Origin of the sequence: Rhizobium sp. NLR10b, from assembly GCF_019685435.1 — a bacterium.
Taxonomy (GTDB): domain Bacteria; phylum Pseudomonadota; class Alphaproteobacteria; order Rhizobiales; family Rhizobiaceae; genus Rhizobium.
In genome coordinates, this window is sequence record NZ_JABDWV010000001.1 from 339,722 (window position 1) to 521,863 (window position 182,142).

Below are 182,142 nucleotides of genomic sequence, written 5' to 3' on the forward strand. Positions count from 1 at the left end.
AAAGCGCCGGCATGGCGACGCCGGCCAAGGCGAAGCGCACCGCTGCAAATGCCAATGCCGGAAAGAGCAGGCAGAAGGCCGCGCGCGCGTCGACGACGAAACCACGCAGCCCGGCCGGCGCTCACCAGCGCCGCGCCGGGTGATCGGAGGTTTCCATGGCGATCCGGCCTTACTGGAAAGGTTACCTCAAACTGTCGCTCGTCACCTGCCCGGTGCAGATGATGCCGGCCACTTCTGAAAATGAGAAGGTGCGTTTTCACACGCTCAATCGCGCCACCCAGAACCGCGTCGTCAGCCACTATGTCGACGCCGTCACCGGCAAGGACGTGAAAGATGAAGACGAAGTAAAAGCCTATCAGCGCGGTGAGAACGAATATGTCTTGCTTGAGGACGATGAGTTGGAGAACGTTGCGCTTGAAAGCACCAAGACGATCGATATTGAAGTCTTTACGCCGCGCAACACCGTCGAATGGATCTGGCTCGACACGCCCTACTATCTTTCACCCGACGATCCGGTCGGCCAGGAGGCATTCTCGGTGATCCGCGACGCGATGGCCGCCGAGGACATGGTCGGCATCTCGCGGCTGGTGATTGCGCGCCGCGAGCGGGCCGTGATGCTGGAGCCTCGCGGCAAGGGCATCGTCCTTTGGACCCTCCGTTACGGCGACGAGGTGCGCGACGCTGAGAACTATTTCGATAGGGTGGACGATCAGCCGGCGGACAGCCAGATGATGCCGCTGGTCCAGCAGCTCATCAAGAAGCAGACGCAGCACTGGAACCCGAAGATGGCCTCCGACCCGGTGCAGGACAGATTGCTCGAGCTTATCGAAGCCAAGAAGAAACAGATGAAAAAGCCTGTCAAGGCCAAGTCCAAGGGAAGGGAGAAGCCAGAACCGGCTCCCAGCAACGTCATCAACATCATGGAGGCGCTGCGCAAATCCGTCGATGCCGAGAACCGATCCGGCAGGCATTGAGTGATGACCAGACCACGGCGCCCCTCCGCCCCCCTGCTTCGCGATTCCAATTCCGCGATACACTCGCGACCTGTCCGTCGGCGTGATCCCGACCAGCCAAACCTGCCGTTCGATGCAATGCCGTTGAGAGTGGAGCCGTGCCTGGCCTTGCTGAAGCAGACGGTGCCGCAAGGGCCGGATTGGCTTTACGAGGTGAAGTGGGACGGCTACCGATTGGCGGTCCACATCCAGCCAAAGGCTATTCGTATTCTCACCCGCGGCGGCCATGACTGGACCCACCGTTTTCCAAGCATCGCCGCAGCAGCAAAAGAGCTCGGTGTGTCGAGCTGCATTCTCGACGGAGAAGCCGTCGTCCTCGATGAAGAAGGTCGCTCGGACTTCGGAGCCTTGCAGCGCTCGCTCGGCGGCAGGGGCGGCAAGCGGATCTCGACCGAATCCATCTTCTACGCCTTCGATCTGTTGTATCTCGACGGTCACGACCTGACGCGGACGGAACTGTCGGTGCGCCGTCATCTTCTGGAGGATCTGGTCCCTGAGACCGACGACGGCGCCATTCGGTTCTCGCACGAACTGGATCTGGGTGGCGAGGAACTGCTCGAACACGCATGTCATCTGGGCCTCGAAGGCATCATTGCCAAGCGCAGTGACAGCCCTTACCGGAGTGGCCGGCTGGGTGACTGGCAGAAGATCAAGTGCGTTCAGAGCGACAGTTTCATGATCGTCGGTTACGAGGAATCCGCCAGCACGCGCGGCGGGCTCGGCAGTCTTTTGCTTGCAGGCCGAAAGGGCAACGACTGGATTTACGTCGGATCCGTCGGCACGGGGTTCAACCGAACCGAGGCGGAATATTTGCGCAAGACGTTGAACCGCCTCCAGACGAAAAAACCCGTCGTGCCGCTGAAAGGAAAGCGCCTCGTCTTTTCCCAACCGACCTTGATTGCCGAGATCGAGTTTCGCGGCTGGACGCGTGAGGGCAGCCTACGGCACCCCTCATACAAGGGCCTTCGCGAGATCCAGGATAACGCCGCCGTCTTCGATTTGACTGATGCCACTTCAATCAGATGAGTGCCGCGGGCCATCAGCCGTGTCAGGCGGCATGCTTGCCGGTGCGGCCGAGCCTCTTGATCGCTTGCTCCAAGGGACGCTGCCCCTCGCAATAATCCTTCCAGGCGGACGACTTCGACAGCAAAGCAGGCACGGTTCGGATCGTGAACCTTTTGGGGTCGAGGTCTGATTTCACCTGTGCCCACGTCAGAGGCATTGACACCGTCGCCCCTGGGCGGGCCCGAGGGGAGAGTGGTGCCACGGCCGTCGCCATGCGATCATTGCGCAGGTAATCGAGGAAAATGCGACCGCCCCGCAGGCTCTTGGTCATCTTGATCAGGTAGAGATCGGGGTTGTTCCGGGCCATCTGCTGGCAGACGTCGTGCGCGAAGCCCTTTGCCTCCGGCCATGACAACGGTTTTCGTTTGTTGACTGCAAGCGGGGTCACGACATGCAAGCCCTTGCCGCCGGTCGTCTTGCAGAAGCTGATCAATCCGAGGTCTTCCAGCCGATCGCGCATTTCGCGGGCAGCGGCAACAACCGTGGAAAAGGGAACGTCGGGCCCGGGATCGAGATCGAATACCAGGCGACCAGGCACTTCCGGTTGGCCGGGTTCGCAGTTCCACGGATGGAGCTCGAGCGCCGCGATCTGGGCGACCGCCGCAAGCCCTTCGATGCGATCGATCTGCAGGTAAGGCTTCTTGTCGCCGAATACCTTCACCAATTCGAGCAGGTTGGATTGCCCCGGCATCGCATGACGCTGGAAGAACTGCTCGCCGCCAATCCCGTCCGGGGCGCGGATGATGGAGCAGGGCCTGCCCTTGAGGTGGCCGATCATCCAGTCGCCGACCGCCTCGTAATAGCGGGCCAATTCCTCCTTTGTCACCGGCTCACCGTCATTGGCATCCGGCCACAATGGTTTGTCCGGGCTTGAAATCAGCACACCCATGACATTGGCCTTCTGACCCCCGCGGCGCGTCGATTTTGGTGCGGCCCGCGGAGCCGTCTCCGCAATCTCGGCCTTGGAGGATCTTAACGGTCGCTCCGCCTCGACTTCCCTGGCCGGCTTGTCTTCACGCAAGCCCTTGAAGGCGGCCTGCCGGACGAGACCGTCGGCGGTCCAGCCCTCGAATTCAATCTCGGCGACAAGCTCGGGCTTCACCCATACGACTTCAGCCTGCTTCTTCGGAGCGCCGACACCTGTGAACGGCGACTTCGCCGTCTCCAGCGCCTTCAGTTTCGGAAGCAGCGTTTCGACTTTCTTGGCGCCGTAGCCGGTCCCGACACGGCCGACATAGACAAAATGATCGTCGCTGAAAACGCCGACGAGAAGGGAACGAAACTTGCCGTTGGTCTTGGCATAGGCGCCGATGACTACCTCGTGCCCCGCCCGGCATTTCGACTTCGCCCAGCTCTCCGTTCGACCGGACTGATAGGGGGCATCAGCCTTTTTCGACACAATACCTTCCAGCGATAGCTTGCACGCCGACCTGAGCACGGCGTCGCCGCCGCCTGTAAAATGCTCGACGTAGCGGATGCGAGGATCGTTGCCAGCCTGCGTGAGCAGCTCCTGTAACCGCGTCTTGCGCTCCATGAGGGGCTTGGAGCGGAGATCCTCGCCGCCGTCATAGAGCAGGTCGAAGGCGAAGTAGACGAGGCTGCCGGTCTTGCCTTCCGACAGCGCCGCCTGCAGCGCGGCGAAGTCAGGTACACCGTGCTCATCGAGAGCGCAGATTTCGCCATCGATTATGCAGTCTGGAAGCGCTGACGCCGCTTCAGCGATTTCGGGGTACTTGGCCGTCCAGTCGAGACCTTTCCTGGTTTTCAGCGTCGCTTCGCCGTCGAGCACGCGCATCTGAATGCGGTATCCATCGAACTTGATCTCGTGGATCCAGCCGTTCCCGCCGGGTGGCCGCTCCAGCTTCTCGCAAAGCTGCGGCGCGATGAAATTCGGAAGATCAACCGCCGTTGCGGTGCCGGCGCGCTTTCCGCCTCTCGCCTCCTGCCGCCCCTCGGCGGCCAGTCCGTGATTACTGTCCCAGACGGCGTCAGCCTCGACCTTGGCGCCTTCCACCATGAAGGGTGTCGGTTTGCGCCCCTTGCCGGCTGCGATCATTTCCATGCTGCGGCCCGAGGCCACCGAGGTGACGTTCTCTTCCAGGACGAAAGCACCGTTCTCCTCGACGGAGAACTCGTCATGATGCTTGATCAACAGCCAGTTGGTACGCGTGCTGCGCTCGCGATCGTTGCGCATGCGCACCAGCACGAAGCTCCCGTGCAGGCGCTCGCCTTCGAGTGTGAACTTGAAATCGCCCTTGGAAAGCGCCTGCTCGGGAGTCTTCCTCCCCTCCGGCTCCCAATAGCCGCGATCCCACAGCATGACGGTACCGCCGCCATACTGGCCTTTCGGAATCGTGCCTTCGAAGTCGCCATAATCGAGCGGATGATCTTCGACCTCGACCGCAAGGCGCTTGTCGTGCGGATCGAGCGATGGACCTTTGGTGACAGCCCAGCTCTTGAACACGCCGTCGAGCTCGAGCCGCAGGTCGTAGTGCAGCCGTGTCGCATCGTGCTTCTGAATGACAAACCGGCGGCGATTGCTCTTTTTCACGCGTTGCTCGCCGCTGGGCTCCGCGGTCTTCTGGAAATCGCGTTTGGATCGGTAGTTCGATAGGCTGTCGCTGGCCATGGCTGTTCCCGGACATTCGGTCCACAAACGAAATTGCGCACATCGTTGTTCCAACGCCGCGCGACCGGCCAGATTCCTGAAAGGGAAGGGGCACGGCCAAAAATTCAATCGATGCCGGCGGCATTCTTCACCTCGACCGCCTACCCCTCCGCTCGCGTCGCAGAACGCCAAGCGAAGGAGGTTATCCCATGACCACTATAACAGCCCCAGCTGTTTGCGGAAGAATTTCAAATCCGTTCGCTAAACCTGGCTTCTGTGCCAGCGCGGCTCGCATGGGGCCGCGCGGCAGGCATCGCGAGGTCCGATGTGACCTCCCGGTTACGCCGCCTTTAGCGGAGGGCAGCGACACGCGTAGGTCGGGCCGGGCGGCTGGTGGCTTGCACCTGCCAGGGAGCGGCAACTGCCGGCATGCCGGCTTCGAAGCACGCGGCCATGAAGGCCTCCCGTGCAATCAATGGCGCAATAACTCGGTTGAGGGCACCGCGACAGGTCTTGACCGCACGCTGATAGCGTTCACCATGGGCCAGTGGCCATTCGTTTTCCAGGAAATCCAAGGCATCATAGACGCCGGTAAATGTTCGTTCCAGACCGCACTGCAGCCGGACCGTCACTGGACGCGTCCAGAGCACATCGTTCAACGGCATTTTCTTCCTCCTTTCGATGCCAGCTTGCTCCGGCAAAAATATTGGAAGTAGCTGTCGGGTGTTCAAGACCGCAGCGATCAATGGCCGCTTCACACGGCGAGCCGGACCAACCGTGCTCCATTGATGAAGCTGCCGTCGTAACAGCACCATTCGCCGAGTTGAAAAATCTTTTGCCGCATTACCCGGTCGGGCTATATCCTTGGATGATCTCACTGGACTGGATTGATATGACCGACACCGTTCTCGACCGTTTCCTCCGTTATGTCGTAATCGACACCCAATCCGATCCGTCCTCAACGACTCAGCCGACCACCGAGAAGCAGAAGGATCTCGGGCGGGTTCTGGTCGACGAACTGCTCGAGATCGGGCTTTCCGACGCGCATCTCGATGAACACGGCTATGTCTATGCCACCATTCCGGCCAATAGCGACAAGGCTGTGCCGGTCATCTGTTTCTGCTCGCATATGGATACGGCGCCCGATTTCAGCGGCACGGATGTCAAGCCGCAGATCGTCAGGAATTATGCCGGCGGGGATATCCAGCTTGCTGGCGATTCGAGCCGGGTGATCCGTGTCGCCGAGCATCCGGAGCTGAACAACCAGATCGGCAATGACATCGTCACGACCGACGGCACGACATTGCTCGGCGCCGATGACAAGGCGGGACTGGCAGAAATCATGACCGCGGCCCAGACTTTTGTCGACAATCCCGATATCCGGCACGGAACGATCAAGATCCTGTTCACGCCCGACGAGGAAGTTGGTCGCGGCGTCAACAAGGTCGACCTGGAAAAGCTCGGAGCCGACTTCGCTTATACGATGGATGGCGAGACGGTGGGCCACGTCGAGGACGAAACCTTTTCGGCCGACGGCGTCGACATCAGCATAACAGGCGTGGCGATCCATCCCGGTTTTGCCAAGGACCGTATGGAGAACGCCATCAAGATCGCCGGCGCCATCATCGACCGGCTGCCGAAGGACTTGGCGCCGGAGACGACGGAAGGCAAGCAGGGCTTCATCCATCCGGTCGGTGTGACCGGCTCGATGGAGAAGGCTTCGCTGAGCTTTATCATTCGTGACTTCACTGACGAAGGGCTCCTGCAAAAGGAGGCGATGCTCGAAAACATCGTCAAGCAGGTGATCTCAGCCTATCCGGGCTCGACCTACCATTTCCACGTGACGGAACAATATCGCAACATGAAGACGGTGCTCGACCGCCATCCGGAGATTGTCGCTAACGCGCTTGAGGCCGTGCGCCGTGCCGGCATGGCGCCGGTGCGCGGCAGCATTCGCGGCGGCACGGACGGCTCGCGCCTCTCCTTCATGGGGCTGCCGTGCCCGAACATTTTTGCCGGCGGCCATGCCTTCCACTCACCACTCGAATGGGTGAGCCGTCAGGATATGGAAAAGGCGGTCGCAACGATCGTGGAGCTTGCGAAGATCTGGGAAGAGCGCGCTTAAGGCGCTCTTCCTGCTGTGCGAAATCTAGTTTTAGCCGCCATTTACCGGGATCTCGCCGCGCAGCATCACGCTGTCATAAGCGGGACGGGGCGTGGGGATCGCGATCCGCATTGCCGGCTCGGGCGCGGTTGAGGTTTCCGGTTGGGTCACCGGAGCCGTTATTATCTGCATCGGCGCCGTGCTCGCCGTCGCCATCGGATCGGGCGCCGGCAGAGGAACGGGAACGGCGGAAGGTATCAGCGCCTCGAATTGCGGCGGCAGTATGCTTTCGCCAGGCACATAATTCATCGCTACCTCATAAGACGGCAGCGGCGGCGGCGTTTCGAGCATGCCGTTGGAATCGCGCTTCTCGTAGAAGGCGTTGCCGCCGGCGACCGTCACATAGTGCATGTTGTCGTAGGGGAATTTCAGCCCGTCGGTGTGAAAGAACATCGCGTCCTTCACCTGGGGATGGCGCGCACCCTTCAGCAGGATCGCATCGGCCGCGGTGGCAAGTTCCGGTTCGGCCTGCGGCTTGACCTCGCGAGTCATGACCCCGGGCGCAAACTGCCTCGCCTGGGCGACGACACCGCAGATCGATGGGGGGTAGGCGCCTGACGTCAGCCTGTTCATGACGACGGTGCCGACGGCCAGATAGCCATCCTCGTCGGAACGCTGCGATTCGAAATACATCGCACGCTTCAGGCAGTCGCGATCCTTGGCGGTATAATTGAAAGTGACTTTCGCCGCTTGAGCCTGTTTGGTCTTTGCCGGCGTCGTCGCCGGCTTCGGTGTTGTGGTGCAGCCTGCAGCCGCCAGTCCTGCGAGTAAAATCCCGATCAGGGATTTTCCAAAGCAAATCTCCGCCCTCAACGCCAGGTGCCTCCTATGGGATTAGTCCAGCCCTTTATGATTAACGCGCACAATCTTTTACTCGTCATATGACTGAATTACAAACAACCTGAGATCACAAAAGGCCGGGTGGACTCTCGCCATGGGCGATTCCGGCTGATCCCTGCGACCGACTGGTGCATAAATCCGGAGGGTTAACGAATTATTAAGCAAGCGCCGTGCGCGCGCCAGGAAAGACGCGCGCAATCGAGATCAGCTGCGAAACAGCTTCCAGCGAGTCGGCTTGAACGCGACGCGGTTGCGGTCGAGCCTGTCGGCCTCGCTCGGCGGCAGCTCAATTTCGATATTTGGCCGGTCATTGCCGATATCGAGTTCGATATGGCGCGTGCCGGCGACACGGCGGCTGGAGACGGGCTGGCCGGCGATGCAGTTTTCGGCTGTTTCGCACAGCCTGACATCATGCGGGCGGAAGTAGAGCTGCGCCGGTCCATCCGGCTCGCCTTCGGCATTGAGGCCGAGCGAGCGGCCTTCGAAGCGGATGTCGCCGTCCGATATCTCGACCTGCAGGCAGTTGGATTGGCCGATGAAGCCGAAGACGAACGGCGAATTCGGATAATCGTAGACTTCGTCGGGCGTTCCGACCTGCTCGATCGCGCCCTGGCTCATGACAACGACGCGGTCGGCAAGCTCCAGCGCCTCGTCCTGGTCGTGGGTGACGAAGACGGTGGTGTGGCCGGTACGGTCGTGGATCTGGCGCAGCCATTTGCGCAGGTCCTTGCGCACCTGGGCGTCGAGCGCTCCGAAGGGTTCGTCGAGCAGCAGCACGTTCGGCTCGACGGCCATGGCGCGGGCGAGCGCCACGCGCTGACGCTGGCCGCCGGAAAGCTGGGCGGGATAGCGCTTTTCTAGACCGGAAAGCTGGACGAGTTCGAGCAGTTCCAGCGCCCGCCGGCGGATATCGGCCTTCGCCGGCCGCCGCGAACCTTTTCTGACCCTCAGGCCAAAGGAGACATTGTCGAGCACCGTCATGTAGCGGAAAAGGGCATAATGCTGGAACACGAAGCCGATATTGCGCTGCTGCACCGATTTCTTCGAGGCATCCTCTTCACCGAAGAAGATCTGTCCCTCGGTCGGGCTTTCCAGACCGGCGATCAGACGCAGCAATGTCGTCTTGCCGGAGCCCGAAGGGCCGAGCAGTGCGATCAGCTCGCCGGAGCGGATGTCGAGCGAGACATCGTGGAGCGCCGGAAAACGATCGAATTCCTTGCGGATGTTTTGAACGCGTACTTCCATTCCAGATCCTTCAGTGCCGCCGGCTGGCGGAGATTTCAGCGCTATAGCGCATTTCCAGCAGCGTCTTCAAAACAAGAGTCACGAGCGCGAGCAAGGCCAAAAGCGTGGCGACGGCAAAAGCGCCGGTGAAATTATACTCGTTGTAGAGAATCTCCACCTGTAGCGGCATGGTGTTCGTCTGGCCGCGGATATGGCCGGAGACGACCGACACGGCGCCGAATTCACCCATGGCGCGGGCGTTGCAGAGCAGCACGCCATAAAGCAGACCCCATTTGATGTTCGGCAGCGTCACGTGCCAGAAGGTCTGCCAACCGCTGGCGCCGAGCGAGAGGGCCGCCTCTTCGTCGGCCGTGCCCTGTTCCTGCATCAGCGGGATCAGTTCGCGGGCGACAAAGGGGAAGGTGACGAACATGGTGGCAAGCACCAGTCCAGGCACAGCGAACAGGATCTTGATGTCATTGGCGCTGAGCCAGTGGCCAAGCCAGGTGTTGGCGCCGAACAGAAGCACGAAGACCAGGCCCGAAATAACAGGCGAGACCGAAAAGGGCAGGTCGATCAGCGTGGTCAGGACCGCCTTGCCCTTGAATTCGAACTTGGCGATCGCCCAGGCGGCGGCGACCCCGAAGGCGAGGTTCAGCGGTACGCTGATGCCGGCGACGGTCAGCGTCAGGCGGATCGCCGAGAAGGTTTCGGCATCGCCGAGGGCTTCAATAAACGGGCCGCCACCTTTGCGGAAAGCCTCGACGAAGACGGCTGCGAGAGGCAGCAGCAGCATCAGCAGCAGGAAGAGCAGCGAAACGGCGATCAGCGTGTAGCGCGCCATTCTGTGTTCGGTGGTCACCGAACGCAGTTTCGCGGGTTGAAGGGTTGCATCAAGCGCCATAACCGTACCTCCGCCTGCTCCAGCTCTGGATGAGGTTGATGACGAGCAACAAGGCGAACGAGATCACCAGCATGATAGCTGCGATGCCGGTGGCCGCCGCGTAATTGTATTCTTCGAGTTTAATGATGATCAGCAGCGGTGCGATTTCCGATTTGAACGGCAGGTTGCCGGCGATGAAGATGACCGAGCCGTATTCGCCGACGCCGCGGGCAAAGGCGAGCGCGAATCCGGTCAGCACGGCCGGCGCCAGCCCGGGCAGCAGCACGCGGAAAATCGTCTGCAGGCGGTTGGCGCCAAGCGTTGCCGCAGCCTCTTCGACCTCCTTGTCGATTTCCTCCATCACAGGCTGCACGGTGCGCACCACGAAGGGCAGACCGACGAAGATCAGGGCCACGACGATGCCGGCCGGGGTGAAGGCAATCTTGATGCCGAGCGGCGCCAGGAACTGGCCGACCCAGCCGTTCGGCGCGTAGAGCGCCGCCAACGCGATACCGGCAACGGCAGTCGGCAGTGCGAAGGGCAGATCAACCATGGCGTCGATGACGCGCTTGCCGGGGAATCGGTAGCGCACCAGGACCCAGGCAAGGATGATGCCGAAGACGGCGTTGACGATTGCGGCGATGAACGCGCTGCCGAAGCTGATGCGCAGCGCGTTCAGGATGCGCGGATCGAGCGCGATCGACCAGAATTTCTCCCAGCCAAGCGCGCTCGACCGGACGGCAAGGCCGGAGAGCGGGATGAGGATCAGAAGGGTGAGCCAGGTCAAGGTAAGGCCGAGCGCCATTCCGAAACCCGGAATGACGCTCGGCCGTTTGAACCGCCACCGCGTGGGGCTATGTGCTGTCATGAAGTCTATTATTGGGCCGGCTTGTAGATTTGGTCAAATACGCCGCCGTCGCCGAAGAATTTCGGCTGTGCCGTCTTCCAGCCGCCGAAGTCATCGATGGTGGCGAGTGTCAGCTTCGGGAAGCGGGCGATGTCGGCCGGATCGGCAGCTTCCGGCTTCGTCGGACGGTAGAAGTGCTTGGCGGCGATCTTCTGACCTTCATCCGAATAGAGGTAGTTGAGATAGGCTTCGGCGACCTTGCGCGTGCCCTTCTTGTCAACATTGCCGTCGACCACGGCGACCGGCGGGTCTGCGCGGATGGAGAAGCTCGGCGTCACGATTTCGAACTGGTCAGGACCAAGCTCTTCGAGCGAAAGATAGGCTTCGTTTTCCCAGGCGAGCAGCACGTCGCCGAGGCCGCGCTGGACGAAGGTGGTCGTGGCGCCGCGGGCGCCGGTGTCGAGAACAGGAACGTGCTGCAGCAGTTTCGTCACGTATTCCTGCGCCTTGGCGTCGTCACCGCCATTTGCCTGCTTGGCCCATGCCCAGGCGGCCAGGAAGTTCCAACGTGCGCCCCCCGAAGTCTTGGGGTTCGGCGTGATGACCTGCACGTCATCCTTGATCAGATCGCCCCAGTCCTTGATGCCCTTCGGGTTGCCCTTGCGGACCAGGAAGACGATCGTCGAGGTGTAAGGCGTCGAATTGTTGGGGAACTTGCTCTTCCAGTCGGCCGGGATCTTGCCGGTCTTCTTGGCGATGGCGTCGATATCGCCTTCAAGGGCCAGCGTGACAACATCGGCCTCGAGACCGTCGATGACCGAGCGGGCTTGAGCGCCGGAGCCGCCATGCGAGGCCTGGATCGTCACGCTTTCACCCGTATCCTTCTGCCACTTGGCGGCGAAAGCGGCGTTGAAATCCTTGTACAATTCGCGGGTCGGATCGTAGGAAACGTTAAGAAGCGTCTGATCCGCGAAGGCCGGCGCAATGCTGCCGATCGCGAAGCTGCCCGCCATGACCGCGGCCGCGAGGAGCCGGGTGAGTCGTTGTGTCTGCATGGGAACCCTCCTGTTTCTGGCTTAACTCTATCAAGTCAGTCGTATAATGAAACGAAACATCTTCCGGTTCCGGCAGGTCGGATAGAATGTCATTCCATTTGAGGGGCTATTTTGAAATGGACGTCCCGGAGTTGGCCGCGGCCAATCGCGTGGCCGCCGCCATGCCGCAAAACCGTGTTTTTTTGGCCACAGTTCCTCCACATCGGACCTGAGCGATGCTGATTTCTGCCCGCATTTTGCCGCGGTGGCGTTTGCGGATTCCTATATGGCGGCGGTGCGGTCGTATTTGCCGGCCGCTACGTGGGGGCATCCCTTGAAATGCGCCTCACATTCCAACCTGTTAGGGCCATTCGAAATGAATATCAGAACGATCCTTTTTGCTTCCGTTGCCGCCCTTGCCGCGGCCTCCGGAGCACGCGCAGCCGACGCCATCGTGGCAGCGGAACCCGAGCCCGTGGAATATGTTCGCGTTTGCGACGCCTACGGTACCGGCTATTTTTATATTCCGGGAACGGAAACATGCCTTTCGATCGGCGGCTATATCCGTACCGAAGTGCGCTTCGGTGACAACATTGCCGGCGATTCCGACGTCAACTTCTGGACTCGCGGTCAGGTCACCTTCCAGGCCAAGAACGACACCGAGTACGGCACGCTCACCGGCGTCCTGACGCTGCGTTACAATGCCGACAACGCCTCCGATCAGGAAGCGCTGCTGGACGAGGGCTACATCGATATCGCCGGTTTCCGCGTCGGCAAGCTCTATAGCTGGTGGGACGACGACATGAGCGGCGAGACCGATACGCTCGCCAGCAACGAGACGACCCACAACTCGATCCGTTATCAGTACGAGAATGGCGCTTTCGCCGCCGGTCTCTCGGTCGACGAGTTGGAAGACGACTATGCCACCAAGCCGGGCGAAGGCCCGAACAACTTCGGTGTCGCAGGTCAGGTCTCCTACAAGGCCGGCGCCATCAGCGGCTACCTGCTTGCCGGTTATGACACCGACACCAGCGAAGTCGCGGTTCGTGGTATCGTCTACGCCGATATCGGCCCGGGCACGCTCGGCATCGCCGGCGTCTGGGCAAGCGGCGCCAACTACTACTACGAAGAGTCCGAGTGGACGATCGCAGCAGAATACGCCTTGAAGATCAACGACAAGTGGTCGGTCACCCCGGGCTTCCAATATTTCGAAAACATCGCCCTCGAGGCTGACGGCAACGGTTTCACCGGCGGCAGCGCCTACACCACAGGCGTCACGATCGACTACCGAATCGTCGACGACCTGCGTTCGAAGCTCAGCGTGCAGTATCACGATGAGGACGAAGGCGACGACGAAGTGTTCGGCTTCCTGCGCTTCCAGCGCGACTTCTAAGTTGGTCTGATTGCAGACAAGCGGGCGCGGCCTTCGGGCCGCGCTTTTTTATGCCCGGGAATCAGCGATGAAATCGGAATAGAATTCGTCCGCTGTCCTTGCCTTGCGCATGGCGGCAAGCACGCCATTCGATTGCAGCCGCCGGGCGATGGCCGACAGAACATTCAGATATTCGCCGCGGTTGTTCTCCCCGAAAAGCAGCACCACGGCGATGTCGGCGGGGATATCGTCGATTGCCTCGAAATCCAGCGGCCGGGAAAAGCGGAGGAGCAGACCGCGCGGGCTGCTCATGCCGTCGATCGCGGCATGCGGAATGGCAATGCCATTGCCGATCCCGGTGGAGCCGAGCTTCTCACGCGCTTCGAGCGCCTTCAAAATGGCCCGGCTGTCAACGGAAAAGGCCTTGGCTGCCTTGTCCGCTATGATATGCAGCGCGCGCCATTTTGTCGGTGCCGACACGCCGATGAAGGTATGTTCCGGCCGGATGATATTGGGAAGATACATGTCATTCTCGATACTGTTCAGGCGGCGGGTGAGAGAGCAGGTCAGTCCGGTTCCCTGAGCCGATAGCCGACTCCGGTCTCGGTGGTGATATAGTGCGGCTGGTCGGGGCTCTGCTCGATCTTCTGTCTGAGCTGCCTGATATAGACGCGCAGATATTGCACGTCGGCTGCCGGCCCCCATACCTGCTTCAAAAGAAACTGGTGTGTCAGCACCTTGCCCGCATGCTGGGCGAGCACGCGCAGGATGTCGTATTCTTTCGGCGACAGTTTGAGTTCCTCGCCATCGACCTTGACGATGCGCTTGACAAGGTCGATCGACAGCCCGCCGGTCTGGAAGATCGCCTTTTCGCCCTGCTGCTGCAGCCGGTGACGCAGCGCCACGCGGATGCGGGCGCCAAGTTCGTTGATGCCGAAGGGCTTGGTGACGTAATCGTCGGCGCCGCTTTCCAGCGCCTTGACGATGCCGGCCTCGTCGGTGCGGCTGGAGAGGATGACGACGGGTATGGACAGGCCTTCGTCGCGCCACTCCTGCAAGAGGTCATGGCCAGCCGTGTCGGGCAGACCGAGATCGAGCAGGATGAGATCGGGCCTGCCGTCGGCAACCGATTGGCGGGCGATTGCCGCATTCGGCGCCTCCTGCACCTCGTAGCCCTGCGCGGTCAGGCCGACGCGAAGCAGCTTGCGGATTGGAGGCTCGTCGTCGACGACGAGGATCTTGACGGCTGAACCGGTCATCTGAGTTCATCCAGTTTCGGTATGTCGTTGGGTTTCGGCAGGCGGATGGTGAAGACGGCGCCCGGGCGGCCCTTTCGGTTGGCGGCGGTGATCGTGCCGCCCATCGCCTCGACGAAACCGCGGCAGATGGAAAGGCCGAGGCCGGTGCCGGCGCGCACCTGATCGCCCTTGCGCACGCGATAGAAGGTGTCGAAGACGCGGGTAAGGTCGGCGGGTGGAATGCCCGGACCTTCGTCCGAGACCTGCAGGATGACGTTGTCGGCATCGGCCCAGCCTTCGATTTGGATGACCGATCCCTCGGGCGCATATTTGGCGGCATTGTCGAGCAGGTTGAAGATCACCTGCTCGAACAGCACCGGATCGACCCGCACCATCGGCAGGTCGGCGGGAATGCTCATCTCGGTCTTGTGGTGTTCGAGGATCTTGGCGGCGCGGGCCAGCGCCGTGCCGACGATGTCGCCGGCATAGTGCGGCGCAGAATTCGGCTCCATCGCGCCGGATTCGATCTTGGTCATGTCGAGCAGGTTGGCGATGAAACGGTTGAGGCGCTCGGATTCGTCGACGACGGTCGAGAGCAGGTCGTTGCGGTCCTCCTCCGGCATGGAGGCGAAATAGTCGCGCAGCGTGCCGGCAGCGCCGAGGATAGCCGCAAGCGGCGTTTTCAGATCATGCGAAATCGAGGTGAGCAGGGCCGAACGCAGCCTGTCGGCTTCGGCCGCGAGCCTTGCCCGGTCGACATCGGCGACGAGCTGAACGCGTTCGATCGCAAGGGCTGCCTGATCAGCCAGCGCATCGAGCAGGCGCTGCTGTTCCGGCGTCAGCAACGGCCCGTCGCGGCGGTCGCTGTCGAGGCCGATGACGCCGACGGCGGTGCGACCGGTTCTCAGCGGCACGTATAGGCGTTTGGCGCCGGGCAGGGTATCGGCGCCGCGGCCGGCGGCGTGATTGTGCTCCCAGGCCCAGCGGGCGGCGGCGATATCGGCCTCGTCGAGCGTGTCGTCAGGGGGATAACCGGCCTTGACGGCGATGCTGCCTTCTTCGGGCAACAGCAGCACGACGCGGACCTTCAGCATCGAGGCAAGCTGAAAGGCGGTCGCCCAGAGCACGTCGTCGAGCGTGCCGGTGCCGGCGAGTTTCTTCGAGAAGAGATAGAGATCCTCGGTCGTGCGTGCCCGCTGCCGGGCTGCGGCGGCCTGGCGCTGCACGGTTGCGGTGAGGTTGCTGGCGATGATGGCGACGCCGAGGAAGAAGAACAGCGCAAGCACGCTTTCCGGATCGCTGATCGTCAGCGTGTAGCGCGGCGGCAGGAAAAAGAAGTTGAAGGACAGCGCGCCGAGAATGCAGCTGTAGAGTGCCGGCCGTAATCCATGCAGGACGGCGGAGGTCAGCACCGCCATCAGGAAGACGAGGGCGAGGTTGCGCACGTCGAGCACCTGGTCGAGCACGATGCTGACCGCGAGCGCGATGGCGACATAGACGGTGGCCAGCAGATAGGCTCTGAAATCGAATTGGGGGGGCGTGGCCGCCGCTCGGACGCCGCGTGCGGTGGTGCCGTCCTTCTCATTGCCTGAAATAACATGGACGCTGATCTCGCCGGTCTTGCGGATCAGTTCGTCGGTGATCGAACGGCTCCACCAGTCGCGCCATGTCGCCGCCTTGGGAGCGCCGATGACGATGTGGGTGACGTTGTTGGCAGTGGCATGGCGGACGAGTTCCTCCGCCACCTCGCGGCCGGGAATGGTGATCGCCTCGCCGCCGAGCTGTTCGGCAAGTCGCAGCGTCGAGGCGATCGTATCGCGCTCGGCTTCGCTGAGGTTGACCGAACGGTTGGTCTCTACATAGACGGCGGCCCAGGGTGCGCGCAGGCGCGAGGCCATGCGGGCGGCGTAGCGCACCAGCGAGGCCGAGCGCGGGTGATGATCGACCGAGACGAGGACGCGTTCGCCCGCCGCCCAGGGGCCGGAGATGGCGTGGGCCTGCATATGGGTCAGCAGCTGGTCGTCGACGCGCTGGGCGGTCTTGCGCAGCGCCAGCTCCCGCAACGCCGTCAGATTGCCCGGTGTGAAGTAATTGGTCAGTGCCCGCTCGGCGGTGCGCGGCATGTAGACCTTGCCGTCATGCAGGCGCTTGATCAGATCGTCCGGGGTCAGATCGATGATCTCGACATCGTCGGCGAGATCGATGATCGAGTCCGGCACCGTCTCGCGCACGCGGATGCGGGTGATCTGCGAGACGACGTCGTTCAGGCTCTCGACATGCTGGATGTTCAGCGTCGTATAGACGTCGATGCCGCGATCGAGCAATTCCTTGACGTCGAGGTAACGCTTCGGATGGCGGCTACCCTCGGCGTTGGTATGTGCGAGTTCGTCGACCAGCACGAGATCCGGCCTGCGGGCGAGGATGCCGTCAAGGTCCATCTCCTCGAGCGCCCGGCCCTTATAGTCGATTTCGACGCGGGGAATGATCTCGAAGCCGGCGAGCAGCGCCTCGGTTTCCTTGCGGCCGTGGGTCTCGACGACGCCAATGACGACATCGAGGCCATCGGCGAGCTTGGCGCGGCCGGAGATCAGCATCTCATAGGTCTTGCCGACGCCGGGGGCGGCGCCCAGAAAGATCTTCAGACGGCCGCGCATCTCCGCCCGGGCTTTTTCAAGAAGCGCATCGGGCGAGGGCCTGCCGACCTGGTCGCGGTTGTCGTCTGGCATGCGTGTGGTCTTTCCAATGCCTGCGACGGAGGACGGGTTCTCCTCGGGATCTCTCTTTAAGTCAGTTCAGCCGACGGCCGGCATCGCTTGAGTTGGCGAAAGGCATTCCGGAGCCGGGCTCTATGCCGCGAATAGTCCCTATGCTCGCCCCACCCTCCGTCATGCTCGGGCTTGAGCCGAGCATCCACACGGCGCCCACCAGTTGGCCGCGACATGGATCCTCGGGTCAAGCCCGAGGATGACGGAGAGTGGGGTTGGCCTTGTCGCCAAACCACAGCATCTAACCTGCCAAACTCACTCAGTCATAGAAGCATCAAGGCTCTGGTTCAACGCCAGAACATTGACGGTAGGTTCTCCCAAAATGCCGAGTTCGCGGTCCTGGACGGCGCCGTCGACCAGCGCCTTGATCTTCGCCTCGTCGATGTTGCGTGCCTGGGCGACGCGCGGCACTTGGAAATAGGCGGCCTCGGGCGAGATATCGGGATCAAGGCCGCTGCCAGACGCGGTGACGAGGTCGGCCGGCACCTCGGCGTTCGGGTTTGCCGCCTTGGCTGTTTCGTAGTCGCCCTTCACGCGGTCGATCAGTTTCTCGCTGGTCGGCCCGAGGTTCGAGCCGCTGGAGGCGGCGGCGTTGTAGCCATCGCCGGCGGCCGAGGGGCGGCCGTGGAAATACTTGTCGCTGGTGAAGGCCTGGCCGATCAGCCTCGAGCCGATCACATGACCGTTCTTCTCGATCAGGCTGCCATTCGCCTGGGTTGGGAAGAGCGCCTGGGCCGCACCCGTCATGGCGATCGGATAAAGCAGGCCCGTGATGGCCGTGGTGGCAACGATCATAACGAGGGCCGGGCGAAGTTCTTTCAACATTGTTCGTACTCCTTGACGAGTTCACGCGGAGACCGATTCCGGTGAGGAACCGGATCTTCCGCTAGGCGAGGCCGAGGGCGGCGACGGCCAAGTCGATCGCCTTGATGCCGACGAAGGGCACGAGGATGCCGCCGAGGCCGTAGATCAGCAGGTTGCGTGACAGAAGCGCTCCGGCGCCGATCGGCCGGTAGCGCACACCCTTCAGCGACAGCGGGATCAGCGCGATGATGATCAGGGCGTTGAAGATGATCGCCGAGAGGATGGCGCTTTGCGGCGTCGACAGTCCCATGATGTTGAGCACACCGAGCTGCGGATAGAAGGTCAGGAACATCGCCGGGATAATGGCGAAATACTTGGCGATGTCGTTGGCGATCGAGAAGGTCGTCAGCGCGCCGCGTGTCATCAGCAGCTGCTTGCCGATCTCGACGATCTCGATCAGCTTTGTCGGGTCCGAGTCGAGATCGACCATGTTGCCGGCCTCTCGGGCGGCGACGGTGCCGGTGTTCATGGCAACGCCGACATCGGCCTGGGCCAGCGCCGGGGCATCGTTGGTGCCGTCGCCGCACATGGCGACGAGCTTGCCCTTGGCCTGTTCCTCGCGCATCAGCGCCAGCTTCATCTCGGGCGTCGCCTGGGCGAGGAAATCGTCGACGCCGGCCTCGGCGGCGATGGCCGCTGCCGTCAGCGGGTTGTCGCCTGTGATCATCACCGTGCGGATGCCCATGCGGCGGAGTTCCGTGAAACGCTCGCGGATGCCGCCCTTGACGATGTCCTTCAGCTGGATGATGCCGAGCAATCTGCCATTGCGGGCGACGGCCAGCGGCGTGCCGCCTGATTTGGCGACCTCGTCTGATATCGACTGCAGCTCGCGGACGACCTCGTTGCCGTTCTTCGAGGGGGCCTCGCCGTTGACATGGGCGAGCACGGTATCGACCGCACCTTTGCGGATCGAGGCGCCTTCGAGATCGACGCCGCTCATGCGGGTCTGGGCGGTGAAAGGCACGAAGCTGGCCTTGAGGCTCGCCATGTCGCGGCCGCGGATCGCATATTTCTCCTTGGCGAGCACGACGATCGAACGGCCTTCTGGCGTTTCGTCGGCAAGCGAGGCGAGCTGGGCGGCATCGGCGAGTTCCTGCTCGGAAACGCCGCGGACGGGGTGGAAGGCCGTCGCCTGGCGGTTGCCGAGGGTGATCGTGCCGGTTTTGTCGAGCAGCAGCGTGTCGACGTCGCCGGCCGCTTCGACGGCGCGGCCGGACATGGCGAGCACGTTGAAGCGGACGAGCCGGTCCATGCCGGCAATGCCGATCGCCGACAAGAGCGCGCCGATCGTCGTCGGGATCAGGGTGACGAAAAGGGCGACGAGCACGATGATCGGGATCGAGCCGCCGGCATAGATGGCAAAGCTCGGGATCGTCGCGGTGGCGAGCACGAAGATCAGGGTCATCCCGGCAAGCAGGATGTTGAGCGCGATCTCGTTCGGCGTCTTCTGGCGTTCGGCGCCTTCAACCAGCGAGATCATCCGGTCGAGGAAGGTGGAGCCCGCCGCCGCGGTGATGCGCACGCGGATCCAGTCGGACAACACCTGCGTGCCGCCGGTCACCGCCGAACGATCGCCACCGGATTCACGGATGACCGGGGCGGATTCACCTGTGATCGCCGCCTCGTTGACGGAGGCGATCCCTTCGATGACTTCGCCGTCCGAAGGGATGATGTCGCCGGCTTCGACCAGCACGATATCGCCGACCTTGAGGCTGGTGCCCGGCACCATGCAGTAGTCGCTGCCGTTGTTGGCGGTCAGCAGCTTGGCCTGGGTTTCGGTGCGCGCCTTGCGCAGCGAATCCGCCTGCGCCTTGCCGCGGCCTTCGGCGACGGCCTCGGCGAAATTGGCAAAGAGCACGGTGAACCAGAGCCAGAGATTGATCTGGAACGAGAAGCCGAGATTGCCGTTGCCCGCCACGAGGTCGCGCAGGAAGAGGACGGTGGTCAGCACCGAAACCGTGGCCACGACAAACATGACCGGATTTCTGGCAAGGGCGCGCGGGTCGAGCTTCGTGAAGGCGGCGCCGGCGGCGGGAACGAGGATGCGAGAATCGATGATGCTCGCGGATTTTGCCTGGCTCATAAAAGACTCCAGCTTTGAAACGAGGACGGCGAAGGAACCCTGGGATGCGGGTTATGGCATCGCCTCAGAAGGTTTGCCCGGCGATCGCGACCAAGTGCTCGACGACTGGGCCGAGGGCCAAAGCCGGGAAGAAGGTCAGGCCGCCGACGATCAGGATCGTGCCGATCAGCAGGCCGACAAAGAGCGGACCGTCGGTCGGGAAGGTGCCTGCCGAGGCTGGAACCGTCTTCTTGGCGATCAGCGAGCCGGCAATGGCGAGCGCCGGGATGATGACCAGGAAGCGGCCGGCCAGCATGCCGATGCCGAGCGTCACGTTGTACCAGGGCGTATTGCCCGTCAGGCCGCCGAAGGCCGAGCCGTTATTGGCCGCAGCCGAGGTATAGGCATAGAGGATCTCGGAGAAACCGTGCGGGCCGGCCGTGCCGACGGAGGCGACGGCGATCGGCAGAACCGAGGCGATTGCGGTGAAGACCAGCATGGCGAGCGGCAGGCAGAGGATGGCGAGAACGGCCATCTTCATTTCCTTCGCCTCGATCTTCTTGCCGAGGTATTCCGGCGTGCGGCCGACCATCAGGCCGGCGACGAAGACGGCGACGATGATGAAGAGCAGGATGCCGTAGAAACCGGCGCCGACACCGCCGACGATGATTTCGCCGAGCTGCATGTTGATCAGCGGAATGAGGCCGCCGAGTGCGGTGAAGCTGCCATGCATCGCGTTGACCGCGCCGCAGGAGGCGGCGGTGGTGATGACGGCGAAGAGCGAGGACAAGGCGACGCCGAACCGGACTTCCTTGCCCTCCATATTGCCGCCGACGAGGCCAAAGGCATGCATCAGCGGATTGCCGGCCGCTTCCGCCCAATAGGTGACGCCGACGCCGGCGATGAACAGCACGCCCATCGCGGCCAGAATCGCCCAGCCCTGGCGCTGGTTGCCGACCATGCGGCCGAAGACGTTGGTGAGACCCGCACCGATCGCGAAGATCGAAACCATCTGGATCAGGTTGGAGATCGCATCGGGATTTTCGAACGGATGGGCGGAATTGGCATTGAAGAAGCCGCCGCCATTGGTGCCGAGCATCTTGATCGCGAGCTGCGAGGCGACGGGGCCGAGCGCAATCGTCTGCTGCGCGCCTTCGAGCGTCGTCGCATTGACATAGGGTCCGAGTGTCTGGGGCACGCCGAGATAGACATAGACGAGCGTCAGCACGATGCAGGTGGGCAGCAGGATATAAAGCGTGCCGCGGATCATATCGACCCAGAAATTGCCGATCGCCTTGCCGGACGCCCGTGCGAAGGCCCGGATGAAAGCGACCGCGATCGCCATGCCGGTCGCAGCGGACAGATAGTTCTGCACCGTGAAGCCGGCCATCTGGGCCAGATACGACATGGTGCTTTCACCGCCGTAATTCTGCCAGTTCGTATTTGTGGTAAAGCTGACGGCGGTGTTGAAGGAAAGTTCCGGCGGGACGGCAGCCATGCCAGCCGGATTGTAGGGCAGAACGCCTTGCAGGCGCATCAGCGCGTAGAGCAAGAGGACGCCGAGCAAGTTGAACAGCAGCATTGCAAAGGCATAGGAGGTCCAATGCTGCTCCTCGCGTTCGCTGGTGCCGGCAACGCGGTAAAGCCCCCGTTCGATCGGAACGAGGACGGGTGACAGGAATGTGCGCTCGCCGTTGTAGACTCGGGTCATGTAACCGCCGAGCGGTTTGACGAGCGCGAGGACGATCCCGCAATAGAGCAGGATCTGAAGCCATCCGTTGAGGGTCATGGGGCTAAAACTTTCAATACCCGGCTGGTTCCCGGTCGCGCAGGCGCGGCCCCGGAAGCGTCGGTTTTTCAGAAGCGTTCTGGGCGTAAGAGAGCGTAGGTGAGGTAAACGGTGAGAAACACGGTTACGGCGCCGCTCAGGATATAATCGAGGGTCATCGTCGTTTCTCCTTAGAGGCTGTCGCAGGCTCCGACATAGGCAAAGCACAGCGCGAAAAATAAGATCGCGGTGCCGAGCAGAATGATATCCATCATAATCGTGACTCCTGCTGTTCTTGTTGGAGTCAGACAAGACAAAGGGCGGCCGTTGGAGACTGCCTTTCATACTTTCTGGCGTGGAGATGATCCTTGAATCTCTCGGGCACCAATATGGATCCGGAGCGCATAAAGGTTCGAGACGGCCGAAACGGCATCAATATAAAAATCTTATAAATGCTTTCAGGCGGCTGCAGCGGAAACGAGAGCAGGGCGCGATCTTGAAATTCAAGGATCGACCCGGAACTGGTAATGGCCTTCGGCGCTGCGGCCATCCATCGAGAGGACGCGCCAGTCGAGGGTATAGAGGCCGGGCGCCATGGAGGGATCAAGCGGGATCTTGAAAATGGATCCTTCGGGACCGGAGAGGAACGGCTTGCCCAGGGGAAGCGTCCTGCCTTGGGCATCGAGCAAGGTGGCGGTCGAGCGGGCCAGATCGACGGGACCGCTGAAGGTAAGCTCGACATTGGCCGGCACGAGCTCTTCTTCCTGCTGCTGCGAGGGCAGAGACGCTTGTTCCAGCGCCGCGGCCGCCTGGTTGGCGGCGAAGAGCAGCGATGCGAACAGGCAGAATGACACGACCGACTTCATGATGGCCTTCCTATATTGCCGTTCCAATGGCGCCGGGAGCCGTCATGCTTCCGCCGCGCCATGCGGGCTGCATGCTAGTAACGCTGTCGGGGGCGATTTCGATCCCGCGTCCGTAGAATGACGCGCATTGGCAGCCCTGGGTTGTCCCTCTGAAGGGCGGCGTTCCAATCGGCCACCAATCTGCGCCAGAATTTTCGGAGCCGTCTGAAGATCCTCGAGGAAAGCCAGTTTCCGCCGACATTGTCGTTATCATGCTTCATCTCTTTTGCCGCCTCCCACTGTGTCATGGCTGATGATGAAGTAACTGTACTCTCCGGTGCTCTCTTCCGGAATCATACGGAGGTTTATCAGCGGTTATCTTTCGGGCTACGCATATGAGCATTTCGTCACGTGATGAGCAAAAGCTTACGTTGGCGGTTGAATTGAAGCGCCTTGCGGTCTTATAGTCGGCTCAACGGCACCCTCTGAATCGCCGGGCCATAGGGAAGGAAACCGAGAATGACCAAAGTCCGTGCGCTGGTGCTGGAGCGCCAGCATGAGCTTGCGTTGCGCGACATCGATCTGCCGCTGGAGACAGGGCCGGGGCAGGTGAAGATCAAGATTCATACCGTCGGCGTCTGCGGTTCGGACGTTCATTATTACACCCACGGCAAGATCGGCCCCTTCGTCGTCAACGCGCCGATGGTGCTCGGCCATGAGGCGGCCGGCACGGTGGTCGAGGTGGGGGCCGGTGTCACACATCTGCAAGTCGGCGACCGTGTCTGCATGGAGCCGGGCATCCCCGATCCGAACTCCAAGGCGAGCCGGCTCGGCATGTACAATATCGATCCTGCCGTCAGCTTCTGGGCGACGCCGCCGATCCATGGCGTGCTGACGCCCGAAGTGGTGCATCCGGCCAATTATACTTTCAAGCTGCCCGACAATGTCAGCTTCGCCGAAGGCGCCATGGTCGAGCCCTTCGCGGTTGGCATGCAGGCGGCAGCCAAGGCGACGATCGCGCCCGGCGATACCGCTATCGTTCTCGGCGCCGGGCCGATCGGCACGATGGTCGCGATCGCCGCCCTTGCCGGCGGCTGCGCACGCGCGATCGTCGCCGATCTCGCCCAGCCGAAGCTCGACATCGCCGCGCAATATCAGGGCGTCATCCCGGTCAATATCCGCGAGAAGAACCTGATCGAAGAGGTCGGCCGGCTGACCGACGGCTGGGGTGCGGATGTTGTCTTCGAATGCTCCGGGTCACCCAAGGCCTGGGAGACGATCATGGCGCTGCCGCGCCCGGGCGGTGTCATCGTCGCCGTCGGCCTGCCGGTCAATCCGGTCGGCTTCGACGTCTCGACGGCCACCACTAAGGAGATCCGCATCGAAACGGTGTTCCGCTATGCCCACCAGTATGAGCGTTCGATCGCACTCTTGGCATCAGGCCGCGTCGATCTGAAGCCACTGATATCGGAGACGTTCAAGTTCGAAGATTCGATCAAGGCCTTCGATCGCGCGGTCGAAGCGCGGCCGAGCGACGTGAAGCTGCAGATCGTTATGGAATAGGCGCCGCAGCGCTCTTACGGATGGCTGCCGCTTGATTTCATCCTGCGAAAGAGTAGAGCCGCCACTGCCACGACAGCGGCGGCTGCGATGGCGATCAGCAGGTGCCGGTGAAGGGGCAGGCGGCCGAGTGTCTGCTGGATGCCGTGGCCGAACAGATAGCCGAGCGCTGTGAAAAGCTGCCCCCACACTAACGCGGCTACCGCATTCAGGACGATGAATTTGCCGGTCGATATCCGGGTCGTGCCGATGACGATCGGGCTGATGGTGCGCAATCCGACGAGAAAACGGAACGCCAGGATGAAGCCGGTCTGATATTTCTCCAGAAGCCCGGTTGCGCGAGCGAGCGCGGGTCTTTCCATCAGCCGGCGCACGACGCTCCATTGCGCGGCATAACGGCCGGCGAAGAACCAGAGTTGGTCACCGGCGAAAGAGCCCGCGGTGGCCGCCAGCGACGCCGACCAATAGGTGAGCAGTTCGCGATGGGCAATCACGCCGCCGAGGAAGGCGGCCGTCTCGCCTTCGAAGGCTGCACCCAGGAAAATCGCCAGCAGGCCGTAGTTTTCGATCAGCGCTTCGATAGGCATGCGCGCCTCCAGCTCTTCCCGAGGTCAGGTCACGGCTAAACCGGCTTCAAATCCCCAAGCAGCGTCGGAATCAGCTCCGACACCGTCGGGTGGATCGGCACCGACCATTTCAGCGCGGGATAGGTGGTTCCCGCATTCATTGCATCGATCAGGCCATGGATCACTTCGTCGCCTTCGATGCCGAGGATCGCCGCGCCGAGGATCTCTTTGGTGTCGGCATCGGCAATCACCTTCATGAAGCCCTTGGTCTCGCCGCGTTCATTGGCCCGGCCGACGCGGCTCATCGGCCGGGTCGAGACCATGATACTGCGGCCGGAGGCACGCGCCTGCTTCTCCGTCATGCCGACGCGACCGAGCGGCGGGTCGATGTAGAGCGCATAGGCCGGGATGCGGCTCGAGACCCTGCGGTCGTCGCCGTCGAGCAGGTTGGCGGCGGCGATTTCGAAATCATTGTAGGAAGTATGGGTGAAGGCGCCGCGGCCATTGCAGTCGCCGAGCGCAAAGATGCCCTCGACATTGGTGGCAAGCTTGTCGTCGACGGTGATATAGCCGCGCTTGTCCGTCGCCACGCCGGCGGCCTCGAGGCCGAGGTCGTCGGTATTCGGTTTGCGGCCGGTGGCGATCAGCACATGGCTCGCATCGATCTTCGCCGCGCCGACGGCAACGCCAATTCCGCTGCCATTTCGCGCGAAAGCGATGTTGCCGGCGTCGGTGTGGACTGTGATGCCTTCGGAGCGCAGTATATCGGCGATCGCGTCCGATATATCTTCGTCCTCGCGCGAAGCGAGCTTCGGGCCGTGCTCGATGACACTGACTTCGGCGCCGAAGCGGCGATACATCTGGGCGAATTCCAGCCCGATATAGCTGCCGCCGATCACCGCCAGATGCCGCGGCAGCGTGTCGAGATGAATGATCGAGGTGCTGGTGAGGTAGTCGATGTCATCGATGCCGGGCAGCTCGGGGATGACAGGTCGCGCGCCGACATTGAGGAAGATGCGCGGCGCCGTCAGGGTCTCGCCGTTGACGCGGACGGTCTTCGCATCCTCGAAGCGGGCATGACCGTAGATCACGCTCATGCCATCCATGCTGTCAAACCAGCCGATCAGGCCGTTGCGGGCGTTCATCGTCACCGTTTCCGCCCGGGCTCTCACCACTTTCATGTCGATAGCGATTTCCCCGGGGATATTGACGCCGTAGGCGGCACCGCTTCTTGCGACATGGGCGGCGCGGGCGCTGGCGACGAGAGTCTTCGTTGGCATGCAGCCGGCATTGACGCAGGTGCCGCCGAGGAACTTGCGCTCGACGAGCGCTACCTTCATGCCCTTTTCGACTATGCGGGCGGCGAGGAACGGGCCGGCCTGGCCAGCGCCGATAACGATGGCGTCGAAGCTTTTCATGACACGGCTCCCACGATCAACACGGCAGCGACAACGGCAACGGCATCCTCGATGAGGGCGGCCGGCGGATCCTTGCCGAAGGCGGCGGCAAGCCTGGCGCGCAGCGCGGCGCCGCCATAGGTGCCGATGACGGCGCCGATCACGCCGGCGATCAGCCCGCCGAAAAGCAGGCTACTGGCTGCGCCGATCGTGGCGCCGGCAAGTGCTCCAGTGACGATGCGGGCGCCGAACTGCATCGGCACCTTGCGCGACGGCGTCGATGGCAGCTGGTCGGTGACGAGTTCAACGACGGCGAGAACGGTGAAAATCCACGGCGTCCACCGGTAGCCCATGAAGGCAAGCGGCGTCTGCGATACGTCGAACCAGCCGAGCGCCGCACCCCAGGCGACGGCAGCGGGCGCAGTCATGGCGCGAAGGCCAGAGATAACACCGATCAGCAATGCAAGAAGCAGAAACATGCGTGATCCCCTCATTGCCGGCCTTATGCCGCAGCCAGGGAAGGTCTCACATTGTCAGGCGCGTGGCAATTCGCCAGGTCTGGCCGGGCTCTGCAACTCAATTTGCAAAGGCGGCGATGCCGGTGATCGCCCGGCCGATGATCAACGCATGGATGTCGTGCGTGCCCTCATAGGTGTTGACCACTTCGAGGTTGACGAGATGGCGGGCGATGCCGAATTCGTCGGAGATGCCGTTGCCGCCGAGCATGTCGCGGGCCGCGCGCGCCATATCAAGCGCCTTGCCGCAACTGTTGCGCTTGAGGATCGAGGTCAGCTCCACCGGCGGATGGCCTTCCTCCTTCATTCGGCCGAGCCGCAGGCAGCCCTGAAGGCCGAGCGCGATCTCCGCCGCCATGTCGGCGAGCTTCTTCTGGATCAGCTGGTTGGCGGCGAGCGGCCGGCCGAACTGCTTGCGCTCCAGCGTATATTGCCGTGCCCTGGCATAACAATCCTCGGCGGCACCAAGTGCGCCCCAGGCAATGCCGAAGCGGGCCGAGTTGAGGCAGGTGAACGGTCCCTTGAGACCGGTGACGCCGGGCAGAAGATTTTCTTCCGGCACGAAGACCCCGTCCATCACCACTTCGCCAGTGATCGAGGCGCGCAAGCCCACTTTGCCGTGGATGGCGGGGGCCGAAAGCCCCTTCCAACCCTTTTCGAGTATGAAGCCGCGGATGAGGCCATCCTCGGTCTTCGCCCAGACGACGAAGACATCGGCGATCGGTGCATTCGAGATCCAGGTCTTCGAGCCGGTCAGGCTATAGCCGCCGTCGACCTTCCTGGCGCGTGTCGCCATCGAGCCTGGGTCGGAGCCATGGTCGGGCTCGGTCAGGCCGAAGCAGCCAATCCATTCGCCGGTCGCAAGTTTGGGCAGGTATTTCAGCTTCTGCGCCTCGGACCCGAAGGTTTCGATCGGCACCATGACAAGCGAGGACTGCACGCTCATCATCGAGCGATAGCCGCTGTCGACCCGTTCGACCTCGCGGGCAATCAGGCCGTAGGAGACGTAACCGAGGCCGGCGCCGCCATAGTCGGGGGATATCGTCGGGCCGAGCAGGCCGAGTTCGCCCATTTCTCGGAAGATGGCGGGATCGGTCTTTTCATTGCGAAAGGCGTCGAGAACACGGGGAGCGAGCTTTTGCTGCGCATAGGCATGGGCGGAATCCTGCACCATGCGCTCCTCGTTGGTCAGCTGCTCCACCAGGCGGAATGGGTCGGACCAGTCGAAAACTTCGCGCGTATGCTGCATGGCAGCGTCTCCTCATTCAGCCTTGCCTCGCTCAAGGTCGCATAGACCCGCCAGCCGAGCGCGTCAACAACAAGGCGTCCCTATCGAAAAGACAGGGGCGGCCATCTTTTCAAACGCGACGCCATGATCCACTTTGCCCGCGGTCGATTCTGGAATGAGGAGGCGGAAATGTCGTCAAGCGATCTGTTCGTATCGGGCGAGGGGGCCGATTGGATCAATCCGGAGCCTGGCGTCACCAGGCGCGTCATGACCTATCTGCCCGAGATGATGATGGTAGAAGTGGCGTTCGAAAGCGGCGCCGTGGGTGCTGCCCATTCGCATCCGCACATCCAGGCAAGCTATGTCGCCGAAGGCAGCTTCGAGGTGACGATCGATGGCCGCACCGAAGTGCTGCGGCAGGGCGGCAGCTTCATCGTGCCGCCCAATCTCGTCCATGGCGTCAAGGCACTGGAAAAGGGCCGGCTGATCGATACCTTCACGCCGCACCGGGCCGAGTTTCTCAAGTAATCAGCTTTCGGATTCCGACCGGCGCGCGGAACTGGCGGCGGCGATATAGGGCGGCACGAAGCGCGCATCTTCGCCGCGCACGGCCTCGCGCAGAAAGTCGATGACCGCCCGCACACGCGGCGCCTGTTTCAGATCGCGATGGCAGGTAATCCAGTAATGGCGCTTGAGGTCGATCTCCTCGGGCAGCACGCGCACGAGCTCGGGATAACGGCTGGCGAAGAAATAGGGCAGGATGCAGAGGCCGAGGCCGTTTCGGGTGGCGGTGAGCTGCGCGAAAATGCTGGAGCTCTGGAACTGCGGTTTGATGCGCGGATGCACATCGCTGAGATAATCCAGCCCCGGCGCGAAAATCATTTCCTCGATATAGCTGACGAAAGGATGCTGAAGCAGATCTTCGCGGCAGGTGATGGCAGGCGCCTTTGCCAGATAGTCGCGCGAGCCGTAGATCTGCAAGTGATAATCGGTCAGCTTTTCAGCGTAATAAGGCCCGCCTTTCGGCTCGTCGAGCACAACTGAAAGATCGGCCTCCTTGCGCGACAGCGACATGATCTGCTGGATGGTCACCAGCTCGAGCGAAAGATGCGGATGCTGGGCTGCAAAGCGCGGCAACACGGTGGCGAAGAAGAAATTGGCAAAACCCTCAGGCGCGCTGAGGCGCACGAGGCCGCGCTGCGCCATCGAGCCATCGGCAAGGTCGGTGCGCAGCCGCTCGGTCTCCTGCTCCATCCGCTCGGCCGTCTCGATGAAACGCGTGCCCATGGCGGTCAACACGTAGCCACGCGGATTGCGTTCGAAGAGCTTGACCTTGAGGGCAAATTCCAGCCGGTCGATACGCCGAGAAACGGTGGCGTGGCTGGAGCGCAACTGCCGGGCCGCCGTCGAGAGCTGTCCGGTACGGGCGACGGCTAGAAAAAACTGCAGATCGTCCCAGGTAAACTGCGGTGAGTTCGTCATCGCCATTCCCTCCGTTCAACAACCAGCAACGAATAGCATGATCTTTAAAGATTGATACAATTCATTGTTTTGTTTGAGTTTTGTTTCCAATCTATCGGCAATCGGAGGCTGCGTGTTCGGCGAAAGCCCTGGAGCTCGATGAGGCCGGGGAGGCGCCGGCGATAAATCCGTTGATGCTTCGGCGGCGGCGCTTTCAGTCTCTCTGAGTAATGCTACACGGCCGCGTTTGAAATTTTGAGGGAATATTGATGAAGAAATTGGCTCGCCTGCTGCTGACGGTCGCTCTCGCATTCGTTGTTGTTATCGGTTTTCGTTGGTATCGCTACGTCTCCAACACTGAAAGTCCCTATGACGAAGTCGGCATCACGCTCAACTCGGCTATGCCAAGCCCGATCAATGCCTGGGGCTGTGCCAAGCTGAAAGAAACCTTTAGCGGCGTCTTGCCTCCCTATGGCTGCGGTGCCGACAACGGGACGCAGTGGAAGTAACAGCAGCCTGAACGTGCCGAAATGCGCCTGTGGGATGAACGGACAAAGTAGGATTGTTCATTCGGCTGATGGCACATGCCTGCACAACTGCAGAAACTGCCCTAGTTCTAGCGCTGAGCGCTGATTCCTGGCGCTCCCTGAGGTTGGGATGGAAATTGTGCAGCTTTCTGTCTGTGCAAAAATGAACAGATACTGTTTGGAATTAGTTGTAAACCACCCGTTGCTTCAGGCGAGAATTTCCATGATCGTAGGACGAGGGGCGGTCGTTCTGAGGAGTGCGACCGGCCAAATCTGAACAGACCCGCAATCTGGCTCATCTCTGGGAGGAGAGAATATGCGTAAGAATCTCATTGCATCAGTTGCATTTCTGCTTGCGAGCAGCACTGCCGTGCTCGCGCAGAGCGCGACCGACGGCAAGGTCAAGATCGGCATCCTGAACGACCAGTCGGGCGTTTATGCCGACTTCGGCGGCAAGTCTTCCGTCGAGGCCGCCAAGATGGCCGTCGAGGATTTCGGCGGCAAGGTGCTGGATGTGCCGGTCGAGATCGTCGATGCCGATCACCAGAACAAGCCGGATATCGCCTCAAACATTGCCCGGCAATGGTACGACACCGAGCAGGTGGATGCGATCATGGAACTGACGACCTCCTCGGTGGCGCTTGCCGTGCAGGCGATCGGCAAGGAAAAGAAGAAGATCGACATCGTCACCGGTGCGGCGACGACGGATCTCACCGGCAAGGCCTGCTCGCCCTACGGCTTCCATTGGGCCTACGACACCCACGCGCTCGCTGTCGGCACCGGCGGCGCCCTCGTCAAGCAGGGCGGCGACAGCTGGTTCTTCCTGACGGCCGACTATGCTTTCGGTTATTCGCTGGAGCAGCAGACCAGCGAATATGTCAAGGCAAGCGGCGGCACCGTCGTCGGCGCCGTCCGCCATCCGCTATCAACCCAGGACTTCTCCTCCTTCCTGCTACAGGCGCAATCGTCCGGCGCCAAGGTGATCGGCCTCGCCAACGCCGGCCTCGATACCTCGAACGCCATCAAGCAGGCGGCCGAATTCGGCATCACCCAGGGCGGCCAGCATCTGGCGGCGCTGCTCTTCACGCTCGCCGAAGTCCATGGTCTCGGTCTCGAGGCAGCGCAGGGCCTGACGCTGACGGAGGGCTACTATTGGAACCGCGACGACGAAAGCCGCGCCTTCGCCAAGAAGTTCTTCGACCGCACCGGCAAGATGCCGAACATGATCCATACCGGCACCTATTCGGCGGTGACGCAATATCTGAAGGCGGTGCAGAAAGCCGGCACCGACGAGACGGAAGCCGTCGCCAAGCAGTTGCATGAAATGCCTGTCGACGACGTCTTCGGCCGCGGCGGCACGGTCGGCCCCAACGGCCGCATGATCCACGACATGTATCTGCTGCAGGTCAAGAAACCTTCCGAAAGCAAGGAGCCGTGGGATTACTTCAACGTTCTCGCCACCATTCCCGGCAAGGACGCCTATATCGATCCCGCCAAGAGCGGCTGCGATCTGGTGAAGTAGGCACGATGGCGGTTTCCGCGAGTGAAACTCAGGAAAAGCCGCGGGTGGTATTGTCCGCCCGCGGCCTGCGCCGCGATTTCGGCGGCTTCACGGCCGTCAAGAATGTCGATCTCGACGTGCATGACGCCAGCGTGCATGCGTTGATCGGCCCCAACGGCGCCGGCAAGACGACGGTCTTCAACCTGCTGACGAAGTTCCTGCAGCCGACGGCTGGCACGATCACGCTGATGGGCACCGACATCACCGGGACCCCGCCCGACAGGGTGGCGCGCATGGGGCTGGTGCGCTCCTTCCAGATCTCGGCGGTCTTTCCGCACTTAAGCGTGCTCGACAATGTGCGCGTGGCGCTGCAGCGGCCGAACCATCTGTCGACGCAATTCTGGCGGCCGCTCTCGGCGCTCGACCGGCTGAACGAACGCGCCGAGCAACTGCTTGCGAGCGTCGGCCTTTCCAAGGAGCGCGACCATTTCGCCGCCGATCTTTCCTATGGCCGCAAGCGCGTGCTGGAGATCGCCACGACGCTGGCGCTCGACCCGAAAGTGTTGCTGCTCGACGAGCCGATGGCCGGTATGGGGCATGAGGATGTCGGCGTCGTCTCCGCGATCATCCGTGACGTCGCCCGCGACCGGGCGGTGCTGATGGTCGAGCACAACCTCTCCGTCGTCGCCAATATCTGCCAGCACGTCACCGTGCTGCAGCGCGGCGAGATCCTTGCCGAGGGCGACTATGCCACCGTCAGCCAGGATGAGCGCGTCCGCGAGGCCTACATGGGCACGGAGGAGCACTGATGACCGCTCTCCTCGAGGTCCAGGGCCTCAACGCCTGGTACGGCGAAAGCCACATATTGCACGGCGTCGACATGCATGTCGGCGAGGGCGAGACGATCACCATTCTCGGCCGCAACGGCGTCGGCAAGACGACGACGCTGCGCACCATCACCGGCATCGTGCGCGCTCGCAAGGGCAGGATCAGCTTTGCCGGCAGCGACATGATGCATGTGCCGCTGCACAAGACGGCGCACCGGGGCATCGGATTCGTGCCGGAGGAGCGCGGCATCTTTTCGACGCTCACCGTCTCGGAAAACCTGCTGCTGCCGCCTGTCGTGGCGGCGGGCGGCATGACGCTCGACGAGATCTACGAACTCTTTCCCAATCTCTACGAGCGCCGCGGCAGCCCGGGTACCAAACTTTCAGGCGGCGAGCAGCAGATGCTGGCGATCGCCCGGGTTCTGCGCACCGGTGTGCGGCTGCTCATTCTCGACGAACCGACGGAAGGGCTTGCTCCGGTCATCGTCCAGCGCATCGGCGAGGTACTGAAGAAGCTCAAGGAGCGCGGCATGACGATCCTGCTCGTCGAACAGAATTTCCGCTTCGCCAGCCGTATTGCCGATCGCTTCTATCTGATGGATCATGGGCAGATGGTGTCGGAATTCCCGGTCGGCGAACTGCCGCAGCGCATGGATACGCTGCACAAGGTTCTGGGAGTGTGACCAGATGACGATGATCTTCGGCATTCCCCTGCAGGCGCTGCTCGGCCAGCTCTTGATCGGCCTGATCAACGGTTCGTTCTATGCGCTGCTCAGCCTCGGCCTCGCCATCATTTTCGGCCTGCTCCGGGTGATCAACTTCGCCCATGGCGCCCAATATATGCTCGGCGCTTTTGTCGCCTATCTGCTGCTCGCCTATGCCGGCATCGGCTATTGGCCGTCGCTGATCCTGGCGCCTGTTATCGTCGGGCTTGCCGGTGCCGTCATCGAGCGGCTGTTCCTGCGCCGGCTCTACGATCTCGATCCACTCTACGGCCTGCTCTTTACCTTCGGCCTGGCGCTCGCCGTCGAAGGCACCTTCCGCTATCTCTACGGTTCTTCCGGCCAGCCCTATGCGACGCCGGCAGCGCTTGCCGGCGGGGCCAATCTCGGCTTCATGTTCCTGCCGATCTATCGCGGCTGGGTGGTCGTCGTCTCGCTCGTCGTCTGCCTCGGCACATGGCTGCTGATCGAGAAGACCAAGCTCGGGGCCTATCTCAGGGCTGCGACCGAAAACGCCGTGCTGGTCCAGGTCTTCGGCGTCAACGTGCCGGTACTGCTGACGCTGACCTACGCGCTCGGCGCCGGCCTTGCCGCCTTTGCCGGTGTGCTGGCGGCGCCGATCTACCAGGTCTCGCCGCTGATGGGCTCGAACATGATCATCGTCGTCTTCGCCGTGGTCGTCGTCGGCGGCATGGGATCGATCATGGGTGCGATCATCACCGGTTATGTGCTCGGCATCGCCGAGGGCCTGACCAAGGTCTTCTATCCCGAGGCTTCCAACATCGTGATCTTCGTCATCATGGCGATCGTGCTTCTCATCAGGCCCGCGGGCCTCTTCGGCCGGGATGCCTGACATGACTGACATCACCGAAACCATCCGAACGGAAAAAAGTCGAACCGCTCTATCGGTGCAGGCGGGCTTCCTGCTTGTCGGACTGCTGCTTCTGCTGCTCGCGCCGTTCTTCTTCTATCCGATCTTCCTGATGAAGCTGCTCTGCTTCGCGCTGTTTGCCTGTGCCTTCAACCTGCTGCTCGGCTATACCGGTCTGCTTTCCTTCGGCCATGCCACCTTCTTCGGCGGTGCCGCCTATTTCACCGCCTATACGGTGAAGGCATGGGGCCTGCCGCCGGAACTCGGCATCCTGATCGGCGTGGCGGGGGCGGCCTTTCTCGGCTTGGTCATGGGTTTCTTCGCGATCCGCCGCCAGGGCATCTATTTCGCGATGATCACGCTGGCGCTGTCGCAGATGTTCTTCTTCTTCTGCCTGCAGGCCAAGTTTACCGAAGGCGAGGATGGCATCCAGTCCGTGCCGCGTGGCCACCTCTTCGGCTTCATCGATCTGAACAACTCGACCAACATGTATTATTTCGTGCTGGCCGTCTTCCTCGTCGGCATCCTGATCATCTGGCGTTTCATCAATTCGCCTTTCGGCATGATCCTGAAATCGATCCGCGAAAACGAGCAAAGGGCGATCTCGCTCGGTTATTCCGTGACGCGCTACAAGCTCGGCGCCTTCGTCATGTCGGCAGCGCTTGCGGGGCTGGCCGGCGCGGTCAAATCGATCGTCTTCCAGTTCGCGACGCTCACCGACGTCGCCTGGCAGATGTCGGGCGAGGTGATCCTGATGACGCTGCTCGGCGGCATCGGCACGCTGATCGGCCCGCTTTTCGGCGCGGGGTTGGTGGTGGCGCTGGAAAACTACCTCGCGACCTCGGAATTTCCGGTGACGATCATCACCGGCGTCGTCTTCATGGTCTGCGTGCTGATCTTCCGCCGCGGCATCATCGGCGAATTCTATGCCTCGCGGCTCGGGCGGAAGCTGGGCTTCGTCTATCGCCGCTAACGGGCGGCCGTCTCCCTCTTTCGCAGCGTGGGCAGAGGCGGGCGGCCAAGCATCTGGATTTTCGTGCAGGGCGCACATGGATCGTTACGACTACATAATCATCGGGGCAGGCAGTGCCGGCTGCGTACTCGCCAATCGTCTATCCGCCGACGGCAGGAGCCGCGTGCTGCTATTGGAAGCCGGCGGCAGCGACAACTACCACTGGATCCATATCCCAGTCGGCTATCTCTATTGCATCAACAATCCGCGTACCGACTGGTGCTTCACCACGGCGCCGGAAGCGGGGCTGAACGGCCGGGCGCTGAGCTATCCCCGCGGCAAGGTACTCGGCGGCTGCTCCTCGATCAACGGCATGATCTATATGCGCGGTCAGGCGCGCGATTACGACCTCTGGCGGCAGATGGGCTGCAGCGGCTGGGGCTGGGACGATGTTCTGCCCTTCTTCCGCAAGTCCGAGGATTTTTATCGCGGCGAAGACGAGATGCATGGGGTCGGCGGCGAATGGCGCATCGAGAAGGCGCGGGTGCGCTGGGCCGTGCTTGACGCCTTCCAGCAGGCGGCGAGAGAAGCCGGCATCCCCGAGACGGAAGATTTCAACCGCGGCAGCAATGAAGGTTCCGGCTATTTCGACGTCAACCAGCGCTCGGGCATACGCTGGAACACGTCGAAAGCCTTCCTGCGCCCGGCGCGCAAGCGCTCCAACCTGACGGTGCTTACCAAGGCGCAGGTGCGGCGCCTGCTGGTGGAGGAGGGGGCCGTCGCCGGGGTCGAATTCCAGCACCAGGGCGTGGCGAAGCGCGCCTATGCGGGCAAGGAAACCATCCTTTCGGCCGGTTCGATCGGCTCGCCGCATATTCTGGAACTCTCCGGCATCGGCAGGGGCGAGGTGCTGCAGCGGGTGGGCATCGATGTCGTCACCGAGATCAAGAGTGTCGGCGAGAACCTGCAGGATCATCTGCAGCTGCGTCTGGCCTATAAGGTGACCGGCGTTCCGACGCTGAACGAAAAGGCGACGAAGCTGATCGGCAAGGCGGCGATCGGGCTCGAATATCTCGTCCGCCGCTCCGGGCCGATGGCGATGGCGCCGAGCCAGCTCGGCATCTTCACCCGCTCGGGGCCGGACCGGGAGACGCCCGACCTGCAATATCACGTGCAGCCGGTCTCGCTCGAAAAATTCGGCGACCCCGTCCATCCTTTCCCGGCGATCACCGCGAGCGTCTGCAATCTGAGGCCGGAAAGCCGCGGTTCGGTGCACCTGTCGAGCCCGGATTTTGCCGCACAGCCGACGATCAGCCCGAAATACCTCTCGACGCAGCGCGATCGTGACATAGCTGTCCGTTCGATACGGTTGACACGCAGGATCGTCGCGCAGCCATCCTTCGCGAGGTTCCGGCCGGAAGAGTTCAAGCCGGGGCCGAGCTATCAGACCGAGGCCGATCTGGAGCGGGCGGCCGGCGATATCGGCACGACGATCTTTCATCCCGTCGGCACCTGCCGTATGGGCGCCGACAGGGAGAGCGTCGTCGATCCCAGGCTGAAACTCAGGGCGCTCGGCAAGCTCAGGATCGCCGACGCCTCGGTGATGCCGTCGATCACCTCGGGCAACACCAATTCGCCGACGATCATGATCGCCGAAAAGGCGGCGGCGATGATCCTCGAAGACAATCGATAGGAGAAGACCATGGCAAGGATCGCATTCATCGGGCTCGGCAACATGGGCGGGCCGATGGCGGCCAATCTCGTCAAATCGGGTCACGAGGTTCTCGGCTTCGATCTCGCCGCCTCCGTGCTGAAGGCGGCCGAGGCGAGCGGCGTCAAACCGGCGAGCCATGCCAGCCAGGCAGTCAAGGACGCGGAGATCGTCATCACGATGCTGCCGCAGGGCCGGCATGTGCTGACGGCGTGGACCGATATCCTGCAGACTACCGCGCAGGGAACACTTGTCATCGATTGCTCGACCATCGATGTCGAGAGCAGCCGCAAGGCGCATGAGATGGCCAACGCAGCAGGCTGCCTGTCGCTTGATGCACCCGTCTCGGGTGGCACGGGCGGCGCGAGCGCGGGAACGCTGACCTTCATGGCCGGCGGCTCCCCGGAAGCCTTCGCCCGGGCGAAGCCGATCCTCGAAGCCATGGGCAAGAAGATCGTCCATTGCGGCGAGGCGGGCGCTGGTCAGGCGGCGAAGATCTGCAACAACATGATCCTCGGCATCTCGATGGTCGGCGTCTGCGAAGCCTTCGTGCTGGCCGAGAAACTCGGCCTCTCGCATCAGGCGCTGTTCGACGTCGCCTCGACCTCATCAGGCCAGTGCTGGTCGATCAACACCTATTGCCCGGTTCCCGGGCCGGTGCCGACCTCGCCTGCCAACAATGGTTACAAGCCAGGTTTTGCCGCAGCCTTGATGCTGAAGGATCTCAAGCTCTCGCAGGAGGCGGCGCTCGCGAGCGGCGCTTCAACGCCGATGGGCGCGGAGGCCGCGCAACTTTATGCGCTCTTCGAAAAGCAGGGCAATGGCGGCAGGGATTTTTCCGCCATCATCGAGATGTTCCGCGAGAAGGTGTAGGCGACGGCCTACAAGAGATAGCTGACCGGTTCCCTTCGAACCGGGTGCGGGAAGACGCCCATGCCGACGCCGAAAATCGAGTGCAGCGTGTCGGCCTGCATGATCTCGGCGGGCGTGCCTTCGGCCGTGATCCGGCCGCGGCTGAGCGCGACGATCGCGTCGCAGTAGCGGGCGGCGAGGTTGATATCGTGCAGCACGATGACGACGGTCAGCCCGCGTTCGTGGCTGAGATCCTGTACCAGGGAGAGAACGCTCGCCTGATGGGCGAGGTCAAGCGCCGATGTCGGTTCGTCGAGTAGCAGGCAGCTGGCATCCTGGACGAGCATCATGGCGATCCAGGCGCGCTGGCGCTCGCCGCCGGACATGTTGGCAACGAGGCGATCGGCAAAATCCTCAAGACCGGTGCGGGCGATCGCCTCCTCGACCTTGCTGCGGTCCGTTGCGGTGAAGCGCCCGAGCGTACCGTGCCAGGGAAAACGGCCGAGCGCCACCAGTTCGCGCACGGTCATCCCGTCGGCCGCCGGGGTGAATTGCGGCATATAGGCGACGTGCCGGGCAAACTCGCGGGCACCCCAGTCAGCCGCCGGCTTGTCGTCGAAGGCGATGGCGCCGGATTGCGGCGCGATCTGGCGGGCGAGGATCTTCAAAAGCGTGCTCTTGCCGGACCCGTTCGGCCCCACCAGACCGTAGATGCGGCCCTTTTCGAGGGTCAGGTCGACGCCCGAGAGGATCGACTTCGGCCCGATGGCATAGGTAATTCCGGACAGGGCAAGGAAGGACGAAGGCATGGTCTGCTCCAGGTTCGGCACTGCAGGTTCGGGAGGCAAGCCCTCCCTTCACACCCGGTTCCTGCAAAACTAAACTATGATTGTCAACTTACCTTTTTCCGCTGAGCAAGAAAGCGGGAGCGCGGGCATTGTCGAGGCCGCAGGCAGAAATGACGTCAATCAGGTCTTCGACACCGAAAAACTCAGCCTGGCGTCGCCGAAGAGGATGTCGATCTCGCCGGGTTCAGACAGTTCGATGGCGCCGCTCAACGTGCCCGTCGTGATCAGCGCGCCTGCCTTCAGCGATGTTTCCGGACGCAAGTCGTCATTGGCGTAGTCGACCAGCCAGGTGAGAACGTCGCCCTTCGGATGCTGGGCCGGACCGTCATAGATGGTGCGGCCGGCATGGGTGACCTTGAGCGGCGTGCCGCCGGCGGTATCGACAAGGCTGTTGTCGAGCTTCGGACCGAGCACATAGCCGCTGTTGCCGAGGCGGTCGGCGGCAAAGAGCAGGAAGGAAACGCTGCCGCTTTCCCTGACCGCGCTGAGCAGCAGTTCGGCGCCGAGATGGACAGTGGAGATCGCCTTGACCACTTCGGCGCGGCTGTACGGCTTACCCGTGCGGATCGGCAGGTCATTGCCGAGGCGAACAGCAATTTCGGTTTCGAATTTCAAGCCGGGATACCAGGGGATATCAGCACCGAAGACCGATTCGGCATAGGGATGCAGCGGACCGCTGACGGCCTGGCCTTGCGGCGAGACCGTCACCTTCCATGCATTGCTGGAAATGCCATCGGCCGCGGCGAGGAAATGCTGGGCTTCCATCGCCTGATGGAGGTCAGCTGGCGGCAGAAAGGCGCTGGTCGCCTCCTGTATGCCGGCTTGGCGCAGACTGTAAAGCCTGGCTGCGAGGGCGCGCGAATCGAATGCTTCTGTCATGCTGTCTCCTCGACCTGATTTTGGAGGTGCCACACTAACCGCAAGCCGGCGAGGAACAAGGGGCGCGCCTGGGAAAAGCTGCTATTTCATCGCCGCGAACCAGCGATCGCGATAGGCCTTGAGCCTGGGGATATCGGTCGGCGGAACATGTGTCTGCGCCCCGGAGACCGGCCGGATGCCGGTCAGAAGGGCGGCCCCCTGGCTGGTGCCGGTCGAGCCGGGAAGGGCGATGACATCGCGGCCGGTGAGGGCGGCGAGCAGCTTGAGATAGGTTCCGTTCAGGGCAAAAGGCCCTTCGACGATGACAGGGCCCTTGGCGCTGATCAGTCCGAGACATGCATCGGTCATCAGCGCGAGATAGAGGCAGCTGGCGGCAAAACGCTCCTCGCGGCTCGCGTCTTCGGCGCCGATCCAGCGGCTTGCCTTGCCCGGAAACGGTCCCGAACCGGAGGCGATATTGGCCAGCAGCATGATGCCCTTGTCGATGACGGCGCCGATCGCTGCCTGCGCGGCCTTTTCGTCGACAGGGCCGATTTCGGCCGAAAGGATATCGAATTCCCGCCCGCCCATGAAACGCGAGGAGGGAACGGCGCGGCCATAGGCGTCGACATTGGCAAGCGCATCGCGTTTCGGATCGAGGTGGTCGAGATCGCCGCCGACGCCGAAACTGATGACCCAGGTGCCTGTCGAGACGACGGCGAAAGGGGCTTGCCGATGGACGAGGTGCGGCAGCAGCGAGGCGTTGGAATCGTGGATGCCGCAATAGACGGGCACGGAGATGCCGATATCGTCGGCAATATCAGGCAGGACAGGGCCCAGCGCATCGAAGGCGGAGCGGATCGGCGCCATCAGACCGCGGATGCCGAGCCTGTCGACGAGCGAGGAATAGCTTGATGTTTTCGGGTTCCAGAGGTCGGTGTGACAGCCGAGCGAAGTCAGCTCATTGGTGGCGACGCCGGTCAGCCGCGCCGCCCAATATTGCGCGTAGGTTACGATGGTCGTGACCTGGGCGAATTCCTCGGGAAAGGCGGTCTTCTGGTAGTGCAGCTGCGCGCCGACATTGAGGCCCATTGCTAGGCGCGGCGAGAAGGTTTCCTCGAAGGAAGGACGCAGCCGCGTATAGGCATCCCGGATGTCCTCCGGATATTCATGCTCGTAGTCGATCACGGGCATGGCGAGAGCACCGTCCCGGTCGAGCAGCGCGGCTGCGGCGCCATGGGTGGTGATCGAAATGGCATCGAAGCCGGGGTCCCGCGCCAGGCCTTTCAGTGCGTCGAGGGCGAAGGACCAGAGCGCCTCGATATCATAATGCGGGTAGAGGCCGGTCTTGATCATGATGTTCGGCCGTTTCAGGACGGCGATCTCGGCGCCTGTCCCACTGTCGAGCACGACGACCTTGGCATTGGTCTTGCCGATATCGAGGACGGCGATGCGGCGATAGGAACTGGTGATCATGGCATGTGGAAGAGGGTGACGAGGTCGCTTTGAACAGGCGAATTATCCGGATTGGTCGCCATGATATCGGCCATATGAGCCCACCATTTTTTCATGACCGGATGGTCCGGCAGGCTCGTCATCGTGTGGTCCTTCGACCGCGTCAGCACGCCGAACAGCGTGTTGGTCTCGCGGTCGAGATGGATCGAATAGTCGCTGGCGCCCGACTGGTGCAGCAGATCGACCAGCTCCGGCCAGATCTCGTCATGCCGCTTGCGGTATTCGGTTTCCATGCCGGGATTGAGCTGCATCTTGAAGGCGTGTTTTTCCAGGGTCATCGGGAGCTCATGAGCTTGATGCGGCGGGCGATAATCGGAATGGCGATGGTGATGATGAGGAGAAGGCCGATGAAGATCGACATGACGATGCCGGGCACGTTCAACAGGCCGAGGCCGAAGGTGACGAGGCCCATGACGAAGGCGGCGATCACGACGCCGCCGATCGTGCCCGAGCCGCCGAGGATTGAGATACCGCCGAGCACGACCATGGTGACGACCTCGAGCTCCCAGCCTTGGGCGATCGACGGCCGGGTCGAGCCGAGCCGCGAGGTCAGGCAGACGGCGGCAACACCGCTCATGACGCCGGTCAGCAGGAAGAGAATGAATTTGACGCGCTCGACCGGGATGCCGGAGAAGCGGGCGGCGAAATCATTGTTGCCGATCGCATAGACCTGCCGGCCGAAATTCGTCGCATGCAGCAGGATGGCAAAGAGGATCGCCAGCACGAAGAACAGCACGAATTCGAAGGAGAACACCCAGAACACGTAGCCCTGGCCGAAATAGGCGAAATCGGAAGGGTACTTGCCGTAGGCCTGGTCGCCGAGCACGATATAGGAAATGCCGCGGAACAGGCTCATCGTGCCGATGGTGACAACAATCGACGGCAGTTTCAGCACCGAAACGAGCACGCCGTTGAAGATGCCGCAGGCAAGGCCGGTGCCGATGCCGATCGCGACCAGGCCCGGCGTGCCGACGCCGAGTTGCGCCGCCGCCCCCATCGCCGTCGAGGCGAGGGCGATGATCGCGGCGACCGAGAGGTCGATTTCGCCCGAGATGACGAGCAGCGCCATGGCGAAGGCGATCATCGCCTTTTCGGTGAAGTTGAAAGTGGCGTCCGAGAGGTTCCAGGCATCGAGGAAATAGGGTGAGGCCACGGAATTGAAGATGAAGATCAGGATGGCGACGCCGAAGAGCAGCACTTCCCAACTCGACATGATGCGTTTGAACGGCGTGCCGAGCCGATCGGGAATGATCCGTTTTTCGGGCGTTGGAGAAACGGTGCTCATGCTGCGACCTCCGCTGCTGCGCGGTCACGCAGGATGATGCGGCCTCGATTGCGCTCGCGCCTTGCGTTGAAGACGACGGCGAGAATGATAACGGTGCCGGAGATCGCCATCTGCGTGAAGGGCGAAATGCCGATGACCGGCAGGGCGTTCTTGATGACGCCGAGGAACAGCGCGCCGAGCACGGTGCCGGCGACCGAGCCGACGCCGCCGGCAATCGAGATGCCGCCGATGACGCAGGCCGCAACGCTGTCGAGCTCGAAGCCGTTGGCGATATCGACATAGGCGACCGCATAACGCGAAACCCATAAATAGCTGGAAAGGCCGGCGAGCGCGCCCGAGAGCACGAAGGCGAGGAATTTCGTGCGGCCGGTATCGATGCCGGCATAGACGGCAGCTGTCGGATTGCCGCCGGTCGCATAGGCCGAGCGGCCGAACGGGCTGTAGCGCAGCAGCATGTACATCAGCGCGACGATGATGATCGCAACCCAGCTCAGCACCGGCAGGCCGAGGATCGGCGTGCGGGGAACGGCGAGGAAGGTCGGCGTCATCTGGTGGGCGTTCACCCAGGCGCCGCCGGAGAGCACGAAGGCCATGCCGCGATAGATGGTGAGCGTGCCGAGGGTCACGACGATCGGCGGGATTTCCAGGCGCCAGACGAGGAAGCCGTTGATGGTGCCGAGGGCAGCGCCGATCACGACCGCGGCGAGGATCAGCACGATCAGCGGCAGGCCGGGAAAGGCGGCGTTCATCATCGCGATCGCCATGCCGGTAAAGGCAAGGTTGGCGGCCACCGAGAGATCGATCGATTTCGTCAGGATAACAGTCATCTGGGCAAGGCCAAGAATGATGAGGATCGCTGTGTCGTTGAAGATGCCGGCGAGATTATCCGGTGTGGCGAAATCGGCCGCCCGCGTCGAGAAGATGCCAATCATCAGCACGATGATGGCAAAGAGCAGGGTTTCGCGTTTTCTGATCAGTTTGGCCATGCCCGTCACCTCATGCGTTTCCGGTCGCCGCGCGCACCAGCGCCTCCGGCGAAAGCTGATCGCGCTCGAAGAGCCCGGCCGACAGGCCTTCCTTCATCACCAGAACGCGGTCCGACATGCCGATGATCTCGGGCAGCTCGGAAGAGATCATGATGATCGAGAGGCCCTCTGCGGCAAGCTCGCTGATGAAGCCGTGGACGGCGGCTTTCGAGCCGATGTCGATGCCCTTTGTAGGCTCATCGAGGATGATGACCTTGGGCATGGTGGCGAGCCACTTGCCGATGACGACCTTCTGCTGGTTGCCGCCCGACAGCGTGCCGACCGGCACGGAGAGGGCGGCGGCGCGCAGATCCAGCCGCTCGGCATATTTTCGGGCGAGCGCGAATTCTTCCGCCGCCTGCAGGAAGCCCTTGCGCGAGGTGCGCGTCAGCGACGGCAGCGTCATGTTCTGGTAGATCGGCATCGGCAGCGCCAGGCCGTGGCGGCCGCGCTCTTCCGGCACATAGACGATGCCGGCCTTGATGGCGTCATGCGGCGAGCTGATCGAAATTTCCCGGCCTTCCAGCGTCAACCTGCCGGAGAGCGGCCTGGTGATGCCGAAGAGCGATTGCGCGAGTTCCGATCGTCCGGCGCCGATCAGGCCGTAAATGCCGAGAATCTCACCCTTGCGCAGGGTCAGCGAAATATCGCGGAATTCGGTGCGGTGGCTGTATTTTTCCACGTCGAGCACCGGGCCGCCGATCGCGACATCGATCTTCGGAAAGACGTTTTCGACGTCACGGCCGACCATCATGCGGACGATTTCGTCCTGCGGTGTTTCCTTGAGCTTACCCCGGCCGACAGCGCGGCCGTCGCGGAAGACGACGAAATCGTCGGCGATCTCGTAAAGCTCGTCGAACTTGTGGCTGATGAAGAGGATCGCCTTGTCCTGTTCCTTCAGGCCCTTGATGATGCGGAAGAGATCGTCGATCTCCTTGCGGGAAAGGGCGGCCGTCGGCTCGTCCATGATGACGATGCGGGCCTCGATCGACAGAGCGCGGGCAATCGCCACCAGGTGGCGTTGCGCGATCGAGAGGTCCTTCAGCCGGATCGTCGGATCGATATTGCTTTCAAGCGCCGTCAGCAGCGTCTTCGAGCGGCTGTTCATCATCTGCCAGTCGATGGTGCGGAAGCGCGTGCGCGGCGCATGACCGAGGAAGATGTTTTCGGCAACCGTCAGCTCGTCGAACAGCACGGTTTCCTGGTGGATGGCGGTGACGCCGGCATCGATCGCCGCCTGGGCGCTCGCGAAGGTCACTGTCCGGCCGTCAACCAGGATCTCGCCTTCGTTCGGCCTGTAGATGCCGGTCAGGATCTTGACGAGTGTCGACTTGCCGGCGCCGTTTTCGCCGATCAGCGCCGTGACCGTGCCGGGGTGAAGCGCGATGCTGACATTGTCGAGCGCTTTCACGCCGGGAAAGATCTGGGAGATGCCGCGCATTTCCAGAATGGCGGGGGCATCGCCGGTTTTGCTGTCCGTGACGGATTGTTGAAAGGCGGCGTTCATCGGCTTTCTACCAGTGTCGAATGAGAAATCCCGGCGGCTAACAGGCCGCCGGGCTTTTATAGAGCTGCTTCGGATCAGAAGACCTTGGAGAACTGGTCGATGTTCGAGGCATTGTAGACGAAGGGATCGGCCATGGCGGCTTCGCCGTTGTCGCCGACCTTGATCTTGCCCATGCGGCCAGCATTGATTTCGCTGCCCGGCTTGCCGTCGGTCTCGCCCTTGACGAGGCGGTAGGCGATCTGGGTGGCGGAGTAGCCGAGGTCGATCGGGTTCCAGATGGCGAATTCCTTTGTCGCGCCAGACTTGATCGCGCCGGCCATTTCGGACGGCAGGCCGAGGCCGGTGACGTAGACCTTACCGACAAGGCCCTTGTCTTCGACAACCTTGGAAGCGGCGAGAACGCCGACCGTTGTCGGGGCGACGATGACCTTGACGTTCGGGTTGGACTTCAGCAAGCCTTCGGCTTCACGATAGGACTTGTCCGAGAGGTCGTCGCCGTAAACCGTGGTGACGAGGTTGAGGCCCGGGAAATCCTTGAGCTGCTTCTTCATCTGGTCGATCCAGATGTTCTGGTTGGTCGAGGTGGTCGTTGCCGACAGGATGGCGAAGTCACCCTTGCCGCCTTCGAGATGATCCTTGGCGAGCGTCAGGCACATCTTGCCGATCAGCTCGTTGGAGGAGGGGTTGAGCTGCAGGATACGGCCTTCCGGTGCGACGCCGGAATCCCACGAGATGACCTTGATGCCGCGCTGGGTTGCCTTCTTCAGCGCCGGAACAAGCGCGTCGGGATCGTTGGCCGAAACGGCGATGGCATCGACGCCTTGAGCGATCAGCGAGTTGATCACTTCGATCTGGCCTTCGGCCGTCGTCGATGTCGGACCGGTGTAGATCACTTCCACGCCGCCGAGTTCCTTGGCGGCTTCCTGGGCACCCTTGTTGGCGGCGTCGAAGAAACCGTTGCCGAGCGACTTCACGACGAGGCCGATCTTGATGTCCTTGGCGCTGGCAGTGCCGGCCATCATGGCGATGGCGAGCGCTGCGCCGAGCGCCAGTGTCTTTGCGAATTTCATGTCACTTTCCTCCCATTAAGATTTAGACTTCCACACCTCGGCGGCGCCTCATGCGACCGACGAGGAATCCTCCTTCGCAAGCTGCGCCACCGGGGTCGCGACAATAAGCCGGACGCCGGCATTCTCGACCATGCGAGCTGCCTCTTCTGAAATCCCGTCATCGGTGATGATCGCAGAAACACGGTCGAGCGCGCAGAGAATGAGGCTCGACCGCCGATTGAACTTGCTGGAATCGACCATCACGACGAGTTCGTCGGCCTGGTGCATCAGCTTCTGCTCGCTCTGGATGATGAGGGCGTCGGCCTCCATGATGCCGAGCGGGCCGACACCCTGCGCGCCGATGAACATGCGCCGCGCATAAAAATTGCGGATCGCGTCGTTGTCGAAGGGCGACAGGATCAGGCTCTGCTCGCGATAGATCGCGCCGCCCGGCACCGTCACGGTGTTTTTGGAATGCTTGACCAGATGTTCGGCGATGGCAAAAGAGTTGGTCATCACCTGCAGGCGGTGGCCGGCCATGTAATGCACCATCTGGAAAGTGGTCGTGCCGCCATTGATGATGATGGCGTCGCCGGCCTCGCAAAGTTCGACGGCGGCGCGCGCAATTGCGCGTTTTTTATCGATGTTGACTGATTCTGAAACCCGGAAGGGCCGGCCGGCGAGATTGCCGAGCTGCGGCGGATGCACCGCCTCCGCGCCGCCGCGGACACGGCGGATCTTGCCCTGCACGTGAAGAGCCGCAATGTCACGCCTGATTGTCGCTTCAGAAGCTTCCGTCAATTCGGAAATGTCCTGGATCGTCACGACGGACTTTTCCTGAACGGCGCTTAAGATGATGCGATGACGTTCGCGTTCGTGCATTGGCTCCTCCTCTTGTCATATATATTTCGTATCTGTTAAAGCCTGTCAATCACAAACGATCATAAATTTCCATATTGCGATGCAGCATAAGCGATTTTGACCGTTTTCGATTGACAAGCGCATTTATGATGCGCGATACCTTGAGCGAAAGGGCTCGCTGATCGCGGTGCCTGACAAGCCTATATGGGAGGATGATATGGCGGCGAACGTCCGGCTTCTGGAAAACCGGTGGGATGATGGTTATGCGGCGGGCCTCGATGAGCCCGGCAAGCTGCTCTATCGCTCCAATCTGCTCGGCGCCGACAAGCGCATCACCAATTACGGCGGCGGCAATACCTCGGCGAAGGTGATGGAAACCGATCCCCTAACCGGCGGCAAGGTCATGGTCCTTTGGGTCAAGGGCTCGGGCGGCGACGTCGGCACTATCAAGCTCGATGGTTTTGCGACCCTCTACCAGGACAAGCTGGAATCGCTGAAATCAATCTACAAGGGCGTCGAGGACGAAGACCGCATGGTCGGCTTCCTGCCGCACTGCACCTTCAACCTGAATGGCCGTGCCGCCTCGATCGACACGCCGCTGCACGGCTTTGTGCCGTTCACCCATGTCGACCACATGCATCCCGACGCGATCATCGCCATTGCCGCCTCGAAGAACTCCAGGGAATTGACCAAGCAGATCTTCGGTGACGAGATCGGCTGGCTGCCCTGGCGCCGTCCGGGCTTCCAGCTCGGCCTCGATCTCGAAGCCTTCGTCAAGGCGAACCCGAACGCCAAGGGCGTCGTGCTCGAAAGCCACGGCCTCTTCACCTGGGCAAATGACGCCAAGGCCTGCTACGAGCTGACACTCGACATCATCAACAAGGCGATCGTCTGGTTTGCCGAAAAGACCGAAGGCAAGACGATTTTCGGCGGTGCACTGACCCAGAGCCTGCCCGTCGCCGAGCGCCGCGCTATCGCCGCCCGGCTGATGCCGGAGATCCGCGGCCGGATCGGCAAGCAGGAGCGCAAGCTCGGTCATTTCGATGATCAGGACGCCGTGCTCGAATTCGTCAATTCCCGAGATCTGCGGCCGCTCGGCGCGCTCGGCACCAGCTGCCCCGACCATTTCCTGCGCACCAAGATCCGCCCGCTGATCGTCGATTTCGACCCGGCCAAGCCGGATGTCGACGCGATCGTCGCCGGCCTCGACCAGGCGCTGGAGGATTACCGCGCCGATTACGCCCGCTATTACAACGACTGCAAGCATGACAATTCGCCCGCGATGCGCGACGCCAATCCCGTCATCTTCCTCGTTCCCGGCGTCGGCATGCTGTCCTTTGCCCGCGACAAGGCAACGGCGCGCATCGCCAGCGAATTCTACGTCAACGCCATCAACGTCATGCGCGGTGCCTCGACGGTTTCGGAATATCGGGGCCTGCCGGAGCAGGAAGCCTTCGATATCGAATACTGGCTGCTGGAAGAGGCGAAGCTCCAGCGCATGCCGAAGCCGAAGAGCCTTGCCGGCCGGGTGGCTTTCGTCACCGGCGGCGCCGGCGGCATCGGCCGGGCGACGGCCGCCCGCCTTGTCGGCGAGGGCGCCTGCGTGGTGCTTGCCGATATCGATCAGGCAGCACTCGAAAGCACAGAGGCCGACTTCGTCAAGAAATACGGTGCTGATGCCGTGCGCAGCGTCCGGCTCGACGTTACCAAGGAAGATGCGGTGATCGCCTCCTTCGCGGAAGCTTCGGTCGAATTCGGCGGCGTCGATATCCTCGTCTCGAATGCCGGCATTGCCTCCTCCGCGCCGATCGAAGCCACCGAGCTTTCGACCTGGAACCGCAATATCGACATTCTGGCGACTGGCTATTTCCTTGTCTCGCGGGAGGCGTTCCGTCTGTTCCGCCGCCAGGCGCTCGGCGGCAACATTGTCTTCGTTGCCTCGAAGAACGGCCTTGCCGCTTCGCCGAACGCGTCTGCCTATTGCACGGCAAAGGCCGCCGAAGTCCATCTCGCCCGCTGCCTGGCGCTGGAAGGCGCGGATGCCGGCATCCGCGTCAACACTGTCAACCCGGATGCGGTGCTGCGCGGTTCGAAGATCTGGAGCGGCGAATGGCGCGAGCAGCGCGCCGCCTCCTCGAAGATCGAGGTCGATGATCTCGAGGAACATTACCGCAAGCGTTCGATGCTGAAGCTCAACGTGTTTCCGGAGGATATCGCCGAGGCGATCTACTTCCTCGCATCGGACCTTTCGGCAAAATCAACCGGCAATATCATCAATGTCGACGCCGGCAACGTGCAGAGCTTTACGCGGTGATTTTTGACGGGCGGATGCGTCTGCCCCTCACCCTAACCCTCTCCCCGTCTTGACGGGGAGAGGGGACTTGCCCAACGAAATGTTGGAGTAGGACAGAGACGGCGCGGCATATTCCCTTCTGCCCCTCACAACGGGGAGAAGGTGCCGGCAGGCGGATGAGGGGCGGCCCCACGGCAGTTCCAATGTAGAAATTGCAGAACCGGGAGGACAAAATGGCCGAGTTCAGGATCGCGCAGGATCTCGTCGCGAGCGAGAACGACAAGCGGGCAGCCGCACTGAAAGCCGATTATGAGGCGCTGGGCGCCATACTTGCGCGCCGCGGCGTCGATATCGAAGCCATCACCCGCAGGGTCGCGGAATTCTTCGTCGCCGTTCCTTCTTGGGGTGTCGGCACCGGCGGCACGCGCTTTGCCCGCTTCCCGGGCGCCGGCGAGCCACGCGGCATCTTCGACAAGCTCGACGATTGCGCCGTCATCAATCAGCTGACGCAGGCGACACCGACCGTCTCGCTGCATATTCCCTGGGACAAGGCGGACGCCAAGGAATTGAAGGCCAAGGGCGATGCGCTCGGCCTCGGCTTCGACGCGATGAATTCGAACACCTTCTCCGACGCGCCGGGACAGGCCCATTCCTACAAATACGGCTCTCTCAGCCACACCGACGCGGCGACGCGCGCGCAGGCGGTGGAGCACAATCTCGAATGCATCGAGATCGGCAAGGCGATCGGCTCCAAAGCGCTGACGGTCTGGATCGGCGACGGATCGAACTTCCCCGGCCAGAGCAATTTCACCAAGGCATTCGAGCGTTACCTCGCCTCGATGGCCGACATTTACAAGGCGCTGCCCGACGACTGGAAGCTGTTCTCCGAGCACAAGATGTATGAGCCGGCCTTCTATTCGACGATCGTACAGGACTGGGGCACCAACTATCTGATCGCCCAGACGCTCGGCCCCAAGGCCCATTGCCTTGTCGATCTCGGCCACCATGCGCCGAACACCAATATCGAGATGATCGTTGCCCGCCTGATCCAGTTCGGGAAGCTCGGCGGCTTCCACTTCAACGATTCGAAATATGGCGACGACGATCTCGATGCCGGCGTAATCGATCCCTATCGGCTGTTCCTGGTGTTCAACGAGCTGGTCGATGCCGAGCAGCGCGGCGTCAACGATTTCAATCCGGCACATATGATCGACCAGTCCCACAATGTCACCGATCCGATCGAGAGCCTGATCAACAGCGCCAACGAAATCCGCCGCGCCTATGCGCAGGCGCTCCTCGTCGATCGCAAGGCGCTCGAGGGCTATCAGCAGGACAATGACGCGCTGATGGCGTCGGAAACGCTGAAGCGCGCCTATCGCGCCGATGTCGAACCGATCCTTGCCGAGGCGCGCCGTCGCGCCGGCGGGGCGATCGACCCGATCGCCGCCTACCGCGCCAGTGGCTACCGCAAAAAGGTGGCGGCCGAGCGTCCGGCATCGGTTGCCGGCGGCGGCGGCATCATCTGAGCTGCCGGGCTGAATAGAAGTGTGGTCGCCGGCAGCGCCGGGTGAAACGCTGCCGGCAATCGCCGATCACGGTTTCCAGGCGCCGGCGATCTGACGGGTTGCGATGTTCAACCGGTTCCAGACATTGATGTTGGCGATGGCGATGACGAGAGCCGCAAGGCTGCGGCCGTCATAATGCCGGGTCGCCTCGTCCCAGATCTCGTCCGGCACCGGGTCGGCACGGTCGCTGGTGCGGGTCACAGCCTCGGTCAGCGCAAGGGCTGCTCGCTCGGCATCGCTATAATAGGGGGCGTCGCGCCAGCCGGCGACGGCAAAGAGCCGCTCATCCGTCTCACCGTGTTTGCGGGCAATGCGCCAATGACCATCGATGCAGACGCTGCAGCCGTTGATCTGGCTGGCGCGCAGATTGACGAGTTCGAGCAGCTTTGGCGAAAGGCCCGTTTCGGTCGGCACCTTGCCGAGTGCATTGAGCGCCTGCATGGCTTGTGGAAGCACGAGGGCGGGATTTCCCATTCTCTCCTGCATGATATGTCTCCTTGATGCGTTCAGGGTGCGACGATCCGCCGGCGCTGTCACACCGGCCCGGTTTCATTCGTCATTGATGTGACGGAACGCAGCGAAGGAATGTGACGGATGAACGAGAATAATTGGCTGGCCGATCAATTCGAGGCGAACCGGGCGCATCTGAAAGCGGCCGCCTATCGCATGCTCGGCTCGCGCAGCGAGGCCGAAGACGCCGTTCAGGAGGCTTGGCTGCGGCTCACCCGTGCGGATAGGACTGACGTAGGCAATCTCGGCGGCTGGCTGACGACGGTGGTGGCTCGTATCTGCCTCGATATGCTGCGTGCCCGCAAGACCCGGCGCGAGGAGCCGCTGGAGATGCCAGTCCATGCAGCGATCGCCGATCCTGCCAAGGATCCGGAGCGCGACGCCGCATTCGCCGATTCGGTGGGCGTGGCGCTGCTCGTCGTGTTGCAGACGGTGGCGCCTGCCGAACGGGTTGCCTTCGTGCTGCACGACATGTTCGATCTTCCCTTCGACGAAATCGCGCCGATTATCGGCCGATCATCCGCCGCCGCCCGTCAGCTCGCGAGCCGTGCCCGCCGCAGGGTGCAGGGCGTGGACGAGACGCCGGATGTCGATCTCGGCCGCAAGCGAACGATTGCGGAGGCCTTTCTAACGGCTTCGCGCAGCGGTGATCTGCAGGCGCTGATTGCCGTGCTTGCCCCAGATGTCGTGTTTCGGCTGGACGCGACGGCGGCGCGTTTCGGGGCCTTCGGCGAAACGCGCGGCGCATCCGAAGTGGCAGAGTTGTTCAAGGGCCGGGCGCAGGCGGCAGAGATCGCCATCGTCGACGGCGAGCTTGGCTTCGTCGTGCGCATCGCGGGTCAGATTCGCGTCGTAGTAGCGTTTACCATCGCCGGAGACAGGATTGCGGCCATCGAAGCCATCGCCGATCCCGACCACCTCGAACGGCTTGACTACTCAATCCTGCGAGATTGAAATCGCTGGAAAAATTTGCCGCTCCTTGGCGGGAGCGCGGTTGAGAACGAGCGCGCTGCCGCCACTGCCGTGCGGCTAGCGACGCTTCATTTCTCTTGACAGCAGTCTCTTCGGCTTTATTCTATTATAAGGATTTATATAGCATAACTATGGAATTTGGAAATATGATCATATCGGGCGACCGGACGAAGAAGCCACTTCTCCTCACCAATGTCAGACCGATGGCGTTCGGTGCGGGCGCATCCGAGGGGGTGATCGACATTCTCGTCAATGCTGACGGCCGCATCGCCGGGATTGGTCCGTCGCTTCCGGCCTCTGAGGATGTGACACGCGTCGACGGCAAGGGTGCCTTCATTTCGCCGGGCTGGATCGATCTACACGTACACATCTGGCATGGCGGCACCGATATCTCCATCCGCCCCTCCGAATGCGGTCTCGAGCGCGGCGTCACCACCCTGGTCGACGCCGGTTCGGCCGGCGAGGCAAATTTCCATGGCTTCCGCGAGTATATCATCGAGCCCTCACGCGAACGCATCAAGGCCTTCCTGAACCTCGGCTCGATCGGCCTCGTCGCCTGCAACCGCGTCGCCGAGCTCAGGGATATCAGGGATATCGATCTCGACCGGATTCTCGAAGTCTACGCCGAAAACAGCGAGCACATCGTCGGCATCAAGGTGCGCGCCAGCCACGTCATCACCGGCTCCTGGGGCGTCACTCCCGTCAAGCTCGGCAAGAAGATCGCCAAGATCCTGAAAGTGCCGATGATGGTCCATGTCGGCGAACCGCCGGCACTTTACGACGAAGTGCTCGAAATTCTCGGCCCCGGCGACGTCGTCACCCACTGCTTCAACGGCAAGGCCGGTTCGAGCATCATGGAGGACGAGGATCTTTTCAATCTCGCCGAGCGCTGCGCCTCCGAAGGCATCCGCCTCGACATCGGCCATGGCGGCGCCTCCTTCTCCTTCAAGGTCGCCGAAGCGGCGATCGCGCGCGGGCTTCTGCCGTTCTCGATCTCGACCGATCTGCACGGCCATTCGATGAACTTTCCGGTCTGGGATCTGGCAACGACGATGTCGAAGCTGCTCAGCGTCGGCATGCCCTTCGACAAGGTCGTGGAAGCCGTCACCCATGCGCCGGCCTCCGTCATCAAGCTGCCGATGGAGAACCGACTTTCCGTCGGCGCGCCAGCCGAATTCACGATTTTCGACCTCGTCGATTCCGAGCTCGAAGCAACGGATTCCAATGGCGATGTCTCGGTCCTCAGCAAGCTGTTCGAGCCGCGCTTTGCGGTGATGGGCGCCGAAGCGTTCACAGCCAGCCGGTACGTGCCGCGGGCGCGAAGGCTCGTGCGTCACAGCCACGGCTATTCCTACAGATAAATCCGGTGGCGCGGCAGGTGTCAGCGGTTGCGCCAACCCATCAGTTTTTCGATCCGTTCCGCCGAATTGCGCACATGCGCCGTATAATGGTTCTCATCGGAAAAGGCCTTCTGCTCCGGCAGCACGATCGAAATGGTGGCGACGCACTGGCCGGCGCGATCGCAGATCGGCGAGGCGATGCAGGCGACCGCATAGTCGGATTCTCCGGCCTGGATCGACAGGCGCGCCTCGAAGGCCTTGCCGGCCGCTTCCGACAGGGTGCTCGGATCGATCTCGGCGCGGCCGGTCGGTGATGAGCGGGCGCAGCGTTTGAAAAGCTCGATGCGTTCCTCTTCGGGGAGGTGGCCGACGAGCAGGCGGCCTGATGCCGTCCAGTTGAGCGGCACCCGGGTGCCGACGCGCGACGCCACCTGGAAATGGCTCGGACCGTCGGCCATGGCAAGCACCAGCATGTAATCGCCGTCACGGCCGCAGACCTGCACGGTTTCGCCGGCCTGGCGACAGAGATCGTGCATTTCATGAGTGGCAATGCTCATGAAATCCAGAGATCGCGCATAGGCGAGACCATAGTGATAAAGCCGGGCGCCGAGCCAGATCGAGCCGTCCGCCTGGCGCGTCAGCATGTTCTTCTCGACGAGGTCGTCGACGATGACGTAGACCGTCGATAGCGGCGCCTTCACCGCCTTGGCGATGGCATAGACGCCGGCCGGCGATCCTGTCTCATAGAGATGATCGATCACCTGAAGAGCGCGGTCGATGCCGCTGACGCGGGCGCGGCGCGTGCCCTTGCCGCCGGCTTCGCCGGCAAGGCTCTCATCTTCGGAGTAAACTGCGGGCGATGTCTTTCCGTCCAATTCCATGCACCTCATGAACACTGCAGCCATATTACATTACTATGGCACAATGGTCGCTGTGGCAAATCGCAACATCTTGTAGGTTGATCGTCTGTGCGGATGTGGTGGCGGTGGAACCGGGAGACTGCGTGATATCCGCATCCGCCGACCGCCGACCGCCGACCTCATAACAGGCAGACGCGCTCCGATGATGCTCCAGGCTTTTGCCAGCCCCTTGTCGAGCGTGACGAGCGTGGCGTCGCTACCGATTGCGACGGCGAGATGCAGTGCGTCACCGGCACGAAGACCGAGATTGAAAAGCGATCTGGCCGCAACGCCGTTGGAACAACCAGCCGCAGCCTGAGTTTGTCCCTCAACTCAGGAGGCTATAATGACACAATATCCAACACCCCCTTTCCCATCCCAGAAACAGCCGATGCCGGGTTTCACGGCACAGATGGATCCGGTTCCCGACCATGGTGAAAAAACCTATCGCGGATCCGAACGGCTCAAGGGCAAGCGGGCGATCATTACCGGTGGCGACAGCGGCATCGGCCGGGCAGTGGCAATCGCCTATGCCCGGGAAGGCGCAGATCTGGTGATCTCCTATCTTGACGAGGATGAGGATGCCGACGAGACGAAGCGGCTCGTTGAACAGGCGGGGCGCAAGGCCGTGCTCGTCAGTGGCGACATCCAGGATCCGGCCCATTGCCGGCAAATTGTCGAGACGGCGGTCAAGGAGCTCGGTGGTATCGACATTCTCGTCAACAATGCCGCGCACCAGGCAAGCTTCAAGAGCATTGACGAGATCAGCGACGAGGAGTGGGAGCTGACCTTCAAGGTCAACATCCATGCGATGTTCTACCTGACCAAGGCGGCCGTCGCCCATATGAAGCCCGGCAGCGCCATCATCAATACGGCTTCGATCAATTCGGACAATCCGAACCCGACGCTGCTGGCCTATGCCACGACCAAGGGCGCAATCCAGAATTTCACCGCCGGCCTGGCTCAGCTTCTGGCCGAGAAGGGCATTCGCGCCAATGCCGTGGCGCCGGGCCCGATCTGGACGCCGCTCATCCCGTCGACGCTGCCCGAAGATAGCGTCAGCAATTTCGGCAAGCAGGTGCCGATGAAGCGGCCGGGCCAGCCGGCCGAACTGGCCACGGCCTATGTCATGCTGGCCGATCCCTTGTCGAGCTATGTCTCGGGCACGACAATCGCGGTCACCGGTGGCAAACCGATCCTCTAAACCGGTTTGCCGTAGCCGCCGCCGGTCGGCGTCGTGACGATCACGGCGTCGCCGGCGGCGAGCATTGCCTGGTCGCAGCCTTCCAGCCTTTCGACCGTGCCGTCGCTGCGACGAACCTCCGTTTTTCCCAATTGCCCGTCTTCCCCGCCGAAGAGGCCGAAAGGCCGGATCGTTCGGTGCGAGGAGAGAATGCTGCAATCCATCGCTTGCAGGAAGCGGATGGTGCGCTCGGTCCCGCCGCCGGAACTATATTGGCCCTTGCCCCCGGAGCCGCGGCGGATGTGAAAATCTTCCAGCACGACGGGAAAGCGGAATTCCAGCACCTCGGGATCGGTCAGCCGTGAGTTGGTCATATGGGTGTGCACGCCGTCGGCGCCGCTGAAGCCGGTGCCGTCATTGAGCAGGCCGGCGGGGCCGCCGGAGCAGATTGTCTCGTAATATTGGTAGGTGACGTTGCCGAAGGTCAGGTTGTTCATCGACCCTTGGGCGGCTGCCAGCGTTCCGAGCGCCCCGAAGAGCGCATTCGTCACATGCTGGCTGGTCTCGACATTGCCGGCGACGACGGCGGCCGGATAGGCCGGGCGCAGCATCGATCCGTCCGGCACGACGATCCGGATCGGCCGCAGGCAGCCGGCATTCATCGGGATCGGCTGCTCGACCATGACGCGGAAGACATAGAGCACCGCGGCGCGCGTCACCGGTTCCGGCGCATTGAAATTGGTCGGTTGCTGGGCGCTCGTGCCGGTGAAATCGACCGTTGCCTCGCGCGCCTTCCGGTCGACGGTGATCTTCACCTTGATGACGGCGCCCTGATCGGTGGGATAGGAGAATTCGCTGTCGCTGAGGCGGGCGATCACCCGGCGAACGCTCTCCTCGGCATTGTCCTGGACATGGCCCATATAGGCTTCGACGACGTCGAGCCCGAAATGGGCGACCATCTTGCGCAGTTCCTGAACGCCCTTTTCGTTGGCCGCGATCTGCGCCTTCACGTCGGCGAGGTTCTGGGCCGGGTTGCGGGCGGGGTAGGGATGGTCCCGCAGCATTGCCGCAAATTCGCTCTCACGGAAACGGCCTTTGTCGACCAGCAGGAAATTGTCGATCAGCACGCCTTCCTCATCGACCTTGGTCGCCCGCGGCGTCATCGAACCAGGTGCCTTGCCGCCGATGTCGGCATGATGGCCGCGCGAGGCGACGTAAAACAGGATGGTCTCGCCGGCGTCGTCGAACACCGGCGTGACGACGGTGATGTCGGGCAGATGCGTGCCGCCGTTGTAAGGCGCATTGAGCGCGAAGACATCGCCCGGTCGAATGCGGCCTTCGTTGAGCCGGATGATCGTTTCGACCGAGCGATCCATCGATCCCAGATGCACGGGCATATGCGGCGCATTGGCGACGAGTGCGCCGGTGCGGTCGAAGACGGCGCAGGAGAAATCGAGCCGCTCCTTGATATTGACCGAGTGAGCAGTGTTCTGCAGCGTCACGCCCATCTGCTCGGCGATCGCCATGAACAGATTGTTGAAGACTTCGAGCATGACGGGGTCGGCGCTGGTGCCGATCGCCGAATTGCGGGAAAGCGCGATCTCGCGGGTGAGAACGATATGGTCGTGGCCGGTCAGGCGCGCCTGCCAGCCGGTCTCGACGACGATCGTCTGATGCGCTTCGATGATGAGGGCCGGCCCCTTGACGACTGCACCCGGCTTCAGCGCATCACGCCTGAAAATGCCGGCCTCATGCCAGCTTCCGCCGGAATAGAAGCGGGTCGTGCGCAGCGCTTGCGGTGCGAAGCTCCCCGCCTGCACGTTCATCTCCTCGACATCGGCGCCGCCGCCGATGCCTTCGACTTCGATGGAGTCGACGACGACAGGCCGGTCTTCGAAGATGAAGCCGAACTGCTTCTTGTGGGCGGCGGCAAAGGCTTGCGTCATCTCCTCCTGCGGCCCGAAGGCGACGGGCAGGGCGGTGTCGGTGCCCTTATATTGCAGGTGCAGCCGGATGACGACCTCCATGTCGCCGGCTTCGACGCCCTGCAGCATCAGTTCCCTGCGCACCTCTTTCTCCAGTTCGGTCCGGATACCGCCGATCGCCGGCAGGGCGGCGGCTAGTTCGGCCAGCACCGCGCGCTGGCGTGTGGCGCGGATATCGGCGAGCCCCATGCCATAGGCCGAAAGAATGCCGGAGAAGGGGTGGATCAGCACCGTTTTCATGCCGAGGCTGTCGGCGACCAGGCAGGCATGCTGGCCGCCGGCGCCGCCGAAACAGGTGAGCGCATAGTCGGAAACGTCGTAACCGCGCTGGACGGAGATCTTCTTGATGGCGTTGGCCATATTCTCGACAGCGATAGCGAGGAAGCCGTCGGCCACCTCTTCCGCCGTCCGGCCGCCGCCGATATCCTGCGCCATCTCGGCAAAGGCGGCGCGCACCGCCTCGGCGTCGAGCGGCTGGTCTTGCTCCGGCCCGAAGATTGTGGGGAAGAACTCCGGCAGCAGCTTGCCCGTCATGATATTTGCATCAGTAACAGCAAGCGGCCCGCCGCGGCGATAGGATTTCGGGCCGGGCGTGGCACCCGCCGACTCCGGGCCGACGCGGAAGCGTGAACCGTCATAGCTCAGGATCGAGCCGCCGCCGGCTGCGACGGTATGGATCTTCATCATCGGCGCGCGCATGCGCACACCGGCGACCTCGGTCTCGAAAGCGCGTTCCAGCTCGCCGTCATAGTGCGAAACGTCCGTCGAGGTGCCGCCCATGTCGAAGCCGATCATCCTGTCGAAACCGGCGATGCGCGAGACCTCGACCGCGCCGACCACCCCGCCCGCGGGTCCGGAGAGGATTGCATCCTTTCCCTGGAAGAGATGCGCGTCGGTCAGTCCGCCCGAGGACTGCATGAACATCAGCTTCGGGCCCTTTCCTTCGACCGCGCCGAGCTCGACGGCGACCTGATCGACATAGCGCCGGAGAACCGGGGATAGATAGGCATCGACGACGGCCGTGTCGCCGCGGCCGACAAGCTTGATCAGCGGTGAAACCACATGCGAGGGCGAGATCTGCGTGAAGCCGATGGCGCGCGCGATGGCGGCGGCCTGCTGTTCGTGCTCGGGATAGCGGTAGGCATGCATGAAAACGATTGCGACGGCGCGCAGTCCCCGCGCATAGGCGGCTTCAAGCGCGTGCCGCAGATCATCTTCTAAGAGCGGGCGTTCCACCGTGCCGTCCGCCAGTACGCGCTCGTCGGCCTCGATCACATCGGCGTAGAGCAGTTCCGGTTTGACGATTTTCTTGGCGAAGATGTCGGCGCGCGCCTGATAGCCGATCTCCAGCGCATCGCGAAAGCCCTTCGTCGTCACCAACAGGGTCGGATCACCCTTGCGTTCGAGAAGTGCATTGGTGGCGACCGTCGTTCCCATCTTCACGGCGCCGATGAGCTCGGAAGGGATCGTCTGGCCGGGCTTGAGGCCGAGCAATTCGCGGATGCCATGAACCGCCGGGTCGCGATAGGCTTCCGGATTTTCCGAAAGCAGCTTGTTCGCGACGAGCGAGCCGTCGGGGCGGCGGGCGACGATATCGGTGAAGGTGCCGCCGCGATCGATCCAGAAATCCCACTGCCCGCTCATCGTCCGGCCTCCCGTTGAATTGAAAAATCATTGACGATTTATCGATAAAATGTCAACGTTGAGCTGTTGATCGTGGAGGGATGGAATGGCAGATGAATGCGGGCAACCGGAAATCGGGCCGATCGTCTCCTCCTCGCATCTCGCCGACGGCGCGCTTCCCGTTCTGTCGGAACTGGAATTTGGGCTCATCCTCGCCGGCAATGCCTTCGACCGCTGGATGGTGCGCTGCATGACGGCGGCGGGCGAACCCGGCTGCGCTGCGATCGACGTGCTGGTGCTGCATTCGGTGGCGCACCGGCGGCGGCCGAAGCGGCTCGGCGATCTCTGCAGCGTGCTCGGCGTCGAGGATACGCATCTGGTGATTTATGCGCTCAAGAAGTTGGAAAAGCGCGGCCTCGTGAAAAGCGCGCGGGCAGGCAAGGAGAAGTTGATCATCGCTACCGACAAGGGCGTTGAAACCTGCCTGAGATACCGTGCGGTGCGCGAAGCGTTGCTGGTGGAATCAATGAAGGGGCTCGGGCTCGATGCCGGCTCGACATCGGCAGTGGCAGCGATGCTGAGGGCACTTTCCGGCCACTACGATCAAGCAGCAAGGGCCGCCGCCTCTTTATGACGACAGCCCTTGTCGGGGGCAGGGAGAGATCCCCCGGGTTCAAGCGGCTTTTCAGCCGAAGCAGGGGATGGCCGGCAGATTGGCGCGGCTCGCAAGCGCTCCGATCATCTTGCCCACCGGCGTCGGGCGCGGTTGACCTTTGTCGGCGGCCGTCTCCAGGAGTTGCTTGAAGTCCTCAAGCTTCACGCCGTCGGCGCGCAACACCATGGCGATCAGGGGGTCGCGAAGGGCTTCGGATATCGTCAGGTCGTCTCTGGTCTTTCTCATGGCTTGTCCTCCTTTCGTGGGCGGTCGCCCGTGTTCCACATCCGCCGCCAACCCTCTGCGTTGACTTTCGCGGCCTGTGGTGTTACCGGTAAGTAACAATGCTGTTGTTACCGATCGGTCACATTGATGTCAAGGACTTCGTCCGCAAAAAAATCAGAAACTTCGAATGAAATCTCCGCAACCGTTTCAGAAGATCGCATCCCGCCGCGGGAGCGCATCGTCTCGACGGCCGTGGAGCTTTTCCGCGAGCGCGGCATCCGCGGCATTGGCGTCGATGCCATCGCCGACGCCGCCCTGACCAACAAGATGACGCTCTACCGGCATTTCGGCTCGAAGGACGAACTCGTCTGCGAGACGTTGCGGCGCGCCTCCGAAAAGGCCAATGCCATCTGGCGCGATCTGGAGGCCGCCCATCCCGGCGATCCCCGCGCCCAGCTCGGCGCCTGGGTGGAGATGCGGGCGCAGTGTCTGAACGGCGAGCCCGCTGGCTGCGATCTCGCCAACGCCGCCATCGAGCTCAAGGGGGAGGGTCATCCCGCCCATGAAGTGATCGAACGGCACAAGGCCGAACAACGCGATCGCCTCGCCGCGCTCTGTTCGGCAGCCGGTGCGCGCGAACCTCAACTTCTTGCCGATACGCTGACGCTGCTGCTCGAAGGCGCGCGCGTCAGTCGCCAAACGATGGGCGCCGCCGGCTGTTGCGGCCATTTCGCCAAGGCCTGCAGAGCAGCGATCGCTTCTTTCACCTGATAGACCGGAACCTTACCGCCTCCACATCGTTTTCCCATCACCGGACGATGTGGAGACCGGGAGATGAACCACGTCTATCTCAAGCGGCTATATGCCAGACGCGCCGAGCTCGAAGCCAAGCTCGAGCTTCACGAGGCGCGCTATTGTTTTGGCGAGGAAGAGGTCGATGACGGCACCGACAGCGACCTGCGTCAGCGATTGAGCGAGGTCTCCGAGGAGATCGCCGCGCTGGAGAACAGGTCGGACAGAGCCTTTTCGGGGTAGGTCACCGAAGCTGCAACTGCTGTCGGATCATGGGCAAAGCCATGGTCAGGAGCGTCGCGAAAACCATGATGACGCCATAGGGTATCTTCCGGCTCGCCCGAATTTCCTCGATACGTATGAAAAAGGCGAGATGCGCGACTGCCAGCGGCACCGGCAGCCGCAGGACCAGCAGCGTCACGATGCCGAGGACAAGCAGCAGCACCGCGAACGGCATCATTCCGTGCCAGCCGATAAAAAGGCCGATCGGCAGGAAAAGCTTGGCGTCTCCTGCGCCAAACAGGCGGAACGCCCAGAGAGCCACCCCAAGCATGAACATCAGCAGACCGGCCGCGATGTCGCCGCCGATTCCGCTCGAGGCAAACAGCGCCGCGCCGACATCATCCGAGCCAAGTATCAAGGCCACTGCCCGCAGTGCACAAAGTGTTACGAGCGCCAGCACGACGGCATTGGGGATTTTCCATGTACGGAAATCGGTCCAGGCCGCGTAGAGAAAAAGAAATACTGCAAGAGAACTAGTAACATTGACCATTTGCAGCATAGGCTTCGACCTTTTCGGCTATTTTAAGCTTATTGTGTAGGCTAGGTTCACTCGATTACGGCAAAATTGTCGATTTTTACGGCCGGTTCTTTCATCCCAGTTTTAACCATAAAGTATAGATATCGCCCGTTCGCCTACAAAAGATTTGACTAAATTAGAATTAACAGATTATTAATATTTCCAGTCGAAGGGGCGGTCTCGACGACAAAGTGCCGGGGAAATACGGCGCACCACTTACCTGGGAGGTAATTCTCGATGAAAGCATTTGTAAATAGCGTACGCGCTTTCGCGCGGGAAGAAGATGGCGTCGCACTTACCGAATACCTCATTCTGCTTGCCTTGCTGGTTGGCGGGGTGATCACGGCGGTGACACTGGCCGGCACCAATCTGAGTGCGGTCTGGACGGCATGGGCAGGGTGGTTCACGACCGCGCTGGCTGTCCCGGCCTGATATTGGCGTTCGACGAAGGGAGGGGTTTTTGTTAACCCCTCTCTTCTAAATTAGAAATAATGAATGGATGCACTCCGTCCAGTGTAGCGAGTAACCGCGATGCGTTCTTCAACGATTTTAAGTCTCGTTATTGCATTTGTACTCGCCGCCGCCGCAGTTTTCGGGATGCGCGCGTATCTCTCCGATCAGAAGGCCCGACTGCTGGCGATGAACGGCGTGAAGGCCGAGGAAAGGACACTTGTGGTCGCCGCCACGCCAATGCGCTTCGGCGACCGGATTCGATCCGAAAACCTCAGGGCCATTCCCTGGCCCTCCAATGAAACACCCGCAGGCTCGTTCGTCAGCATCGATCTGGTCGTCGGCAACGATGCCCAGCCGCGTTATGCCATGGCGGCGATCGATCCGGGCGAGCCGGTTCTATCCTCGAAAATCACCGGTACCGGCGAACGCGCCACGCTGTCGGCGGCGCTCGACCAGGGCATGAAGGCGGTCTCCATCCGGGTCAACGACGTGCTCGGCGTTGCCGGGTTCGTAAGGCCTTCCGATCGCGTCGACGTGCTTCTGACGCGGGTCGTGCGCGGACCGGCCGGCAACGATCAGACCTTCGTCGACGTGCTGCTGCAAGGCGTCAAGGTGCTGGCGGTGGACCAGACGGCCGACGAGCGCAAGGACGAGCCATCCGTCGTCAAGACCGTGACCTTTGAGGTCACGACCGACGAGGCGCAGCGCCTTACCCTCGGCTCCAGTATCGGCACGCTCTCACTGGCGCTCCGCAATGTTGCCTCTTCCTCTATCGAGCAGACCCGGCCGATCACCGTCGCCGACCTCGGTGGCGGGGCGATGGCGACAGAACTGGGCAAGGATTTGGAAAAGAAGTTGCCAGAACCCGAGAAACAAGTGCAGATTGTGGAGCAAAGGGTCGAACCGGTGTTGCCGGTTGAGCCGAAGTGGGTGACAGTGGGGGTCTGGAACACGACGAAGCGCGAGGAGCACCGAGTCGGCCTGGTCCAGTGATGTTTATACGGCATGCCGCAGGTGCGGCTAGCCGAATGAGGGGGCTAAAGCAGGCATGGCGAGCGGCAAGAGAAGAATCGCAGGGACGAAAAGCCTTGCGGCATTAGCGGCAGTGTTTTCGGCCTGTGTGTGTTTGGCCCCTGGATTTGCCGGCTGCGCCAACGCACAGGAAAAGTCCGTCACTTTAGGCGAATCGGTCCAGCACGTGACGCTGCCTCCGAACGAGACGCTGACGCTCAACACCGGGCAGCCCTTCGGGGATCTCGTCATCGGCAGCGCCGATATGATCGACGTGGTGCCACTTTCCGACCGCTCGCTGTTCATTCGCGGCAAAAAGATCGGCGCCACCAATATCTCGGTCTATGGCGAAGACAAGTCGCTTCTCGGCGTCATCGACATCCGCGTTGCCAGCGATTTCAGCGAAGTCGCCTCCGCCATTCGCTCTGCCGCGCCCTCGGCTCGGGTCAGGGTCATCAACTCCAACGATCGCATTCGCCTGACAGGCTTCGTCCGCGACGGCATCGAACTGCAGCGGGTGATGGAAATCGCCCAGTCCTATTCCGACCAGCCGGTACTGAACCAGTTGCGCGTCAGTGACAGCCAGCAGGTGATGCTGGAGGTCCGGGTCATCGAAGCCTCGCGCCAGACGGGTCGTGACCTCGGGATCGGTTGGTCCGGGCACGGCAACAACGGAATCGGCAAGGCAACGACCAGCCAGGGTATCACCGTGGACGATGACGGCAACCTGGTCCGTAGCCTCCTCGATCCCAAGGGTGCGGCAACGGGGGCGCTGCCCTTCGGCCAGTTGATCGCCAAGGTGCTGGAAATCTCGGGCGGCCACATCGATGTGGTGATCAACGCCCTCGAGCAGAAGGGACTGGTGCGTCGCCTGGCGCAGCCGAACCTCATCGCCATGAGCGGCTCGACCGCCAGCTTCCATGCCGGCGGTGAGGTGCCGATCCTGAAGACGACGAACAACGGCACGACGGTCGCCACCGAGACGGACTATCGCCCCTTCGGTGTGCGGCTGACCTTCAAGCCGGTGGTTCTTGATGATGGGCTGATCAATCTGGAGATCGAGCCCGAGGTTTCCGAGCTCGATCCGTCGATCAACGTCAACGGCAATCCGGGCTTCATCTCGCGCGCGGCCAGCACCACGGTCGCGCTTCGCGACGGCCAGAGCTTTGCCTTGGCCGGCCTGCTGCAGTCGATCAATGCCAAAGACATCCAGCAATTGCCCGGCCTCGGAAAGATACCAGTGCTCGGCGCACTATTCCGTTCGACGAGTTTCCAGAAGAAGGAATCCGACCTCGTCATCGTCGTCACGCCGCACATCGTTCGACCGGCCCGCCCTGGCGAGGATCTCTACAGTCCGCTCGACCAGACGCGTTCGTCCAACGACCTCGAGCTTTTTGCGCTCGGTGTCATGGAAGTCGACAAGGACATGCTCCGACGCTTTCGCAATGGCGAAGGTGTGACTGGGCCCTATGGCCATCGTCTCGACCTGAACCAGGGAGTCCAAGCCGTTGCTACAAAACGCTAAGCGCGTCCTTTTCGTCCTTGCAGCCGCCGGCCTCGCTTCCGGCTGCGCCGACTACATGAACCATCGCGACACGATCACCTTCGGGCTCGGCAATGCCGTGGAAGCAAACAAGGCCATCCACATTCAGGACCCGTTCCCGCCGGAAGCCCAGCGAACGCAAATCGCAAGCGACGGCAAGGTGATCCGCAGGGTGGTCACTCAATATCAGAACGGCGGGTTGGGCGTTGTTCAGCCGTCGCCGGCCATGGGGGCGAATGGGGCCTCCAACGGGGCGACCGCCAGCCAATAGGCTGGCGAAAGGCATGAACTGCGGCAGTGCGCCGGAGGGAAAATGCACGAAACGGGGTCATCACGGCGATAGCGCCGTGATGGGGGGACGCCAATGCTCAGCAGGGTTGTCAGACGGTTCTGGAACGATCATCGCGGCTATGTCATCGCCTTGACGCTCATCGCCATGCCAATGCTTCTCGGCTTTTCGCTGCTGATCATCGATGTCGGTCGCAGCAGCAACCTGCATACCGATCTCCAGAACGCCGTCGATGCGATGGCGCTGGCCGGGGCCCGCGAACTCGATGGCCGCGATGATGCCATTACGAGGGCGCAGACGGCGATCGAGAAAATCGCCAACAGCGCGGCCTTTTCCGGCGGCGGAACCGGCATGTCGCTTGGTTCGAATATCAGCGTGACCTATGACGCCGGCAACGATGCCGGAAGCACTGTTACCGTGCTTTTTCTGAAGGATATCCCGGCGAACGACGATACATCAATCCCGGCTTCGATGGAAACGACAGTGGCCAGCGAAGCGTCCTATGCCTGGGTCGTCGCGAAGCCGCAAGCGATGCAGACGATCTTTCCGATCCCGGTCGGCTTTACCCGCGATACGATCAACATCGCCGCCGACGCCGTGGCGGTATATCACGCCAGTGCCTGCGACGTGACGCCGATCTACATCTGCAATCCGTTCGAGCCGGTGGGGAACACGAGTGAAAGCGCCAGCGAAACTGCAGCTACGGCCCTGCACACCAACTTTGCGGCCGGCAATCTCTATGGACGACAGATCGAGCTTCACAGCACCGCGGCATCCAATCCCGGTCCCGGCAATTTCGGCTTCCTGCGGACCCCCTTGGGCAATGGTGCGTCCGTGCTGGCGGAGGCTCTTGCCACCGGCAATCCCGGTACATGCTACACACAGGACAACCTCGATACCGAGACCGGCGCAAAGGCGGGGCCCGTCGAGGACGGGGTCAATACGCGCTTCGGCTTCTACTCCTCGTCGTTCAACAAGGCGAACGGAGATTATCGTTACCGGCCTGCCCAGAACGTGCGCTCCGCGCAGTCAATCAGCGGCAAGGGCAAGAAGGGCTGCGATACCTATAATCCAGTCATGGTCGGAGCCGTTGTCGGCGATGCGACCAAGGCCTTGCCGCTCGGCTATGGAGCGGGCATGACCTCGCTTGCCGGCGGCAAGATCAGCAGTGGCAACAATTGGAACTACACGACCTATTGGAATGTCGCGCAGGGCACGGCAGCGCCCTCGGTGAGCACGGTCCTCAGCAACTACTCCAGTTATCCCCCGCAGGCGACCGGAACGCCAGCACAGCCCTCCGCTTATGACGTCTATCGCTACGAGCTTGCAAACGCGGCTCTCATCAATCATGCCTCGGCGAATGGTGAGACCGGAACGCCGGCAACGGGTGGTCAGTGCTATGCCGGCCCGGACCTTTCGAACTATACGGCAGCCGAATATGGCGACCGCCGCGAGATTTTCTCGGCCATTGTCAATTGTGGCTATGAGGCTTCGGTCGGCCATCTGAACGGTCACAAGGCCACGCGCGCCGTTGCCTTCGCGCGCATGTTCCTGACCAAGCCGGCGATAAAGGATGCCGGCGAACGATACCTTTCCCTGGAGATGATCGACATCACCGGCAAGGGTGGTCGCGGTACGCTGGACGAATTCCTGCGGGAAGAATCGGAGCTGGTCAGATGATCGCGTTCCGCAATTTTATTCTGCATCGGCTTTGCCTCGGTTTCTGGCGGCGGGAGGAAGGCGCAGTGCTCGCCGAAGCGCTGCTCGCAATCCCCTTTGTGACGCTCTTTGCGGCTGGAATACTGGAGTTTGGCAGCATCTTCTGGCAGCGCATGCAGATCGACGCAGGCTTGCGCGATGCGGGGCGTTACCTTTCGCGCTGCCGACCGGCCTCGGGAACCTATGTGCCGACATGCAATCAGGCGACGGCCAAGACCATTGCTTTTTACGGAACGCAAACACCCGCGGCAGATGCTGAGCCCCGTGTCCCCGGCTGGAACGACCCTTCCGACATCACAATCAGTGCACCCGATGCGGACGGCAACATCACCATTTCCACTGCGCATCTCTATCAGAGTTCACCGGTATTCGCCTTTCTCGGACTCGACGCCATCACGATCAGTTCCTTCCATGAAGAGAGATACATCGGATGGTGACCTCCAGGGCAATCAAGGCATTCTGGCAGGATAGCAGTGGCGCCAGCCTTGTCGAAGCATTGCTGACCTTTCCGATCGTCATGCTGGTCTTCGCCGCCTTCATCGAGTTCGGCTATGCCATGTCGCAGTGGAATCAGACGGTCAAGGCACTGCAATATGGTGCCCGACTGGCGGCCGTATCAGATCCGCTGACAACCAATTTCGCTGCCGTTTTCCCGGTCGAAGCTGCCGATCCGCTCAACAACGGCAAAGCGACGCCGAACGATGCCACGATATCCTCGACCTGCGGACCGGCTCTTGCGAACTGCAGCACGGCGGCATTGAACCGGATTGTCCTCGGAAGCGACGGCGTTTGCAACGCGGGAACCGATCCCCACCCGGGCATTTGCGACCTAAACTGGCGCATCACGCCGGATAAGCTGATGGTCACCTATCAGCGATCGGGGCTCGGCTATTGGGGCCGCCCGGACGGGCCGGTGCTGACGATGCGGCTGGAGGTGCGCGACATCACCTTCGATCTGCCGATCCTCGGCGGGTTGCTGGGACTGAACGACGTCACCATCCCGGCCCATCCGGTGACGATCACGACGGAAGACCTGAAGACCTGCTCAACCTGCTGACTTCTTGTTACGCGTAGGAAAGCGAAAATGACAGCGCACATGAACATTGCCGCATCCACCAAGATCCTGGTTCTCTCCGACGACGCGGCCGCAGCGAGCTTCATGCTCGATACATTCGGGTCGCTTTCGCGTTACGATGTCCGCCATCTCTCGCTGAAGGCGCTCGGAGAAAAGGGCCGACTCGATCCGACGCAGTTCGGACTGATCGTTCTCGACGTCGACAACGGGGAATTGCTGCAGCAGCCGGAGCTCTTCGCGTTTCGCACCCGCTATCGGGACGTTCCGCTCGTCGTCGTCTCCGAAGACTTGCCGGACGACATGCTGCGGCTGCTCTTCCGCCTGAACGGCAATGACTGGCTGAAGAAGCCGCTCGAGCGCCGCGCCCTGATCGACATGATTTCGACCCATGCGCCAGGCACGGGCGCCAGCGACAGCCGGGTGCATGCCGTGGTCTCAGCCGTCGGTGGCGCGGGCGCCAGCATGATCGCTTCGTCGCTCGCGCATGTGCTGGCCCAGCCGACCAAGAATTCCACGCCGAGGATCGACTTGTTCGACACGGATTTTTGTTCTGGGGCGCTCGGCTATTATCTCAATCTTGTCAACGACTACGACTTGAAACCGGTCATCGCCAATCCTTCCCGGGTCGATCTCGAATTCATCGATCTTGTCCGAAAGCGGCATCCGGGCGGCTTTTCACTGCTGTCCTTCAAGCAGCCGTCAGTCCTTCTGGCGCCGAAGGGCGGTGAACTCGTGCTGCGTATGCTCGACGTGGCCGCCTTTGAGAGCGACCACACGATCGTCGACATCCCCTATTATGACACGCCGTGGAAATACGAGGTGCTCACTTCGGTCAACAGCATCTATATCGTCACAGAAATGACGGTCCCCGCGCTTTCTCATGCGAAGGATTTGTTTTCAAACCTGGTGCGGCTGCGAGGAAGTGCGGATCAGATATTCATCGTCATCAACAAATACCGCGCCAAGTTTTTTGGCCTCGGCCTGCGCCGACAACAAACGGAGAAGATATTCAAGGACATCCCGACGCACGTCATTGCGGATGACTGGGAGACTTTGAGCGAGGCGGTCAACCGCGGAGTGCTGCCGGTTCAGGTGAATTCCCGTGCGCGCTTCTGCGGCGCGGTCGGTAAACTTGGAGCATTGGTGCGATGAAGGCGATTGACAGTGGGTGCATAAGGTCCTGCGTCGGCCTTGTGTTTCTGGCCGTTCTGGCCGTCGCCGGGGATGCGGCGGCAGCCGGGCTAGTGCCGCGAAGCCTTGGGCCGACGACAAGCACGGTGGTGACGATCGAAAAAGGCTACGCGGCTGGAACGATCGTCATCGTCAGCGCGAACCGAACGCTGGATCTCGTCATCTCCGATGGACGGGCGATCCGTTACAAGATCGGCGTCGGACGAGATGGATTTCGCTGGAGCGGGACTGTCAAGGTTGGACGCAAGGCGGAGTGGCCCGACTGGCGCCCGCCTGCCGAGATGAAGGCGCGCGCAGCCGGGCTTCCGGACCTGGTGCCCGCCGGGCCGCTCAATCCCTTGGGCGCTCGCGGGATCTATCTCTTCAAGGGCGGGACCGACACGCTCTACCGCATTCATGGAACGAACGAGCAGTCGACGGTCGGCGATTTCGCGTCATCGGGCTGTTTTCGCATGAGCAATGCCGACGTCATCGATCTCTATGAGAGGGTGAAAGTCGGTTCCACGGTCATTGTAAAATAGTTCAGGGGTGGGAAACATGGCGAACGGCATCATGGGGCGTTTCTACAAGCATCAGCAGGAGCCTGAAATCCGCGAACATCCGGAGGCGGCCGAACTGTCACTCGTCGCAGCGCAGAACATGCCTGCCCAACCGGTCTCTGTCAGCAGCACGGTGAGTGGCGAAGAAGCTTCGCTTGGGCCGGACCTGGTTTCCGAGCGGGTCAATCTGCACCGCTACCTGCTCGATCGCATCAACCTCGGGATTCTCGACACGCTCGACAACGAGGAGATCGCCACCGAGATCCGACCGCTGGTCAAGGATTACATCCGCAATAACAACTTTCCGCTGAATGCCAAGGAAATCAATGATCTGATTCGCGATATCACCGACGAGATGCTCGGGCTGGGGCCGATCGAGCCGCTGCTGGCCGACGACACGATCGCGGATATTCTCATCAACGGCTACAACAGCGTCTATGTCGAGCGGAGCGGCAAGCTCGAGAGCACCGCCGTGCGGTTCAAGGACGAGGACCATCTGCTTCGGGTGATCAACAAGATCGTCTCGGCCGTCGGTCGCCGCGTCGACGAGTCGACGCCGATGGTCGACGCCCGCCTCAAGGATGGCTCGCGTGTCAACGTTGCCATCAGGCCGATCTCGGTCGATGGACCGCTCGTTTCCATTCGCAAATTCACCCGCAAGCCGCTGACATTGGAGCGCCTGGTGCAATATGGCGCCATGGCCGATGCGATGCGCATCCTTCTCAGCGCTGCGGTCAAGGGCAAGGTGTCGATGGTGATTTCAGGCGGCACCGGTTCCGGCAAGACCACCTTGCTCAACGCTCTCTCGTCCCAGATTTCTCCAAAGGAGCGCCTGATCACCATCGAGGATGCGGCCGAACTGCAACTGCAGCAGCCCCATGTCGGGCGCTTGGAAACCCGACCGCCGACGCTCGACGGACGCAACGAGATCCGCCAACGCGAACTTCTGAAAAACGCCCTGCGCATGCGCCCCGACCGCATTATCGTCGGCGAAGTCCGCGGCGACGAGGCATTCGACATGCTGCAGGCGATGAATACCGGTCACGAGGGGTCGATGACGACGATTCACGCCAACACGCCCCGCGACGCCGTCGGCCGGCTTGAGCAGATGGTCGGCATGGCCGGGATGCCGATGTCGCAGTTGAGTATTCGCTCGCAGATCTCGTCCGCCATCACCGTCATCGTGCAGGTACAGCGCCTGAGCGACGGCAGCCGCAAAGTTGTCTCGATCTCCGAGATCACCGGCATGGAGGGCGAAGTCGTGCAGATGCAGGAGATTATGAAATTCAAGAAAATCAACACCGATGAAGGTGGGCGGATCCATGGAGAATTCCGCGCCACCGGCATCCGGCCGCGGTTCGTCGAGGAATTTGCCGAACTCGGGATCGAGATCCCTGTGGCGATTTTCGATCCCGGTAAACCGCTGCAAACGGGACCTGTTCAATGACGACCCTCACGCTGCTTTACGCCGCCGTTTTCACCGCGGCCCTAGTCGCTGTCGAAGCGATCATGCGCGGCTATTTCAAGACATCCGAACGCCACCGCGCGGTGAACCATCGGTTGCGCTTGCTCGAGGTCAGCGATGATCATCGTAAAACCTATAGCGATATGCTCAAGGAGCGCGGTGCCGGCGACAGTTGGCGGCAAACCCCCATAATGCAGCGACTGCTGCGGTTCTACGCCCAGTCGGGAATCAAGTTCGATATCAGGCGTTTTGCTCTCTTCGCGATCGCCGGCGCACTTGTGACATGGCTGGTCGTCCAGTTCCTCGTGCCGAGCACTCTGTTCAGAATACCCGTCTTTCTCCTGATCTGCCTCCTCGTCCCGGCACTCGTCGTCTGGCGCGCCCGGGCCAGCCGCATGAAGAAATTCGAACTGAAACTTCCTGAAGCGCTGGATGTCGCCAATCGCAGCCTCGCGGCTGGCCACCCGCTGCCGGCGGCGATCGCTCTGGTGGCCCGCGAGATGCCTGATCCGATCGGCACCGAGTTCGGCCTCCTCTCGGATGAACTCACCTACGGCGTTACACTGGATGATGCCCTTCTCAACTTGGCGGGCCGGGTCGGCGTCGAGGATCTGAATCTGCTCGCGATATCGTTGAGCGTACAGGCGGGAACCGGCGGAAATCTCGTGGAGATCTTGCAAAACCTTTCGAAGACGCTGCGAGACCGGACGATGCTGAAGGCGAAGGTCAGAGCGATTTCCTCGGAAGGGCGTATCACGGCGATCTTCATGTCGGTTTATCCCTTTCTGCTCTACGCGATGATCAAGGCATTGTCGCCGACCTACTTCGATCCCGTCTGGGATAGCGGCTACGGAACCGCCATTGTGAGCGTGCTGCTCACCGTCATGGCGATCGGGAATGTCATTCTCTACAAGATGGTCAACTTCGAGTACTGAGGCGGTCATGTCGAGTGAGTATGGAATTTACCTCATCGTCTTCTTTGCAGTCCTGATCTTTACAGCAGCAGCCTCGGAACTGTTTTTTCGACAGCGCGAGGTCGCGGTTCGGGTGTCGAAGAGCTCGGCGGCAGCCCGCGAGGAGTTCCACCTCGGCGATACGACGATCGCCGATCTCGGCGAGGCTGAAAACCGCCTGATCCGTCGCTATTTCGAGATTACGCGACGCGACACGAATGTGAACTCCACCCAGAACCGGCTGATTCGTGCGGGGTATTTCGCTGCCGGCGCCGTGACCACCTTCCAGGTGGTTCGCGCGGTGGTCTGTATCAGCGTGCTCGTTGCGGCGGTCTGGGCCGTAAACCGGATCGCACCCAATATGTCGCAGATGGCGGCCCTGATCATTGCGATGTTTGCTGCGGGCGTAACCTTCATCCTGGTCAACATCTATATCGACCGGCGCGGCGCCGCCAAGGAGAGGGAGTACCGCCGACTCTTTCCCGATTTCATGGATATGCTGATCGTCTGCCTCGATGCGGGCATGAGCATCGAGGCGGCGGCAAACCGGGTTGCTCGTGAATTCGTCGACAAGAAGCAGGACTTCGGCCTGCATCTCTCGATCATGATGCTGGAAGTGCGTGGCGGCCGGCGATTGCGCGAGGCGCTCGCCAACCTTGCCACCCGCCTGAGGATCGATGAGGCCCGGGCCCTTTCCGTTCTGTTCCGCCAATCGGAGGAACTCGGGACCAGCGTTACGCAGACGCTGCGGGTCTACAGCAAGGAAATGCGCGACCTGCGTATTGTCCGCGCGGAGGAAAAGGCCAACGCCCTGCCGGTCAAGATGCTGCTGCCGCTCGGCGCCTTCCTTTTTCCGGTGAGCCTCATCATCGTTCTCGTCCCCATTGTTATCCGTGTCGTCATGCTTCTCGTCAGCATGAAACCCGGCGGTTGAGCCAAGCGAGGTCGTATGCAGTATTCGCTCGAACAAAATCGTAATGATGCGATCATTTCCCTCGACCCGCGGATGCCAATGGCACCGGCAAGCCTAGAACAAGCGGGATTGGATCAGTCGTTCCTGCTCCGGCTGGCCGCAAAATGTGCGGCCGAACAGGATACGACCACGGCATCTCATCTCGCTGAGCGCATGAAATTGCCGAAAGTGATCGTCAACATCCTGATCAAGGAACTGGTAAAACTCGCCTATCTCGAGGCCCGTGGCTTGGCGGGTGAGGATGTCAAATCCGATGTCCGATATGCGCTGTCAATGAAGGGGTTCGAATATGCCCACACGGCGTCGCGTCAATGCCAATATGTCGGACCGGCGCCGGTATCGCTCGACGCGTTCTGCCGGCAACTCGGTTTGCAGTCCATCCATGACGAGCGCGTGACCCCCGAGCGGCTGACCGACAGCCTTGAGGGGCTGGTGCTCTCGCACACCCTGGTCGAAAAGCTCGGCCCGGCCATTAACTCCGGCCGCTCTATTCTGCTTTACGGACCGCCCGGCAACGGAAAGACCAGCATCGCCGAGCGGACGTCGCAGCTGTTTCGCCAAACGATCTGGGTGCCCTATGCCATCGAGGTCGGCGGCCATGTCATCAGTTTCTATGACGAAGCCGTGCACCACCCTGTATCCGAGGCTGATACGGATTCTCATCCGAAAGCGGATCGCCGATGGATCGAATGCCGCCGCCCGGTGATCAAGACGGGCGGGGAATTGACCCTCGATCAGCTCGATCTCACCTTCAACGCCGGGCCAAATGTCTATGAAGCGCCCATACACTTGAAGGCCTCCGGCGGCGTCTTCATCATCGACGACTTCGGGCGTCAGCAAGTGGCGCCGCAGGCGCTCATCAATCGCTGGATTGTGCCGCTCGAGCGCGGATATGACTTCCTGACGCTGCACACCGGCAAGAAGTTCAAGGTTCCCTTTGACGAGTTGGTCGTGTTTTCGACCAATATCGCACCGAAGGACCTCTCCGACGAGGCGGGCTTGCGGCGCCTCAAATACAAGATCTATGTCAACACGCCGTCGCGAGACGAATATATCAGAATTTTCAAATCCTATGCCAGCGGCGCCGGAGTGGTTGTCTGCGATCCAGACCTGAACCTGTTCTACGATCGCAAGTACAATGGCGATGTGCTAGCGTCGTGTTATCATCCGAAATATCTTATCGATTTCGTCGGTTCTTACTGCGAATTCAACGGCATAACAGGAATCGCGTCGCTCGATATGCTCGAACGGGCGTGGGAAGGTGTATTTACGTCGGAATGATTGCGGGCCTGGTGCTGATCGCCTGTTCCCGGACAATGTGTCCAACTTTATGACTTACGGGGGAGTAACACAAATGACCGGCATCCCGAATATCGACATCGAAGCCGACCGCGCAAAACCAAGCCACATGCGAACACCAGAGCCGAGAGGCTCAAGAAACCCGCTGCTCGTCGGTTTGATCCTCATGCTCCTGCCGGTGAATGCCGGCGTTCTCATTTATACGGCCAAGAACTCAGCCGATGTTCGCGAGAGCCGCGAAACCATCGCCGCGCTCAAAAGGTCCATTGATGGCCTGAGAGGACAAATGGAAAAGCAGTCGGGCAACATCGCGGATACTGCCAAGGCCGACGAAGTCGCACTGATCCGCCAGGAGATTGATAGCTTGCAAAAGTCCATTTTGTCGATGAACGAAGGGATGCGCAACGACATAAGCGGTGCACGCATGGGTTCAGCCTTGGTCCTCAGCGCGCCCGGCAAGGAACCAGCACAATTTTTCGCACCTTCGGTCCGCGCCCTGTCGGCGGAAACTCTAACGCCGGATAGCACTCTTGCGTCCATCGAAGCCGGCGGCATTCCAATCAATAACCTGCCGCGTTACGAACGCACGCTCTCGCCGGAAGGCAAGCTCATCCTTCGGAAGGCACGGTAAATACCGACTTCGCCGAAATCCCCAAAGCAATCGGTGGACGCCGCCAGGGGCGCCGTGCCGCTGCTCATATCTAGGGCGTTCTCATCTCGACGCAGATTGCCGATCGCTGAAGGATCGATTACCTCTGAGCATACTTCACACTGTTCTTCATCAGTTCGAGATTACGGGCAGTGACTTCGTTTCCGGGATCGAGCTCATAGGCTTTCAGGAAATAGCGTCTGGCAGTCCGCAGGTCGCCACGTAACAGGTGAGAATATCCGATATTGTTGTAGTAGACCGGGGTGTTGCCGATCATCCGCGAGAGTTGCTGGTAGGCGCGGTCGGACGTGTCAAAGCGGGCAACCATGTCGGCGGAGGCTGCCAGGCCTAGCCAGGCGGCCGGGTCTTCCGGAAAAACGTCGACGGCGCGCTTGTAGATGGCGTAGGATTTTCCGTAGTTTTTTTCCTGAAACTGCAGTTTGCCGTTGGTTATCAGCTCGTCGTTCTTGTAGAAGGCGACCGCCGAGTCGTCCTGGAGGGTTTTGGCACTGTCGCCGTAAGCAGCCAGACCATCAACGCCGGATGACTGGCAACCAGCCAAAATCACTCCGGTCGCTATCAAAAAGGCAATGCATTTCGTCCCAGCTCTGATCTGCAACATTGGAAATTTGATCCCCACCAGACATTCTTACCCAAGACTCGGATGCGTTCACCGGCATCATCATGAAAAAAAGCTAACAACTCAAGAATTTAAGCAATTACTCACAAAAAAGCGACGGAGGCGGCCTTCGCAGGGATTGCGCCATGGGTGATAAACCCCAGCTATCCAGGGTAGGTATCATGTGCCCAGTGATTCTCAGAGTAGAAAATCAATCAACGTCGCCTACCCTGCTTGCCAGGTCAAAGGATGGAACGCCGCATGCGGATCGCCATTTTTTCGCTGATGCGACTGGGGCCAGCACTGGCCTTAGTCCCTGGCGCTGAGGATCTCGATCGTCCGCTCGTCGAATTTTCCTTGATAAAAACGATCGATCACCCGGTGGAAGGGTGAGTCGTGATCGCTGATCGCAGCAAACAAGGTCATCGAAGAGCGCAGCTTGCTATCATCAGGCGAGCCGAGGATGTCATGAGCCGATCGGCCGTCGATCGATAAAATCGCCTCGACGCAGCGCAGCAGCCGGCTTGAGAGCGTGGGATCGGCGAGATAGGCAGCGGCTTCCCCGGCCGAGCGTATGGCGTATTTTTCCGCCATTGCCGAGGTGCCGAGACCAGTTATCTGCGGGAAGATGAACCACATCCAATGGGAGGTTTTCCGTCCGGCCCTCAGCTCGGAAAGCGCCTGCTCGTAGATGCCGTTTTGGGCATCGACGAAACGTTCGAGATTGTAATCGATCTTGCCGGCCATGGTTCTTTCCCCTTTTTGCTGTCAACGCAGCCTTGAGCCAGAGGTCTCCATGCCCGGCGAAGGAACGTCTCCCCGGCGAACAATGTCGCCCGGGGGTAGTCGACTTTGCTATCAGCAGACCCTTTCAGCATAAGGGCTACTGTCACGGCAATGGCCGTAAGGCTGATGGTGCGGCGTATCGTCAGGGGTGGCGGCAATGGCCGATGTCGTCACCGGATCCGTCTCGCTGGAAGAATATGCGGCAAAACCGACAAAGCTCAAGACAACCAGCGCTGCGACCACGACGATGCGCTCGAAACCGGAAAGTTTCTGGGCGCTGACATGTTCCACATAGTCGCGCTCGCCTGGGCCGGCAGTTTCGTCCTCTTTCACGTGGAGGGTCACCATGTCCTGGCGACGGCTTAAATTTTCACAATCTGTCATTTTAATTACTCCTGGAACACATGCGAGCCGGTCGAAGAGTAAACTCTCACCCTCGTGCCGAACCGGCTCGCCATGCGTGCATGCATGTGTGTCTTCAATCGTGGCAATTGAAGGGGCGATATTCAAACTCAGTGTTCAAAAATTCGTACCAATAAATGCAAAAGATCGTGAGGCTCTGGCCCGCTCGAATGATCCGGGTTAGTCCTAGGCGGCATCTCTCATCAGGACCGTCCCATGAGCAAATCCTTCGGTGCGATGTCTGTCGCCCAGCTTTCCGTTCTCATCCAGGGCGGTGTCGCCGATCCGGTCGATGTAGCCGAGACGGTATTCGAATCCATCTCGGGTTTTGCCGACAAGGCGGTCTTCACCACATTGCTCGAAGGCCGGGCGATGGAGGAGGCGCGCGCCTCCTCCATCCGTTTGCGGGAAGGGCGCTCGCTCGGTTTGCTGGACGGCGTTCCGATCGCCTGGAAGGATCTTTTCGACATTGAGGGCCTGCCAACGACGGCAGGGTCCGTCGTCCTGGCCGCCGATCCGCCCGCCACTCGCGATGCGGCGGTCGTCGGTCTCCTCAGGCAGGCGGGCATGATTGCCATCGGCCGCACCAATATGAGCGAGTTCGCCTTTTCCGGCCTTGGCATCAATCCGCATTACGGCACGCCGGTCAATCCGCGCGGCACGGATCTCCCGCGCATCCCCGGCGGCTCCTCCTCCGGCGCCGGTGTCGCCGTCGCAGCCGGGCTGGTGCCGGTCGCGATGGGCACGGATACCGGCGGGTCGGTGCGCATTCCCGCCGCCTTCAATGGGATCGTCGGCTACAAGGCGACATCAGGCCGTCATGCGATGGACGGCGTCTATCCGCTGGCAAAGAGCCTCGATTCGCTGGGGCCGCTCTGCCGCAGCATCAGGGATGGCGTGTGGATCGATGCGGCGATGCGCGGCCTGACCGCGCCTGATGTCATCGAGCGTCCGTTGCGGGGGCTGGAATTGCTCGTGCCCGAAAATATCGTTTTCGATGCGGCGGAACCGGGCGTTGTCGCTGCTTTCGAGATGGCTTTGGAACGTCTTCAAAGCGCCGGTGCCTCTGTTTCCCGCACCGTCATTCCCGCCTTCAGCGAAATCTTCGATCTGATGACGAGATATGGTCCACTGGTGACGGCGGAGGCTTTCGCCCTTCACCAGGAACGTTTGGCGGGACCGGATGCAGACCGTATGGACCATCGCGTCGTCATGCGTACCCGCTTGGGAAGCAGGACAACGGCGCCCGATTACATCGCGATGCTGCAGGCGCGCAGCCGCCTGATCGCCGATACGAACCGCCTCATTGGCAATCGCCTGATCGCTTTTCCCACGGTCGCCCATGTCGCACCGCCGATCGCGCCGCTGGAAAAGGATGACGAACTGTTCTTCGCCACGAATAACAAGACGCTGCGCAATACCGCGCTCGGCAATTTCCTCGACTGGTGCGGCGTTTCCATCCCCTGCGGCACGGGCGTAGCAGGCATGCCGGTCGGTCTGCTGCTTTCGGCGACCGCAAATCGCGACGAGGCGCTGCTGGGGGCGGCACTTGTGGCCGAAGCGGTGGTCCGGGGCGATTTCGTCTGAAATTGGCAATTGAACCGCCCGGTGTTTATTGCCATTGATGGGTGAGGAGATTCTGGAGGAAGGCACGTGCAAGTTTTGCAGAACGGACGCTTCGCGGTTTCGACCTGGTCGCTGCATCGGCTGCTTGGCGCTGTTTATGCCTATAGCCCCGATCCTGATAAGAGTGCGGCGCCGAAAGTGCCCTACGGCCCCGGCGGCGCGGCGCTGATCGACATGCCGGCGGCGCTCGCGGCGCGCGATATCCACCGGCTGGAGGTCTGTTCCTTCCATCTGCCGAGCCTTGATGCCGCCTATCTAACTGAACTCAGCGACGCGGTGGCGTCGTCGAACGTGCTGTTCCAGACGCTACTGGTCGAGGACGGCGATCCAAGCCATCCCGAAACGGCCGAACGCGATGTCAGATGGATGGCAGAGTGGATCGATATCGCGGCTGCGCTCGGGGCGCAAAGGATGCGCGTCATCGCCGGCAAGCAGAAGCCGACGCCGGAAAACCTTGCCCGCGCCGCCCGCCATCTTGGATTGGCTGGCAGAGCAGGCGGAACGCAGCGGCGTGCGTGTCGTCGTCGAGAACTGGTTCGACCTGCTGCCGTCACCGGTCGAGATGAACTGGCTGCTTGACCGGCTGGACGGCACGGTCGGGCTCAACGGCGATCTGGGCAACTGGACGGCGCCGGCCAAATATCAGGGCCTCGCCGATATCATGCGCCGGGCGGAAATCTGCCACGCCAAGGCGGACTATAACGCTGCGGGTCTCGATGCCGAGGATTACCGCAAGTGCCTGGAGATGTGCGAGACGGCCGGTTACGCCGGTCCTTTCACTGTGATTTACGACTCGCCGTTCTTCCCCAACGAATGGGACGGCATTCTGCTGCAAAAGGCGTTCATCGAGGATTTCCTGCATGAGGCGCCGGCGCGCAGGTTGGCTTAATAAGCTTATTCCTGGCGCGGGAACCTCTGGCTCTCCTCCAGCACGTTCAGGTCCATGTGGTTGCGCATGTAGCGCTCCGAGGCTTTCTGCAGCGGCTGATAATCCCAGGGATAATAGGCACCATTGCGCAGCGCGGCGTAGACCACCCAGCGGCGCGCCTGGCTTTCGCGCACGGCTGCGTCGAAATCGGAAAGGTTCCAGCGCCGGCCGGCCTGTTCGACAAGGCTTGCCAAGGCGTCGGCATGCGCCGGATTTTCCGCCAGGTTCTCGAGCTCGTGGGGGTCGGCCTCAAGGTCGAACAGCATCGGCGGGTCCTTTTCGCAGAGCGAGAGCTTGTATCGCCCGTCCCTAAGGCAGACGAGCGGCGCTTCGGAACCTTCCGCGGCATATTCCATCGGCACGGGGCCTCGGCTGCCGCCGCCCTGGGCAAGCGCTGCGAGATCCCAACCCTCGGTCCACGGTCTCAGTGAGGCGATATCGATCCCGACGAGGCCGGCGAGTGTCGGCGTCACGTCGAGGGTGGAGACGGGCTGGTCGATGCGCTTCGGCTTCCAGCCCGGTGCCGCAATCATCAGCGGAACGCGAGCCGAACCTTCGAAGAAGTTCATCTTGAACCAGAGACCGCGATCGCCGAGCATGTCGCCATGGTCTGACACGAACAGGATGATCGTGTTGTCGGCCATGCGGCTGCGTTCCAGCACGTCGAGAATCTCGCCGATCTTCTCGTCGACATAGGAAATGTTGGCGAAATAGCCGCGTCTTGCCCGCCTGATCTGCTCCTGACTGATGTCGAAAGCATCGTGGTCGCAGGCTCTCATCAGGCGCTGCGAATGTGGGTCCTGCTGTCCATATGCGATCGGCGCGACCGCCGGGTCGAGGGCCGGGCAATCCTCATAGAGATCCCAGAATTTGCGGCGTGCGACATAGGGATCGTGCGGATGGGTAAAGCTGACGGTCAGGCACCAGGGGCGTTCATCCTGGCCGCGCGAGAGATCGAAGAGCTTGCGGGTGGCGTGATAGGCGACCTCGTCGTCATACTCCATCTGGTTCGTGATTTCGGCCACGCCGGCGCCGGTGACCGAGCCGAGATTATGGTACCACCAGTCGATGCGTTCGCCGGGCATGGTGTAGTCGGGCGTCCAGCCGAAATCGGCCGGATAGATATCCGTCGTCAGGCGCTCTTCGAAGCCATGCAACTGGTCGGGGCCGACGAAATGCATCTTGCCTGATAGCGCCGTCTGGTATCCGGCCGCGCGCAGATGGTGGGCATAGGTCGGGATGTCGGAAGCAAATTCGGCCGCATTGTCGTAGACGCGCGTCCGGCTCGGCAATTGCCCGGACATGAAGGAGGCGCGCGCCGGCGCGCAGAGCGGGCTTGCCGTATAGGTATTGGCGAAGCGTATCGAGCGCTCTGCCAGCGATTTCAGATGCGGCGCGTGAAGAAAATCGGCGGGGCCATCGGGAAAGAAGGTTCCATTCAGCTGATCCACCATCAGGATGAGGATATTCGGGCGCGCCATTTGAATTGCCTTTTGCTATTTGAAGATTTTATTGAAGCGTCTAATATCGCGCCTGTAAAGGCGGCTTTTTTCGATATCTGCCCAAAAGGATCTTTATGTCAGAACGGACGCCTGAGCTCGGATGGATGCGCCTCTTCGTCGAGGTGGCGCGGCTCGGGAGCTTTTCCGCGGCGGCAGCGCTTCTCGGTTTGAGCCAGCCGGCCGTGAGCTATCAGATCCGCCGGCTGGAAGAGCAGTTCGGCGTCAGCCTGCTGCGCCGCCAGCATCGTGGCGTCGAACTGACCGCGGAAGGCGAGCGGCTTCTCGAAGTGGCCGCCAAGGCGGTCGGCGACATCGACGCGCTCGCCCGCAGTTTCCGGGTCGAGGCGCAAAGACCGGTGGTCAGGCTGAGAACCGATTATGCTTTCTCGGCACTTTGGCTGATCCCGCGCATGGATGGCTTTCGCCTTCTGCACCCGGAAACGGATATGCAGATCGTCGCGACGCAGCGGCTTGCGGCCGGATTTCGCGACGAGGCGGATGTTGCGGTGGTTTTCGGTACGCGGGCGGAATTCGGCGCCGTCGGTACGCTTCTGCTGCCGGAAAGGGTCGTGCCTGTCTGCACACGCGGGTTTCTCGATCGCAATGGTCCTTTCGACGATCCGAGGCAGCTTGCCAAGGCGAGGCTGATCCATCTCGACGCGCCGCTGCCATCGCCCTGGTTCGACTGGCGCGGTTATTTTGCCGAACTTTCCGTCCAGCGTGACATCAATGCCGGCCGCGGCGACATCAGTTTCAATACCTATTCGCTCGTTATCCAGGCCGCACTAAGCGAGCAGGGCGTGGCGCTCGGCTGGATCGGCCTCGTCGATACGCTTCTTTCGGCGCACATGCTGCTGCAAGCCGGCCCGCAGTTGGAGGCGGCCGACCGCGGTTATTGGCTGGTGCCGCCGCGATCTCCAAATGTCCTCAGCGAGAAGCTCTGCACCTGGCTGTCGGATGAGGTAGAGAGAAATGCTGAGTAGCGGTTGCATTTCTCCACGGGAGAAGCCTTGTCATCGGCGATGCCGATCGACATTGTGGGATCGAATTCATGAAGAAGGTGGCTGAAGCATGCGAACGATCGGATATGTCATCGGACTGCTTATGGTCCTGCTCGGCCTGATCTGGATTGGGCAGGGAAGCGGCTATTTTCCCTATCCGGCCTCCAGTTTCATGATCGCCCAAAAGATCTGGATGCTCTGGGGAGCAATTCTGGCGGCGGCGGGCATCGTCGTGATGGTCATCATCTCGCGGCGGCGCAGAGGATAAACTGCTGCCGCCGCTTGGCGGCAATCCGGCCGGAGACGGCCTGTCGAATGAGGAGAATGGCATGAGCGCAGCTGAAATCGATGGCTTTGCGGACCGGATCAGGAAGCACCAGGGCGGCATGATCTCCGCCTGGGTCGGCATCCCCGACGCCATGCTCGTCAACCACCTGGCGCAGGAAGCTTTCGATGCCGTCGTGCTGGATATGCAGCATGGCATGTGGGACATGCAGTCGGCGGCAAACGCCGTCGCTCAGACGCGTCTTGCCGGCAAGCCGGCCATCGCGCGCATTCCCGTCGGCGATTTTGCCTCCGCTTCGCGGCTGCTCGATGCCGGCGCCTCCGGTATCATCGCGCCGATGATCAATTCGGCCGAGGACGCGCGAGCCCTGGTCAGGTCCACGAAATATCCGCCACTCGGCGAGCGCAGCTGGGGGCCGTCATTGGCGCTGAACCATACCGGTCTGTCGGCTGACGTGTATCTCAAGAGCGCCAACGAACTCACTGTCGCCATCGCCATGATCGAAACCCGCGCCGCTCTCGACGCGATCGACGGCATTCTCGGCGTCACCGGCATCGACGGCATTTTCGTCGGTCCTGCCGATCTTTCGATTGCGCTGTCGAACGGCGACCAGGTGGCGCCGAACGCCGCCGAAATCGACAGCGCCATGCAGCATGCCGTTGCTCGCTGCCGCGCCCACGGCAAATTCGCCTGCGCCTATGCCGGCGATGGCGAGCGGGCTGGCGAACTGCTGAAGTTCGGCTTCGACCTGGTCATTGCCGGTGCGGAGACCGTGCAACTGCGCGCCGGCGCCCGCCGTGCGATCAACGCAGCGCGCAGGATCGCTTCCGGCGGCTGAGCTCGTCTCAGCGGACCGGTTTGACCGCCAGCCAGATGACGTGGCGGGCGCCGCGCTTGCGGTTGGCGCGGGTGTTGACGACGTCGACAGAAAAGCCGCTGTCCTTGAGACGCCGTGTGAAATCGGGATCGGGGCCGGACGACCAGACGGCGAGCACGCCGCCGGGGCGAAGTGCGTCGCGGGTGGCGCGAAGGCCGTTAAAATCGTAGAGCCGATCATTGGATTCGCGGGTCAGCCCGTCCGGGCCGTTGTCGACATCGAGCAGGATCGCGTCATAGCCTGCCTTGCCGGCACGGATCGCCTCGCCGACGTCGCCTTGATGGATGCCGACGCGGGGATCGTCGAGACAGCCCTTGAAGACCTCGGCCATCGGCCCGCGCGCCCAGGCGACGACGGCGGGCACGAGTTCGGCGACGGTGACGCTGGCATCTTCGGGAAGGACGGCGAGGGCGGCACGCAGGGTAAAGCCCATGCCGAGCCCGCCGATCAAGATTCGGGGCTTCGGATGCGCCGTGATCCGTTCCCAGGACAGCGTTGCCAGCGCTTCCTCCGAGCCGCTGAGGCGGCTGTTCATCAACTCGTTGGCACCGAGCATGATCGAGAATTCGCTGCCGCGCTGCTTCAGCCTGAGTTCGCCGTCTTCGCCGGGAATGGTCGCGGAATCGAGCTGAATCCAGGGCAGCATGACGGTTTCGCCTCACATGAAAGGAACCGTCCCCTAGCACAGGGCGAAGAGCGAGGCCAGCAAGCCGGCCTCAGATCATCCGCATGAAATGGTTCTGCTCCGCTTCGACGATCTCGTCCTGCGGTGCGGCCGAACGACGGCGGATATGTTCCACCTCCTCGGGCATCAAGCGCGCCTTCGGATCGTCGAAGCGGACATCGGGATCGGGCACTGCCGAAAGCAGCAGCCTTGTATAGGGATGCAGCGGGTTGTCGATCACCCGAGCGGTGCTGCCCCATTCGACGACCTGGCCGGCATACATCACCGCGATGTCCTCGGCGACGTAACGGGCAGTGGCGATGTCATGGGTGATGTAGAGCAGACCGAGATTCATCTCCTGCTTCATCTCGTTCAGAAGGTTCAACACGCCCAGGCGCACCGAGACGTCGAGCATCGAAGTCGGCTCGTCCGCCACGATCACCTCCGGCTTGACGGCGAGGGCGCGTGCAATGTTGACGCGCTGGCGTTGACCGCCGGAGAGTTCATGCGGATATTTCGGCGCGACAAGATCCGGGTCGAGCCTGACGCGCTGCAAGAGTTCCCGCACCGTCGCATCGATCTCGCTGCGGCGGATATCCGGCCTGTGCAGCTTCAGCGGCCGCTGTAGATGGTGGGCGATCGTATGCGCCGGGTTCAGCGAGGCGAACGGGTCCTGGAAAATCATCTGCACGGATCTGCGGTAGCGCGCGATCTCGTCCGCCCCGGCGCCTTCGACCGGGCGGCCCTTATAGAGGATCTGTCCTGCTGTCGGCTGATATTCGCGCATCGCCATGCGGGCGCAAGTGGTCTTGCCGCTGCCGGATTCGCCGACGAGCGCCAGTGCCCGGCCAGCATGCAGCGAAAAGGAGATCGAGCGGGCGGCATGGACGGCGGATGCGCCGTGGCCGAAGGTTTTGCTCACTTGGTCCAGGACGAGGATGGTTTCGCTCATAGCAGCACGCCTCCATGAAGCGAGGGGAAGGAAGCCCAGAGCTTTTTCGTATAGGCGTGCTGCGGTGTCTTGTAGATCGCGCCGGCATCGTTCTGCTCGACGAGCCTGCCGCCGAGCATGATGCCGATGCGATCGCAGAACTGCACCATCAACCCGAGATCATGGGTGATGAAAAGCACCGAGAAGCCGAAGCTGCGGCGCAGTTCGTTGATGCGCTGCAGGATCTCGCGCTGGACGACGACGTCGAGCGCCGTCGTCGGCTCGTCCATGACGACCAGTTTCGGATCGAGCGCCATGCAGATGGCAATGACGATGCGCTGGCGCATGCCGCCGGAAAACTGGTGCGGGTAGTCGCGCATGCGGTCCGGCGCGATGTCGACCAGTTTCAGCATCTCGGCGGTGCGCTCGCGGGCCTGCGCGCGGCTCATGTTCTTATGCGTGCGCAGCACGTCATAGAATTGCGTCTCGACGCGCAGCACCGGGTTCAGCGAATTCATGGCGCTCTGGAAGACCATGGCGACTTCGCGCCAGCGGAAGGCGGCAAGCGCCTGCCGGTCGAGGCCGAGCACGTCGCGGCCGTCGAGCAGGATGCGGCTCTCCTTGCGGATCAGCGCCGGCGGCCTGTGCAGGCGGCTGATGGCGAAGGCGATGGTGCTCTTGCCGCAGCCGGATTCGCCGGCGAGGCCGAAAACTTGGCCCGGCGTGACGTCGAAGCTGACGTCGTCGACGGCGCGGAAATCCTTCTCCTCGCCGATATAATCGATGGTGAGGTTCCTCACCGAGAGCAGCGGCTGCGTCACAGGCGGCCCTCCCCGGAGTGGACGAGCAGCGACCAGCGCTTCAGGTGATTGCCAGTGCGCAGACGCGGATTGGCGATCTCGTCGACGGCGAAGTTGAGGAGCGACATGCCGATGCCGAGGAAGGCGAGCGCGAAGCAGGGGGTGAGGATATCCCACCAGGCGCCGACCGAAAGTGCGGAGGCCTTCTGCGCATTATAGAGCATCGTGCCCCAGGAGATCGCTTTGGGATCGCCGAGCCCCAGGAATTCCAGTGTCGCTTCGGTGATAATAGCGAAGATGACGCTGCCGATGAAATTGATGCCGACGATGGATATGACGTTGGGGAAGATCTCGAATGTCATGATGCGCCACTGCGGCTCGCCCATCATCTCGGCCGATTTGACGAAATCCTTGTGTTTGACCGAGAGCGTTTCGGCACGGGTGACGCGTGCGCCCCAGGCCCAGGAAGTGGCGCCGAGGATGAGGGCGATGACGAGCGGGCTTGCTTGGCCGATGAAGGCTGCGAGCACCAGTAGCAGCGGCAGATTGGGAACGACGAGCACCATGTTGGTGAAGAAGCTGATGATTTCGTCCGTCTTGCCGCCGCGATAACCGGAGATGATGCCGAGCGCTGTGCCAACGAGCGTGATCAGCAGCCCGGCGCCGAAGCCAACGGCAAGCGAGGTGCGGGCGCCGTAGAGCAGGCGGGCGAAGACGTCCTGGCCGATGCGAGTCGTGCCGAGCAGATGGTCGAGCGATGGCGGCTGGTGCGGCCTGCCGGTGCGGGCGGCCGGATCGTAGTGCGTCAGCAGCGGTGCCGCGATCGCGACGGCGATGATGAGAGCGATGATGACGAGGCCGATCAGCGCCTTGCGGTTTCGCAGCAGGCTCTTCATCTCACGCTCCCTTCAGCCGCGGGTCGAGCGAGATATAGCTGACGTCGACGATGAAATTGGCGATCAGCATGGTTGCTGTCATGATCAGGAGCTGGCCCTGGATGACGGGATAATCGCGGGCGAGGATTGCCTGGTAGAGAATGTTGCCGAGGCCGGGATAGTTGTAGACGACCTCCGTCACCAGCGAGCCGCCGAGGATGGTGCCGATCGCGATGGCAAGGCTGGAGACGGTCGGCAGCAGGGCGTTGCGCGCCGCATACCAGAGCATTACATGCCGATCGGAAAGGCCCTTGGCGCGGGCCATGACGATATAATCCTCGCCGAGCAGGTTGATCATGTTGTTACGCATGGTGACGGTGAAGCCGCCGATCAGCACGGTGCAGAGGGTCACCATTGGCAGGATGCCGTGATAGGCGACGCTGCCGATATATTGCAGGCTGAAAGCCGGATCGAGCGAGGGGTCGGCGGCATAGCCGTTCGGGAACCAGCCGAGCGTGAAGCCGAAGATGAAGAGCACGATCAGCGAGGTGACGACGGCTGGTACCGAGGTCGCGAAGATCGCGCCGACGGAGACGATGACGTCGAACCTGCTGCCGCGCCGCCAGGCGGCGAGGATGCCGAGGAAGGTGCCGAGCGCGAAGCTGACGATCGTCGCCGTTCCCATCAGGCCGACGGTCCAGACGAGGGCATGGCCGAGAACCGAGGTGACCGGCAACGGGAAATACTTGATCGAGCGGCCGAGATCGCCGGTGAAGATGCTGCCGAGATAGGTGAGATATTGCTGCCAGAGCGGACCGTCGACGAAGCCGAAGGTCAGCTTCAGCGCCTGCAGGCTTTCCGGCGGCAATTCGGCGCCGGCGCTCGAAAACATGATCTGCACGGGATCGCCCGGCATCAGACGGGGCAGGAAGAAATTGATCGTCGCTGCCGCGATGAAGGCTGCCATGTAGAAGACGAGGCGGCGAAGCAGGAAAGCCATGGGGACTCCGTCGTGAGCGGAGCGGCGTTGACGCGCCGCTCCCGAGATCAATGCCTTACTTGACCGGCTCCAAGGCGAGCAGGTTCAAGAGGCGCGCCGGATTGGTGCGCGAGATCGACGGATTGACGAAGGGATTTTCCTTGGTCGACCAGCCGGTGAAACGCTTGGTGTTGTACTGGTACCAGTTCGGATTGTTGAAGACCGGAATGACAGGCATGTTTTCGGCGACGATGCGCTGCGCCTTGTTCATCGCTTCCTTCTGTTTGGCGAGGTCGGCGGTCTGGGTGAACTCGGTGACGAGCTTCTCCACATCCGGGTTGAACCAGCGCTGCGCGGTGAAGCGGGTCTTGCCTTTGTCCGAAGCGCTGAAGGCGCGCTTGTAGGGATAGTAGGGCGAAGCCGAAGCCGGCAGGCTGTTGATCGCCGCATCGAAGGTGCCGTTGATGAGGTTGCCGGTCCAGACGGCTTCTTCAGGCGTTTCGATCTTGGCATCGATGCCGACCGCCTGCATGCCTTCGACGGCGATGTTGACGGTGTCGACCCAGTCCGTCCAGGAGTTCGGGACGATGATCGAGAAGGCGATCTTGCTGCCGTCGGAATTGTCGCGGAAGCCGTCGCCATCCTTGTCCTTGTAGCCGGCCTCGTCGAGCAGCGCCTTGGCCGCGTCGGCGTCATAGGTCGCGTATTTGCCGAAGTCGGCCTTGATGGAAGGGTCTGCCCAGCTCTTGTAGAGTTCACCCATCAGGCCGGGGTCTTCGTTCAGCGTCGGGTAGCCGTAGCCGGCGACGTCGATCATCGTCTTGCGGTCGAGCGCCATGCCGACGGCGCGGCGGAACTTCACATCGTTGAAGGCCTTCTTGTTGTTCTCGTTTGCGGTTTCCAAGTTGAACAGGAAGGCGACCATGCTGCTCGGCGAATACCAATAGTGGAAATGCGCCGGGTCCTTCGAGACATAGACATTGTCGATGTCGGGAATGAAGGAGACGCCCCAGTCGAGCGTGCCGTCGGCGGTTGCCGTCAGGATCTGATTGTTGTCGGCAAGCTGCGGAAAGCGCATGCAGTCGATCTTCAGATGCGCGTTGTCCCAATAGTTCGGGTTGCGGCACTGGTCGTAGGTCTGGCCGGTGAAGCGCGGCACCTCCGTCAGCGGGCCGCTGCCGACCGGGGTCTCGTTGGCGAAGGTGACGGGATCGGCGACGTCCTTCCAGACATGTTCGGGAACGATTGGCAGCTGCGAGATCTGCTCGGCGGCAAGCGAGCTCGGATTGGCGAGGGTGAAGCGCACCGTCTGGCCGTCGACGGCTTGGACGTCGGTGACAAAGGTCCAGATGCTGACGAAATCGAGCGCGGGGAATTTCTTCAGATAGTCATAGGTGAACTTGACGTCGGCTGCGGTCAGCGGCTCGCCATCCGACCATTTCAGGTCGGGGCGCAGCTTGAACTCTATGCTCTTCAGGTCGTCGGAGAGCTTGAAGCTTTCGGCTAGGCGGTAGACCGGCTTGTTGCTGTCGAAGCGATTGAAAATAACGAGCGGCTCGTAGATGAAGTCGAGCGTCGACTGGCGCGCCGAGGTCTGGTTGAACGGGTTGAAGTTGCGAACCCAGGTGGTCGCCGGCTCGATATTCGCCGTCAGCACCGTCTGCGCCATGGCGGATCCCGAAATCAGCGTGAGTGCTGCGGCCCCAAGAAGATATTTTTTCATGTTCCATTCCCCTTCTTCTTATACGTGAAAAATGATGTGCCGGTCAGGCGGCCGGCACGCTGGCAAACATGTCTTCGACTTGCCGGTGAGCGGCGCGATAATCGATCTTGAGATTGCCGAGGCGGGCCTTGCCGGCGGCGATGCGCTTGAGAGCGGCGTCGGTCAGCGGGCGGGCGGCCTTGGCTGCGGCTTCGCTTTCCCTGACGTCACCGTGGCTGTGGAGGGCGATATCGAAGCCCGCGTCGAGCACTTGGGCGACGCGTTCCGGCAGGGTGCCGGAGAGCGACTGCATGAAGATGCAGTCGGATATCAGCACGCCCTCATAGCCCATCTCCTTGCGGATCAGGTCGTGCATAACAGGCGAGATCGAAGCCGGCAGCTCCGCGTCGTAGGCCGAATAGACGACATGGGCGACCATGGCCCAGGGCGTATCCTTCAGCGTGACGAACGGCTTGAAATCGGTGGCGATGAGCGTTTCGCGGCTGGCATCGACCACCGGACGCTCCTTGTGGGAGTCGAGCGTGGCGCGGCCATGGCCGGGAATGTGCTTCATGACGGGCATGTTGCCGGTCTCTAGCAGGCCGTCGACCACCTCGCGGCCGAGGGCGGCGATGAAGTCCGGATCGGGGCCGAAGGAGCGGGCGCCGATGACCGCGCTCGTCGTCTCGAAGACGAGGTCGAGAACGGGCGAGCAGCCGCTGGAAAGGCCGAGTTCCGTCATCATCGCGCCCATGGCCTGGGAGGAAAGGCGCAGTGCCTTTTTGCCGAGATCGAGATCGCGCCGCGCCAGGTCGGCGAACTGGCCGAAGCTGCGGAAGAGCGGCCAGGGACCGGCGTCGAGGTGTTGGACGCGCCCGCCTTCCTGGTCGGTGAAGACAGGCGCATCGTCGCGGCCGACGGCTTCGCGAAAGCGCTCGATCAGCCGCCTCGTCTGCTCCGGCTCGCGCTGATTGCGCCGCCCGACGAAAAGGCCGAGCGGGTTGGTGTCGCGAAAGAGCGCGAATTCATAATCCGATATGATGGGATTCGGAAGCCCGACGAAAAGGGCAAGAGGGGTCGAGGACAATTCTGGAACTCCGGTATCAGATGGTCATTTCGGCGCGCTTCTGAGCATGCCTTCGTAAATGCCCTTGTCGGGGGCGGGGATAACGATGGCGCCTGCGGTCCTGGCGTAGAAGTCGACGGGGCCGGCATCGCCGATGAAGGCGTAGGCATGGCCGAGCGTCTTCATCGTCTGAAGGCAGGCGGAAAACAGCGCGAGGCCGATGCCCCTGCCGCGTGCTCCGGAATCGACGCCGGTCGGGCCGAAGAAGCCACGCGCCGTGGTGTCGTAGCAGGCAAAGCCAAGCAGCTTGCCGCCTTCGACTGATATCAGGCAGGCGACGGGCTGGCGGGAAAAAGCGACCGAAACCTCGCTCGCCCAATTCTCGCTGAATTGTTCGCGAACCCAGTTGACCACGAGGTGCAGTTCCGCAGGAAGAGCCGGACGGATGGAGGCGCCGACGACGTCAGCCCGCTCTTTCAGTTCGGCGAGCCTGGTGGAATATAAGCTCACAAGCAGGTCCGGCACCCGTCTCTCCTCTGGATGTTCCGTTATTGCGGAATATATCCCCTTTTAATGTCATAGACTTGGCCATCTCAGAAGGCTTGTCAACAGGGATTTTCTTGGACGCGACTGTTCTCGTTGCGGCCTCGACGTGCGGTATGGGTCCAATGCAAAACGGCCCGGAACAAGCCGGGCCGTTTTACATTTGCATCTGTTTGCCGATGCCAGCGCCTATTCGCCCTCTTGCCAGAGCGCGTGGAAATGCTGCACCGGACCGTGGCCGGAGCCGACGCTGAGCTTTCCGGCGGCTGCGACCGCGCCGGCGAGATAGTCCTTGGCAGTGGCAACAGCCCCTGGCGTCGAGTCGCCTTTGGCGAGTTCGGCGGCCAGCGCGCTGGACAGCGTGCAGCCGGTGCCGTGGGTATTCTTGGTCGGCACGCGTCGCGCCTCGAACCAGTGCAGGCCGTCGGCAGTGGCAAGCACGTCGGGGCTTTCGTCACCGTCGAGGTGTCCGCCCTTGACCAGCACGGCGGCCGGACCAAGGGCGCGCAGCCGCTCGGCCTGGGCGGCCATCTCGGCCCGGTTTGTCGCGACCGGCTGGTGCAGAAGTGCGGCGGCTTCCGGCAGGTTCGGGGTGAGAAGCGTGGCAAGTGGCAGCAGCCGCCTGGTCAGCACGTCGACCGCTTCAGGTGCGAGCAGGGCGGCGCCCCCCTTGGCGATCATCACCGGGTCGAGAACGACGGGGATGCCACGCCGGTGCGCGAGGGCTGCGGCAACGGCCTCGGCGATGCCGGCATTGGCGATCATGCCGATCTTGACGGCGTCGACGCGCACATCGGCAAAGACGGCATCGATCTGGTCGGCGACGAATTGCGGCGGCACCAGATGCACGCCGCTCACCCCTTGCGTGTTCTGCGCCGTCAGCGCGGTCAGCACCGCCATGCCGTAGACGCCGCGGGCGGAAAAGGCCTTGAGATCGGCCTGGATGCCGGCACCGCCCGAGGGATCGGAGCCGGCGATGGAGAGAACGTTGCGGATCATGGGCGGACCTTTCGGATTTCTGCGGCGATGCGGCGCGTGGCCGCCTCGGGGTCCGGCGTGCCGGCGATGGCTGAGACGACGGCAAGCCCATTGGCGCCTGCGGCAAATACCTCGGCCACGTGGTTCGCCTTGAGGCCGCCGATGGCGACTGACGGCACCGGCGAAGCCTTCACCAGCCTTGCCAGACCGTCAAAGCCGATCGGCTGCTTGTGGTCGGCCTTGGTCGGCGTCGCAAAGACCGGTCCGACGCCGGCATAATCGACGAGACCAGGATCGACGGCGCTAGCAAGCGGCGCGGTCTCGACCGAGAGGCCGAGGATCATCCCGGGGCCGATCATCGTCCGTGCCGTGCGCGCGTCCATGTCCTCCTGGCCGATATGCAGGCCGTCGGCACTTATGGCGATCGCCGCCTCGACATCGTCGTTGACGATGAGCAGGGCGCCGGTTCCCGCAAGCGCTTGTTTCAAGGCTCGGCCGGTCTCGATCATTCTGGTCGTGCCCGCATGTTTGTCGCGCAGTTGCACCATCGTGGCGCCGCCGGCAACGGCAAGGCGCGCGGTCTCGACCATGCCGATCCCGGCGCAGAGTTCGGGGTCGAGGACGAGATAGAGCGAAAGGTCGAAAACCTTCATACGGCCGAAATCCTTGCCCGGGCATCGAGCGTTTCGGCGTCCAGGGCTGACAGCGCATCGAGGAAACGCCAAGCGAAGGAGCCGGGGCCGGCCGCCCCGAGGGCGGCATCCTCGCCCGCGACGGAGAAGGTCGCAAGGGCCGCAACTGTCGCCCCGAACGTATCCTCAGGGGCGGTCGCGGCAAAGGCGCCGATCAGGCAGGTGAGCGAGCAGCCGAGTGCGGTGACCTGCGGCATCAGGACCGATCCGCCTTTGATGCGCACGGCTCTTTCACCATCGGTGACGAAATCGGCCGCACCGGTGACGGCGACCACCGCCCGCTGCCGCTCGGCGAGCCGCCGCGCCGAGCCTTCCGCCTGCTCGACCGGGTCGCGGCTGTCGACGCCCTGGCCGCGGCTCTCTCCGCCGGCAAGGGCGATGATCTCGGAAGCATTGCCGCGGATGATCGTCGGCTTCAGCGCCAGGAGATCGGCGACCGCTCCGCGGCGGAAGGCCGTCGCGTAATGCGCGACCGGATCGAGGACCCATGGTTTGCCGGCTGCGTTGGCGGCCCTCGCCGCCGTCTGCATGCCTTCGATCCATTGCGTCGAAAGCGTGCCGATGTTGATGGTCAATGCATTCGCGATGCCGGCGAATTCGCCGGCTTCTTCAGCGGCGTGCACCATGGCGGGCGAGGCGCCCGACGCAAGCAGAACATTGGCCGCGATGTTCATGGCGACATAATTGGTGATGCACTGGACGAGCGGCGGCTTTTCGCGCATCGCCTTCAGCATGGCTCCCGACGTGATCTTGTTTTGCATGGCGCCCCTTTCAGGCGGGGGCGGGCACGGGGCAATTCGTGCGGGCGAAACCGCGACCCCGAGCGACTCCCTCCGCCGGCATTATCCGGTTCAGGTTCGAAGGGTGCTTCTCAGCCCGTCTGTCGACGGGCGCCCCTGTCTCTCATCGCGCTCTTTTTCGCAGAGAACGGGGCGGATGTCATCTCGAAAATGAGGGTTCGGTACTCTCCTTGCGGCTGCGCTTTAGGCGTGAACGTTGCTGCTCAGGAATGCAATCCCGATCGCATCCTATCCGGCTAACTCAAATCGTGAAGATCCGTCGAAATCGCCGGCCCGATCGAAAACTCCGAAAACCGCACCCTCAACCCGCTGCGCTCCGGCGTGCAGGCCGCCGGCCCGACTTCATAGCGGTCGGCAGCCGGGAAGGGCGCTAGCCGCAGCAGCGGCCAGCGGCTGCCGTCGCGGGAGGCCTGGATGCGCATGGCGCCGCCTGCGACGGTGACGCGGATGTGGAAATCTTCGAGTTCCTTGAAGGGCTGGGACACCGACCAGTCGGATCTGCCGTCGGTGACGACGGCGCTGAGGAAGGCTTCGCCGTCGGTGAATTCGACGCCTGACTTCACCCAGCGTGTTTCGTCGAGGCGCACCATCAGGCCGGCCTGATCGTAGAGGGTGCGGAATTCGCCCTGGATGCGGATCTCGGCGGTGAAGCTGTCACCGGTGGGAAAAGCGAGGAAATGGCCGTTGTCGCGGGTGAAGCCGTAATAGGTTTCGCACCAAAAATCGGTTTTCTCGTCGGTCGTCAGGGTGAGGCTGGTTTCGTCTGCGCGCCAGCTGGCCGGCTCGTTCAGCCACTTTCCTTTGTTGAAATCGATGCTCATCCCGTTCTCCCGTTCTGTTGAAGCCTGACCGCAGGCGACCACCTGACTTTGGCATATCATGCCGCTTTCATGCAGCGCAGACAGCCGCAGATGAAGATGGTGCTTTTTCGGCGTCGCGCTATCCGCGGCTGCATAATCCGTCGCCCGCGCTTGACAGGATCGATCCAGTTCTTATTCTGTTACAAAAAGATGAATTGCATAATAATGGAACTAAACGGGAGCCATCACATGAAAACACTGGTCGCATTCCTGCTCGGTACCGCGCTCGTCGCCCTGCCGTCCGCCCTGCTTGCCCAGGAAAAGGGCGGCGTCATCAATGTCGCGACGATCGGCGAGCCGCCGACGCTCGATCCGATGTCGTCGACGGCTGATCTTGTCGGCATCGTCACCCAGCATATTTTCGAAACGCTCTACACCTTCGACAAGAGTTGGAACGTCACGCCGCTGCTGGCCGAAAGCCTGCCGGAGATCAGCGCCGACGGCAAAACCTATACGATCAAGCTGAGGACCGGCATCAAGTTCCACGACAATACAGACATGACGTCCGAGGATGTTGTCGCCTCGCTTGGCCGCTGGACGAAGATCGCCTCGCGCGGCAAGCAGGTGGCGGGCTTCATCGGCAAGATCGCCGCGACCGATCCTTCGACCGTCACCATCACCCTGAAGCAGCCCTATGCGCCGCTGACCTCGTTGCTCGCCTTCAACAATTCGGCGGCGATCATCATCCCTTCCGAAAAGCAGGACGAACCGATGAAGGAATTCATTGGCACCGGCCCCTATATGCTGAAGGAGCGCAAGGCCGACCAATATATCCAGCTCGTCCGCTTCGACGGCTATAAGTCACGCGAGGGCGACGGCAATGGTTACGGCGGCGCCCGCCATCAATATCTCGATGAAATCCGCTTCGTGCCGGTGCCGGATCCGAACACCCGCGTCGAGGCCGCCATTTCGGGCCAATATGATTATGTCGACTCGATCGCGGTCGAATCCTACGACAAGCTGAAGGCGTCGACTGCCTCGCAGCCGGTCATGCTGAAGCCCTTCGGTTATCCGGTCTTCGTCTTCAATACGAAGGAAGGTGTGGCTGCCAATGTCGAGGTCCGCAAGGCGATCCGCCAAGCGCTCAGCATGGAAGACATGCTGGCGGCAGCCTTCGGCAGCAAGGATTTTTATGCGCTCGACGGCGCCATCTACCCCAAGACCTTTGCCTGGTCGACGGATGCCGGCGTCGAGGGCGCCTATAATGTCGCCGATCCGGAAGGGGCGGCGGCTGCCGCCAAGAAAGCGGGTTACAACGGCGAGCCGATCCGCATCCTGACCAGCCGTCAATACGAGTTCCATTACAAGATGGCGCAGGTCGCCGCCGAATATCTGAAGCTTGCCGGCTTCACCGTCGATATGCAGGTGGTGGACTGGGCGACGCTGACGCAGCGCCGCACCGATCCGAAGCTCTGGGATATCTATATCACCCACAGCCCCTTCCTGCCGGAGCCGGCCCTCATCGGCTCGCTCTCGACCAGTTCGCCGGGCTGGTGGGACACGCCAGCCCGCAAGGCCGCCGTCGATGCCTTCACCTCCGAGGTCGACCCGAAGAAGCGCGTGGCGCTCTGGGCCGATGTTCAGAAGGCGGTTTATACCGACGCGCCCTTCATGAAGATCGGCGATTTCAACGCCGTCTCGGCGAAGTCGGTCAAGCTCGAAGGAGTCGATCCGGCTCCCTGGCCGTATTTCTGGAACGCTTCGATCAAGAAGTGAGCATCACCGCCGGCACCGGTCCTTCGGGACCGGTACCGGTCATCTTTTCTGCCGCATCTGCAAGGGCTTGAAGGCCGGCATTCATGATCCGCTACATCCTCCAGCGCCTGTTCGGCATGATCGTCGTGATGTTTCTCGTCGTCACGATCGTCTTCGTCATCGTGCGTGTGACGCCGGGAGATCCGGCCGCCGTTATGCTCGGGCCGGATGCGACGCCGCAGGATATTGCCGATCTCCGAACCCGGCTCGGCCTCGATCAATCGCTCGGGTTGCAATATGTCTATTATATCGGCCAGTTGCTGAAGGGTGATCTCGGCCAGTCGATCTTCCTGAACATGCCCGTCACATCGGCCCTCATCGACCGGGCCGAGCCGACCTTCTTCCTGACGCTGTTTTCGCTTGCCATTGCCAGCGCCATCGCCCTGCCGATCGGCATCTATGCCGCCTATCGGCGCGGTTCCTTCATTGACCAGGCGGCAACGACGCTCGCCATGTTCGCCGCCAGCATTCCGAGCTTCTGGCTCGGGCTCATTCTCATGCAGTTCTTCGCCGTGCGGTTCAATCTCTTCCCGGTCTCGGGATATGGCGGCCCGGGCTCGACCTTCATCGACCGGATGTATCACCTGACCCTGCCGGCCTTTGCGCTTGGCATCGTCTCCTCGGCGTTGATCCTGCGCTTCACCCGCGCCTCGATGCTCGATGTGCTCGGCGACGATTATATCCGCACGGCCCGCGCCAAGGGCTTGATCGAGCGCAAGGTCATCCTCAAGCACGCGTTGAGGAATGCGCTGATCCCGATCCTGACGGTGCTCGGCCTGACGGCGGCGGTGCTGATTTCGGGCGCTGTTGTCACCGAAACAGTCTTCGGCCTGCCGGGTGTCGGCAATCTCGTCGTTTCGGCGGTGTTGCGCCGCGATTATCCCGTCATCCAAGGGGCGCTGCTCGTCATCGCCGCGCTCTATGTGCTGATCAATTTTGCGATCGACATGCTCTACCTGCTGGTCGATCCGAGGGTGCGCTACTGATGGCCGATATCGCAATCAAACCAGCCGAAAGCGAAGGCGGCAAATTCGTCCGCCGCCTGATGAAGCGCAGGACGGTGGCCTTCGGCCTGCTGATCCTGGCGATCTTCGTGCTGCTGGCGGCCTTCGCGCCTGTAGTCGCGCCCTATTCGCCGTCGAAGCTTTCCATCGTCAACCGACTGAAGCCGCCGAGCGGCACCTTCTTCTTCGGCACTGACGAGTTCGGTCGCGACGTCTTCTCGCGCACGATCTTCGCGGGCCGCCTGTCGCTGTTCGTCGGGGCTGCGGTCGTCGCGCTTTCGGCCGCAATTGGCGTCACGCTCGGCCTGCTCGCCGGCTTCTTCCAGAAGCTCGATACGCCGATAGCCCGGCTGATCGACGCGATGATGGCTTTCCCCGATATTCTGCTGGCGATCGCGCTGGTCGCCGCCCTCGGCCCGTCATTGACGACCGTCATCATCGCGTTGTCGATCGTCTATGCGCCGCGCCTTGCCCGCATCGTGCGAGCCTCGACGCTCGTTATTCGCGAGCTGCCCTATGTCGAGGCGGCGAGGGCGCTCGGGATTTCGACCTTCCACATCATGACGCGGCATGTGCTGCGCAATCTGCTGTCGCCGATCCTGGTGCAGGGCACATTCCTCTTCGCCAGCGCCATGCTTGCCGAGGCCGGCCTGTCCTTTCTCGGCCTCGGCGTCAGCCCCGAGATCCCAACCTGGGGAACGATGATCGCCGCCGGCCGGCAATATATCGGCCAGGCCGACTGGATGACGCTTTTCCCCGGCGTCGCGATCGTTCTCTCGGTGCTGTCGCTGCAGATGGTCGGCGACGGCCTGAGGGACATGCTCGACCCGAGACTTCGCAAGGACCTTTGATCCGTCGACCAGCGGTCGGCCAATCCAAATTCGCCAATCGAAATTCGCATGACAGGAGTTCGCGTGAATCAGTTCCCCGCCGCAGCCGGCAAGGTCGAGAATTCGCCTTACCAACGGTTAGCCGCTCTTGGCATAACGCTGCCGCCGCCGCCACCGCCGATTGCCAATTTCGTGACGCATGTGGTGGAAGGCAGCATGCTCTATCTATCCGGCCAGGGGCCGCGCGAAGCCGATGGCTTCCTGCATGCCGGCAAGGTCGGCGGCGGCGTCGGTGTCGACGAGGCGTATCGGCATGCGCGGCTGACCGGCATCAACCTGCTTGCCGTCATGCATGAGGCGCTCGGCGATCTCTCGCGCGTCAGGCGGGTGGTCAAGCTGCTCGGCATGGTCAACGCCGTACCCGAGTTCGAGGACCATCCGAGCGTCATCAACGGCTGTTCCGACCTGTTGATCGCGGTCTTCGGAGCGGCAGGCGAACATGCCCGCTCGGCCGTCGGCTTCGGCTCGCTGCCCGGCAATATCACCGTCGAGATCGAGGCGATCGTCGCTTTGCATGGATGACGAGGTGTGTTTTCATGTTTGGAGTGGTCTTCGGATGACCTTTTCCTATCTTAACCCGCGTCCGTTCTCCGGCTGTTCGACACTGCCGGACGACCGCCCCATGTTTCGCCCTTCGCCCCAGACTTCCGGAGATCTTCATGCCCGATGATATCAGACCTTCGCTCGGCCTTCGTCCCGTCATCAATGTGTCCGGCACGATGACCAGCCTTGGCGCTTCGATCGTCGTTCCCGAGGCGATCGCGGCGATGGCGTCCATCCTGCCGCACTTCGCCGAGATCAACGACCTGCAGCGCAAGGCAAGCGGCGTCATCGCCCGGCTGACCGGCGGCGAGGCGGGCTTCGTCACCGCCTCCTGCTCGGCCGGTATTTCGCTTACCGTCGCCGGTGCGATCACCGGCAACAATCTGCTGGCTATCGAGAGGCTGCCGGATGCCGTGTCTGAGAAGAACGAAGTGCTGGTGCAGATGGGCCATGTGGTCAGCTACGGTGCGCCCGTCGACCAGGCAATCCGGCTTGCCGGCGGCAAGGTCGTGCTTGTGGGACAGGCGACTTCGACCCATCGCTTCCATATGGAAAACGCCATCACCGACAAAACCGCAGCCGCCGTCTATGTCGTTTCCCACCACGTCGTCGATTACGGCCTCTTGAACCTCAAGGAATTCGTCGAGATCGCCCATGCCAAGGGGGTGCCCGTTATCGTCGATGCGGCATCGGAATATGACCTCAAGATTTTCCTGGAGCAGGGGGCTGATATCGCGCTTTATTCCGGCCACAAGTTTCTCGGCGGCCCGACCTCCGGCATCGTTGCCGGCAGGAAGGATTTGGTGCGCCATGCCTTCCTGCAGAATATGGGCATCGGCCGCGGCATGAAGGTAGGCAAGGAGAGCATTTTCGGCGTCATGGCGGCGCTGGAAGCCTGGGAAAGGCGCGACCATGCCGGCATCCGCGAACGCGAGACCGGCTATCTCAATCTCTGGAAGAAGACCCTCCAGGGTCGTCCCGGCGTCACCGCGCTGATCGAGCCCGACCCCACCAACAATCCGCTCGACCGTCTGCGTCTCATCGTCGATCCCGAACAGGCCCATATCACCGCCTGGGATCTGGCCGATGCGCTGGCGAGAGGCAACCCGCCGATCATCGTGCGCGACCACGAGGTGGAGCACCGCTATTTCTATCTCGACCCCTGCAACCTGCATCCGGGCCAGGAGGTGATCGTCGCAAACCGTCTTGCTGAGGAGCTCGACAAGGCGCGCGCCTCCAACGAGATCATCGCAACCCCGATCGAAAACCGCAGCCGGCACCGCTTCGACGGATTGCTGCGCTGGCCGGATTGACCCGCCGTTCTCATCCGCCGCAAGAGGAGCCGAAATGGCCAACGCCCAAGCCCAGCCGATCGAGACATTGAGCCCCGTTCTTTCCGTCGACAGGCTGACCACCTCCTTCCTCGTGGACGGCGCCTGGAAACCGGTCGTGCGCGATGTCTCCTTCACCGTCGCGCCCGGTGAAACCGTGGCGATCGTCGGCGAATCCGGCTCGGGCAAGAGCGTGACGTCGCTGTCGATCATGCGGCTGTTGCAGCCGGAAACGAGCCGCACCGAAGGCTGCGTCGTGCTCGGCGGCCGCGACCTGCTGGCGCTGCCGGAACACGCGATGCGGCAGGTGCGCGGCAATGAGGTGGCGATGATCTTCCAGGAGCCGATGACCTCGCTCAATCCGCTTTTCACCATCGGCGATCAGATCTCCGAAGCGCTGCTTTGCCATTCCGATTTGAGCCGGGCCGATGCCAGGGCCGAAACGATCAGGCTCTTGGAGAAGGTCCGCATCCCCTCGGCCGCCTCGCGCTTCGACGAATATCCGCACCGTTTTTCCGGCGGCATGCGCCAGCGGGTGATGATCGCCATGGCGCTCGCCAGCCGGCCGAAACTGCTGATCGCCGACGAGCCGACGACAGCGCTCGACGTGACGATCCAGGGGCAGATCCTCGATCTCATCAAGATGCTGCAGGCGGAGGAGGGGACCTCCGTTCTCTTCATCACGCATGACATGGGCGTTGTCGCCGAGATCGCCGACAGAACGGTGGTGATGTATCGCGGCGAGCAGGTCGAAAGCGGCGTCACCGCCGATATCTTCCACCGCGGCAGACATCCCTATACGAAGGCGCTGCTGTCCGCCGTGCCGGTGCTCGGCTCGATGCAGGGTCGGCAGAGGCCGCTGCGTTTTCCCGTGGTCAATACCGCAACGGGCGAATCCGACGTTCCCGCCGAGGCAGCCGATACGGTGGCAGTGACGCCCGTCCTGCAGGTGAAGAACCTCACCAAGCGCTACGATATCCACTCCGGCCTCTTCGGCCGGCTGACGAGCCGCGTGCACGCGGTCGAAAACGTCTCTTTCGATCTCCATGCCGGCGAGACGCTGTCGCTCGTCGGCGAATCCGGCTGCGGCAAATCGACGACAGGGCGGGCCATCATGCGCCTGATCGAGCCGCAGGCCGGTTCGGTGCTCGTCGAGGGGAGGGAGGTGCTCGGCCTCGACAGGAGGGCACTGCGCGAAATGCGCAAATCCGTGCAGATGATCTTCCAGGATCCCTTCGCCAGCCTCAATCCGCGCATGACGGTGGGTGCTGCGATCGCCGAGCCCTATCTCGAGCACGGCATGGGCACGGCGAAACAGTCCAAGGACGTCGTTGCCGATCTGCTGGTCAAGGTCGGCCTTTCCGCGGAGATGGCCGGGCGTTATCCGCATGAATTTTCCGGCGGACAGCGCCAGCGCATCTGCATTGCCCGGGCGCTTGCCCTGCAGCCGAAGGTCATCATTGCCGACGAAAGCGTTTCGGCGCTCGACGTCTCGATCAAGGCGCAGGTCATCAACCTGATGCTCGACCTGCAGCAGAGCCTCAACCTCGCCTTTCTGTTCATATCGCATGATATGGCGGTGGTCGAGCGCGTCAGCCACCGCGTGGCGGTGATGTATCTCGGCGAGATCGTCGAGGTCGGCCCGCGCGCCGCCATATTCGAAAATCCGCAGCACCCCTATACGAAGAAGCTCATCGCCGCCGTGCCGGTGCCCGATCCCGACCGTCGCCACGAAAAGCGCCTGGTGGCGAATGACGAGATCAAAAGCCCGATGCGACCGGTCGACTATGCCCCCCCGAAAGCTTTCTATCGCGAGGTCGGGCCCGGCCACCTGGTGATGGCGGATCGCTCGTCCGGCTTGTGAGTTGCCTAACGGATCGGCGGCGCATAAAGCAGGTGCAGAGACAAATGCTTGGAAAGCCGCACCGATGAACAAGACGGATTATTTTTCGACGCTCGGCGGATTGCCGCCGCAGAGCCAGCTGCTCTCGGGCCGGGCCGTTTTTACCACGGCTTACGCGGTCATCCCCCGCGGCGTCATGAGCGATATTGTCACGAGCCTGCTCCCGCATTGGACGGGGACGCGCGCATGGGTTCTCTCCCGGCCGCTGTCGGGCTTCTCGGAGACCTTCTCGCAATATGTGATGGAAGTTCAGCCGGGCGGCGGTAGCGACCGCCCGGAGCCCGACAAGCGGGCTGAAGCGGTGCTGTTCGTCGTCGAAGGCGACATGACGGTTGAGCTCGAGGGCGTCAGCCATGCGCTGCGCGCCGGTTCCTTTGTTTACATTCCAGCGGGTTCGGCCTGGCGTCTGAAGAATGACGGCTCAGCCGCAGCAATCTTCCACTGGGTCAGAAAGGCCTTTCAGGAGGTCGAGGGGCTGGAACCGCCGCCGGCGATCGTCACCCATGAGGACGACCATCCGATCCGGGCCATGCCCGACACCGACGGGCGCTGGGGCACGACCCGCTTCATCGATCCGGCCGATGTGCGCTACGACATGCACGTCAACATCGTGACGCTGGAGCCGGGTGCGGTGATCCCGTTCATGGAAACGCATGTCATGGAGCATGGTCTCTATGTGCTGGAGGGCAAGGCGGTCTATCGCCTGAACCAGGATTGGGTCGAGGTTGAGGCTGGCGATTTCATGTGGCTGCGCGCCTTCTGCCCGCAGGCCTGCTACGCCGGCGGCCCCGGCCGGTTCCGCTACCTGCTCTACAAGGACGTCAACCGCCATATGAAGCTCTGGTAGTCGCTTTCCGCGACGCGTGCCGCACGCCCGCACGCTCCCGATCAGCCTGTTCGGTTGCTTGACAGCTCTGTGGATTGCCCGCATCGTTCTTCGATGCGGAATATGGATTCATGGCTCTCGGAGAAGAAAGAAATAGGCCGAAGAAACGCTGCCGAGGCGGTCTTCGAAGATATCCGCACGGCCATTGTCGATCGGAAACTGGCGCTCGGGATCCGTCTGCCCTCGGAGGTGCAACTTGCCGAACGTTACGGCATCAGCCGGGCGATCGTGCGTGAAGCGCTGCGTTCGCTGCAGACACTGGGGTTCACGCAGACCAGGACCGGCCGGGGCACCTTCGTCGTTTCGGAAAGCCCCGCGCGCCAACTCGGCGGCGGCGCCTATTCCGCCCGGGATCTGATGGAGGCGCGCCCCTGCATCGAGATTCCGGCTGCCGGTTGGGCGGCATTGCGGCGCTCGGACGAGCAGCTGACCCGGCTCGCATCCTTGTGCGACCGGATGGACGAGGAAGAGGATGTCCGGGAATGGGTGCGGATGGATGCGGTCTTTCACGGAGAAATCGCGGAGGCTTCCGGCAATGCGATCTTCCGGAAAGTCGTCGCCGATGTTCGCGGCGCGCTTTCGACGCAATCCGAACTCGTCGAGCATGTTCGCGGCCGGCGCAAAGCGTCCAACGCCGAACATCGCCGAATTCTGGAGGCAGTTGCCGCGGGCAGCGAGCAGGATGCGCGCGCGGCAATGGCGGAGCACCTGCTGGAGGTCGAGCGGTCCATCATCGGGATTGCCGATAACAGACGAACTGCCTGGAAGGCCTGATTTCAATTTTGCGCCCGGACATTCCGCCCGGCCAATCGAATGCAAGCGATGAACGATCTAGAAAACTGGCTGTCCGATCCCGCGACCCTCAGTCGCAAAAGCGCCTCGGAACTTGTGTTCGATGAATTGCGCAGCCTCATCCTTTCCGGCCGTTTTGCTGCCGGTTCGAAGCTGCCGTCGGAAGCTAAGCTGGCGGGAAAATACGGCGTCAGCCGCCCGATCGTCCGGGAAGCGCTGCGCTCGCTGCAGATTTTGGGGCTGACGGAGACGCGAACGGGCAGCGGCACCTATGTGCTCGCGGCTGCCGGCGACGGAAATATCAGTTACGGCGATTATTCGGCGCGTGATCTGATGGAGGCGCGGCCTCACGTCGAAGTATCGGCCGCCGGCTGGGCGGCGCTGCGTCGGAGCGATGACGAGCTGTCCCGCTTGCTCGGACTTTGCGACGAGATGGAGCAAGAGAAAAATACCGAGGCCTGGGTGCGGTTGGATTCGGAATTTCATGGGCTGATCGCGGCTGCATCGAAGAACGCCGTCTTCCGCGACATCGTCGACGAGGTCCGGGAGGCGATGGCGCAGCAATCCGGGCTGCTGACGGTCTTAGGGCCGCGGCGCCAGGAGTCGAACGACGAGCATCGCGCGATTGTCGACGCGATCCGTGCAGGCTCGGAGATCGAAGCCCGGGCCGCGATGGAGGTTCATCTCCAAAAGGTCGAGACGGCGGTCAATCGCATCCTCGGCGCCGCACTGCGTTAAGCAGCCGCGAACGCTTCCTCCAACACCGTGCGCTCGGGCATCGGCAGCTGCCAGATGGGCGAACCGGCGTTCATATATGCACCCTCTCGAACGAAAGACCTTGACCGTGGCGCGGATCCTCAGCTATTCCACAAACCTGTCAGACCGCATAGCAGATTAACATCTATGGGGCGACTGCGCGGAAGGGCGGCCGGGGAGGCTGCCGAATCCAGGATAGGGAGGAGTAATGACAGTCATGGAATCCACCAGAACCGAGGCCGATGGCCAGATCTTCGCCGAGGAGGATCTCGGTTACAAAAAGGCGCTGAAGCCGCGTCAGATCCAGATGATCGCCATCGGCGGCGCCATCGGCACCGGCCTGTTTCTCGGCGCGGGCGGGCGGCTTGCCGCTGCCGGTCCGGCGCTCGTACTCGTCTATGCCTTGTGCGGCTTTTTCGCATTCCTCGTTCTCAGGGCTCTCGGCGAACTGATCGTCCATCGCCCGACCTCGGGCTCGTTCGTCTCCTATGCCCGTGAATTTTACGGCGAAAAGCTCGCCTTCGCGGTCGGTTGGCTGTACTGGCTGACCTGGGCGATGACGGCGGTCGCCGATGTCACCGCGGTGGCGCTCTACATGAATTTCTTCAAGGCCTATGTCCCATGGATCGCCATGATCGATCAGTGGGTATTTGCGCTGACGGCACTGGTCCTTGTTCTCGCCATGAACCTTCTGTCGGTGAAGGTCTTCGGCGAACTGGAATTCTGGTTTAGCCTCGTCAAGGTTCTCGCTCTGGTTGTCTTCCTGATCGTCGGGGTTTACTTCGTCATCTCCGGCACGCCGATCGACGGCCACGTTCCGGGGCTGAATACGATCACCGATTTCGGCGGCATGTTTCCGAGCGGGATCCTGCCGGCGCTGGTCGTGATACAGGGGGTGGTTTTTGCCTATGCCTCGATCGAGCTGATCGGCACCGCCGCAGGCGAAACCGAAAATGCGCGCAAGGTCATGCCCCGGGCGATCCGGACGGTCGTGCTGCGCCTGGTGGTCTTCTATGTCGGCTCGGTTCTGCTGCTGTCGCTGCTGCTGCCCTATACCGCCTATAAGGGCGGCGAGAGCCCCTTTGTCACCTTCTTCGGCAAGATCGGCGTCCAGGGCGCCGACGTCGTCATGAACCTCGTCGTGCTGACCGCGGTCCTGTCGTCCCTCAATGCAGGCCTCTATTCGACCGGCCGCATCTTGCATTCCATGGCGATCTCAGGCTCGGCGCCGGCCGCCCTGGCGAAAATGAACAGATCCGGCGTACCCTATGGCGGGATTGCGGTGACCGCAGTCGTGACCGCCTTCGGCGTCGTGCTGAACGCCGTCGTTCCGGCAGCAGCTTTCGAGATCGGCTTGAATGTCGCGGCCCTCGGCATCATCGCGGCCTGGGGCGTCATCGTCCTCTGCCAGCTCAAGCTGTGGTACCTGTCACGTCAGGGCAAGCTGGCGCGGCCGGAATTCCGGATGTTCGGCGCGCCTTACACCGGCGTGCTGACGCTGGGCTTCCTGGCGATCGTCGTGATCCTGATGGCCCTCGATTATCCAGTCGGCACCTACACGGTCGCGTCTCTGCTGCTGATCATTCCGGCGCTGGTGGTCGGCTGGCTTCTGATGCGGGAGCGCATCCACCTGATTGCAGCCGAACACGGCGACGATCGCGGCGGTTTCGATCTGGCCTGACCCGCGATAGCTATCCCCGGCGCGCCGAAGGCCGTCGGGCACCGCATCAATGGAGAGAGAAATGATCCCGAGTGAGGATTTCGTCGTCACCGATCGTGGCGGCATCGTCGAGAACCGTCACCGCGTCCATGCGGCGGTCGTCGATGCAACGGGGAGGCTGCTTTACGCGCTGGGAAACCCGACGCGCCTGACGCTTGCCCGGTCTGCCGCCAAGCCGGCTCAGGCGCTTGCCATCCTCGAGACGGATGGGTTCGAGCGCTACGGCTTCGATGATGCCGATCTCGCGCTGATTTGCGCTTCCCACAGCAGCGAAGAGCGCCATATCGTGCGGACGCGGACCATGCTATCAAAGATCCAGGCCGAGGAGGCGGATCTTCGCTGCGGCGGCCATCCTTCCTTGTCCGAAAACGTGAACCGGGCCTGGATCAAGCAGGACTATACACCGACGGCTGTCTGCAGCAATTGTTCGGGAAAACACGTCGGAATGATTGCCGGCGCCCGGGCCATCGGAGCGGGCGCCGACGACTATCACCTGCCGGATCATCCGATGCAGCTGGTCGTGAAGCGGACGGTCGCCGAACTCTGCGACCTGGACCCGCAGGACGTCGAATGGGGGATCGACGGATGCAATCTGCCGACGCCCGCTTTTCCCCTGGATCGCCTGGCGCGCCTCTATGCCAAGCTTGCTTCGGCCGCGGACCGGGGCGAGGGGCGGGAGGGCTCGTCGACGCGAGACGCAGCGCTGGCTCGCATTTTCCGGGCGATGGCGTGCTACCCTGAACTGGTCGCGGGCGACGGGCGTTACTGCACGGTTTTGATGCGCGCATTCGACGGCGCAATGATCGGCAAGCTCGGCGCCGATGCCAGCTATGCAATCGGTGTTCGCGCCTCGGACGATACCAGGCGACTGGGAGCGGATGGGGCGCTCGGCATCTCGGTCAAGATCGAGGACGGCAACATCGAAATCCTCTACGCCGTCGTGACGGAAATCCTCGAGCAGCTTGGCGTCGGCTCGTCGGAACGTCGCAGGCAGCTTGCGGAGTTTCATCGCCCCAGGCGCGTGAACACGATGGGTATCACGACCGGCGGCGTGTCCTTTCCATTCAAGCTGCGCGGATCCAAGCCGGACGGAGAGAATTCCCGTCCCGCGGCTTGACCGGATGACACTTCCGGATCCGGCAATTTCTGCCGCGTCCCCATTCATCATTCTTCCGGCCTGCCGCCGCAGCCGCAGCGCCGCCTCTCGAAAGTTCAGCCATGACTATCTCCGATATTGCGAAAATCCGCGTCGAGCATGACCTGATCGGCGACCGCGACGTTCCGGCCTCGGCCTATTACGGCGTGCATACGCTGCGCGCGGTCGAGAATTTTCCGATCACCGGTCAGACCCTGCGTGAATCGGCGGATCTGATTGCCTCGCTCGCCGCGATCAAGCAGGCGGCGGCTCAGGCCAATGCAAGCCTCGGCCTTCTCGATCGGGCGCGCGCCGACGCCATCATCGCAGCCTGTGTCGAGATCCGCGACGGCGCGCTGCACGACCACTTCGTCGTCGATCTCATTCAGGGCGGCGCCGGCACCTCGACCAACATGAATGCCAATGAGGTGATTGCGAACCGGGCGCTTGAAATCATGGGATATTCGCGGGGCGAGTACCAGCACCTGCATCCGAACGAGCACGTCAATCTCTCGCAATCCACCAACGATGTCTATCCGACGGCTCTGAAGCTCGCCGCCTGGATCGGCGTTCACCGTCTCGTCGACGCCATGGCAATCCTGCGCCGGTCGTTCGAGGCCAAGGCGGTCGAATTTGCCGACGTCCTCAAGATGGGTCGCACCCAGTTGCAGGACGCCGTCCCGATGACGCTGGGACAGGAATTCGGAACCTATGCACTGATGCTCGCGGAGGATGAGGCGCGCCTTGCCGAAGCCGTCTCGCTGATCCGCGAGATCAATCTCGGCGCCACCGCCATCGGTACCGGCATCACCGCCCATCCCCACTATGCAGCGCTGGTGCGCGAGCGCCTGTGCGAGATCGTCGGCGTCGATCTGGTGACGTCGCCGGATCTGGTCGAGGCGACGCAGGATTGCGGATCCTTCGTGCAGCTTTCGGGCGTCCTCAAGCGCGTGGCGGTCAAGCTGTCCAAAACCTGCAACGACTTGCGACTGCTGTCCTCGGGACCGCGAGCGGGACTGAACGAGATCAACCTGCCGGCGCGGCAGGCCGGCTCCTCGATCATGCCGGGCAAGGTCAACCCGGTCATCCCCGAGGTCGTCAACCAGGTCGCTTTCGAAGTGATCGGCAATGACGTGACGATCACCATGGCCGCCGAGGCGGGCCAGCTTCAGTTGAATGCTTTCGAGCCGGTGATCTTCTACAGCCTCTACCGCAGCCTGAGCCACTTGACCAATGCCTGCCTGACGCTCGAAGCGAACTGCATTCGAGGCATTACCGCCAATCGTGACCGGCTGCGGCAGACGGTCGAGCAGTCGATCGGCATCGTGACGGCGCTGAACCCCTATATCGGCTATCGCAACGCCACGGAGGTTGCGCTGGAAGCGCATCATTCGGGACGGGGGGTTTACGAAATCCTTCTCGAACGCGGCCTGATGCAGAAGGAGCATCTCGATGCGGTGCTGCGCCCGGAAACCCTGACCCGGCCGAGCGAGAAGCTATCCTTCTCGTAAGGCATGTGGCTCTTTTTGCTGTTGCGAAGGGCGCCCGGCCGCTTCCGCAATCTCTCCAAAAGGATGTCAGCGGCACATGAAGCTCTGGTCGCTTCATGTGCCCGGCAACACTCATCTGTGCGTGATCACGCCGCCTTTGCTTGCGGCTTGGCGGCCTTGACATGGGTTATGCTGCGGCGGCCGTCGATGCCGACGGGAATATCGCCGTCAACCGTGGCGCGGCGCACGACGCGGTGCTGGTCGCCATAATCGTTGACGGCATAGTGCTGGGTGGCGCGATTGTCCCAGATCGCCACATCCCCCGCTCTCCAGCGCCAGCGCACGGTATTTTCCGGGGCGGTGACGTAGGACTGGAACACCTCGTAGAGTTTTACGGAGTCGCTCTTCGACAGGCCGACAAGGCGCTGAACGAAGTTGCCGAGCAGTAGCGATCTTTCGCCGGTTTCCGGATGGACACGCACGACCGGATGCTCGGTCTCATAGATGGTCGAGGTGAAGACCTCCTCGAAATGCTTCTTCTCTTCAGCGGTGGCGCGAGGGCGAACGGCAGCATAGTCATAGGCATTGCTGTGAATGGCCCACAGGTGATCCGCCAGCAATTTGAGCGGCGCCGGCAGGCTTTCATATGCGGCATGGGTATTGGCCCAGATCGTGTCGCCGCCGGCCGCCGGAATGACTACGCCGCGAAGAACGGAGAATTTGGGATAGGCATCGACGAAGGTGACGTCGGTGTGCCACTGGTCCGCCCTGCCGCCGCCGCGGCTGGAATCGAGATTGAGGATGGAAGCCGTGCCGGCGACCGGTCCCTGGGTTGGATGCGGCACAAGGTCGCCGAGGCGGCGTGCGAAGGCTTCCTGTTCGGAATCGTCAAGATGTCCTTGATCGCGGAAGAAGATGACCTTGTGTTTCAAGAGAAGCTGGTTGATGGCCGCCACCTTTTCATCCGAAAGATCACCGCCGAGGCGGATACCCTTGATTTCGGCACCGACGCGGCCGGTCAGCGGGACGACATCGGACTCGGGGATGATCTGATTGACGAGAACCGGATTGCTCATGGAAATCTCCTGTTGAAATTGGAAGAAGTCGGCAGGTCACTGCGCCCGATGAAGGATTCATCGGGCGTTCGAAATCTCATCGCTGGATGTCGACAGGGCTATGGAACGGCATAATCTATAAAATATATAGACAATAATTTCTAATTTTGCCTGTTTTCCTGAAATGCGATGTTCGATTTCCTCACCGGCGGGGAGGCTGGCGGCCGTTGCCATTTCTTCGTATGTTCCGCCGGTCAGCGTGGGATCGCCGAGCAAATCATGCTTGAGGCCCTGGATCCGCGCCCGGAAAGGAACTTGCGATGGCAACAGTCAAACTCCTGTCGGATGAAGAGGCCGCAGCCATTCCGACCGTGCAAGCCGTGTTCGATGACATCAGGGCGACACGCAAGACCGATTTCATCAACAATTTCTGGCGTGCTCTCGCAAATGATCCCGCAAATCTCAACCGGGTGTGGGAGACGCTTAAGTCGGTCATGACGGTCGAAGGCGCGATCGATCCGTTGACGCGGGAGATGATCTATATCGCCGTGTCGACGGCCAATGCCTGCCAATACTGCATTCAATCCCACACCGCGGCCGCCCGGGCGCGCGGCATGACCGATGCCCAACATGGCGAACTCCTGACGATCATCGGGCTTGCCGCGCAGACAAATCATCTCGCTCTCGCCATGCAGGTTCCCACAGATCCGGAATTCGAGGTGCGGTAGGAAACGACCCGAATAACTTCGCGGCTGCGGCATCGACGTACAGAATCGGCCGCTTGGAGCGCCTTCAGCACGATGCGATTACCCCCCGCTGAAAACGCTCACATGTGCCTTTGACAGGATAACAAGATCGTCCGGTCTGACGTTGAGATAGTTGCGCCGCGTGCCGCAGACGGCTCCTCCGTCAGCAAAAATCTCTACGATGCCCTTGTCGTGGATGACTCTCAGATCCGTCGCACCGGCAATCGCCGCGGCGTAACGGATCGATCCGTCGTCTTGTGGCAGCTGCACGGAGATACTTTGATCTTCCACGACGATGGAAAATGACAATTGTCCGGCTTCGGTTGCGGTGATCCTTGTTCCGTCGAGCGTCCCGTTCAATCGGATATCGATCGACGCGTCGTCCAGAACGTATCTGCCGGGCTCTGCGGAAGACAGAGGCGCATGAGTGAGGGCCTCCTCCACTTCGTCAGCGGGTCTCATGCATATCCTGTTGCGCGCATCCAGCGACAGCTGGCGAGGTAAGGACAACTCGCCGGAATACGGCGACCCGGCAGGCTTGCGGAACTCCCAATTGAACAACCACGCAAAGGCAATCTGCCTGCCATCCGTCGCGAAGCTCTGCATCGCATAATAGTCGCTACCGAAGTCGAGGAGTTGCAGCGCATCGGAGTCCGGAATGAAGCGGTCATCGACGAAATCTCCGACGAGCCCATAAAGCAGGTTGTGTCGGCCGCTGCCTGGATCACAGTGTCCGACAAGTCCCATGATCAGCACCCATTTGCCGTCGATGGGGAAAAAGTCGGGGCATTCAACTGCTCTGGCGCCCTGCTCACGGAAGAAGGGCGGTGCACGGAACAGCGGTCCCAGGTATTTCCACTCACGCAGATCCTCCGAACCGTAAAGCAAGACTGCCGGGTCGCCATGAATAGAAGCGCCGAGCACCATGCGATAAGCGCCGGCGGCTTCATCCCACCACACCTTTGGATCGCGGAAGTCGTGCTCGACTCCTTCGGGGCGCTGCTCGAGCACGGTCGAGATGCTCGCCGCCTTGATCATCCGCCGGTCCGGCCGGGCGATCTTCTGTATTTCTCGATAACCTTTGAAAAGGTCATAGGCGGGCAGGCGCTCCGTATAGAAGAACATCAGCCTGCCATCCCTATCCTCAAATGCATTGCCGGAGAATGCGCCTCCGGTTGCACCGAGACGCCAGAGGTTCTGCTCCGGATGGAGGAAAACCGGCATGTGTGTCCAGTTGAACAGGTCAGGGCTGGTAGCATGTCCCCAGTGCATTGGCCCCCAGTCGCCGCCGCATGGATGAAATTGATAAAACAGGTGCCAGCAGTCGCCCATCCTGCAGAGACCCACGGGATCGTTCATCCAGTTGCGACAAGGAGAAAAATGAAGTCGAGGCCGCTGAGGATCGCTTCGCAGCCATGTGCCAATTTCCTTTCCTGCGCGAATTAGAATCTCATCCGTGCTGAATTCCCATAGCTTTATGCCGGCCTCCGCAACGGTTGCCGGATCGTAGGAGTAGGCCCAAAGGAATGCTTCCGGCCGATCCCATTCAACGACAACGCTGCCGGCCTCGCGGTGGTGATAGGAATAGTATGATGGATGAGCTTCGAAAGCGGGCACACGCCAGAGGGTCTCACCATATTGTGAAATGGTGACGGCCCCGGGACCAACTGCCCAGAATTCCAAACGCTCGCCCGAAGCAAAAGAGACAGTCGCTTTAGCCATTTGGAGACGCAATCTGAGTGAAGAACGGCCGGTCCGAAGACTGGCCCAAGTTTTCTCGGGAAGAGGACTCGTGGTCCCACGACCGGCGGGAGAGGCCTGGCGGCTGCGGTCTATTGCCCAGGAACCGGAGTGCCCCTGAATGCATTGACCGCTCGGTCCATCACCACTTGTTCGACATTTCCGGAGTCCAGGACCGTATTCCCCACGGAGGCCTTTTGCACCAGCACAGTCGTTACGTCGAGCAAAGTCGAATTCCCGATTGAAAGCAATGCGCTCACTTGTGTTGAAAAACAGGCGCTGTTTGGCGTGTCGCTCCCGTCTTTTTGAGCTATTTCGGTGGTGGCCACAATGTGGTTGTTGGCTATGTAGTTTCCACTGCCGGAAACTACATTGATTATGACAGGTTTTGCTGCGGGAGGCTTGATATATTGAGTGTCAACGGTGTGCGAAATATGGTTCGCCATCAGCGAATTGTTGCTGCCGTCAATCTGCAGAAGTCCAAACAGATCATCCAAGCCATTGTCGTACTTCTGCATCGGCGCCCATGGCTCGCGATCTCGCAGAAAATGATTTGACGAGACCAAATTCTCGCAGCAGTTAGCAGCAAGAACCAACATTCCGGGATAAAAGGAATGGAACCTGTTTCCCGTGACCGAGGAACGCACCACTCCGGAGAAATGGACACTGCTTGCTCCTCGAGGAAATACGTTGTTTGAGGACACCAGAATGCCGGCGTAATTCTCGGCGTAAATCGAGTGTCCCCTATATCCCGCGCCGACGAAATTATTTGCTATTCTCGAGGCCTGCCCCATACCTTTCAGTTCGATACAGTTGCCGCACTCTGCGATGAAATTGTTGTCTATCGCGAGCGCATCTGCATCATGAACAGTAACTCCATGTTCCAGGTAGATAAGGCCCATCCCGGTTATTCGGAATGAGTCATTGGCGCTGCCCACATAGATTCCCGTTTTGCCATTTCTGTATGTGTTTTCTGCGTCGTCTTGCCCCAAACCATCATCGATGAAGTGCAAGCCATCGATGCAAAAGTCGGCAAACTCCACAGAGCTTATACGAGGATTTCCGTTGCGCTTGACATAAAACGCGGCACCAGCAGCCTCACCGTCTGCGGCCTCTGGAGAAATGTCCACAAGGATTCGACTTCCGCCCGGCCACACCTCGTGCCAGTGGGCCAACTCGCCTGCGGGTGTGTTGAAGCGGATGCTTGACGACGTAAAACCATGACCAGAGCCAACGATTTTCAGATAGCTCACGTCTATAACGACTTGAGTGACGAGACGATAATCGCCTGGTGGTATGTAGATAACCGATCCAGGTTTTCCGCCGTCATTTACATCGACAACCGCTTGCCTGTTCTTGATATCTGCAATGATGTTATTGATGACGGCGCCAATATCCTCCCGAGGATTGCCTGTTGGATACTTCGTGACGTCGTAACAGTTTTCGCTAACCATTGTCATGTCTCCTCGGACAGCGAGGGTTAATCTTGTTTTCTTTTGGCTGTGCCTTCACCAGATGCTGGTGCGGGTGCCCGGGTCAAAGAAGTGAAGTTCTTCGGCATCGACAGCGATGCGCGCGATGTCACCTGCTCGCACTGTGCTCTTTGGAGAAAAGCGGGCTACCGCAGCTTTTTCGTCGCCGATGTCGACGATGGCGTCCGGGTCGCCAGCGTCCACCCATGGTGCATCGATATTCAGATGCACCATGGATTCAGAACCCAGCGCCTCAACAAGAGTGACCGGGGCCGAGATCTCGGCCGAAGAAGGCCGGATTGAAGCGTCATTCATGTGCTCCGGCCGGATGCCGAGGAGGATTTGACGGTGAGACGCACCGTTGAGCGAGGGACGGCATTCGAAAACCCGGTCAGGAATTTCGAAACTGTTGCTGCCCAGGATCACCGTCCTTCCATTCAGAACGGCCTCGTACAAGTTCATCGAGGGCGATCCGATAAAGGCCGCAACAAAGACGTTGTCGGGGCGACTGTACAGGTTCTGGGGAGTGTCGACTTGCTGCAGCACGCCGCCCTTCATGACAGCGACACGGTCCCCCATCGTCATTGCCTCGACCTGATCGTGAGTGACGTAGATCGTGGTGACGTTGAGTTTTCTCTGGAGGCTGGCAATCTCGGCGCGCATCTGCACACGCAGTTTTGCATCGAGATTGGACAACGGTTCATCCATCAGGAAGGCGGACGGCTGGCGGACGATCGCCCGACCCATGGCGACGCGCTGCCGCTGGCCGCCCGAGAGCAGCGCCGGTTTGCGGTCGAGCAGAGCCGTCAGCTCGAGGATGCGCGCGGCCTCATCCACGCGGCTGGCAATGTCGGATTTCGGCAACCCCGCCATTAGCAAGGGAAAGGCGATGTTTTCGCGCACGGTCTTGTGCGGGTACAGCGCGTAAGATTGAAAGACCATGGCGATGTCGCGATCTTTGGGATCGACATCGTTGACGACCCTGTCCCCGATCCTGAGTTCGCCGCTCGAAATGCTCTCAAGGCCGGCGATCATCCGAAGCGCCGTCGATTTCCCACAACCCGAGGGACCGACAAACACCATGAACTCACCATCCCTGATGTTGAAACTCAGGTCGTGTAGCGCATGAAAGCTGTTGCCGTAGATCTTGTTGACGTTGCGCAGTTCTATATCGGCCATGTCTTAGCCTCCCTCATCCTTTTACAGCGCCGAAAGTCAGGCCGCCGACGATCTGCTTTTGAAGTGCGAGCGTTACGATGATGACGGGCAGTGAATAGAGCACGGCCGCCGCCGTCATCGCTCCCCAGGCAAGGCCATAGACGGAGTTGTATTCAGCAATGACGATCGGTGCCGTTTTGGTCGCCTCTGACGTCAGCAGCAGTGCGTAGAGGAACTCATTCCAACTCGTGATGAAGGTAAACAGCGCGGTGACGGCGATTCCGCCCGTCATGATCGGAAGAATGACCTTCAGAAAGGCCTGGAAACGGGTGCAGCCGTCCATGCGCGCCGCTTCTTCCAGATCCTTCGGAACGCCTTCGAAGAAGGCTGCCATGAGAAGAAGCGCAAGAGGTACCGCGGCTGATGTGTGGGCGAGCACCAGACCGGGAACGGTATCCAGCAGACCGAGCGACTTAAGAAGCTGGAACAGTGGCACGCCGAGCGACACCGATGGCACCATGCGCGTGACCAGCGCGAAAAGCAGGAACAGGGTGGTGATCCGGCGCCGGTAGTGGGTCGCGACATAAGCGGCCGGAACCGCCACAGCGAGGGAAAGGATGGTCGTCAGCACCGCCACCATCAGCGAGCTTGCGAAGGCCCGCGGCAGGATCGACGATTGCAGGACATCGCGAAAATTCTCGAAAGAGATCACCACGGGAAAGAAGCTCGGCGGAATCTGCTGGACATCCGCTGCCGGCTTGATCGACGTCATGAGCAGATATACGTAAGGCAGCGCATAGGACAGGACGAGGACGAGCGCGGCGGCATTGATCACCATGCCGTTGAGATTGAAGCGGCGCGCACTACGCATGGACCGGCCTCCATATCTTCCAATAGGCAGCAGCAGCCAGAACCATCATGACGATTAGAAACAGCGTGCCGGAGGCCGAGGCCTCGCCGAGATCGCCGAAGCGCATCATGCGCTGATAGATGTTCATCGAAAACACTTCAGAAGCGTGGTTGGGGCCACCCTGCGTCTGAATCCAGATGAGGTCGAAGGTCTTGGCCGCATCCACCCCACGCACGATGACGACGACGGCGATCACCGGGCGCATCAGTGGCAGCGTGACATGCCAGAAGCGCTGGAACGCGTTCGCGCCGTCGATCCGCGCCGCCTCGAGCAGGTCTTTGGGAATGTTTGTCAATCCGGCATAGGAGACGAGGGCGACAAAGGATGTCGTCAGCCAGATATCGGCGAAAGAGACGGAATAGATGACGATATCTTCGTCGGACAACCAGGCAATCGCATCGGGATCGCTGATGACGCCCAGATGGACGAGCCCGTAGTTCAAGATGCCGATGTTCCCGACCAGGAGAAAGCGCCACAAGAGGCCGGCGACGATTGGCGGCACCATCAATGGCAGCGTGAAGATCGTGCGGTGCCAGCGCGATTTACCGGGGAGCGCCGTGAACAGCAGCGCGGCGCAGAAACCGAAGGTAAATTCGAAGAACAGCGCAAAGATCGAATACTGGATTGTTCTGAATGCGCTTTCCGCGACACGCTTCGAGGTTAGCGCGTCGATATAGTTCTTGAGCCCGATCCATTCTCGTATGTGGGGAGTAATGGTGTCGACCTTAAAAAAGGAATCGAACACCAAAAGCCCTACCGGGTATGCGACCAGCAAGCCAAGGATGGCGAGGGCTGGCGCAAGCATGCACAGCACGAATCGGTCTTCACCCGACATGGCGCTCTCCGAAAGCTGATGATGCGAGGAGGACCACCCGTCCTCCTCGCCGCCGAGGGACTAGTCGAGGATGTCTTCGATCGTTTCCTTGGCGTCCGTCAGGACCTTGCCGACGTCCGCTTTGCATGTCAGGGCCTGCTGCACGGCTGGCAGAACCGCTTCGTCGACAAATTCCTGATATTTTTCATTCATCGGACGGCCTTGCGTCGCAGGAGCGCCCAACGTCTCAAGCAGCGGCGTGAAATGCTCATAACCGGGCTTGCTGGCATAGCCGTTATAGGCCGAATTCGTCGCAGCCAATCCAAGCGGCGCTTCGATACCGAGCGCATTGTTGGCGATGGCGAAGGCTATGAACTTCTTGGCCGCGTCCTTGTGCTGGGAGGTCGACGGAACGACATTGTACCAAGGACCCGGAATTGCCGCGATTCCTGCATCGCCGGCCAGCATTGGGGCGACGCCGACCTTTCCGCTGACCTTGGAATCGGCGGGCGTCATCTTGTAGGCGTGCGCCCAGAATTTCATCATCGCCGTCTTGCCTTGATAGAACAGGTTCTGAGCTTCGCCCCAGCCAGTCTCGTTGACGTTTTCGGGCACGGAATGATCGATGCAGTGAGGCGCGATGTAGAATTCGAGCGCCTTCCTATGCGCTTCGTTGTCGATGATCACCTTCCCATCCTTGTCGAGGATCACACCTGGCGAGCCCGCCTGAAGCACATGCGCCATCCACTCTTCGGAGAAGCTGCCGATGGTGTCGGTGCCCCAAAAGTCAGTCTTGCCGTCACCATCGGTGTCTCGGGTGAAGAATGTTGCGATGTCGCGCCATTGCTGCCAAGTCTTCGGCGGGGCGAGGGGATAACCATATTTTGCCTGGAACGCTTTCTGTTCTTCCGGCTTGTCGAAAAGGTCCTTGCGATAAAAAACAATTTCGGCATTGGCCCAAGCAGGCATGCCGATCAGTTTGTCGCCGATCTTCGCGTCGGCAAGCAAGGCAGGCGGCAGGTCCTTGCGAACCGCGTCGGTGAAGAGCGGCGCGAGGTCTTCGACATGGCTTGCAAATTTCGCGTTCCACACGACGTCGATCGTTACCACATCGAACGCCGATGAGCCGGAGGCGATTTCGGCCGAAAACTTGTCGAAGACGCCCTGATAGGGAACGACGGTGAAGTCCACCTTGATACCGGTCTCGGCGGTAAACTTCTCTGCGGCTGCCTTCTGCAGCATTTCGCCGCCGCCTTCCACGAGGATATTGATGGTTTCGGCCTTGGCGGAGGCCGCTATGCAAACGAGCGCGAGCGCGCTGGCGCCAAGCAGTTTTTTCATGAATTCCTCCCTTGTTCCGCCGGAAGCACTTGCCTCAGGCTGTTCCATTGTTGGACCATAGGCGCGCTATGACGACGTTGTCAATTGGAATTGTCGACGTTGTCAGAAAAATATGTCGACGTTGTCATGCGTGTAGTTTACAACAGACCCGCATCAGGAGAATTGGCGGACATGGTTAGCATCGTCAGCGTCGCGAAAGCGGCCGGGGTTTCGAATAAAACAGTCTCTCGCGTCATCAATGGCGAGCCCTACGTGACTGAGGAAACCCGGGAGAGGGTGGAAAAGGCTATTCGCGACCTCGGCTACATCCCGAATATGGCGGCGCGCCTCATACGATCCAGCCGTTCCAACACCTTTGGGATTATCACCGATTATGTTTCCACGACGCCTTATTCGGTCGATATTGTCCGCGGAATTCAAGATTGGGCCAATGCGAACGGGAAAACCATCCTGATAGCCAACACCGGTGGTTCTTCCGAGAGAGAGGTGGAAATCTGGAAAATGTTCCAGTCCCATCGCATTGATGGAGTCCTGTATGTAACCATGTACCGCCGCATTGTGGATCCGGAGACCGGCGATGTCAGCATTCCGACGGTGATGATCAATTGTCGGCCGCAAACAAGGGAGCTCCTGCCGTCTATCGAGCCCGATGATTATCAGGGGGCGCGAGATCTTACCCGGTATCTCCTTGAACGGGGTCATCGCAGAATCGGTTACATCCGGCTCAATCCGATCCTATTGGGAGCCGAACTGCGCCTGGAGGCATTTCGCCGAACGACAAGCGAATTCGGTCTCACAGAGAACGACCTCTCTATCAGCCTCGGCATGGATGGGCCTGTCGGGGCAGAAAACAACTACGTCTTTGCGGCAGCGACCGAAATGCTCAAACAAGACGACCGTCCGACCGCGATCATGAGCGGCAACGACGAAATGGCAATTCAGATCTACATTGCCGCCATGGCGCTGGGATTGCGGATTCCACAAGACGTCAGCATCGTCGGCTTTGACGATTTTCGAACAGTCACGACGGCGCTGAAGCCAGAGCTGACCACAGCAGCGTTACCATACTACGATCTCGGCAGAGAGGGTGCGAAGTGGCTGAACGATTTGATAGCGGGCGAGAAGATTTATCCGGGCAGTCGGGTTGTCTCTTGCAAGCTGGTTGAGCGTAGCTCTGTCGCCTTTAACCCTCATTAGGCGGGAGAATCTCTGCTGCCTACCTTGAATGAGAGGCGGCATTGAGCTTCTTGCACGACCGGGCGCCCTACGCCGGGGCTTACTCCGGTTTACCTAATCGCGGCGAACGCCTGGATGTGAGATACTGAATATGCGGCAGATCGCCCGATCTGCCCGATTGTTGAGGAGGATGTCCTATGCCACTGTTCATAATCACAGGGTGCTATTCAGCCGCGGCAGCGAAGGGAATGATCGCCGATCCATCGGACCGGGAAGCGGCGGCCCGTACCATCATGGAAGCAGCAGGCGGGAAACAGCATTCTTTCTACGTCACGACCGGCGAAACCGACTGGATGGTAATCGCAGAATTCCCCGACGGTGTTGACCTGATCCCCGCGCTTCTTGTCGTCGGCGCATCGGGAGCAGTATCGAATATCAAAACCGTGCGAGCATACACGGGTGCGGAATTCAAGGCCGCCCAAGAAAAGGCGGGCAAAATCGCATCTGCCTACAAGGCCCCGGCAAAATAAGGAAACCACTCGTCGAACGATCTTCGGCAGCGGATGTTCGATCCGCTGCCGGTTCGTTCCGGCATCGCCACAGGCGGAGAGGTCAGCCATTCGGGCAGGAGAGTGCGTAAATCCAAAATTGTGGGTGTCCAAGAGTGCGTGACCGAAGTCCAAAAGTATCTGGCGACACTCACTGAATGGTGGGGGTGGTGGTGGAGAATCTGTGGCGCTCAGGTTGAAATGTCCGCTGAGCCGCAAAGCAGAAATGTCACTCGCGGCTGCCACGCGGCACGACGACCAGCCCCGATCTGAGCGGCTGGTCCGGGTTGCAAGGTCAGAATCGGGGCGGGGTTGTGGCACCATTGGCTTTAGCTTTGAGACTATGCGATCGACGCCTCACGCTGCCGCATCGAGCTTTTAGTTGCCGCTCAGATCCGGCATCTGCGGTCTTCAAAAGTATTCCGCTTGAGCTCGCGGAAGATCGTCGAGCGATGCCGGCCGAGCTTCTCGGCAATGACGGTGGCGCTCACGCCGGCCGCTCGCCAGCGAACGATCCTGCGACGTTCATCCATGTCGATTTGGGAGTAGGTGCGTCTCGCAAGTCGCACTTCATCCTTGAGTCCACCCCGGCTACAGGTGAATCCGGCGTAATCTGTGTTATGGAACTTGAAGACGTGTGGCAACCGCTGCCACATAATTCGTTGAAATACCCAGAAAATTACTTCTTGTGCCTTCCCACATCAGAGCGTCAGCCAGTCGCCGATCGTTGTCCCGACACGTCGCATGGAGCGTGTTGTTGGAACGGCCGGGTGCTCGGTTGCTATGGTCTTTCGGACTTCACGCGGGCTGAGCCCGAATTCATGGCTGAACGCGCGGGTGAAATTGGCTGCAACGTCGAAGCCGGCGGTCTCGGCAATCTCCGAGATTGGCCTGGTGTCGGTCGGGTTGGTAAGCTCCGCATAGGCCTGCAGCAACCGACGTTTGCGAATGTAGTTGAAGACGCCCCCGCTCGTTTCGAACAATTGGTAGAGCCGCGTCCGCGAGATCCCCAGCGCACGGCACATGACCTCAGGCGTCAAGCTATCTGAATGAAGATTGAGGTGAATATAGCGATGCGCCCGCTCCATCAGCCCCATGTTGGTCTGTTCGTGACCGCGGTCCGAACTGGTGGAGGATGCGGCGCATGCAACGACCATATCGCCGATCGTCCGTACGATCCGCGGCACCTCCTCCACCGTCAAGCTGCTCAGATTCGCTTCCAGGCCGTTGATATAGCTGACCAGCAATTCAGCCAGGCTACCGGAGAAGGCGGTGTTGTTGGCGTTCTGCAGAAGGCTGGCATCACGGGTCAACAGTTCATAGGGCAGGAAGACGAGCACAGCGACTGAATCGGTCATCCGCCCGCGGTACGGATAACCAAGAGACCTGAAAAATATCTCACCCGGGCCGGTCTCGGTTACATGCCGATCGGCCTCGGTCCAGGCCCGGCCGCTGCGCAGCACGCCGAGGTTCCAGTGATCGATTGGGCTCGATCGCAGCATCGCCTGATCGCGAATATAGCTGCACGCCTGCGCGCGCTGCTGAACGATGAGGATGTCGCCGAGATGCCAGCCGGTCTGTTCCGCAAGGAAACCGTCGCCCTCCGATTTTTCGTCCGGCAGATGAACATTCATAAGGGGCGCCACATGTGATCGCCAAGCCTGGAACTGTTCTTTCGGTGGCAGTTCGTGCGTTGAAAATCGCAGGGGCGCCAGCGCCGGTGGAACGTCCGCCCGATGTTCTTTCTGGGAAGACGGTTCGCGCGGCCAGCGCCGCCGCTCCAGGTGCGCCGGCCATTCCTGTCCCGCAGCCGGGTCATCTCCCGATTCCGTAACCATCCAATTCCTCCAGCGCAAGAGCCAATCCGGGCTGTTCAAACTGAAGCAAACAATCGTTTTCGGGGCTGAACCGCGCAGCCATCCGACAAAAACGAATTGACTAAAGCTCTACGTGCATAAGCTACTTATCATATTCATCCGCGAGCAGAAATGGACGGACCGATAATTTTCTGGATGCGGCGATAACGACAATTGCGTCCCGTTCATATATCTAAATAAGCAATGGTTAATTCCGAAGGACGTTCGGAAATTTCCAAAATACTCAACTGCCGGTGCAATGTAGTGTCGAAGCGCCGTCAACGTAAAAAGACACTTATTCAAAACAAAAGATGCGAACATGGGAGGATAGGTCGTGAACCATCGGGGAAATAGTCGTGTGCGATTTGCGCAAGCCTTGGCTTGCAACAGGAATCATCCTGAGGGTGCGCCAGGAGAGATTCTACCGCCCATCGTGCCGATTCATGCGAGACGCTCCTGAGGCCGGACATCGGCAAATAATGGCGCGCGAGGGGTTGCGCGCAACCGAGGCCATCTGTGTCGATGCGTAAAGGCTCGAGGCTTGCACGCAACCCCTATCATATCCACCCGTTGTCGAATTTCTTTGACGCTGCCCTTCATGTGGCAGAGGAGGCTAAGATGACTACCGCATGCGATGAGAACGTAATCCAATTGAAGCCGATTTCGAGCTGCAGACGAGAAGTCGAAGTCGCAATGGTGGAAATGCTCGTCAGTTTGCAGAAACGTGGATGGTCGGCTGCGGAGTTGGCATTGACGCTCGCAGACGCCTCGGAAGATCTTGTCATGCTGATCGCGACCAAAAAGCTTCGACCGAATTAAAGCAGTTCCAGGAAATGACAGGGTCCGGAATTGCGTAAACACAAAAGAGTAGAGCGGTTCTGTGCTTCCGTGAAAAGCTGAACCGCTCTTTGATCGCGTGGAATTAGGCTGTTTCTGTCTCAATGAGATGGCGGCATTACAGGCGCGGCGCAGCGATTTTCATCACCCATACCCCACCACGTCAGTTCGCCGCGCCGGGATGGTTGACCACCGCATCGATATGCCCACGCCTCCGTCGGCGGCATTTGCTCCAAAGCCGAATTGTTTCTGTCGCAGGTTACGACCATCACTTGTCTACTAATTCTCAATGCGCTAATTTATGCAATAATGAGTTGCATCCGTTTGTGCCGGGTCCCCTAGCGACGGATGGCTGCAGAGCGATACCTTCGGATGACAATATGATCTGGAACCATCGCATCACACGCATCGTCGTCGGCCTGTTGCTGCTGGCACTCGTGACCGTCCTGTCATTGCCGACGATTACCGGCTTTACGAGCCTTGATGGCACAGTCAATGCCCGGTTTGCTGTCGTCAATGCCCCAATCGACGGCACGATTGCGGAAGAACCCCTCAAGGTCGGCAGCCCGGTCAAGGCGGGGCAACCCCTCGCAGAAATCCGAAATACACGCGTCAATCGTGCAATCCTCGCTTCGCTCGAGGCAGATCGCAACACGGCACTCGACCGCGTCGCGGCACTTAAAAAGGAGCGGGAGGAGCTCTCCGCACTTCGCGAGGAATTGTCTGCCAGATTGGAAATCTACAGGCAGACCACCATTGCCAATCTCGAGCGCGAAGTCGAAATCCTGCGGAAAAAAGTCGAAGTGTCGCAAGCTCAGGATCTGGTCGCGCAGGTCGACCTGAATCGCCGGATGGAGCTCGAGTCAAAAGGCATTCTGACGCAGAAGCTGGTTGAGGTCGCGCGGGCCGCCGGAGCTGCGACTGGCGGCGAGGTCGAAATCAGCAATTTGACTGTCGATCAATTGGAACAAAGGCTCAATGCGGTCCGCCAGGGTATCTTTGTCTTCGGCGACGGACAGAATGACGTGCCTTATTCGCGACAGCGTGAAGACGAGGTTGTCGTTCGCATCAACGACTTGAACTCACGCATCGCGGAAAATGAGACACGAGCCACCGAAGTTCAAAAGCAGCTGGTCAAAGAGGCAGATCGCGTCAGCAGCCTTGAATCCGCGACCGCAATAGCGCCGTTCGACGGCGTTATTTGGACCAGGAGCATCGTCGACGGTTCCAACGTGGTGCTGAACGACGAGTTGATGCGCCTCCTCGACTGTCGAGAGCTGTTTGTGGATATCCTTGTTCCCGAGGTCAATTATGACGAGATCTATCCGGGGCTTGTTGCGCAGGTGCGCTTGTTCGGCCGCAGCGATGTCTTCCAAGGCACCGTCATTTCTGCCAGAGGCAGTTCGGCTTCGGTCGAGGCCGATTCCTTTGCCGCCAGTTTACCGCCGTCGACCGAGCGTAATGCCCGCATTCGCGTTCGCCTTGATCCATCTTTCATGAACGACGATTTTGCGAACTCCTGCCAGGTGGGGCGCACAGTGCAGGTACGGTTTTCCAAGCACGGCATCGACGTATCCAACTGGGTCAAAAGCCTGTGGTTCAGTATCTTCTAGCGCTGGTTCCGACCTTTCTCGTTATGGCCTTCTTCTTTCTGGGGCCGTTCAATTGGTCGCGGCATCACACCTGGACACGGGCGGTGACCTGCGCGTTCGTCGCAGCATTCGCCTTGCGATACATGTACTGGCGCTTGACCGAGACGGTGCTTCCCTATCCGAACGACGGTGCGAGTTTCTACTGGGTCTGGATCCTCTTTGTCGTCGAGGTTCTCGCCTGCGTCGAAGTCATCCTTTTTCTGGTATTGATGAGCCGCTATGTCGACCGGAGCGCGGAAACCGACAGGTTGGGTCGTGTTTTCTTTGCGCGCGACAAGCGTGAGCTGCCGACAGTCGATGTTTTCATTCCCACCTATAACGAGCCGCTCGATGTTCTCGAGCGAACCATCATCGGCGCCCGCTCGCTGGATTATCCTGCGGACAAATTGAATGTGTATGTGCTTGACGATCAACGCCGGGATTGGCTGAAGACCTATTGCGAAGAAAAGAACGTCATCCACGTCACGCGCGGCGACAACAGCCATGCCAAAGCCGGCAATATGAACAATGGGCTGAAGGTCAGCTCGGGCGAGTTTATTGCGATTTTCGATGCCGATTTTGTTCCCTATCGACACTTCCTTCGCCGGACCCTGCCCTTCTTTTCCGACGAAAGCATCGGTATCGTCCAGACACCTCAACATTTCTTCAATGTCGATCCGGTGCAATCAAACCTGGGCCTGGAGAATATCTGGCCGGACGAGCAGCGTTTGTTCTTTGACGAGATCGCGCCCAGCCGAGATGCCTGGAACGTCAGTTTCTGCTGCGGGTCATGCTCGATTGCCCGCCGCCAGGCCGTCGATGCAATCGGCGGTTTTCCGACGGAGTCGATCACAGAAGACCTGCTGACAACTCTTTCGATGCTCAACAAAGGCTACAAGACGCGCTACCTGAACGAGCGGCTATCGATGGGACTGGCCGCCGAAAACCTGACCGGTTATTTCGTGCAGCGCGAACGATGGTGCCAGGGGGGTATTCAAACCCTGTACTTGTATAATGGCCCGCTGCGCGGCCCGGGATTGACGCTCTTTCAACGGATCATGTTCCTGCCGGCATCATGGCTGGTGCAGTATCTGGTCCGCTTCACTATATTGCTTGTCCCCATCGTCTATCTCTGGTTCGGCCTGCTTCCGCTCTATTTCACGGATATGGCCGATTATGTATCTCATCAGGTGCCGCTGCTGGCGGCGTATTTTCTACTCATGCTGTGGATCACGCCGACGCGCTATCTGCCTGTGGTTTCCAGCGCCGTCGGTACCTTTGCGACATTCCGCATGTTGCCGACCGTGGTCTCCAGCCTGGTGAGACCATTTGGCAAGCCTTTCAGGGTGACGCCAAAGGGCAGTGGCAACGAGGCGAACCAGTTCGACCGCTACAGCTTCGCCTGGATCGCAAGCATGATCACGATCACCGTGGTTGGTCTGCTGGTCAACATCGTACCGGAAACGTCGCATGTACAAGGCCAGTTTTCGCCGGTCGCGGCATGGTGGTCAGGGATCAATATTGTCGTCCTGCTGATTGCGTCACTCATCTGCTTTGAGAAACCCCGGCGCCTGTTTCATGCGTTCAAGCTCGATGAACCCGCCATCGTCAACGATGTCCCCGGCCAAGTCGTCAGTCTCGCACTCGACAAGGCGGTCGTTGCAGTCCCGGACATGGCCCGATTTCAATCCAAATCGGCGATGCTGAAACTCTCTGGCTTCGCCCCGATCAAAGCGGAGCTCGGACAGATCACCCAACGACGAAGGAGCGTAAGTCGCGGCGGCGACAAGCAAGCCTATTACCTGCACTTGTATTTTGAACTCAGCGGCTCTGCTCGCGACAGCATGATTGTAAAACTCTACACCGGTCGATATTCGCGGGACGTTCGCGACATCGACAAGGTTGCCGTCTCTCTTAATCTGCTGTTGCGGTCATTCGGGCGAACGCGCACGTTGTAGCCCGGCTCGTGAGAGAGGTTGTCGCGCTTCTTCAACTTATTGCCCGGATCGTTCGTCGAGGATGGACAGCGCGTCCTGCAGTCTGAGCGCCGCCAGCGCTTCCGTTGCCTCGTCCGGAGACCATCCTGCTTCGAGCGCTGCAGAAAGAACCAGCGATTCCGTTTGAAGTTCGAGCTTCTCATAAAGCGGCTCGATGGCTTCGCGTGCGGTGACAACGTGCTGATCGGGCGGAGTGATGGGCGTCGCGGCAACCGTAGGCATGATGCTCCTCCTTTTAAACGCTAAGGTTCGAAACCCAATTGCAGGCATGCTTGTTCCGTTCACAATCGCATTTAGCCGGATCACGGCTGACGGACACTGTTCCGAAGCTCTGGCGATCGCAATTTCGCCCGTCCTCGGCATCTCTGGGCTCCCAGCGAAAATCTCCGCTGGATGTGAACGAACGGACAGGCTACCGCACAATTGCCGAAAGCGGAAGCGACTTGCGGTAATCACCGTTGCCGCAGAAGCGCGCCTAACGAGGACCGTCGCCACATCTGCCGAAATTTCCTCCATTTCAGAAGCGCCCTGATGACGAGGGCCGACGGTATCTTCTCGTGGTCGCCGACGGTCCCCTGCTTGGCGACCGGTGCGTTTGCGTAGAGGAGAAACGCGATCAGCGTGGCTGGATCCTTGGCCTCGAGGTCGAGGCGGGCATCCGACAGATGCAGTCCCTGCTCGCCGTCCATGAAGGTCTGACCATCAACGGTGATCGAGCCATGGAAGACATAGAAGTAGAGATCCCTGCCCTGCTTGCGCGGGAATTCCGACCGCGCACCCGCTTCCAGCCGGATGTCGAAGATGTCGACAGCGCTGCGGACATAAAACGGCGCGCCCTCCCCTTCCGGGCCGACCAGGTGTCGCCAGACATTCGCCGCGACCGTGGGGATCGGGCCGTATTGAATTTTGGGCTGCAGATCGACCGCACGCGGACGAATGAGGATCTGCACCATTCGCAGCGGCGGATCGGTCACCAGCGTCTCCTCGGAGTGCCAGAAGCCTTTCCCGGCATTCATCACCATCAGATGATGGCGGTCGATCAGCAGCCAGCCTGTGGCTCGGTTCTGGTGACGCATCACGCCATCAGGCACCCAGGAGACGATCTCGTCGTTTCTGTGCTCGTGCATCGCGATCAGCCGGCCAGGGTCGAGAATGGATTCGACGACCATGGCGAGAGGGCCATGGCCGTGGTCCGTCGGCTTCGGCTTCAACCATCCCGGCATATTGATGTGCGCGACAAAACCGCCAGCATCCCGCACCAGGAATGTCCGTTCGCCTTTGAGCAGCATCGCGTCCTCCATGCCTGTCAGGCTATGACGACACGTCTTGCCGAGGATGCCGATGAATGGCCTTAGTGGCAATTTGAAAAACATCCGCCGCAATCGATTCGCATACGGGATCTCCAATGACCATCGACGCCGCACGAAATCCGCATCCGATCTACTTTGCCGGCGCTTTTGCCACGGGTGGGCTCCTGACGTTCATGGTGCATCTCAATGGCGAGCTGGCACGGTACGGAAATCCGCTTTTTTCTTCCTGGACCGCTCACGGCACCGGCATCATCGCCGCCGTCATTCTTCTCCTGCTGGTTCACCGGCGGCGAATGCCAAGGCAGGAAAAGATCTTGAAGGCGCCCTTATGGGCCTATTTCGGCGGCATTTCCGGCGCGGCAACGGTCATGCTGACCTCGACCGCGGTCAACTCACCGCTCGGGCTCTCCGGCACCTTGGCTCTCGGCCTGGCAGGCCAGGTCGTCTTCAGCGTCGCGGCCGACAGCTGGGGGCTGTTCGGCCTGCAAAAGCGGCATCCCGATACCTGCGACATCGTTGCGCTCGGCTTGGTCGTTGCGGGAGCGGCGCTGATCATCCTGTTCGGGCGAGGCGCGGCATGACGCTCTTCATTCTCCTCGCTTGCCTCGGCGGCGTGCTCGTCGGCCTCAGCCGTCAGCTTAATGGGCGGCTGAGCATCTCGACGACGCCGCTGATCGCATCCTTCTGGAATCACGCGATAGGCTTTGCCGTCCTCACCTGCCTCGGTGTCGTCGTCGGCGGCCTGCTTCCTGCGGGGGCTGCCGAGGCGCCCTGGTATGCCTATCTCGGTGGTCCGCTCGGCGTTGTCTTCGTGGCGGCCGGCAGTTGGGCGATTGCGCGGATCGGCGCAGTCAACTCGGCTCTGCTGATCATCGGCGGGCAGATGGTCACGGGGGTGGCGTTTGATTATCTCAGCGCCGTGCCGGCCTCCTTCTGGGCGAATGCCGGCGGGATTGTTCTCATCATCGGCGGAATGATGGTCAGCCGGGGACGGCGCAGGGCCGGCGCTCCGAAATAACCCCGGCGTCCGGCGGGAACGCCTCCCCGCCGCCGGATCACCAAGCCGCTGCATTCTCAAGCGAGGTATTTGGTAAACCAGTCGACCGTCCGCTGCCAGGCCAGCTTGGCCGCCGCCTCGTCGTAGCGCGGCGTGGTATCATTGTGGAAGCCGTGATTGACGTCGGGGTAGATATAGGCCTCATAGGTTTTTCCCGCGGCTTTCAGCGCCGCTTCATAGGCCGGCCAGCCTTCGTTGACGCCCGTGTCCAGCCCGGCATAGTGGAGCAGCAGCGGCGCCTTGATCTTCGGCACGTCTTCGGCGCGCGGCTGCCGGCCGTAGAACGGCACGGCTGCGGCCAGTTCGGGATAGGCGACCGCCGCGGCATTGGCCACGCCGCCGCCGTAGCAGAAGCCTGTTATGCCGACCTTGCCGGTGGTGAGGTCACCCTTCATCAGGAACTCGACCGCCGCGAAGAAGTCGTTCATCAGCTTTTCCGGATCGACTTTCTGCTGGAGCTCCCGCCCCTTTTCGTCATTGCCGGGATAACCGCCGACCGAAGTGAGGCCGTCGGGCGCCAGCGCGATGAAGCCGGCCTTCGCCACGCGCCGCGCCACATCCTCGATATAGGGGTTGAGGCCCCGGTTCTCGTGCACGACCACGACGGCGGCGACCTTGCCGGTGGCGTTTTTGGGGCGGACGAGATAGCCGCGCACATCGCCATTTCCTTTCGGCGAGGGGTAGGTGATGTATTCGGCGGCGATATCCGGATCGGTGGCCTCGACCTGGGTCGCCAACGCATAATTCGGGCTCAGCGACGCCAGGATGGCGGCCGCGGTCACGCCGCCGACGGCGAATTTGCCGGCGCGGTCGAGAAACTCGCGCTTGGTGATCCTCCCATGCGCGTAGTAATCATAGAGTTCGAGCAGTTCCTGTGGGAAATCCTTGGCTGTCATGCGGGTCATGATGGCTCCTCCTGGCCTCCGGTTCCCATCCATCCTACACAGGCCAGCGTGCTCGACTTTTCAACATTTCGCGAGTTCTGCGTGAGCTTGCCGGCGAAATTGGCGTCAGTTGCAACCATTCGGCGCTTCCGCATCCGGTCGTCGACCGCATGAAAATCGAAAGCCGCCTGCCGGTTTATGAAAATTAATTTCATGGCCGTGGCGTGAGGCCCGTTTTCTATTGACGCCCTCCAATTTTTGTCTCAACTTAAAGAAAATAAATTACTTAGTTGGGAACTTGATCGGCATGAAAGTGGGCATCATCGGGCTCGGATTCCGGCTCGGCTACCTCGGCTACGTCTTCAAGGCGATCGATAGCAGCTTCGACATCGTCGGCTACGTGGATCCGGATCCCGCCGGCCTTCCCGGCTTGACGGAAAAGGGTATTTCCGCCGGCAAGGCCTATGGTACGCCGGAAGAGCTGCTCGCCTCGGAAAAGCTCGATCTGCTGATGATCGGTTCCCCCAATCACCTGCATCTCGACCACATCCGGCTCGGGCTCCAGTCCGGCCTCAAGGTGTTCTGCGAAAAGCCGATCGTCACGACCATCGCCGAGAGCATCGAGCTTGCCCATCTCCTGGCGAAGTTCGGCCACGAGCGGCTGATGGTCGGTCTCGTGCTGCGTTATTCGCCTCTTTATAAGGATCTGCGCGCCATCCAGGCCGAGGGCAAGCTCGGCCAGATCGTGTCGATCGAGGCTTCCGAACATATCGAGCCCTATCACGGCGCCTTCTTCATGCGCGACTGGCGCCGCTATGAGCGCTATTCCGGCAGCTTCATGCTGGAGAAATGCTGCCACGACCTCGACCTTTACAATGGTGTCGTCGGTGCGCGGCCGGAGCGCGTCGCCAGTTTCGGCGGCCGCAAGAGCTTCATTCCGGCCAACGATCCGACGCGCGAGGGCATCAACGACCTCGAGCTTTTCCATCGCAAGCCGAGTGGCTGGATGGGGTCGGACAAGGTGTTCGACAGCGATGCCGATATCATCGACTATCAGGTGGCGATCGTCGAATATGCCAATGGCGTCGGCATGAACTTCCATACCAATCTGAACGTACCCGACCAGTTCCGCCGCTTCGCCATCATGGGCTCGCGCGGCATGGCCGAAGGCGATTTCGTTCGCGGCTATCTCAACGTGCACGAACAGCTGACCGGCAACAAGGTGGTCGCAAACACTTATGCTGCAACCGAACTGTCCCAGCATTACGGCGCCGACGAACAGATGGCGAGCGACCTCCTGGAAAGCGTGCGCACCGGCCTCGAGCTTCCGGTTTCGACGCTGAATGCGCTCGAGGCCGGCATCCTGGCCCTTGCCATGGACGAAGCGAGGATGAAGAAATCGGTCGTCGACCTGCGTCCCGTGTGGGACCGCTTCGACGAGGCCCTTCACGCCAGAGCGGCTTGAGGAAGGCGGCAAGATGAGTGTTCAAAGAAGCGCCTTCATCTTCGCCTGGATCCTTCTTCTTCCGGCCGTTCTTTATGTCCTCGCCATCGTCGCCTATCCCCTCGTCGATACCTTCATTCTCTCCTTCACCGATGCGTCGCTGAAGAAGACCACCAATTGGGTCGGCTGGGTCAACTATGAGAAGATCTTCAACGCCACATTTGCGGAGGTCATTCTCCGAACCTTCGTCTGGACCTTCTTCTCCGTCGCGCTGAAAATGGTGATTGGCACATTCGGCGCCTGCATGCTGAATGCCGCCGTGCCGGGCCGCTCGCTGTTCCGGCTTTTGACCATGCCGCCATGGATCGTGCCGATGGCGATCGGCATCTTCATGTGGGGCTGGATGTATAATGGCCAGTTCGGGATGATCTCGGGCCTGTTGCAGCGCTTCGGCCTCGTCGACGGCCCGGTCGCCTTCCTCGCCTATGGCAGCACCGCCTTCTGGGCGACGATCGTTACCGACGTGTGGATCGGCGTGCCGCTGGTGACGATCTATTTCCTGGCGGCGATCCAGTCCATTCCGAAGGATCTCTATGAAGCCGCCTGGACCGATGGCGCCGGCCGCTGGTACCGCTTTCGCCGCATTACCCTGCCGCTGATGGTGCCTGCCATCATCACCATGTCGATGCTGTCGCTGATCGCCACCTTCAACTCGTTCGACATCATCTGGATCCTGACGCAGGGCGGTCCGAGCGGCGAGACGACGACGATGATCATCGACACCTATCAGACCGCGATCGGCTCGAAGAAATACGGCGAAGGGGCGGCGCGCGCCGTCCTGATCTGCATCTTCCTGTCGCTCTTCTGCTTTGCCTATTTCCGTGTCACCCGCCGCCTCAACCCGGAGAAGCGCGCATGAGCAGTGCCGCCATGATCGACCGTTACCGCTGGTGGGAAATCATCCTGATCTATTGCGGCATCGCGGTGTTCCTGTTCTTCGTGCTGGCGCCCTTCGTCGAGGGCTTTCTCGTATCGCTGAAGCCGCTTGCCCAGCTTTTCTCTTCGCCCTATCGCTTCTGGCCGGAGAACGGCTCGTTCGAAGCCTACCGGACGATGTGGATCAGCGTGCCGGGTTTCGGGCGCTATATCTTCAACTCCTTCTTCATTTCGATCATCGTCACGCTGATCGTGCTCTGCCTCGTCATTCCGGCGGCCTATGCCTTCGCCAAGTTCGAATTCAAGGGCATGGGCATCCTGCTCGGCGCCTTCCTGACGGTGAACATGTTCTCCGGCGCCGTGCTGCTCATCCCACTCTTCCGGCTGATGCGCAGCATGGGCGTGCTCAACACCTATCTCGCCATGATCGTGCCTGGCGTCGCCTTCCTGATCCCCTCGGCGATCTGGCTGCTACGCACCTATATGATCCGCATTCCCCAGGAGCTCAACGAAGCTGCCTTCATGGATGGCGCCAGCCACTTCTACACGCTGCGCCGCGTCATCCTGCCCATCGCGATGCCGGGGATCATCGTCGTCGCCATCACCACCTTCATCGGCGCCTACGCCCAGCAATTCATCTTCGCGCTGACGTTCAACTCGAAGAGCGAATACATGCCCTTGCCGGTGGGGCTCTTTGCTTACTTCGGCAAGCAGGAGGTCATCTGGAACGAACTGATGGCGGCTTCTTTCGTCGGCATCGCGCCGGCGATGGTCGTCATCTTCTTCCTTCAGCGTTACCTCGTCGGCGGTCTGACCGCCGGTGCGGTGAAACAATAAGAGCAATAATCAGTGAACAGCTAACAACCACATTGGGAGTCACAACGTGAGCATAGCAATCAAGACAGGCCTTATGGCGCTCGCCCTGCTCGGTTCGACGGCATTGACCGCGGTCACTGCCCATGCGGCCGACAAGGAAATCAGCTGGATCTATTGCGGCGACACGATCGATCCGGTCCACACCAAATACATCAAGCAGTGGGAAGAAAAGAACGCGGGCTGGAAGGTCACGCCTGAAGTCGTCGGCTGGGCGCAGTGCCAGGACAAGGCAACGACGCTCGCCGCCGCCGGCACGCCTGTTGCCATGGCCTATGTCGGCTCGCGTACGCTGAAGGAATTCGCCCAGAACGACCTCATCGTTCCGGTGCCGATGACCGACGACGAAAAGAAGGCTTATTATCCGCACATCGTCGACACGGTGACCTTCGAAGGCAACCAGTGGGGCGTTCCGATCGCCTTCTCCACCAAGGCGCTCTACTGGAACAAGGATCTCTTCAAGCAGGCCGGCCTCGATCCCGAGAAGCCGCCGAAGACTTGGGCCGAAGAAATCGAGATGGCCAAGACCATCAAGGAAAAGACCGGCATTCCGGGCTTCGGTCTCTCCGCCAAGACCTTCGACAACACCATGCACCAGTTCATGCATTGGGTTTACACCAACAACGGCGCGGTGACGGATGCCGAAGGCAAGATCACGCTCGACAGCCCGCAGATTCTCGCCGCGCTGAAGGCCTACAAGGATATCGTCCCCTACTCCGAGGAAGGCCCGACGGCCTATGAGCAGAACGAAGTCCGCGCCATCTTCCTCGACGGCAAGGTTGCGATGATCCAGGCAGGATCCGGCGCTGCCTCCCGCCTGAAGGAAACCAAGATCAACTGGGGAATCACGACGCTGCCGCTCGGTCCCGACGCCAAGGGCCCCGGCACGCTGCTGATCACCGACAGCCTGGCGATCTTCAAGGGCTCCGGCGTCGAAGACAAGGCGACGGAATTCGCCAAGTTCATCACCTCGCCGGATGTGCAATCGGAGTACGAGCTGCAGGGCGGCGCCGGCCTCACCCCGCTGCGGCCCTCGAAGAAGGTTGACGAGTTCGTCGCCAAGGATCCCTATTGGAAGCCCTTGATCGAAGGCATCGACTATGGTGGTCCGGAACCGCTCTTCACCGACTACAAGGGCTTCCAGAACTCGATGATCGAGATGATCCAGTCGGTCGTCACAGGCAAGGCCGAACCGGAGGCCGCGCTGAAGAAGGCGGCTGGCGAAATCGAAGCCTTCAAGTAAGCTTGCTTCGCGCCTTGGGATCGTGGAGGCAACAATCCGCGATCCCTCCCCTGCAGCGTCACGCGTCTTATCGGATGCGTAACGCTGCAGCACCTTGCCTGTGCAGTAATGATGATCGAACGTGCGACAAAGACCGCCGGCGGAGACAGATTTTTGGGACAGCTTCTTCTCAACAAAGTTCAGAAGTTCTACGGCGATTATGAAGTGCTGAAGGGCGTGCAGCTCGAGGTGAGGAATGGCGAGTTCGTCGTCTTCGTCGGCCCCTCCGGCTGCGGCAAGTCCACGCTGCTGCGGATGATCGCCGGTCTCGACGCGACGACGGCAGGCGACATCATCATCGACGGCGTCAGGGTCAACGACCTGCCGCCCGTCAAGCGCGGCATCGCCATGGTGTTCCAGTCCTACGCGCTCTATCCGCATATGACTGTCTTCGAGAACATCGCCTTCCCGCTGCGCGTCGAGAAGATGGATGAGGCAAAACTCAAGGCCAAGGTCGAAAACGCCGCCCGCATCCTGCACCTCGACCAGCGGCTGCAGCAAAAGCCCGGCATGCTGTCCGGCGGCCAGCGCCAGCGCGTGGCGATCGGCCGCGCCATCGTGCGCGAACCGAAGATCTTCCTGTTCGACGAGCCGCTGTCCAACCTCGACGCGGCGCTGCGCGCCGACATGCGCATCGAACTTGCCAAGCTGCACCGGGCGTTGAAGGCGACGATGATCTATGTGACGCACGACCAGGTCGAGGCCATGACCATGGCCGACCGCATCGTCGTGCTCGACGCCGGCAACATCTCCCAAACCGGCGCGCCGCTGGAGCTCTATCACAAGCCCGCCAACCAGTTCGTCGCCGGCTTCATCGGCAATCCGAAGATGAATTTCCTGCCGGTGTCCTGCAAGGGTGTCAGCGCCAACGGCGTCGAAGTGGATTACAAGGGGCAGACGGCCGTTCTGCCGGTGACGCCGCGCGACGGCATGGTCGGCAAGACCCTGACGCTCGGGATCCGGCCGGAGCACATCCAGCTCAACGGCGGTGACATCGTCTTTACCGTGACGCCGACGGTCATCGAACGCCTCGGCGCCAATACTGTCGCTTACGCCTCGCTCAACGGCGAGGCGGAAAATTTCTGCGCCATGCTGCCCGGCAGCGTCGGCATTCGTCCCGACGCACCTGTTTCGACCGGCATCAACGCCGCCGATTGCCATCTCTTCGACGAGGCGGGGATTGCGTTTGAGCGGCGGGTGGAATTGACGGAAATCGATATGAACGTGATTAATCCGACGGCGGCTTGAGCTGATCCAATACCTCGACAGTGAAGCATGCACGTTCCAGCGCCAATCCCGACGACCGACGGCCAGCTGTTCGCGAGCGGTCTGGGGTGATGAAATACATGGAGGGCGGACCGCCCGAGACAGGGTCCGACTGGCGTCGCATGGCCTACACGCTCCGCGAGCTGCATCGGTTGACACAGGGCAGCGGCCGCCTAGGGAGAAATCACAACAAGAGCCGTCGAGATTGCCTCGCCTTCCCGGCGGTAACTGTGCGGAACGCTTGAGTCAAAATACATAGCGTCGCCCGCATCCAGCGCTGTCTCCTTGCCGTCCACAATGACGAAAAGCCGACCGCTGAGCACGTAAATGAACTCGGCGCTGCCATGTTGATGCGGCTCCGAGGGCGGCGAATCGAGCGGGAACTCGGCGTAATACGCCTCCATACGGCGGTCGGAAGCGGGATAATCGAGGCTTTCGAAGAGGAAGGCTGGGTTCTTTTCGCCCGGCGGGCTTGGAAGTTTGAGACGCTCGTGCTTTCGGACGACCGCGATGAGCGGCTCCTCCTTGTCGGATTTGAAAAAGTGATCGAGGCCGACCCCGAAAACCATCGCGATCCGAAGCAGCGTGGGCAGCGTCGGAAACATCTGCCCGCGCTCGATCTTCGAAAGCATCGCAGGCGAGAGCCCTGTATGCCCCGCCAGCTGCACCAGCCCCAGCTTCTTTCTCAGTCGCAGAGTCTTGATACGCGGGCCGATCGCGTAGCGCTGAAGCTCATTGGACAGCGTGTCGGAGAGCACTCGTAAACTCCTTTTCGTTACGGGAAACTATCATAACGATAATTTTCGTTACAATATAATTCTGTTTCCGCTCACGAAAATTTGAGTGGCAATAAAATCTGTGTTCTCCAAATGAAAGATGCGAGGTGCAACGCGCACCTGTCATCGAGAGGAGAATGACATGAAGTTGAGAAGCCTTTTAGTCGCTGCAGCAATCACGCTCGGCAGCAGTTTCAGCGGGGTCGCCGCGGAGAAGGATGTCGTCGAAACTGCCGCGGAGGCGGGTAAATTCAAGACGCTGGCGACCGCGCTCGAAGCGGCAGGCCTGGTCGCCACTCTCAAGGGAACGGGTCCGTTCACGGTCTTTGCTCCGACCGATGAAGCCTTCGCCAAGTTGCCGGCCGGTACCGTCGAAAACCTTCTGAAGCCAGAAAACAAGCAAAAGCTCACCGCGATCCTCACCTACCATGTGGTCGCGGGCAAGATGATGGCTAAGGACGTGGCGGGTATCGATGAGGCGAAGTCGGTCAATGGCAAAATGATCGACGTCAACGTCGAGGGCTCCACCGTCAAGGTCAACGACGCCGCCGTCACCGCCGCCGACATTGCTGCCTCCAATGGTGTCATCCATGTCATCGACAAGGTGATCGTGCCGCCGGAAGGCTGACCCTCGTCCCCTCAACTGGAGAAGAACCATGAAGTTCATCAACATACTAACGCTCATCCTCGTCATCGTAGGCGGCCTGAACTGGGGGCTGGTCGGGCTATTCGGCTTTGACCTCGTGGCCGCCATTTTCGGGGCCGGCTCGGTTATCGCCCGGATCGTTTACGTCCTGGTGGGGCTGTCAGCCGCCTGGCAGGTCATCCCGCTGTTTTCTGCAATGGGTTCCGGCGAGTTCGCTGCTCGCCAAAACCAATAGGGCCTTTGGAGGGACCCGCTTGCCGCGTCGGCGGCTCCCTCCACCTTTTGTCGGATGGACATGCATTCCCTTCTTGTGATGGTCGCCTTTCAGGCCGTGAGCTTTGCTGCGGCGGCCACCGGCGTGATTTTTCGGCCAGGCGACTGGTACAAGCAGCTCGACAAGCCAGGATGGCGCCCGCCCGATTGGCTGTTCGCCCCGGTCTGGACGGTACTCTATGCCTCGATCGGACTGTCGGACTGGCTCCTGTGGCTGGAGGCAGGCATTGCCGGTGAAGCATTCCCGCTCAGTGTCTATGCAGTCCAGCTTCTGCTCAATGCTGCGTGGTCGCCGATCTTTTTTGCCCTTCACCGACCCGGGCTGGCCGCGGTGGAGATCATGCTCCTTTGGAATGCGATCCTGGCGACGATCATCCTGTTCTATCCCGCGAATTCGGCTGCTGCCCTGCTCCTTGTTCCTTACCTCACGTGGGTGAGTTTCGCGGCGGCACTCAACGTGTCCATCTGGCGGCGTAACCGCCCGAAACCGCTGTCGGAGGGCGCCCGATGAAACCCCAGTGGATCGTCGTGAATGATGGGATGCAGCAAGGCTACCGATACGCTCTCGCTGCACCAAGTGGCCGCAACTTTCATCCCGACTTCCGGCCAGAGCTGACCCCCGCCGAGATGCTTGCGCTCGGCGTGTTCGGCGGCAAATACATGACCGATTGTCGTAACGAATTCCCGGCAAGCTGGTTTGCAGAGGCCCGTCTATCGCCGCTGCGAAAGGATCCGTCACTGAATTGCTTCGGTGTCGACGCCAGCCAACCCCTTAGCGTCTGGCGAGCCAAGGGATGGATATATCCCGACGATCCGCGTGGCTGGTTCCAGTGGTACTGCCGCTATTATCAAGGTCGCCGCATGCCCGGCGAGGACGAGCGACAGATCGCCCGCTGGAAAGCCATTCGCCGCCATGTCGCTCAGCTTCGCCGAGCCTGCGAGCCTGGAGATTGTTGGTGCCGGCCGCGCCAGCGCCAGGCTCTGCTGCATTGGGCATATGACAGCCGCTCGATCTAACGGCCGCTGCTGCGCCGATGTGCGCATCGAGCTTGCAAAGCTGCACAGGGCTTTGAAGGTGATGATGATCTACCTGACGCACGACCAGGTCGAAGCTATGACAATGGCTGACCGCATCGTCGTGCTCGACGCCGGCAATATCTCGCAGACCGGCGCGCCGCTCGAGCTCTATCACAAGCCGGCGAACCAGTTCCTCGCCGGCTTCATCGGCAACCCGAAGATGAATTTCCTCCCCGCGACCTGCATGGCGTCAGCGCCGCCGGCGTCGAAGTGGATTACAAGGGGCAGACGGCCGTTCTGCCGGTGACGCTGCGCGACGGCATGGCCGGCAAGACCCTGACGCTCGGCATCCGCCCGGAGCATATCCAGCTCAACGGCGGCGATATCGTGTTCACCGTGACCCCGAGGGTCATCGAGCGCCTTGGCGCCAATAGGGTCGCTTACGCCTCGCTCAATGGCGAGGGAGAGAATTTCTGCGCCATGCTGCCTGGCAGCGTCGGCATCCGCCCCGACGCACCTGTTTCGACCGGCATCAATGCCGCTGATTGCCATCTTTCGACGAGGCCGGCATCGCCTTCGAGCGGCGTGTAACCGCAGGAATTTTTCGTCATGGCCTTCCTCAATTCGCCCTCAACCGGAAACGCCCCTACCAGACAAGACCGCGAGCCGCGACCTCTTCGACGCGGGTCACCACGCCAGCCCGATGAAACACCATCGTATCGAACAGGTTGGACACCACGCAGGTGTGGTTCGGGATGATGAAGAGCTTTTCGCCGATCTGCGGCCGGGGGCCGGTGCAGTTCGACAGATCGATCACGCCGTGTTCTTCCGAGAGGCTGGTGATGCGTGCCTGGGGATAACCGACGATCAGGCCGTAATCGCTGAAGCCCTGAAGATCCGATGTCAGCGCCTTTGAGCCGGCATCGATGACGGCGCGGTCGGCGTTCGGGCGTGACACGACCGTTGCCAGCACATGCATGGCGCAATCGTCCTCGGTGCAATGGCCCATGCGCACCATCTGGCGGTCGTTGTAAATATAGGTGCCGGCGCGGTGTTCGGTGGCCGATGCGACGAGATGCGCCTCGAACAGGCTTGGCGTTCCGCCATTGCTGACGATCGGGCAGGTTATGCCTTCGGATTGCAGGCGGCTCACTGTTTCGGCGATGAAGGCTTCCACGGCGGCGGCCGATTGCGGCTTCGGGTAGGTGACGATGCCGCCGAAGGTGAGGCCGTCGGCTGCGGCTATGCGCTTGGCGAGCGAGGCTGCTTCCTCCGGCGTCTGCACGCCGCAGCGGCCGGCGCCGGTGTCGCACTCTACAAGCACCGTCAGCGGCTTATGTCCGGAAAAATGTGCGGCGAGCCCGTCGACCGTCACTTCGCTGTCGGCGACGACTTTCAGGGCTGGAATGCGCTCGTTCAGCCTGGCCAGGCGCTCGAGCTTCTGCTGGCCGAGGATGTTGAAGGTGATGAGGATGTCGCCGAAGCCGGCTTCGGCAAAGACCTCGGCTTCCGTCACCTTCTGGCAATTGATGCCCTTGGCGCCGGCGGCAACCTGCGCGACGGCGAGCGCCGGAATCTTGTGCGTCTTGATATGCGGGCGGAAGTTCAGGCCGTGCTCGTCCATATAGGATTGAACGCGGGCGATGTTTGCAGCCAGCCGGTCTTCGTCGATAATAGGGCGCGGCGTCGAGAGATCGGCGATCCTCTCCCCTGCCTTGGCGACGACGGCGAAGCTGTTGTCATGCATCTAGGCGGCTCCGCGTTGTAGCCCGTGTGGATCGGCCACGATCGGCCAGATGGTCTTCGGCGCTCGCCGGTACGGCGTCGTCGCAGGATTATTGGGATAAGGCGTTCCGGCGGAGCAGTAAAGGATTTCCGCGGCGATCCTCGAGAAGGACGCGAAGAAGTGGTTGGTGGATTTGATCACCAGGATCTTCTGCTTCGTCGGATCGATGCCCATCACCGAAAACAGGCTCGGATCGAAGCTCTGGGCGCGCGTCGAATTCAGGATGATGTCGATGCCGTTAAGCACGATATGGGCGGCATCGCCGAAGGGCGCCAGGCTCTCGCCGAACCGCATCTCGGCATTCCTGACCAGCTTGACGATCTTGACGGTGCCGTCGATCGGGTTGCCGGTGCCGGGCGCCGACTTGGCGCCGAAGCGCAGCGGAATTTCCGCGCCCTCGCCTGCCGCAAAGCAAATCTGGACGGCCATCGGATCCCAGATGGTGCCGACCGCCGCACTCGTGACGCCGCGGGCCATCAGCTCTGCGAGAATAACAGTCGCATCCCCTGCCGTGCCGCCACCCGGATTGTCCCAGACATCGGCGATGACGACGGGCCAGGTGGTGGCATCAATCGCCCGCGCAACGGCTTGCTTCTCGTCGATCTGCGGCACCATGAAGGTGCCGCGCTTGGAAAACAGTTCGAGGCCGAGTTCACGCGCCAGCGCCGCGCCCTTTTCCGGTCTGTTGTCGGTGACGACAAGCAGCTTCGTTCCCATTTCGGGAACGTCGCCGACCATGAAGCCGTGGATCACCGAGATCGACAGGATATCGGCATCGTCCTTCTCGATCTGCATGATCTTGTCGACGAAGGAGCGCATCGGCTCGCGCGATGTCGGGAAGACGTCGATCATCCGGCAATCGAACACTGACATGACGGGCTTGACCCGGCCTTCGAGCGTATCGACCGCGATGCGCCAGAGATCCTCGGCGCGGTCGACGAAGTCGGTATGCGGAAATTCCTTGAAGTAGACGGCGAAATTAAGTGCCGCGACGCGTTTTGCCGTGAGATGGCTGTGTGGGTCGAGTTCGGCTGAGATGAGCACGTCAGGTCCGACGATCTCGCGCATGCGCTGGAGAAGATCGCCTTCGGAATCCTCATATCCCGCCGCCACCATGGCGCCATGCAGGCCCATGACGACGGCATCGACAGGCATTGCCGCCCGGAGTTGGCCAAGGATTTCGTCGCGCAGTTCCTCATAGGTGGCCCGGTTGACGAGGCCGGCGGGGTCGGCCCAGGTGGCGGTTCCCTCGATCAGCTCCCATCCCTTCTCTTTGGCGACGCGCCTGCCGACGGTGATCGGCGCGGTGCAGAGCGTCGGCGTTTCGGGATGCTGGCCGGGCGGGGCATAGAGTGAGGCTTCGAAGGCGCGGCGATCCACGCAGATCGGGGAGAAGGTGTTGGTCTCGGTCGCCAGTGCTGCCGTGAAAATGCGCAAGAAAGTGGCCTTCTTCTTATCGGCTCCGCTTCAACCCATCGGGTTCGGCAGGTAGCCGGTGAAACCTGAGATCTTCCAGCGTCCCTCGTGCAGCCTGCAATAATAGAGTGTCTGCCATTGCAGGACATCGCGGGTGCCGTCCGCCTTGGTAATGCCGCCGTCGAATTTCTTGCGAACCAGCGCCGTGTCGCCTTCGATCTCGATATCTTCGAGCGTCGTCGTGGTGAAGATCGCTGTGCGCGCATCTTCAGCGAAGCTCTGTTTGGCGAAATCCTCCGCCTGCCTCAGCCACTCGTCGCGATAGGCTTTGAGCGTCGGGAAAGCGAGCCGCCATTTGTCGGGGTTTGTCTCCTTGCGGCCATCGATGCCGATGAAGCCATCTTCCACGAAGTCATGCTCCACCATCGACCAATCAGCGGCCAGAAAGGCATCGATATCGCGGGGAACGAGCATCTCCCAGATCGCGTGGCGGGCGCTATCGGATGGGAAAGGATTCTGGAATGGATCGCGCATGGCTGCCCCGGATTGAAATTCTTTTCATAAAACGCGTTTTTCACTGGTCAAATTCTGCTTTCTATGGTCACTTGTCAACTTATCAAGAAAATAATTTGCAAGGACTTTGAATGCCAATCAAGCGCTATGGCACTGTTCAAACCGGCGCCGGCGGCAAGGCGCTGCCTTTCGCGCGCGCCGTCGAAGCTGACGGATGGCTCTATGTTTCCGGGCAGGTTGCGATGGAAGATGGCGAGATCATCGACGGCAACATCATCGCCCAGACCCACAAGACGATCGCCAATGTTCTGGATATCCTCGAGGAAGCCGGTTACGGCGTCGAGGATGTCGTGCGCGTCGGCGTCTGGCTCGATGATCCCCGCGACTTCTGGACCTTCAACAAGATCTACCAGGAATATTTCGGCGAGCATCCGCCGGCGCGCGCCTGTGTGCAATCGTCGATGATGGTCGATTGCAAGGTTGAGATCGATTGCGTGGCCTATAAGAAGAAGGGCGCGTAGCGAACAATCGGAGGGAGGCGGTTTGGATATCTTTTCGACATTGCAGGAAGATAAGAGCCGGCTTTCTCCTTCGGAAAACCGCATCGCGGAGATCATCGTCAACGATTTCGAGTTTGCGGTGAATGCCTCGATCATCGAGCTCGCCGAACGCGCGGAGGTCTCGCCGCCGACTGTCACCCGCTTCTGCCGGCGGCTCGGCTGCGAGAGCTTTTCCGATTTCAAGGTGCAGCTCGCCCGCACCGCCCATATCGGCGTGCGCTATCTGAAGCCGGAATCGAAAAGCACCGATCCGGCCGATGTCGCCCAGGATATCATCACCAAGGCGCAGAACGCGCTCTTCCTCCTGCACCGCTCGCTCGATCTCGCGGCAATCGAAGCGGCCGTTTCGTTCATCGCCAAGGCCGATATGATCTATGCCTTCGGCTCGGGCGGCAATTCGTCGATGATCGCCGACGAGCTGCAGAACCGCCTCTTCCGTCTCGGGCTTCGCATCACCGCCAGTTCCGACCACAGCATGCAGCTGATGATGGCGGCCGCGGCCAAACCGGGCGACGTGCTGATCGGCTCGTCCTTCTCCGGGCGCAATATGGAGCTGGTGCGGGCCTTCGAGCTTGCCCGCGACACCAAGGTGAAGACGATCGCTTTGACCCAGACGGAGAGCCCGGTTGCCAAGGCCGCCGAAATCGTCGTGCCGATCGATCTTCCCGAGGGCAACAATATCTATCGCCCGACTTCGACGCGCATCGCCTACATCGCCATGGTCGATATTCTGGCGAGCTTGGTTGCCTACGCCGTTCAGCCGAAAGCGACGGTGACCCTGCGGCGCATCAAACAGCAGCTCGTCCTTCACCGGGACGGCGACGACCGGCAATTGCTTGGAGACTGAAGCATATGAACGGGAGCGACAATCAATGACTCAATCGATCGCCATCGTGACGGGCGCTGCAGGCGACATCGGCGCGGCGATTGCCGCGCGTCTCGCCGAGGACCATGATGTCGTTCTGCTTGCCGATATCGATGCGGCTGCTGCCGCCGCCGCGGCTTCGAAACTCGGGCCGGCGGAGCGTTTCGTCGCCGTCTGCTGCGATGTGACCAGCGAGGCGAGCATTGCCGAATTGGCAGAACGCGCTGCCGGCAGCGGCGTCGTCCGAACCCTCGTCAACAATGCCGGGGCCGCCCGCGCCACCAGCCTGCACGAGACGACGCCCGAGATCTGGCGGGCCGACAATGCGCTCAATCTCGAAGCGGCATTCTTATGTTTCCGCGCCTTCGAACCGATGCTGAAGACCTCCAAGGGTTCGGTCGTCAACATCGCCTCGGTCAACGGCCTGCATGTCTTCGGCCATCCGGCCTATAGCGCCGCCAAGGCAGGCCTCTTGCATTTCACCCGGCTGGTCGCCGTCGAATATGGCAAGTTCGGCATCCGCTCCAATGCGGTGGCGCCCGGCACGGTGAAGACGCAGGCCTGGGAAGCGCGCGCCGCCGCCAACCCGAACGTGTTCGAGGAGGCGCGCCGCTGGTACCCTCTGCAGCGCGTCGTCGATCCCAAGGACGTCGCCAATGCCGTGGCCTTCCTTGCCAGCCCATTGGCCGCGGCCATTACGGGCGTCTGCCTGCCCGTCGATTGCGGCCTGACGGCCGGCCAGGCCGAGCTGGCGCGAACCTTCTCGCAATCAGAACATTACTGACCGAGATAGATGCGCCGCCTCTTTCCCGACGTCTTCCGCAATCCGGCAATCCGCGCCAGCATGATCGCCATATTCACTTTCGGAATGGCGGGGGCGATGACCGCGCCCTATCGCTCGATCGTCGGCATCCGCGAGTTGGGGCTGAGCGACGGTCTCTATTCCATCCTGGCCTTTGCTTCGGCGGCGGTGAACGTGGTCGTCAGCGTTCTGCTCGGCAATCTCGCCGACCGGCTGGGCGAGTACCGTTCGGCGATGATCGGCGCCTGCATTTTCGGCATCGTCGGCTACGGCGTGGTCTATGCCTTTCCGAGCGCGGCCGTCTTCGTCGGCAGCGCGCTGCTGCCACTTCCGATCTACGGCGCGCTGAATTCACTGCTTTTCGCCAATGCGCGGGCGGCGATGCAGGGCATGAACCGGGAGGACATGGTGACGGCGAACTCGGGCGTGCGCGCCATGATCTCGCTATCCTGGGTGCTGATCCCCGGCATGACTGGCCTTCTGCTTTCGGGCGCATCGAGCATGCTGCCGGCCTATCTCTTTGCCGCCCTCTCCTGTCTCTTATGCCAGGGCATCATCCTCTTCGCCCTGCCGAAGCGCGCGGCAACGGAGATCGACACCATCGACCATCTTTCCCATCTCGGCGCCCTGCGGCAGGTGATTTCGCCGGGGATTTCGGCGCACATCATCGGGGTGGCGCTGATCACCAGCACGCTGCATCTCAACGATGCGCTGCTGCCGTTGATCGCTACCGGCGCGGCGCATGGTGCACTCAGCGATGTCGGCATTCTGGTCGGGATCGTCGCCTTGCTCGAGATCGTCTTCATCATCGTCTGGTCGCGGATAGCGCGGCAGGCCGGTCAGATGACCGCGCTTGCCGCCGGCACGATCGTCTATGCCGTCTTCCTCGGCCTTCTCGGCTTTGCCTCCGCGCCGTGGCATCTCTACGCGCTCACCTTGCTCGCCGGTATCGGCGCGGCGGCGATCATCAGCATCCCGATCACCTATCTGCAGGATCTCATCGCCGACCGGCCGGGGCTCGGCAGTGCACTAATCTCCGTCAACGTCTTTGCGAGTGCGGGCATCGGGGCGCTGGTCTTTGCCGCCGGCACCTATGTGACCGGATACTCCGGGACCGCCATGCTGAGCGCCGTCACCGGATTGTCGGGGATTACGATCCTCGGCCTGCTGCAGCGACGAAATGCCGTTGCGCCTGTCGACGCCGAGCTTCGATAAATCAGGCGAAGAATCCCGCTTTCATCGCCATCCGTCTTGTGACAAGGGTGATGCTTCACTTGCTTCGAAGGCGACATGAAGGCGATCTCCGGCACGAATCTCGAGCAGGCCAAGTCTCACAACCGGCGCGTGGTGATCGAGGCTGTGCGCACCCACGGTCCGCTGTCGCGGGCGGCGATTGCCCGGATGACGGCGCTGACGCCGCAGACCGTCTCCAATATCGTCGAGGAGCTGGAGAGCTCGCAGCTTCTCGTTGCGGCCGAGGCTCAGAAGCTGGCGCGAGGCCAGCCGATCATTCCCTACAGCATCAATCCGCATGGTGCCTATTCGATCGGCCTGGAGCTTGGCCGTCGACGCGCCAGCGGTGTGCTGACGGACCTCTCGGGCGCCGTCTGCGCCCGCATCGAGCACCAGGTCGAACAGGCCGATCCGCAACAGGCCATGCCGGCGCTGCAAACAATCGTCGAGGATCTTCAAGAGGCTTTCGTCTTCGATCGAAACAGGCTGCTCGGCGTCGGCATCGCCCTGCCCGGCCGCTACGCCGATGGCGGCACGACGTCTCTCAGCCCGCACAGCCTGCCGGGCTGGCAGGATTTCCCGGTCGGGCATGCACTGGAACAACGGGTCGGAGTGCCGGTCCTCGTCGAGAACGACGCGACGGCGGCCGCAATCGGCGAGCGTCTTCACGGTGTCGCCCGCGGCCTCGGCAGTTTCGTCTATCTGTTTCTGGCCGGCGGCGGCGGCATCGGCGCCGGAATGTTTCTCGACGGCCACCTCTACAAGGGCAGCCGCAACAATGCCGGCGAGATCGGTCATATCATCGTCGAGCCGCATGGCAGGCTCTGCAGCTGCGGCAAGCGCGGCTGCCTGGATCGCTATCTCTCGCCCTCGGTCGCCTACGAATTCATGGGCATCACCAATGCCGGGGAGCTTTCCCCCGACGATCTCGATGCGCTGATCGCCGAGGGACGTGAAGGCCTGGATGCGTGGCTCGATCAGGCCGTCGAGCCGCTGCGCCAGACCGTCGATTTTCTGGAGCTCGCCTTCGATCCGCAGACCATCGTGCTTGGCGGCAGCATCCCGACGTCACTGATGCGCCGGCTGGCCGAACGGCTGGAGCCGCTGCATGATCCGCTCGATCCCGGCCGGAAGCGGACGCTGCTCCGCATCATGATCGGCATGACCGGCAAGGATACGGCGATCCTCGGCGCAGCCGCCCTGCCGATCTTTTCCGAAACCAATCCGCGCTTCGACGTCCTGCAAAAGCCGGTCGGCTGACGCCCTTACCCGCCTGCCGGCAGCCTCGCATCTGCTTGGAGCGCGCGACGGGCCAGAGGTCGTGCAAAGATGACCACGTTGCCGAGAAGCGTCAGCGCCAGGCCGATCAGGCCGAGGCTGGTCCAGTGGTAGCCCTCGAAGATCGTCGACAATGACAGGGCGACGATCGGGAACAGGACGGTGGCATAGGCGGCGCGTGAGGAGCCGATGCGGGAGACCAGCATGAGATAGGCGGTGAAACCGATCACCGATCCGATTGCCGCGAGATAGAGCAAGGCGGCGAGATAGGTGATGTCAGGCGGCGTCACGATCGGCGTTTGCGTTAGGGCAATCAGCAACAGGAGAACGACCGCGCCATAGGTCATGCCCCAGCCATTGGCGGTCAGCGGTGAAATTCCCGCCGCGCTGTTTCGACGCGAGGCCATATTGCCGAGCGAGAAGAACAGCGTGCCGAGCGCCGCGAGCCCGATCCCTTTCAACGTGCCCACATTGAAATCGACGACAACCTCCTCTGCGAACAGCAGCAGCAGGCCGGTGGCGCCGAGCGCTGCCGCGAGCAGCGTGCGGCCTGTAATGCGGTCGCCGAAGAACAGGCGCGCATTGACGGCATTGTAGATCGTTGCGAGCGAGAAGATGACGGAGATCAGCCCGGACGGGATGAAGCCGGCGGCGTTGTAGAAACAGATGAAATTGAGGCTGAACAGGCAGAGCGCTTGCGCCAGGATGAAAGGTTGGTCACGCAAGGCCGGCAACTTCAGCCGCCGCATGAAAGCCAGGATGGCAACGAGGATCACGGCTGCGAGCGCAAATCTGTAAAAGACCGAGACCAGGACCGGCACGGGACCGACCTGGATCGCAATGGCGATCCAGGTCGTGCCCCATATGAGGACGGTCGCGATGAAGAGAGCGGCATTTGCCATGGAGTGATCCTCGTTTTCTCCATGAATAGGCGAACCGTGAGCCGGTCTCTTGCAGATTCTTGCTGTGAAATTCTTAGCCCCGGAGTTCCCGCTCGCCACGTCGGCCGTCCACCGCTATTGTTCGCAAGACGTCACGGGTGTGGGAAGAATTGGTGAAAGACAGCCGCCTCTCTGTTTTCAGGTTTTTGTCCGCATCGCCCTCGGCGCGGATGTCGCAGTCGATCGATCTGGGGCTCGGGCGATCTGCGGCCCTCTGGAGCAATGGCAGCGACAGGATGAGCTATGAGCGGCCGGACGGACATACGTTCAGCCTTTATCTCAACGGAGGCGCCGGAACGCGCCGTCTGGACGGCAGCCCCGCCGCGCGAGGACGGCCCGGGGCCTTGTGTGTCATGCCACAGGGGCACTCGTCCGAATGGGAAATCACCGATCCCTTCGACTTCGTCCATCTCTATGTTCCCGACGATCAGATGCGCCGGATGTTTGCCGAGACGTTTGACCGCGATGCGCGGTTTATGGCTGTTGCCGAAGCGACCTTCGCCGATGCACCCGTCTTGGCGCATACGCTTCGGCAGTTGACGGAAGCGATGTTGGCGGGGGATCATCTGCTGGCTGAAGAAGCGATGACGCAGACGATCAGTGATTTTTTGGTTGATCCGCGTTATGGAGGGATGCGCCCTTGCGCGATCAGCGGCGGGCTCGCGCCCCATGTGCGCCGCCGCAGCCTGGACTATATCGAGGCCCATCTCGGCGAGACCATCCGCTTGCAGGATCTGGCGACGATCGGCCAGCTCAGCGCCTTTCATTTCCAGCGGATGTTCCGGGCAAGCTATGGTGTGTCCCCGCATGGCTGGGTGGCTCACCGGCGTGTCGAGCGCGCCAAATCGATGCTGCGCGGCCCGGACCCGATCGCACAGATCGCTTCGGCCTGCGGCTTCAGCAGCCAGAGCCACATGACGCGGGCTTTCAAGTCGGCCACAGGCGTCACACCCTCTGCCTACCGGCAGCGGCAGTGACGCGGCTTCTCCGAGCGCTACGACTCCTGCAATCCATAGAGCAGCGGCATCAGCCCCGCGAGCGCCTTGAAACGTTCCCATGACTTGGACGAGGGTTTCGTCCAGCCGGTTTCGGCAAGTGCCGAAAGGCGCGGGAAGACGAGACGGTCGAAGACGGCGCGATCCGTCATCGGCTCGGACCAGATGCAGGCCTGGATGCCGAGCAGTTGCTGTTTCTGGCTCGCTGTCCAGCCGCCGACGGGATCGAAATTGTAGAGCTTTTCCGCGTCGGAATTTCCTGCCCAGCTGGCGCCGGGCTCATCCCAGTCCGTCCTCAGCGCCATGTCGAGATAATAGACCTGGCCCGGGCAGACGACCATCTGATAGCCGCGTTCGGCGAGTTCGGCCGAAACCTCAACATTGCGCCAGCTGCAGAGATAGCTCTTCGACTTGTCGATGACGTCGCCGTGCGCGGCTTCCTCCCAGCCGCCGGTGATGCAGCCCTTGCTCGCGAGGAAGCGCTGGACACGCTCAAGGAATTCCGCCTGCAGGATGGCGGCGCCCGAGCCGTGAATGTCGTCGGCGCCATGGGTGTTGGTGACGACGTTCAACCGTTTGGCATGCGCATCGGCAACCTCGTCGCCGGCGATGGCGCTGAGGCGCGCCAGCGCTTCCGGCGAGCCGGACCATGCGCCGAGGGGAACCTCGTCGGCGCCGAGATGGATCGTCTTGAACGGAAAGAGCTCGATGAGTTCGGAGAGAATGGTCTCGACGATCTGGTAGGTCTGTTCGCGCGCCGGATTGATGCAGTTGTCGGGAAAACCCTGAACCGAGTAATAGCTGGCTTTTTCGGCCGGGTCGCGCAGCTCCGGTATCGCCTGTTGCATGGCGTAACAATGTCCGGGCATATCGATCTCCGGCACGATTTCGATGCCGAAGTTCTTTGCGAGGGCGACGATCTCGCGGATGACAGGCTTGGTGTAGTAGCCGCCCGTCCGCGCCGGGCTTGAACCCAGAAGCGGCGGCACGGCGAGACCGTGGCCGCGCCATGCGCCGATCTCTGTCAGGGCCGGGTAGGCATCGATCTCCACGCGCCAGGCCTCGTCGTCGGATAGGTGCCAGTGGAAGCGGTTGAGCTTGTTCCAGGCCAGCACCGCCAACAGCTTCTTGACCTCGGCCGCGCCATAGAACTGGCGTGCGACATCGAGATGCAGACCGCGCCAGCCCATCGACGGCTCGTCGACGATCTCGCCGGATGCGGGAAACTGGAAAACTTGGGGGTGCAGCCTGGCGCCGCGCCAGATCTGGCCGAGCGTGACGAGGCCGTAGAGGAAGCCGGTGCGGCTGCTTGCCTCGATCGTGATCGCCTCTTCTTCGAAGCTCAGCCGATAGGCCTCCGGCCCGAAGCCGGCAGCCTCCTTCAGGCCGACACGAACCGCGCCTTCGGCCTCGGTTCGCACGATGCCTTCGACCGCGAAGAGATGCTCCGCCAGCGCCGCGAAGCTTTTTGCCGCCGCCTCCCCTTCAGGGCTCTGCGCCTGCGGCGCAAAACCCGCCGGCAGCGGGCGGCGCGATGCGACGGCGACGCGGTTCGGCCAGGGGATGATCGACACCGGAACGGGCGCGTTGACGGGAACGGGATAGATCTCGGCACCGCGCTTCAGCGGCGCATTGCTGACGGAAGAGCGTGTCGGCCCGACGCCGAGCACGATGGTGCTGCCATCGGACAATGCGAGATAGGCACTCGTCGCGCCGTCCGTCCAGTGGCGGAACTGCCAGCTGAGCGCATAGACGGAGATCGTCCAGGTTTCGCCTGCGCCGAGAACGAAGTTGGCCGGCGGCTGGAATTCGGTGAAATTAGAAAGCCGTTGCGACACCGTTGCGCCTTCCACGCGTCCGGCGGGGTCGACGCGGCCCGGACCGCTGACGCAGAGGGAAAAACTCGAAAGCGGCTCGCTGCCTAGGTTCTTGAGGCGCAGGACATAGGAGAATTCCTTGCCCTCGGCAGGCGGATTCCAAATGGTTTCAAGCCGCAGGGCGTTCGGTCGCGGTGTCGACATTGGTCACTCTTCCTTTGAGGAAAACGGGGCTTTTGGACGTTCCGGCACGGCCACCGGGATCGGAGCGGCGATTGAAGTCAATCAAATTGATTTAATAGTGATAGCCAGTTTCCCGCCGGGCCGTCAATCGGCCACCCGGAATTTCTGCCGCCCGGCACTTAAGCAAATCCCCCCGATGACATCGCCGGGGTGTCGCAATGTGGGAAATAATATCGGCTTGCCCATTTGCGTTAATATTAAGGTACCGTGAGCGACCAACGCCCGGCTGGTGGCGATCTCCTCGGTCTGCGCGCGCTGGATCAATTCTTCGCCGCAGCGTGGCGGTTGACATGCCGATCGTTTCGATCGCAAACATGAAAGCCCTAGATTTCTCACCGATCGGACGATGCCGCGCTGGCGGGATACTCGCATGTCGGAACGACTTGAAGCTGCTCGTCCTGATGGAAGGCCCGCCATGGTCTGGTTCGGCTTCCTGGCCATGTGCGTCGGCATGTTCATGGCAATCCTCGACGTTCAGGTGGTGGCGACATCGCTGCCGACCATCCAGTCGGCGTTGGGCATCGATCCGGATCAGATGAGCTGGATACAGACGGCCTATCTGATCGCCGAAGTGGTCGCCATCCCGCTGACCGGTCTGCTGACGCGGCTTTTGACGATGCGTTGGCTGTTCGTCGTCGCCATCAGCCTGTTCGTGACGGCGTCGGCCGGCTGTGCGGCGAGCGGCAGCTTCGGCGCGCTGGTCGCCTGGCGGGTGCTTCAGGGCTTTTCCGGCGGAACGCTGATCCCTTCGGTGTTTTCAGCCGTGTTCATTCTGTTTCCGAACGAGCGGCAAGCGCTTGCGACGACGATTGCCGGCGTGCTTGCGGTGCTTGCGCCCACCGTCGGCCCGATCGTCGGCGGATGGCTGACCGAAACCTATTCCTGGCACTGGCTGTTCCTGATCAACATCCTTCCGGGGCTTGCCTCGGCAATCCTTGCGGCCCGCTTTCTTCCCAGGCAGGAGGCCGATCGGTCCGAACTCAGGCATCTCGACGGCCTGTCGCTCCTCTTGATGGCGGCAGCGCTGACGGCGCTGGAACTCAGCCTCAAAGAGGCGCCGACCAGCGGCTGGACCTCGGCCTACGTCCTCAGCCTGCTGGCCGTCTGCCTTCTCTCGGGCGGCGCGTTCATAACGCGAACGCTGCGCCGACGCCGGCCGATCGTCGATCTTGGCAATTTCGGCGATCGGAATTTTCTCGTCGGCTCGGTTCTGAGCTTCATCCTCGGCATCGGCCTTTTCGGCTCGGTCTATCTCATGCCGGTCTTTCTCGCTTTCATCGGGGGACACGACGCCCTTGAGATCGGCGTGACCATGCTGGTCACGGGCATCGCACAGCTGGTCACTGCGCCGGTCGCTGTCGCGCTGGAGAAACGCATGGATGCGCGGCTGCTGTCGGCCGCAGGTTTCGCGCTGTTTGCGATCGGCGTCGGCATGAGCGCGTTTCAGGATCCGCGCTCGGATTACGACGCGATGTTCTGGCCCCAGGTGGTGCGCGGCGTCGCCATCATGTTCTGCCTGCTGCCGCCGACCCGGCTGGCGCTCGGCACGCTTCCGGCTGATCGCGTTCCCGATGCGAGCGGGCTTTTCAATTTGATGCGCAATCTCGGCGGCGCCATCGGCATCGCGCTGATCGACACCATCATCTACACACGCTCGGAGCCGCTGGGACAAGACCTCTGGGCACATCTTGAGGCCGGCGACATCGAGGCGGCCACGTTTGTCGGCGCGCCTGCCGAGATCATATCGGGACATAGCGGCAGCTTCGATGCGGATACCATGGCGACGCTCGATCCGCTGGTCCAGACCGCGGCCAGCGTTCAGGCGATCAACGAAGCCTGGATGGTCGTCGCCGTCCTGACCGGCTGCGCCCTGCTCTCGGTCCCTTTCGCCAGGCGGCCAGCGCCGGCATGAGACCCGGGCAACGATCCGACTCGACTATCTTCTGCGGCAAATATCAATCGGACACAGAAACGTCGATCCATCGACCGGTTCCTTGGTCACCGTAGATATCAACGTCAATCCATACATTGCCACGCAGGATCATATTGGCGGCCCCTCGCGTCATCGTTCCGTTCCGAAGCATCTGCTCCAGAGCTTGGCGATTTGCCGGATCGGCAAAGAATGAGTCCGATTGATCGTCATGATCGCGCACATGGTACTGATGGAAATTCGCCCTGTCTTGTCGGATGATCTGCCACGGCTGGGTAAGTCTAGCCCCATTTGAATTGTAAAGATCAGCGTCGCCGATATACGCGCGATAGCTTTCGATCAGGCGATTGCTGTGGGTGGCCTGAACTCTCGCTTGAGCGTGCGCTGTTCCCGCCACGATGACTGTGCTGAATAGAATCGATAATAATTTCCGCATGTTGCCCTCTTTCAAAAAGAGCGGTCTTACTGAGCGTTAAGCCAATTCGCCAGCCAAAAAGTGTCTTTTTGGCATAGCGAGGCTCCAGCGTGTGAGGGAACCGCCGGCGGCCGCCAAAGTTTAGCCTTTTGAAGCCATTGGCGGAGATGAGTTCAATGGCAGACGCACCGAACTCGCTCACCAGCACCGATGGCTCGCAGATTATCCTGTTGAGGCCATCATCGCCTACCGTGGGAATTCAGCATGAACACCGAGACGATTATTTTCGATGAGAGCGACTGGGTTCCGAACAACCCACGCCTTCCTGTATTGCTTTACCGGGATGTCTTTGCCGACGGTGGACCTCGCGATTTCAAAGATCGCTTCGCGGCAAACGGTTGGACCGGCATCTGGACGAACGGTGTCTTCGATTATCAGCACTACCATTCCGGTGCTCATGAAGTGCTGGGCATTGCACGTGGCAGCGCCACGCTGCTGATCGGCGGTCCCGGCGGTCGAGCGCTCGAAGTCACGGCGGGAGACTGTCTGGTGCTTCCAGCCGGAACCGGGCACCAAAACCTCGGCTGCACGTCGGAGTTCGAGGTCATCGGGGCTTATCCCAAGGGGCAGCATGCCGACATTCAGACTTCGGCTGCTTCAAGTGAAATGCTGGCGAAAATCTCGTCAGTGCCCCTGCCCGATACCGATCCCGTTCAGGGACCATCGGGATTTCTCATCGAGAAGTGGCGATAGCCATTTGCGCACCCTGATATCTTTCGCTTTCTGTTCCGCTTTGAGCCGGTTTTTGCAGCGTCCTCATGTGCGTTCATCAGCTGCGGCACCTTGTCGACCTTCCCATCATCGGTAAGATTTCTCTCAATCTTTTTGCGCCATCCTTTGATTCCCCTCTGACATCAATCGACGAGATCTTTATGGCCCCGAACCTCAAGCGCAGTTTGCAAATGCCACGACGCGAAGAGCTGGGTCTCGTTGCGATCAGCAACGGGTCCGGCCTGTCGATATCGGCTTTGCCGAACGGCACGTTGTTTGCCATCGAATATGCCGACGACAAAGGGGCGGTGCAGATCAATCAGATCCAGGGCTCGCCGCTCTACGGCGGCATCGGCCGCCTTTATCTGCGCATCGGAGGCGCCAAGCCTGATGTCGTCGAGATCGTCGGCCCTCGCGCCGATGGCCGCTTCGGGCACGATGCGACTGGCTTTTCCTGGAGCGGCAAGGCCGGCGATATCAGCTACACCGTCCGCCTCGAGCTGCATCCCTCCGAGACGGCCTGGTTCTGGCGCGTCACGTTCAAGCATTCGAAGAAGGGAGCGCTGCCGGTGGATCTGGTGCTCGTCCAGGACGTCGGTCTCGGCGATCGCGGTTTTCTGATGAACAGCGAAGCCTATGCTTCGCAATATGTCGATCACCATATCGCCGATCACGAGACATATGGCCCCGTCGTCATGAACCGGCAAAATCTCAAGCAGTCGGGCGCCCGCAATCCCTGGCTCATCCAGGGGTGCTTCGATGGCGCGGCCGCCTATGCCACGGATGCGATCCAGCTGGTGCAGGCGAAGCATCGGCAGGGCGACCTTCTGGTTGGTTCCTTCGGCACCAACCTTCCGAGCGAACGGCGGCAGCAGGAGACGGCCTGTCCGGCCATTCAGTCGAAATCCTTCTCCGTACCGGCAAGCGGTGCGACTGCGAGTTTCTTTGCTCTGTTCGCCGCCGATCACCCCGAGGCCTCGAGCGATGCCGACCTCTCGCGGCTCGACGGGTTCGCGGCGCCGGAGAGTGCAGCCGCCGATCCGGAGGCGGCCGCGGCCGTTCGCAGCCTGCTCCAGGATGCGCCCCTGCTGGAGGCCGAGGCGCTGGACCTGAAGGCGATCCGAAGGCTCTATCCGGAGCGGACCTTGGAGGAGCGCGCGCACGGAAGGCTTCTTTCATTTTTCGTGCCGGACGGCGTTCTCAACCGCCACGTCGTCCTGCGCGACAAGGAATTCATCGTCGCGCGGCGCCATGGCGCCATCGTGCGAAGCGGTCAAAACATGCTGCTCGACGATTCAACCCTTGCCGCCACCTGCTGGATGCAAGGGATTTTCGCCGCGCAGCTGACGATCGGCAATACATCCTTCCACAAGCTTTTTTCCGTCTCCCGTGATCCCTACAACCTGATGCACGCCAGCGGATTGCGCATCATGGCCGATCTCGACGCAGGCTGGCGGCTTCTGGCGGTGCCATCGGCCTTCGAGATGGGACTGAGCGACTGCCGCTGGATCTATCAGTGCCGGGATCGCAGGATCATCGTCACGGCGATCGCTTCCGGCGAGGATGCGGCGATGCAGTGGAGCGTGTCGGTGGAGGGCAAGCCGTGCCGCTTCCTGGTGTTCGGCCATGTCGTGCTCGGGGAGCGCGAATATGACGCCGGCGGGCAGATCGAATTCGATCCCGGCCGCAAACGCATCTCTTTCCGGCCGGACCCGGCCTGGCTCTGGGGCGAGCGTTATCCCGATGCCGTTTACTGGCTGGTGAGTTCGACGCCCGACGCCATCGAGGAGATCGGCGGCGACGAGCTGCTCTATGCCGATGGCGCTGCACGCAACGGCGCCTTCATCGCGCTCAAGTCCCGGCCGACGCTGGCGCTCTCCTTTGCCGTCGTCGGTTCGATGACCGATGCCGAAGAAGCCGAACGGCTGGCGCGCCGTTATGAGGCCGGCGTCACCGATGAGGCCATGCTTGCGCCGGCATCGGCATTCTGGCGCAACGTCGTGCGCGGCATGAGGATCGACAATCCTTCGCCCGATCTCGCTGCCCAGACGACCCTTCTGCCCTGGCTTGCGCATGACGCCATCGTGCATCTCAGCGTACCACACGGCCTGGAACAATATACGGGTGCGGCCTGGGGGACGCGCGATGCCTGCCAGGGGCCGATCGAATTCCTGCTCGCTTACGAGCACGACCGCGAAGCCAGGGAGGTGGTGAAGACCGTCTTCAGCGAACAATATCTGGAAGGAGGCGACTGGCCGCAATGGTTCATGCTGGAGCCCTATGCCAACATCCGGGCGGGCGACAGTCACGGCGACGTCATCGTCTGGCCGTTGAAAGCGCTCTGCGACTATATCGAAGCGACCGGCGATCTCGCCATTCTCGACGAGAAGGTTTCCTGGCGCGATGAAAAGACCATGCAGAACGCGCCCGAGGCCGACGCCATCGCCTCTCACGTCGAGAAGCTGCTCGATACCGTCCGCACACAGTTCATCCCGGGAACGCATCTGATCCGCTATGGCGAGGGAGACTGGAACGATTCCCTGCAGCCGGCCGATCCGCATCTGCGCGACTGGATGGTCAGCAGTTGGACCGTTGCTCTGCTCTATGAGCAGTTCGTCCGTTATTCCGCCATCCTGCGCCGGCGCGGCCAGAGCGGCAAGGCAAAGGCTCTGCGGCAGATTGCAACCGCGATGCGCCGGGATTTCAACCGTCATCTCGTGCGCGACGGCGTCGTTGCCGGCTACGGCATCTTCGATCCCGCCCATGACGGCGTCGAATTTCTGCTGCATCCGAGCGACAAACGCACAGGCCTTTCCTTTTCGCTGATCTCGATGACGCAGGCCATGCTCGGCAAGCTGTTCACGCCGGCGCAGAGGCGGCATCATATGCGGCTGATCGAGGAGCATCTGCTCTTCCCCGATGGCGCGCGGCTGATGGAAAAGCCGGCGAGCTACGCCGGCGGGCCCGAAACGCTTTTTCGCCGGGCCGAATCCTCGTCCTTCTTCGGCCGCGAGATCGGACTGATGTATGTGCACGCGCATCTGCGCTATTGCGAAACGCTCGCGCTGGAGGCTTCGGCAGAGGAGCTGTGGAAGGCGGTCGCCATCGTCAATCCGATCGCCGTCACGACGGTCTTGCCGCACGCTTCACTGCGCCAGCGCAATACCTATTTCAGCAGCAGCGACGCGGCTTTCCACGACCGCTATCAGGCGGCGGATGACTGGGCGCGCGTCAAGACGGGCAAGATCGCCGTCGACGGCGGGTGGCGCATCTATTCAAGCGGACCCGGCCTCTACACCAGGAGCTTCGTCGAAAATATCCTGGGTTTCAAACGCCGCTTCGGCCGGCGCCGCCGCAAACCGCTTCTGCCGGCGGCGCACGCCGCCGTCGCTCTGCAAACGGATCATAGCGCCTGGCGGCGGTTGAGGAAGCCGAAGATGAAAATGGCGTTGAGAGAACCCTAAACAACGGCAAGAGAGAACGGCTGGAGAGCATCCTATGCGGCCCGTGTTCCTCGGCAGGACGAGGGTTTCCGCGCCTTAGCTTGCGCAGCCCGCCCCCGGGGCCGCTATCAGCAGATCCGAGCGACAGGGTTTCTTATGACAGGCAACTCCTCACAAAGCAAAATCCTGAAACACAGGGCATGGTCCGATGCCGAAAAGGCGCGTATTTGTGCCGCTAACAATGCAGATCTGTATCAGGCGGTTTTCCGTGCCCATGGACTGCCTGATCAACGAACCAACGCATTTTGGTCAAGCGACGCGATTGCACCGCCATACTATTCCAACATGACAACACTTGACCCGGATGCAACGGAGGAACAGCTGGTTGAAATCGGTTGGCTGACAGATCGGCTGGGACGGCGCCCCGGTTTCAAAGACGGGTTTTCCCGGTTCAATCTCGTCGACAAAGGGTTCCAGTTGTTGTTTTCCGCATCGTGGATTTGGGCCGAACCTCACAAAATTTCAGCGCGTGCGCCCCAGGAGTGGGTACGCATTCGCGATGCGGCGGCCCTGCAACGCTGGGAACATTCGTGGAAAGAGTCGGGTAGCCCCACAGATGCCGACGTCTTCACACTGGGTCTGCTTTCCGATCCGGACATACACATCTATGGCCGATGGGCCGACGACGGCTTTGACGCGGGCTGCATCGTAAATCGATCACCCGAGGCTGTCGGGATCTCCAACATCTTTAGCTTGGCTGGCACGCCGCAGGTCTTCCGGGATGCCGTCTCCTTGGCCACTGTCGCCTTTTCACCCGATCTGCCGCTTGTCGGATACGAGCGTGGTGCAGCACTGGACGAAATGACAAAACTGGGTTTCAAGCCGGTCGGCCAACTGCGCATTTGGCTATCTGATGAAGGCGGCATGTAACGCTTTTCTTCATTTGCGTTGTTCAGCGGGAAATCACGCAACGCCCTCAAGATGCGAACGTTCAGGACAGGCCGGTCGCGTCGCGCAGTTCCTCGAACCGGGCAGCACTCTTCGACAGATGGCTGCGGATGGCACGGCGCGCGGCCGCTTCGTTGCCGTCGCGGATCGCCGTGAATATGGCGTGGTGTTCCCTACGCATACGAGCGGCATGGCGCTTGCGCTCCGCCGCGGTCATCTTGTCCAAGCGTGCCCATTGCCGCGGCACCATGATGTTGCCGAACGTATCGAAGAGGCGGCCGTAGTAGGAATTCTGCGTCGCCACCAGGATCGACCGGTGGAAGGCGTAATCTTCCTCTGCGCCATATCCACCCTCTTCGAGCGCCCTGTCGAGCGCATCGAGCCGGTCCTGCATACGGTCTATGTCTTCCGGCGTGCGCCGCAGCGCGGCAAGACCGGCCGCCTCATATTCGACCCCCATGCGCAGCTCCAGCACCCGCAGAACCTCATCGATCGACTGCAGGTCATTGGGAATGATAGAGAAGGATCTCGGTGTCGGATCGTCCGAGACGAAAGCCCCGAGCCCCTGGTGCGTGGTGATCAGTCCTTTGGCGCGCAGGGTCGCGAGCGCCTCGCGCACGATCGTGCGGCTGACGCCGGTCGCCGCCATGATCGCCTGTTCGGTCGGCAGGCGCTGGCCCGGCTTGAGGTCACCGGACTCGATCTGCGCAGTCAGCGTATCGGCAAGGTTGCTGCGCAGGTTCGACGGCTGGCGAATGGTGGTGAAGAGCGCGTTGTCCTTGTCCGTCATTCCTTGTCATATCCTGCCTGTCGGGGCGGCTGCGCCGGCCGGTATGCTTTTGCTAGCGCATGCCGGCCGGAAAGGCAAAACGACGCGGGCCGAGACGCTGTGTTTCGCCGGTCGACGAAAGCGATTACCGCGCCAGCCAGCCCCCGTCGACGGGCAGCACCGTCCCGTGCACGTAATCGGATGCAGGCGATGCCAGGAACACGGCGGCACCTCCAAGTTCGGACGGCGTTCCCCAGCGTCCCGCCGGAATACGGGCCACGATGGCGGCGTTGCGATCGGGATCCTCACGCAGCGCCGTCGTGTTGTTGGTGACGAAGTAACCGGGGGCGATGGCGTTGACGTTGACGCCCTTGCCGGCCCATTCGCAAGCGAGCAGCTTCGTCAGTCCGGCAAGCCCGCTTTTCGAGGCGGTATAGGACGGGATGCGAATGCCGCCCTGGAAGGAGAGCAGCGACGCGATGTTGATGATCTTGCCCCTGCCCTTCCCGACCATATGGCGGCCGGCCGCCTGCGACAGGAAGAAGGCCGTCTTCAGATTGACGTCGATCACCGCATCCCAATCTTCCTCGGTGAAGTCGAGCGCATCGGCACGGCGGATGATGCCGGCGTTGTTGACGAGAATGTCGAGGCCGCCGAAGGTCTGGATCGTCTCGGCGACGATCCCCTTGACCGGTTCGATGGTGCCAAGATCGGCCTTGATGACATGGAAGCGGCTTCCGGCCTGCTTCACCAGCGCCTCGGTTTCCTCCATCGAGGAGCGCCCAACGGCGACGATCGCCGCACCGGCCTCGGCCAACGCCGCAGCGATCGCCTGGCCGATCCCGGTATTGGCGCCGGTGACGACGGCGGTCCGGCCGGAGAGGTCGAAGGGATTTGCCACGGTGCTCACCTCAGATCCGCGATGGCGATATGATCCATGTCGGTAAAGCTCTTGTTGTCGCCGGCCATCGCCCAGATGAAGCTGTAATTCTTGGTGCCGGCGCCCGAATGGATCGACCAGGGCGGCGAGATGACCGCCTGCTCGTTGGCGACCAGCATATGCCGGGTCTGTTGCGGCTCGCCCATGAAGTGGAAGACACGCTGGTCGGATTCGAGATCGAAATAGAGATAGGCTTCCATGCGCCGGTCATGCGTATGGGCCGGCATGGTGTTCCAGACGCTGCCCGGCTCGATCATGGTGAAGCCCAGGGTGAGCTGGCACGACTGGCAGACTTCCGGGTGGATGAACTGGTAAATCGAGCGCTTGTTGGCCGTCGCGGCTTCGCCGGGCGTCAGGTGACGAGCCTTTTCGCGGGTGAGCAGCACGGTCGGGTGCGTTTGATGGGCCGGCGTCGAGACCAGATAGAATTTCGCCGGATTGGCGGCATCCAGGCTTTCGAACCGGATGTCCTTGGCGCCCTTGCCGGCATAGAGGCAATCATATTTGGCAAGGTCGTAGCTCGTGCCGTCGACGATGATGCGGCCGGCGCCGCCGATGTTCAAGGTTCCGAGTTCACGCTCGGCGAGGAAGGTTTCCTGTCCGATCGCCGTCGGCGCCGTCAGCGTCAGCGCGACACCGAGCGGCGTGGCGCCGCCGATGACCATCCGGTCGTAATGGGAATATGTCAGCCGGATCTCGCCGCCTGCGAAAACGGTCTCGACCAGAAAGTGACGCCGCAGCGCTTCGGTGTCGTATTCGCGCACGGCCTCGGGATGGGAGGCGTGCCTCACGTCGATCTGCATGTCAATTTTCCTTCAGCTTCGTTGTCGTCACGCATCGTCGCTATTGCGCAAGCCGATCCATCAGGCGTCCTCCGCTGCGGCGGTATCCGTCTGGTTACATAGTTGTACGACAAGTTTGGTGTCAACACGTTTGTCCGGGACTTGGCTGAGCAGACGTGAAGGGATCGTAAGGGGCCGCTTTCGGCGCGGCCGCACATTCCTCGGCCAAAACGAAAAAAGCCTGCCGCGGGAGGAGGTGCGGCAGGCTTTCGATAAAAACCGAACGACAGCTGGGAGGAGGAGTGCTGCCGTTCCCGCAAGCGACCCTGGGAGGAGGATGGGGCGCCTGCATGGTCGAAGGATGCGGGAGGAGGTGCACCGCTTCGATGAAATAATCATACTTATTTTCTGCTCAGATGATAGGCATTTCTTTGCAGGGCAGCTATGCGTTATGCGAAAAGCGGGCGGCTCGCCATCTGACGGGCAAGCCCAAAAAGCAAAGCGCCCGCTCGGGAGGAAGCAGGCGCTGGCCAAATGTCGAAGGTGGTGGTCTGTCTGGCCGTTAGCGGGCGATGGCCGCACGGGCGATGGTGCGGATTTCGCCGCGGCCGATGCCGAGGTCGTCCAGTTCGCGCGTCGACATACGGCCCAGTTCAGCGACCGTCTGACGGTACTTGCGCCAGTTGTTGAAAGAGCGTGCTACGTTCATGATGATCCCCTTTCCGTGGGCTTTCGAAGCCTAGCTGCCAGTCCTTGGCGCTTCGGTTGCTTCGATGAGTTCTATATAATACGGGACCCCCGGTTGTTGCAGCGCCAATGCATCACTGCACCTATGCGATAACTGCATGGGTTCTGATGGGCCGCGGCCGATCTCAGGCTTTGAAGCGATCGAAGGCCGTCAGCCGGACGAGCGGCGGATCGGCCTCCTTCCACCGATAGATTTCCGAACGCAGATAGGAAAGCTCGTCGCCGAGATCGTCCTCGCCGACTTCGATCCACCAGGATTTCAGGCGGCCATCGCTTCCATCAGACCAGCGGTAGCCCCTTGCCTTCAGGTGGTCCTTCATCTCGAACGGGCTGTGTTCGGCAAAGATGCGGACGCGGCAGCGTTGGCTGGCGCGGTACAGCTCGGCGAAGGGGCTTTCACCGTCGCCCTGCTGTCGATCCAGGATCTCCAGGAGTGCGTGGCAGTCGTCCACCGCGCGGTGGCCTTCATGGAAATAGCCGGCCTGGCCGACGAGGTAACCGAGCTTGGTGCCCTCGAAGCCGCGGGCGCTCCAGTCGATCTCCGAAACCGAGCACGCCCAGGCCTTGCCGGTGAAGATGGGTGAGAAGGCCTCGCAGAACGGCCGGTCGAACCCGGCATTATGGGCAATGATGAGGTCCGCCGGTTCGATCAGTGCACTCAGCGACGGCATGTCGATCATCTGTCCTTCGACCATGGCATCGGTAATGCCGGTCAGCCTGGTGATGTCGGGCGGGATCGGCCTGGACGGCTGCTGCAGACCGCCATAGATGCCGACCACATCGCCGACCGCGCCGTCATCGTTGAAGGTGAAGGCGACGGCGCCGATTTCGATGATTTCATCGCTGCGGTAGTTGAGGCCCGTCGTCTCGGTATCGAGGATGACGCCGAGCCGCGAAAACTGCGGCTGTCTCGCTGCCGCGACCGGCCGGGCGGCAAGTTTCCTCAGGATGCGATAATTGCCGCTCTCCTCGAGCGCGCGCGCCATGTCTTCATCGCAGCGGGCCGCCGGCGGTGACGGCCGCCGGCGCGCCGGGCCGCGTGCCTCGGCCATTGCGGGCGATGGCTTGGCAAACATGTCGAGTTGCGAATCTCTGTGCACGCTCATCGAACTTGTATGTCACGGAGGCGCGGGCGAATCCATCGCCCGCGGCGCGCTATGCCCAGCCCTTGCCTTTCATGGACAGGAAAGTTTAGCTGAGTGTCAGCGGCGGAAGGAGAAACCATGCCTCGTGACGACTTCAAGGACGCGGACGAAGACGTCGTCATCATCGGCGCCGGTGCTGCCGGTATTGCCGCTGCCCGCCGCCTGCTGGCAGTCCGTCCCGGTCTTTCCGTCCTCCTGCTCGAAGCCGGCGACCGTCTCGGTGGCCGGGCCTGGACGGTCGGGCTGCCCGGAACCGGCGATCTCGGTTTCGATCTCGGTTGCGGCTGGCTGCATGGGGCGCGGACCAATGCCTGGACGGCGATTGCCGGTGAGGTCGGATTGACGGTCGACCGCTCGCCGGCGCCCTGGAACGGGGGGCGGCGGCTTCAGCGGGACGATGCGGAGAGCCAAGCCGCGCAGCAGGCGATTGGCGCTTACTTCGAACGCCTAGAAAGCCACGAAGGCAACGATCGCGACATGGCAGCAAAGCTACAGCCCGGTAGTCGCTGGAACGGCCAGATCCGGGCAATCGGCACCTATATCACCGGCGCCGAACTGGAGCGTTCGTCGATCGTCGACTACAACAGATATGATCCCGGCGCCGGTCCCGACTGGCGGGTGCGGGAAGGCTATGGAACATTGATCTCGCTCTATGGCGCGCCGGTCCGGACAAGGCTTGGAGTCGAAGCAAGGCGCGTGGATCACCGCCATGCCGGCCGTATCAGTATCGACACGAACAAGGGGATGATCACCGCCGGGACGGTGCTCGTCACCGTTTCGACGAATATGCTTGCCGCCGGCAGGATCGCGTTCGATCCTCCCCTGCCCGACAAGATTGAAGCGGCAGCTCGTTTGCCGCTGGGGCTCGCCGACAAGATTTTCCTCAGCCTCGCCGATCCGGACGCGTTGCCGGCAGATACGCATATGCTCGGATCGACCAGTCGCGGTGCGACCGGCACCTATCAGCTGCGGCCGTTCGGCGCTGCCGTCGTCGAGGCCTATTTTGCCGGCGATCTCGCGCATGATCTGGAGCGGGCAGGGAAAGAAGCCGCCTTTGCCTTCGCCGCCGATGAGATGGCGGGGCAATTCGGCGCGGACATCCGCAAGCAGTTGTCGCTGGCGGCGATCTCGGCCTGGGCCGCTACACCCCATATCGGCGGCTCCTATTCCTATGCCGAGCCCGGCGCCTCCGATTTGCGCGCGATCCTCGCCGCACCGCATGACGAACGGATCTTCTTTGCCGGCGAAGCCTGTTCGCATGCGCGTTATTCGACGGCGCACGGCGCCTACGAGACCGGCGTCGCCGCAGCCGAGCTGCTCGCCGCCTCGTTTTCGAAAAATCCGTAACCGGCGCCCGCCCGCGGGAATATGTTTTCCCACTTGTGGCACGGGCGGGATTGGTTATGCTGCCCTCGCCCCTGCGCTGGATGAGCCCAGGGCGCCATACGTCATCCGGCGGCAAGCGGCCGCCTCAAGCTCGATATTGTCATTGGATTGCGGAAGCCCCGGCTTCTACCCCGGCGATTTTGCGCGTCGGCTGCGGGCGCCCGCATGAGGAGGAAGAAATGGATTATCGCAAGCTCGGTCCCAGCGGGACCGTCGTTACCGCCTATTGCCTGGGCACCATGACCTTCGGGGCGGAGGCCGACGAAGCGGCCTCGCACAAGCTGCTCGACGATTATTTCGCCTGGGGCGGCAATTTCATCGATACCGCCGACGTCTACAGCGCCGGCAAGTCGGAAGAGATCATCGGTCGCTGGCTGAAGGCGCGCCCGACCGAGGCCCGCCAGGCGATCGTCGCGACCAAGGGCAGGTTTCCGATGGGCAACGGGCCCAACGATATTGGCCTGTCGCGCCGCCATCTCGGTCAGGCACTCGACGATTCGCTGCGCCGGCTCGGCCTCGAGCAGATTGACCTCTACCAGATGCATGCCTGGGACGCGCTGACGCCGATCGAAGAGACGCTGCGTTTCCTCGACGACGCGGTTTCATCAGGCAAGATCGGCTATTACGGCTTTTCCAACTATGTCGGCTGGCATATCGCCAAGGCTTCGGAGATCGCCAAGGCGCGTGGTTATACGCGTCCGGTGACGCTGCAGCCGCAATACAGCCTGCTGGCGCGCGACATCGAGCTCGAAATCGTCGCCGCCTGCCAGGATGCCGGCATGGGCCTGTTGCCGTGGTCGCCGCTCGGCGGCGGCTGGCTGACCGGCAAGTACAAGCGCGACCAGATGCCGACCGGCGCCACCCGCCTCGGCGAGAACCCCAATCGCGGCAGCGAATCCTATGCGCCGCGCAACGCGCAGGAACGCACCTGGGCGATCATCGGTGCGGTCGAAGAGATCGCCAAGGCCCGCGGCGTCAGCATGGCGCAGGTGGCGCTCGCCTGGACGGCGGCGCAGCCGGCTGTAACCTCGGTCATCCTCGGCGCCCGCACGCCCGAGCAGCTCGCCGACAATCTCGGCGCCATGAAGGTCGAGCTATCCAAGGAGGAAATGACGAAGCTCAACGAGGTCAGCGCTCCTCAACCGATGGACTATCCCTACGGCAAGGGCGGCATCAACCAGCGCCACCGCAAGATCGAAGGCGGCCGCTGAGCCCTCCGGCCGCAACTGAACGAAGCCTGTCTGCTTCATGCCGAAGCGGACAGGCTGTCCGGTCCGAGGCCTATTGACTCGTTCTTTGGGCTGCTGGTCGGTCGCCGGCGCTGCCGAATGTCTTCAGGTAGATTGACAAAAGCTGCGTCTGCGAGGAGATGCCCAGCTTGCGATAGACGTTGCGGCGATGGACCTTCACCGTGCCCGTCGAGATGTTGAGCCTGAGGCCGATCGATTCCGAGGAATGTCCTTGCAATACCAGATCGACGATCGCGGTTTCGCGGCTCGTCAACTTGAGGTCACGCCAGACAGTGTCGGCCGGCTGCAGCGCCTGTGCCGCCGCACCGCTTTTCCTCCCCTTTCTCAAGCCGGCATCGCGTTGCGCGTCGAAGCGGACGCCGAGCCCCGGCCAGAAATGCCGGACAAGGCTCGCCACCAAAGGTTCGGCCTTTTTCAGAAGCGCGAATTCAGCCGGTGGAAACGGGCCGGTCTTTTCCCGGCGCATCAGCGACAGCACGACGGTGATGTCGTCGTCGAGTGTCACGAAGAAGCCGATCTCCTCGGCAAGTCCCGTCTGGACATAGTAGCTCCGGTAATATTCGCTGGAGAAGAAGCGGTCGGGCGCGAGTTCGCGCATGCGGAAGACCCCCGGACGGCGTGCGCGGGCGGTATGGTAAAATGGATCGAGCAGGTAGGGACCGACCTGATAGAGGGTGACGAAAACGACGTTTTCGTCTGGATCGAAGGTGCTATAGAGATCGATCGGTCGCTCCTTGCCGCGATAGGCAAAAACCACGACATAATCGAAGCGCACCAGCGCCGCCATCATCCGGCGGAACGTCTCTCCAAACTCCGCATCCGCCATGGCGGCCTTTCCGACAGTGACGTCGAAAGCCTGAAACAGCGCCTCGAGATCGATGCTCATCGATAGCCTCCCCAAAACCGCTCTGCAGGAATACTCTGAGTTTCATATACACCTTCCACGAAGAGATGTGAGGCAGAATACCTCTTTCGGGGTATATACCGCGCCGAGGGCCCGGGCTTACTCTTTGTCCAACGACGGTGGCAAAAAGGCAGCGCTAGACTGCCCATCCCAACCAACCGCAGGGAACAGACGCGTGGCATCCGCTTCGACGAACGATATCGAATTCCGTTCGGTCACCAAGAATTATGGCGCGGTGACCGCCGTGACCGACATAAACCTGAATGTACCGAAGGGCGCTTTCCTCGCTCTGCTCGGCCCGTCCGGCTGTGGCAAGACCACGTGTCTGCGCATGATCGGCGGCTTCGAGCAGCCGAGCGAGGGCTCCGTGCTGATCAACGGGCGGCAGATGAACGGCGTTCCGGCCTATCGCCGCCCCGTCAACATGGTCTTCCAGCATTATGCTCTGTTTCCGCATTTCAACGTCGAACAGAACGTCGCCTATGGCTTGCGGCAGATGCGACCAAGGCTTGCGGAGGCCGAGATCAATCGCCGCGCGGCAGAGGCGCTCGAGATGGTGCGTCTCGGCGGGTTCGCCAAGCGGCGCATCCACGAGATGTCCGGCGGCCAACAGCAGCGGGTGGCGCTGGCGCGCGCGATCGTCAACCGGCCTTCGGTACTGCTGCTTGACGAGCCGCTGGCCGCGCTCGACAAGAAACTGCGCTCGGCCATGCAGATCGAATTGCAGACGCTGCAGCGCGAGCTCGGCATCACCTTCGTGCTCGTCACCCACGATCAGGAAGAAGCGCTGTCGATGGCGGACGTCGTCTGCGTCATGAGCGCCGGCCGCATTCGTCAGCTCGGCACGCCGCAAGAGGTCTATGACCGCCCGGCCGATCTTTTCGTCGCCGATTTCGTCGGCAAGACCAACCGGATCGATGCGACGCTGGAAGCCGGTGGCACGCTGCGCCTTGGCGACGGTTCGGCGCTTGCAGCCATCGCCCGCCCTGGCCTTACGATGGGCGACGTCATCGTTGCGATCCGTCCCGAGGCAATCCGGCTTACGCGGGCTGCGGTCGGCAGCACGTCCTTTGCCGGGACGGTCACGCACCGCATCTTCCTCGGCTCCTCGGCCGAATATGCCGTGACTGTTCCAGGTCTCGGCGATTTCCTCGTCACCGCCGACCGGCGCGGCATGAATGAGAGCGATCTGGTCGAGCCAGGTGAAGCGGTCTTCCTCAGCTTCGATCCTGATATGGCCCACATTTTTCCAGGCGAGGCTTCTTCGCCCCAAGTTTCTTCAGCATCGAATGCAAAAACCAGAACAAGGGAACAGCATCATGAGCAAGGACTACAAGGATCATCTGCCTATTACCCCTGAAGGCTTCATGGACGAGTTCATGCGCCTGAAACGCGGCTCCGTCAGCCGCCGCCACTTCCTCGGCGTCACCGGCCTCGGACTTGCGACCGCCGTGCTGTCGCGTTTCCCCGGTGCGCTGTCGACGCCCGCTTACGCCGAGGACCTCGGTACCCAGATGTCGATCGCCACCTGGCCCAATTATCACGACCCTGCGACCTTCGAGAATTTCAAGGCGGCGACCGGCGTTGCCGTCGAGGTCAACGTCTTCGGCTCTAACGAGGAAATGCTGGCCAAGCTCCAGGCGGGCGCCTCCGGCTGGTCGCTCTTCGTGCCGACCAACTACACGATCTCCACCCACCACAAGCTCGGCCTGATCGACGAACTCGATCTCTCCAAGATCCCGAATTTCAGCCCGGCGACGGAAAATCCGCGCTTCACCAGGGAAGGCATGATCGACGGCAAGACCTACGCGGTGCCGAAGAACTGGGGTACCACCGGGTTCTCGGTCAACACAGCGAAGATCAAGACCAAGCTTTCGAGCTGGAAGGATTTCTTTGATATCGCCCAGACGGAAGCCGACGGCCGCGCCATGGTGCACGACTATCAGTTAACGACGATCGGCAGCGCGCTGGTGTCGCTCGGCTACGATTTTAATTCGATCAAGGCAGACGAACTCGCAAAAGCCGAGGAACTGCTGATTAAAGTCAAACCGCATCTTTTCGCCATCAACAGCGACTACCAACCGGCCATGCGCGCCACCGACGCCTGGCTCACCATGTGCTGGACCAATGACGGGGCGCAGCTCAACCGTGACGTTCCCGAGATCGCCTATGTGCTCGGCACCGACGGCGGTGAGATCTGGACCGACTATTACGCCATCCCGAAGGACGCGCCGAATAAGGCGGCGGGTTACGCGCTGCTCAACTACCTCATGGATCCGGCCAATGCCGTCAAGGAGCACGTCGCCAACGGCGCACCGACGACCGACAGCCGGGTCATCGCACTGCTGCCGAAGGAGATCACCGCGAACAAGATCGTCTATCCGGACGAGGCCTCATTGACGCCGCTGGAATTCGGCGCGGCGGTGACGTTGACCGATCCCGGCCGGGCGGAGCTGATGGCGCGTTTCAAGTCGGCTTGATCGCCGTGCCCAACTCCGGCCCCGCCGCCTTGGCGCGAGGGGCCGGTCTCGTGCTTAGAATCGGCGGATAAAGAACCTTTCGATGCCTTTTACTCCTGCCACAAATCGGCGCCTTGTCACCGCGGCTCTTGTCGGTCCGGCCAGCATCTGGCTGTTCGTGTTCTTGGTGCTGCCCTTCATCGCCATCATCGTCTTTGCCTTCGGAGAGCGGGCGCCAGAAGGTGGTTATCAGGCGGCTTTTACCTTTGCGCAGTTTGCCAATCTCGGCTCGCGCACCGCAGCCTTCAAGAACACGCTGATTCTTGCGCCGATCGGCGCCTTCGCCTGCCTGCTCGTCGCCTATCCGGTTGCTTATTACCTGGCCGTCAAGGCGAGCGCCAAATACCGGCTGCTGCTGGTCTCCCTCGTCGTCGTGCCCTTCTGGACGAGCCTTCTCGTGCGCACCTACGCCTGGATGTACATCTTGGGCGCGCGCGGCATTCCGCATCTCTTGGAGATGGTCGGCATCGAAGACGTCAGGCTGCTGAACACACCGGGCGCCGTGCTGCTCGGCATCGTCTACGGCTACCTGCCGCTTATGATCATGCCGATCTATGTCAGCCTCGAAAAGCTCGACCGCCGCCTTCTGGAGGCCTCCGCCGATCTCGGCGCGCGGCCGCTTTCGACCTTTTTCGGCATTACGCTGCCTCTGTCGCTTCCGGGTGTGATGACCGGCATCGCCCTCGTCACCATCCTGCTGCTCGGCGAATATTTGATCCCGCAGTTGCTTGGCGGCGGCAAAGTCTTCTTCATCGGCAATGCGCTGGTCGATCTCTTCCTGCAGTCGCGCAACTGGCCGTTCGGCTCTGCAATCGCTGTCACTCTCGTCGTTGTCGTCGTCATCGTGCTGTTGATCGCCATGCGCATCGCCTGGCGTGTTGCCGGTACCCGCCAAGTGGATCTCGTCTGATGCGCGCGCTGGTCACCGCAGTCTACCTGTTCCTCTACATGCCGATCGCGCTTGTCGTGCTGTTCTCCTTTAATGCCGGCCGTAATGCCAGCGATTTCACCGGCTTCTCGACGCAATGGTATGGCAGGGCGATTGCGAACACTTTCCTGATGGAAGCGCTGCAGAACAGCCTGACCATCGCCTTTACCAGTGCCGGGCTGGCGGCCATTTTCGGCACGATGGCGGCGATCGGCATGGAGCGGCTCGGCGCCCGGGCGCGAGCGGTCTTCGACGGGCTGTTCGCTGCGGCGATCGTCGTTCCCGGCGTCGTCATCGGCATTGCGACGCTGGTGGCGCTGGTCGAGGTCTTCGGCTTCGTCAATCCGCTGATCGCCGCCGTCTGGCCAGGCGAACAGGCGCCGAAGCTATCACTCGGCTATGGCTCGATCATCGCCGCCCACGGCCTCTTCACCATGGCGCTGGTGACAATGATCGTCAAAGCACGCATCGCCAGCCTCGGCCGTGACATCGTCGAAGCGTCGAGCGACCTTTACGCCACGCCTTTCACCACTTTTCGCCAGATTGTGCTGCCGCAGATCCTGCCGTCAATCCTGGCCGGGTTCCTGCTCGCCTTCACCTTCTCCTTCGACGATTTCATCATCGCCTTTTTCGTCGCAGGTTCGAACACGACACTGCCGATCTATGTCTTCGCCTCGATCCGTCGTGGCGTGACGCCGGAGATCAACGCCATCGCCACGATGGTGCTTGTCGCATCGCTGGGACTGATCCTCATCGCGCGCTTTCTGATGCGCGAGAAAACAACAAACTGAACGGGAAACACCAATGATTCTTGAAAATCGCGTCGCGATCATCACCGGAGCGGGCTCGGGCATCGGCCAGGCCGGCGCGCTGATCATGGCAGGAGAAGGTGCTTTCGTCGTCGTGGCCGACCTGAATGCCGCCAGTGCCGCCGAAACCGTCGACCGGATTGAGGCCGCCGGCGGCAGGGCTGAGTGCCTAGTTCTCGACGTCACCGACGACAGGGCGCTCGAAGCGGGCATCGCTGCGGTCGCCGAACGTCATGGCCGAATCGACATCCTCCACAATCATGCCGGCGCACAGGTGGCGGGCGATCTGGAACAGGTGGCTGTCGAGGGTTTCGACAGGTCCTGGAGCCTGAATGTCCGAGCGCATTTCATGGCGGCCCGCTTCGTCATGCCGCTGATGAAGAAGGCGGGCCGCGGCGTCATCCTCAACACCTCTTCCTCGTCGGGCGTACTCTACGATCGCGAGATGATCGCCTATACGACGACGAAACATGCGGTCATCGCGATGACCCGGCAGATGGCCGGCGACTACGCCAGGTTCGGCATCCGCGTCAACGCGCTCTGCCCGGGCTGGGTGGATACGCCGTTCAACGAACCCTTCATCGCCCAGATGGGCGGCCGTGGCGCGATCGAGGCCTATGTCGCTGAGAAGGTGCCGCTCGGACGCTGGGCCGATGTTTCCGAAATCGCCGAGCCCATTCTCTTCCTGGTCTCGGACCGTTCGTCCTACATGACCGGTCAGATTCTCGTCGTCGACGGCGGCGAGACCATTGTTTGACGGTGGTGGAATGGTTTGCCCCCTACTAGGTCAACCCTCATCCAGATCAAATCCCAGAATCAGGGCATGAAAAAGCCGCCATGTTTCCATGGCGGCTTGCGGCTTTTCTGCTTGGGAGGCTATTCAAGCCGGGAGCTGGAAGAACCAGTTGGCGATCAGTACGATCGCGAGGCCGCCGACAAGTGCAAGATAAGGGAGCATGCCGGCTTTCCTGACGCCGAGATCCTGGCCGATGAGGCCGAGATCCTCCATCGCGCCGGCCGGGAACTTGCCGCCGTCGCGCACATAGTGGCGATAGGCGAAGACGGGCAGGATCAGTGCGGCGAAGATGAATCCGACCCAGAGTGCGTTGGAATAACCCCAGACCTTGGCGCCGGCGCCGAGGAAGAGCGCGTTGACGAAGGCGAGCACGGTGTTGAGGCCGATCAGCCAGCTCGGCGCCTTCCAGGGCCGTTCGATATGGCCGGAATCCACCCGGTGGATCCAGCCGGAATTGAGGTTCAGGAAGTTGAAGATGATGTAGCCGACATTCGAGACGGCGAGTACGAAGAAGTAGCCGCCGACGTCCGATGCGATCGCCAGAAGGAAGAGATTGAAGGCGAAATCGGTCCACATCGCCCGTGTCGGGGCGCCATGCTCGTTGGCGTGGTCGAGATATTTCGGCAGCCAGCCGTCTTTCGAACCCTGATAGAGCGTACGTGAGGAACCGGCCATTGCCGTCATGATGGCGAGGAAGAGCGCCAGGATCATCAATATCACGAGCAGTTGGGTGATGACCCGGCCGGCGCCGATCAGGCCGCCAAGCGCTTCGGCAACGCCCGTGCCATCGACGATGCCGGGGGCCAGCATGCCGGCGTGGCCGAGTACGCCCTGGAAGGCGAAGGGCACCAGGAAGAAGAACAGGCAGCAGGCCAGGCCGGAATAGAAGATCGCCTTGAAGGTGTCTGTCTTCGGATTCTTCAGTTCGCGGGTGTAGCAGACCGCCGTCTCGAAGCCGTAGGTCGACCAGGCGGCGATATACAGGCCGCCGAGAAACAGCGTCCAGCCGCCATTGCTCCAGCTGCCGTCGCTGGCGGCATAGGCCGCCGTCGGCGGGACGAGGCCGGTGACATTTGCGGAAACGATCTGGCCGCTGACGATCGGATAAAGGCCGATGATCAGCAGCGGCACCAGCACGATGATCGCCAGCCATTTCTGCACGCTAGCCGTTTCCGAGATGCCGCGATGCTGGATCGCGAAGATGATCAGCATCAGGATGCCGCCGATGAAGAAGGTGGCGTTGATGTTGGCGGTGGCGAGGTAGGGAATGCTGAAGCTTGCCAGCGACCAGTTGCGGATCGCCGGCGTCAGAGCGGCAACACCGTCGGCGCCGAGCAGCGCCTTGACGGCATCGTCAGGCGTCGTGCCGGCGTGGGCTGCGATATATTCGGCGACGCGGGGGCTGTCGGCCGTGACGGAAGCGGCATGCGCGGCGATCCAGTCGAGGACCATTTGCGAATCGGCTGCCGGAATCGGGAAAAATGCATTGAGAATGTAGCCGGCGGCGATGGCACAGCCGAGTGAAAGCACCGGCGACCAGGCAAACCAGTTGCACCAGACCGACAGCGGCGCGATGAATTTCGAATAGCGCAGCCAGGCGGTGGCGCCGTAGACGGAGGCCCCGCCGGATTTGTTGCCGAACATGCCGGCGATCTCGGCATAGGTGAAGGATTGCAGGAAACCCATCACCATCGAGATGATCCAGACGACGAAGGCGAGCTTGCCCGTCGTGCCTGCGATGCCGCCGATGGAGAAGAGAACGAGCGGCGGCACGCCCGCGGCCACCCAGAATGCGCCCTTCCAGTCGAGCGCGCGTATAAGCTTACCTTCGGTGCCGGATGCAATTCCGGCCTCCACAATATCTGTCATCGGCGAAATTCCCCATTCGATTGTTCCGGACGTATCTCTGTACGTCTCCCTGAACGTGTCTCCCTGACGGTCTCGAGCGCGCTCGGATGATTTTGGCGATCCGCGCTCCCGACGGATTCTCCGAGCCTGAACTCTTGATGCATAGTGAAGATATTTTCTTTTTAGTCAATATGACTTTACTTTCCATAGGCATTTTGTAACCTGTATGGGCGTATGCTGAAGGGCATGCCGATCCCCCATGAGGGTAGAATGCGAGAACTTCATCCTGTCATGCCGGGCCCCCGAACGATCGTTCCGAGCCTCGTCCATTACCCCGGTATTCCCGCCCTGCCGGCGGGCAGTGAACGCTACCGGGCAAAGGGTGGCGGATCGGTCGTCGTGCGCGTGGAGCCGGGCGACCGCGTGAGCGTCATCGACAGCGAAGGCGGGCAGATTTGTGAGCTCTCCTTCCTTGACGAAAAAGGGCGCTTCCAGGCAGCCGGTCTCGGAACGGCATTCAGCAATTCAGCCGAGGGCTTGAAGGCCATTCTTCAGGCGGAGGATGAGAGTGCTGCCCGCACGCGCGCGGCACTTCAGCGGCGCGGCGCCGATCTCGCAGCGGCCGGCGCGCTCCGCGTCTTCGGGGCAGGATCGACGCCGGGCAGCCGGGCGGAGTTCACGATTGCCGTGAAGGGTCTGCTGATCGTTGCGGCACCCGCCGGCGCCATGTCGCCGGAGGCGCAGGACACGGCGACGCCGATCGAGATCCGGATCAAGCGCAGCCTGCTGGTCCGCGACTATGCCTCCGCCCTGCCGGAGCCGGCGGCCGATCCGATCGAGGATATCCGCATCCGGGCGGCGAGCGCAGCCGCCTATTTCGTGCGCGCCGGCGAATTCATTCAGATCATCGACGTCTATGGGCGCCAGTGCACCGATTTCCAGGCCTTTGCCGCCCGCAAGGTCGACAAGGGCCTCGATCTCGCGCTCGATTCGACCGTCACCCGCACGCTGCTCGGCCGCAGCTATCCCACGCCCGGCCTGCCGTCCAAGGCTTTCGACCGCGACTTCGAGCCGCTGGTCGAGATCGTCCAGGATACGGTCGGCCGCCACGACGCTTTCGCGACTGCCTGCAATTCACGCTATTACGACGACATGGGTTATCCCGGCCACGTCAACTGCACGGACAATTTCAACGCGGCGCTGGCGCCTTATGGCATTGCCGGGCGCAAGGGCTGGGAAGCGCTGAACTATTTCTACAACACCAATATCGACCACAACAACCAGCTCTATCTCGACGAGCCCTGGTCGCGTCCCGGCGATTACGTGCTGATGCGTGCGCTGACGGATCTCGTCTGCGTCTCATCGTCCTGCCCTGACGATATCGATGCGGCGAACGGCTGGGATCCGACGGATATCCACGTCCGCACCTTTTCCGGAAAAGAGAAATTCTCACGAGCGGTAGCCTATCGCATGACCCCAGATGCCGAAGCCGAACTGACGCGCGAAACCGCCTTCCATCCCCGCCTTTCGGCGTTGACGCGAGACTATACGGAATATCGCGGCTACTGGTTGCCGAACCGCTTCTCGTCCGAAGGACCGGTCGAGGAATACTGGGCCTGCCGCGAGCGCGCCGCCGTCATCGATCTCTCGCCCTTGCGGAAGTTCGAAGTGACGGGTCCGGACGCCGAGGAACTGCTGCAATACTGCCTGACGCGCGACGTGCGAAAACTCTCGACCGGCCAGGTCGTCTATTCCGCGATGTGCTACGAAAACGGCGGCATGATCGACGACGGCACCCTCTTCAGACTCGGCGACAAGAACTTCCGCTGGATCGGCGGCGATGATTTCAGCGGCATATGGCTGCGTCAGCAGGCCGAGAAGAAGGGTTTCAAGGCCTGGGTTCGCTCATCGACCGATCAGTTGCACAATATCGCGCTGCAAGGGCCGCGGAGCCGCGACATCCTGAAGGAGATTATCTGGACGGCGCCGCGCCAGCCCGCGATCGGCGAGCTCGAATGGTTCCGCTTCACCGTCGGCCGCATCGGCGGCTTCGAGGGGGCGCCGGTCGTGATCTCGCGCACGGGCTATACCGGCGAGCTCGGCTACGAGATCTTCTGTCATCCGAAGGATGCGCTGGGGGTGTTCGATGCCGTCTGGGAGGCAGGCCAACCGCACGGGCTGAAGCCGATGGGGCTGGAGGCACTCGACATGGTCCGCATCGAGGCGGGCCTGATCTTTGCCCACCACGAATTCACCGACCAGACGGATCCGTTCGAGGCCGGCATCGGCTTTACCGTGCCGCTGAAATCCAAACAGGACGATTTCATCGGCCGCGAGGCGCTGATCCGGCGCAAGGAACATCCGCGCCATCTGCTCGTCGGCCTTGATATCCAGGCGAACGAGGCGGTCGGCCATGGCGATTGCGTCCATATCGGCCGGGCCCAGATCGGCGTCGTCACCAGCGCCACGCGCTCGCCTGTTCTCGGCAAGACGATCGCGCTCGCCCGCATAGACGTGATGCATGCGAGCCCGGGCACCGAGGTCGAGATCGGCAAGCTCGACGGCCACCAGAAGCGTTTGCCGGCGACGATCGTGCCGCTTTCGCATTACGATCCGCAGAAGACGCGCCCGCGATCGTAACCCACTTCGTGTTCGGGAGACGACGATCGGTTCCGTCCGTCGTCCCCCGGATATTTGCCCTCAAGCGGCCTGTACGGCTGCGTTCAGCGGGATTTCGACGTCGATCTCAAGAGTGGAGACAAACTCGTTGCGGTCGATCGTCACCTGCACCTTGTCGTGGTCGAGCTCAACATGTTTTGCGATGACCGCAAGGATTTCCTCGCGCAGCAGCGAAACAAGGTCCGATCCTGCCGATGAGCGTTCGTGCGCAAGGAGCACCTGCAAGCGTTCGCGGGCGGCGGGTGCCGTTCTCTGCTTGTTGAAAAGACGGAAGATATTCATGCTGCCCTCCGTCCGAAGATCTTGCCGAATAGATTGCGCTTTTCCTCGGGGATCGTGATCGGCAAGGTTTCGCCGGCGAGCCGGCGCGCGGCATCGAAATAAGCCATCGCAGCCGCGCTGCGGCTTTCCGCCAGCGTGACCGGCGCACCGATGTTGGACGCCCGCAGCACATCCATGCTCTCCGGCACGATGCCGAGGAGCGGGATGGAGAGGATCTCGAGGACGTCGTCGACCTTCAACATGTCGCCGCGTTCGGCGCGGTTGGCGTCATAGCGGGTGAGCAGCAGGTGCTTTTCCATCCGCTCGCCGCGTTCGGCCTTGGCGGTCTTGGCGTCGAGCAGGCCGATGATGCGATCGGAGTCGCGCACCGACGAAACCTCCGGATTGGTGACGACGACGGCGACATCGGCATGGCGCATGGCAAGCGTTGCGCCGCGCTCGATCCCGGCGGGGCTGTCGCAGATGATCCAGTCGAAATAGCGCTTCAGATCGTTGATGACGCGTTCGACGCCCTCGGCCGTCAGGTTGTCCTTGTCGCGGGTTTGCGAGGCCGGCAGCAGGAACAGCGTCTCCAGCCGCTTGTCGCGGATCAGCGCCTGGGTGAGTTTGGCGTCGCCCTGGATGACGTTGATCAGGTCGTAGACGACCCTCCGCTCTGCGCCCATCACGAGGTCGAGATTGCGCAAGCCGACGTCGAAATCGACGACGACGACCTTTTCATTGCGTTGCGCCAGCGCCGCTCCCAATGCGGCGGTCGAGGTCGTCTTTCCGACCCCGCCCTTGCCTGACGTGACGACGATCACTTTCCCCATTTCTCTCTCCTTTGCCGTGGCCGCAGCCGGGTCAGATCAGTTTTTCCGCCATGATCGCGTCCTCTTCGAGCCAGAGCTGAACCGCTTGTCCACGAAGATTGGGGGCCATGTCTTCCGCCATTTTGTAGATGCCGTCGATCGCCACCAGCTCGGCTTCGAGCTTGCGGCAAAAGATCCGCGCCGATGCGTTTCCGATGGAGCCCGCCATGGCCCGGCCGCGCAACGCGCCGTAGATATGAACGGAGCCGCCGGCGATCACCTCGGCCCCCGAGGCGACCGAGCCAACGATGGTGACGTCGCCTTCGGGGAAGATCACCGACTGCCCCGAGCGCACCGGTTCCCTGATGACGATGGATTGCGTTGTCGTTACCGGGCGGGTCTCGGTTGCCGTTGGTTTGGTGACCGGATCGGCAGGCTCATTCGGCTGAACCTCGACGTCGGAGGCGGAGCGGCCGCCCTTCAGCGCCGGAGGCATGCCCGCGCCGAGAATCGACGGCCGGGCGCCCTCGATCCCCATAATGCTGACATTGCGCTTGGCAAGTTCGGCGATGAGGTCCTTCAACTGCGGCCGGTCGATTTGCAGGTCCGTCAGATCGAGCACGACAGGCCGTCCGAGGAAGAAACCGGCCGAACGGGCAGCCAGATCGTCCAGTCTGGTCAGCCAATCATCGATCGGCAGGTCCGGGGACAGCATGACCGCCAGGAAAGAGCGGCCCTTGATGCGGATAGAGCGAGCGTCTGTTAGCACTTTGGTCATCTATGTGAAGAAATCGTTGACCATGTCTACCGCCGGTATGGTTAACAAAAAGTTAACGCGGCTCTAACAATACCGATAATGCGACGAGATTTTTCAACCGAGGGAGTTCCGCAACCTTTTGAAAAGAAATAATATTAGTCCCGCGCGGGACGGTTAATGATGCGGATTTTTCGATGTGAGCCGCAATTCTGCCGCTGCTTCGTAGCGCTCAGCCTTCCGGCTTGCGTTGCGCGTTGGAAATGGCGCGTGCGGCCTCTTCCGAGGAGTTGGCGAGCGTGCGCATCTCGGCGGCAAGCACGGCAAAGCCTGACCCTGCCGTGCCGGCACGGGCCGCCTCGATGCCCGCATTGACGGCGAGCAGCTTGAGATAGCGCAGCGACTGCAGGATCTCATTGGTCTTCGAGGCTGTGACGCGCATGTCGGCGGTCTGTTCGTCGATTCGCTGATAGAGCGATTCGATATTGATGATGCTGCCCTCGAGATAGAGAAGTTCACCCTTCTCGTCCCAGATTCCGCCACCGGTCTCTGTCACCCAGACGAGATGACCCCTGGCATGACGTATACGGTATTCCATCGTCCAGTCCGTCCGCTTCTCGAGCGCCCTCCCCACTACCTCGTCCATCAAAGGCACGTCTTCCTCGTACATGATCGAGGTGAAAGTCCGTGTCCTGTTGCCGATGATTTCGTCGGCGGGGTAACCGAAGATGCGCTCGATGCCGTTGGTCATCTCAAGCATCGTGTAGTTTTCGTCGGCGCGGCAGCGGTAAAGAAAACCGCTCATGCGCCCGAGAATGCTTGTTTGAAAATCCACGAAGGCCTCGCTCGAAAGGAGGAGTTGCAAATTGGATTACTCACTTCACTTTAAACGTTGGAGGGAGCCGCAACGAATGGCTCTCTTCCTACCATGCGGCGCCGTAGCACCTTGAATCTGCAGCATGATTCTATCCCGAAATCGATTCGGATCTAAGAAATTATGCGGCATCCGCCATCAGTTGCGCAGATATTCCTCCATGGAATCGTCGAGCGCTTCGACCCAGGGCGTGTGATGCTTCGGTGACATGTTGCCGGTCATCAGCGATCGGTAGGCATGGTCGCGGAAGCCCATGATGTTCTCGGCCTTGTGATGTTCCCACTCCATGAACGTCCGGTTGGTCCCCTCGATGTCGAAGGAGGGATAATCGGTCTCTGCGAGCAGTTCCTTCACATAGTCGCCCTGATACCAGATCATCTGTTCGGCATCCTCGAGCGTCTCCTCGCGGGCGCGCCACATGTCGAAATTCGCCTTCAGTTCTTCTTCCGGCGGCAGGGTGATGCGGCCCATCATCACGTCGCGCGCCCACCAGGCCTGAACGTCGAACATGTTGAAGGTATAGAACTGGTCCTGCATGCCGATATAGAAGAGCTGCGGGTTCTTGTCGAAGATCACGCCCTTGTAGAGGCTGTCGGCCCACAGGCGGTTGGCCGTCTTCAGCCGGAGGTCGTCGGGCAGGAAGGGGAAATGGTGCTGGTATCCGGTGCAGAGGATCAGGGCGTCGACTTCCTTGCTCGACCCGTCGAGGAAATGCGCCGTGCGGTTTTCGAGCTTGGTCAGCAGCGGCCGTTCTTCGAAATTCTCCGGCCATTTGAAGCCCATCGGCTTCGAGCGGTAGCTCGTCGTCACCGATTTCGCGCCGTATTTCCAGCACTGCGAACCGATGTCTTCGGCCGAATAGCTGCGGCCGACGATCAGGATGTCCTTGCCTTTGAACTCGAGCGCGTCGCGGAAATCATGGGCGTGCAGGACGCGGCCGTTGAAGGTCTTGACGCCCTCGAAATAAGGCACGTTCGGGGTCGAGAAATGGCCTGATGCAACGACGACATAGTCGAATTCCTCGTCATACATCCGGTCTTCGATACGATTATGCGCCGTGACCGTGAATTTCTTCGTGGCCTCATCGAAGCGGACCATGCGCACCGGCGTGCTGAAGCGCACCCAGTGGCGGACATTCGCCTTCTCGACCCGGCCCTTGATATAGTCCCAGAGCACGGCGCGCGGCGGGTAGGAGGCGATCGGCTTGCCGAAATGTTCCTCGAAGGAATAATCGGCGAATTCGAGGCATTCCTTCGGACCGTTCGACCAGAGATAGCGATACATGCTGCCATGGACAGGCTCGCCATATTCGTCGAGGCCGGTGCGCCAGGTATAGTTCCAGAGCCCGCCCCAGTCCGACTGCTTTTCGAAGCAGACGATCTCCGGGATTTCGGCGCCCTTCTGGGCAGCCGATTGAAAGGCGCGCAGCTGCGCCAGCCCGGACGGACCGGCACCGATGACGGCTACTCTTGTCATGAAGCATTCCCCTCTTGATTATATGGCATCGTCTCCTGGATAACTCCTCGAATTGAAATCGAAGGAGGATGTACCCAGAAATTCAAAATGTTACGGCATTTCTTTCAGTCCGGATAAATACCGGGGCTGGTCGGAGCCCCGTCGTCATATTTGGAAAGCCAGTCAATCGTCGTCTCGCGGTAACGGGTGAGTCCCTTGTAGTCGATGAGTTCCGGAGGCAGCGTCTTCAGCACCCGCGGGAAGCGCCGCGCCCATTTCGGGACGGTGACGAGTTCTTCCATGTTCATCAGGTAGCAGCGGATGACGAAGAGGATGGCGTTGGAGCGCGGCAGTCGCCAGAGGCTTTGCAACTCGACCCGCAGATGCACTTTCTCGCCCACATTCTCCGGCGTCACCGTCGTGCGGTCGGGCCCCCATTTGTGATAATTCTCGGGGCTGGTGTCGAGCCGCGGATTGATCGTCATCGTCCAGTTGAAGCGCCGTGTCGGCTTGCCCTGCTGCAGGTTCAGAAGGAATTTCAGCGCCCGGTCGAAGACGCCGATCTGATGGGCGAGCGGCACCGGCCCGTGCCATTCCATGAAATTCATGCCGATGTCGAAATCGAGCGACCAGTCGGCCTGCGTCGTCACCATGCCGGCATCCATCCACAGATTGCCGTCGCGCTGATCGACGATGCAGAAATCGCCCTGGGCCTGGCGGGTGATATATTCGAAGGGCTCATAGGGCAGCGTCGAGGCGTCGCCGAAAGTGAAGCTGTCGTCGATGCCGAGCGGGCGGTTGATCCAGCGCCACTGGTCGCCGTTGCGGATCAGGGTGAAATGGTCGGGGTAGCCCGCTGCCTGCTCTTCCATCAAAAGTTCGAGCGTGTCCCACTGCGCGCTCATCATGTGCGGCAGGGCCTGGTAGCGCAGCGGATCTTCCTTCAGCACCAGCGCTCGGTCGTGCATCTCGGCGACGTAATGCTCGTCGACATCGATCAAGTTTTCGTAGACGGTTCCCGCCCGTCCGCGCACATGCGGCTCCATGTTGACCGAATACATGTATTCGTCGCGGTCGAAGGGGAACGGAAAACGACGGATGTTCCCGGGGCTGTTCCGGTAGCTGAAATCGTCCCGGAATGTTTCTTGCTTGAAGGCGATTGCCATGTCCGGTCTCCTTTTTCGATGCCGTTAGAGATCAAGATGCAGCGTGTTTCCCTCGAAGCGGGAAACACAGATCATCACCTTGCTGCCGGATGCCTTTTCTTCGCTCGTCAGATAGACGTCATTGTGCAGCAGTTTGCCCTCGCAGACGGCGACCGCCGTTTCGCATTGACCGCAGGCGCCGCCGCGACAGAGGAAGGGGGCGTCGACGCCGGCCGCCTCGATCGCCTCCAGCATGCTTTCGTGATGGCCGACCTTCACGGTCTTGCCGGAGCGTAGAAGCTCGATCGTGAAGGGTTTACCGGGCAAGGATGAGAGGAACCGTTCCGAATGCAGGTTCTGCTCCGGCCAGCCGGCATCGAGCCCCGCTTTCATCACACCGTCGATCATGCCGGAGGGGCCGCAGACATAAAGATGCGTGCCGAGCGGCTGGCAGTCGAGCAGACGCGTCAGCGGGATGCCACTGCCTTCGGCGTCGCAATAGATCTTGATGCGATGCGGACCATAGCGCTCCAGGAGTTCCCGCCAGTAGGCGCCGCGGTCGCGCGTTCGGATGGCGTAATGCAGTTCGAAGGCGGCGCCTTCGCGGGAAAACTGCGCCATCATCGCAATGAAAGGGGTAATGCCGATGCCGCCGGCGATCAGAAGATGCTTGCGCCCGCGCCAGTCGGGCTGGAAGAGGTTGACAGGATAGCTGACCTTCAGTTCGTCGCCTTCGCTGACCTTCTGATGCATGAAGGCGGAGCCGCCGCGTGAATCCTCGACATGCAGCACGCTGATTTCGTAGGCCGCGCAGTCGTGCGGGGGAGACATCAGCGAATAGGCATTGCGGCGCATATGGCCGCCATCGTTCATCGAGACGATGATATGGGCGCCGCCTGAAAAATACGGCATCGGCTTTCCGTCCAGGCGCTCGAAGCGGAAACGCTTGACGCGCTCGGCGATCGGAGTGATCCGCGCTACGCGCACCGGAATTTCAGTGCCACCGCTCAAAGGAACAACTCCTCTGGTTCAGGCGCGCTGCCGGGCTCTTCCGCGTCGATGTTGACGCCCTGGAAGGCGGCAAGCCGCCGCGAATAGTGATCGCGGACAAGAAGCGTCAGCCCGCAATGGCTGCAGGCGAACGGGCTGGTGGTGACGTCGTCCGTGATGCCCTTGCAATGGACGCATTGCACCCGCCTGGCAAGGGAGCCGCGATGCTCGGTGATGATGGAGGCGTGGTCCATGCCGTAGTCAAGCGCCACGAGCATCGCCTGGCCGATGAAGCCCTCCGTGCCGGAGATATAAAGCCGAGTGCCCATGTGAGCCGTCGCGAGCGAGCCCTTCAACCGGAAGAGCAGCGTTGCGATCGTCGGCGCCGTGAAGAACATGTCGGCGCCGAGCCGGCGCAGGGGTTCATCGAGGCCGGAGCCTCGAGAACCGCGGGCGACATAGAGGATCTCGCTGCGGGAAAGAGCCGTTTCGTCAAGCGCCGGCTGCTGATCGAGGAGAGCCTTGGCGCCCTCCCCCTCAAGTGCGAAAATGTGCCGCCGGGCGCGCGGCTGGATGGTCAGGCCCTTATAGACTGGTCGGCTCTTGATGCCTGCGACGAGCATTGGCGGGCTCCTTAACCTACGGCAGTCCTTTTCTTCTTTTCCGGGTCGTCGAAGGGAAGCGTATGGGCGGTGGCGCTAGCCTCGACGGTCTTGCCGCGGACTTCGAGTTTCGTCCCGTGCACCGCCTTGTCAACGTCGAGGCGGACGATCGCCATGGATTTCTTCGTCAGTGACGAATAGCTCGGGCAGGTGATGACGCCGACCTTCTTGCCGTCGGCAAAGACCTCGTCGCCGAGATCGGCCGGTCCGTCGGCGTCGATCAGCATGCCGAAGATCTTGAAGCGCTCCTTGCCCTTAAGGCGCGCATGTTCCTCGGCGCCGCGGAAGCCCGTCTTGCCGGGGCTGACGGTGAAGTCGAGGCCGAGTTCCCAGAGACTGTCGCCGGGTGGCTGGTCGGCGAAGGGATACATCTGCGAATTGTCGTAGGGGTAGAACAGCAGGTAGCTTTCGACGCGCAGCATGTCGAGGACCGAGAAGCAGCAGGGGATGATGCCCATCTCCTTGCCTTCCTCGACGATTCTGTCCCAGACCATGACGGCGTCCTGGCCGCGCACGAAGATCTCGTAGCCGCGCTCGCCGGTATAGCCGGTGCGCGAGATCATGACGGGCGCGCCGAACAGCGTCGTCTGCATGTGGTGGAAATATTTGAGCTCGCGGATGCCGGGCACATATTTGGCGAGGTAATCGACCGCAAGCGGACCCTGCAGCGACAGGTCGTGCAGGTCGTCGTCGAAGAGCACCGCGCAGTTGCGGCCTGCCGCCTGTTTGACGACTTCCTCGTGGCCGGAACCGGATCCATGCACCAGCATCCAGGAATTCGGGCCGGTGCGATAGACGATGCAATCGTCGGTGAAGTGGCCGCGGTCGTTCAGCATGGTCGCGTAGACCGAGCGGCCGGGATAGATCTTCGTCAGATCGCGGGTGGTGATGTAGTCGAGTACGGCGATGGCGTGCGGGCCGACCAGGTGCACCTTCTTCAGGCCCGAGACATCCATGATGCCGGCCTTGGTGCGAACGGCGACATGTTCTTCCGACATGTCCTTCTCGTAGGTCCAGGCGGTTCCCATGCCGCTCCAGTCCTCGAGCTTCGATCCCAGTGCGCGATGCCGATCCGCCAAGGCGGAGAAACGCCATGATAGAGCCATTTCCGTTCCCTCTTATTTCCTCTACGGAATATTTATTTCCTGACTATATAAATCTTTCGCGTCATGGCAAGCCCGCCAGACGGCATTCCACTCAAAACTTTGGCGGCGTCTGCCCGGCGGTGCGATGGGCGGCGATGACCGTATTGGCCATCAGCATGGCGATGGTCATCGGGCCGACGCCGCCCGGAACCGGCGTGATGGTGCCGGCGACCTCGGAGACCTCGCGGA

Annotated in this window: 173 protein-coding genes, 6 pseudogenes and 1 riboswitch (1 of these 180 running past the window's edge); of the genes and pseudogenes, 91 read left to right on the forward strand and 88 right to left on the reverse strand. The window is 61.5% G+C overall.

The window, feature by feature from the left end; genetic code table 11:
* The 3 genes in view from HJB91_RS01565 to ligD (HJB91_RS01575) are tightly spaced (at most 12 nt apart) and all read left to right on the forward strand, a layout consistent with a single transcriptional unit that may run on beyond the window.
* A protein-coding gene (locus tag HJB91_RS01565; RefSeq protein ID WP_210632274.1) for a Ku protein crosses the window boundary here: on the forward strand, positions 1–143 show its final stretch. Its footprint begins 757 nt before the window's first position; only the last 143 of its 900 coding nucleotides appear in the window; its start codon lies off the left edge, out of view; its stop codon occupies positions 141–143.
* Positions 144–155: 12 nt separating this feature from the next.
* Positions 156–974: a Ku protein gene (locus tag HJB91_RS01570; RefSeq protein WP_210632275.1), complete on the forward strand. Its 819-nt coding sequence runs from the start codon at positions 156–158 to the stop codon at positions 972–974.
* Positions 975–977: 3 nt separating this feature from the next.
* Positions 978–2,039 (forward strand): non-homologous end-joining DNA ligase, encoded by a 1,062-nt coding sequence (gene ligD / locus HJB91_RS01575; RefSeq protein WP_210632276.1) that lies wholly within the window; start codon positions 978–980, stop codon positions 2,037–2,039.
* 22 nt (positions 2,040–2,061) lie between these two features.
* Here the strand turns inward: ligD (HJB91_RS01575) and ligD (HJB91_RS01580) are convergent, their stop codons facing one another.
* Together ligD (HJB91_RS01580) and HJB91_RS01585 are read right to left on the reverse strand one after the other, a co-directional pair.
* Positions 2,062–4,707, reverse strand: coding sequence for a DNA ligase D (gene ligD, locus HJB91_RS01580; protein WP_221145020.1), 2,646 nt, complete (start codon positions 4,705–4,707; stop codon positions 2,062–2,064).
* A 329-nt stretch (positions 4,708–5,036) separates the two neighbouring features.
* The gene (locus HJB91_RS01585) at positions 5,037–5,351 is read right to left on the reverse strand and encodes a DUF982 domain-containing protein (RefSeq protein WP_210632278.1); all 315 of its coding nucleotides are present in this window, start codon (positions 5,349–5,351) and stop codon (positions 5,037–5,039) included.
* 227 nt (positions 5,352–5,578) lie between these two features.
* Here HJB91_RS01585 and pepT point away from each other — a divergent pair, with 227 nt between their 5' ends.
* Positions 5,579–6,811, forward strand: a complete 1,233-nt coding sequence (gene pepT, locus HJB91_RS01590) for a peptidase T (protein ID WP_221153353.1) — start codon at positions 5,579–5,581, stop codon at positions 6,809–6,811.
* A gap of 30 nt (positions 6,812–6,841) precedes the next feature.
* Here pepT and HJB91_RS01595 read toward each other — a convergent pair whose 3' ends face one another.
* The 5 genes from HJB91_RS01595 to HJB91_RS01615 all read right to left on the reverse strand — a co-directional run bounded on the left by HJB91_RS01595 (position 6,842) and on the right by HJB91_RS01615 (position 11,699).
* A complete protein-coding gene (locus tag HJB91_RS01595; RefSeq protein WP_221153354.1) occupies positions 6,842–7,663 on the reverse strand; it encodes a cell wall hydrolase in 822 nt (273 codons plus the stop codon).
* A gap of 231 nt (positions 7,664–7,894) precedes the next feature.
* A complete protein-coding gene (locus HJB91_RS01600) occupies positions 7,895–8,935 on the reverse strand; it encodes a sulfate/molybdate ABC transporter ATP-binding protein (RefSeq protein WP_221153355.1) in 1,041 nt (346 codons plus the stop codon).
* Between the two features lie 10 nt (positions 8,936–8,945).
* Positions 8,946–9,818 (reverse strand): sulfate ABC transporter permease subunit CysW, encoded by an 873-nt coding sequence (gene cysW / locus HJB91_RS01605; RefSeq protein WP_210632282.1) that lies wholly within the window; start codon positions 9,816–9,818, stop codon positions 8,946–8,948.
* Entirely contained in the window at positions 9,808–10,665 is an 858-nt protein-coding gene (gene cysT, locus HJB91_RS01610) for a sulfate ABC transporter permease subunit CysT (protein WP_210632283.1), read from the reverse strand. The genes cysW and cysT overlap by 11 nt, the downstream gene beginning before the upstream one ends.
* An 8-nt stretch (positions 10,666–10,673) precedes the next feature.
* Positions 10,674–11,699, reverse strand: coding sequence for a sulfate ABC transporter substrate-binding protein (locus HJB91_RS01615; protein WP_210632284.1), 1,026 nt, complete (start codon positions 11,697–11,699; stop codon positions 10,674–10,676).
* 355 nt (positions 11,700–12,054) lie between these two features.
* Here HJB91_RS01615 and HJB91_RS01620 point away from each other — a divergent pair, with 355 nt between their 5' ends.
* Positions 12,055–13,071, forward strand: a complete 1,017-nt coding sequence (locus tag HJB91_RS01620) for a porin (protein ID WP_210632285.1) — start codon at positions 12,055–12,057, stop codon at positions 13,069–13,071.
* 48 nt (positions 13,072–13,119) lie between these two features.
* On the opposite strand, the gene HJB91_RS01625 is transcribed toward HJB91_RS01620, so the two are convergent.
* From HJB91_RS01625 to HJB91_RS01660, 8 genes are all read right to left on the reverse strand, one after another.
* Positions 13,120–13,575, reverse strand: coding sequence for a PTS sugar transporter subunit IIA (locus HJB91_RS01625; protein ID WP_221145026.1), 456 nt, complete (start codon positions 13,573–13,575; stop codon positions 13,120–13,122).
* Positions 13,576–13,616: 41 nt separating this feature from the next.
* Positions 13,617–14,309, reverse strand: coding sequence for a response regulator transcription factor (locus tag HJB91_RS01630; protein WP_210632287.1), 693 nt, complete (start codon positions 14,307–14,309; stop codon positions 13,617–13,619).
* The gene (locus HJB91_RS01635) at positions 14,306–17,014 is read right to left on the reverse strand and encodes a sensor histidine kinase KdpD (RefSeq protein WP_221153356.1); all 2,709 of its coding nucleotides are present in this window, start codon (positions 17,012–17,014) and stop codon (positions 14,306–14,308) included. The genes HJB91_RS01630 and HJB91_RS01635 overlap by 4 nt, the downstream gene beginning before the upstream one ends.
* A gap of 294 nt (positions 17,015–17,308) precedes the next feature.
* Positions 17,309–17,878 (reverse strand): potassium-transporting ATPase subunit KdpC, encoded by a 570-nt coding sequence (gene kdpC / locus HJB91_RS01640; protein ID WP_221145030.1) that lies wholly within the window; start codon positions 17,876–17,878, stop codon positions 17,309–17,311.
* A 61-nt stretch (positions 17,879–17,939) separates the two neighbouring features.
* A complete protein-coding gene (gene kdpB / locus HJB91_RS01645) occupies positions 17,940–20,000 on the reverse strand; it encodes a potassium-transporting ATPase subunit KdpB (RefSeq protein WP_221145032.1) in 2,061 nt (686 codons plus the stop codon).
* 64 nt (positions 20,001–20,064) lie between these two features.
* The gene (kdpA, locus tag HJB91_RS01650) at positions 20,065–21,768 is read right to left on the reverse strand and encodes a potassium-transporting ATPase subunit KdpA (RefSeq protein WP_221153357.1); all 1,704 of its coding nucleotides are present in this window, start codon (positions 21,766–21,768) and stop codon (positions 20,065–20,067) included.
* A 68-nt stretch (positions 21,769–21,836) separates the two neighbouring features.
* The gene (locus HJB91_RS01655) at positions 21,837–21,926 is read right to left on the reverse strand and encodes a K(+)-transporting ATPase subunit F (protein WP_003594574.1); all 90 of its coding nucleotides are present in this window, start codon (positions 21,924–21,926) and stop codon (positions 21,837–21,839) included.
* A 324-nt stretch (positions 21,927–22,250) separates the two neighbouring features.
* The gene (locus HJB91_RS01660; RefSeq protein ID WP_210632292.1) at positions 22,251–22,613 is read right to left on the reverse strand and encodes a copper resistance protein CopC; all 363 of its coding nucleotides are present in this window, start codon (positions 22,611–22,613) and stop codon (positions 22,251–22,253) included.
* Positions 22,614–23,111: 498 nt separating this feature from the next.
* Here HJB91_RS01660 and HJB91_RS01665 point away from each other — a divergent pair, with 498 nt between their 5' ends.
* Complete coding sequence (locus tag HJB91_RS01665) at positions 23,112–24,155, forward strand: NAD(P)-dependent alcohol dehydrogenase (protein WP_221153358.1); 1,044 nt, start codon at positions 23,112–23,114, stop codon at positions 24,153–24,155.
* Between the two features lie 14 nt (positions 24,156–24,169).
* Here HJB91_RS01665 and HJB91_RS01670 read toward each other — a convergent pair whose 3' ends face one another.
* From HJB91_RS01670 to HJB91_RS01685, 4 genes are all read right to left on the reverse strand, one after another.
* On the reverse strand, positions 24,170–24,739 hold the full coding sequence (locus HJB91_RS01670; protein ID WP_221102528.1) for a DedA family protein: 570 nt from the start codon (positions 24,737–24,739) through the stop codon (positions 24,170–24,172).
* A gap of 35 nt (positions 24,740–24,774) precedes the next feature.
* Positions 24,775–26,136 (reverse strand): FAD-containing oxidoreductase, encoded by a 1,362-nt coding sequence (locus HJB91_RS01675; protein WP_221153359.1) that lies wholly within the window; start codon positions 26,134–26,136, stop codon positions 24,775–24,777.
* A complete protein-coding gene (locus HJB91_RS01680; RefSeq protein ID WP_210632295.1) occupies positions 26,133–26,594 on the reverse strand; it encodes a DUF4126 family protein in 462 nt (153 codons plus the stop codon). The genes HJB91_RS01675 and HJB91_RS01680 overlap by 4 nt, the downstream gene beginning before the upstream one ends.
* A 97-nt stretch (positions 26,595–26,691) precedes the next feature.
* Positions 26,692–27,879 (reverse strand): acyl-CoA dehydrogenase, encoded by a 1,188-nt coding sequence (locus HJB91_RS01685; RefSeq protein WP_210632296.1) that lies wholly within the window; start codon positions 27,877–27,879, stop codon positions 26,692–26,694.
* A 168-nt stretch (positions 27,880–28,047) separates the two neighbouring features.
* On the opposite strand from HJB91_RS01685, the gene HJB91_RS01690 reads away from it, so the two are divergent.
* Complete coding sequence (locus HJB91_RS01690) at positions 28,048–28,386, forward strand: cupin domain-containing protein (protein ID WP_210632297.1); 339 nt, start codon at positions 28,048–28,050, stop codon at positions 28,384–28,386.
* Here the strand turns inward: HJB91_RS01690 and HJB91_RS01695 are convergent, their stop codons facing one another.
* Complete coding sequence (locus tag HJB91_RS01695; protein WP_210632298.1) at positions 28,387–29,340, reverse strand: LysR family transcriptional regulator; 954 nt, start codon at positions 29,338–29,340, stop codon at positions 28,387–28,389.
* A 248-nt stretch (positions 29,341–29,588) separates the two neighbouring features.
* Between HJB91_RS01695 and HJB91_RS01700 the strand changes: the two genes are divergently transcribed.
* The 8 genes from HJB91_RS01700 to mmsB all read left to right on the forward strand — a co-directional run bounded on the left by HJB91_RS01700 (position 29,589) and on the right by mmsB (position 37,303).
* Entirely contained in the window at positions 29,589–29,828 is a 240-nt protein-coding gene (locus HJB91_RS01700) for a hypothetical protein (protein WP_210632299.1), read from the forward strand.
* Positions 29,829–30,162: 334 nt separating this feature from the next.
* A complete protein-coding gene (locus tag HJB91_RS01705; protein ID WP_221145042.1) occupies positions 30,163–31,368 on the forward strand; it encodes an ABC transporter substrate-binding protein in 1,206 nt (401 codons plus the stop codon).
* Between the two features lie 5 nt (positions 31,369–31,373).
* Positions 31,374–32,156: an ABC transporter ATP-binding protein gene (locus tag HJB91_RS01710; RefSeq protein WP_221153360.1), complete on the forward strand. Its 783-nt coding sequence runs from the start codon at positions 31,374–31,376 to the stop codon at positions 32,154–32,156.
* Complete coding sequence (locus HJB91_RS01715; protein WP_221124025.1) at positions 32,156–32,857, forward strand: ABC transporter ATP-binding protein; 702 nt, start codon at positions 32,156–32,158, stop codon at positions 32,855–32,857. Before HJB91_RS01710 ends, HJB91_RS01715 begins: the two co-directional genes overlap by 1 nt.
* A 4-nt stretch (positions 32,858–32,861) precedes the next feature.
* Positions 32,862–33,749, forward strand: coding sequence for a branched-chain amino acid ABC transporter permease (locus tag HJB91_RS01720; RefSeq protein WP_221153361.1), 888 nt, complete (start codon positions 32,862–32,864; stop codon positions 33,747–33,749).
* 1 nt (position 33,750) lies between these two features.
* On the forward strand, positions 33,751–34,740 hold the full coding sequence (locus HJB91_RS01725) for a branched-chain amino acid ABC transporter permease (protein WP_210632303.1): 990 nt from the start codon (positions 33,751–33,753) through the stop codon (positions 34,738–34,740).
* A gap of 76 nt (positions 34,741–34,816) precedes the next feature.
* On the forward strand, positions 34,817–36,412 hold the full coding sequence (locus HJB91_RS01730) for a GMC family oxidoreductase (RefSeq protein WP_221124026.1): 1,596 nt from the start codon (positions 34,817–34,819) through the stop codon (positions 36,410–36,412).
* Positions 36,413–36,421: 9 nt separating this feature from the next.
* Positions 36,422–37,303: a 3-hydroxyisobutyrate dehydrogenase gene (gene mmsB / locus HJB91_RS01735; RefSeq protein ID WP_221124027.1), complete on the forward strand. Its 882-nt coding sequence runs from the start codon at positions 36,422–36,424 to the stop codon at positions 37,301–37,303.
* Positions 37,304–37,311: 8 nt separating this feature from the next.
* On the opposite strand, the gene HJB91_RS01740 is transcribed toward mmsB, so the two are convergent.
* The 9 genes from HJB91_RS01740 to HJB91_RS01780 form a co-directional block, all read right to left on the reverse strand.
* Entirely contained in the window at positions 37,312–38,091 is a 780-nt protein-coding gene (locus HJB91_RS01740; protein ID WP_221153362.1) for an ABC transporter ATP-binding protein, read from the reverse strand.
* Positions 38,092–38,250: 159 nt separating this feature from the next.
* Positions 38,251–39,009: a fumarylacetoacetate hydrolase family protein gene (locus HJB91_RS01745; protein ID WP_210632307.1), complete on the reverse strand. Its 759-nt coding sequence runs from the start codon at positions 39,007–39,009 to the stop codon at positions 38,251–38,253.
* 81 nt (positions 39,010–39,090) lie between these two features.
* The gene (locus HJB91_RS01750; protein ID WP_221153363.1) at positions 39,091–40,464 is read right to left on the reverse strand and encodes an FGGY-family carbohydrate kinase; all 1,374 of its coding nucleotides are present in this window, start codon (positions 40,462–40,464) and stop codon (positions 39,091–39,093) included.
* Complete coding sequence (gene rhaM / locus HJB91_RS01755) at positions 40,461–40,781, reverse strand: L-rhamnose mutarotase (RefSeq protein WP_210632309.1); 321 nt, start codon at positions 40,779–40,781, stop codon at positions 40,461–40,463. The genes HJB91_RS01750 and rhaM overlap by 4 nt, the downstream gene beginning before the upstream one ends.
* Complete coding sequence (locus tag HJB91_RS01760) at positions 40,778–41,788, reverse strand: ABC transporter permease (RefSeq protein ID WP_210632310.1); 1,011 nt, start codon at positions 41,786–41,788, stop codon at positions 40,778–40,780. The genes rhaM and HJB91_RS01760 overlap by 4 nt, the downstream gene beginning before the upstream one ends.
* On the reverse strand, positions 41,785–42,774 hold the full coding sequence (locus HJB91_RS01765) for an ABC transporter permease (protein WP_210632311.1): 990 nt from the start codon (positions 42,772–42,774) through the stop codon (positions 41,785–41,787). The genes HJB91_RS01760 and HJB91_RS01765 overlap by 4 nt, the downstream gene beginning before the upstream one ends.
* Positions 42,775–42,784: 10 nt before the next feature.
* Positions 42,785–44,320: a sugar ABC transporter ATP-binding protein gene (locus tag HJB91_RS01770; RefSeq protein ID WP_221153364.1), complete on the reverse strand. Its 1,536-nt coding sequence runs from the start codon at positions 44,318–44,320 to the stop codon at positions 42,785–42,787.
* A gap of 74 nt (positions 44,321–44,394) precedes the next feature.
* Positions 44,395–45,390: a rhamnose ABC transporter substrate-binding protein gene (rhaS, locus tag HJB91_RS01775; protein WP_064808509.1), complete on the reverse strand. Its 996-nt coding sequence runs from the start codon at positions 45,388–45,390 to the stop codon at positions 44,395–44,397.
* Between the two features lie 48 nt (positions 45,391–45,438).
* Entirely contained in the window at positions 45,439–46,251 is an 813-nt protein-coding gene (locus tag HJB91_RS01780; RefSeq protein ID WP_210632313.1) for a DeoR/GlpR family DNA-binding transcription regulator, read from the reverse strand.
* 196 nt (positions 46,252–46,447) lie between these two features.
* Here HJB91_RS01780 and HJB91_RS01785 point away from each other — a divergent pair, with 196 nt between their 5' ends.
* The gene (locus HJB91_RS01785; RefSeq protein ID WP_221153365.1) at positions 46,448–48,544 is read left to right on the forward strand and encodes a bifunctional rhamnulose-1-phosphate aldolase/short-chain dehydrogenase; all 2,097 of its coding nucleotides are present in this window, start codon (positions 46,448–46,450) and stop codon (positions 48,542–48,544) included.
* Between the two features lie 212 nt (positions 48,545–48,756).
* Entirely contained in the window at positions 48,757–50,049 is a 1,293-nt protein-coding gene (rhaI, locus tag HJB91_RS01790) for an L-rhamnose catabolism isomerase (RefSeq protein ID WP_210632315.1), read from the forward strand.
* A gap of 66 nt (positions 50,050–50,115) precedes the next feature.
* Here the strand turns inward: rhaI and HJB91_RS01795 are convergent, their stop codons facing one another.
* A complete protein-coding gene (locus tag HJB91_RS01795) occupies positions 50,116–50,574 on the reverse strand; it encodes a carboxymuconolactone decarboxylase family protein (protein WP_210632316.1) in 459 nt (152 codons plus the stop codon).
* Positions 50,575–50,682: 108 nt separating this feature from the next.
* Between HJB91_RS01795 and HJB91_RS01800 the strand changes: the two genes are divergently transcribed.
* Together HJB91_RS01800 and HJB91_RS01805 are read left to right on the forward strand one after the other, a co-directional pair.
* A complete protein-coding gene (locus HJB91_RS01800; RefSeq protein WP_221153366.1) occupies positions 50,683–51,552 on the forward strand; it encodes a sigma-70 family RNA polymerase sigma factor in 870 nt (289 codons plus the stop codon).
* A gap of 164 nt (positions 51,553–51,716) precedes the next feature.
* Entirely contained in the window at positions 51,717–52,931 is a 1,215-nt protein-coding gene (locus tag HJB91_RS01805; RefSeq protein ID WP_221124033.1) for an amidohydrolase/deacetylase family metallohydrolase, read from the forward strand.
* Positions 52,932–52,951: 20 nt separating this feature from the next.
* On the opposite strand, the gene HJB91_RS01810 is transcribed toward HJB91_RS01805, so the two are convergent.
* Positions 52,952–53,791, reverse strand: coding sequence for an IclR family transcriptional regulator (locus HJB91_RS01810; protein ID WP_210632319.1), 840 nt, complete (start codon positions 53,789–53,791; stop codon positions 52,952–52,954).
* A 171-nt stretch (positions 53,792–53,962) separates the two neighbouring features.
* Positions 53,963–54,076, reverse strand: a pseudogene (locus HJB91_RS30500) (VapC toxin family PIN domain ribonuclease); the annotation flags it as partial.
* 79 nt (positions 54,077–54,155) lie between these two features.
* Between HJB91_RS30500 and HJB91_RS01815 the strand changes: the two are divergent.
* Entirely contained in the window at positions 54,156–55,013 is an 858-nt protein-coding gene (locus tag HJB91_RS01815; protein WP_221124034.1) for an SDR family oxidoreductase, read from the forward strand.
* Here HJB91_RS01815 and HJB91_RS01820 read toward each other — a convergent pair.
* Positions 55,010–58,621: a hydantoinase B/oxoprolinase family protein gene (locus HJB91_RS01820; protein WP_221153367.1), complete on the reverse strand. Its 3,612-nt coding sequence runs from the start codon at positions 58,619–58,621 to the stop codon at positions 55,010–55,012. The two genes, HJB91_RS01815 and HJB91_RS01820, sit on opposite strands and share 4 nt — an antisense overlap.
* Before the next feature lie 85 nt (positions 58,622–58,706).
* Here HJB91_RS01820 and HJB91_RS01825 point away from each other — a divergent pair, with 85 nt between their 5' ends.
* Positions 58,707–59,234 carry a winged helix DNA-binding protein gene (locus HJB91_RS01825; protein ID WP_210632322.1) on the forward strand — a complete coding sequence of 176 codons (528 nt, stop codon included), beginning with the start codon at positions 58,707–58,709 and terminating at the stop codon, positions 59,232–59,234.
* 51 nt (positions 59,235–59,285) lie between these two features.
* On the opposite strand, the gene HJB91_RS01830 is transcribed toward HJB91_RS01825, so the two are convergent.
* Positions 59,286–59,501, reverse strand: coding sequence for a hypothetical protein (locus HJB91_RS01830; RefSeq protein ID WP_210632323.1), 216 nt, complete (start codon positions 59,499–59,501; stop codon positions 59,286–59,288).
* Between the two features lie 126 nt (positions 59,502–59,627).
* On the opposite strand from HJB91_RS01830, the gene HJB91_RS01835 reads away from it, so the two are divergent.
* On the forward strand, positions 59,628–60,251 hold the full coding sequence (locus tag HJB91_RS01835) for a TetR/AcrR family transcriptional regulator (protein ID WP_221124036.1): 624 nt from the start codon (positions 59,628–59,630) through the stop codon (positions 60,249–60,251).
* Between the two features lie 63 nt (positions 60,252–60,314).
* Positions 60,315–60,515: a hypothetical protein gene (locus tag HJB91_RS01840; RefSeq protein ID WP_210632325.1), complete on the forward strand. Its 201-nt coding sequence runs from the start codon at positions 60,315–60,317 to the stop codon at positions 60,513–60,515.
* Position 60,516: 1 nt separating this feature from the next.
* Here HJB91_RS01840 and HJB91_RS01845 read toward each other — a convergent pair whose 3' ends face one another.
* The gene (locus HJB91_RS01845; RefSeq protein ID WP_210632326.1) at positions 60,517–61,053 is read right to left on the reverse strand and encodes a prepilin peptidase; all 537 of its coding nucleotides are present in this window, start codon (positions 61,051–61,053) and stop codon (positions 60,517–60,519) included.
* Positions 61,054–61,308: 255 nt separating this feature from the next.
* Here HJB91_RS01845 and HJB91_RS01850 point away from each other — a divergent pair, with 255 nt between their 5' ends.
* The 14 genes from HJB91_RS01850 (at position 61,309) to HJB91_RS01915 (ending at position 74,212) form a co-directional block, all read left to right on the forward strand.
* A complete protein-coding gene (locus tag HJB91_RS01850) occupies positions 61,309–61,503 on the forward strand; it encodes a Flp family type IVb pilin (RefSeq protein ID WP_210632327.1) in 195 nt (64 codons plus the stop codon).
* Between the two features lie 99 nt (positions 61,504–61,602).
* Entirely contained in the window at positions 61,603–62,517 is a 915-nt protein-coding gene (gene cpaB, locus HJB91_RS01855) for a Flp pilus assembly protein CpaB (RefSeq protein ID WP_210632328.1), read from the forward strand.
* Positions 62,518–62,572: 55 nt separating this feature from the next.
* Positions 62,573–64,060: a type II and III secretion system protein family protein gene (locus HJB91_RS01860; RefSeq protein WP_210632329.1), complete on the forward strand. Its 1,488-nt coding sequence runs from the start codon at positions 62,573–62,575 to the stop codon at positions 64,058–64,060.
* Positions 64,044–64,349 (forward strand): hypothetical protein, encoded by a 306-nt coding sequence (locus tag HJB91_RS01865; RefSeq protein WP_210632330.1) that lies wholly within the window; start codon positions 64,044–64,046, stop codon positions 64,347–64,349. Before HJB91_RS01860 ends, HJB91_RS01865 begins: the two co-directional genes overlap by 17 nt.
* Before the next feature lie 93 nt (positions 64,350–64,442).
* Positions 64,443–66,047 (forward strand): TadE/TadG family type IV pilus assembly protein, encoded by a 1,605-nt coding sequence (locus tag HJB91_RS01870; RefSeq protein ID WP_221153368.1) that lies wholly within the window; start codon positions 64,443–64,445, stop codon positions 66,045–66,047.
* Positions 66,044–66,523, forward strand: a complete 480-nt coding sequence (locus HJB91_RS01875; protein WP_210632332.1) for a TadE/TadG family type IV pilus assembly protein — start codon at positions 66,044–66,046, stop codon at positions 66,521–66,523. Before HJB91_RS01870 ends, HJB91_RS01875 begins: the two co-directional genes overlap by 4 nt.
* Positions 66,517–67,143 carry a TadE/TadG family type IV pilus assembly protein gene (locus tag HJB91_RS01880; protein WP_210632333.1) on the forward strand — a complete coding sequence of 209 codons (627 nt, stop codon included), beginning with the start codon at positions 66,517–66,519 and terminating at the stop codon, positions 67,141–67,143. The genes HJB91_RS01875 and HJB91_RS01880 overlap by 7 nt, the downstream gene beginning before the upstream one ends.
* A 27-nt stretch (positions 67,144–67,170) precedes the next feature.
* Entirely contained in the window at positions 67,171–68,313 is a 1,143-nt protein-coding gene (locus tag HJB91_RS01885) for a pilus assembly protein (RefSeq protein ID WP_221145064.1), read from the forward strand.
* Positions 68,310–68,873: a L,D-transpeptidase gene (locus HJB91_RS01890; RefSeq protein ID WP_210632335.1), complete on the forward strand. Its 564-nt coding sequence runs from the start codon at positions 68,310–68,312 to the stop codon at positions 68,871–68,873. The genes HJB91_RS01885 and HJB91_RS01890 overlap by 4 nt, the downstream gene beginning before the upstream one ends.
* A gap of 16 nt (positions 68,874–68,889) precedes the next feature.
* The gene (locus tag HJB91_RS01895; RefSeq protein ID WP_210632336.1) at positions 68,890–70,338 is read left to right on the forward strand and encodes a CpaF family protein; all 1,449 of its coding nucleotides are present in this window, start codon (positions 68,890–68,892) and stop codon (positions 70,336–70,338) included.
* Positions 70,335–71,291, forward strand: coding sequence for a type II secretion system F family protein (locus HJB91_RS01900; RefSeq protein WP_210632337.1), 957 nt, complete (start codon positions 70,335–70,337; stop codon positions 71,289–71,291). The genes HJB91_RS01895 and HJB91_RS01900 overlap by 4 nt, the downstream gene beginning before the upstream one ends.
* A 7-nt stretch (positions 71,292–71,298) precedes the next feature.
* Positions 71,299–72,243 (forward strand): type II secretion system F family protein, encoded by a 945-nt coding sequence (locus HJB91_RS01905; RefSeq protein WP_210632338.1) that lies wholly within the window; start codon positions 71,299–71,301, stop codon positions 72,241–72,243.
* A 15-nt stretch (positions 72,244–72,258) separates the two neighbouring features.
* On the forward strand, positions 72,259–73,563 hold the full coding sequence (locus tag HJB91_RS01910; RefSeq protein ID WP_221145066.1) for an AAA family ATPase: 1,305 nt from the start codon (positions 72,259–72,261) through the stop codon (positions 73,561–73,563).
* Positions 73,564–73,636: 73 nt separating this feature from the next.
* Positions 73,637–74,212 carry a hypothetical protein gene (locus tag HJB91_RS01915; RefSeq protein ID WP_210632340.1) on the forward strand — a complete coding sequence of 192 codons (576 nt, stop codon included), beginning with the start codon at positions 73,637–73,639 and terminating at the stop codon, positions 74,210–74,212.
* 118 nt (positions 74,213–74,330) lie between these two features.
* Here HJB91_RS01915 and HJB91_RS01920 read toward each other — a convergent pair whose 3' ends face one another.
* From HJB91_RS01920 to HJB91_RS01930, 3 genes are all read right to left on the reverse strand, one after another.
* The gene (locus tag HJB91_RS01920; RefSeq protein WP_221153369.1) at positions 74,331–74,852 is read right to left on the reverse strand and encodes a tetratricopeptide repeat protein; all 522 of its coding nucleotides are present in this window, start codon (positions 74,850–74,852) and stop codon (positions 74,331–74,333) included.
* Between the two features lie 306 nt (positions 74,853–75,158).
* Entirely contained in the window at positions 75,159–75,596 is a 438-nt protein-coding gene (locus HJB91_RS01925; RefSeq protein WP_221153370.1) for a DUF1810 domain-containing protein, read from the reverse strand.
* A gap of 111 nt (positions 75,597–75,707) precedes the next feature.
* The gene (locus HJB91_RS01930; RefSeq protein WP_210632662.1) at positions 75,708–75,983 is read right to left on the reverse strand and encodes a hypothetical protein; all 276 of its coding nucleotides are present in this window, start codon (positions 75,981–75,983) and stop codon (positions 75,708–75,710) included.
* 270 nt (positions 75,984–76,253) lie between these two features.
* On the opposite strand from HJB91_RS01930, the gene HJB91_RS01935 reads away from it, so the two are divergent.
* Both HJB91_RS01935 and HJB91_RS01940 read left to right on the forward strand, forming a co-directional pair.
* Positions 76,254–77,624 carry an amidase gene (locus tag HJB91_RS01935; protein WP_221153371.1) on the forward strand — a complete coding sequence of 457 codons (1,371 nt, stop codon included), beginning with the start codon at positions 76,254–76,256 and terminating at the stop codon, positions 77,622–77,624.
* A 66-nt stretch (positions 77,625–77,690) separates the two neighbouring features.
* Positions 77,691–78,552, forward strand: a pseudogene (locus HJB91_RS01940) (sugar phosphate isomerase/epimerase family protein).
* Between the two features lie 5 nt (positions 78,553–78,557).
* Here the strand turns inward: HJB91_RS01940 and betC are convergent.
* Positions 78,558–80,072, reverse strand: coding sequence for a choline-sulfatase (gene betC / locus HJB91_RS01945; protein WP_221153372.1), 1,515 nt, complete (start codon positions 80,070–80,072; stop codon positions 78,558–78,560).
* A gap of 95 nt (positions 80,073–80,167) precedes the next feature.
* Between betC and HJB91_RS01950 the strand changes: the two genes are divergently transcribed.
* The 3 genes from HJB91_RS01950 (at position 80,168) to HJB91_RS01960 (ending at position 82,218) form a co-directional block, all read left to right on the forward strand.
* The gene (locus HJB91_RS01950) at positions 80,168–81,076 is read left to right on the forward strand and encodes a choline sulfate utilization transcriptional regulator (RefSeq protein WP_221145078.1); all 909 of its coding nucleotides are present in this window, start codon (positions 80,168–80,170) and stop codon (positions 81,074–81,076) included.
* Positions 81,077–81,164: 88 nt separating this feature from the next.
* A complete protein-coding gene (locus tag HJB91_RS01955) occupies positions 81,165–81,362 on the forward strand; it encodes a hypothetical protein (protein ID WP_210632346.1) in 198 nt (65 codons plus the stop codon).
* 61 nt (positions 81,363–81,423) lie between these two features.
* Positions 81,424–82,218, forward strand: a complete 795-nt coding sequence (locus tag HJB91_RS01960) for an HpcH/HpaI aldolase/citrate lyase family protein (RefSeq protein WP_221153373.1) — start codon at positions 81,424–81,426, stop codon at positions 82,216–82,218.
* A 7-nt stretch (positions 82,219–82,225) separates the two neighbouring features.
* Here HJB91_RS01960 and HJB91_RS01965 read toward each other — a convergent pair whose 3' ends face one another.
* From HJB91_RS01965 to HJB91_RS02020, 12 genes are all read right to left on the reverse strand, one after another.
* A complete protein-coding gene (locus HJB91_RS01965; protein ID WP_221145092.1) occupies positions 82,226–82,903 on the reverse strand; it encodes a spermidine synthase in 678 nt (225 codons plus the stop codon).
* A 70-nt stretch (positions 82,904–82,973) separates the two neighbouring features.
* Positions 82,974–83,873: an ABC transporter ATP-binding protein gene (locus HJB91_RS01970; RefSeq protein ID WP_210632349.1), complete on the reverse strand. Its 900-nt coding sequence runs from the start codon at positions 83,871–83,873 to the stop codon at positions 82,974–82,976.
* Positions 83,870–84,673 carry an ABC transporter ATP-binding protein gene (locus HJB91_RS01975; protein WP_210632350.1) on the reverse strand — a complete coding sequence of 268 codons (804 nt, stop codon included), beginning with the start codon at positions 84,671–84,673 and terminating at the stop codon, positions 83,870–83,872. The genes HJB91_RS01970 and HJB91_RS01975 overlap by 4 nt, the downstream gene beginning before the upstream one ends.
* Positions 84,670–85,548, reverse strand: a complete 879-nt coding sequence (locus tag HJB91_RS01980) for an ABC transporter permease (RefSeq protein WP_210632351.1) — start codon at positions 85,546–85,548, stop codon at positions 84,670–84,672. The genes HJB91_RS01975 and HJB91_RS01980 overlap by 4 nt, the downstream gene beginning before the upstream one ends.
* Position 85,549: 1 nt before the next feature.
* On the reverse strand, positions 85,550–86,527 hold the full coding sequence (locus tag HJB91_RS01985) for an ABC transporter permease (protein WP_221153374.1): 978 nt from the start codon (positions 86,525–86,527) through the stop codon (positions 85,550–85,552).
* A gap of 55 nt (positions 86,528–86,582) precedes the next feature.
* Positions 86,583–88,229 (reverse strand): ABC transporter substrate-binding protein, encoded by a 1,647-nt coding sequence (locus HJB91_RS01990; protein ID WP_221153375.1) that lies wholly within the window; start codon positions 88,227–88,229, stop codon positions 86,583–86,585.
* Positions 88,230–88,272: 43 nt separating this feature from the next.
* Entirely contained in the window at positions 88,273–89,295 is a 1,023-nt protein-coding gene (locus HJB91_RS01995; protein ID WP_210632354.1) for a glycoside hydrolase family 3 N-terminal domain-containing protein, read from the reverse strand.
* Positions 89,296–89,319: 24 nt separating this feature from the next.
* Complete coding sequence (locus HJB91_RS02000) at positions 89,320–89,799, reverse strand: GNAT family N-acetyltransferase (protein ID WP_210632355.1); 480 nt, start codon at positions 89,797–89,799, stop codon at positions 89,320–89,322.
* A 207-nt stretch (positions 89,800–90,006) separates the two neighbouring features.
* Positions 90,007–90,816, reverse strand: coding sequence for a bifunctional hydroxymethylpyrimidine kinase/phosphomethylpyrimidine kinase (gene thiD / locus HJB91_RS02005; RefSeq protein ID WP_221153376.1), 810 nt, complete (start codon positions 90,814–90,816; stop codon positions 90,007–90,009).
* Positions 90,813–91,448 (reverse strand): thiamine phosphate synthase, encoded by a 636-nt coding sequence (thiE, locus tag HJB91_RS02010; RefSeq protein WP_221145109.1) that lies wholly within the window; start codon positions 91,446–91,448, stop codon positions 90,813–90,815. Before thiE ends, thiD begins: the two co-directional genes overlap by 4 nt.
* Positions 91,445–92,248, reverse strand: a complete 804-nt coding sequence (gene thiM / locus HJB91_RS02015; protein ID WP_210632358.1) for a hydroxyethylthiazole kinase — start codon at positions 92,246–92,248, stop codon at positions 91,445–91,447. The genes thiE and thiM overlap by 4 nt, the downstream gene beginning before the upstream one ends.
* Positions 92,249–92,298: 50 nt before the next feature.
* Positions 92,299–92,395: riboswitch (TPP riboswitch) on the reverse strand.
* 128 nt (positions 92,396–92,523) lie between these two features.
* Positions 92,524–93,108, reverse strand: a complete 585-nt coding sequence (locus HJB91_RS02020; RefSeq protein WP_221153377.1) for a DUF1349 domain-containing protein — start codon at positions 93,106–93,108, stop codon at positions 92,524–92,526.
* 228 nt (positions 93,109–93,336) lie between these two features.
* On the opposite strand from HJB91_RS02020, the gene HJB91_RS02025 reads away from it, so the two are divergent.
* The 12 genes from HJB91_RS02025 to aspA all read left to right on the forward strand — a co-directional run bounded on the left by HJB91_RS02025 (position 93,337) and on the right by aspA (position 107,373).
* The gene (locus HJB91_RS02025) at positions 93,337–94,863 is read left to right on the forward strand and encodes an ABC transporter substrate-binding protein (protein ID WP_221145122.1); all 1,527 of its coding nucleotides are present in this window, start codon (positions 93,337–93,339) and stop codon (positions 94,861–94,863) included.
* A gap of 83 nt (positions 94,864–94,946) precedes the next feature.
* Entirely contained in the window at positions 94,947–95,888 is a 942-nt protein-coding gene (locus HJB91_RS02030; RefSeq protein WP_210632361.1) for an ABC transporter permease, read from the forward strand.
* A complete protein-coding gene (locus HJB91_RS02035; protein ID WP_221145124.1) occupies positions 95,888–96,757 on the forward strand; it encodes an ABC transporter permease in 870 nt (289 codons plus the stop codon). Before HJB91_RS02030 ends, HJB91_RS02035 begins: the two co-directional genes overlap by 1 nt.
* Positions 96,758–96,805: 48 nt before the next feature.
* Positions 96,806–97,318: a RidA family protein gene (locus HJB91_RS02040; RefSeq protein WP_210632363.1), complete on the forward strand. Its 513-nt coding sequence runs from the start codon at positions 96,806–96,808 to the stop codon at positions 97,316–97,318.
* A 137-nt stretch (positions 97,319–97,455) separates the two neighbouring features.
* A complete protein-coding gene (locus tag HJB91_RS02045) occupies positions 97,456–98,652 on the forward strand; it encodes an aminotransferase class V-fold PLP-dependent enzyme (protein WP_221145126.1) in 1,197 nt (398 codons plus the stop codon).
* Positions 98,653–98,686: 34 nt separating this feature from the next.
* Positions 98,687–100,534: an ABC transporter ATP-binding protein gene (locus HJB91_RS02050; RefSeq protein ID WP_221153378.1), complete on the forward strand. Its 1,848-nt coding sequence runs from the start codon at positions 98,687–98,689 to the stop codon at positions 100,532–100,534.
* A gap of 64 nt (positions 100,535–100,598) precedes the next feature.
* Positions 100,599–101,420, forward strand: a complete 822-nt coding sequence (locus tag HJB91_RS02055; protein WP_221153379.1) for a bifunctional allantoicase/(S)-ureidoglycine aminohydrolase — start codon at positions 100,599–100,601, stop codon at positions 101,418–101,420.
* Positions 101,421–101,513: 93 nt separating this feature from the next.
* Entirely contained in the window at positions 101,514–102,233 is a 720-nt protein-coding gene (locus HJB91_RS02060; protein WP_210632367.1) for a FadR/GntR family transcriptional regulator, read from the forward strand.
* Between the two features lie 48 nt (positions 102,234–102,281).
* Complete coding sequence (locus HJB91_RS02065) at positions 102,282–102,989, forward strand: FadR/GntR family transcriptional regulator (RefSeq protein WP_210632368.1); 708 nt, start codon at positions 102,282–102,284, stop codon at positions 102,987–102,989.
* Between the two features lie 226 nt (positions 102,990–103,215).
* Complete coding sequence (locus tag HJB91_RS02070; protein WP_210632369.1) at positions 103,216–104,688, forward strand: amino acid permease; 1,473 nt, start codon at positions 103,216–103,218, stop codon at positions 104,686–104,688.
* 61 nt (positions 104,689–104,749) lie between these two features.
* A complete protein-coding gene (locus HJB91_RS02075) occupies positions 104,750–105,844 on the forward strand; it encodes an asparaginase (protein WP_221145130.1) in 1,095 nt (364 codons plus the stop codon).
* A gap of 101 nt (positions 105,845–105,945) precedes the next feature.
* Positions 105,946–107,373 carry an aspartate ammonia-lyase gene (aspA, locus tag HJB91_RS02080; RefSeq protein ID WP_221145133.1) on the forward strand — a complete coding sequence of 476 codons (1,428 nt, stop codon included), beginning with the start codon at positions 105,946–105,948 and terminating at the stop codon, positions 107,371–107,373.
* 125 nt (positions 107,374–107,498) lie between these two features.
* On the opposite strand, the gene HJB91_RS02085 is transcribed toward aspA, so the two are convergent.
* Both HJB91_RS02085 and HJB91_RS02090 read right to left on the reverse strand, forming a co-directional pair.
* The gene (locus tag HJB91_RS02085) at positions 107,499–108,428 is read right to left on the reverse strand and encodes a TauD/TfdA family dioxygenase (RefSeq protein ID WP_221153380.1); all 930 of its coding nucleotides are present in this window, start codon (positions 108,426–108,428) and stop codon (positions 107,499–107,501) included.
* A gap of 57 nt (positions 108,429–108,485) precedes the next feature.
* Positions 108,486–108,734 carry a hypothetical protein gene (locus HJB91_RS02090; RefSeq protein WP_221145137.1) on the reverse strand — a complete coding sequence of 83 codons (249 nt, stop codon included), beginning with the start codon at positions 108,732–108,734 and terminating at the stop codon, positions 108,486–108,488.
* On the opposite strand from HJB91_RS02090, the gene HJB91_RS02095 reads away from it, so the two are divergent.
* Positions 108,728–109,135 carry a carboxymuconolactone decarboxylase family protein gene (locus HJB91_RS02095; protein WP_210632374.1) on the forward strand — a complete coding sequence of 136 codons (408 nt, stop codon included), beginning with the start codon at positions 108,728–108,730 and terminating at the stop codon, positions 109,133–109,135. The genes HJB91_RS02090 and HJB91_RS02095 overlap by 7 nt on opposite strands.
* 78 nt (positions 109,136–109,213) lie before the next feature.
* Here HJB91_RS02095 and HJB91_RS02100 read toward each other — a convergent pair whose 3' ends face one another.
* The 6 genes from HJB91_RS02100 to HJB91_RS02125 all read right to left on the reverse strand — a co-directional run bounded on the left by HJB91_RS02100 (position 109,214) and on the right by HJB91_RS02125 (position 116,588).
* Positions 109,214–110,875 carry a GH32 C-terminal domain-containing protein gene (locus HJB91_RS02100; RefSeq protein ID WP_221153381.1) on the reverse strand — a complete coding sequence of 554 codons (1,662 nt, stop codon included), beginning with the start codon at positions 110,873–110,875 and terminating at the stop codon, positions 109,214–109,216.
* A 110-nt stretch (positions 110,876–110,985) separates the two neighbouring features.
* Entirely contained in the window at positions 110,986–112,347 is a 1,362-nt protein-coding gene (locus HJB91_RS02105) for a NosD domain-containing protein (protein ID WP_221153382.1), read from the reverse strand.
* Positions 112,348–112,401: 54 nt separating this feature from the next.
* Entirely contained in the window at positions 112,402–113,544 is a 1,143-nt protein-coding gene (locus HJB91_RS02110; protein WP_210632377.1) for an ABC transporter ATP-binding protein, read from the reverse strand.
* 13 nt (positions 113,545–113,557) lie between these two features.
* Positions 113,558–114,394 (reverse strand): carbohydrate ABC transporter permease, encoded by an 837-nt coding sequence (locus HJB91_RS02115; RefSeq protein ID WP_210632378.1) that lies wholly within the window; start codon positions 114,392–114,394, stop codon positions 113,558–113,560.
* The gene (locus HJB91_RS02120; RefSeq protein ID WP_210632379.1) at positions 114,387–115,268 is read right to left on the reverse strand and encodes a carbohydrate ABC transporter permease; all 882 of its coding nucleotides are present in this window, start codon (positions 115,266–115,268) and stop codon (positions 114,387–114,389) included. Before HJB91_RS02120 ends, HJB91_RS02115 begins: the two co-directional genes overlap by 8 nt.
* 60 nt (positions 115,269–115,328) lie before the next feature.
* Positions 115,329–116,588 (reverse strand): sugar ABC transporter substrate-binding protein, encoded by a 1,260-nt coding sequence (locus tag HJB91_RS02125; protein ID WP_221153383.1) that lies wholly within the window; start codon positions 116,586–116,588, stop codon positions 115,329–115,331.
* A 171-nt stretch (positions 116,589–116,759) separates the two neighbouring features.
* Between HJB91_RS02125 and HJB91_RS02130 the strand changes: the two genes are divergently transcribed.
* A complete protein-coding gene (locus tag HJB91_RS02130) occupies positions 116,760–117,785 on the forward strand; it encodes a LacI family DNA-binding transcriptional regulator (protein ID WP_221145143.1) in 1,026 nt (341 codons plus the stop codon).
* A 176-nt stretch (positions 117,786–117,961) separates the two neighbouring features.
* Positions 117,962–118,294, forward strand: coding sequence for a GYD domain-containing protein (locus tag HJB91_RS02135; protein ID WP_210632382.1), 333 nt, complete (start codon positions 117,962–117,964; stop codon positions 118,292–118,294).
* Positions 118,295–118,696: 402 nt separating this feature from the next.
* On the opposite strand, the pseudogene HJB91_RS02140 reads toward HJB91_RS02135, so the two are convergent.
* Both HJB91_RS02140 and HJB91_RS02145 read right to left on the reverse strand, forming a co-directional pair.
* Positions 118,697–118,845 (reverse strand): annotated as a pseudogene (locus tag HJB91_RS02140) (helix-turn-helix domain-containing protein); the annotation flags it as partial.
* 168 nt (positions 118,846–119,013) lie between these two features.
* Complete coding sequence (locus HJB91_RS02145; RefSeq protein ID WP_221153384.1) at positions 119,014–120,150, reverse strand: AraC family transcriptional regulator; 1,137 nt, start codon at positions 120,148–120,150, stop codon at positions 119,014–119,016.
* Positions 120,151–120,786: 636 nt separating this feature from the next.
* On the opposite strand from HJB91_RS02145, the gene HJB91_RS31085 reads away from it, so the two are divergent.
* The 3 genes from HJB91_RS31085 to HJB91_RS02155 all read left to right on the forward strand — a co-directional run bounded on the left by HJB91_RS31085 (position 120,787) and on the right by HJB91_RS02155 (position 124,594).
* Complete coding sequence (locus tag HJB91_RS31085) at positions 120,787–120,987, forward strand: hypothetical protein (RefSeq protein ID WP_184458619.1); 201 nt, start codon at positions 120,787–120,789, stop codon at positions 120,985–120,987.
* 398 nt (positions 120,988–121,385) lie between these two features.
* Positions 121,386–122,618: an HlyD family secretion protein gene (locus HJB91_RS02150; protein ID WP_210632384.1), complete on the forward strand. Its 1,233-nt coding sequence runs from the start codon at positions 121,386–121,388 to the stop codon at positions 122,616–122,618.
* Positions 122,600–124,594 (forward strand): glycosyltransferase, encoded by a 1,995-nt coding sequence (locus HJB91_RS02155; RefSeq protein ID WP_221153385.1) that lies wholly within the window; start codon positions 122,600–122,602, stop codon positions 124,592–124,594. The genes HJB91_RS02150 and HJB91_RS02155 overlap by 19 nt, the downstream gene beginning before the upstream one ends.
* Positions 124,595–124,630: 36 nt before the next feature.
* Here HJB91_RS02155 and HJB91_RS02160 read toward each other — a convergent pair whose 3' ends face one another.
* Complete coding sequence (locus HJB91_RS02160; protein WP_064695708.1) at positions 124,631–124,855, reverse strand: hypothetical protein; 225 nt, start codon at positions 124,853–124,855, stop codon at positions 124,631–124,633.
* 230 nt (positions 124,856–125,085) lie between these two features.
* Positions 125,086–125,922: a pirin family protein gene (locus HJB91_RS02165; RefSeq protein ID WP_210632386.1), complete on the reverse strand. Its 837-nt coding sequence runs from the start codon at positions 125,920–125,922 to the stop codon at positions 125,086–125,088.
* Between the two features lie 116 nt (positions 125,923–126,038).
* Between HJB91_RS02165 and HJB91_RS02170 the strand changes: the two genes are divergently transcribed.
* Complete coding sequence (locus HJB91_RS02170; RefSeq protein ID WP_221153386.1) at positions 126,039–126,524, forward strand: DMT family transporter; 486 nt, start codon at positions 126,039–126,041, stop codon at positions 126,522–126,524.
* Positions 126,521–126,961 (forward strand): DMT family transporter, encoded by a 441-nt coding sequence (locus HJB91_RS02175; RefSeq protein ID WP_210632388.1) that lies wholly within the window; start codon positions 126,521–126,523, stop codon positions 126,959–126,961. Before HJB91_RS02170 ends, HJB91_RS02175 begins: the two co-directional genes overlap by 4 nt.
* 56 nt (positions 126,962–127,017) lie before the next feature.
* On the opposite strand, the gene yghX is transcribed toward HJB91_RS02175, so the two are convergent.
* The gene (gene yghX, locus HJB91_RS02180) at positions 127,018–127,905 is read right to left on the reverse strand and encodes a YghX family hydrolase (RefSeq protein ID WP_210632389.1); all 888 of its coding nucleotides are present in this window, start codon (positions 127,903–127,905) and stop codon (positions 127,018–127,020) included.
* 286 nt (positions 127,906–128,191) lie between these two features.
* On the opposite strand from yghX, the gene HJB91_RS02185 reads away from it, so the two are divergent.
* The 6 genes and pseudogenes from HJB91_RS02185 to HJB91_RS02210 all read left to right on the forward strand — a co-directional run.
* On the forward strand, positions 128,192–129,349 hold the full coding sequence (locus HJB91_RS02185) for a Gfo/Idh/MocA family protein (RefSeq protein WP_210632390.1): 1,158 nt from the start codon (positions 128,192–128,194) through the stop codon (positions 129,347–129,349).
* A 13-nt stretch (positions 129,350–129,362) separates the two neighbouring features.
* Positions 129,363–130,247: a carbohydrate ABC transporter permease gene (locus HJB91_RS02190; RefSeq protein WP_097601388.1), complete on the forward strand. Its 885-nt coding sequence runs from the start codon at positions 129,363–129,365 to the stop codon at positions 130,245–130,247.
* Positions 130,244–131,101, forward strand: a complete 858-nt coding sequence (locus HJB91_RS02195; RefSeq protein ID WP_004672438.1) for a carbohydrate ABC transporter permease — start codon at positions 130,244–130,246, stop codon at positions 131,099–131,101. The genes HJB91_RS02190 and HJB91_RS02195 overlap by 4 nt, the downstream gene beginning before the upstream one ends.
* Positions 131,102–131,174: 73 nt before the next feature.
* Positions 131,175–132,380, forward strand: a complete 1,206-nt coding sequence (locus tag HJB91_RS02200) for an ABC transporter substrate-binding protein (RefSeq protein ID WP_221145228.1) — start codon at positions 131,175–131,177, stop codon at positions 132,378–132,380.
* 153 nt (positions 132,381–132,533) lie between these two features.
* Positions 132,534–133,667: an ABC transporter ATP-binding protein gene (locus HJB91_RS02205; protein ID WP_210632391.1), complete on the forward strand. Its 1,134-nt coding sequence runs from the start codon at positions 132,534–132,536 to the stop codon at positions 133,665–133,667.
* Positions 133,666–133,849 (forward strand): annotated as a pseudogene (locus HJB91_RS02210) (aminoglycoside phosphotransferase); the annotation flags it as partial. The gene HJB91_RS02205 and the pseudogene HJB91_RS02210, both read left to right, overlap by 2 nt.
* Positions 133,850–133,858: 9 nt before the next feature.
* On the opposite strand, the gene HJB91_RS02215 reads toward HJB91_RS02210, so the two are convergent.
* Positions 133,859–134,443: a helix-turn-helix domain-containing protein gene (locus HJB91_RS02215; RefSeq protein ID WP_221153387.1), complete on the reverse strand. Its 585-nt coding sequence runs from the start codon at positions 134,441–134,443 to the stop codon at positions 133,859–133,861.
* Positions 134,444–134,603: 160 nt separating this feature from the next.
* Between HJB91_RS02215 and HJB91_RS02220 the strand changes: the two genes are divergently transcribed.
* From HJB91_RS02220 to HJB91_RS02240, 5 genes and pseudogenes are all read left to right on the forward strand, one after another.
* On the forward strand, positions 134,604–135,089 hold the full coding sequence (locus tag HJB91_RS02220) for a fasciclin domain-containing protein (protein ID WP_210632393.1): 486 nt from the start codon (positions 134,604–134,606) through the stop codon (positions 135,087–135,089).
* A gap of 28 nt (positions 135,090–135,117) precedes the next feature.
* Positions 135,118–135,342, forward strand: coding sequence for a DUF378 domain-containing protein (locus tag HJB91_RS02225; RefSeq protein ID WP_210632394.1), 225 nt, complete (start codon positions 135,118–135,120; stop codon positions 135,340–135,342).
* 60 nt (positions 135,343–135,402) lie between these two features.
* Positions 135,403–135,891 (forward strand): TspO/MBR family protein, encoded by a 489-nt coding sequence (locus HJB91_RS02230; RefSeq protein WP_221153388.1) that lies wholly within the window; start codon positions 135,403–135,405, stop codon positions 135,889–135,891.
* The gene (locus HJB91_RS02235; RefSeq protein ID WP_210632396.1) at positions 135,888–136,397 is read left to right on the forward strand and encodes a hypothetical protein; all 510 of its coding nucleotides are present in this window, start codon (positions 135,888–135,890) and stop codon (positions 136,395–136,397) included. The genes HJB91_RS02230 and HJB91_RS02235 overlap by 4 nt, the downstream gene beginning before the upstream one ends.
* 13 nt (positions 136,398–136,410) lie before the next feature.
* Positions 136,411–136,987 (forward strand): annotated as a pseudogene (locus tag HJB91_RS02240) (TOBE domain-containing protein); the annotation flags it as partial.
* Between the two features lie 56 nt (positions 136,988–137,043).
* Here the strand turns inward: HJB91_RS02240 and HJB91_RS02245 are convergent.
* Genes HJB91_RS02245 through HJB91_RS02255 form a run of 3 tightly spaced genes read right to left on the reverse strand, consistent with a single transcriptional unit; the run spans position 137,044 to position 140,133 of the window.
* Positions 137,044–138,144, reverse strand: coding sequence for a D-TA family PLP-dependent enzyme (locus tag HJB91_RS02245; protein ID WP_210632397.1), 1,101 nt, complete (start codon positions 138,142–138,144; stop codon positions 137,044–137,046).
* Complete coding sequence (locus tag HJB91_RS02250; RefSeq protein WP_221153389.1) at positions 138,145–139,620, reverse strand: M81 family metallopeptidase; 1,476 nt, start codon at positions 139,618–139,620, stop codon at positions 138,145–138,147.
* 30 nt (positions 139,621–139,650) lie between these two features.
* Positions 139,651–140,133: a hypothetical protein gene (locus HJB91_RS02255; protein WP_210632399.1), complete on the reverse strand. Its 483-nt coding sequence runs from the start codon at positions 140,131–140,133 to the stop codon at positions 139,651–139,653.
* 110 nt (positions 140,134–140,243) lie between these two features.
* Between HJB91_RS02255 and HJB91_RS02260 the strand changes: the two genes are divergently transcribed.
* From HJB91_RS02260 to HJB91_RS02280, 5 genes are all read left to right on the forward strand, one after another.
* Positions 140,244–140,633, forward strand: a complete 390-nt coding sequence (locus HJB91_RS02260; protein WP_071091593.1) for a RidA family protein — start codon at positions 140,244–140,246, stop codon at positions 140,631–140,633.
* 22 nt (positions 140,634–140,655) lie between these two features.
* Positions 140,656–141,519 (forward strand): MurR/RpiR family transcriptional regulator, encoded by an 864-nt coding sequence (locus HJB91_RS02265; protein ID WP_221145168.1) that lies wholly within the window; start codon positions 140,656–140,658, stop codon positions 141,517–141,519.
* A gap of 25 nt (positions 141,520–141,544) precedes the next feature.
* Positions 141,545–142,321: an SDR family oxidoreductase gene (locus HJB91_RS02270; RefSeq protein WP_210632401.1), complete on the forward strand. Its 777-nt coding sequence runs from the start codon at positions 141,545–141,547 to the stop codon at positions 142,319–142,321.
* Positions 142,322–142,330: 9 nt separating this feature from the next.
* On the forward strand, positions 142,331–143,554 hold the full coding sequence (locus HJB91_RS02275; protein ID WP_221145170.1) for an MFS transporter: 1,224 nt from the start codon (positions 142,331–142,333) through the stop codon (positions 143,552–143,554).
* 75 nt (positions 143,555–143,629) lie between these two features.
* Entirely contained in the window at positions 143,630–144,832 is a 1,203-nt protein-coding gene (locus HJB91_RS02280; RefSeq protein ID WP_221153390.1) for an ROK family transcriptional regulator, read from the forward strand.
* A 5-nt stretch (positions 144,833–144,837) separates the two neighbouring features.
* On the opposite strand, the gene HJB91_RS02285 is transcribed toward HJB91_RS02280, so the two are convergent.
* The gene (locus HJB91_RS02285; protein ID WP_210632404.1) at positions 144,838–145,752 is read right to left on the reverse strand and encodes a DMT family transporter; all 915 of its coding nucleotides are present in this window, start codon (positions 145,750–145,752) and stop codon (positions 144,838–144,840) included.
* 275 nt (positions 145,753–146,027) lie between these two features.
* Between HJB91_RS02285 and HJB91_RS02290 the strand changes: the two genes are divergently transcribed.
* Positions 146,028–146,768, forward strand: coding sequence for a helix-turn-helix domain-containing protein (locus HJB91_RS02290; RefSeq protein WP_221102534.1), 741 nt, complete (start codon positions 146,028–146,030; stop codon positions 146,766–146,768).
* 17 nt (positions 146,769–146,785) lie between these two features.
* On the opposite strand, the gene HJB91_RS02295 is transcribed toward HJB91_RS02290, so the two are convergent.
* Positions 146,786–148,807 (reverse strand): beta-N-acetylhexosaminidase, encoded by a 2,022-nt coding sequence (locus tag HJB91_RS02295; protein WP_221145174.1) that lies wholly within the window; start codon positions 148,805–148,807, stop codon positions 146,786–146,788.
* Positions 148,808–149,216: 409 nt separating this feature from the next.
* On the opposite strand from HJB91_RS02295, the gene HJB91_RS02300 reads away from it, so the two are divergent.
* Positions 149,217–150,758 (forward strand): DHA2 family efflux MFS transporter permease subunit, encoded by a 1,542-nt coding sequence (locus HJB91_RS02300; RefSeq protein WP_221153391.1) that lies wholly within the window; start codon positions 149,217–149,219, stop codon positions 150,756–150,758.
* Positions 150,759–150,801: 43 nt separating this feature from the next.
* Here the strand turns inward: HJB91_RS02300 and HJB91_RS02305 are convergent, their stop codons facing one another.
* Positions 150,802–151,212, reverse strand: coding sequence for a hypothetical protein (locus HJB91_RS02305; protein ID WP_210632408.1), 411 nt, complete (start codon positions 151,210–151,212; stop codon positions 150,802–150,804).
* Between the two features lie 243 nt (positions 151,213–151,455).
* Between HJB91_RS02305 and HJB91_RS02310 the strand changes: the two genes are divergently transcribed.
* The 3 genes from HJB91_RS02310 (at position 151,456) to HJB91_RS02320 (ending at position 156,335) form a co-directional block, all read left to right on the forward strand.
* Positions 151,456–151,944: a cupin gene (locus tag HJB91_RS02310; RefSeq protein WP_210632409.1), complete on the forward strand. Its 489-nt coding sequence runs from the start codon at positions 151,456–151,458 to the stop codon at positions 151,942–151,944.
* 179 nt (positions 151,945–152,123) lie between these two features.
* A complete protein-coding gene (locus HJB91_RS02315) occupies positions 152,124–155,426 on the forward strand; it encodes a GH36-type glycosyl hydrolase domain-containing protein (RefSeq protein WP_221153392.1) in 3,303 nt (1,100 codons plus the stop codon).
* A 135-nt stretch (positions 155,427–155,561) separates the two neighbouring features.
* Positions 155,562–156,335, forward strand: a complete 774-nt coding sequence (locus tag HJB91_RS02320) for a hypothetical protein (protein ID WP_221153393.1) — start codon at positions 155,562–155,564, stop codon at positions 156,333–156,335.
* A 61-nt stretch (positions 156,336–156,396) separates the two neighbouring features.
* Here the strand turns inward: HJB91_RS02320 and HJB91_RS02325 are convergent, their stop codons facing one another.
* The 5 genes from HJB91_RS02325 to HJB91_RS02345 form a co-directional block, all read right to left on the reverse strand.
* Positions 156,397–157,143: a FadR/GntR family transcriptional regulator gene (locus HJB91_RS02325; protein ID WP_210632411.1), complete on the reverse strand. Its 747-nt coding sequence runs from the start codon at positions 157,141–157,143 to the stop codon at positions 156,397–156,399.
* Positions 157,144–157,267: 124 nt separating this feature from the next.
* Entirely contained in the window at positions 157,268–158,032 is a 765-nt protein-coding gene (gene kduD, locus HJB91_RS02330) for a 2-dehydro-3-deoxy-D-gluconate 5-dehydrogenase KduD (RefSeq protein ID WP_282615087.1), read from the reverse strand.
* Positions 158,029–158,865, reverse strand: a complete 837-nt coding sequence (kduI, locus tag HJB91_RS02335; RefSeq protein ID WP_210632413.1) for a 5-dehydro-4-deoxy-D-glucuronate isomerase — start codon at positions 158,863–158,865, stop codon at positions 158,029–158,031. The genes kduD and kduI overlap by 4 nt, the downstream gene beginning before the upstream one ends.
* Positions 158,866–159,406: 541 nt before the next feature.
* Positions 159,407–159,553 carry a DUF1127 domain-containing protein gene (locus HJB91_RS02340; RefSeq protein WP_064695679.1) on the reverse strand — a complete coding sequence of 49 codons (147 nt, stop codon included), beginning with the start codon at positions 159,551–159,553 and terminating at the stop codon, positions 159,407–159,409.
* A gap of 163 nt (positions 159,554–159,716) precedes the next feature.
* Entirely contained in the window at positions 159,717–160,697 is a 981-nt protein-coding gene (locus tag HJB91_RS02345) for a 3'-5' exonuclease (RefSeq protein ID WP_210632414.1), read from the reverse strand.
* Between the two features lie 117 nt (positions 160,698–160,814).
* Here HJB91_RS02345 and HJB91_RS02350 point away from each other — a divergent pair, with 117 nt between their 5' ends.
* Together HJB91_RS02350 and HJB91_RS02355 are read left to right on the forward strand one after the other, a co-directional pair.
* Positions 160,815–162,083: an NAD(P)/FAD-dependent oxidoreductase gene (locus HJB91_RS02350; RefSeq protein WP_221153394.1), complete on the forward strand. Its 1,269-nt coding sequence runs from the start codon at positions 160,815–160,817 to the stop codon at positions 162,081–162,083.
* Between the two features lie 218 nt (positions 162,084–162,301).
* A complete protein-coding gene (locus HJB91_RS02355; protein WP_210632416.1) occupies positions 162,302–163,333 on the forward strand; it encodes an aldo/keto reductase in 1,032 nt (343 codons plus the stop codon).
* Between the two features lie 70 nt (positions 163,334–163,403).
* Here HJB91_RS02355 and HJB91_RS02360 read toward each other — a convergent pair whose 3' ends face one another.
* Positions 163,404–164,258, reverse strand: coding sequence for a helix-turn-helix transcriptional regulator (locus HJB91_RS02360; RefSeq protein ID WP_210632417.1), 855 nt, complete (start codon positions 164,256–164,258; stop codon positions 163,404–163,406).
* A gap of 193 nt (positions 164,259–164,451) precedes the next feature.
* Here HJB91_RS02360 and HJB91_RS02365 point away from each other — a divergent pair, with 193 nt between their 5' ends.
* The 5 genes from HJB91_RS02365 to HJB91_RS02385 all read left to right on the forward strand — a co-directional run bounded on the left by HJB91_RS02365 (position 164,452) and on the right by HJB91_RS02385 (position 169,289).
* Positions 164,452–165,636, forward strand: coding sequence for an ABC transporter ATP-binding protein (locus HJB91_RS02365; RefSeq protein ID WP_207245850.1), 1,185 nt, complete (start codon positions 164,452–164,454; stop codon positions 165,634–165,636).
* Positions 165,596–166,756 carry a PotD/PotF family extracellular solute-binding protein gene (locus HJB91_RS02370; protein ID WP_207245849.1) on the forward strand — a complete coding sequence of 387 codons (1,161 nt, stop codon included), beginning with the start codon at positions 165,596–165,598 and terminating at the stop codon, positions 166,754–166,756. The genes HJB91_RS02365 and HJB91_RS02370 overlap by 41 nt, the downstream gene beginning before the upstream one ends.
* 82 nt (positions 166,757–166,838) lie before the next feature.
* Positions 166,839–167,705, forward strand: a complete 867-nt coding sequence (locus HJB91_RS02375; protein ID WP_210632420.1) for an ABC transporter permease — start codon at positions 166,839–166,841, stop codon at positions 167,703–167,705.
* Positions 167,705–168,514: an ABC transporter permease gene (locus tag HJB91_RS02380; protein ID WP_221153395.1), complete on the forward strand. Its 810-nt coding sequence runs from the start codon at positions 167,705–167,707 to the stop codon at positions 168,512–168,514. Before HJB91_RS02375 ends, HJB91_RS02380 begins: the two co-directional genes overlap by 1 nt.
* A 13-nt stretch (positions 168,515–168,527) precedes the next feature.
* Positions 168,528–169,289 carry an SDR family NAD(P)-dependent oxidoreductase gene (locus HJB91_RS02385; protein ID WP_207245846.1) on the forward strand — a complete coding sequence of 254 codons (762 nt, stop codon included), beginning with the start codon at positions 168,528–168,530 and terminating at the stop codon, positions 169,287–169,289.
* Positions 169,290–169,412: 123 nt separating this feature from the next.
* Here HJB91_RS02385 and HJB91_RS02390 read toward each other — a convergent pair whose 3' ends face one another.
* Complete coding sequence (locus tag HJB91_RS02390) at positions 169,413–171,197, reverse strand: APC family permease (protein WP_210632422.1); 1,785 nt, start codon at positions 171,195–171,197, stop codon at positions 169,413–169,415.
* A gap of 249 nt (positions 171,198–171,446) precedes the next feature.
* Here HJB91_RS02390 and HJB91_RS02395 point away from each other — a divergent pair, with 249 nt between their 5' ends.
* On the forward strand, positions 171,447–173,816 hold the full coding sequence (locus HJB91_RS02395; RefSeq protein ID WP_207245844.1) for a DUF1989 domain-containing protein: 2,370 nt from the start codon (positions 171,447–171,449) through the stop codon (positions 173,814–173,816).
* Between the two features lie 60 nt (positions 173,817–173,876).
* Here the strand turns inward: HJB91_RS02395 and minE are convergent, their stop codons facing one another.
* The 10 genes and pseudogenes from minE to HJB91_RS02445 form a co-directional block, all read right to left on the reverse strand.
* Complete coding sequence (minE, locus tag HJB91_RS02400; RefSeq protein WP_011428260.1) at positions 173,877–174,137, reverse strand: cell division topological specificity factor MinE; 261 nt, start codon at positions 174,135–174,137, stop codon at positions 173,877–173,879.
* Positions 174,134–174,949 (reverse strand): septum site-determining protein MinD, encoded by an 816-nt coding sequence (gene minD / locus HJB91_RS02405; RefSeq protein WP_064684611.1) that lies wholly within the window; start codon positions 174,947–174,949, stop codon positions 174,134–174,136. Before minD ends, minE begins: the two co-directional genes overlap by 4 nt.
* Before the next feature lie 31 nt (positions 174,950–174,980).
* Entirely contained in the window at positions 174,981–175,706 is a 726-nt protein-coding gene (gene minC / locus HJB91_RS02410) for a septum site-determining protein MinC (RefSeq protein WP_210632423.1), read from the reverse strand.
* A gap of 208 nt (positions 175,707–175,914) precedes the next feature.
* Positions 175,915–176,517, reverse strand: a complete 603-nt coding sequence (locus HJB91_RS31090; RefSeq protein WP_210632424.1) for a PAS domain-containing protein — start codon at positions 176,515–176,517, stop codon at positions 175,915–175,917.
* A gap of 177 nt (positions 176,518–176,694) precedes the next feature.
* A complete protein-coding gene (locus tag HJB91_RS02420) occupies positions 176,695–178,032 on the reverse strand; it encodes an NAD(P)-binding domain-containing protein (RefSeq protein ID WP_221153396.1) in 1,338 nt (445 codons plus the stop codon).
* 104 nt (positions 178,033–178,136) lie between these two features.
* Complete coding sequence (locus tag HJB91_RS02425; protein ID WP_210632426.1) at positions 178,137–179,177, reverse strand: DUF3445 domain-containing protein; 1,041 nt, start codon at positions 179,175–179,177, stop codon at positions 178,137–178,139.
* A 24-nt stretch (positions 179,178–179,201) separates the two neighbouring features.
* Positions 179,202–180,167, reverse strand: a complete 966-nt coding sequence (locus HJB91_RS02430) for a PDR/VanB family oxidoreductase (RefSeq protein ID WP_221145191.1) — start codon at positions 180,165–180,167, stop codon at positions 179,202–179,204.
* Positions 180,164–180,769, reverse strand: coding sequence for a dimethylamine monooxygenase subunit DmmA family protein (locus tag HJB91_RS02435; RefSeq protein ID WP_221145193.1), 606 nt, complete (start codon positions 180,767–180,769; stop codon positions 180,164–180,166). Before HJB91_RS02435 ends, HJB91_RS02430 begins: the two co-directional genes overlap by 4 nt.
* 11 nt (positions 180,770–180,780) lie before the next feature.
* The gene (locus HJB91_RS02440) at positions 180,781–181,914 is read right to left on the reverse strand and encodes an aminomethyltransferase family protein (RefSeq protein ID WP_210632429.1); all 1,134 of its coding nucleotides are present in this window, start codon (positions 181,912–181,914) and stop codon (positions 180,781–180,783) included.
* Positions 181,915–182,005: 91 nt separating this feature from the next.
* Positions 182,006–182,142, reverse strand: a pseudogene (locus HJB91_RS02445) (bifunctional methylenetetrahydrofolate dehydrogenase/methenyltetrahydrofolate cyclohydrolase); the annotation flags it as partial.

Coding starts and splice junctions, on each gene's coding strand:
- HJB91_RS01570 (WP_210632275.1), top strand. CDS start 156: ATGGCGATCCGGCCTTACTGGAAAGGTTACCTCAAACTGTCGCTCGTC.
- ligD (WP_210632276.1), top strand. CDS start 978: ATGACCAGACCACGGCGCCCCTCCGCCCCCCTGCTTCGCGATTCCAAT.
- ligD (WP_221145020.1), bottom strand. CDS start 4,707: ATGGCCAGCGACAGCCTATCGAACTACCGATCCAAACGCGATTTCCAG.
- HJB91_RS01585 (WP_210632278.1), bottom strand. CDS start 5,351: ATGCCGTTGAACGATGTGCTCTGGACGCGTCCAGTGACGGTCCGGCTG.
- pepT (WP_221153353.1), top strand. CDS start 5,579: ATGACCGACACCGTTCTCGACCGTTTCCTCCGTTATGTCGTAATCGAC.
- HJB91_RS01600 (WP_221153355.1), bottom strand. CDS start 8,935: ATGGAAGTACGCGTTCAAAACATCCGCAAGGAATTCGATCGTTTTCCG.
- cysW (WP_210632282.1), bottom strand. CDS start 9,818: ATGGCGCTTGATGCAACCCTTCAACCCGCGAAACTGCGTTCGGTGACC.
- cysT (WP_210632283.1), bottom strand. CDS start 10,665: ATGACAGCACATAGCCCCACGCGGTGGCGGTTCAAACGGCCGAGCGTC.
- HJB91_RS01615 (WP_210632284.1), bottom strand. CDS start 11,699: ATGCAGACACAACGACTCACCCGGCTCCTCGCGGCCGCGGTCATGGCG.
- HJB91_RS01620 (WP_210632285.1), top strand. CDS start 12,055: ATGAATATCAGAACGATCCTTTTTGCTTCCGTTGCCGCCCTTGCCGCG.
- HJB91_RS01625 (WP_221145026.1), bottom strand. CDS start 13,575: ATGTATCTTCCCAATATCATCCGGCCGGAACATACCTTCATCGGCGTG.
- HJB91_RS01630 (WP_210632287.1), bottom strand. CDS start 14,309: ATGACCGGTTCAGCCGTCAAGATCCTCGTCGTCGACGACGAGCCTCCA.
- HJB91_RS01635 (WP_221153356.1), bottom strand. CDS start 17,014: ATGCCAGACGACAACCGCGACCAGGTCGGCAGGCCCTCGCCCGATGCG.
- kdpC (WP_221145030.1), bottom strand. CDS start 17,878: ATGTTGAAAGAACTTCGCCCGGCCCTCGTTATGATCGTTGCCACCACG.
- kdpB (WP_221145032.1), bottom strand. CDS start 20,000: ATGAGCCAGGCAAAATCCGCGAGCATCATCGATTCTCGCATCCTCGTT.
- kdpA (WP_221153357.1), bottom strand. CDS start 21,768: ATGACCCTCAACGGATGGCTTCAGATCCTGCTCTATTGCGGGATCGTC.
- HJB91_RS01655 (WP_003594574.1), bottom strand. CDS start 21,926: ATGACCCTCGATTATATCCTGAGCGGCGCCGTAACCGTGTTTCTCACC.
- HJB91_RS01660 (WP_210632292.1), bottom strand. CDS start 22,613: ATGAAGTCGGTCGTGTCATTCTGCCTGTTCGCATCGCTGCTCTTCGCC.
- HJB91_RS01665 (WP_221153358.1), top strand. CDS start 23,112: ATGACCAAAGTCCGTGCGCTGGTGCTGGAGCGCCAGCATGAGCTTGCG.
- HJB91_RS01670 (WP_221102528.1), bottom strand. CDS start 24,739: ATGCCTATCGAAGCGCTGATCGAAAACTACGGCCTGCTGGCGATTTTC.
- HJB91_RS01675 (WP_221153359.1), bottom strand. CDS start 26,136: ATGAAAAGCTTCGACGCCATCGTTATCGGCGCTGGCCAGGCCGGCCCG.
- HJB91_RS01680 (WP_210632295.1), bottom strand. CDS start 26,594: ATGTTTCTGCTTCTTGCATTGCTGATCGGTGTTATCTCTGGCCTTCGC.
- HJB91_RS01685 (WP_210632296.1), bottom strand. CDS start 27,879: ATGCAGCATACGCGCGAAGTTTTCGACTGGTCCGACCCATTCCGCCTG.
- HJB91_RS01690 (WP_210632297.1), top strand. CDS start 28,048: ATGTCGTCAAGCGATCTGTTCGTATCGGGCGAGGGGGCCGATTGGATC.
- HJB91_RS01695 (WP_210632298.1), bottom strand. CDS start 29,340: ATGACGAACTCACCGCAGTTTACCTGGGACGATCTGCAGTTTTTTCTA.
- HJB91_RS01700 (WP_210632299.1), top strand. CDS start 29,589: ATGAAGAAATTGGCTCGCCTGCTGCTGACGGTCGCTCTCGCATTCGTT.
- HJB91_RS01705 (WP_221145042.1), top strand. CDS start 30,163: ATGCGTAAGAATCTCATTGCATCAGTTGCATTTCTGCTTGCGAGCAGC.
- HJB91_RS01710 (WP_221153360.1), top strand. CDS start 31,374: ATGGCGGTTTCCGCGAGTGAAACTCAGGAAAAGCCGCGGGTGGTATTG.
- HJB91_RS01715 (WP_221124025.1), top strand. CDS start 32,156: ATGACCGCTCTCCTCGAGGTCCAGGGCCTCAACGCCTGGTACGGCGAA.
- HJB91_RS01720 (WP_221153361.1), top strand. CDS start 32,862: ATGACGATGATCTTCGGCATTCCCCTGCAGGCGCTGCTCGGCCAGCTC.
- HJB91_RS01725 (WP_210632303.1), top strand. CDS start 33,751: ATGACTGACATCACCGAAACCATCCGAACGGAAAAAAGTCGAACCGCT.
- HJB91_RS01730 (WP_221124026.1), top strand. CDS start 34,817: ATGGATCGTTACGACTACATAATCATCGGGGCAGGCAGTGCCGGCTGC.
- mmsB (WP_221124027.1), top strand. CDS start 36,422: ATGGCAAGGATCGCATTCATCGGGCTCGGCAACATGGGCGGGCCGATG.
- HJB91_RS01740 (WP_221153362.1), bottom strand. CDS start 38,091: ATGCCTTCGTCCTTCCTTGCCCTGTCCGGAATTACCTATGCCATCGGG.
- HJB91_RS01745 (WP_210632307.1), bottom strand. CDS start 39,009: ATGACAGAAGCATTCGATTCGCGCGCCCTCGCAGCCAGGCTTTACAGT.
- HJB91_RS01750 (WP_221153363.1), bottom strand. CDS start 40,464: ATGATCACCAGTTCCTATCGCCGCATCGCCGTCCTCGATATCGGCAAG.
- rhaM (WP_210632309.1), bottom strand. CDS start 40,781: ATGACCCTGGAAAAACACGCCTTCAAGATGCAGCTCAATCCCGGCATG.
- HJB91_RS01760 (WP_210632310.1), bottom strand. CDS start 41,788: ATGAGCACCGTTTCTCCAACGCCCGAAAAACGGATCATTCCCGATCGG.
- HJB91_RS01765 (WP_210632311.1), bottom strand. CDS start 42,774: ATGGCCAAACTGATCAGAAAACGCGAAACCCTGCTCTTTGCCATCATC.
- HJB91_RS01770 (WP_221153364.1), bottom strand. CDS start 44,320: ATGAACGCCGCCTTTCAACAATCCGTCACGGACAGCAAAACCGGCGAT.
- rhaS (WP_064808509.1), bottom strand. CDS start 45,390: ATGAAATTCGCAAAGACACTGGCGCTCGGCGCAGCGCTCGCCATCGCC.
- HJB91_RS01780 (WP_210632313.1), bottom strand. CDS start 46,251: ATGCACGAACGCGAACGTCATCGCATCATCTTAAGCGCCGTTCAGGAA.
- HJB91_RS01785 (WP_221153365.1), top strand. CDS start 46,448: ATGGCGGCGAACGTCCGGCTTCTGGAAAACCGGTGGGATGATGGTTAT.
- rhaI (WP_210632315.1), top strand. CDS start 48,757: ATGGCCGAGTTCAGGATCGCGCAGGATCTCGTCGCGAGCGAGAACGAC.
- HJB91_RS01795 (WP_210632316.1), bottom strand. CDS start 50,574: ATGCAGGAGAGAATGGGAAATCCCGCCCTCGTGCTTCCACAAGCCATG.
- HJB91_RS01800 (WP_221153366.1), top strand. CDS start 50,683: ATGAACGAGAATAATTGGCTGGCCGATCAATTCGAGGCGAACCGGGCG.
- HJB91_RS01805 (WP_221124033.1), top strand. CDS start 51,717: ATGATCATATCGGGCGACCGGACGAAGAAGCCACTTCTCCTCACCAAT.
- HJB91_RS01810 (WP_210632319.1), bottom strand. CDS start 53,791: ATGGAATTGGACGGAAAGACATCGCCCGCAGTTTACTCCGAAGATGAG.
- HJB91_RS01815 (WP_221124034.1), top strand. CDS start 54,156: ATGACACAATATCCAACACCCCCTTTCCCATCCCAGAAACAGCCGATG.
- HJB91_RS01820 (WP_221153367.1), bottom strand. CDS start 58,621: ATGAGCGGGCAGTGGGATTTCTGGATCGATCGCGGCGGCACCTTCACC.
- HJB91_RS01825 (WP_210632322.1), top strand. CDS start 58,707: ATGGCAGATGAATGCGGGCAACCGGAAATCGGGCCGATCGTCTCCTCC.
- HJB91_RS01830 (WP_210632323.1), bottom strand. CDS start 59,501: ATGAGAAAGACCAGAGACGACCTGACGATATCCGAAGCCCTTCGCGAC.
- HJB91_RS01835 (WP_221124036.1), top strand. CDS start 59,628: ATGTCAAGGACTTCGTCCGCAAAAAAATCAGAAACTTCGAATGAAATC.
- HJB91_RS01840 (WP_210632325.1), top strand. CDS start 60,315: ATGAACCACGTCTATCTCAAGCGGCTATATGCCAGACGCGCCGAGCTC.
- HJB91_RS01845 (WP_210632326.1), bottom strand. CDS start 61,053: ATGCTGCAAATGGTCAATGTTACTAGTTCTCTTGCAGTATTTCTTTTT.
- HJB91_RS01850 (WP_210632327.1), top strand. CDS start 61,309: ATGAAAGCATTTGTAAATAGCGTACGCGCTTTCGCGCGGGAAGAAGAT.
- cpaB (WP_210632328.1), top strand. CDS start 61,603: ATGCGTTCTTCAACGATTTTAAGTCTCGTTATTGCATTTGTACTCGCC.
- HJB91_RS01860 (WP_210632329.1), top strand. CDS start 62,573: ATGGCGAGCGGCAAGAGAAGAATCGCAGGGACGAAAAGCCTTGCGGCA.
- HJB91_RS01870 (WP_221153368.1), top strand. CDS start 64,443: ATGCTCAGCAGGGTTGTCAGACGGTTCTGGAACGATCATCGCGGCTAT.
- HJB91_RS01875 (WP_210632332.1), top strand. CDS start 66,044: ATGATCGCGTTCCGCAATTTTATTCTGCATCGGCTTTGCCTCGGTTTC.
- HJB91_RS01880 (WP_210632333.1), top strand. CDS start 66,517: ATGGTGACCTCCAGGGCAATCAAGGCATTCTGGCAGGATAGCAGTGGC.
- HJB91_RS01885 (WP_221145064.1), top strand. CDS start 67,171: ATGACAGCGCACATGAACATTGCCGCATCCACCAAGATCCTGGTTCTC.
- HJB91_RS01890 (WP_210632335.1), top strand. CDS start 68,310: ATGAAGGCGATTGACAGTGGGTGCATAAGGTCCTGCGTCGGCCTTGTG.
- HJB91_RS01895 (WP_210632336.1), top strand. CDS start 68,890: ATGGCGAACGGCATCATGGGGCGTTTCTACAAGCATCAGCAGGAGCCT.
- HJB91_RS01900 (WP_210632337.1), top strand. CDS start 70,335: ATGACGACCCTCACGCTGCTTTACGCCGCCGTTTTCACCGCGGCCCTA.
- HJB91_RS01905 (WP_210632338.1), top strand. CDS start 71,299: ATGTCGAGTGAGTATGGAATTTACCTCATCGTCTTCTTTGCAGTCCTG.
- HJB91_RS01910 (WP_221145066.1), top strand. CDS start 72,259: ATGCAGTATTCGCTCGAACAAAATCGTAATGATGCGATCATTTCCCTC.
- HJB91_RS01915 (WP_210632340.1), top strand. CDS start 73,637: ATGACCGGCATCCCGAATATCGACATCGAAGCCGACCGCGCAAAACCA.
- HJB91_RS01920 (WP_221153369.1), bottom strand. CDS start 74,852: ATGTTGCAGATCAGAGCTGGGACGAAATGCATTGCCTTTTTGATAGCG.
- HJB91_RS01925 (WP_221153370.1), bottom strand. CDS start 75,596: ATGGCCGGCAAGATCGATTACAATCTCGAACGTTTCGTCGATGCCCAA.
- HJB91_RS01930 (WP_210632662.1), bottom strand. CDS start 75,983: ATGGTGACCCTCCACGTGAAAGAGGACGAAACTGCCGGCCCAGGCGAG.
- HJB91_RS01935 (WP_221153371.1), top strand. CDS start 76,254: ATGAGCAAATCCTTCGGTGCGATGTCTGTCGCCCAGCTTTCCGTTCTC.
- betC (WP_221153372.1), bottom strand. CDS start 80,072: ATGGCGCGCCCGAATATCCTCATCCTGATGGTGGATCAGCTGAATGGA.
- HJB91_RS01950 (WP_221145078.1), top strand. CDS start 80,168: ATGTCAGAACGGACGCCTGAGCTCGGATGGATGCGCCTCTTCGTCGAG.
- HJB91_RS01955 (WP_210632346.1), top strand. CDS start 81,165: ATGCGAACGATCGGATATGTCATCGGACTGCTTATGGTCCTGCTCGGC.
- HJB91_RS01960 (WP_221153373.1), top strand. CDS start 81,424: ATGAGCGCAGCTGAAATCGATGGCTTTGCGGACCGGATCAGGAAGCAC.
- HJB91_RS01965 (WP_221145092.1), bottom strand. CDS start 82,903: ATGCTGCCCTGGATTCAGCTCGATTCCGCGACCATTCCCGGCGAAGAC.
- HJB91_RS01970 (WP_210632349.1), bottom strand. CDS start 83,873: ATGAGCGAAACCATCCTCGTCCTGGACCAAGTGAGCAAAACCTTCGGC.
- HJB91_RS01980 (WP_210632351.1), bottom strand. CDS start 85,548: ATGAAGAGCCTGCTGCGAAACCGCAAGGCGCTGATCGGCCTCGTCATC.
- HJB91_RS01985 (WP_221153374.1), bottom strand. CDS start 86,527: ATGGCTTTCCTGCTTCGCCGCCTCGTCTTCTACATGGCAGCCTTCATC.
- HJB91_RS01990 (WP_221153375.1), bottom strand. CDS start 88,229: ATGAAAAAATATCTTCTTGGGGCCGCAGCACTCACGCTGATTTCGGGA.
- thiD (WP_221153376.1), bottom strand. CDS start 90,816: ATGATCCGCAACGTTCTCTCCATCGCCGGCTCCGATCCCTCGGGCGGT.
- thiE (WP_221145109.1), bottom strand. CDS start 91,448: ATGAAGGTTTTCGACCTTTCGCTCTATCTCGTCCTCGACCCCGAACTC.
- thiM (WP_210632358.1), bottom strand. CDS start 92,248: ATGCAAAACAAGATCACGTCGGGAGCCATGCTGAAGGCGATGCGCGAA.
- HJB91_RS02020 (WP_221153377.1), bottom strand. CDS start 93,108: ATGAGCATCGATTTCAACAAAGGAAAGTGGCTGAACGAGCCGGCCAGC.
- HJB91_RS02025 (WP_221145122.1), top strand. CDS start 93,337: ATGAAAACACTGGTCGCATTCCTGCTCGGTACCGCGCTCGTCGCCCTG.
- HJB91_RS02030 (WP_210632361.1), top strand. CDS start 94,947: ATGATCCGCTACATCCTCCAGCGCCTGTTCGGCATGATCGTCGTGATG.
- HJB91_RS02035 (WP_221145124.1), top strand. CDS start 95,888: ATGGCCGATATCGCAATCAAACCAGCCGAAAGCGAAGGCGGCAAATTC.
- HJB91_RS02040 (WP_210632363.1), top strand. CDS start 96,806: ATGACAGGAGTTCGCGTGAATCAGTTCCCCGCCGCAGCCGGCAAGGTC.
- HJB91_RS02045 (WP_221145126.1), top strand. CDS start 97,456: ATGCCCGATGATATCAGACCTTCGCTCGGCCTTCGTCCCGTCATCAAT.
- HJB91_RS02050 (WP_221153378.1), top strand. CDS start 98,687: ATGGCCAACGCCCAAGCCCAGCCGATCGAGACATTGAGCCCCGTTCTT.
- HJB91_RS02055 (WP_221153379.1), top strand. CDS start 100,599: ATGAACAAGACGGATTATTTTTCGACGCTCGGCGGATTGCCGCCGCAG.
- HJB91_RS02060 (WP_210632367.1), top strand. CDS start 101,514: ATGCGGAATATGGATTCATGGCTCTCGGAGAAGAAAGAAATAGGCCGA.
- HJB91_RS02065 (WP_210632368.1), top strand. CDS start 102,282: ATGAACGATCTAGAAAACTGGCTGTCCGATCCCGCGACCCTCAGTCGC.
- HJB91_RS02070 (WP_210632369.1), top strand. CDS start 103,216: ATGACAGTCATGGAATCCACCAGAACCGAGGCCGATGGCCAGATCTTC.
- HJB91_RS02075 (WP_221145130.1), top strand. CDS start 104,750: ATGATCCCGAGTGAGGATTTCGTCGTCACCGATCGTGGCGGCATCGTC.
- aspA (WP_221145133.1), top strand. CDS start 105,946: ATGACTATCTCCGATATTGCGAAAATCCGCGTCGAGCATGACCTGATC.
- HJB91_RS02085 (WP_221153380.1), bottom strand. CDS start 108,428: ATGAGCAATCCGGTTCTCGTCAATCAGATCATCCCCGAGTCCGATGTC.
- HJB91_RS02095 (WP_210632374.1), top strand. CDS start 108,728: ATGGCAACAGTCAAACTCCTGTCGGATGAAGAGGCCGCAGCCATTCCG.
- HJB91_RS02100 (WP_221153381.1), bottom strand. CDS start 110,875: ATGGCTAAAGCGACTGTCTCTTTTGCTTCGGGCGAGCGTTTGGAATTC.
- HJB91_RS02105 (WP_221153382.1), bottom strand. CDS start 112,347: ATGGTTAGCGAAAACTGTTACGACGTCACGAAGTATCCAACAGGCAAT.
- HJB91_RS02110 (WP_210632377.1), bottom strand. CDS start 113,544: ATGGCCGATATAGAACTGCGCAACGTCAACAAGATCTACGGCAACAGC.
- HJB91_RS02115 (WP_210632378.1), bottom strand. CDS start 114,394: ATGCGTAGTGCGCGCCGCTTCAATCTCAACGGCATGGTGATCAATGCC.
- HJB91_RS02120 (WP_210632379.1), bottom strand. CDS start 115,268: ATGTCGGGTGAAGACCGATTCGTGCTGTGCATGCTTGCGCCAGCCCTC.
- HJB91_RS02125 (WP_221153383.1), bottom strand. CDS start 116,588: ATGAAAAAACTGCTTGGCGCCAGCGCGCTCGCGCTCGTTTGCATAGCG.
- HJB91_RS02130 (WP_221145143.1), top strand. CDS start 116,760: ATGGTTAGCATCGTCAGCGTCGCGAAAGCGGCCGGGGTTTCGAATAAA.
- HJB91_RS02135 (WP_210632382.1), top strand. CDS start 117,962: ATGCCACTGTTCATAATCACAGGGTGCTATTCAGCCGCGGCAGCGAAG.
- HJB91_RS02145 (WP_221153384.1), bottom strand. CDS start 120,150: ATGGTTACGGAATCGGGAGATGACCCGGCTGCGGGACAGGAATGGCCG.
- HJB91_RS31085 (WP_184458619.1), top strand. CDS start 120,787: ATGACTACCGCATGCGATGAGAACGTAATCCAATTGAAGCCGATTTCG.
- HJB91_RS02150 (WP_210632384.1), top strand. CDS start 121,386: ATGATCTGGAACCATCGCATCACACGCATCGTCGTCGGCCTGTTGCTG.
- HJB91_RS02160 (WP_064695708.1), bottom strand. CDS start 124,855: ATGCCTACGGTTGCCGCGACGCCCATCACTCCGCCCGATCAGCACGTT.
- HJB91_RS02165 (WP_210632386.1), bottom strand. CDS start 125,922: ATGCTGCTCAAAGGCGAACGGACATTCCTGGTGCGGGATGCTGGCGGT.
- HJB91_RS02170 (WP_221153386.1), top strand. CDS start 126,039: ATGACCATCGACGCCGCACGAAATCCGCATCCGATCTACTTTGCCGGC.
- HJB91_RS02175 (WP_210632388.1), top strand. CDS start 126,521: ATGACGCTCTTCATTCTCCTCGCTTGCCTCGGCGGCGTGCTCGTCGGC.
- yghX (WP_210632389.1), bottom strand. CDS start 127,905: ATGACCCGCATGACAGCCAAGGATTTCCCACAGGAACTGCTCGAACTC.
- HJB91_RS02185 (WP_210632390.1), top strand. CDS start 128,192: ATGAAAGTGGGCATCATCGGGCTCGGATTCCGGCTCGGCTACCTCGGC.
- HJB91_RS02190 (WP_097601388.1), top strand. CDS start 129,363: ATGAGTGTTCAAAGAAGCGCCTTCATCTTCGCCTGGATCCTTCTTCTT.
- HJB91_RS02195 (WP_004672438.1), top strand. CDS start 130,244: ATGAGCAGTGCCGCCATGATCGACCGTTACCGCTGGTGGGAAATCATC.
- HJB91_RS02200 (WP_221145228.1), top strand. CDS start 131,175: ATGGCGCTCGCCCTGCTCGGTTCGACGGCATTGACCGCGGTCACTGCC.
- HJB91_RS02220 (WP_210632393.1), top strand. CDS start 134,604: ATGAAGTTGAGAAGCCTTTTAGTCGCTGCAGCAATCACGCTCGGCAGC.
- HJB91_RS02225 (WP_210632394.1), top strand. CDS start 135,118: ATGAAGTTCATCAACATACTAACGCTCATCCTCGTCATCGTAGGCGGC.
- HJB91_RS02230 (WP_221153388.1), top strand. CDS start 135,403: ATGCATTCCCTTCTTGTGATGGTCGCCTTTCAGGCCGTGAGCTTTGCT.
- HJB91_RS02235 (WP_210632396.1), top strand. CDS start 135,888: ATGAAACCCCAGTGGATCGTCGTGAATGATGGGATGCAGCAAGGCTAC.
- HJB91_RS02245 (WP_210632397.1), bottom strand. CDS start 138,144: ATGCATGACAACAGCTTCGCCGTCGTCGCCAAGGCAGGGGAGAGGATC.
- HJB91_RS02255 (WP_210632399.1), bottom strand. CDS start 140,133: ATGCGCGATCCATTCCAGAATCCTTTCCCATCCGATAGCGCCCGCCAC.
- HJB91_RS02260 (WP_071091593.1), top strand. CDS start 140,244: ATGCCAATCAAGCGCTATGGCACTGTTCAAACCGGCGCCGGCGGCAAG.
- HJB91_RS02270 (WP_210632401.1), top strand. CDS start 141,545: ATGACTCAATCGATCGCCATCGTGACGGGCGCTGCAGGCGACATCGGC.
- HJB91_RS02275 (WP_221145170.1), top strand. CDS start 142,331: ATGCGCCGCCTCTTTCCCGACGTCTTCCGCAATCCGGCAATCCGCGCC.
- HJB91_RS02280 (WP_221153390.1), top strand. CDS start 143,630: ATGAAGGCGATCTCCGGCACGAATCTCGAGCAGGCCAAGTCTCACAAC.
- HJB91_RS02285 (WP_210632404.1), bottom strand. CDS start 145,752: ATGGCAAATGCCGCTCTCTTCATCGCGACCGTCCTCATATGGGGCACG.
- HJB91_RS02290 (WP_221102534.1), top strand. CDS start 146,028: ATGAGCTATGAGCGGCCGGACGGACATACGTTCAGCCTTTATCTCAAC.
- HJB91_RS02295 (WP_221145174.1), bottom strand. CDS start 148,807: ATGTCGACACCGCGACCGAACGCCCTGCGGCTTGAAACCATTTGGAAT.
- HJB91_RS02300 (WP_221153391.1), top strand. CDS start 149,217: ATGTCGGAACGACTTGAAGCTGCTCGTCCTGATGGAAGGCCCGCCATG.
- HJB91_RS02305 (WP_210632408.1), bottom strand. CDS start 151,212: ATGCGGAAATTATTATCGATTCTATTCAGCACAGTCATCGTGGCGGGA.
- HJB91_RS02310 (WP_210632409.1), top strand. CDS start 151,456: ATGAACACCGAGACGATTATTTTCGATGAGAGCGACTGGGTTCCGAAC.
- HJB91_RS02315 (WP_221153392.1), top strand. CDS start 152,124: ATGGCCCCGAACCTCAAGCGCAGTTTGCAAATGCCACGACGCGAAGAG.
- HJB91_RS02320 (WP_221153393.1), top strand. CDS start 155,562: ATGACAGGCAACTCCTCACAAAGCAAAATCCTGAAACACAGGGCATGG.
- HJB91_RS02325 (WP_210632411.1), bottom strand. CDS start 157,143: ATGACGGACAAGGACAACGCGCTCTTCACCACCATTCGCCAGCCGTCG.
- kduI (WP_210632413.1), bottom strand. CDS start 158,865: ATGCAGATCGACGTGAGGCACGCCTCCCATCCCGAGGCCGTGCGCGAA.
- HJB91_RS02340 (WP_064695679.1), bottom strand. CDS start 159,553: ATGAACGTAGCACGCTCTTTCAACAACTGGCGCAAGTACCGTCAGACG.
- HJB91_RS02345 (WP_210632414.1), bottom strand. CDS start 160,697: ATGAGCGTGCACAGAGATTCGCAACTCGACATGTTTGCCAAGCCATCG.
- HJB91_RS02350 (WP_221153394.1), top strand. CDS start 160,815: ATGCCTCGTGACGACTTCAAGGACGCGGACGAAGACGTCGTCATCATC.
- HJB91_RS02355 (WP_210632416.1), top strand. CDS start 162,302: ATGGATTATCGCAAGCTCGGTCCCAGCGGGACCGTCGTTACCGCCTAT.
- HJB91_RS02360 (WP_210632417.1), bottom strand. CDS start 164,258: ATGAGCATCGATCTCGAGGCGCTGTTTCAGGCTTTCGACGTCACTGTC.
- HJB91_RS02370 (WP_207245849.1), top strand. CDS start 165,596: ATGAGCAAGGACTACAAGGATCATCTGCCTATTACCCCTGAAGGCTTC.
- HJB91_RS02375 (WP_210632420.1), top strand. CDS start 166,839: ATGCCTTTTACTCCTGCCACAAATCGGCGCCTTGTCACCGCGGCTCTT.
- HJB91_RS02380 (WP_221153395.1), top strand. CDS start 167,705: ATGCGCGCGCTGGTCACCGCAGTCTACCTGTTCCTCTACATGCCGATC.
- HJB91_RS02385 (WP_207245846.1), top strand. CDS start 168,528: ATGATTCTTGAAAATCGCGTCGCGATCATCACCGGAGCGGGCTCGGGC.
- HJB91_RS02390 (WP_210632422.1), bottom strand. CDS start 171,197: ATGACAGATATTGTGGAGGCCGGAATTGCATCCGGCACCGAAGGTAAG.
- HJB91_RS02395 (WP_207245844.1), top strand. CDS start 171,447: ATGCGAGAACTTCATCCTGTCATGCCGGGCCCCCGAACGATCGTTCCG.
- minE (WP_011428260.1), bottom strand. CDS start 174,137: ATGAATATCTTCCGTCTTTTCAACAAGCAGAGAACGGCACCCGCCGCC.
- minD (WP_064684611.1), bottom strand. CDS start 174,949: ATGGGGAAAGTGATCGTCGTCACGTCAGGCAAGGGCGGGGTCGGAAAG.
- minC (WP_210632423.1), bottom strand. CDS start 175,706: ATGACCAAAGTGCTAACAGACGCTCGCTCTATCCGCATCAAGGGCCGC.
- HJB91_RS02420 (WP_221153396.1), bottom strand. CDS start 178,032: ATGACAAGAGTAGCCGTCATCGGTGCCGGTCCGTCCGGGCTGGCGCAG.
- HJB91_RS02425 (WP_210632426.1), bottom strand. CDS start 179,177: ATGGCAATCGCCTTCAAGCAAGAAACATTCCGGGACGATTTCAGCTAC.
- HJB91_RS02435 (WP_221145193.1), bottom strand. CDS start 180,769: ATGCTCGTCGCAGGCATCAAGAGCCGACCAGTCTATAAGGGCCTGACC.
- HJB91_RS02440 (WP_210632429.1), bottom strand. CDS start 181,914: ATGGCTCTATCATGGCGTTTCTCCGCCTTGGCGGATCGGCATCGCGCA.